Raw genomic sequence first — 230686 nt, 5'->3', positions numbered from 1 at the left:
AAGAGAGTAGATGGAAGCATGTCTCTATTTTATATATTATAGGCTGGGCATGGACAAGTGCGATAAGCTTGCTATTTTCCTCTCCGGCTATGAATATTTTGTCAAACATTACAAGTCTTTTTTTGATTTTTTTTCCATACCGCATAAAGAAAACAGAGAAATGTTTGGCTGTATTTATTATATATGTGATTAATGCTTTGGTTGACAGCATTGTCATTTTATCTTTAACAAAATATACGATGGGACAGCCGGTGAATCAGGTATATGAATGTATCACTAGCTTTGCTTTATTATTTATTTCAATTATTATCCAGAGGACAACAGAACCCGAAAAAGAAATTACATTACCGGCATTAAATATGGCTGCACTTTTAATGGTTCCTGTTGTCAGTATTGTATATATATATTATCTGATTATTGTTGCGCATGAAATAAAAGAAATTGTTATTTTTGCAGCACTGGCACTTCTTTTTATTAATATTCTCATTTTTTATCTGTATCATTCACTCCTTAAATTTTATTCTGCCCGTATGAATGAGCAGGTGTTTAAACAGATGTTAGAAGTTTATTCTTATCAATTAGATATAGCCAGAGAATCGGAAGAACGGGTGAAAGCATTGAGGCATGATATAAAACATCATATCATTGAGTTGTCTGCAATGGCTAAAAAAAATAATAATGACGACATGATAAAATATTTAAGCGGCATGAAGGATTTTATGCTAAATCCAAAAGAATATTCAACTACAGGTAACCAGGAAATAGACGGAGTATTAAATTATATGCTGCAGAAAGCAAACAAGACGCTGAATCAAGTAGATGTTCAAATAAATATTCCGGAAGATCTATATTTTAATAATTTTAATATTTGCGTGATTTTGGGAAATCTGGTAGATAATGCGGTAAGAGAGGCCAGTAAATCGAAGGAAAAGTTACTAACTATAAAAATGCAAATAAAACAAGAGGTGTTATTAATCTTTATAGAAAACAGCTATTCAGGAAAAATCCTTGAAAAGAGAAATGGACTGCAGACAACTCAGCCAGAACTTGCAATACATGGTATTGGATTAGAAAATGTAAAAAAGGTGGTCATTGACAATGGAGGAGAAATAAAAATAGATTATACATCTAATAGATTCTGTGTTCAGGTTCTTTTATATATGTCGCGGATTAAAAACTAAGAGACTCGTTAGGGGTCTCTTTTTTACTTGAAAGAAAAGTCTAATTTTGACAAAATCGTGGGCGAATTTTGACAATCGAATAAATAATCAATAATTGTATGCTACAATTCAATCACTTCAAAGGAAGGTGCAAGCCAATGGATAGGGAATACACATACTGTATCCCTTAGCTGAATTATAGGAGAAAAAATATGATGAAAAAAATAAGAGGTTTTAGTCTGATATTATGTGCATGTTCGGTTTTGGCTGGATGTAACAAGAGTGCTGTAGATGTCAAAGAAAAAGCAGGGGAAGAAATAGTTTCAATGGAAGAAGCAGAATATAGTTTCCCGGAGAAGTATGAAAAAACCTCTGATTCAGGGAAGGTAAAATTTAATTGTGAGTTGGAAGTGCCGGAAAATATAAAAGGACAAGCCATAAGCACAGTTGATGTAAAGGGACTGTATAGATGTGACAGAGAAAAAGCATGGACTATATTCGGTGAAGGAAAAGAAATAATTGAAAAACCAGAAACTCCGGTAGATGAAGGGAGGGCACCAGAAGACTATTATCTATTTGCAAATGATGAAAGTCTTGATATAAATGAAGGAATTACTTACGGAAGCAGTAATTCCAAATATTATTCATATATCGGTGTAACTAATCCAGACAATCGAGCTGTATTTGAAGAAACGGAAGTTTCTTTTAAAAGCGGCGAAGAATGTATTACAGAATTAAAAAAAATAATAGATGAATTGGGATACCATTCAGAAGACCTTATATTTGCCTGTTACCCCTTGAATTTTCAGACAATGAAAAAACTGGAAGAACAATATTTACAGGAAGGTTATTTGGCAGAAGAAAAAAGAAAGGAAAGTTGGAGTCAGGAAGATGACGCATATTTTATTTACGGGTATCAAAAATATGAAGATATTCCCATTTTTCATGAAATGATGAGTATTGCCAGAGTTATGGCATATGATACTCCGGATAATGCCCCGATTCAGGCAATATATTCTACCCGGGGAATAGAAAAGCTGGACATCAGCGGCGTTTATGAATTTGAAAAGGGAAAACAACAAGTTACGCTGAAGCCTTTCGAGGATATTGCTGCTGTGGTTGAGGAAAAATTTGAGAACATTTTGAATGATGCTGATTATGAAGTAACAAGAGCAAAATTCTATGAGAGGGTATATCTGGATGAGAAACAAAAATATAAGGCAGATCCTATCTGGTATTTTGAAGTAGTCGAAAATAATATAAGTAAATCTGTAACCTTAATTAATGCGGAAACAGGAAAGGAAATATTCTTGCAATAAAAGATTAGCGAAAGGGATGTTTTATGAATAAATCCACAATTCCTTATTCGATTGTAGAAGAACGAAGAAGGCTTAATAAATGTATAGAAAATGCTCCGAATGAATGTGAGAGAGAAATATATAGAAAAATCAGAGATATGAAGATACCTTATGACAAATTGGATACAATTCTAGAAACAAGCAAAGAGCTGATTAAAGAAAAGGAGAAACAAAGAAAAATAAAAAAAAGGATGTTATTCCTGATAGATGTAAGTGGTTTTGCTGCAGGTATTTGTATATTTATTTTTTTCTGTAGCAAAAGAGCCGTTTACAAAAGGAGAGAAGCGGATGAATAGAGCACATTATTTAAAAACGGATATCCGTCGTCTGATAAAAAATTATCCAATATATTTAGGCATTGTGGGTGTTGCAATATCCATGTGGTTTTCACTTGAAGATTCTGCATTTACTGAGGGAATGGTAAATGGAAATGCGTTGGATACATACGATTTGGCTGTTGGTATGTCCGGAATCATGATTGCCTATGTTTTTTGTGCATTTTCTTATGCAACTGTGTTTTGTGAGGATTTGGAGTATAAATATGCCAGATATAGCATCAACAGAGGAAATACATGGAAATATGTGGTATCCAAGGCAGTGGTTGTTTATGGATCGTCTGTGATCACTATGGTTTTGGGAAGCCTTCTGTTTGTTGCGTCTATAAGGTTAAAGATACCTTGGACTTCAGAGGGATTACAGGATATTTTTATGGAAGGAATGTACGGTTCACTGATTGCCGGAGAACACTACTGGTCTTATGTTTTTTTATGTGCATTGCAAATGGGAATGCTGGCAGGGACCTTGTCATTGGCGGCTTCATTTCTGTCTATGTTTGTTTCTAATAAAATGCTGATATTGATCACACCTATTTTAATACAGCAGATATTATTGGAATATCGTGGAAAGGGCTGGTTCAGCGTAATGCTGATATATCCGACCTTGAATCGGTTTTCGACGGATATACAGTACTTTCTTACAGTCTTTGGCTGTAGCTTGTGTTTTTCGGCACTGCTTACCTGGGGAATCTACAAAAAAATAAAAAGCAGATTATAGAGGTGGGAGTATGAAGTTATTACAGTATACCTGGAAAAATTCCATGATGAAAATCGCCAATAGCAAAATGGCAGTTTTTGTAATATTGATGATTGTAGTCAGCCGGTCATATGTAGGGGCTATCCGACAGTTTTCAGTTGCAGTGGACTACCCGTCCTCTTGGTGCGTATTTCCATTTGCGATGTGTAGTTTTTCTTATCTGATTATGTTTTGGTTTGGAGTAATTTATGCGAACTCGGATGTGCCTTTTATGCAGCATGTGAATATGTATCATGCAATCCGTGTAGGAAGAAAGTGTTGGGCATTAGGGCAAATAGGAGGGATTTTTATTCGTTCCATTGTTCTTACTGTTGTGGCAGTCATCTGCACAATACTTCCTCTTTTACCGGACATTGAATGGAGCAATGAATGGGGAAAGCTGCTGAGAACGGCAGCAACGACAAGGGCTCTTACGCAGTTTGATAGTTCTGTGTTTATTTATTACGAGATTTTCTCTGAATTTTCGCCATTACAGCTTATAGGGCTGGAGATTCTTCTTTGTGCCTGTATCTGTACATTTATTGGGGTTCTGATGTTCCTGCTAAGTTTGTTTTTGAATAAGATTGCTGCAGTTGCAGGTGGTCTTGCCCTGGCAATCGCTCTATTTCCCGTGCTGAATATACATCCCATGATACGTCATAAACTGGCCTTTTTTATCCCGACGATATGGGCTGAACTGGCAAGAATTGCAACCCCGGATTATGGTTACTATTGGCTGCCATCTATACCTTATATGTTTGGATTTTTAATAGCAGGGATTTTGTGTATGACGGTCATTATTTTAATAAAGGTAAAAAAAATAGAATTTAACTGGGAAAATGAGGATATATAGCGAGGAGTGAAATATATGGACAGGCAGGATTACGTAATTGAAGTATCTCATGTAAGTAAAAGCTTCAAAGATAACAAAGTTTTAAAGGATGTTTCACTTTTATGTGAAAGTGGCAAAATTTATGGTCTTGTAGGGCACAACGGTTCTGGAAAGACTGTTTTGTTTAAGTCTATTTGCGGTTTTCTTTCCTGTGATGAGGGAACGATAACTGTCAATGGTAAAGTGATGGGGAAAGATAAGGATATGCTGACCGATGCGGGGATCATTATTGAGGATCCGGGTTTTTTGCGGACCTGGAGTGGCTATCATAATCTGGAATTTCTTTATACTTTGCGAAACAAAAAGAATAAAGATTATCTCTGCTCTGTTCTGAGAAAGGTTGGTTTGGATCCTGCATTGAAGCGACCGGTTGGAAAGTATTCACTGGGTATGCGTCAGAGACTTGCTCTTGCACAGGCCATCATGGAAGATCCGGGAATTTTGATTCTGGATGAACCTATGAATGGTCTGGACAAAAACGGGGTAAGAGAGATCAGGGAGCTTCTGTTAAAAATGAAAGAAGAAAATAAACTGATTATTCTGGCTAGTCATAATCGGGAGGATATAGAGGTTCTTTGCGATGAGGTATATGAGATGGAGGGAGGGGTAATCAGTAAAGCAAGTGTAGGCAGTTTACATGTAGAAGGACGTTATACACCGTGATTTGTAATTAGGAGCAGAAAATGAGAAAAGACATAATGATTTCGGGTATATGTGCGTTATCGCTTATTATGCTGACTCAAAATGCGTATGCACAGACATATGAAAAGGAATCCGCATCAGGCAAAGTCAGGTTTCAGTGTGAATTAGAAGTTCCAGAGAATTGGAATGGAGAAGAGATTCCCAAATTTATTTTAGAAAGTGTGCATTTTGCGGATAGTGAAAAGGCATATGCAAATTTTGTAGAAGGAAAAGAAATTCTCGAGCATTATAATACTCCTGCTAGTGATCTATATCCGGAAGAAAACTATTATGTTTTAGCGGATGGTACAAATGTAGGGATTGGAATGGAGTTTGGAGTATCAACGGAAAAATCGGCTTATTATGCTCAAATAGGGGTGACTAATACGGAGAATATGGAGAAGTTTACTTCTGCGACAGAATCTATTGTAAACGATCAGGATGCTGTACAAAAAGTAAAAGAAACTCTTGAAAATGCCGGATATGCAGTAGAAAATTTAGTTTTTCAGACTTCTTCTTTGAGCGCGGATATACTTCGGGAAATTGAAAACCAATATGTTGCTGAAGGATTGCTGGAAGAGAGTAAACGAAAGCCTGAGTGGACAAACGAGGATGATGTATGTATCGTATATGCAAGACAGACAGTAAGTGGGATTCCTGTGTATCCTGAATTATCGGTTATGGCACAGGCGCTTGCATATGATACGCCAGAGTCCAGTCCAGTGGTTGCTGTTTGTTCTACACGGGGGATAGAAAGCCTGCGTGTGTATGGTCTTTATGATTTCCAGGAAGATGGGGAAAATGTACCGTTAAAAGGTTTTGACGAAATCGCAGCAACGGTAGAAACAAAGTATGAAAACTTATTAGATGAATCTACTTATACAGTGACTCGGGCAAAATTTTATGAGCGTGCATACATAAATGAAGATCAGCAATATACGGCAGAACCAATCTGGTATTTGGAAGTAAATGACAATAATTCTCAAAAATACGTCATGCTGGTTAATGCTGAAACAGGTAAAGAGATATATTTAATGTAGGATTAATATTAAAGAGAGAAATTCAGTAGGAATTGTGAATATTGCAATTTTTCCTGTGAAGAAATAGAAAATGTTGCTTTGCTAAAATAGAAATATGAAAGACACAAAATACAAGATATTAGCATATTTTGACAATCAATCATATCTAAAACTATTCAATGAGGTAAACTCAGATTATGCAGAAAATCTACAAATTTTACTGCATAATTTGAGTTTATTTTCTTATGATGTACTTATAATAGGAGTAATCCTTTATAAAGAGAACATAAGTAATATTATATCTGCTATTAGAAAGATAACGCAGATACCAATTATTATTTTGACGGATGCCTCCTCTTTATTGTGTATGTCATGGAAAAAAGAGTTAATATACGCCGGTGCAGATTGCGTAATGGACATAAATAGCACTATAGAAGAACTAGATCTGCAGATTTTTTCATTAATACGACGAAATAATGAACGAAAAATAACCAAAAAACAATCTGAAACAATGGTCAATAAGGGGAAACTTGTAATGAATTATAAGAAACATAAAGTAGTCTGGAATAATGTGGTATTACATTTAACACGACAAGAATATGATTTTCTGTATTTATTAGCATCAACTCCGATGAGAGTATATACATACGAGCAGATTTATCAGCTTGTCTGGAAAGATTATTCTGTTGGCGATATAAAAAACATTATCTGGTGTCTGGTAAAAAGATTGAGAAAAAAGCTGAATACAGTTGAGAATGGTGCTGGAAACTGTATTGTCAGTGTCCGGGATATTGGTTATAAATTTGAACTGAATAAAGAACGTGAAAAATTGTAGGGCGAATGATCCGTAAAAAGATTGTTCGTCTTATTTTTTTGAAAGAAGGTGAAAAACTGACTGTCAGGTGACAGTTATCTGACCGTTAACTGACAGGTGCATTCCATACACTGTCCTTTGTAAAAATACCGTTACAAAGGAGTTGCATGTTTGCAGGAAAACAGCAGAAATGCCGGGCATTCCTGTAAGCAGGAAGAACGAGCCAGATCACCGCCACACTCCGATTTGATTTCACAAAAAATACATATCGGAGGAAGAAATAAGTGGCTTATAACAAAGCAAAAGAAGAATATAAATGGAAGCAGTGGAAAGCAGAGGAAGAGAAGCTCCTGCGTGAACAGGGCGTGGATGAAGAGACGATCCAGAAGCTTCGGGAGTATGACTGGGACGATTTCAATGCAGAGCGGAGATTCCGGGAACACCAGACCTCGCTTCTGGACTGTATGGAACTGCTCCTGGAAGAAAAAGAAACCAAAGAGTCCCAGCCGGAGAGCGTAGAAGCCCTGCTGGATACCGTGGAGAACGAAGAACTGCTTCAGATTCTGTTATCAACTGATAAGAAAACTCTTCAGATGATTGTCCTGAAGATGATGGGATATGCACCAAAAGAGATCAGTCATCACATGGAACTGCCGGAGCAGACGGTTTATACAAGACTGCGGAGATTAAGGGAAAAGATCAAAAAGTCCATGAAATTTGAATAAAACAAAAGGTTCTCATCGGCTGACTATTAGAACGAACAGACAGGAGGATTGATACGATGGATGAGAAAGAAGTGTCCGAAATGCAGGAAGAAATGATGACGGTACTGGTAGTCGAGCCGATGAAGGCCCCCTATGTCAAGCACATCCCAAATGAGCTGGAGGATCTGCAGCAGGCGGTAGGCGGTGACATTGAAATGACCTATCCGTTTGATGATGAAGTTGGAATCCTTTTAAACGGCAATGGAAAATTTGAGGGATTGCCACTGAACCGGGCGTTATATGATGATCATGGACAGGTCTATGATGCGATAGCCGGGACTTTCCTTGTAGTAGGGCTGACAGAAGATGATTTTACTTCGCTGACACCGGAACAGATTGAAAAGTTTAAAGAAAAATACCAGTCACCGGAAATTTTTACTCTGTTTAACGGAGAACTCCATGTGATGAAGATGCCGCCGGAAGAAGAAAAAGAACAGAAAGAAAGCCGGAAGAACGATGCAAAACAAAAGAATCCGGCAAAGAAGAAAAACAGATCCGGGGCTGCAAGATAAAATATTTTTTTGTGAAGTGAATAAAAAAATACACTGCCATCGGCTAGTAAGCAGAGGGACATCCCTCGGCTGTTCTTTGGCAAGTGAATATCGGCACTACAGGTACGTTCCCAACCGTAGAAGCGTGACAGTATGAGCGCCATGATTAAGTATAGGGTAAAGATTCTTAGACTTGGAGCGAGAAAGCATAGCTGTGAATAAGGCGGTGGCAGCCTTTCGCCAGGATCACGGATGGGGGATAATGATACACGTTACCAGCCAGAGAGCGGAAGATGGACTCCGGGTTGTAATCAGAAAGACCCTCAGGACATCTGTGAGCGGCGGCAGGCCAGCCGCCCGCCTGTAGTGTCCCCTTTCCCAGAAGAAATACAGGGATAGTTCCGGGGGTGCGAGGTCAAATGCGGAACAGCAAGATAAAAAAGAAATCAATGAAGAAGTGTGTCGTTGATATCAGATACCATGCGGCTGTAGGAGACTACAGCCGTATTCTTGTGGTATTAACGTCACATCAAGGGGAGAGAACAGATGGAAGAAACAAAAAGAAGTGGAATGAGCAAGGATCAATTCTGGAATCTGATTGAAAAAGCAAAGGAAGTGTGCGGCACCGATCTGGATGCTTCGGCAGTGTGGATCAAGCAGCAGCTCTTCTATATGACACCGGAGGATGTCCTCCAATTCCACAATCTTGTTTACAGTTACCGGGATGCGGCTTATAAGTACGGCTTATGGACAGCGGCAGGTATTATGATGGAAGCAGGGTGCAGTGATGACAGTTTTTCCGATTTTCGGATGTGGCTGATCGCCCAGGGAAAAGAAGTTTATCTGAATGCCTTAAAAGATCCGGATTCCCTTTCCGGCGTGACTCTGTATGGGTACTGTAGTTTTGAAGCGTTGGGATACATCTCATCGCAGGTCTACAGTGCCATGAAAGGGAAAAATATCTATCAGGACAGTACGGCAAGAATGCAGATGGAATGTTATGAGCAGGTGATCCGGGATATTGTGTACCATCCCATGATCGAGTATCCGCTAGAATTACCGGAAGCAATGGTGGTATATCCGAAACTCTGTGAATGCCATTTGTCCGAGCAGGTAAGGAAAGCTCCTCAGAAAGTAAGGACATGGAATGTTTCCCGGACGGATATCCGAAGGATGATGGCAAGAGGGAATGCTGCCATAAAGAAAATGCAGGAACAGGGACAGAATACACCGGAAGCAGCCAGATCCGTCCGTAAGGGTACGGTAAGATAAGCTTCCCGGCAAGGAGAAGTAATGTGTTATAAAAATGAATATCAAAAAAGGGCGCATGGCGAAGTGGAAAGAATCTTTCGGGAACTTCTACCGGAAGCCGGGCTTCACGTAAGAGAAGAACAGATCCGTCTCTGCCATGAAATGCTGGATGCCCTTATGAAAAATGAAATCACGCTCTGTGATGCAGGAGTCGGCATCGGAAAGACCTATGCCTATCTGACAGCCTGCATCCTGATGCGGAAATATAGTGTACTGCATTCCGGTTATTCGGGATGTGACAGGCGGTCTGTAGTGGTATCCACTTCCAGTATCGCCTTACAGAAAGCCATCATAGAGGAATATGTTCCTTTCTTATCGGATGTACTGTTAAAAGCAGATCTGCTTCAGGGAGAATTAAAAGCAGTCATCCGCAAGGGAAAGGAACATTTTGTATGCGATTACAGGCTGGCCCAGAGATTAGAGGCAGTCCGGGACAAGAATAAAAATCAGGCACAGATGGAGGCATTGAAGTCCCTCCGGCATAACTTTGATTTAGATTCCGTACATAACCTGAGCGGTTTTGACCGCAGGCTGGTGTGCGTACCAAAATTCTGCCCTAGGGAGTGTCCGGGAAAAGTAGAATGCCGTTATCAGAAGCATCTGGATAGTTCCAGGAAAGAGGACATTTTTTTACAGATTTGCAATCACAATTATCTTCTGGCAGATGCCATGCACCGGGCAAATGGGTACCGTCCGCTTCTGGCAGATTACAGGGCTCTGGTCGTGGATGAGGCCCATAAACTCCCGGAAGCCGCCAGCCAGATGTATGGAAGAAGCATTGGAAGGGAAGATGTGCAGGAGATTGCTTACTTTTTAGGCAGAGAGCATAAAGGCACGGATGGAAAACGGCTGATGGAAGGGTTTTCTGCACTTCAGGCGGAGATCCGAAAGCATCGGAAAGATGGCACAGAGGACATGGCTGGAAAAGAAAGTTTTTACTTTCCGCCGGGAGCTGGCACAGCCTTAGCCCAGATGCAGAAAAGGCTTCAGCTTATGATCAAAAGGCTTGCCGGGAATATTCCTTACTGGATCTTTCGGCGGATGGAAGAGATGGAAGAGCTGTTCGGATGGTTTTTAAAGAACGACAAGCGATATATTTTGTTTTTACAGCAGGACAGCCGGGGACATTTAACCTTTATGGCAGTCAACCGGGAGATCCCGAAGTATCTGGATGCGACTTTATGGAGCCGGGGATTTCCGGCGATCTTAACCAGCGGCACCTTAAAAGCCGGGAACGGGTTTGCAAGAACCAGACAGATGACCGGGCTGGAAAAAGAAACGGGCATCCGGGAGTGTGTGGCAGAATCCCCATTCTGTTACAAAGAGAACTGTCTGCTTTACATCCCGGAGCATTTAAGACCTATGAAAAAGGGAAGCAGGGAAGAGGCCGAGCAGCTTGCCGGGCAGATCCGTGATCTGGTGTGTTCCACTTACGGGCATACGCTGGTACTGTTCACATCTTATACCCTGATGGGAAATGTGCATCAGCTTTTGCGGGATCAGATCCCGTTCCCGATGGTGCAGGTATGGAGAAACTCCCAGGAAGAGATTGCACGGTTTAAGAAGATGGAGAATGCAGTGCTGTTCGCAGCCGGCTCCTGCTGGGAAGGTGTGGACTTTCCGGGGGACATGGTATCGTCACTCATCATCGTAAAACTGCCATTTTCTGTTCCGGACCCCATCCATGAAGCACAAAAGGAGCAGTACCGATCCCTGGAATCCTACATCCAGACCATCGTAGTCCCGGATATGCAGAAGAAGCTACGGCAGGGATTCGGCCGGGCAATCCGCACGGAGCAGGACACCTGCGTTGTGTCCATTTTGGATCACCGGACAGCAAAGAAAGGCAGGTATCGGAGTGATGTTCTGGAAGCACTGCCAAAGTGCCAGATGGCAGAACGGATCGAAGAAGTAGAAAATTTTATCCGAAGCCGGAAAGTGGAGCGGTACTATAGCTGAGAACATCCGTGGCGTTATTGGTTCTGCCCAGATCCGGACAAAAAATAAGCCAAAAAGTTTAGTGGTATTTCAGGGGCGGTTTGGAGCGAATTGGTGGTATTGGTGATAGCTTTATTGGCATGAGTTGGGTATACTGTGTATAGCGTTAGAGGAAAGGAGGCAGACAACATGAAGCGATATAAAGTGGAAATGCAGCGAGAAGGTTCCGTAAAATATTTCTTTATACGGGATATGGAAACACTGGAAATTGTGTTGCTGCCAAGCAAGTATCTAATGCATCAGGTGCGGGCAAACCGTTCCCCGAATACTATACGGAGAAATGCATTTGCCCTTGCCTACTACTGGGAATATCTGCTGGAAGAAGAACATGAAGCAGAAGATGTCTATGGAATGGATTACGAAACGCAATATGATTTTTTCGCAGAATATCTGAAATGGCTGAAAGCTGGGAAACATACCGACAATTTGGATAAAGAACCGCAGAATAAAACCTGTAACGCTTACTTAAAAGAAGTGTTCAGGTTTTATTCTTTTTTAGAAGTAGTCAGAAATAACGGTTCCTGCCTGTCGGTATTATCCTATAATCAGCCGATCACAAAGGCAAATGCCATCGGGGTCAGAAGAACCATCCGCTCCCGGTCATTTAAAGGATACTTAAAAGAAGAGGAACGAAACGTCCGGGCAGCCGAACGGAACGAAATCGTAACGATTTTAGAAGCCTGTACAAACTGCAGGGATCAGGTGTTGATCTTACTGACATCGGAACTGGGATTCCGCATCGGTGAAATTTTGGGAATTGATTATACCAAAGACATCGATTACGAAAACCATGAGATCCGGGTAGACTTCCGGGATGATAATGAAAACGATGCAAGAGCAAAAAATGCCGAAGAACGAAGAGGACGGGTGAGCGATGATACCTTTGAATTCCTGCTTTATTATATCGGGGAATACTGGGACATCCTGCAAAAACAGGAATACCTGTTTATTAACATCAAAGGAGATACCATAGGGAAGCCGTTAAGAGTAGACAGCGTCTACGATATGTTTGAACGCATGGAGAAAAAGACTGGGATCAAGATCACACCGCACATGCTTCGAAGATATTATGCAAATACGAGGTGGGAAGCAGACTGGCCGCTGGAAATGATCAGCCAGGCACTGGGACACAAGCATCTCGATACAACCATACGATATCTGAATGTTTTAGATGACAAGCTGAAAACAGCAAGTCAGGAATTTTACCGCCGATATTCCAAACTTTACGGAGTAGAACAGTTTTTGGAAAGCAGGAGGTGAAGATAGATGCCGGCAAGAAGGGTGTTTGCTTGGGAGCCGGAAGAACAATGGACATCAAGTGAAGAACGGGAAAAGAAGATAGAAGAACTGAGCCGGGAATTAGATGAAAGCATGGACAGCAACTCTGGAAAAGGCTGTCTGAAAGCATACTTGGTAAAAAATGAAGTGTGGCATATAGCAGACATCGATTATGAGCTTAGAGTGGATTATCGGAAATATCTGAAAAGCACTTATTCTGATTCAGCAGTACGCAGCTATTTACGTGGAATGGATAAGGCAAAATTATATGCAATCAGAAAGCATGCCAATACGTTAAAAGGAAAGCAGGAGATAGCAAAGAATACAGATTTAATCCACGAACTGCTCTTTTTACCATATCACCCAAATCCGGCAATCGCAGAAAGATATGACTGCAAAGTTGCCATTGATAAATTAGTTTGGGATTTTCGTGTAAACGGCTCAGAGCTATGCAAGCGTCAGCTTTTAGAAATTATCGAAGATGTCGTACTGCGTGACATAATGCTGAGAGAATGCACAATGCGGTTAAACGGTTTGAAGGTGGTATATCAATTTTGTATGCAGGAACATATTGAGGATTTAAGATATATTACACAGGTACAGGCCGATAAACTTGAAAAATATGCAGATACGGCATATGCAAAAGAGCTTGCAGAAAGAGAACTCCGAGAATGTCAGAAATATCTTTTCTGCCATGCCAAGAATATTTTATGGGATTCAACAGTCTGGTATTTGGAAAGACTGCATCTGGAACAATATAGAGTCAACCCATCCAATCCTGTGAAAAAATTTTCCTTTATGGGCATAGAAAAAAGAGAGAACCGGGAAATTTTGCAGGAATACATGAAATACTGTCTGGGCGTTACACATTTGGCAATGAGTGGCATACAAGCCGAATTCTACAGGATTCTGGCATTTGTCATGTGGATGGAAAAAGAAACCGCGATGGAGCTGAAACTTGCATCAGAAACCGAAATAAAAAAATATTTTCAGATAATTGAGTTAAAAGAAGCTTCTTATTTTAATGATATTGTTATAGCAGTCTATCAGCTATATGAATATCTGCAGACGAAAGAAATCATAGACAGGATACCATTTCGTTATGAGTATTATTTGAAAAAAGAAATACATTGTCATAATAACCGAAGCGTAGAGATGGAAATATATGAGAGGATTCTGAGAGAATTAAAAAATTTCCCTGAAATTCCAAGATTGATCCTTTTACATTCTATGCTGATTGGACTAAGGATCAGTGAAGTATGCACCCTGAAAGGGGATGCTTATTCCTGGCAGGGAAGAGATGCGTGGATACAGGTTTATCAGATGAAAATGCGAACATACAAAAGAGTACCGATTCCAGATGTTCTTTATAAGATTATGAAAAGATATTTGGAAAAATATCATATTGGAAGTGAGGATTATGTTTTTCAAAACAAACGGGGAGGGGCATATCAGTATGGTTCGTTTAAGTGGCAAATGAAAGAACTGTTTAATAAGAGGCAGGATATTTTCAAAGGGTATGATTTTAAATCACATGATTTCCGCCATACGATAGCGACTCTGTTATATGATGACGAAGTCCCTCTTCAGAGTATCCGGGACTATCTGGGGCATGATTATGAAGAGATGACACAGCAGTATGTGGATTTTATGCCAAAGAAAATTTCAGCAGCGAATCAGGAATTTTTCAAGAAAGGAGAAAACAGCCTGGCATCAGGAATCAAGAGGTGCAAACGTGGAAAATAAATTTTACATAAAAAAATTGGACTCCTATGAGAAAGCAAGTGAAATTTCAAAAATACGAATGGGAACAGAACCTTCGTATGACCTTGATTTACTGCCGTCTGTACAGATGCAGAAAGAAATGAGGAAGTTCCTGAAATACAGAGGACAACAGCTTGGGGCGGAAAAATTTTATACTGAGAGAAGATTTTACCATCATTTATGTAAAATGCTGCAAACCAGAAGAGACAGACCGGAAAGTTTTTTGGACTGGGACAAAGAAAAATGGAAGCAGCAGATGAAAATATGGCTTTTACAGCAGGGATTGCCCCTGACAGAAATTTCAAAATCCCATTGTGGGAATGAAACGGTATCACAGGCAAAGACATTACACTATATTGACCGATTAATAGATTATTTCCTTGATTTAAGAGATGCTGATGTAGATGAGATGACAAAGGATGTCTGGCAACTTGAAAAACTTGATATACAAGTGAAACAGGATCTGACGCGCACGACCAGAATTATAAATTTTAAGGAAATCTCCCAACAGGATCTCAGAGAGGAAGTAAAAAAGGCAATTTATTTTCAACTGAAAACAGAAAGCATCGGTACTGTAAAAAAAGAAATGACTGCCATTCGAAGGTTTTCAAGATATCTGAAGGAAAACAATAAAGAAGTAGATTCCTGCTCAAAGCTGGACAGGAAAATCATGGAAGAGTATTTGATATACATGAAAACAGAAGATACCGGGACAAAAAGATATCGGGCGGAGCTGACGAGACTGCGGGCATTGCTGAATATGGTAGCTGACGTCTATCAATATCCGCAGGTAAAGGATTTAATTTTGAATCGGGATATTCCACCAGATATAAGGGGAGAAATCAAAATTTATTCCGATCAGGAATTAAAGCGATTTAATGCTTTCCTTACGAAAGTGGATGTGCAGACGGCGAGACTTATGCTTATTCATCAAATGCTTGGAACAAGAATGTCAGATACACTGACACTCAGGACAGACTGCCTGATTGAAAAAGACGGTGAAACCATAATACAGATCCACCAAATGAAAACACATTTTTATGAAAAACCGATTAGTCAGGAACTGGCTGCCTTAATAAAGGAAGCGATTCGATACAGAGAAAAGGAGCACGGAAAAGGTAAATACATTTTTACAAGTTTAAGTGATCCTTCAAAACCAATGAAATATGCTACAGTCCAGCAAAAAATTACAGATAAAATATATCAGGAAAATCTCCGAGATGATAAGGGAGAATATTTTGGATTCGGTTCTCACATGTATCGGCATATTTATGGCATGAAGCTTGCCGAGATGCATGTGGATGACTGGACAATCGCAAGACTACTGGGGCATAGAAGCCTGAGAAATGTAAAGTATTACAGAAAGATGAGCAACAAAATACTGGCAGATGATACACGAAAAACAAGAAACCGATTATCTAAGATGGTACTGGAATGTCTGGAAGGATGGGAGGAAGAATATGAACAAATACGATTCGATGATAGCCTGCAATAAAAAAGCCAGTGAAGAAAAAGTAAACAGGGCAGTGACAGAAATCCGGCAGATGCTGACAGAACGGGAAAAAGTGACGGTCCCAAAACTGACAAAGAGGACAGGATTGTCCAGAGGATTCTTTTATAAGAATGAAACGGTCAGAAAAGAAATGGATCGTGCTCTGGAGCAGCAGGCAGGAATGATAGACCCCAAAAGATACATAGGTGACATTGTACTGAAGAATCGGATCAATGTATTAGAAGAACAGATCCGGGAGCTGAAACGTGAAAAAGAGCAAATGGAAAAAGAAAATGTAAGATTGAGAAAAGCCTTAAACAAGAAAGACCTGAACGTATTAAAAACTTTATAATCTGAATTAGAAAATAATCTGCAATGACCGGGAAGAATTTCCCGGTTGTTGTGGTTGGAATATAAAAGTGTAGATAACAAAAGGTGTGCATAAATTGTATTTATGATATACTTATCGATAAGTTAAATTCGAAGAAAGAGGATGATAGAAGATGGAAAATCCGTTTGAATTTCATGAAGAAGATACAATTATTGCATGCGTAGGTGACAATGGGGGAACTACCGATGAGGATATAAGAAATGGGTTCAAGCGTACCGTTGAACTTCTGACGGAATCATTGAAAACAGGTTCCGAAGTTGAAGATCTGTTAGTATATCCTATCGTTTATAACGCCAGACACAGCATTGAGCTATCTTTGAAGATTGTCATAAAAATGTTATGGCGAATAGAGGAAAAGAAAGGGATATGTTATTCTGAGGAAGTCTTAAAGGAAAGAAAAAAAGAATTACACACGCATAGTATTGAATGCCTATATAAATTAGCATGTGATAAGAAGAATATTGACAGAAGAATTCCTGCATATTTTGAGAATATAGAAGATATGATTTACTTTTATTATTTCGATGAAGAGGGGGATGCCTTCAAATATGAACTAAATAAAGAAGATGAACCACATATGATAAAAAACAAAATTTCTCATGTAAGTATTGAATTGTTAGAAACAGAATTTAAGGAAGTAATGAAAAAATTTGATGATTTGATATATTTTCTGGATAATTGTATCTTTGAATATTCGCTAGGAACATTTACCAAGAGCTTGTCGAGAGCAGATATATGGGATATTTCGAAGCGGCTTCCTGTATATGAAGAATGGAGAACAGAGAAATTCAAAGAAGTCAAAGATGAGATTAAGCAAGAATATCATCTCGGAAGTAAAGAATTTTCAGATGCTGTAAATCTAATTAAGGAAAATAGAGAGTTTTCGGTAAATATTGGATGCGAGAAAGTATTCGGGTCAATTACAGAAAATGAATTAAAAGAATACGCTTCATTGGTTAGATACTATTCTGAGAAAAGTAAATCTGACAACAAGGGTAAAGAGATAGGGTTCGATTTACGCAAAATACAAAAGAATGGGGAGATTTTGAAAAAATATTTATCCAGCATTTCTATGAATACATTAAATACACTATTATGTTTTAGTGAGATGAGTAATAGTTTCTTAGCGGTTGAACATTTGGAAGAGGTTCATGATGACATAGTCTCTAAGGCGTTTGACGGAACATATCTCATAAGAAAACTAAAACAAAGAAATATATGTTTAAGAATCTTATATGGAATGAAAAAGTGTGGACAGGTGACTTATGCAAAACAGTTGAGTGCTGCACTGGAACAAGAAGGAGTAGAGCTAACGCTTTGAGAACAATAGTGAACACGATACACTCGTGTCTCTGACGTTAAAGCCAGTGTTTTAGAGGGCTGGGAGAGGGATGCCCAATTTTATGGATGAGCCAACCTCAGGACTTGATATTGAAGCTAGAACGGAAATTTTGGATTTGTTAAGAGATTATCTGATAGAAGATGAGAATCGGAGTATTTTAATTACGTCCCATATTTCAGCTGATTTAGAGACACTTTGTGACGATATTTATCTGGTTCATAATGGAAAATTGATGCTCCATGAAAAAATCGATGTTATTTTAGAACAATATGGGATTTTAAAAGTAACGAAAGAACAGTATGAAACACTTGATAAAGAAGCAATTTTAAAGATACAAAAAGAAGCTTATGGCTATGCCTGCCTTACAAACGATAAAAACTATTACCTGGAAAATTATCCACAGATAGCAGTAGAAAATGGCAGGATTGATGCATTGATTCTTATGACGACAGGGGGATATTAATTATGGCAGGATTGTTAGAAAAAGATATTCGGTTAATTATGCAGAGAAAACAGATGTTACTGCTATTTGTTGTAATTGCAGTTGTGTTAGGTTTTTCACAAGATGGTACTTTTATTTTGGGATATCTGTCTTTTTGCGCAGCAATTGTTATGGTAAGTACCATTTCTTACGATGAATTAGACCATGGATATGAATTTCTAATGACACTTCCGATTACAGCAAAAATCTATGTTAAGGAGAAATATCTGTTTTGTATTGGTGGTGCGGTTATTGCATGGCTGTTTGCTGCTATTCTTTACTTTGTATCCAAGATGATACGCGGAGAACGGTTTTCTTTTCTTGATGAATTGCCGGTTATTCTCATTTTCTTACCAATCATTTTATTGATGTTGTCTATTTTGATTCCATTCCACTTAAAGTATGGAATGGAAAAAAGCAGAATTATTTTAGCTCTTTTAGCTGGAATTATAGTTGCAGCAGTTTATTTTATGAAAAATTTAATTGATGGAAACTCAAAAATTTTAACAGCCATAAATTCTGTAAATGATGAAGTAGTAACTATTATTTTATTTGCTTTGGGGATTTTCGCGACATTGATATCTTATTTTATTAGTAGTCGAATTATGGAAAAAAAAGAATTTTAAAAAAGACAGCTGTCGGTTTTTGATACCGATAGCTGTCTGATTTTTCAAGCCTAATTTACATAATATATTATTACGTAAACTAAAGTTAAATAAGTGGATTTCAACCGCCAGTATCGAGTCTTGGGTGCCTGCCAGTAATGGCAGTTGCTAAGCGTAGACAGCGAGAAAATAGAGAGTGTGATTGAGCCTCGAAATTTTGACATCTAGAAAGCTAACGCTTTAATTCCAGCGGAAAGCAACACAAATCAAATCGTCATGGTAAGAAATGGTTTGCTTCTGCGGGGGCAAAGAGCACTTTATATTTTACATTGTGACTATTCAGTCAACTGGGGAGAGCCTGTTGTTTCTTGCCAAGACAAGTATGGCAAGCATTATACGTTTACTTGTTAGAATATCAGTTAGGACATTACAGGAGAACACATAGATACAGATAATGAGTATATGTATTATTATTCGGTTGAGTTTGTAAAATAAGAATAGCAAAAAGAGAGAAGAGGATGCCATGGAATCGTTGATTTGATGATTCCGTGGCATCCTCTTTTGGAGGAGAAACTGGATTTATGATATTGTGGATTTTAGAACTTGTTTCTTATCTTTCGGTACTCTCTTGGGGAATATCCTTTCAGCTTGTGGAAAAGCCGGCTGAAATAAAGCTGATTATCATACCCGACGATTTTAGAAATTTCATTGATGGAATAGGTTGTTGTTTCAAGTAACATCTGGGCATTGTTAATTCGGATTCCCACAATAAACTGCATTGGTGTAGAACCTGTGTATTTTTTGAAGTTTCGGATAAACCAGCTGACACTCATTCCACGTGAGGCAGCATAATCATCTATGCTAATATTCTGGTTATAATTTTCACTGAAAAAGGTAACTGCGTTATCCATCTCGTGATCCAGGTATTCATTTTTCGAGATATGTTCCCTGGTCAGTTCCCGATGAAAGATGATAAGAAGATGACGGAGCAGAAGGACAAGCATTTCCTCATAATTATCTTGGCAACGCTGAAGCTCGATGATAATACGCTTGAAAATCTGTTCGTATTCCATAGAGGTTCCGACCTGAAATACACGCTCTTTATCCGGGAATCCATATTGCCGTAGGATATTTTTTACATTGTTGCCTGTAAAATGAATCCAGTATACTTCGGTCTTATCTTTTCCATAATATTCATATTTCTGAAGTTCCTTCGGTCTGTACAGTACAATATTACCGGCGGGGACAATCGTTTCGTTATCCACATTGTCAAAATGAAAATGCCCACAACCAGCAGTGATATAGATAATCTGATAATCCAGGCGTCCCCTTGGACGGTAGGTTGGTAACTTTGGATGGCTGGAAAGGCGGTAAGTACCGCAACTTCCTACAACCAGTGGGCGACTTTTGTCTTTGAAATCCATATGGGAGTGGTTTAAATAACCGGTATTCATATACATATGGTAGCACCTCTTTTCCTTTTTTGTTATTGTATCATTTAGTGCATATTTTGTCTAATCCAATTCATAGACATGTTTTGCAGATTAGGATAAGATATATATAACAAAACAGAGAAACGTAAACATAAAAGTAAAAGACAAGGTTTGCTGGGAAAAACAAAGTGCAAAAAAATGTATATGTATTAAAGGAGAGTTATTTATGATTGTACCACGTTATTATGAGGATTTAAGCGTACTGCATGAAAATACAATGCCAGCCAGAGCCTATTTTATTCCGGCATCCAAAAGAATGGATAATCTGGTGGAGCACAGGGAAGAGTCAGACCGAATGCAGTTATTGAACGGAACTTGGAAGTTCCAGTATTTTAACAGTATCTATGATGTTCAGGAACCCTTCTTTGAGAAAGATTATGATACAGAAAATTTTGATGAGATTCAGGTTCCGAGTGTATGGCAGATGGCAGGATATGACACACATCAGTATACAAACATCAGGTATCCGTTCCCATTTGATCCACCGTATGTACCACAGGATATTCCATGTGGAACATACGCACATACCTTTGTTTATCACAAAGATGAAAATGCACCAAAAGCTTTCTTGAATTTTGAAGGAGTAGACAGTTGCTTTTATGTATGGATCAATGGCTCTTATGTAGGGTATAGCCAGGTTTCTCATATGACCAGTGAGTTTGATATCACCGACCTCCTTCGGGACGGAGAGAACAGCATAGCAGTTCTGGTCATGAAGTGGTGTGATGGTTCCTATTTGGAAGATCAGGACAAATTCCGTATGAGTGGTATTTTCCGGGATGTGTACATTTTGAAACGCCCAAAACAGGCAATCAGTGATTATCATATTAAAACAAGAATTGAAGATATGCTTGCGAAAGTAGAAATTGAAATGAAATTCTACTCTCCGTTAAATGTAAAAATTTCGATTGAAGATAGAAACGGAGCAGTTGTAGCACTAGGAAGTATTGCTGAAGAAGGAACAGCTGTATTAGAAATCGCAAGTCCGGAACTTTGGAATACAGAAAATCCATATCTATATAAACTGATTCTTGAAACAGAGAATGAAGTAATTGTAGATCACATTGCATTAAGAAAGATAGAGATTAAAGACCAGGTTATTTATTTAAATGGACAGAAGATTAAATTCCGTGGTGTCAATCGACATGATTCTGATCCGGTTACTGGATTTACAATCAATCCGAAACAGATTACAACCGATCTTACGTTAATGAAGCAGCATAATTTTAATGCGATCCGTTCCAGCCACTATCCGAACGCACCATTTTTCTATGAAATGTGTGACAAGTATGGATTCATGGTAATAGATGAAGCAGATATTGAAGCTCATGGTCCATTTATGATCTACAGAAAAGAAGACACTGATTACAATCGGTTCAAACGATGGAATGAGAAGATTGCAGATGATCCGGTATGGGAAGAGGCAATCGTTGATCGCGTAAAACTTATGGTGGAACGTGACAAAAACCGTTTCTGTATTGTTATGTGGTCAATGGGAAATGAGAGTGCTTATGGCTGCAACTTTGAAAAAGCACTGGAATGGACAAAGAATTTTGATCCAGACCGCATCACACAATATGAGAGTGCAAGATACCGTAATTATGATGAAACATATGATTACAGCAATCTGGATGTGTACAGCCGGATGTACCCGGCGCTTTCCGAAATTCAGGAATATCTGGATAAATATGGAAGCAAACCCTTCCTTTTGGTAGAGTACTGTCACAGTATGGGAAACGGACCTGGAGATTTTGAAGATTACTTTCAGATGATTCAGGATAATGATAAAATGTGCGGCGGCTTTGTCTGGGAATGGTGTGACCATGCGATTGCTCATGGAACTGCTGAGAATGGAAAGACTATATATGCTTATGGGGGCGACCATGGCGAAGAAATTCATGATGGCAACTTCTGTATGGATGGATTAGTATATCCGGACAGAACGGTACATACAGGACTTTTGGAATACAAGAATGTTTATCGCCCAGCAAGAGTTATTTCCTATAACAAAGAAAACGGAGAACTGGTGCTTCATAACTACATGGATTTTGATGACTTGAAAGATTATGTGAAGATTAGTTATGAGCTGACACAGGATGGTCTTGTGATCAGCAAAGGCATACTTCCGGAGTTTTCTGTGGCACCACACGTGGAAGGAAAAACAAACCTGAAGATCAATGTTCCAGAGAATGGGAAATGTTATTTAAAACTTATTTACCATCTGAAAAAAGAATTGCCACTGTTGGATGAAGACCATATTCTTGGATTTGATGAAATTGAGGTAAGTAAAGAGGATACAAAATGTAAACTTGTAGAGAAATGGATACCAAAAACAGTAGTGGACTCTGAATTACAGGTAAATGAAAATGATACACAGATTCATATCAAGGGGCGTGAATTTGCTTATACCATAGACAAACGTACTGCACTCTTTACAGAGATGAAATTCGCAGGGCGGGAATACTTGAACCATCCGATGGAATTAAATATTTGGAGAGCTCCAACAGATAACGATATGTACATCAAGTTTGAATGGAAGAAAGCCCACTATGATAAGGCTTACACAAGAGCCTATACGACAGAGGTTGTGCAGGGAAAACATGGTGTGAAAATTACAAGCCATGCATCCGTTGTGGCAGAGACAGTACAGAAGATTCTTGATGTGACGATCACATGGAAAATAGAAGCTGCTGGAAAGATTGATGCAGATATTGCAGTAATAAAAGATGATGAATTTCCGGATCTGCCAAGATTTGGTGTGAGGATGTTCCTGGATAAAAAACTTTCAGCTGCACGATACTTTGGAATGGGACCACAGGAAAGCTATTGTGACAAACATCAGGCTGCGAGCCACGGTTTGTATCATGCAAATGTAGATGATTTGCATGAGGATTATATTCGCCCACAGGAAAATGGGAGCCATTATGATTGTGAATATGTAGAGCTTAACAACAGCCGATATGGAATTGTGGTCTCTGCGGAAAATGCCTTCTCATTCAATGCTTCTTATTATACGCAGGAAGAACTTGAGGAGAAAACGCATAATTATGAACTGACAGAATCAGATAGTGTAGTATTTTGTGTTGACTATGCACTAAATGGCATTGGTTCTAACAGTTGTGGTCCAGTTGTATTGGAGCAGTACCGATTTGATGATGTATTATTCCGGTTCCAGTTTACACTGATACCGTATATAAAGGGATAATAAAGTTTCATGTAACCCGTAAACAAGGAAAGAGAGTCTGATTGTTATGTAAAGTCCGGATATACAGAGCAATCAGACAAAAACAGAGAAAAAACTAGAATTAGACATCATACTCTGTTAGACATCTTGAAATTCTAAGTGCGATGAAGATGAGGAGCAAAGAAATTCGATGGAAGAAAAAAAGTATTTGAAATGGTATAACAAAATTGGATATGGATCAGGCGATATTGCAGGTAATGTAGTCTATGCGTTCCTGACATCTTTTATGATGGTCTATTTGACGGACTCAGTAGGACTTGCAGCAGGTGTCGTAGGTACCCTGATTGCCGTATCAAAACTATTTGATGGTTTTACGGATATATTTTTTGGATCAATGATTGACAAAACACACAGTAAAATGGGAAAAGCGAAACCCTGGATGCTATATGGATATATTGGTTGTGCCATTACGCTGGTCTGCTGTTTTGCAGTACCAGTCAGCTTGGGAACAACGGCTAAATATGCATGGTTCTTTATCTCTTACACACTGTTAAATGGTGTGTTTTATACAGCAAACAATATTGCTTATTCAGCACTTACGTCACTGATTACAAAGAACAGCAAAGAGCGTGTGCAGATGGGATCTTACCGTTTTATTTTTGCGTTTTCAACAAGCCTTCTGATTCAGGCAATTACAGTTGGATTTGTAGATAAATGTGGTGGAGATGCTGCAGCATGGAGAACGGTTGCTATTATCTATGCAATCATTGGTCTTGTCGTAAATACGATTTCAGCACTTTCTGTTAAGGAACTTCCTGAGGAAGAACTTAACGAAGGAGAAGTAAAGGATGATAATGAAAAGTACGGAATGGTACAGGCATTCAAGCTTCTTGTTAAAAACAAATATTACATGATGATTTGTGGAACATATATTTTACAGCAGTTATATAGTGCCATGATTGGAGCTGGCATTTATTACATGACATGGGTACTGAAAAATAAGAATTTGTTTGGACAATTTGCATGGGCAGTAAATATTCCACTGATCATTGCCCTGATTTTCACACCGACATTAGTTGGTAAGTGGAAAGGTATGTATAAACTGAACTTAAGAGGTTATGTCTTAGCAGTCATCGGTAGAGCACTTGTTGTTGTTGCAGGATATATGGGCAGTGTTCCGCTGATGATGGCATTTACAGCTCTTGCAGCATTAGGTCAGGGACCATGGCAGGGAGATATGAATGCAGTTATCGCATCCTGCTCTGAGTACACTTATCTTACACAGAGAAAGAGAATTGACGGAACGATGTACTCTTGTACTTCTCTTGGCGTAAAAATCGGTGGAGGTATTGGAACCGCTGTTGTTGGATGGCTGCTTGAGTTCAGTGGATATATCGGAACAAATGCAACTCAGCCGCAGTCTGCACTTGATATGATGCAGTTTATGTATCTTTGGCTTCCGTTAATCTTTGATGTATTGATTATGTTTGTACTTTCAAGAATGAATGTAGAAGATGCAAATAAAAAACTGAAAGCAGAAAAAGGAATTGCTGCTGATGAAGTAACAGATGCATCAGACATAAATTAGAATTGACAGGAGAAAGCGTTGTCTGGTCATTGCTCGATGAGACAGTGCTTTTTTCTATATATAAAGTGATTGAACTGTATTTTGAAAATAAAAAAGGACCACTTCATTTTTTTCATTTTTGTGAAATGGCCTTAAGAAAATATTCAGTTTTCACAAAATAGTCCTTTTAGTATTTATACATGGTAAGGATGCTCAAAATATTCAGTGTAGAATACTAAAAGGTCATTCAGATATTTTTTTAGGTTGCTCATTTGCAATTCCTCCTTTCCTTATTTACAAGTTGATTATAAGATAGGTGTAAAAGGATTGCTTGCCAAATCGAAAGAAGATATAGACAAATGTTGCAAAGGGGAGTATTTCATGCAGTTAAAATATGTTGACACAAAAGAGGAGATCATAGCAATAAATAGGAAGTCAAAACATATTGAACCACATCTTCATAATGCACTGGAGATCGTTTGTGTAACAAGTGGAGCATTAGAACTTGGTGTCGGACAGGAACTATACCATATGGAAAAAGGAGATATAGGCTTTGTATTTCCAGATGTTATTCATCACTATCAGGTACTGACACCCGGTGTAAATAAAGCGACCTATCTGATTGCATCGCCATTTACGATAGCCAAATTTGCAGATATCATGCAATCCATGGCTCCTGAATACCCAATCATCAAAGCGGAAAAGGTTGAACCGGAGGTATATAGGGTTATAAATGCAATTTTAGAGACAGAACAGTCGGATATTACTGTTGCACAGGCATATCTTCAAATTGTGTTGGCACGCTGCATAGGAAAATTAAATTTGGTAGAAAAGAGTAATGTGGGGAGCAACGATCTTATTTACCAGACAGTTTCCTATATATCAGCAAATTTTAAGAAGAAGTTTTCTCTGGAAGAGATGGCAAAAGATCTGGGGGTGAGCAAATATGTTTTATCCAGACTCTTTTCCAAAACATTCCATAGAAACTTTAATCAATATCTTAACGATGCAAGGCTGAACTATGCATGCCATCGTTTGGAAAATACGAGTGATTCTATTACAAACATTTGTCTGGATAGTGGATTTGAAAGTCAGAGAACATTTAACCGAGTATTTAAAGAAAGATATAAAATATCACCGAGTGACTACCGGAGTACATGTCTGAAAGATATGTTGTCATAACATATAGATTAATAAATTCAATAAAAATCTGATTATCAGTCTGAAATAAGTATCTCTGGGTGTTATTTATAATATGGGGTAGTGGTTAATTATTATGTCATGTATGATTGGGAAGAAAACCATGCAGTGCCAAATCCATCAAACCATCTGAATTTACAGAAAACATACAGATGTAACCATTTGTGTGAATTGCATCAGGTCAGGGCGAACCGTTCTCCGAATACAATACGGAGAAATGCGTTCGCTCTTGCCTATTACTGGGAATATTTGCTGGAAAATGAAAAGCAAGCAGAGGATATCTATGAAATGGATTATGAAACACAATATGATTATTTCGCACAATATCTGAAATGGCTGAAAGCCGGAAAACCTACTGTCAATTTAGAAAAAGGACCACAGAATAAAACCTGTAACGCTTATTTAAAGAAAGTAATTTTAAAGATACAAAAAGAAGCTTATGGCTATGCTTGTCTTACAAACGATAAAAACTATTACTTGGAAAATTATCCACCGATAGCAGTAGAAACTGGCAGGATTGCTATTTAGATGGAGTTGGAAAAATCACAATTGATGGTGTGGAATATGAATTAAAAGAAGGCGAATCCATTTTGATGCCGGCAAAACATCCACATGCAGTGTATGGAAAAGATCAGTTTAAAATGTTGTTGACGGTTGTATTTTAGGGAGTTTTAGGGATGACCAAAAAAATAGAATTTGAACAAATGCTTAACGAAAGAGAATAGAAAGTAAGAAAATATAAAGTCAGATATAATTGAGAGGGTGCGAGAAAAATCTTGCGTCCTTTTTTAATGCTGATAATTATGTTATAATAATAAAATAATATGAAACAAAGTTTATAGTTTAGAAAAAACTATCAATAAAATTCACCCCAAAATGTATGGTAGGGAGGCTTTGGTTGAATGAATAGAAAAAACACTATCACAGGAAGAGAAGAAATTTATAACAAAACTGAACGGGTAACAGAAAAAAATTTGATAATATATCCGCAGGTATTGACAGATTTTTATAATAGTATGTTTGAAAAAACTGCAAAAACAAAGCAAACATATATATATCAAATTCAGTGTATGCTTAAAGCGTATGCTAAGTTTACTGGTAATACAACTGGAAAAATCAAAATATCAGAAATAGATAATGATTTTTTAAATGCATATTTTACACGTAGACGTAAGGATTTAGTTAATGGAAAACCTATATCTAATGACATTATTGCTGTTCAGATTACAGCAATAAGAAACTTCTTCGCATATTGTATTGAGCAGGGGTTAGTATCTAAAAATCCTATGGATGGAATAAAGCGTCCCCCTATACACAAAGGCAATAAACAAATTATATACTTGGAGTATGATGAAATAGAAAAAGTCCTAGAAAATATAGAGAACGGAACTGGTAATATAGAGAATCGAAAATATAAAAATACGATTTACCAGAAAAAATGGAAAAATAGAGATTTGTGCTTAATAGCGATATCTCTTTTTACTGGTATTCGTGTTGGGAGTCTCGTTGAAATTAATATACAGAATATTGATTTTGAAAATCAAATTTTATATATTATTCAAAAGGGTAATAAAGAAATGCAAATATATTTACCTGACAATTTAATGCAATATATACATCGTTGGGTAAAAGACAGAGAAGAACTGTTAAAAAAGACAGATGAAAAAATAGATGCATTATTTATTACTCAACATAAGGGACGATATAATCGTATATCAGAAAATACGGTGGGTCATATGCTTAAGAAAAATACTTCTAATCTAAACAAACATATAACCCCTCATAAATTAAGACATACATTTGGTACTCATATTTATCAGGAAACAGGAGATATATATCTTGTGGCTAATTTATTAGGACACGCTAACATTCAAACGACTGCCATCTATGCTCATAAGGATAAGCAAAACACCAAAGAAGTTATGGAGATTATGGGAAATAAAATAGGTAACTTTACAGATTGATTTGATTGAGTAATTTTCATTGAGGATACCATTTTCGGAGAGGGAGAGTCTCCTTTAAAAGAATGTGACAATATTGAACTCAAAAACAGTATGTTCCAGTGGAAATATCCGTTATGCTACAGTAATCATATTAAGGCTGAGGACTGCACCTTTAGAAGATGTAGCAGACTGGCACTTTACCACGTTACATTGGCAAGTGTGCAGGAAACCCTCTGGAATTGCAACGACATTGTTCTAAAAGAGGTTCGGGCAAAAGGAGGCTATTTTGCCATGAATTGTCAAAATATGCAGATTGAGGACTTTGAGCTGGCAGGCAATTATTCGTTTGATGGTGCGAAAAATGTAGAAATTCATCATGCCAAAATGATTTCAAAAGATGCCTTTTGGAACACGGAAAATGTAACCGTATATGATTCCTCTATTTCCGGAGAGTATCTTGGGTGGAACGCTAAAAAATTAACTCTAATCAATAGTATCAGCGAAAGTTTACAGGGAATGTGTTACATTGAAAATCTTCAATGAAAAACTGCCTGCTTTTAAATACAACACTTGTATTATTTGTCCAGGGGTAATTTGTCGATTAGAACACGCAGAGTAGTACTGGATAAGCGAGAAAAGTTTAGCGGACAAATACAGATTTAACCGCTAAAGTCTGGATTTTTAACTTTTGATATGTTAAACTACTCTCAAACAGTTACTTTTAGGAGGCTTTTTATGGCAAAACAAATCACTTATCGAGAACAGGAAAAAATTCAAAATACAATGAAACTTCGAGAATTTTTATCGGAACTTCCACCCTACGCAAAGGATTATTTTCGTGCAAAAGAACCGACGACATCTGATAAAACCCGTTTATCTTATGCGTATGATTTACGAGTTTTCTTTCGGTTTCTTCAAGAAAGTAATCCGAACTTAAAAGAAAAACAAATTTCTGAAATTTCACTTTCTGATTTATCGGCACTTCAGCCAGTTGATTTTGAAGAATTTGAAGATTATTTAAAGGTTTATCAGACACCAGATGGACGCACAGAAACGAATTCGCGTGTCGGAATTGCACGAAAGCTCTCCTGCCTGCGTAGTTTTTACGAATATCTCTGTAAACGTCAGCTATTATCTGAGAATCCAGTACGCTTGATTGATATGCCACGTTTAAAGGAAAAAGCCATTATTCAGCTTGATCCTGATGAAATTGCAGCATTACTCGATTATATGGAGAATTATGGAAATGGATTAACAGGTGTACAACTTTATCACTATAATAAGCAAAAGTATCGTGATATTGCAATTGTTACCCTGCTGCTCGGTACAGGCATCCGTGTTTCCGAGTGCGTTGGACTTAATATTTCTGATGTAGACTTTAAAAACAATGGAATTCGCGTGTTAAGAAAAGGCGGAAATGAAATGGTTGTCTATTTCGGACTTGAAGTGGAAGCTGCGTTAAAAGACTACCTGGAACTTTCCAGAAACAAGATAACACCACTTTCAGGTCATGAAAATGCCCTGTTTTTATCCGGTCAGAGAAAGAGAATCAGCGTCGATGCGATTGAAAAAATGGTCAAAAAGTACTCTTCTGCTATTTCGGTAAAAACAATCACTCCGCATAAATTAAGAAGCACCTATGGAACTGCGTTATACCGCGAAACAGGCGATATTTACCTGGTGGCGGATGTATTAGGTCACTCAGATGTAAATACTACCAAAAAGCATTATGCGCGCTTGAGCGATGACAGGCGTCGTGCTGCTTCAAAAGCGGTTATCTTACGAGAAAAACCAGATTCACACAATTCTTAAAAAGAAAAGAAAGGCGGAAATATCCATATATCGAACATAAGTTCAAACAGACATTTTTGCCTTTCTTTTTTATTTTTCAATAGCAAAATAACACGAGAGAATGTCAAAGAATGTTTCAGCAATATTACTTACCCAAGCGCTACATCCAGAATCATCATGACACTAAAACCAACAGCAAAAAACAAAGTACCGATATTAGAGTGTTTTCCCTCTGACATTTCTGGAATCAACTCTTCTACTACAACATAAAGCATTGCACCTGCTGCAAAACTTAAAAGATAAGGAAGTGCCGGAACAATTTGATTTGCCATTAAAATCGTAAAAACTGCTCCGATTGGTTCAACAATTCCGGAAAGTACACCACCGACAAATGCTTTTGATCTTTTCATGCCCTCTGCACGAAGCGGTAAAGAAATAATTGCACCTTCTGGAAAATTTTGAATTGCAATTCCAAGAGACAATGCCATTGCTCCGGCAACTGTAATTTCAGAATGCCCCAACAGATATCCTGCGTAAACCACGCCAACTGCCATTCCCTCTGGAATATTATGGAGAGTAACTGCAAGAATCATCATGGTTGTTTTTTGCAGACGGCTTGCAGGACCTTCTGCTGTTTCACTGTTTTGATGCAGATGCGGAATAATATGATCTAACAATAATAGGAATAACGTGCCTATCCAAAAGCCAATAGCAGCAGGTAAAAAAGCCCATCTCCCCATTGAATCAGACTGTTCAATAGCAGGAATTAACAAACTCCAGATAGAAGCAGCCACCATTACTCCTGCTGCAAATCCAGTTAAAGCACGCTGAACCTGTTCTTTTAAAGTTTTCTTCATAAAAAAGACACAGGCTGCGCCTAAAGAAGTTCCCAAAAAAGGAATCAAGATTCCATAAAACACGTGTTCGTTCATAATGAAAAATCCTCTTTTCTTTTTATAGATTATAATATGCGGTTAGTCTTAACTAACTACATATTATAACGGACTTCTTTTAATTTGTCTACTATCCTGTTGGAATAGACAGTTATTTTTCCTTATGTTATAATTCAGAGTAGTAAAATTATTGTTATATCTAACTTAAAGACGATACGAAAGGATTTTTTATGCCTGGTTTTATCTTACATTTAACTGCAGCTCAAATACTGTTAAAAAGACTTCCACATCATCCTGATTTTCCATACGAAATTTCTTCGGTAAATGATTTTTTGATCGGAAATCTTCTTCCAGATACAACAAAACCAAAAGATGCCTCTCACTTCCGTAACTCAGCTTATTATGAAAAAATGATGGTATTTCCGGATTTAACACGTTTTCTGCAAAAATATAGTTCTCTGCTTGCAAATCCCAGTGTGCTTGGATACTATTTTCATCTTTATATTGACCGAAAATTTTTCAAAGATTTCATTCCTCAGGTCGTAGAATTTTATGACAAAAATGGACAGATTACAGATATTCGAGATGAGGTTGCGACAGTTTATATTCAAAAATCGCAAACTTCTATCCCATTTTCCAAGTATCTCACTGAAGAATACTATTACGGAGATTATACAAGGATGAATACTTATCTGGTCAATCAATATAAAATTCCACTTGATTTAAATCCAGAAGTTGTAAATCCAGGAATTTCAGAAATTTGTTATAAAGATGTGCAGGAGGTTCTCTTACAACTTCATGGCTTTCTAGCTGTTTCACCGGAAGCTGTAAGAGAACTTAAGGTATTTCCACTTGAAAAACTGCTTTTGGCTTTGGAAGAGTATGTTGAAGAGTTTTTATCTGTTCCAAATAAATATTTGTGATTAGATGAAATACGTTCGTCTGTATCTTCCATCCCTAGCAAACCATCCGACAACAGGTTATGAAGTGTTTTTTCTCCATTAATAACTGCTGTCGGATAATTCTCTGCAATACGAGCAATTCCAAAGTCTGCTGCTTTTGCATAATAGGTTTTATTGTAGCAGGAATTACGGTTATTTATCAGATTGAAAGTATTCCAAAAGGGTTTACAGGTCTGATTCAATGCAGTGTATTGTATCTTGATTATTTTGGGATTTATATATTTATATTTTGAACGGATGGATTTCTTATTCTTAGATATTCCTGTTTACAATTATTTTTGTAACAATATGGCTGTTTATTTATATTCCAATTAAAATAAAAGTTGATAAACTCAATAAAATTCTCAATCAATAAATAATAGTTTCCATAATAATATATTATGTAACCTAAAAAGCAAAAGCTGTAGAAGATGTAAAACCATTTCATGCTCATGAACAGGAATAGGAAGAAAATAAGAAAAAATAAATAGATAGAAAGTCAAAAAAGAACCTCCTTATTCAAGGAGGTTCTTTTTGCTTCTTATTAATTATTATTCGTTTTTAATTTGCGTCGGTGGACAAAGGGATACACAATAAAACAACCAAATATGGACTGCCAACCTACTGAAAAAACCGCCCTAGTGAGACACAGGGCGGTTTTTTCATAGGCAGAGGAAGGAGGTATCCCTACAAGCGGGGCTTGACTGTAAGAGGTCAGGCCCTTTTTTCATGCCATCAAACAAATAAGAAGGAGGAACTGCGAATGGCCGATGAAAAAGCAAAAATCGTAACTGACGCAACAGGGCCGGGCTTGTGAAAATAGCTTCTGTGACCTTAGTAATATTTTATTTTATCTGCATACTCGATGACAACATTGATAGATTGAAAGAATGGCGGTAAAATAAATGCGGATAAAATTCGAGACTCCATAATAGATACATATTTCTCTGCTATACTTGAAAAATTGGAGGTGGAACAATGCAGAAGATTTTAATTGTCGAAGATGATATTGACATTCAGGATATATTAAAAAACCATCTGATTTATGCGGGATATGAAGTCGTTGTTGCTTCTGACGGCGTGGCGGGGATTGCAATGTTTGATGATACCATCGACCTTGTGCTGTTAGACATCATGCTCCCTAAAATCGACGGCTATGGTGTATGTGAGGTCATTCGCAAGCGGTCACAAGTCCCTATTATTATGCTTACTGCGCTTTCGGATGAAGAAAACCAGTTGCGGGGTTTTGAACAGCAGATTGACGATTACATTCCAAAACCCTTTTCGCCTAAAATCCTGCTGTGCAAGATTGCGGCTATTCTTCGCCGTAGAACGGCGGAAAATCAAAATCAATCCCTGCTTACTTATAAAGAGTTGAGCATGGATATTGACGGATTTCATGTATATCAAAACGGAAACGAGGTCGTTTTGACCAACAAAGAGTTTGCGCTTCTTAGGCTTATGCTTGAAAATCAAGGAAAGGTCTTTACCCGACAAATGCTGCTTGACCGATTGTGGGCGGACGATTTGGAGGTCGAGGATCGGATCGTTGACAGTCACATAAAGAACATTCGCAAAAAGTTAAATGCTGACTATATAAAAACAATCAGAGGGGTGGGATACAGAATTGACCAAGCACATTAAACAACGGTTATCCGTCAAGATTTTTATAATTACACTTCTTCTACTGGGTGCAGCTTGTAGCGGAACATATCTCTTCATCTCAAAGCTGTTACCTACGACATATTCCAATCTGATAAATGCGGCTACGGAGAAAGCCGCTATGCACCTTGTTGAGCAAATGACAGCCTTTGACAATATATATGATTGTGAAAATGATATATCTAATTTTTCAAAGGAAACAAATGCCGCTTTTTGGATTGAGGATAGTAACGGCCGTATAATATATCCAGACGAGGCATCAATGGAAACTTCTAATACTTCGGCAGATTACACAGTTACATTCGATGAAGATGAATCGTTCATAGATATGCAACCGTCTGGGGCAACTACGACAAATTTTTACCCGTTCACATTGAAAAACGGTACTGCTTATACATTGGCAGTTCAAACGGATTTGTTCGTTGTACAGCAGGCAACAAAGGTATTGTTGTCTATACTTCCGTATGTCATCCTAATGGTCTTTCTGCTTTCTCTCCTTTGTGCATGGCTCTATACACGGTACATCACTCGACCTATTGTGCGACTGAGCAAGATTTCAAAGCAAATGGCGGAACTGGATTTTTCCGGTCAATGTAGCATAGGACGAGAAGATGAATTAGGTTGTTTGGCGCAAAATCTAAATTCATTGTCTGCTTCGCTATCCACTGCATTGAATGACCTTCAAATTGCCAATCAACAGCTCAAAACAGATATTGAAAAGGAACAGGCGTTAGAAAGACAGCGGGTAGACTTTTTCTCGGCAGCATCCCATGAACTGAAAACACCACTAACCATTTTGAAAGGACATTTGGCGGGGATGCTGAACGGAGTCAGCGGCTATGAAAATCACATAGAGTACATGGAGCGTTCGCTTGCCGTTGTTGATAGGATGGAGAAGTTGGTAAAAGAACTGCTGTATGTTTCCAAAGCGGAGGAAACTCAAAAAACTGAATATAAAACCGTTGATTTTGCGGAAATACTTCGGGTACAGGTTGCCGCAGTAGCAGATTTATTGGAAGAAAAGAACCAGCACCTTGAAGCAAATATTCCTACCCGCCTTTATTGTGAAGTGGAACAAGCACAGATGGAACGGGCAATTCAAAATATATTGGTAAACGCAATTCGCTATTCTCCAAGTGGTGAATTGATTCGTATATCTTTGTCCGAAACGCATGGTACGATTTGTGGTGAAATTGAAAACACAGGTGTCCGTGTGCCTGACGATGCTATTCCACATTTGTTTGAAGCCTTCTATCGGGCAGATACATCTCGTAACCGCAATACAGGCGGAACCGGATTAGGGCTTTATATTGTTCGTAAAGTCATGGAAATGCACCGAGCAAATTACGGCATTTCAAATATAAACAATGGTGTACTGTTTTGGTTTGAATTGCCTTGTAAGCAGCCGGTAGACAACTCCATCTAAAATCCATAATCCATGCAAACTATATCTAAGTTGCTTTGTTATATTATAGCTGTCCTCAAGAGGGCAGCTATAATTTTTAGAAAGCGAGGTCTTATCTATGAAGAACAAAAAAATTTTGGCAATAGGCTTGTGCGGTGCAATCTGTTTAAGCATTGCAGGGGTTACTTATGTAAGTGCATTGGCTTCGGACACACCAAAGGTTTCAACATCCGAAACGGGAAACACATCCAGCGCAGATATTCTCTATCAGGATACAGACGGTGGACAAATCAGCGTTGACGGTAAAAATTGGGTTGCCGAGGCAGATTATGAGAAGAACAATGCGGCACCGGATGTGCAGTGGTGGACAGCCGATGAATACGAGGCGTGGATGAACGAACAGAAAAAAGAGATGGAATCTTTGATTGGAACCGGAGACGGTTGGTATGACGGACAAGGCGTATTCCATGAATTTACGCAGGAAAGCGTAGATGCTATGATGGACAGCTATAAAGAAACTCTGGAAAATATCAAAAAGGGAGTATTGTATTCCAAAGACAACGGTGACGGCGATACCTACTCCATGATTCCACCTACTGAAGATGTAGTTTCCTCTTATAGTGTTGATGTAACAAAAGATAACGGAAAAACAGTACACATTGGGGATTACTCCACAGCTGAGGAATTAGACAAGGCCATTTCTGACGCAGTTAAAAATGGTCAACTCACACAAGAAGAAGCAGACTCCGTTCAGAAATAATAACTAAGCCATTCTGCCGGACGACGGCAAAAGAAAAAAGCCGTCGTACAGCAGACACATTTCCATGCGCCCATGAAGCGACGGCTCAATTTTCAGAGCCGCCGTTTCTTTGCGTTTACACAAACCAATGACGACTTGCGGGGACATGGCGGCCCATAGGAGGGTATCGCCGTGTCCTTTTTGCTTTTTCGCAACGCCCATGAACTTCACCAGCTAAAAAAAGCGTAGCACCCCTCCGGGATATTCTAACCACGAAGGTACAATATATCAGTACTATTCTGACAATACATTTTCGTGCGCCCGAGCGGCTTCATGCTGTCCGGGCGTTTTTGCGTCTATATGGAGCCTCGGGCCAACTTGGCCCGAAGTCCAGCCCCGGTGCCGCTCACCGCCGCCTCTGTTTCGGCTACTCGTCAACATCCAACACCGAAACGGAGGTACACAATGAAGGAAATCAATTTGCGGGAATTTTACCCGTGGTATATGGAAGATGTTATGGTCGAAGTCACGGAAGAAGTTGCGGAAGAACTGCTGGCGGGTCAGAGGTACATTAAGGCTAACCGCCGTCGTATCTATCGCAATAAGGCACACTACTCGCTGGATGCCGAGGACGGTATTGAATATTCTGCTTGCTTCTCTAACCTGATGTTTGGCTGAGGTGCCGCAAGAAGTTGATGACAAACACCACCTTCCAGAATGGCCGCAAGGCCCGTAATACTTGGCTGGCCGGGAAAATCAAGTGCGGGAAATGCGGGTACGCACTCAAAACGACCCACAATCCCTCTGGCTATGAATACCTCCGTTGTTCCAATGTTCCAAGCGGGCCGACCACAAGGGCTGTCCGGGGTGCGATACTCTCCGCAAGACGGAGTTTGAGCAGTTCATTTTTACCGCTATGGGAGAAAAGTTCCGGGAGTTCAAGCTACTGCGGGGCGGCGAGGAAAAGGCAAACGCGAAGATTACCGCCTATCAGGTGGAGCTTGCACAAGTAGAGGCCGAGATTAAAAAACCGCTTGATACGCTGACCGGGGCCAACGCCACCTTGCTGGCCTACGCCAACAAGAAAATCGAGGATTTGGACAACCGCCGCAAAACGCTGTCCAAGGCGATAGCCGACTCGTCCGTTGAAACGCTATCCTCCCAACAGATTGAATTGCTGTCCGGGTATCTGGACGATTGGGAGAATATCAGCTTTGAGGACAAACGAAAAGCCGCTGACGGCCTGATTTCTTCAATCAGCGCAACCAGCGACTATGTAAAGATAGAGTGGAAAATCTGACGCTCTTTCCACTCTATCAAATCAAACCACTTGTTTCTTTATACCGCTTGTAGCCTCTTGTACACCGTTGCTTACAATGTTTGTTTATCACAATTCATTTAATTAACGAAAACTCTTTAACCAGTTTACTAAAGAATCATGCCAGATATTCTCAGCTACAGTTCTCTTCATATCTTCTGTAACAGGACCATTGTTTGCCATTTTTCCAAGAATCGCCGTCTGTAACTCTTCTACTGTCATTTCTTCTGGTGTTTTATTTGCAATTACAGCCATACTATCAACAGCTTCTGCCTGTTCCGCTTTCGTTTCAGATTCGGAAGTATCTGAATTTTCTAAAGTCAATGAGGCAGCAGGAATTGATTCTTCTACAGATTCTTTTACATCTTCTGTTTCGGAAGCTTTTTCAGCTATATCTGTAACATGGTCAACTGGTTTCTCAATTACCTCTGTTTCCTTATTTACTTCTTCTATTACAACTTCTTTCTCTGTTTCTTGTTTGCTTTCTTTTTTAGCTTCTTTAGGCGGTTCTACTTCCAGAAGTTCTTTAGCCATATCTGTCGGAATCCAGATTTCTCCTCCATTTGCAGGAACTGTAACATGGATTTGACCATTTTCAACAGAAACTTTCTTACCGCTTAATGCGCCAATATACTGAGCTGTATTTCCGGCAGAAAGAGTCATCTGTGCATCATTGTCATCATTATTCACGGTTACAATTACTTTTGTACCATCTAATTCTCTTGCAAAAGCAAATTGGCGGTTTGTCAACTGCAGTTCTGCATATCCACCATAACTTAATGCAGGAGTCTGCTGTCTTACTTTTCCAAGTGCGGTAATTAAGGCAGTGCAAGGATTTTCTTTGACTGCGTTTTTATAGTCTTCTAACTTTAACGCCGGACGCAGGCTGTCATCTGAGAATTTTTCTTTCTTTCCTTCTATAGCAAATTCAGAGCCGTAGTAGATGCTCGGTATGCCTGGTAATGTATAAAGAAGAATATGCACCGGTGCCATATGTGCCTTATTAGAAAGCTTGGTATAAATACGTTCTACATCATGATTATCTACAAAATTATATAGATCAAGTTTTCCCATATTCAGCAGGTATTTTACGGTATGCGCAATTTCAAAATAATTATGGTCGTTATGTCCACTGTAAAGTGCCTTATGCAGTGCATAGTTTGTAACACTGTGCAGGGTATCCCCATTTACCCATCGGCTGTAATCCCCATGAATGACTTCACCCATAAGCCAGAAGTCTTCTTTCACTTCTTCTGCGGTACGGCGCAGAGCGTGCATGAAATCAAAATCAAGCACATCTGCTGCATCCAGACGGATTCCATCCACATCAAATTCAGATACCCAGAATCGAATGACATCGCAGATATAATTCTGAACTTCCGGATTTCGCTGATTTAATTTTACAAGCAGATTGTAACCGCCCCAGTTTTCATAAGAAAATCCATCATTGTATTCATTGTTTCCACCAAAATTCACATTGCAATACCAATTTAAGTATCTGGAATGTTCTCGATTCTGCTGAATATCTTTAAACGCAAAAAAATCACGTCCTGTATGATTAAAGACACCATCAAAAATAACTTTTATTTGATTTTCATGGCATACTTCTACAAAATCTTTTAAATCTTCATTGGTTCCAAGACGAGAATCCAGTTTTTTATAGTCCGTTGTTTCATATCCATGTCCAACACTTTCAAACAACGGACCAATATATAATGCAGTACATCCTATTTCTTTTATATGGGAAATCCAGGGAATTAAAGTGTTCAGACGGGAAACAGGAGTTCCATAATCATTTTCTTTTGGAGCACCCGTTAATCCCAATGGATAAATGTGATAAAAAATTGCCTCGTTATACCAGCTCATAGTACACACCTCTGTCTTTTTATTTGTTGGAGTAAAAAGTTTTACCCCTTAACATCTTTGTATATAATAACAGATTTTTTACTTGTTTTCCAGATTATTTTCTATCATTTCGCCATAAATTTATATTGTTGTCTTTTCTGGAGTGTGGTAAAATAATTTTCGTTTACAAAAGAATAAAAACATAAAACTATTTTTTGAATCAAAGGGGGATTCTGATTATTATGGAAAGGGATATGACAAAAGGCAGTCCTTTACTTGTTATTTTGAAATTTACACTTCCGCTGATTATCGGAAATATTTTCCAACAGCTTTATAATATGGCAGATACAATTATCGTTGGGCGTTACGTCGGAGCCAATGCACTTGCAGCGGTAGGTTCAACCGGAACAATTATGTTCTTGATTGTCGGACTTGCACAGGGAATTACTGCTGGTTTTACTGTTTTGACTTCCCAACGTTTTGGTGCGAAGGATACGAATGGCGTAAAGCGAAGTGTCGCAAATGGAATTTTACTTTCACTTATCAGTACATTTTTATTGACAACTTTCAGCGTATTGTCGATGCACTGGATTTTAACAAAAATGAATACTCCAGCAAATATTTTTCAGGATGCTTATACGTATATCATGATTATCAGTGGTGGACTGATTACTACGATTTTTTATAACCTGCTCTCCTCTTATCTGCGTGCGGTAGGAAACAGTCAGATTCCATTAGTATTTCTGGTTTTTTCTGCTGTTTTAAATGTAATTTTAGACTTGATTTTGATTATTAAATTTAGAATGGGAGTTGCTGGTGCTGGTTACGCTACGATTCTTTCTCAGGGAATTTCGGCTGTTTTGTGTTTTCTTTATATTTACCGTTATATGCCGGATTTAACTCCACAAAAGGAGCACTGGAAGTTTTATTTGGCGGATACCCGCCATCAGTTATCTGTCGGGATTCCAATGGCACTTCAGTTTGCAATTACTGCATCAGGTACGATGATTATGCAGTCCGCAATTAACCTTTTTGGTTCAGATGCTGTTGCTTCCTTTACGGCAGCAGGAAAACTGCAGACCTTGGTTACACAAGGGATGATGGCAATGGGACAGACTATGGCAGCTTATAGTGGTCAGAACTTTGGAAAGGGTGATATTTTACGAATTAAAAAAGGAGTAAAATCTGCCCTTCTTGCTTCAACGGTTTATTCCATCGTCGCTGCTATTTTGATTTGTTCTCTTTTAAAACCTTGCTTGGGACTTTTCTTTACCGGGGATGTCGATATTACAGCAATGTTGCCTTGGGCAAAAACTTATGCTTATATGTGCGCCATTTTCTATATCCCGTTAAGCACAATTTTTATTTTCAGAAATACCATGCAAGGCTGTGGCTACGGTTTCTTGCCTATGATGGGAGGCGTTTCAGAACTGCTGGCACGTCTGCTGGTTGCAATAATTGCAATGTCTGTGGCAAGTTATCCGCTTTCCTGCTTCTGTGACCCTGCTGCATGGGTAACTGCGGCGGTCTTTACCGGAGTTTCTTATCTGTTTGTCATGAAAGATATCGATAAAAAATACCGACAGGCATCGTAAACTAACAAAAAACAAAACAGGAACTGGAACAGCTATATTAAAAGATTGAAAGAGCTAATTTCATATAGAATCATATAAATAAAAAGACTTGTTGTCAGAGCATTTTATGGCAGCAGGTCTTTTGGTTTTATGCTATAATAAGTAAAAAATGAAAAAGAAAGAGAGTGATTTTTATGTCTTACATAACAGATAGCTACGTATTAAGCGGTGAAACCTTAGTAAAACAATTTAAGAAACGAAACATGGAAGCGTTTTATTGCGCAACCAAAGAGGAAGCCAAAGAAAAAATCCTTTCCATGATTCCAAATGGTTCTTCTGTCACTTGGGGTGGTACAGAATCTATGGAAGAAGCCGGTGTATGTGAAGCCATTCGTCAGGGAGATTATGAATTTATTGACCGAAAAAAAGCCAAAACACCAGAAGAATCCCGTGCACTGTATGGTCAGATAGTCTGTGCGGATTATTTTTTAACCAGTTCCAACGCTTTTACAAAAGATGGAATTTTAGTCAATATTGATGGTGCGAGCAACCGTGTTGCCTGCATTGCGCATGGACCGGCACACGTTATTTTCTTAATCAGCATGGACAAATTATGTGCAAATGTTGATGAGGCGATTGATCGTATTCACACACATGCCTGTCCTCCAAATGCACTTCGTGTAAAAGCAAATACACCTTGTTCTAAGACCGGTGTCTGTGCAGATTGTTTAAGCCCGGACTGTATTTGTTGTCAAACTTTAATTACAAGATTTTCTCGCATGCCAGATCGTATTAAAGTGGTACTTTGCGGAGAAAAACTGGGATTTTAAATTTTTTTGACCCAATCAAGTAATGAGGCAGATTATAAATATCTATTAAAAAAGACCTTCTACGTTCTGAAAAAATTGTAGAAGGTCTTTTTGATATTTATTTAATTTTAATAAAATCCACAGCCACTTTTTCCATACTCTTTTATATAGTAAAGCGCCTTATTCTTTTTCACTTTGAAAGGAAATAAATCCAAACAAAGTGGCGACAATAATTGTGATTATAATACTCCAAGTACTTACTCTTTCGATTTTTATTTTCCGTTTCATTTTCACTAAAAATCTCCATATTTATTTTTTATGTAATTATACTCTCTTCAAGCTATCTTTTCAATTTCGTTCTACAGAACAATATCGAAAATTTTATCAAAGCCATTAATTTTTCTTGTGTTTTTAAACAGATAGATTTAAAATTTTTATTTTTTGTGTGTGGTGTTGGTTTTTGATGTTATAGATATATTTCATACTATAACATTGCGATAACAAAAAAGAACCGACCGAATTTATTTTTTCACAGCCGACTCTTTTCCCCTATTTCTTATTTTACACGAATCTGATAGCTCTTTTCAAATATTTCTCCTGCTTTGAGTTCATTTCCCCATTCTCTTTCTTCTAATTTCTTAGAAAAATCTTCTTTATCACTTCTGCCATACCAAGGTTCAATGCATACAAATGGCGCACTCTTCTTTGCCGGTGACCAGATTCCAAATAATGGAGCATCAAATTCTACTTCCAGATAAGTCTCTCCCTGAGGATTCACAAGCCCTACTCTCTTTGCCTGATTTCCTTCGATAATTAACGCATCTTCATCAAATAAATCTTCTACTATTCTCATTTTATGATTGGTTAATTCAAATTCTTTTTTTCTGGCAGTAAGCAGTCCGGTCTCTCCTAAGATACTGCATACAAGAGTTTTATCTGTATCAAAGCTCAACTGATAATCACTTTGTTTCTCTTCTGCTTTTAATGGACAGTTAAATGCAGGATGTCCTCCAATTGAAAAATACATCTTCTTCTCATTTGGATTTTCTACTTTCCAAAGCACCTCTACACTTCGCCCATCCAGACGATACCCTAAATGCAGACGAAATGCAAACGGATATTTTTTTCAAAGTCTCTTCATTTTCTTTTAACTCAAACCAGATTTCTTCTTTTTGGCTTTCTAAAGTAAATTCCATATCCCTTGCAAATCCATGTTGGGACATAGAATAAGTTTTCCCTTCAAATACAGACTCTTTTTCTCTGTAATTTCCTACAATCGGAAATAAAACCGGTGAAGTTCTTCCCCAATATGCAGAATCTCCATGCCATAAATACTCTTGATTCGTTTTATTATCTTTTAAAGATTTCATCTCTGCTCCCTTAGAAGAAATCTTTAATGTTAATTCCTGATTTTTTAACTGGTACTCTGCCATTTTCCTTCCCCCTCTAGTCTTCAAACACCTGTCTGATGCTGTCATAATGCAGGAAAATTCCCTGTTTTGCATAAGCCTTGATTTGTTCTACTGTCGCAATTTCAAATCCCGCCACTTCTTCGTCCTGTACTTTTACATCTTTTTCATCAAACTCCAGCACAAACTTATAAATATCTACAAAATAATTATTTTTTTCTTCCGGATTAATTCGCTGATAGGTAAATACATAACCGCCTCCGGCATTTGAAACATCGATTCCTGTTTCTTCTTTTACTTCACGCATGGCAGCTTCTTTTGATTCTTCTCCGGCACGGACTCCGCCACCTGGCACCTCCCACCAGCCTGCTGCCCATTCCTTATCCATACGACGCTTTGTAATTAAAAATTTCCCATCCGGTCTTTGAAGCACTCCAAGTACGGTAAGATGAAATTCATCCGGTTTCATATTCCAGTCGTTACGCTTCATTGTTCTTCCCATTTTTTCTTTTTTTTCATTATAGATATCCCATAATTCCATTTTACTTTCTCCTATTTTCTCTTATTTTGTAATTTCTTTTGCAAGTTCTGCCAGTTTTTTACTGCTTTCTTTAATATTCGGCTTTGCATAAATTCCCGACACAACCGCCACTCCTGCAACACCACTACCCTTTAACTGCAGAATATTCTCTTCACATACACCACCAATAGCAACAACCGGAATTGAAACACTCTCACAGATTTCTTTTAATACCTCCATCGAAATCTTATTTGCATCTCCTTTGGTTGTTGTTCCAAAGACTGCTCCAACCCCTAAGTAATCTGCTCCCATTTGTTCTGCTTCTTTTGCCTGTTCTACGGTTCGTGCAGATACGCCAATGATTTTATCAGCCCCTAATCTTTTTCTTACCTCCATAGCTCTTGCATCTTTTTGTCCGACATGAACTCCATCTGCATCAGATGCAAGTGCAATCTCTACATTATCATTAATAATCAGCGGTATCTGATATTCTTTAGTTAATTTTCTGATTACCTTTGCTTCTTCTAAAAATTCATCTTCCTTTAAGGACTTTTCTCGAAGCTGAATACAGGTCACTCCACCTTTCAGGGAATCTTCTATCTGCTCTTCAAATGTCTTATCTCCTACCCAGGCACGGTCTGTCACTCCATAAAGCAGCAATGCCTGTTTTACTTTTTCTCTTTTTTCTTCTATCGTCACTTTTGTTACACCTTTCTATCTCTTTATTCTATCTCTTTATTTTTCCTCATTTTGACCCCATTCTATCATAGATTCCAAAAAACTGCAAAACCAAACGTTTTGTATTTTTTTCAAAACCTGAATTTATGTCGTTGACTTTATTTTTATCTTGTGCTACAAATAAACTCGTAAGTTATATTTCTCTTCTTTTATGGAATACTATGGTAAAAATTTCTCTTTTTACGATAGACCATTTTACATTTCAAAAAAGAAATCAATCATTTTTGATTGTTTCTTTCATTACAAGATTCCATTTTTATTCTTTATAAATTCGAATCTTGATATAGAATGGTTTCATTTTGTATACAATATACAATTTTACCATATCTTACCAATTTTAGACTTTTTACTACCAGACTCAAAAAGAACAGGAGGTACTTATTTACTATGATGAGACAAGAATGGAGAACTTTTAATGGCGGAGCATGGGAAAAAGAAATTAATGTCCGCAATTTTATTCAGACAAACTATATCCCTTACGACGGAACTTCCGATTTCTTAGAAGGACCAACCGAAGATACTACCGATTTATGGAATGAAGTACTTGACTTATATAAACAAGAACGAGAAAATGGCGGTGTTCTCGATATGGATACGAAAACCATTTCTACCATTACTTCTCATAAGGCTGGATATATCGACAAAGCCAAAGAGAAAATTGTCGGTTTACAGACTGATGTCCCGTTAAAACGTTCTCTCCAACCTTATGGTGGAATCCGTATGGCAATTAAAGCGTGCGAAGACAATGGTTATCATGTTGACCCTGAAGTCGTTGAATACTTTACCACGCATAGAAAAACTCACAATGCAGGCGTATTTGATGCCTACACCCCGGAAATGCGTGCCTGCCGTTCCAATCATATTATTACAGGACTTCCTGATGCTTATGGACGTGGACGCATTATCGGTGACTATCGAAGAGCTGCTCTTTATGGAGTAGACCGTTTAATCGAAGAAAAAGAAGAACAAAAAGCAAGCACCCGTACTATTATGTATTCTGATGTTATCCGTGAACGAGAAGAACTTTCCGAGCAGATTCGTGCTTTACAGATGTTAAAAGAACTGGCTAAAATCTATGGCTGTGATATTTCTGCTCCGGCAACGAACCTACTTGAAGCAACACAGGCATTATACTTTGCTTATCTTGCTGCCGTAAAAGAACAAAATGGAGCTGCAATGAGTCTTGGACGTACCTCTACCTTCCTTGATATTTATGCAGAACGTGACTTAAAAGAAGGTACATTTACAGAAAAAGAAATTCAGGAAATCATTGACCAGTTTATTATGAAACTGCGTCTGGTATGCTTTGCCCGTACTCCGGAATACAATCAGTTATTTGCCGGTGACCCGACCTGGGTAACTGAATCTATTGGTGGCGTCGGAATTGATGGTCGTCCACTGGTAACCAAAATGTCCTTCCGTTATTTAAACACTTTAAATAATTTAGGTGCTGCACCAGAACCGAATCTGACTGTTTTATGGTCTGTTCAGCTTCCAGAAAACTTTAAAAAATTCTGTGCTGATATTTCCATCAAACATTCTGCCATCCAGTATGAAAATGATGACATTATGCGTGTTGTTCATGGAGATGATTACGGAATTGCCTGCTGTGTTTCTTCCATGAAAATCGGAAAAGAAATGCAGTTCTTCGGTGCTCGTGCAAATCTTGCAAAATGCCTGCTTTACGCAATCAATGGCGGTGTTGACGAAATTTCCAAAAAACAGGTTGGACCAAAATACCGCCCAATCACTTCTGAATATTTAGATTTCGATGAAGTAATGGATAAATACAAGGATATGATGAAATGGCTTGCAGGTGTTTACGTTAATGCATTAAACATCATTCACTACATGCATGACAAATACAGCTATGAGCGTCTTCAGATGGCTCTGCACGATAAAAAAATAAGACGCTGGTTTGCAACTGGTATCGCAGGATTTTCCGTTGTAGCGGATTCTTTATCAGCAATTAAATATGCAAAGGTAAAACCAATCCGCGATGAACAGGGGATTACTGTAGACTTTGAAGTTGAAGGAGATTTCCCGAAATACGGAAATGATGATGACCGTGTTGATGCACTCGCAGAAGAAGTACTTCACACCTTTATGCAGTATATCCGCGGAAATCACACTTACCGTGGCGGAGTTCCGACAACTTCTATTCTTACCATTACTTCCAACGTTTCTTATGGTAAAAATACAGGAGCAACTCCAGATGGAAGAAAAGCCGGAGAAGCCTTTGCTCCCGGTGCAAACCCAATGCATGGACGTGATACTCACGGAGCAATTGCTTCTCTTGCCTCTGTTGCCAAAATTCCATTTATGGATGCGCAAGATGGAATTTCCAACACCTTCTCTATTGTGCCGGACGCACTTGGCAAACATGGAAATGATACTACAAACTTAGTTGGAATGTTAGATGGTTATATGACAAAGGGCGGACATCACTTAAATGTTAATGTATTTAACCGTGATACTCTTTTGGATGCCCAGAAACATCCGGAAAATTATCCACAGCTTACCATCCGTGTATCTGGATATGCTGTAAACTTTATTAAATTAACAAAAGAACAGCAGGATGAAGTAATTTCCAGAACGTTCCACGAACGCATGTAATTTTGATAAAAAAGGAGATTAAACACTATGAAAGGTCGGATTCACTCACTAGAAAGTTTTGGTACAGTAGATGGACCAGGGATTCGTTATGTTGTATTTTTTCAGGGCTGCCCGATGCGCTGCCTCTACTGCCACAATCCAGATACCTGGAGTACAGAAGCTGGAACTTTAATGGAAAGCGATGAAATTTTAAACGCCATTAAAAGAAATCAGACCTTTTATACATCTGGAGGTATCACCGCTACTGGCGGTGAGCCTCTGATGCAGATAGAATTTTTAATTGAACTTTTCACAAAAGCCAAAGAAACGGGAATTCATACCTGCCTTGACACTTCAGGAATTTTATTTAACCGAGAAAATCCTAAAAAACTGGCACAATTTGACCAACTGCTTTCTGTTACGGATTTGATTCTATTGGATATCAAACATATCAATCCTGATGAGCATAAAAAACTAACTTCACATTCTAACACTAACATACTTGATTTTGCCAGATATCTCGATGAGAAGCAGATTCCTGTCTGGATCCGTCATGTGGTTGTTCCTGAAATCACTTATAAAAAAAATTTTTTAATAAAACTGGGAGAATTTCTTTCAACCCTTCATAATGTAAAGGCCATAGAAGTACTTCCTTATCATAGGATGGGATGTGTGAAATATGAGAATCTTGGTTTTGAATATGCATTAAAAGATGCACCCCAGCTTACAAAAGCTGAGGCGCAAAGAACAGAGGAAATTCTTTTAGAAAGTATCAAAGCGCATACAGGATGCAAATTTATTTCTGATTTTGAACGGTAAGTTTAACTCAAATATCTGTGAGATAGGTTTTTAAAAATTCATAAATCTCTGTTTCTGTAGGGGGACATCCTTTTAAGTGACATGCAAATTTTGCGGTACAGTTTCCGATTCCAAGCGTTCCGCTTTTTCCTCGGAATCCCTGTCCGATTGCAATTTTTGTATCTAACTTTTTAAGAAGTCCCTCTTCTTTTAAATGGTCTAATGCCGGCATCAGATATCCATAGCAGGCACTGCAGGATTCTACCTCTTCTACCGCATCTAAAAGTTCTACAATTTTTCTCTTTCTTACTTCTAAAATCGCCGCATCTGTTGGTGTTTGAGTTCCACAACTTTTTATCACTGCATGTTCAATATCCGCACTGCCAACTCCAAGTTTTTCTGCCATTAAAATATATGGCACTTCTTTTATCTCATAATTCAAAAAACGACACACATAAGCGTCACATAAAACAGGATCTGTTACCGCCAAAATTCGATTCATCACAACCGGATTTCCGCCATCTTCAAAATCCAAATCTCCGCAGATATTATCGACTACAATAAAATCCTGCTGAAGATACGCATTCAAGTGTGCAATCGGCTCATGCAGACCCATTGTGTGAAAATGACGTTTTTCCTTATTTGGAATTAACCCCTTTAAATTCTTAAGCGCACAGGTCAGCTTCGTCTGACAGTGTCCTTTTAAGACTGGTACATTAATCAGAAAATCTAATTTTAAAGCTGTATCACAAATCAGAAGTTCCATTCCTTTACAATCGCAAAGAGAACTGCTGTCTTTCTGCATATCTGCAAGCGGTACCTGATATTTTTCAGAAAGTTTCTGATATCCGCATACCTCAAAAGATTCTTCTGTTTTATCACCAACCCAAGAACCCTCTAAAATCACTAAATTTTGATATCCTCTCTCCTGAAGATATTCAATAATTCCCTCTACCACCTCAGGATGTGTTGTTCCACCATAAGAGGCCTCACTCGGTGCGACAAGATTGGGCTTAATTCCGATTTTACAATTTTTATTTTCTCCATTTTTTTTCTTGATTTCTGTTTCTAAATCTGCCGCTTCTAACAAATGCTTGGTATTTTCTTTATAGTCTGTACCCTGTATCATCCAGATTTCATTTTGATTCATTTTGATTCCAACTTTCTCCACGTTATTTATAATTTAAAAAAGAAGCCACAAAAACCTTCTTTCTGGCTTATCTTAACAAGCCGGACTAAAAAGTTCAAGTAACTTCTTCTCATTTACTTTTTATGCTGTCTCTTCTGCAAAATTTCCGGTATAAAGCTGATAGTATTTTCCTTTTTCTTCCATCAGCTGTTCATGTGTACCTCTCTCAATAATTCGTCCCTGCTCTAGTACCATAATGCAATCTGAGTTCCGTACCGTAGAAAGACGGTGTGCAATAACAAAAGTTGTTCTTCCTTTCATCAGACGGTCCATCCCCTGCTGCACCAATGTCTCTGTTCTGGTATCAATTGAAGAGGTTGCTTCATCTAAGATTAATACCGGCGGGTCTGCAACTGCTGCTCTTGCAATCGCTAAAAGCTGACGCTGTCCCTGACTTAAGTTTCCGCCATCTCCACTTAACTCTGTCTGATATCCTTCTGGTAATCTACGCACAAAGCTGTCTGCATTCGCCAGTTTTGCTGCCGCAATACACTCTTCATCTGTTGCATCCAGACGACCATAACGGATATTATCCATAACGGTTCCGGTAAACAAGTGAGTATCCTGAAGCACAATACCAAGAGAACGTCTTAAATCTGCTTTTTTGATTTTATTGATGTTAATGTTATCATAGCGAATTTTACCATCCTGAATATCATAAAAACGGTTAATCAGATTTGTAATTGTCGTTTTTCCGGCTCCGGTACTTCCTACAAACGCAATTTTCTGTCCAGGCGTTGCAAATAATTTCACATTATGAAGTACAATCTTTTCTTCATTATATCCAAAATCGACATCATTAAAGGTAACATCACCTTCGAGTTTGGTATATGTTACCGTTCCGTCTGCCTGATGTGGATGTTTCCATGCCCAGACGCCCGTTCTTTCTTTTGTCTCTTCTAATGTTCCGTCCTCATGTTCTTTTGCATTGACAAGCTCTACATATCCATCATCCACTTCCGGCTCGGCATCTAATAAGTGAAAGATACGGTCTGCACCAGCCATTGCCATAACAATACTGTTCATCTGCTGACTGATTTGAGTGACTGGCTGGGTAAAGCTTTTATTCAATGTTAAAAAAGAAACCAGAGTACCAAGGCTGAGTCCGCAAATTCCACTGATTGCCAGAATTGCACCAAATGCAGAACATAAGACATAACTGATAATACCAAGATTATTATTAATCGGCATCATAATATTGGCAAAGGTATTCGCGTTATCTGCGCTCTTTCTGAGTTCTTCATTTAATTTTTGAAACTCTTCGATTGCTTTTTCTTCATGGCAGAATACTTTTACGACTTTCTGTCCATCCATCATTTCCTCGATGTAGCCATTTACCTTACCAAGGTTCATCTGCTGTTCCCCAAAGTATTTTCCGGATTTTTCCGCCAGTTTTTTCGATACAACTGTCATCACACCTACCATTAAGAGAGTCAGAATCGTAAGCGGGATATCGAGTACAATCATACTGATAAAAGTCATTACAATCGTAACCGCCGAGTTTAATACCTGCGGAATACTTTGTCCCATAAGCTGTCTTAAGGTATCTACGTCATTGGTATAAACAGACATGATATCTCCATGTGCATGGGTATCAAAGTATTTAATCGGTAATGATTCCATGTGTGTAAACAATTCAACACGAAGATTTCTCATCGTTCCCTGACTAATATATACCATGATTTTATTATATGCCAAAGAAGAAATAACTCCAACAGCAAAAATTCCAGCCAGTTTGGTAAGCGCCTGCATCAGAGGAACAAAATCTGGTGTTTCTGCTTTTGTCATCGGTACAATATAATCATCAATCAAAGACTGCATAAATAAACTTCCCTCTAAGGTTGCAAATGCAGTAATCATAATACATATCACGACCAGAAGAAACTGAAACTTATAATTTTTCAGCATATATCCAAGCGTTCTTTTTAATGTTTTTGTCGGATTCGGCGCACCGTTTTTTCCAAATGGTCCACCTGCCACTCCTGGACCGCCTCTCATTACTCTTGCCTGTCCTGCCATTATTTTGCACCTCCTGTCTGGTCAAAATCTCCTCCACCTTTTACCTGCGTATTATAAATTTCCTGATAAATCTCATTGGTTTTTAACAGATTTTCATGTGTATCAAATCCATTAATCTTTCCGTCATCCAATACTAAAATACGGTCTGCATCCTGCACACTTGAAATTCTCTGCGCAATAATAATTTTTGTCGTATCTGGAATTTTCTTTGCAAAGACGGAACGAATTTTCGCATCTGTTGCAGTATCAACGGCACTGGTAGAATCATCTAAAATCAAAATCTTCGGTTTCTTTAATAATGCTCTTGCAATACAAAGTCTCTGTTTCTGACCACCGGATACATTACTTCCACCCTGTTCAATATACGTCTCATATTTATTTGGAAAACGCTCAATAAATTCATCTGCACATGCATTTTTACATGCTTCAATACATTCTTCTTTTGTCGCAGTTTCATTTCCCCAACGCAGATTTTCTAAAATCGTACCGGAAAACAGCACATTTTTTTGTAATACAACTGATACCTGATTTCTTAATACTTCCAAATCATATTCGCGTACATCTTTTCCACCGACACATACAGAACCTGCATTTACATCATAAAGACGGCTGATTAAATTTACCAGACTTGATTTTCCACATCCCGTTCCTCCAATAATACCAACCGTTTCTCCGGAATGAATATGTAAATCAATGTCAATTAACGTATCTTTTTCTGCTTCATCATTATAAGTAAATTCCACATGATTAAAATCAATACTTCCATTTTTCACTTCCATGATTGGATTTTTGGGATTAACCAAATCCGCTTTATCATTTAATACTTCTGCAATTCGTTTTCCACTTGCAATACTAAGTGTTGTCATAACAAAAATCATGGATAACATCATAAGGGACATTAAAATTGACATGATGTAACTAAACATAGAAGTCAGTTCCCCTGTTGTCATATTTCCAACTACAATGAATTTTGCTCCAAACCAGGATAAACAGATGATACAAAAATAAACAACCAGCATCATTACCGGACCATTAAAAGCTAAAATTCCTTCTGCTTTTAGAAACAGTTTATAGACGTTTTCGGCCGCTGTGATAAATTTTTTATTTTCATAGTCTTCTCTTACAAACGCTTTTACTACACGGATGGCAGAAACATTTTCCTGTACACTGGCATTTAACGCATCATATTTTTTAAATACCATATCAAAGATTTTCATCGTTGTCTTTACCACTACAACAATAAATGCCCCAAGTACGATAATTGCAATCACAAAAATCAGACTCAGTTTTGCATTAATCACAAAGCACATAATCATACTGCAAATAAGTGTGAATGGTGCTCTTACGGCAATTCTCAATATCATCTGGTAAGCATTTTGTACATTTGTGACATCTGTGGTCATACGAGTAACCAGACCGGCTGTACTATATTTATCAATATTAGAGAAAGAAAATGTCTGTATATTTTCATACATAGCGTCCCTCAAATTACAAGCCAGCCCCGAAGATGCATTTGCCGCATATTTTCCTGCAAGCACACCAAACAACAAACTAAACATGGCAAATACCAGCATAATGCTTCCATATAGTCCGACTTTTTTCATATTACCAGCTTCGATTCCCTGGTCAATAATCATCGCAGTAATAAAAGGAATTAATACTTCCATTACTACTTCAAGTGCTGCAAACAAAGGTGTCAACAGCGATGATTTTTTATACTGTTTCACCTGTGCCAATAAAGTTTTCAGCATTTTTTTACCTCCTAACACACGAATTTATTTTATAAGCCTTTATATTTTTACATATTTTCTCTAGAAAGTAAATTTAATTTTTGTTATTATTAATTAAAAAATTTTATTAATATTTCAGAAAGGATTTTTATTATTATGAATACTATGCAGCTCGAATGTTTTCTCGCAGTCGCTGATAACTTAAGTTTTGCAAGAGCAGCGGAACAGCTTCACGTAACCCAACCGGCAATTACCCATCAAATCAATTCTCTTGAAAATGAATTGCAAGCAAAACTAGTCCGAAGAACCACCCGTATTGTAGAACTGACTCCAGATGGTAGAACTTTTCTGGGTTATGCCAAAAATATTTTAAAAGCAACACACTTTGCCAAAAAACGTTTATCCGAACATCACCAGGATTACATCCAGACTTTTTCTATCGGATGTCATAACCCATCCGAATTAAACTTAATTTCTCCGGTTTTAAAACAGCTTTATCAAACGTTTCCGACGTTACATCCTGATTTGCGCATGATTCCCTTTCCTGCCCTCAGAAATATGGTCGAAGAAGAAGCGATTGATGTCATGATAGGATTTCGAGATGAAAAAATCAACCTTGCTTCTGTCACTTATGTTGAACTTGCCCAGTGCGGAATTACCTGTGCCCTGTCAAAAGAACATCCCCTCGCAGATAGAAAACAACTCACGTTAAAAGATTTAAATGAAGAACCAATTGTCTTATGTGAACCGGATCGCTGTGCAGAAGCGATTGCTCAGCTTCAAGGTCATCTTCTTGCTTCTCATTCTCACTCTCCTTCCCAGATTTATTTTGGAGAAAATTTAGAATGTACTTTAACTCTTACAAAAGCAGGAATCGGACTCGCCCTGCTGCCAAATCTTCCATTCATGCACCAGGAAGGGCTGACTTATGTTCCTCTTGAAAATGAAAGTATTATCTCTTTTGGACTTTATCATAAAACGTCTTTTAATTCACCGATCCTAAAAACTTTCATTCAGATTTTAAAAAAACTTTGTCAACCTCTTTGAAATAAAAGCCAGGACAAGATAATCTCATTGTTACCCTGTCCTGGTTTTTATCATTCACAAAATTAATAATAAAGAAATGCAGGCACACATCAAATGATATATACCTGCATTTCTGCTTTTATCTTTAATTTTCTGCTTTCTTCTATTTACCGTCTCTCTGTTTTAAATAAGCAGCTCTGCCCTCTTCGTAAAGATTGTTCCCCTCGCTGTCAATGATTACGACAAGCGGCATATCTTCTACATACAATTTTCTAAGTGCCTCTGCTCCTAAATCTTCATATGCAATTAATTCTGCTTTTTTAATACATTTTGCAAGAAGTGCACCTGCACCTCCGATTGCTCCAAAATAAACACCATGATATTTTTTCATCGCATCAATTACTTCTGGAAGACGTGCACCTTTTCCAATCATTCCTCTTGCGCCGACAGACATCATAGTTGGTGCGTAGGCATCCATTCGACCACTGGTGGTTGGTCCGGCTGAACCAATTACCTGTCCCGGTTTAGCCGGTGTCGGTCCTACATAATAAATCGTTGCATCTTTCGGGTCAAATGGAATTTTCTCTCCTTTTGCCAGCGCCTCACACATTCTCTTATGTCCCGCATCTCTTGATGTATAAATTGTTCCTGTCACAAGCACACGATCTCCGCTATGAAGTGTTTTAGCCAGTTCCTCTGTAAGAGGCAGTGTAATTTTTCTTTCCATCTTAAATTACCTCCGTTTTATGACGCGTTACATGACAGTTAATATTAATTGCACACGGCATACCTGCAATATGAGTCGGCATTGTCTCAATGTTCAAGCCAATTGCTGTTGTCTTTCCACCAAACCCCTGCGGTCCAATTCCCAGTTCATTGATTTTTTCAAGCATCTCATCTTCAAGCTCTGCATAAAACGGGTCTGGATTAGAAGAATCCAATGGGCGCATTAATGCTTTTTTTGCTAATAAAGCTGCTTTATCAAAAGTTCCTCCAATTCCAACTCCAACGACCATAGGCGGACATGGATTTGGACCGGCTGTCTCTACTGTCTCAATAATAAAATCCTTAATTCCCTGGAGTCCGTGAGACGGTTTAAACATACGGATAGCACTCATATTTTCACTTCCAAATCCCTTTGGACCTACTGTAATTTTAATCTGTTCTCCCGGAACAATTTCTGTATAAATCATAGCAGGAGTATTGTCTCCTGTATTTCCACGACGAACAGGGTCTTTAACAACCGACTTTCTCAAATAACCTTTGTCATAACCTCGGCGAACTCCCTCATTTACCGCATCACTCAAGTCTCCGCCTACTATATGTACATCCTGACCAATCTCTAAAAAAACACATGCCATACCGGTATCCTGACAAATTGGTACACATTCATTATCTGCAATTTCGAAATTTTCAATAATATTATCTAAAACACCTTTTGCAATCTCTCCATCTTCACAGGCACGACAATTTTTAATTGCACACTTTACGTCTTCCGGAAGATGTTCATTTGCCTCAATACAAAGTTTTTCGATTACGTCGGTAATCTGGCTTACATTGATTTCTCGCATTTTACCACTCCTACTCTGTTTTCTTCTTATCTCTCATGACGTGCATAATGTGGAAGCAATAATGGAGATACATCCTCTGATGTAATGCCTGCTTCTTTCAATTCTTCTGCATATTTTTCCACATGTTCTAAAGTCATGGTTCCAAGCTCTACGGTTTTTGATTTTGCAGCAGCTGCTTTTCCTGCATTTCTTCCAAATACAATGATATCAAGCAAGGAATTTCCCATCAGGCGGTTTCTTCCATGGATTCCCCCAACTGCTTCTCCCGCAACTAAAAGATTGTCAATTACCTTTGTAAATCCATCTCCGCCAATTTCAAGTCCGCCATTTTGATAATGCAGGGTCGGATAAACCAGAATTGGCAGTTTTCTCATATCAATGCCATAATTTAAGTACATACGAAGCATTGCCGGAATTCGTTTTTCAATGGTTCCTTCTCCTCCAAGTTTTTCAATCATTGGAGTATCCAGCCATACACCGCTTCCAAGAGGAGTCGTTACACCTTTTTTACGTTCTGTACATTCACGAATAATAGAAGCAGCAGATACATCACGGGTTTCCAGTGGATGCATAAACGCTTCTCCATCTACATTTACAAGCATTGCTCCCAGAGAACGTACTTTTTCTGTCACCAGTGCTCCATAAATCTGAGCCGGATAGGCAACTCCTGTCGGATGATACTGAATCGTATCCTGATAAAGAAGTGGTGCTCCTGCACGATAGCCTAAAATCAAACCATCTGCAGTTGCTCCATAATGGTTTGAAGTTGGGAAATTCTGATAATGCAGACGACCTGCTCCTCCAGTTGCAATCACAACTGTTTTTGCTTTTGCAACCAGATAATCACCTGTTTCCATATTTAAAAGAACAGCTCCTGCAATCTGTCCTTTTTCATCTTTAATCAACTCAACCGCTGAAGTAAATTCAACAACAGGAATCTGACGATTTAATACTTCGTCACGAAGCGTTCTCATGATTTCTGCACCGGAATAATCCTTGCAGGCATGCATTCTCTTTCTGGATGTTCCACCACCATGGGTTGTCACCATATTTCCTTCGGCATCTTTATCGAACATTACTCCTAAATCATTCAACCAGTGAATTGCATCCGGAGCTTCCATAACAAGACGTCTTAACAGTTCCGGTCTTGCAGCAAAATGTCCGCCTCCAAATGCATCTAAATAGTGCTGTACCGGTGAATCATTTTCTTTATCTGCTGCCTGAATTCCCCCTTCTGCCATCATGGTATTTGCATCCCCGATACGCAGTTTGGTAACGATCATAACCTCAGCGCCAGCTTCATGTGCTTCAATTGCTGCGGAAGCACCGGCACCGCCTCCTCCGATTACAAGGACATCCACATCATAATCTACTTTATTCAAATCTACTTTATCGGTTAAAAGACGACTATTTGAATGTAATAAGTGTACTAACTCTTTATTTGCTTTCTGACCTTTATTTGGTCCAATTTTAATTTCTTCAAATGCTTCTTCTCGATAATCCGGATGAAAAGCTTTTAAAAGGGCATCTTTTTCCTCTGCACTCATACGTCTAGGTTCCATTCCCATACGTTCTTCTCTGGTTGCCTCCACCTTTTTCACGGATTCCATCATTTCTGGTGTAAACATGGCTTTTCCTCCTATTTCTCGATCTCTCTGTTATTATAAAGTTCCTGCATCTCGGTAATTGGTTTCTGCATAATCTGTTCAATCAACTCATCATAAGCACCTTTATGAATTTCTTCTACACGTTTCTCTAAGTGCTTGCTCTCCGGTGCAATATACTTTCCGGTTAAACGTCTTGCTAAAACCCCAACCATCGGATGAGAAATACCGGCCGGACATCTTACCGTACAACATCCACATCCGACACAATCAAAGGATTCTTCTGCACACTTTTCTAATTCGCCTCTCTGAGCATAAGCAATGTACTGCATGACATTTAAATCCTGCGTACAGGCTTTGGTACAGGCATTACATCCAATACAACTGTAAATTTCCGGATATAATTCCATCATAATCTGCTGGTTTGGTTTAATTTCCTGAATATCATAGGTTCTTTTATCTGTTGGAAAGAATGGAATACTTGCTACATACATGCCCTCTTCTACCTGTGTCTGACAGGCAAGACAGGTTTTTAATTCATTTTTTCCCTTAATTCTATAAATCGTTGCACAGGCTCCACAGAATCCATGACGACATCCGCAGCCTCTTTTTAATGTGTATCCGGCATATTCCATTGCGGTCATAATTGTCAAATCTGCAGGCACACTATATTTCTTTCCGAAAAAATATACATTTACCATATTTTCCATTTGTGGGTACCAATCCTTTCTTAATACTCATTCGGTAATTCATCAATTTCATCAAAACGGAATACCGGTCCATCCTTGCAGACATATTTTGAACCGATATTACAGCGTCCACATTTTCCGATTCCGCATTTCATACGAAGTTCCAATGTTGTATAAACCTGTTCTTTTGTAAATCCAAGTTCCTGAAGCCCAGAAAGTACAAATTTAATCATAATTGGCGGTCCACAAACTAATGCAACTTTATTTGTGTCAAATCCGATTTCCTTTAAATAGGTAGGAACAAAACCAACATGTCCGTCCCATCCCTCTTGTTCTCTGTCAATTGTCAGATAAACATTGACATCTTTTGCTTTCATCCAGACTTCCTGAATTTCTTTTAACTGAACCAAATCATCTGCGGAACGGGAACCATATAAAATATCAACGGTTCCATAATTTTCACGATTATCCAATACATAATTAATAACAGAACGAAGCGGTGCAAGTCCAATACCACCTGCAATAAACAATAAATTTTTTCCTTTTAATTCTGTTTCCACCGGAAAATGATTTCCATAAGGTCCACGTACTGTAATTTCATCTCCTACTTGAAGACTATGGAGATACTCTGTCAACATTCCGCAACGTTTAATACTAAATTCTTGATATTCTTTATTCGTCGGTGAAGAAGTAATGGAGAACATACCCTCACTCACCCCCGGAGCACAAACCATCGCACACTGTCCCGGCATATGTTCAAATAATTTTCCACCCTCTGGCGCATTGACGCGAAATGTCTTTACATCCGGAGTTTCTTCACGAATATCTGTAATGACGCCAACTTTTGGAATTAAGGTATCTAATGTATAATTTTTATGACAGGTACATTCGCTCATTCCTTGTCACCTCCCTGTTTTTCAAATGCCTTAATTACTTTTACGATATTTAAAGAAGAAGGACATTTTTCTACACAACGTCCACATCCAACGCAGGAATACATTCCATTATTATTTGCCGGATAGTAAACTAATTTATGCATAAATCTCTGACGGAACCGTTGCAGCTGGCTGGTACGGTTGTTTCCGTGTGCCATCATCGTAAAATCCGAATACATACAGGAATCCCAGCAGCGATAACGCTGGACACCATGACCTGTATCGTAATCCTTAATATCATAACACTGACATGTTGGACATACGAAAGTACAGGTTCCACATGCCAGACATGGTTTATATAATGTTTCCCAAATCGGAGAATCAAATCTTTCTTCTAAAGCTCCCCCATTCCATCCTTCTAATGACAAATTTGAATATGGAAGTTTTTCTACAATTTTATGAATTGCTGTTTTTTCTGCGTCTATCTTCTCATCTTCTGCTTTAGGACTTTCTATTAAGCATTCTTTTACAAGGTCTGTTAAGGCTTCCCCTTTTTCAGTCAACGCTTTCCAGTATAATTCTTCTTCTATCATCCAAACCGCTACATCTGCATCCGGGCTCGCACAGTCAATTCCAAAAGCCTTACAAAAACAAGACTCTTCTGGTTCATGACAAGCCATTGCCACAATAGTTCCATGCTCTCTTCTTGCAGAGTAAAATGTATCTACCGGTTCACTTAAGAATACATTGTCTAATACCTTTACTCCCTGTACATCACAAGCTTTCATGCCAAATATAACAAATTTCTGTTCTTTTAATGCTTCTGGCTCAATGAAAAGTTTCTTTCCTTCTTTTTGTACCGTGTACAAATTTTCACTCTGTGGAAAAAAAGCATCTTTTGGAGACTTCACGGTCTTTAATGTGTCTAAATCCACTTCTGCATCTTTATCCCAGGCTGCAAAATTTACCTGATTGCTGACTTTTACCGGAAGATATAACTCCTGTTCTTCGGCAATACGCTGGAATAATGCCGGAAGATTTTTCTTTGCTATCTGATACATACATTATCCCCTTTCCGTTACAATACTTGGTTCTGCATCTTCAAATGTAAAGTTTGTAAGAGGTCCTCTTGATTCCGCATCCTCTCCTGCCTGATATTCTCCATATAATTCATCAATATCTTTAATAAATTTACGGTTGAATAAATGCAGAGGAATCCCCTGTGGGCATACACGGCTGCATTCTCCACAATCTGTACATCTTCCTGCCACATGGAATGCGCGGATAATATGAAACATCTTTTCTTCAAAAGAATCCACATTCGCTTTTTGAGCACTGTCAAATTTTGTACTGTCAAACACACATTTACGACAACTGCAGGCCGGACATACGTTTCTGCAGGCATTACAACGGATGCATTTACTTAACTCCCCTTGGAAAAAGGCAAATTTCTCTTCCGGACTCATTGCTTCGATTTTTTCTACTTCTGCAAAACGCTCTGCATCTTTCGTTTCTTTCGACTCTCCAATGATTTCATCATAAATTTTATGTTCTTTTCCCTTACAGACATGGCATCTTTCTAACATTGCACTCTGATAAGTACAGGTCTTTTCTCCATAAATGGTCTGAATTTTCAACACTTCCGCTTCATCTGTAAGCTCTGCCCCTGAAATAGCCTCAATTCCTTTGATATTCTGATTTTTAATCTTTTCAATATCCAGTTTGCCTTTACAACCAACGCCAACAATATAAGCTTTTTCTCTGTTTACACGATGTTCTTTGATGAGCTGATTAAAGCTGTATGTATCACACGGTTTTAAACAGACCATAGTTTTTCCTTCTAATTTAGAAGCTTCTATCATATATTTGCTTAAATTTGCGCCACAGAATCCGTTATAAACAAAATCCTTTAAAGATTCTACAGTTTCAAAATAAGCCGGTTCCGGATTATAAGGCAAGTCTCCGGCTTTCCAGCCAAGTACCCGCGCTACGGTCTTATCCGCAAGCAGTTCTTTTGCACGGTCAATTATTTCCTGCATCTTAAATCCTCCAATCGTACATTTTTTCCAAGAGAATGAATCTTCTCAACAAACTCATTCATTGTTGTTGAAAACTTCACGCCCTCCGCTGCTGATACCCATTCTACACGGGTACGTCCATTTTCCACTCCAATATAATCAAGCATGGAAAACAGAAGTGTCATACGTCTTCTTGCATAATAATTTCCTGTACTGTAATGACAATCCCCTGGATGACATCCACATAAAATCACACCATCTGCACCTTTTTCAAATGCCCTTAAAATAAACATCGGATTGACACGACAGGAACAAGGCACGCGAATAATTTTGACATCTGCTGGATAGCTAAGACGACTGCTTCCTGCTAAATCTGCACCTGCATAACTACACCAGTTACAGCAGAACGCTACAATCTTCGGTGTAAACTCTTCTTTTGCTTCTATCGACATATTGCATCTACCTCCGCTATAATCTGTCTGTTTGAAAATCCCTGTAAGTCCATTGCCCCGGATGGACACGCTACTGTACAAGCTCCACATCCCTGACACAGTGCACTGTTCACCTGTGCAAGACGACGCACTTCACGAATACCATGGTCATTGACTTCTTTTTCTTCATAAGTGATTGCTCCATAAGGACATACATTTGCACACGTAGAACAACCATTACATAAAAGTTCATCTGGTTTTGCGGTACATGGGTTTGTCATCAGCTTATCTTTTGCTAAGAGTCCAATTGCTTTTACCGCAGCTGCTCCTGCCTGTGCAACCGTCTCCGGAATATCTTTTGGTCCCTGGCATACCCCGGAGAGGAAGATTCCGGCGGTTGGAGACTCTACCGGACGCAATTTTGCATGTGCCTCTGTAAGGAAGTTATTCGTATCAATACTTGCAGTCAACATCGTTGCAATCTTTCTTACATCTTTGTTTGGTTCAATCGCAGCGGCAAGCACTACCATATCTGCTTCTTTCAAAATTTGTTTATTATCTAATAAATCTGATCCCTGTACCAATAATTTTCCATTTGGCTGTGGAATAACCTTTCCAACCTGACCTTTAATATAATTGACACCGTACTGTTCTACCGCTCTTCGATAAAACTCATCAAAATTTTTCCCCGGTGTACGCACATCAATATAAAAGACCGTTACATTCACATCCGGATACTTATCACGAATCAGCATTGCATGTTTTGCCGTGTACATACAGCAAATCTTAGAACAATAGCTCTTTCCTCTATCATCCGCACAACGACTTCCCACGCACTGGATGAATACCATTTCTTTTGGTGCTTTTCCATCAGAAAGACGCTCTAAATGACCACTTGTCGGTCCTGCTGCATTCATAATACGCTCTAATTCCAAAGATGTAATGACATCTTTACTCTGGCTGTAAGCATATTCATCGTAATTATCCAGCTTAATTACATCAAAACCAGTTGCGACAACAATTGCGCCGTATTTTTGTGTTACAATTTCATCTTTCTGGTCATAATCAATTGCCCCTGCCTGACATACCTTTGAACAAACTCCACATTTTCCGGTTTTAAACTTAATACAGTTTTCACGGTCAATGACCGGAACATTTGGAATTGCCTGAGCAAACGGGGTATAAATTGCACTTCTTGTATTTAAGCCACGGTTAAATTCGCTCGGTGCTTTTTTCGATGGACATTTTTCCTGACACACTCCGCATCCGGTACATTTATCCATATTTACACTTCTGGCTTTCTTTTTAATATCTACTGTAAAATCTCCTACAAACCCGGATACTTTTTCAACCTCACTGTAGGTATAAATATGTATTTTTTCATGTGCCGCTGCTTCCACCATCTTTGGTGTTAAAATACAAGCAGAACAGTCTAAAGTCGGGAATGTCTTATCAAGCTGTGACATTCTTCCACCAATACTTGGCTCCTTTTCTACGATATCAACTTCATATCCAGCATCTGCAATATCCAGTGCTGTCTGAATTCCTGCGATTCCTCCACCGATCACAAGCGCTCGTTTTGTTACACGGCTCTCTCCTGGGTATAACGGAGTGTTTAAATTAACTTTTGCAACTGCCGCACGCATTAAAATAACGGCTTTTTTTGTTGCCTCTTCCATGTCTTTATGAATCCAGGAACAATGTTCACGAATATTTGCAATCTCCACCATGTATGGGTTCAATCCAGCACGCTCTGCTGCTTTTCTAAACGTTGCCTCATGCATACGTGGAGAACAGGAACAGACAACCATTCCTGTCAGTCCTTTTTCTTTGATTGCTTTTGCAATCAAGGCCTGGCCTGCTTCAGAACACATATACTGATAATCTTCTGCATGAACCACACCTGGCTCCATAAGAGCCATCTCTGCAACTTTCTTGACATCTACCGTTGCGGCTATGTTTGTTCCGCAATGACAGACAAATACTCCTATTCTCTGCACCAGGGTTACCTCCTATATCTTCTGAATGCACTCACTAATAACTGCTGTGGAAGTTCCGGATCTAATAATTCCGGAATTTCATCTGCTGACAAATACGCCTGTCCTCTTTGTCTGACTACCAGCTGTCTTGCTGCATCAATGATTCTACCTGGCTGTACATCTCTTGGACAGCGTTCTACACAGGCAAAACAGGAAAGACATTTCCATAACGACTTTGACTGAACCAACGCATCAATATTTTCATTAATCACATAAGATACAAACTGATGCGGTTTAATATCCATTTCATCAAATGCTGGACAGGATGCAGAACATTTTCCGCATTTCATACATTTTAAAGGATTGGCTCCGCTGATTTCTTTTATCTTTTCTGCCTGTTTTTTATTATCATTCATTTCCTGCCACCTCCCTCTTGGCTTCTTCTTTTACGCCAAGTGCTTCTGCTAAAAGCTCTGTAAAATAGTAAACCGGAAGTGTCTGATTTCCATTTTTCTTTAAATTATAAAGGCAAAGCGGACAGGCTGTAATTAACATTTCTGCTCCAAACCCTTTTGCACTGTCTGTCACTTTTTTTGACATATTTTCTGCCATCTCTTTTTCTTTTAAGGAAATATATCCTCCACAACATTCGTTTCGGTATGGATAGATAACCGGCTCAGCTCCGATTGCCCGAATAAAATCTTCTATTACACTTGGATTTTCCGGATTATCGAACGCCATAATCTTTCCGGGGCGAAGTAGTAAACATCCGTAATAAGCACCGATTTTCTTTCCTTTTAACGGATTTACCACTTTTTCTTTTAATGTATCAAATCCTACTCTGTCACGAAGCACCTCTAAAAAATGAAGCACGGTTGTCTCTCCTGCATAAGGTTCTTCTAACTGCATATAGTTATTTGCCCTTGTCCGAATATCCTCTACATTCTTCATATCATCATTGACACGTTTAATCACATGATGACAGGCAGAACAAAGAGTTACCAAATCCTGACCCTTTTCTTTTGCCTCATTGAGTGCACGTACGGAAGAAAGTTTTGTGGCAATTTCATCTGTACCGAGCGGGTAAACCCCGCCACAGCACTGCCAGTTTTCAATTTCTTCCAGTTCAAATCCAAGCACTTTTGCTGAAGCTCTGGCATAAGCATCCAAATCTTTTGCCTTTGTTCTCAGCGTACACCCTGGATAATAACTGTATTTCATATCCTGTTGTCCTTTCTTTTTTTACTCTTAAATATTACATCTGGATTTTAATCCAGATTAATCTGTGCAATAACCTCTTTCAAGGCATCTGCACTCTTCTTTAACTGTTCAATTTCTTTCTGATTCATTCGCATCGGTACTTTTCCCTGAATTCCATTCGGTCCAACTAAAGTCAAAGTACTTAAACATACATCTTCAATTCCATACTCTCCATGCATCATAGAGGATACTGTCGCAACAGAATCAGAAGATGCCAGTACAATTCCGCATAATTTGCAAACTGCTTTTGAAACCGCATAGAAAGTAGCACCTTTATTTGCAATAATCTGTCCACCGGATTTTTGTACATAAGCAAGCATTGCTTCTTTATCCAGCTCTTTTACATCTTTTCCAAGACTCTTTGCCAGCTCATAATACTCATTGATGCTCACACCGGAAATATAAGCCCCTGTCCAAGGAATGAAAGAAGTATCTCCATGCTCTCCAAATACATAAGCATGAATATTTTTCTGTGATACTTTAAAGTGTTCCGATAAGCCACAGCGAAGTCGGGCAGTATCTAAGATTGTTCCGGAACCGATAATCTGATTTTCCGGCAGTCCTGAAATCTTTGTAAAGACATAAGTCATAATATCAACCGGATTACTTACGATGATATAAAGTGCATCCGGTGCTGCTTTTACAATCTGCGGTGCAATGCTTTTCATAATATTGACGTTGGTCTGAGTCAATTCAATTCTTGTCTGACCAGGTTTTCGTGCAATACCTGAAGTGATAATTACAATATCAGAACCTTTTGCATCTTCATATTCTCCGGCTACAATTGAAATCGGGTCACGGAAACAAGTTCCCTGTGCAATATCCATGACTTCACCCTCTACCTTTTGTTTGTTGATATCAATCAAAACAATATTGGAAGCGATGTCCTCATTTGATAACGTATAAGCAATGGTTGCTCCTACACTGCCTGCACCTATAATAGTAATTTTACTGCTCATGTTTACTCCTTTCCCCTTAGATAAGGGCGCTCTTATTGTCTTTTTTTTAACAATCGTTTTTTAAAAAAATGGAAAATCGTTTTTCTTCTCATGTAGATTTCTCCCAAAAAGCACACGATATCCGCACACAAAATGGCATTTTAACGACTTTCGCTCTGCGCTACCTCTGTAGGATATCATATCGACAAGAATTTAACAACAATTTTTTAACGATTTTGATATATTTTTTTCTTATGGTGCTTTCGCGTGTTATCACTGTCAAGTGGATATTCGCAATCCGCTTCGCTACTTGCTCATAACCAAATAGCTGCTACGCAGCTTATCAGAAGGGGCTTGCCCCCTCCTGATACAAGCAAGTCCCCCCCCTGCTTATTGCTTTTCGCAATTGAAGCAGGGGACTTACTTGATTTGGTTAAATTATTATTCTCTCTGAAAATTGCAAAAAATACCGCTATCCAGCTAACTTTGAAAGGTTCTCTCATTTTTCTGGTATAACGGTACTTTTTTTAATCCACTAATTTATTTAATTCTTTCACGTATTCTGTTTCATTTGAATTTTTATGATTTGCCTGCGCTGCATATTTCTTCACTGCATTCTGAGATTTCTTAATCGACTGCATCGTACCCGCACCTGCGATACAACCACCAGGGCATCCCATACCCTCTAACAGATAACCATTGTATTTTCCGGCTTTTGCCATCATAAGCAGTTTTCGACAGTCTCTTAAGCCCTCCGCATTTGCTATTTTAATCTCTCTTTCTGGATATCTCTCCTGAATCACATTTACCACAGACTGAGCAACTCCTCCGGAAACAGCAAAATTTCTTCCATCCTCAGATGCATCATTGATTCCTTCAACTTCTTCTGTTAAAGATGCCACATCAATATCCTTTGCTTCAAAGATACCCATCATTTCCTCAAAAGTCAATACAAAATCAACTTCACTGCGAACTGATTTTCTCATTGCCTCTAGTTTTTTGGCAGCACACGGTCCAATAAATACAACCTTTGCATTTTTATGCTGTTCTTTAATCAGCCTTGCTGTAAGCGTCATTGGAGTCAATGCCATAGAAATACACTCTCTGTATTCCGGATACAATTTTTTTGCCATAGAAGACCATGCCGGACAACAGGAGGTTGCCATAAACGGCAGTTTATTTGGAACTTCCTGTACAAAATCTTCAGCTTCCTGTGTCGCACATAAATCCGCTCCAATCGCCACTTCAAAAATATCCGCAAACCCAAGCATTTTCATTGCCGAACGCAGTTTTCCCGGTGTTACTTTTGCACCAAACTGCCCCACAAAGGCAGGTGCAAGTGCCGCATATACACGTTCTCCTGACTGCATTGCACGAATCACCTGAAAGATTTGGGATTTATCAGAAATTGCTCCAAATGGACAATTTACCAGGCACTGACCACAGGAAACACATTTTTCAGAATCAATCTCCGCTTTTCCATTTTCATCTGAACCAATTGCATCCATTCCACAGGCTTTGGCACAAGGACGTTCCTGAACAATAATTGCATTATAAGAACAGACCTCCGCACATTTTCCGCACTTAATACATTTTTCAGTATCAATAACCGAACGTCCATTTGTCCGATCTAATGTAACCGCTTTCTTCGGACAGACCTCTACACACGGATGAGCCAGACATCCCTGACACCCCTCTGTCACATAAACTCTTTTCTCAGCGCATGCATTACATGCAAATTTAATAATATTAATCAGCGGGGGAGTATAGTACGTTTCTGCCTGATCTGCCAGTGCAATGTTGTCCGATAACGGTGCATGTTCTGCTGCACTCCTGCATGGAAGTCCCATTGCAAGTCTCAAACGTTCCCCTACAATCGCACGCTCCAGGAACACGTCATTTCTGAAATTTCCTACTTCTCCGGGAATAATTTCGTATGGCAATTCTTCTATTTTAGCCGCAACACTATTTTCTGTATCATAAGCCATACGTGCCACTTCTCTGAAAATCATTCTTCTGATTTCTTGAATTCTGGTTTCTACACCTCTCAATAAATCCTTCCTCCTGTTTTTTATTCCCTCTTTGCCTCCATTTTAACTACTCTGCTTTTATTTTTCAAGTCTTTTATCTGTTGTATTTTTTTTTATACGAAATGCTTATCTGCAGTAAAGTAATTTTCCAATCTCTCCAAATTTAAATCCGAATGTTCAATTTCCCTGGCATAACGATAAGCCAGTTCCACTTTATCTTCAAATGTAAGCGTTTTCTTTTCTGATATCCACTGATACATCCATAGTTCCGTAATCCATTCTACTGAAAATAAACTCAGTGCCATTTTACTCCATATTGCATCATCATAGACTGCTCCGCAAAAATAAGTATACACAAAAAACATCATAAGCTGTTCTTTTTGGATTTCCCATTCTTGTTTTTTATCGCTCTTTGCTCCGACACCCTTCTGAAATTCTTCATAAATCCTACAGTAGTTCTCTTCTCCGTCCTGATAGAGCAGTTCTGCCAGATTTTCCAATGTCACGCTCCATGCACTCTCCAAATGTTCCAATTCCTCCTGTAACACTCGAATTTCTCTTTTCATACGCGCATACCGCGCATGGGGCGCTTCTATTTTATACTTTTTACAAAGTAGCTTTATATCCTGATTTCGATACTGCTCAAGCAGAGCATCAATTTCAAAAAACTGATTTTCATCAACTGCTTCCTGCATCGCTTTTGCCAGTTCTGCACACATCCATGCTCTTTTCTCAAAGTTTAAGTCACGATTTTGTATAATCGTATACAAAATATCTCTCGCATCTTCAAGTTGAGTAAACATCAAAAAATCAAACGATTCAAATTCTTCCTCTTCTTCTGTCTCCCACTCCAAAAATGTTACTTTCTTTTGATTTTCAAGTATCATTTCTGCCGCTTTGGGACAAGATAAAGAAAGAGAATATTCCCGCAGTCCTTCATATTCTTCCACATGACGCGGATACATTTTACAGGTATCACAAAGATAACTCTCTCCAAGCTCTTTTTGAATCTCACACAAATCTTCTTCATTTAAAAAGGCGCAACGACTCCCATACTGAAAAAAAATTTCTTCTTCCCAATCAATTGAATTGCGAATCCGATTCCCAAATGGTCCGGAAAGTCCTTCATATTTATCAAGAGATGTTTCGTCAATCACAATCTGCCATCCCGCACAGCAGGTTTTCGGACAAGCTCCGGCAAGACAGGAAAATTCATCATAAAAATCCGGTTTTAAATATCTCATCGTTTCTTCTCCTTATTGTCTGTCCAATGTATAAATCAGTTTCTTCATCTGTGTCATCCGCTCATCAAACTGTTTATAAAAATCGCTTTCTAAATCAAAAGCCGTAGTATAAAAACGATTCAAAAGATACATGCTCAACTCTTGATTCAGCCGGGCATCCGAAAGGCGTAACAACAGCGCTTTTGTATCTTTCAGAAAATAATGCCACTCATTTACAAAGTTCTCATACTGTTTCAAATCAGGAATCCCCAGCCATTTATTTACCTTTACTTTTGTACGATTTGCTTTGGTACATTCCTGTGACTGCAGGTAATAAGAAAAAGAACCGTCCTCATAAATTCTGCCAAGCGGAAACAAACGACAAAAACCAGGGCGAAAAGCATGAATGGTACATCTTCCCTCTTCATTTAAAAAGGCGCATCCATCCTCTTTTCCCTGCATTTTTAAATTTGGCAGAATCAATCCCTCTTCTGCATGAAGAGAAATCTTATGATTCAACAGTTCTTCAAATTTAACACCTAAATGTTTGTTCATCTGATAAATATCATAAGGATCTAATACTATCGAATCTCCCATCCCGCAACAGCAATCGTGGCAGCCTTTACAGCCGCCACAATCTGCTTTTACCATATCGGATGAACTATATAATTTTTTTAAATCTTCCAACAAAACTTCTCGTTCCATTATTTTCTATTCTCCTCATTCTTAACCTGTACGCTTGTAATCACTCTATATCTGATTTTCAAGCCTGCATTTGCCCATTTTCTCTTAAGTTCATTTTCTTAAGTATAGATGGAAAAAGAACACTTGTAAAGAAAGAGAACAAAAAAATGTAAAGCGGACATTCGCAATCCGCTTCGCTACTTGCTCATGAACGCAGTCGCTTTGCGATCTGTCAGTGGAAGCTTTCACCTCACACTGACAGAAGCATCCCCCTCACCCGCTGCTTAGTGCTCCGCGCACTTGAAGCAGGGAAATGCTTATCTGCGTTCAAGAAACCACCTGCAGTTTTTTTCTGCTTTTTTGTAAAAACAAAAAGAGAAATGCTACACCTGCTGCAATCCAGGACGCAATATAAATCCAGATGATACATTCCATTGTTTCAAATGCAGGAAGTACAAACCAGATTCCGCATACACGAAGCAAACAGATACTGACAAGCGTCGTAATCATAGGAGACAGGGTTTCTCCGAGTCCACAGCACGCTCCTGACAGTGCCTCTGCAACCGCATAAAAGAAATAAAACGGAGCCATCATTCTCATATACCGAACGACTAACGGAATTAATTCAACGGCATCTTTTTTGTCAATAAACCACGGTCCAATTAACCCCGATGCAGTAAACAAAATCACACTTAAAAATCCAACTGCGATGATAGAAATTCCAGTTCCGATAAAAGCACCTTTTTTTACTCTTTCATACTTACCTGCCCCAAGATTCTGCGCCACATAAGTCGTCATCGCCGGTCCCATTGAATCTGCCACCAACCAGATTAGCATACTCAATTTGTCACAGATACTCCAGGCCGCAATACTGTCCGTTCCCATCGTATTTACACTCGCCTGTACAATTGAGTTTGCAACGGGAAACAGCATGGACTGAAGTGCAAGTGGAAAACCAATCTTTATCATCATGGACATATGTTCTGCACAAAAATGCAGATGCCATACATGAATCTGTCCTCCGGCATGCTCCAAGCGTGCCAATAATTTAAACGTAATGATTACGCTTACAATCTGTGCAAAAATCGTTGCAATTGCCGCTCCGGCAACTCCCATTCCAAATACACCAACTAAGAGAAAATCTCCGACAACATTAATCAGGCTGCTCAAAATCAATACATATAGTGGTCGTTTGGAATCTCCAAACGCTCTTAAAATTCCTGCTGCCATATTATAAAGAATTAAAGACCATAAGCCTCCAAAATAAATTCGGCAATAAGTTAAAGTTGCTCCATGAATGTCTGCCGGCACACGCATCACTTTCAAAAACCATGGAGATAACAGGACACCTGCAATAGAACTAATGACTCCAAGCACCATTGCAACTGTAAGCGCCGTACGAATGGAACAATGCAGATTTTCTTTATCCTTTGCTCCTACATATTTTGAAATAATAATCGTTGCCCCAGATGCCAGTCCATTCATAAAGTTAATCGGGAACTTAAACAATGTATTTACAGAATCAATTGCTGCCAGACCCACTTTTCCGGCAAACCTTCCTACAATAATTGCATCCACGGTAACATAAAGCTGTTGAATTAAACTGCCCGCAATCAATGGCAGTACAAATAAGAGAATCGCCTTTCCGATATTCCCATAAATAAGGTCATTTTTCTTCATATCATTTTAACCTTTCCCTCATTTTTTTACTATCCTCACACACACTTACCGTTTTTTGCCTGATTACTTCTTGTATAAATGACACGCCACGCTATGATCTTCATCTAATTGTATCATAGCCGGACGTTCTTTTTTACAGATTTCCATACATTTTTCGCATCTGCCCTGAAATGGACAGCCTACCGGAAGATCCAACGGACTTGGAGCTTCCCCTTCAATTCCTTTAATCGGCTTGGAAAAGTCCATATTGATATCAAAAATAGAATCCATCAACGCTTTTGTATATGGATGAACTGCATTTTTAGAAAGCATAGCACCCGGAAGCACCTCAACCACATTTCCAAGGTACATGACTGCAATCTGATGAGCACACTGCTGAATCAGGGCAATATCATGACAGATAAATCCAATTGTAATATTCTTTTCCTGCTGTAGTTTTGTAACTAATTCAATAATGGTTTTCTGTACGGATACATCAAGCGCAGAAGTGGCTTCATCCATAATAATAATTTCCGGCTCTAATGCCAGCGCACGGGCAATTGCTACTCTCTGTCTCTGACCACCACTCATATTATGAGGATAACGATCTGCAAAATCCCCTGGCAATTCCACCATTTTCAAAAGCTGGCGACATACTGCATCTTTTTCTGATTTTTTAATTCTTTTAAAATTAAGCAACGGTTCGCAGACAATATCACGAATTTTCATCTTTGGGTTAAAAGAAGAAGTCGGATCCTGAAAGACCATCTGAATATTCTGACGGTTTTGTCTTAATTCCTCTCCCTTTAATTTCGTAATGTCCTTTCCCTGATATAAAATCTCTCCTTCTGACGGAGTGTCTAAAGAAACCAGAAATTTCATAAAGGTACTTTTTCCACAACCGGATTCTCCTACGACACCTAATGTCTCTCCTTTATAAAACTTCAGACTGACATCATTGTTTGCAACTAACACACGACCACCAGAAGCAGGAAAACGTTTTGTTACATGTTTTGCTTCAAGAATGACCTCTTTTTGATTAGACAAATCGTTCACCTCCTACGGATGGTACTGCATTTAACAGACTCTTTGTATATTCATTTTCTGTTTCATGAAGAATATGTTCTCTTGTTCCCTCATCCTCAATTTTTCCATTTTTCATAACTACAATATAATCCGACATGTAGGCAGCAACACCCAGATTATGGGTTACCACAATAATACTTGTCCCATAATTATCGCGAAGTTCCATCATCTGACGTACAATTTGCGCCTGTGTTGTCACATCAAGAGCTGAAGTCGGTTCATCTGCTAAGAGAAGTTTTGGCTGATAAGTCATCCCCATTGCAATTCCGACTCTCTGTCTCATGCCACCAGATAACTGAAACGGATAAGAATTCATAACATTGTCCGGACTTGCAAGATTCATACGTCCTAACATATCGCATCCTTTTGCCCAGGCTTCTTTTTTAGAGATTTTTTCATGGGTCAGAATGTACTCTGTAAATACCTTTCCAACTTTTCTGGTTGGATTCATCATCGCACCACTATCCTGAAAAATCATCGAAATCTGTGTTCCCCTGAGTTTTCTCCACTGTTCATTTGTATAAGAAAGCAAATCCTGATTTTCAAATAAAACACTTCCCTCTGATACTTTACCGCCACCCGCAAGCAATCCTAAGATGGCACGAATGACAGTTGTTTTTCCACTTCCGGATTCTCCTACCAAAGATACAATCTGCCCCTGCTTCATGTTCAGGTTAAAATGTTCTACGATAGGCTCATTTTTATATGAAATGGTTACATCCTTTAACTGTAACATCTTCTTCCTCCTTACTCATCTTTCGGGTCTAAAATATCTCTAAGAGAGTCTCCAAGCATATTAAAGACAACCACAACGATAAAAATTGCCAGACCTGGGAAAATCATAAGCCAAGGTGCAGACTGAATACAAGCTCTTCCCTCATTGAGCATATAACCCCATTCCGGTGCAGGCGGTTTTGCTCCAAATCCCAAGAATGACATGGAAGCCAGTTCAAGCATCATCCCCCCAATGTCCGTTGCTGCTGTAATAATCAGCGTTGGAAGTGCATTTGGAAGCATATATTTAAAAATCATGTGCGGTGTTTTAGAACCCGTAACAACTGCTGCTGCCACATAGTCACGGTTTCTGATTTTTAAAACCAGACTTCGACCAAGTCTTGCATATTTCGTCCAGTTTACCACAACGACTGCAACAATTGCATTTTTAATACTTGCGCCCATAATACCGGCTACAGCAAGTGCTAAAACCAAACCTGGGAAGGAAAGCATCATATCTGCAATTCGCATGATAATACTATCGATAATTCCGCCAAAATATCCAGAAATGACTCCCAAAATTGTTCCAATAAAAAAGATTAATGCAACCACTCCAAATGTAGCAGTCAAAGAAGAACGGGAACCATAAATCACACGTGCAAATACATCTCGTCCCATTTTATCTGTTCCAAAGATATGTGTCTTACTCGGTGCAAGCAAAGCATCATTTAAGTCTCCTTTTAATGGGTCTACACCACCACTTACAATCGGTGCAAAAATCGCAACCAGAATAATCAGAACCGCCAGAATCAGAAAAAAAGTAAACTGCTTATTCTGCGCAAAAAAATTTTTCTTCTTCATTTTTCTTACTCCTTTAATCTCATTCTCGGGTCAATATAAATATAAGAAGCATCTACAATCAGATTGATCACCATATAAATTAATGCAAGCCAGAGTACATACCCCTGAATCAGATTATAGTCACTTGAGGTAATTGCAGATACTGCAAGGTTTCCAAGTCCCGGATAGGAGAAAATAACTTCTACAACTGCGGTTCCTCCAAGCAAAGAACCAATAGATAAACCAAACATTGTAATTAACGGAAGTAAAGAATTTGGAAATACATTACACCAGATAATACGGGAACGTTTTATGCCTCGTGCCTCTGCCCCAATCACATAATCCTGACTCAGTTCATCTAACACTGCGGTACGAACCTGTCTGGTATACTTTGAAAACATTGCAATTGCCAAAGTTAATGCTGGAAGAAACAGGCTCTTAAAATCCCCTGCGGAACTGATAACCGGAAATATCTTAATATAAACGCAAAATGCCATCATAAGGAGCAGTCCCACCCAGAAGTTTGGCATGGCACAGCCGACAAAAGTAATTCCCCTGACTAAATAATCAATCCACGTGTCTTTTTTTAATGCCGATATCATTCCGAGCGGTACAGATAAAATCAGCATAATCAGCATAGACATTAAGGTTAATTTTAAAGTCGGCCAAAGTCTCACACTTAACAATTCTGTAACCGGCTTATTTAACGAATAAGAGGTTCCAAAATCACCATGCAGGCAGTTTCCAAGCCATCTGCCATACTGCACAACAAACGGGTCATTTAATCCCATCTCTTCTCTTGTCTGTTCTACCATTTCTTCTGTCGGCATCACACCATTTGCGGAATACATATTTCGTACCGGGTCACCAGGTGACATGTAAGTCAGCCCAAATGTAATAAAACTGATACCAAATAATACGATTATGATTTGTAATAATCGCATGATAACCTGTTTCTTACTCAAAAATTTTCACACCTTTCATAAGTCTTTAATCAAACCACTATCTCTATCCATATACAATGCCCAGTCCAAAATAAGACTGGGCATAATCTTAAATAAAACGCTTTCTTATTCTGCGTCTGCCGGAACAATTTCTGTCGTCAGCCAGTAGTAATCTGCTGTATGAATCTTAGCATATCCTACATTTTTAGAATAAATCATACTGGAGTTATAATATCCGTCAATTAAAACTGCTGCATCATCAATCAGAATCTGCTGCATCTGGAAGATTAAATCTTCACGTTTATCCGGATCCATTTCTGTCTTTAACTCATTGAACAACTTATCATATTCTTCATTGGAATATGCGCAGTATGTACTTTCAGTTGCCCAGTTTGCCATATAGGCATAAGGATCTCCAGTACCTACTGTAATCCAGTTATTGTTATTAAAGTCATAATCTAAGGCTGCCAGTTTACTCCACTGGTCATCAGAGCTTCCATATTCAGCAGTCACACCAATTCCGATTTCTTTTAAGTACTGAGTATGTGCATCAGAAAATTCATTTAACAGACGGTTTTCATAAGAAATATAACGCAGGTTAATATTTTTTCCATCAAGCTCACGGATTCCATCACCATCGGTATCTACAATTCCTGCATCATCCAATAATTTCTTTGCACCTTCCGGGTCATAAGTATAAGGATTGTTCAGTTTATCATATCCATAAGACAGAGTCGATGGAAGAACAGAAAATCCTGGTGTATAAAGTCCTCCGATTGTCTTGGAATTACAAATGGTATCGTAGTCAATTGCCATTAAGATTGCCTGACGCAGTGTCTTATTTCCAAGTACACCATCAAAGTTCATCCAGGAGAATCCACAACGTACACCTGGTGCAATATCTACTGTATAGTCATCTGAATCCTGGAATTTCTGAATATCTGCTACGTTTGTGATATTTTCAACCAAGTCTACCTGACCACTCTCCAGAGCCATTGCCTTTGCAGAGTTATCTCCCATATACATCAGATTTACTTCGTCATAAGGGACATCTTCACGATAATTTGGATTTGCAACCAGTGTATATCCAACACCGACACCATTAAATTCTTTAATCATGTATGGACCGGTACCGATTGTTCCATTATCAAAGTTTTTGGTATGTTCTACATCCACAATGCCCATAGTCGGGTGACTGAGCTGTCCCATCAAGTTTGCATAAGGCTGTGTTGTCTGGATGGTCAGTGTTCCTGCCTCATCATCTGCTGTGATTGTTGCTTCAAATTCCAGATATTTTTCCGGTTTTGCAGAACCAGATGGTCCAACTTCTCTTAAGTGTTCGTAACATTCCTTTACTTTACTTGCTGTCAGATCACATCCATCTGAGAATTTTAATCCTTTTTTCAAAGTAATGACCCATTCCGTATGATCATCATTTACCGTATAACTGTCTGCCAGCCACGGAGTAACTTCCATGTTATCATCAAATTTAAATAAGGTTTCTGTAATACCGTAACGCATTGCATTCCAGCCACCGTTCTCATCCCCTGCGGTATTGACACTTCCGTCTGTGTACATGGCACAACCGAAATTTAAAACCTTTTCATCACTGTTACTTGATGATTTTGCAGCCTTTCCTGAGGAAGAAGAACTTCCACATCCTCCAAGTACACTTACTGCCATCACAGTTGCCATCATCAGCGCTACTACATGTTTCTTTCTCATTTGCTTCATCCTTCCTATACTGGTTCTTCTTCATAAATTACATTTGCCTTTTATAGACGTGGACAAAAGTCTGCTTCTTTTTACGCTTTTTTCTGTTTTTAAGCGCAAAAAAGCCGGATACCAAAGCATCCGACTGTTAAAGATTCTTAATTTGATAATAGATAACGTCAAAAATAATCTGCTATTTAACATAAATAGCAGAGTGCTTTTTCATCTGTACAACTTAAGCTTCTCGTCTTCCGCAAGAACTTTTGTTAAAGAGGTAAGCAGGTTTCCTGACTTAAGCATACACATTAAAAGCGCCTTCCCAGAATAAACTATCTTTCCAGTGGCATTTTGCTTTTAACCAGCTATCACAGTGACGGGATCGTCCCGAATTCGCATCGGGTTCTCTTTTAATCAGACGACTGTCTGAACTTATCTCTGTGGCATATTCGCCAACATTCTATAAATAATTTTATTTAACACCATTAATATACAAGATAAACCATCTTTTTGTCAATAAAAATATCAGATAAAATTAAAATCTTATCTGATATTTTTATTTGCTCTTAGTTTTTTAATTATTTTCCAAGCAATTCTTTCTCAATTCTTTCTCTTGCTTCCGGTGCCTGTTTATCCATCTTTTCCGGGAATCCAAACATAGACACACACGCAATATTATCGCCTCCGACCTTTGGTGCGTCTGTTTTTAACTGCTTATTTGCGAAATCCATGTCTCTTAAGGTTTCAAAGATTCCATCGAAATCAACATCTCCTTCTCCCATTGCAAGGTGCTGATGAATCGTTACATCGGATTTTCCTCTTGCATTTAACCATGGTGGATTTGCAATGTAACGGCAATCTAAGGTCTGATTAAAGGTATCCGCAAATAATACATGAGTCAGCTCGTCTCCTGCATAGCGAAGCATGGAACGTACCTCTCCTTTTCCTTCATCGTAGAAGAATCCATGAGGAGAAGAATAGACATAACCTAAATTTCTGGAACGGAACGATTTTACCATATCGCAGGTCTCGTTATTGAGTTCACAAAAATCGTACGGATGAGACTGAATTTCTACACGGAGTCCTTCCCTCTCAATAATCGGAAGCAGTTCTTCCATCGAACGAAACCACATGCCATTACAGATTTCCTGCTGATTCGGGTCACCGGATAATTCGGTATTAATAACCGGAACTCCCATATTCACTGCGATTTCAATCATTCTCTTCCAATTTGCAACTGCCATCTTACGCTGTTCTTCCGTCGGACCGGACCAACGGTAAACTACGATGAAAGAGGAAATTTCAACACCGGTTTCCCGAAGTGCTTTTCGATATTCCTGCTCACACTCTTTTGAAAAAAGCGGATGTTTATAAAATGGATTAATTCTTGGATGTGGAGACTGCTCAATATATTTATAGCCCCAGTCTGCGACCTGATGAACCATACGATTGATATCCATCTGTTTTGCCAATACGTCTACATCAAATGCAATTTTCATAGTCTTATCCTGCCTTTCTTAAACTTTATAATCCACAAACCTTGCGGATGTACTTACGTGCCTTAATTGCATATTCTAATGGATTTGCTTTTGCAGGATCCTGCTCTGCCTCTACAACAACCCAGCCCTCATAGCCTGCTTCTTCTAAGATAGAAAAGATTGGTGCAAAGTCTACATTTCCATCTCCTGGTACAGTAAACACGCCTTCTCTGACTCCTTTTAAGAAGCTCCATCTTTTGGCTCTTGATTTTTCTACCATTTCTTTACGGATATCTTTTAAATGGACGTGTTTGACACGGTTCACATATTTTTTCAATACATTTTCCGGATTAATTCCTGCAAATGATAAATGTCCACTGTCAAAGAGTAAAAATACCAATTCAGGGTCTGTCAGTTCCATAAATTTATCAATTTCTTCTTCCGTCTGTACAACTGTTCCCATGTGATGATGAAAGGTTAAGGTCATTCCTTTGTCTTTTGCAATCTTTCCGAGTTTATTCAAACCGTCTGCCAAAAGTTTCCACTCTTCCTCATTCATGATATACTTGCCTTCCCATACAGGCTGTTCCATTTCTCCCTGAATACTATAGCTCTGCTCGGAAACACCAATCACCTTTGCACCCATCTCTTTTAAGAAATCAGTTGCTTTGATAAATTCTTTTTCGGTCTCTTCATAAGGTTTAGAAATTAGGAAAGAAGAAAACCACTGATTGCAGATAGATATGTTTCTTAAGTCCAAAGCTTTCTTTAACACAGCTGTATCGGTCGGATATTTTCCGCCCACTTCAGAACCGGTAAATCCAGCTAATGCCATCTCACTGACACACTGCTCAAATGTATTCTCTTTTCCAAGATCCGGCATATCATCATTTGTCCACGCAATCGGAGCAATTCCAAGCCTTACTTTATTCTTATCCAGCATTTTTTATTCTCCTTTTTCCTTGTTTTTAATATACTCCAGTATCATAGCAACCGCACCCTCTACGCCGGTCTTTGATACATTTACTACCATGTCATAGTGTTTCGGGTCATCTCGTTTGATTCCCGTAAAGTGTTCATAATAGTCATTTCTTAATTTATCTCTCTGATTTAAATCAGCCAGTGTCATTCCATCATAATATTCTTTTGCCTCCTTTGCACGATAATCATCATCTGCATATAAGAAGAAAGAATAGGTATGAGGAGTTTCTTTTAACACAAAGTTTGCACAACGACCTAAAAATACACCTGGTGCTTTTTTTGCAAGTCCTCGAATCAGACGACTCTGTGTCTCAAACATTTCTACAGGGCTCATATCTCCAACTGTTCCGGATACCGAATACGAATACGGCGAGAACGTAGTTTCTACTGTTCCATAATTATAAGTATCCAGATATTTCTGAACGCTTTCCAAATCCGCATTTTCCATTCCCATCTTTTCTGCTAAAAGGCAGATAATCTGACGGTCATAGAGACGGCAGTTTAATTCTTTTGCCAGTTCTTCTGCAATTTTTCTTCCACTGCTTCCATAGACACGACCGATTGCCACATTTATCTGATTTTCTGAAACTGCCATAGACGGAAGGGCTTCTTGTGTTTCTTTCCCTTCTTTTCCTTCTCTTGCAATTAATTCCTGCATCATCTTGTCATACACTTTATCCAATTTATAACAGGCTGCAATTAAGAGCATCACGACCCAGATTCCAATCGGCACATACAGATAAAAGCCTTTAATTGCTGTAATTGCACCACTTGTCTGTTCTGCTGCGGTTGCTTTTAATCCATTAAATCCTGCTGCTGCCAAAATTCCACTCATGATTGCAGAAGTGATACCAGAACCCGCTTTTTGTCCCATACTCATAGAAGAAAACATCAGACCTTCTACACGCAGTCCGGATTTCCAATGACCATATTCAATGGCGTCACCCGGAAGAGAATACTGTACCCCATAAAACGGTGCAATTCCAAACCCTCTCATAATACAGGTCAAAACACCCAGCGGAACACTTGTAATATTTAAAAGAAAAATTAACTGACCTATAATTCCAAGTGCACATCCTGCACAAATCAGATTTCTTTTTCCGTATTTCGGTAAAATTTTCGGAAGCATCGCAATTCCCACAATCGTTGCAACTTTTTCTGCTGCTGAGAGCGGCATTACAAGGTCTACATTTCCCAATACATACTGACAATAATAAGTTAAGTCTGTTCCGATAATAATCTGATATGCGGTATAGAAAACCATCAATCCCAGTGCAATCAGAAAATAACGGTTTGTAACTGTTGTCTTAAATGCTTTTAAGAACGGAATATTTTCTTTTACCTTCGCTGCTGCCTGTACACGCTCTGTACAAGTCATATAAGTATTAATTAAAACCAGTACTGATACACCTGCATAGACTGCCGTTACAATAATCCATGCCATCTGTTCGTTATGGATTATCTTTGCCACTTTATTAATTAACGGAAGCGTAAATGCAGTAATTACCATACTTGCAGTAATGGAAAGCACCATTCGGATGTTACAGATAACATCACGTTCTCTTCTGTCACGACTCATTAAAGAGCCCAGTGCGTGGAACGGCTGACTGATTGCTGTATAAACAACCGTATTCATAATGTTATAAGTCACAAATGCATAAATAATCTTTCCCATACTTCCAATTGACGGCATGGTAAACAGTAAGATTGCCGCTATCGCATAAGGCAGAGCCAGACGCAAAATCCAGATTCTGGCCTTTCCATACTTAGAATGGGTACGATCAATAATTGTTCCCATCAGCACATCCGAAAATCCATCAAATACACGAGATAATAACATAATCATTCCGACTGCCCCGACGGAAATTCCTACTACATTTGTGTAGAAATAAATCAAAAGTGTCGTAGTCATTGTGTACATCAAGGTTAATGCCGGGTCACCAAAACAATATGCAAGTTTCTCGCTGACCGGAACCTTGATAAATTCATCCATGTTTTTTCCCTTCTGCTTAAAATTCAACAGTTCAGGTATTCCGCCCTTTATCATACATTTTCTCCTTTTTTCAGACAAAGCGGGTAAAATACCCGCCTTTGTCTTCTCCCTGTTGTTTTATTCTTCTCCTGTTTTAAGTTTACTCCTATCCAAAATATTTTTGTACAAAACTTCTTGTTACTTCGGCTGCTTTTTTCACATTTTCTTCGTGAGACATTTCATAATATTCCGGACGGAATTCCTCGATAGTGCAAACTCCATCAAACCCGATTTCTTTTAAAGCAGATGCAATTCCAGCATGGTCTACCACCCCTTCTTCCGGCCAGAGACGTTTATCATCTCCACAAAAGCCAAGCGGAAGGTCTTCACAGTCATTCAAATGATAAGCAAAGATTTTCTTACCATCTGCTGCTCTTAAATCTTCTAACTTAGAGCACATCTCATGGAAATGGAAGGTATCTACGGTCACACCTACATTTTCTCTGTCTACTGCTTTTACTACATCATAAGCCGTACCGAACTGGTTAATGGAACAGTTTGGAGCTCCGCAAAATTCCAGAGAAATCTTCATATCTTTGCCGACTCTATCTGAAAGATAACGAAGTCTTTCCACTGCTTCTTCCTTGATTTCAGAAACAGTTTTATCTTTTACATCAAAACTTGGTACCGTAATTAACATCTTCATTCCAATTGCTTTGGACACTTCCAAAATGAAATCAACTTCCTCATCAATTTCTTTTTCTCCTGCCTCATCTCTCTGATTAAAGAAGATTAATGTATTGTAAGCCCATGGTTTTAAGTGATGATTTTTAAACCAGTCTGCCAGTTCTTCTAAAGTATGTTCTTTTAAGTACTCTCTGACACAGTCAAAACGAATTTCAATATAATCAAATCCATATTTTTCACACATTTCCATATCTGCCAGTAAAGACTGTCCTTTACATTCTAATGCTGTTGCTTCGTTAAATCCTAATTTCATCGGTTCTTTCTCCTTTTTCTAATTTTCTGATTCTGAAACTGTCACATCAACTCATCAGGGACAGCTTCAGAATCTTATTTCAATTTACCCGCTTATCGTCTTATTTATAGAATTCCGGTTTTTCTACTGCTGTTTCAATCTTTTCAATTGCACCTGTCTCCTGTGCTTTTACAAGTGCATCTGCGGTAACCGCTGCAAGATATCCATCCCACGCATTTGGTCCTTTAATCACGCCTTCGCTTGCTGCGTCTACCCAGTCCTGAACCTCTGTATCATAAGCATCTTTAAATCTTACGAAGCAGTCTGTATCAATGGTAGTGGAAACAGCTGCATTTTTACGGATGCTTGGGTAAATTGGAGACGGCATTTTAATTGCTCCATCTTCACAAACCACTTCACAGTTAATGTCGTATCCAAATTTGCAGTTTACAAAGACTTCAACATCAATGCAAACACCTTTTTTGGTACGAAGCAGCATAATCTGTGGGTCCTTTAATTCAGAATGAGAATATTTTGTTACTTTTGGCATAATCACCTGAGCGGATTCATATTCATCATCTACTAACCAGTGAAGTACATCGATTTCGTGAATTGCTGTATCATGAACTGCCATCGGTGTATTGTAATTTGTTCCAACTTCCGGATTTCTGTGTGTGCAGTGAAGCATCAGCGGTTCTCCGTATTCTCCGGTTGCCAGTGCTTCTTTTACCTGCATATAACCTTTATCATAACGTCTCATAAATCCAAGCTGAATTAAATGTTTTCCAGATTCCACTTCTGCATTTACTACTTTTAAACAATCCTCAGCAGTGGTACATAACGGTTTTTCACAGAAGATTCGTTTTCCTGCTTTGATTGCTGCAAGCAGAGAATCTACATGTGCAAATCCAGGAGAAACAATAAATACCGCATCTACTTCCGGGTCATGAATCAATTCATTTGCATCTGTGTAAACTTTTGCACCACAGATTTCAGCTGCCTGTTTTGCGCTTTCTTCAAACACATCGGAAACTGCTACTACTTCTGCTCCCTGAATTTTGTTTGTCAGTCTTCTGATATGGTCCTTTCCCATTCCACCGCATCCAATTACTCCAACTCTTAACATAATTTTTTTCCTCCATCATCTTTTTATTTTTTTGTTTTTTAATTTTTATTTCGTGTTTCATTTGATGATGTTATTTTAGCATAGTGTGCACGTGTACGCAATATGTTTTTTATACAACTTAAACACTTATTTTTTGGACATATTTACTTTTTTCTATTTTTAAGCTCTTTTTATTGGTATTTTTTACTATATAATTGATTCTTATTTTGGTAATTTATTTGAGATGTTCTGTTAATTTTTTCTCACTCTCAATAGTTTCTTTTATTCTTTCTTTTTTGTTTGCGTTCACGTGTACATTTTAATTCAAAAAAGAATTGAAATTTCTTTTTCATTATTGAAACTTCAATTCTTTTTAGTCTTACATATTGTATTTGGTTTTAATTACAATTTCTGTATACTGATACTCTTCTTTCGGTTCTTTATGGTCTAAGAAAAGCCGAAATAATATCATAACCGGCTCATATCCCTGCACATAAGCATCCTGACCGATTAAAAAATTAATCACTCCTTTTTCCATCCATTTTTTATTTTCACTCAAGAAATCATTTCCTATTACTTTAATAGATTTGCCTTTTCCAAGTTTTTCCAGTGCCTCGCAGATTCCCTTTACGGCCGGACCGGTTATATAGATTCCAGATAAATTCGGATATTGTTCGATTAATTCTTCTACAATCTTTCCTGCTACCCAGTCATCATCGTAAGAATATCTTGTATGAATCAATTCTATCTCTGGAAATTCATCCATAATCTCTGACTGAAATCCCCTCGCCCTATTATTTAATGATGGATTGGAAATATGTCCGGAAATAACAACAACCTGCCCTTTTTCACCGATAATTTCCCCCATCAATCCTGCTGCTGTTCTTCCACTCTGAATTCCGTTTTGCCCAACATAACACAAGCGTTTCGTATCCTCAACATCGGAATTTAAGGTCACAATCGGAATTTCATATTCTTCCGCAAACTGTCGGATTTTATTCTTTAATACACTATCCTCGGACGGCACTAAAGCAATTCCAGAATACTGTTCTTCATAAAGCTTATCCATAATTTCCATAACACTCTGGGCATCCACCCCTTTTACCGGAAATACTTCCACACTTCCACCAAGACTTTCTACTTCCTGTTTGGCTGCCAAAACTCCTTCCAACACCAGATTCATAAACGGTGTCTGAACGGACTGCAGAATCACTGCAATCTTTACATTCTTTTTTGCCATAGCAAGTGCACGTCCCGCACGGCTTGGCTGATATCCCATTTCTTTTGCTATTTTTCGGATTCTTTCTGCGACTTCCGCATTAACCCGCCCCCTGTTTTTCAATGCACGGTCAACCGTCCCTCTTGAAACACCGGCGGCTTCTGCTATCTGCTGCAATGTTACAGGCATATTTTTCCCTCTCCTTTAACCTTCAATACTAATAATCTCTTGTTTAGCTAAAATACGCTCGGAATCTCACAGGCTTTCGCCTTCAGAAATCCCGAGCGTATTTTAATCCTGCTCTCTTTATTTTACTACGTTTCTTTTCTAATTTCCACACTCAATGCTGATTTCATTGAATTTTGCCAGCACATCATCTACATTTAATGCTTCTTTTTCTTTCCCTTTTTTATCTAAGATAACCTTTCCCTGATGCATCATAATAATTCGATTTCCATACTCAAGAGCATAACGAAGATTATGTGTCACCATAAGTGAAGTCAGTTTCTTTTCCTTTACAATCTGGTCCGTCAACTGCATATTGATCTCTGCGGTTTTCGGGTCAAGTGCAGCTGTATGTTCATCCAAAATCAAAAATTCAATCGGTGTCATAGTAGACATTAAAAGTGCCATTGCCTGTCTTTGCCCACCGGAAAGTGAACCTACTTTTACATCCATTTTATCCTCTAAACCAAGATTTAATGGACGAAGCAAATCCTGATAGTATTCTTTTCGCTTTTTACGCACGCAGAAACCAAGATTGTAAGGTTTTCCTTTATTCTCTGCCAGTGCCATATTTTCCATAATTGTCATGGATGGACAAGTCCCAAGAGACGGATCCTGAAAAACACGACCGATTTTAGAAAGGCGCTTATGTTCACTCATATTCGTAATATCCTGATTGTTAATCAGAATCTTTCCGGAGTCCACGCCAATACTTCCACAGACAATATTCAGCATAGAAGTTTTTCCGGAACCGTTACTTCCCACTACCGCAACAAATTCTCCATCTTCTACTTTAAAATTAAAATCATCAAACAGACACATTTCATTGACTGTTCCCGGATTGTAATATTTATGAATATGTTTTAACTCAAGCATGGATTTTCACCTTCTTTCTTCGTTCCATTCCTACTACTAAGATAATCAGAAGAATGGCAGCCGTAATAAATTTTGTATCCGTTGATGGGAATCCAAGACGAATTGCAAGTGCTACGCAGGCTTTATAAAAAATAGAGCCAATGACAACACTGCTTGTCACCCTTAAAATTGTCACCTTCTTAAATACACTTGTTCCCATGATAACACTGGCAAGTCCGATTACAACGGTACCGGTTCCCATAGAAACATCAAAATAACGCTGCTGTTGTACAAAAATACATCCACTTAAAGCTACCAGACCATTTGAAACAGCAAGTCCAACAATTTTTACCAGTCCTTTATCCACTCCAAGAGAAGTAATAATTTTTTCGTTATCACCCACAGCACGAAGCAGCATACCAGACTTTGTACTTAAATACCAATCCAGAAAATACTTGCTGATTAAAGTAATAATTAAGATAATAATCACAGTTTTATAAGGAACAAGTGCTTCTGGGAAAATCCTGTCTACCACTGCATTCTCAAAAATATTCGAATTATTATAAATCGGCAGGTTTGCTCTTCCTGCAATTCTTAAGTTCACTGTATAAAGTGCTGTCATCATAATAATACCGGAAAGTAAATCTCTTACTTTTAATTTTACATGAATCAGTCCGGTTAATGCTCCAATGAGTGCTCCTGCCAAAAAGCAGATTGGAAGCGTTAAAAGTGAATTAAATCCTCTACTGATTAAAGCCGCCGTGATGGCAGCTCCCATAGGAAAGCTGCCATCTACGGTTAAATCCGGAAAATCCAGAATTTTATAAGTAATGTAAACGCCAAGAGCCATAATCGCATAAATAAGCCCTTGTTCAATTACGCTTTGAATTAAAGCCATCTTTTTTGTTCCTCCGCTTATTCTACTTCGATGGAATCGAACATTTCTGCTGCGCCAGACACGTAGCTTTCATCCAGTGTAATTCCTAAGTTATCTGCTACTTCTGTATTTCCGTAAAAGCTTGGCTCTGTGATTAATTCATAATTTAATTCGGAAGCTTTTGCTTCTCCCTTTAATACTTTTGCTGCCATCTCTCCAGTCTGTTTTCCAAGAGAAACATAATCAATCCCCATAGAAGCAAGGCAGCCATTTTTTACTTGTTCTACTTCAGAACCAAAAACAGGAATTTTTGCATCATTTGCTGCTGCAAGTACGGTCTGAAGTGCAGATACTACGGTATTATCTGTTAAGTTTGTAATACAATCTACTTTTGTTACTAAGTCTTTCGCTGCCATTTCTACATCAGCAATTGTATTAATACCGGTGTCTACAATTTCAAATCCATAATCTCCGGCTAACTCTTTATAGGTAGCAATCGTACTTTCAGAGTTTGTCTCACTTGTTGTATAAAGAATACCTATTTTCTTAGCATCCGGAAGAGTTGCACGAATCATCTTTAACTGTTCTTCTACCGGAAGTGCATCAGAAGTACCTGTAATATTTCCAACCGGGGTTCCATCTTCTGTTGCAAGCTGTGCTGCTACCGGGTCTGAAACTGCGGTATAGATAACTGGAATTTCTGTTCCTTTTGTGCTGTTATATGCACTCATAGCTGCCGGAGTTGCAATTGCACAAATCAAATCTACGTTTTTAGAAACAAAGTTATCTGCAATTGTTGCTGCTGTGCCGGTATCTGCCTGCGCATTATCTAAGATGACATCTAAATTTACACCTTCTTCAATTCCAGCTTCCTTTAAACCTTCTAAAAATCCTTCACGGCAGTTATCCAGAGAACCATGCTCTGCAAACTGGGAAATTCCAACTGTATAGGTTGCTTCTTTACTGTCTGTACCTTTTGTATCTGCAGTGCTTTTCTCTGCTGAACTGTTTCCGCATCCTGCAAGTACTCCTGCTGTCATTACTGCGCTTAATACCATTGCTAATACTTTTCTTCTCATCTTTTTTTCTCCTTTTCTTGTCTCTGTATTTTCTTAACAAAAACAAAACATGATAGGATTTACTTCCGATAGGAGTTTCTCCTATGAAATAAAAAACCGCCTCAAGCCTAAGCTTGAGACGGTAATAAATTCTTATTATCGCGGTACCACTCAAATTAACATTTTTCATGTCCACTTTACGCATGTACTATCATACACTCCTTACTGATAACGGGTTTCGGTTCCCCGACAGTGCCTACTTATTTTCCATGTTCGGACTGCCCTCAAAAGTCCATTCAGCAAATCAATTCGTACTGCATTTCACCACCGCAGCTCTCTGTTCCTTCATGAATAAGCTTACTACTCTTTCTCATCGGTTTTGCTTTTGTTGTCATTTATTCTAATACGAAATGTTCGGATTGTCAACCCTTTAAAGCAATAAATTCAAAAATATTGGAGGCAAAACTTTTGCCTCCAATTAGCATTTATTATTATTTTGCAGTACGAACTGCTCCTATTTTTAAAGTTGTACTTTCTTTATATGGTCTTACTAACAGGTACACAAATCCAGCGACTAAGAGGAATGCTACAATTGTACCAATTCCGAATGTACCAGCTGTGATTAAAGTACCAATCTGGTAAACACAAAGAGATACAACATAAGCAAGCAGGGTCTGATATCCAATTGCAAACCAGAACCATTTTGCATTGTTCATTTCGCGTTTGATAGCTCCCATTGCTGCAAAGCATGGAGCACAAAGCAGGTTGAATACCAGGAAGGAATATGCAGCAACTGCTGTCATACTTCCGGCAAGGCTTCCCCAGATTTCTGTACCATCTTCTGCAACTTCTGAGAATCCATAAAGGATACCAAAGGTACCTACTACGTTTTCTTTTGCTACAAGACCTGTGATTGCTGCCACTGCTGATTTCCAGTTTCCCCATCCAAGAGGAGCGAAAATCCATGCAACTGCACTACCAACTCTTGCTAAAATACTGTGATCAAGTTCCAAATCTTCTAACATACGGAACTGTCCATCTACCCATCCGAAGTAAGAAGTAAACCATACTACGATTGTAGAAAGAAGGATAACAGTACCCGCTTTCTTAATGAAAGACCAGCCTCTTTCCCACATACTTCTCAGTACATTACTTACAGTAGGCATGTGGTATGCAGGAAGCTCCATTACGAATGGTGCCGGCTCACCTGAAAACATTTTTATTTTCTTAAGAATAATACCAGAGCAGATAATTGCTGCAATACCAACAAAATATGCACTTGGTGCCACCCATGAAGCGCCACCGAATAATGCACCTGCGATTAAGGCGATAATCGGAAGTTTTGCACCACAAGGGATAAATGTTGTTGTCATGATTGTCATTTTACGGTCACGGTCGTTTTCGATTGTACGGGAAGCCATAACTCCAGGTACACCACAACCGGTTCCAATTAACATTGGAATAAATGATTTTCCGGAAAGACCGAATTTACGGAAAATTCTATCCATGATGAAAGCAACTCGTGCCATATAACCACAGGATTCCAAAAATGCAAGGAAGATAAATAATACCAGCATCTGAGGAACGAAACCAAGTACCGCACCAACACCGGCTACAATACCGTCGAGAATCAGCCCCTCTAACCATGGAGCACAATTTACTGCGTCTAACAGATTTCCAATGATAACCGGCACACCAGGTACATCAACCAGACCAAACAGACTCCATCCATCACCGAATACACCGTCATTTGCCCAGTCTGTTGCCCAAGTACCAACTGTTGTTACAGAGACATAATATACAATAAACATAATTACCGCAAAGATTGGCAGAGCCAGGAAGCGGTTTGTTACAATTCGGTCAATTTTATCAGAAGTTGTTACTTTATCTTTCTTTCCTCTTGTAAAGCAATGGTCAATAATAGAAGAAATATAAACATAACGCTCATTTGTGATAATACTTTCTGTATCATCATCCATCTCTTCTTCAATTTTAGCGATTTCAGCAGAAACATCTGGAAGATTGCTTACCTGCTCGCTAATTTTATCATCTCTTTCTAAGAGCTTGATTGCGAAGAATCTCTTCTGTTCTTCCGGAACAATACCGGAAAGTTTCTCTTCGATGGATTCTAAGACTGCTTCTACTTCACTTGCAAATTTATGTACCGGAATGTTGCGGTTTTTCTTTTCTGCAATTACAACTGCTTTTTCTGCTGCTTTCTGTACACCAGTTCCTTTTAATGCGGAGATTTCTACTACTTCGCATCCAAGGCTTTTTGCCAGCTTTTCAATATGAATCTTGTCACCATTTTTTTCTACAATATCCATCATGTTAACAGCCATGATAACCGGAATTCCAAGTTCCATAAGCTGTGTAGATAAGTATAAGTTACGCTCAATGTTTGTACCGTCTACGATATTTAAAATTGCATCCGGTCTTTCATTAATCAGATAGTTTCTTGCTACCACTTCTTCCAGTGTGTACGGAGATAAGGAATAGATACCTGGAAGGTCAGTGATTGTAACATCTTTATGTCCTTTTAACTTACCTTCTTTTTTCTCTACGGTTACACCTGGCCAGTTTCCAACAAACTGATTTGAACCCGTCAGTGCGTTGAACAATGTTGTTTTTCCGCAGTTAGGATTTCCTGCCAACGCTATTGTTGCCATCTTTCTACCTCTTTCCGCCCTCAGGCATTTCTTTGTCTAATCTATCTTATGTTAGTCTACCAAGTATTAGTATTTGCTAACTTAGATGCAAAAAAAATTAATCAATCTGAATCATTTCAGCATCTGCTTTTCTTACAGATAATTCATAACCTCTTACAGTTACTTCAATCGGGTCACCAAGCGGTGCTACTTTACGCACATAGACATCTACACCTTTTGTGATACCCATGTCCATAATACGCCTTTTTACAGGACCTGTACCTACTAACTTTACTACTTTTACTGTTTCTCCACAAGGTACGTCTTTTAATGTTCTCATGTCTGATGCTCCTTTTCTATCCTACCATAATTTTGTTTGCCATATCTTTTCCGATGGCAACTCTGGAATCTTTAATATTTACAATCAGGTTTCCGCTGATCTCGGATACAACTACAACTTCGCTTCCGACTACAAAGCCCAGATTTTCAAGAAATCTTCTGGTTTCTTCTTTTCCACCGACTTTACGGATCACATTTGTTTCTCCGGTTTTTACCATTGTTAAAGGCATCATGTTTCACCCTCTCTTTTGAGAAATGTTATCATTACGTTTCTTTACGTTCACAGTTAGTATATGCTAACGTGCATTAGAAGTCAAGAACTTTTTTTGTTTTTTATAAAAATACAGTTGTAAAGCAGACATTCGCAATCCGTTCCGCTACTTGCTTATCTGCATTCAAGCTTTATTGTCATAAAATAGTTAGTGTAAATCTTTTCCAAATGTGGTATACTTATAGGAAATCGAAGAAAAGGTGGTAACTCTTATGTATCATACGAATGAATCAGCTGAAAACTATCTTGAAACCATACTTTTATTAAGCAAAACCCGTCCCGTTGTACGCTCTGTGGATATCGCTGAGGAACTCGGTTTTAAAAAATCGAGTGTTAGTGTTGCCATGAAAAATCTCCGTCAAAAAGAACAGATTACTGTTACAAAAGAAGGCTTTATTTATCTGACCGATTCTGGAAAAGAAATTGCGGAAATGATATATGAAAGACATGAATTTCTGACATCCTGGCTCACTGCTTTAGGTGTAGACTCAAAAATTGCTGCTGAAGATGCCTGCAAAATGGAACACGTTATCAGCAAACAGAGTTTTGAAGCAATCAAACAACATGTACAAAAAAATCTTACCCTAAAATAAGATATAAATAAATAATAAAAGAAAAGAAATGTTTTGCGAAATAAAAAAGAGGTATGAGAGAAACAAAAAAGAAGTTCCTATTTTGCCGGAGCTTCTTTTTTGTTTCAAACTTTCTTGTGTAAAGCAGACATTCGCAATCCGCTTCGCTACTTGCTCATGAACGCAGTCGCTTTGCGATCTGTCAGTGGGAGCTTTCAACTCCCACTGACAGAAACATCCCCCCTCACCCGCCGCTTAGTGCTCTACGCACTTGAAGTGGGGCAATGCTTATCTGCGTTCAAATTTATTATCATTTCTTTTTTTAATGTCTGATTGCTTTTTTATTGCGCACACACTATAATGGAAGATGTTTGTGAGAAAATTTATTTCTGACACTCACATCATTTTATAAGGAGAAAAAGGAGAATATTTTAAACTCATGAAACGATTATTGACTTACCTAAAAAGACATCCTCTGGCAACACTCTTTGCTCCACTTTTTAAAATGCTTGAAGCAAGCTTTGAGCTGTTTGTTCCTCTGGTTGTCGCCAAAATGATTGATATCGGTATCTACCAGAAAAATGCCGGATATCTGTGGCGTATGGGTGCTCTCCTTGTCCTGCTTGGAATCATCGGATTTGGTTTTGCAATTACCGCACAGTATTTTGCAGCAAAATCTGCTGTTTCCACCGGACGAGATTTACGAAATGATTTATTTGCCCATATCAACACCCTTTCCTTTAAGGAAATTGATACCCTTGGAACTTCTACTTTAATCAACCGAATGACAAATGACATCAACCAGGTACAAAATGGAATTAACATGTTTCTGCGTCTGTTTCTGCGCTCCCCATTCGTTGTATTTGGTGCTATGGTTATGGCATTTACGGTAGATGCAAAAGCTGCGATTCCTTTTGTCATAGTGATTCCTGCACTGGCAGTCGTCGTATTTGCAATCCTGTTAATTACCATGCCGCTTTATAAAAACGTACAGAAACAGCTTGACGATGTTTTACTTTCCACCCGTGAAAATCTTCTGGGAATCCGTGTTGTACGCGCATTTAACCGTCAGGAAAGTGAAATGGAATCATTTGGAAAAAAAAGCAGCCGGCTTTTCTTTCGCCAGATTCACGTCGGAAAAATTTCTGCCCTGTTAAATCCGGTTACTTATGTTATCATCAACCTTGGTATCATCGCCATCTTATGGTCTGGCGGAAATCAGGTTTATCTTGGCAGATTAACTCAGGGACAGGTCATTGCCTTAATTAACTATATGTCCCAGATTCTGGTTGAATTAATCAAACTGGCAAACTTAATCATCCTGCTTTCCAAAGCAATTGCCAGTTTAAACCGTGTCAACAATATCTTCGACATGCAGCCTTCTATTAAAGAAGAAGGAGCTTTCCTGGCATCTAAGACCCCAATCGGAAGCATTGCCGGAACTGCTGCTGTTGAATTTAAAAATGTTTCATTTTCTTATAATGAAACAGCAAAAGAAGTTTTAAGTAACATTACGTTTAAAGCTATGCCAGGACAGACGATCGGAATTATCGGTGGAACCGGTTCCGGGAAATCAAGCCTTGTCAATTTAATTCCCCGCTTCTATGATGTTCAAAACGGAAGTGTAGAGGTAGACGGAGGTAATGTCAAAACTTTAAATCCGGTTTCTATCCGCAAACATATCGGCATGGTTCCACAAAAAGCCCAGCTTTTTAAAGGCACGTTGCGAGAAAACATGCGCTGGGGAAGAAAAAATGCCACTGATGAAGAAATTTATCAGGCACTCGAAATTGCACAGGCAAAAGAATTTGTCGATTCCAAAGACCAGGGACTTGACCTGATGATTGAACAAAACGGTTCTAATCTTTCTGGTGGTCAGAAGCAACGTCTGACCATCGCACGCGCTCTGGTTAAAAATCCGGATATCCTGATCCTTGATGACAGTGCTTCTGCACTTGACTTTGCAACGGATGCCAGACTTAGAAAGGCCATAAAACAACAAATACAAAACAGAACCGTATTTTTGGTTTCTCAGCGTGTTTCAACCATCCGCAATGCTGATCAGATTCTCGTACTCGATGATGGTACGCTTGCCGGAATCGGAACTCATGAAGAACTTTTAAGAGAAAATGAAGTTTATCAGGAAATCTGTGCTTCACAGCTTTCAAAAGAGGAGGTGCCTCACAGTGTCAAAACAGCTAACTAAAAAACAATCTACATTAAAACGTATTTTTGCCTGTATTCGTCCATACACTCCATTGGTTTTATTGTCCCTGCTCTTTTCTGTGATTACGGTTGCCCTGACTTTATATGTACCAATTTTGACAGGACACGGTGTGGATTTCATTCTTTCTAAAGGAAACGTCAATTTCCATGGTTTGATTTCTATTATCACAACAATCCTGACATGCATTATAATCTCTGCATTATGTCAATGGGTTATGAATCACATTAATAATAAAATCACTTATAAAATCGTAAAAGATTTAAGAGTTCAGGCATTTAACCATTTACAGGTACTTCCGCTTTCTTATGTGGACAGCCATGCCTCAGGAGATTTAATCAGCCGTGTCATTACTGATATCGACCAGTTTTCTGATGGTCTTTTACTTGGATTTACCCAGCTTTTTACCGGTGTCATTACAATTCTTGGAACAATTGTATTTATGCTGAGTATTAATCCTCTGATTACTCTGGTTGTTGTTGTATTAAGTCCAATGTCCTTTTTTATTGCAAACTTTATTTCAAAAAAGACTTTTATTATGTTCAAAAAACAGTCTGAGGCAAGGGGAGAACTGACCGGATTAACCAATGAAATGTTAGAGGGAATTAAAGTCGTACAGGCATTTGGGCATGAAGAAGAAACCCAGAAACAATTTAAAGAAATCAATGAACGTCTGGCAAATTATTCGCTTCGAGCAACTTTCTTTTCTTCCATTACAAACCCGGCTACCCGTTTTATGTACGCTTGTATCTACGCAGGTGTTGCAATTTCCGGATGTTTCGGTGTTATCAATGGAATGTTAAGTGTTGGTCAGCTTTCCAGCTTCTTAAGCTATACCAACCAGTACACTAAACCATTTAATGAAATTACAAGTGTTATTACGGAATTCCAGAACTCCCTTGCTTCTGCGGCTCGTGTGTTTGAATTAATTGATGAAAAACCGATTTCTGATGATAAAGCAGATTCTGCTGTACTTGATTCACCAAAAGGAGAGATTTCTTTAGAACAAGTTGATTTCTCTTATACCCCAGAAGTTCCATTGATTCAAGGTCTCAATCTTCATGCAAATCCGGGTCAGAGAATCGCCATTGTCGGTCCAACAGGCTGCGGAAAAACAACTTTAATCAACCTGTTAATGCGGTTCTATGAGATTAATGGTGGTTCAATTAAAATTGATGGACATGATATTGATTCGATTACTCGTCATTCCCTGCGTGCTTCTTATGGTATGGTTTTACAGGAAACCTGGTTAAAATCGGCTTCCATCTGGGAAAATATTTCTTATGGAAATCCGGATGCAACCAAAGAAGAAATCATTCAGGCTGCGAAAGAAGCTCATGCACACAGCTTTATTATGCGTATGCCAGATGGATATGATACTATTCTCTCTGAAGGTGGAAGCAACCTCTCGCAAGGTCAGAGACAGTTACTCTGCATCGCTCGTGTAATGCTCTGCCTGCCTCCAATGCTGATTCTTGATGAGGCAACTTCTTCTATCGATACTATGACAGAAATTCGTATCCAGAAAGCTTTTGAAAAAATGATGCATGGACGAACCAGTTTTATTGTTGCTCATCGTCTTTCCACGATTAAAAATGCAGATATCATTCTCGTCATGAAAGATGGGCACATTATTGAACAGGGCAGTCACAAAGAACTGCTTTCTAAAAATGGATTTTATGCCACCCTTTATAACAGTCAGTTCGCTCCTGTTTAAATTAATTTAACCAAATCAAGGAAGTCCCCTGCTTCAATTGCGAAAAGCAATAAGCAGGGATGGGGACTTGCTTATATCAGTAGGGGACAAGCCCCTTCTGATAAGCTGCGTAGCAGCTATTTGGTTATGAGCAAGTAGCAAAGCGAATTGCGAATATCCACTTGACAATCATCAGATAAAAAACCTGCGGAATCTCTTGATTTCCACAGGTTTTTTATTAACGGTTTGTTCCTTTTTCTTTCTGTTTATTCATATACATAGAATGCTCTGCCTTATCCATAATTCTTTTTCTCAACTTTTATTTTTTTGTGGGCGAACACTCACATTGTCAAAAAAGCTTTTCGTTTTACCCCCCCCCTAAAAAAATTGTCTATTCCTGAGATATCAAATAAAGCCAATTCTTCTGTCTGTTTTTTCAAATAAGAATCTTTATCCACACTCTTTTCTAATTTTTCCTGAATCTTATCCTGAATTTCTACCAGACATTCTAAAAGCATTGGATTAAAGATTCCACATTCCCCACCTAAAATCATTTCCATTGCTTTTTTATGGGAAAACGCTGCCTTATAAACACGTTTACTCGTAAGTGCATCATATACGTCCGCTAAAGATACAACCTGCGCACTGATTGGAATGTCATCTCCTTTTAAACCATCCGGATATCCTCGTCCATCATAACGTTCATGATGCCATCTGCAGATTTCATAAGCAATCTTTACCAATTGTTCATTCTGATATAATTCCAGATTTTCCAGTACGGAAGCACCGATTAAAGTATGCGTTTTCATAATCTCAAACTCTTCTTTAGTCAACTTTCCCGGTTTATTCAAAATCTTTTCATCAATTGCAATTTTTCCAATATCATGAAGAGAAGAAGCGGTTGTAATTAACTGCTGCTCTGACCAGGAGAGATTATATTTATCCGTTTTCTGCTCCAGTTTTTCCAAAATCATACCCGTCAGTGTATTAATATGTAATACATGAGGTCCACTCTCACCATTTCGAAATTCTACAATCTGGCTTAAGATACTAATCATCATGCGGTTATTTTTCTCTTTATCATAAATCTGATCTGTAACAAGGGTTGTCAGCCTGCGCTGTTTTGCATACAACTTCATTGTATTAAAGACGCGCTGATAAACGATCATGGCATCGAATGGACGACTGATATAATCGGAAACACCCAGCTCATAGGCTCTTCTAATATGGGCATTAGAAGATTCACTCGAAATCATAATAACCGGAATATCCTCAATAAAACGGTTTTTGTTCATAAATTCAAGTACTCCAAATCCATCAAGTCCAGGCATTACAATATCTAACAAAATTAAGGCAATTCCTGTACCATTTTCCTCAATTAAGCTTAAACATTCCTCACTATTTTCTGCCTCTAAAATTTCAAAATCATCTTTTAGAATTTCGGAAAGAATTGCACGGTTCATCGCAGAATCATCTACAATCAAAATCTGTTGTTTTGTCTGCTCTTCTTCCACAAATTCTCGTACTACTCCGTCACTTCCAATTTTTCCATTTTCAGAGACAACCATATTTTTCTGATTTTTTGCTCTATACATTAAACGGTCTGCACGACAAACGGCACTTTCAATTGTCTCATCATTTGAAAGTACACCGCCAATGCTGACAGAAAGCTGAAGTTGTGCATACTCTGGAACTTTTGCATCATGAATTTTATCTCGAATCTGCTGCAATTCTTTCAAAAACTCATCTTCTTTTACGTTCGGAACAACCAGAAGAAATTCATCTCCGCCATAACGAATTAAAATATTATCCGGACCAATGCTTTTTTGAACAATCTTTCCAATCGTCTCAAGTGCAGCATCTCCCGCATTATGACCTAAAATGTCATTATACAGCTTAAAATCATCCAAATCAATCATTGCAACACCCATTGAACCTGTCATCTTTTTAATATGTTCCTCAAAATAACGACGATTATAGGCTCCTGTCAAAGCATCTTTATAAACTTTTTCATTGTATCTGGCAAACTTACTTACAATCTTTTCCTGTCCCGCAACATCTATCAAGGATGTACTGTCCAAACACTTAAACATTTCCATCACATAAGGTGTCCCATCAATTTCTACATAGCGCGCTGTCACTTGATAAATATCAGAATCCATAAACTCCAGTTTTGTTTTCTGAGTTTTTCCCTCAAATGCTTTTAAAGAAACACAATTTTCACATGGACAGTTTTTATTCCAGAAATCATTACAATGACCGTCCTGGAATTTCATCCTTTCTTCCTGCTCAATCCGATGTAACACCATCTGGTCAATCAGACGCACATTTGTGAAAATCTTTTTAAACTGTCTGGTTTCCTCTTTTGCTTCCTGCATCGTCATCTTGTAATCCGGTTCCATACTTCCTTCTCCTCTACTGGTTTCTCTTAAAAACCTTATACCACCCTGACAACTGATGGCTCTTTCTCCTTTATCTTCCTGAATTTTCTATTTATTATACTAAAATTAAAATCAATTGTCTACCAACAAAAAAGAAACCTCGTAATAATAGACCTCTGACAAAAAACATCTATCCTCACGAGATTTTCTCTTTTTAATGTCCTTTTCTTATAATCGTCTTAAAAATCACCAAAATCAAAAAGATAACCACTTCAAGCAAGACAATTGTCCCACCTGGCTTTATGCCAACATAATAGGAAAGCACCAGACCGGCAATTGTTGTAAGCACTGCAACACAAATCGCACCAATTAAAGTATTTTTATAACTTTTTCCCATCTGCATCCCACAGGCTATCGGAACAACCAGCATGGAAGAAACAATTAAAGCCCCCACTGTTCTTGAAGCAACAGAAACCGTCAGTGCAGTTAAAATAGTAAACATAAAATTAATCTGCCGAACCGGAACACCTGAAATTCTTGCCGCATTTTCATCAAATCCCATATAAAACAATTCTCGATAAAACAGCATTAATGTCACTAAAACTGCAACACTGATGATACAAACACCTGCCATTTCTCCTGTACTGATAGAAACAATGCTTCCAAATAAAAAGCTGTTAAAATTTGCACTATTTTGTACGAAACCGGATAACACACCTGCAAGCCCGATTCCTGCTGACATAACAACTGAAATCGCCATTTCAGAATATCTTGGAATCTTTTTGCGGATTGCTTCAATTCCAAGTGCCGCTACGATACAAGTTGCACCTGCCCCAAGTACCGGATTGATTCCAAGCAAAAGCCCAAGTGCAACACCTGCCAAAGAGGCATGAGAAAGTGCATCTCCTATCATGGACATTCTTTTCAAAACAATGGTAATTCCAATGCATGGTGTAATCACAGCCAGTAAAATTCCAACTATGAATGCACGCTGCATAAATCCATACTGCAATATGCTCATCATTCTTCTATAATCCTTCCTTCCTGTGCATTCCAAAACCGATTTGCCCCAGTATAAGGCTTCAAGCTTCCATGACTTACCATAAGAATTGTAAGCCCTTTTTCATTTCTCTTTTGCAGAACTTCACATAAAGACTGAATCGAAACACTGTCCATCCCGGTCGTCGGCTCATCTAAAATTAAAAGTTCTGGTTTTCCCACTAACGCCCTTGCAAGCATCACTCTTTGCTGTTGACCACCTGAAAGTTCTCCTATCCGGCTTGTCAAAAAAGAATCCATCTCCATCTCAGACAATGCTTCTAAAATTTTTTTCTGATATTTTTTTCCGAAAATTCCACGCTTCCAGATTGGCTCATAAAGCCCGGTTCTCATAATCTCCTCTACTGTTGCCGGAAAATTTTGGTTTTTACTGATACTGTTTTGCGGTACATAACCGATTTTCATTCCTTTAAATCCACCGGAAATATCTTTTTCAAACATTTTAATACTTCCTTGTTGTGGTATCAGTTCTCTCAATAACAGCTTCAAAAATGTACTCTTTCCACTTCCGTTTTCACCTGTTAAGATTACATAGTCACCCTGTCTGATTTTCAGATTTACGTCTTCTAAAACCGGTACATCTGCATAATGAAATGAAATGTCATTTATCTCAACCATATTCATGCGGTTTTCCTCCTGTTGTCCTGTCTTTCCACATTAATTTTCCAGTGCATTTTTAATCTGCTTTAAATTTGTCCTCATAACAGAAAAATAATCTTCTCCTACATCCACCTGTTCTTCGCTCAATCCCTCCAGTGGATTTAAAACCTCTGTTTTCGCACCAATTTCTTTTGCAATTGTATTGGCTACTTTTGGACTTACCAGTTCTTCAAAGAAAATGGTATTGATTTTCTTTTTTTTCGCCAACTGAATAATTTCTTCCATTCTCGCAGGATCCGGCTCAGAATCCGGCATCAGACCCTCAATTGCTATCTGGTTTAATCCATAAGCTTTGCAAAGATAACCAAATGCTTTATGTGCTACAATGATATCTTTATTGGTCACCTGGGATAATGTCTCTTCAAACTCCTGATTTAGTCCATCCAACTGCCTGCTGTATGTTTCATAATTCTTGTTATAATACTCTGCATTATCCTTGTCTGCCTCAATGAAGGCATCTTTAATATGCTCCATTTCTATCTTCGCATTTTCAGGGTCTAACCAGACATGCGGGTCATTTTCTTTTCCTTCTCTTATCAATTCCACACCCTCTGAAGCCTCTACTGTAATCAACTCAGAGTTATCCAGTGATTTTAAAATATCCTCCGCCCAATGTTCCATTCCTGCCCCATTGTAAATAAACACATCTGCATCTTCCATATTTCGGATATCAATTGCAGAAGGCTCCCAGTCATGTGGTTCTGTTCCAGATGGAACCATATTGGTAATCTCTACTTTCTCCCCACCAATCTTCTGTGCAAAATCATACATCGTATAAAAACTGGTCATTACCTTTACTTTTCCTGAATCATCTGCTGTATTTTTTGTCACATTCTGACCACATGCTGTACATCCTACAACTATAACTGCCATAATCGAAAGTAATCTTACTATCTTTTTCATTGCTTCTCCTATCTATTCTTTTTTACTTTTGAACTTATCTGCACGAAATTGAAAATCATTTTCATATTATAACAGGTATTTTTGATTCGTCAAGTTTTTTATACCAAAAAAGACCTCTTTCGATAGATTTTCCTACCCAAAAAGGTCTCTTCTTTCCTTTTCTTTTCAGTTTTTAATCTTCTTCAATATGATTCCGACCCTGTTCAATAATCGTCCTCACATGATCATCCGAAAGGGAATAAAATACGGATTTTCCCTCTCTACGGCTTTTCACAAGTTTATTTTGTTTTAAAATCCGAAGCTGATGAGAAATGGCTGACTGTGTCATATTCAAAGCCTTTGCCAAATCACAGACGCACACTTCTGCTTCAAACAAGACAAACAGAATTCGGATTCTTGTCGAATCACCAAAGACTTTAAAAAGTTCTGCCAAATCGTAAAGCTCTGTCTCTTCCGGCATCATTTCTTTTACAATTTTCAAAAGATTTTCATGCAGCTCACAGGATTCGCAAACTTCTTCTGATTTTTCTGTCATAAAACAAATGCTATCCTTTCTCTTATTGATTTTTAGCTTTTTTATTCTATAAATTTTTTACAAACAAGGTTCTGATTGCATTTAATACGGCAATTACCATAACCCCTACATCAGCAAAAATTGCCATCCACATATTTGCAATTCCAAGTGCACCTAAAATCAGGCAGAGTACTTTAATACCAATTGCAAAGTAAATATTTTCATATACAATGCGGATACATTTTTTTGCAATCTTAATTGCCTTTGAAATCTTAAGTGGGTCATCGTCCATCAAAACAATATCTGCTGCTTCAATTGCCGCATCAGAACCAAGTGCTCCCATTGCGATTCCAATATCTGCTCTTGAAAGTACCGGAGCATCATTAATTCCATCTCCAACAAAAGCCAGTTTATCTTTTTCCTCTTTATTGGCAAGCAGTTCTTCTACTTTTGTAACTTTATCCGCCGGTAAAAGTTCACTGTAAACTTCTTTAATTCCAAGTTCAGAAGCAACTGCATCTGCAACATTTTTGCGGTCTCCGGTCAACATAACTGTTTTAGTAACACCTGCTTTTTTCAGTTCTTTGATTGCTTCTTTTGCATGTGGTTTAATCACATCAGAAATTAAAATATGTCCAGCATACTTTCCATCCAGTGCCAGATGGACGATTGTTCCAACATGACTACAGGAAACATAAGAAATTCCAAGTTTTTCCATCAACTTTTCATTTCCTGCTGCAACTGTTATTCCATCTACCTTTGCAACCACGCCATGTCCGCTGATTTCTTCGATATCTGTTACACGATTTCTATCAATTGATTTATTATAGGCTTTTTGAAGACTCTTACTGATTGGATGAGAAGAAGAACACTCTGCAAGTGCTGCATACTCTAATAATTTTGCATCTTCCATCTCATTATGATGAATTCCGCTTACTTCAAATACACCACGAGTCATTGTACCTGTTTTATCAAATACTACACATTTTGTCTGAGAAAGAGTTTCTAAATAATTGGAACCTTTTACAAGAACACCCTGATTGCTTGCTCCACCAATTCCCGCAAAAAAACTAAGTGGAATACTGATAACCAGTGCACACGGACAACTGATAACTAAGAAAGTCAAGGCACGATAAATCCAGTCTCCCCATTCCGGACTTGCTCCCATAAATAACAGTCTCACAAGTGGAGGCAAAATAGCAAGCGCAAGTGCTCCATAGCAGACTGCCGGTGTATAATATTTTGCAAATTTAGAAATAAAGTTTTCGGATTTTGATTTTTTAGAACTTGAATTTTCTACTAAATCAAGAATCTTGGAAACAGTGGATTCCCCGAACTCTTTTGTTGTCTGGATTTTTAATACCCCTGACAGGTTGATGCATCCACTGATAACTTCTTCTCCGACAGAGATATCTCTTGGCACGCTCTCTCCTGTCAGAGCACTGGTATTTAAAGTAGATTTACCTTCTGTCACAATTCCGTCAATCGGAACTTTCTCTCCAGGCTGTACTACAATAATTGTACCGATTTCTACTTCATCCGGGTCTACCTGTTCCAGGTTTCCGTCTACTTCTATATTTGCATAATCCGGACGGATATCCATCAGCTCGCTGATGTTTCTACGACTCTTTCCAACTGCATAACTCTGGAACAGTTCTCCAATCTGATAGAACAGCATAACGGCTACGCCTTCTTTATAATCGCCAAGCACAATTGCACCAATAGTTGCTACTGCCATCAAAAAGTTTTCATCAAATACCTGTTTATTTAAGATTCCTTTCCATGCTTTTTTCAGTATATCATATCCGATTACCAGATATGGCACCATATAAAGCGCCATTTTCAGATATCCATCTACAGGAAGAAAGGAAAGGATTACGAGTAATACCGCTGCAATAATAATTCGGGTCAGCATCTTTTTTTGCTTTTTATTCATCCCCTGCTCCTCCATTTTCTTTAAAAGTCAACTTTTTTGTAAATTTTTAAAATCTCTCCCGCACCACTAAAAGCAGTTACAGAAGAGACTCTAAAAACATCAGTGAGTAACACTCTTTACTTTTGACACTCACATCTTTTTGATTGTATCTTAGAAAAAGATTTCGCAATCGTCTTCTACTTTTTTACAGTTTTTCAGAACATCCTGCATCACTGCTTTTGGTTCCTGACCATCTTCAAATTCTACAATCATCTTTAAAGCCATAAAGTTTACAGTTGCATCTTTTACTCCTGCAGTATTTTTAGCAGCTTCTTCCATTTTGTTTGCACAGTTTGCACAGTCTACATCAATTTTGTAAGTTTTTTTCATGATTTTTCTCCTTTTCTACTCACATTTGTTTATATGAGCACTTGTTCATATATTTGTTTGACTTTATTATAGCATATTTCTTTTTCTTGTCAATACTAAATTTTTCATTGCATTTCTTTTTTTTATACACTATACTTTATCCGGAATTGAATTTACTTCTGCAAATAAAAACATCTTGGGAGGCATTTTATTTATGAAATACTTAATTATCGGCGCAGGCGGCACCGGAGGAACACTTGGATTTTATATGACAAAAGCAAAAAAAGATGTAACTCTGATTGCCAGAAATGAACATTTAAACGTAATAAAATCAAAGGGACTTACTTTGGAAAAATTATGGAATCATAAAAAAGAAACCATTCCGGTAAAAGCAGCTTCTATGGAAGAGTATCAGGAAAGACCCGACGTCATTTTAGTCTGTGTCAAAGGATATTCCTTAGATTCTGTCATTCCATTTATTCAAAAAATTGCAAAACCAGAAACTATCGTTATTCCAATTCTTAATATTTACGGAACAGGTGGACGTATGCAGAAACTCCTTCCGAAACTTTCTGTCATGGACGGCTGTATCTATGTCTCTGCCAATATTTCTTCTTATGGTACAATTTTACAGCATGGTGAAATTCTTCGTGTCGTGTACGGTGCAAGAACACCCGAAGAATTGCGTCCAGAATTAAAAGAAATCCAAAAAGATTTCTTTGACAGTTCGATTGAGGGAATTTTAAGTGACCAGATAAAACGGGATACCTTAAAGAAATTTTCTTATGTTTCTCCGATTGGTGCAGCAGGTCTTTATTGGCAGGCAACAGCTGGAGAATTCCAAAAAGAAGGAGAACCTCGTGAAATGTTCAAAGCTATGATTCGTGAAATTTCGGAACTTGCCAAAGCGATGGGGATTCCTTTTGAACAGGACTATGTTGCCATTAATCTTGATATTTTGTCTGCTCTTCCACCAGAAACTACAACTTCCATGCAGAGAGACGTCATGGCACATAAGCCATCTGAACTGCAAGGACTTGTCTTTGAAGTTGTACGTATGGGTCAAAAATACCATGTTCCTGTTCCGATGTATGAAAAGGTCGCTGAAAAATTGAAAGCTTTAATTTAATAAAATTAATAAAAAATACTGCCGGACTGAAAAAATAAGCTTCAGCCGGACAGTATTTTTTTATTTAAGAAATCAATCAATTAAAAGTTTAAGATAATAAATTATTCATACTCTTTAATGTGATAAGTAATGTTGAGGTATTATGAAGCAGTGCAGAAGTTGTCGGCATGATAACTCCGCTGACTCCCAGCAGAATCAGGGAAGTGTTAATTCCTACAATTTGACGATAATTTCGTTTAATTCGTTTCATCAGACCATTACTGATAAATTTCAGTGTCACAATCTGATATAAATCATCTGCGCTGATTGTAATATCTGCAATCTCTCTTGCAATCTCTGCACCATCACTGATTGCAATTCCAACATCTGCAGCAGAAAGTGCCGGCGAATCATTGATTCCATCACCAATCATAATCACTTTTTTTCCATTTGCTTTTTCATTTTCTACAAATTTTGCTTTATCTTCCGGAAGTACTTCTGAGAAGTACTGGTCTACTCCAACCCGCTTTGCAATTGCCGATGCAGTTCTTTCACTGTCTCCGGTCATCATTACGATGTTAGAAATTCCTGCTTTTCTAAGAGAATTGATAACCGCCTCAGCTTCCTCACGAAGTGGGTCTTCAATACAGATAACGGCTGCCAGTTTATTTTCAATTGCAAGATATAAATGAGAGTATTCTTCCGGAAGTGCTGCAAATTCTGCTTCTTTTCCAGCCGGAACAACACATTTTTCATCTTCAAATACAAAATGATGGCTTCCGATAATTACTTTCTTACCTTCAATTGTACTTGAAATACCATGTGCTACCATGTATTCTACTTTAGAATGCATCTCTTCATGTTCAAGATGTAATTTCTTTGCTTCATTTACAACTGCTTTTGCCATAGAATGAGGGAAATGCTCCTCCAAACACGCTGCAATTCTTAACAGTTCGTCTGGATTTTCTCCGTTAAAAGAAATGACATCTACTACTGTCGGTTTTGCTTTTGTAAGAGTGCCTGTCTTATCAAATACAATGGTATCTGCCTCTGCAACTGCCTCTAAATATTTTCCACCTTTTACTGTAATATTATAAAGGCTTGCTTCACGAATCGCAGAAAGCACAGAAACCGGCATCGCAAGTTTGAGTGCACAGGAGAAATCAACCATCAGCACCGATAAGGCTTTTGTAACATTTCGTGTCAGAAGATAGGTCAGAGCTGTTCCACCTAAAGTATACGGAACAAGACGGTCTGCCAGATGCTCCGCCTTGCTTTCTGATGCGGATTTTAATTTTTCAGAATCCTCAATCATTGTAACAATTTTTTCAAAACGGCTGGAACCACCAACTTCTTTCACACGTACTGTCAGTTCGCCCTCTTCGATTACAGTTCCTGCATAGACAGAATTGTGTTCTACTCTTCGTACCGGTACGGATTCTCCTGTCAGAGACGCCTGATTTACCATTGCCTCTCCACCAGTTACCACACCATCAAACGGAATGACTTTACCCATACGAACTACAACTTCATCTCCGACTTTAATATCAGAAGCAGAAACCAGAATTTCCTGGTCATCTTTCTTCATCCAGACCTTCTTCACATTTAAGGATAAGGAACGAGCCAAATCATCTACGGATTTCTTGTGTGTCCACTCTTCTAATAGCTCACCAATTCCAAGCAGGAACATAACAGAACTTGCAGTTGCAATATCATCACGAAGAACAGAAACTCCGATTGCGGTTGCATCTAATACCGCAACTTCAAGTTTTCCGGTGCAAAGGCTGCGAACACCTGCATAGATGTATTTTAAAGACTTAAATGTGGTATAAATGGCACGCACCGGAAATGGAATCACTGCTTTTGCGATATATCTGCATGCAACTTTCGTAATCAGTTTTTCCTGATAGTCTGCATTTAATTTTCTTCCGGAATTCGCAATGACTTCCTGCGGTACATCGGCTTTTTCATAAGAAAATGCACGTAATGCTTTAATGACTTCCTCTCTGTCTCCGACATAAGAAATTGCAGCGTCTGCTGTTCTCTCATATACTTTTACAAAACTAACCTGTTTATTCTGGTGTAAATAATATAACAAAGTATCAGCCTGCTCATAACTCATTCGTTTCTGCATAAGATGCACACGCATTCTGCCCTTTGTCTCATGTTTTATTTGAAATTTCATTTGCATGTCCTCTCTTTATCTGTATAGAAAAGATATCAAAACACCTGCAGAGATCTGCAGGTGTTTACCAACTTAAAATGAATGAATTATTCTTCTGTTTCTGACTCTACTTCTTTGAATTCTTCAACAGCTTCTTCTGTTTCTGCTTCTTCTGTTTCTTCTGCATCTTCAAATTCAGCTGCTTCTTTTTTGGCTGCTCTTTCTTCATTTACATTTTTGGCTGCTTCATAGATATCTTCTGCATTTTCCTGAACCATTGTTACGACTTTCATAACGCAGTCTTTTGCTCTTAAAACAAGAGCAGTGCCCTGTGTATATACGTTCTTTGCGTCATCGCTTGATAATGCTTTGATTCCTGCTGTTCCAAATGCTACACCTGCTGCAAAAATTCCGGTTTTTTTCCAGTCAATATTTTTCAAACAATTTAACATCCTGTATTCCTCCTGCTATTTCGTATTTTTTTGTTTAAATGACATTATACAACACCTTTTTTTACTTTTCCAGCATTTTCCTTGTTATTGAGAATTTTTATCACTTTTCTTTAAAATCACAGGCGTTCTATGTAAACTTTATACTTTTGACACTTACATCATATGATGATTTTTTTTACACGCTGACCTTTTTTTGCATAGCCACAAGCTTCTAAACCAGCCTCCATCACCTTTTTCCACTTTTTTGAAGTCAGCTTGCAGACACTGTTATCTTCCAGTTCAACCATACAGCTTCCTTGTTGGGGATGTCTCTTTGTCTGGTTTTCAATTTTATACATATTTTTTCTGCTTATGACACCCATTTCTTCAAGTTTATTTACCATACGATATACGGTAGCCACTCCTATCTCAGGGTCTTTCTGCATGGCACGGTAATAAATTTCTTTGCAACATGAACAGTCTCCTTCAAGGATAATATCCAGCACCAGCTCTCTTTGTCTGGTCATTCGTCCGCCCTTTGCCTTAAATTTACTCACAATTCTATCTTTCTGCATTTGGGTATACTGATACAAAATAAAATTTTCTGGTTCTTCTATCTGTGTCTTACCAGACATTCCTATCCCTCCTGCCTGTTCAAACTTCTTTCATTGTTAGTGTATACTAACAACTATTAGTAGTCAAGAACTTTTTTATAAAAAAAACGCCGTTTTTCTGTTTTTCTCCAGAAAAAAGACGTTTTCTATTCTTTCTTATCTTTTTTTAACTAATTACTTATTAAAAATTCTATTCTTACTTTTTATAACAATACATATTTCAGTACAAACAAGACTGCAAGTACATACATCAGCGGTTTTACTTTCTTTGCTTTTCCGCAAACTGCATTTAATACCACGTAAGAAATAATGCCAATAGAAATTCCCTCTGAAATACTGTAGAATAGTGGCATCGCAATAATACACAGATAAGCAGGAACTGCCTCCGTCATATTATCATCTGTAAATTTGATATCGGTAATTGCACCAAACATTAAGAATCCTACCATAATCAGTGCCGGAGCAGTTGCAAAAGATGGAATTGCTGTAAAAATTGGTGCAAACAGCATGGAAATCAGGAATAAAAATCCTGTTACCACTGCTGTCAAACCCGTTCTTCCACCTGCTGCAACACCTGCCGAAGATTCTACGAACGTAGTCGTAGTAGAAGTTCCAAGAACTGCACCTGCCGCTGTTGCAATTGCATCAGACATCAGTGCCGGTTTGATTCCAGGCAGTTTCCCATTTTTATCCAACATACCAGCTTTTGTGCTGACACCGATTAAAGTTCCCAATGTATCAAATAAGTCAACAAACAGGAAAGAAAATATTACGATAATAAAGTTTACAATTCCTACCTTATCAAAATTTACGTTAAAGCACTGCCCAAAAGTTTCACCCAGTTTTGAAAAATCTGTCATTGCAAAACTTGGGAATAAGGTATAATATCCAAGTTCTGCATTCGGAACATAGATTCCAACGACCTGACAAATCATTCCAAGAATCCAGGTAGATAAAATTCCAACTAAGATTGCACCTTTTACATTTTTGATATAAAGCACAACTGTAATAAACAGACCAACTACTGCAAGAATTGAGCAGATTCCGGCAGAGTGGAAGTTTTCTTTAAAATTTGTAATTGTTACAAGTGTAGACTGGTTTAATACAACCAGCTTTGCGTTCTGAAGTCCGATAAATGCAATAAAAATACCGATACCAACAGAAACACCTTTCTTTAAATTTAATGGGATTGCATCAAAAATCGCTTCTCGTACATTGGTAAGGGAAAGTACAATAAAAATAAGTCCCTCTACAAATACTGCAAGCAGTGCAACCTGCCATTCGTAACCCATTACACCGACTACGGTATATGCCATATAAGCATTTAAGCCCATTCCGGCAGACAGCGCAAATGGAAGATTTGCATACAATGCCATACAGATTGTTCCAATAAAAGAAGCAAGACATGTTGCAAGAAGGACTGCTGTTGCATCCATTCCAGCAGCACTCAATACACTTGGGTTAACTGCAAGGATATACGCCATTGTCATAAAGGTTGTAATACCTGCAATTACCTCTGTTTTGACTGTGGTATTGTGTTCTTTGAGTTTAAATTTTTTTTCTAACATAATTGTTTGCTTTTTTAAGCACGCTCTCCTTTCTTTTGGTTTAATTTTCTTTTCCCACTTCTTAATAATACAGGGAAATCCGTCTCTGCGTCAATATAAAACAGATAATTCAAGCTTAATTTCTGTTATTGTAACATCTTTAATAATTCCGGCGCATATTTTGAAACTACTAGCCAAAAGGAAGCAATCATCGCCACTGCCGAACCCAACCAGAATAACAACGTATTGACTATTCCATCTGCCGTACATAGTCTCAGGCACCAGCCATTTCCCCACGGATAAAGCAGACGCACTTTTCGTTTATTAAGTAAATCAATCAGAATATGGGAAAGCATTGCAATTGCAAAATAGAGTTCCACTTCCGGATACATAAATGCCACAATTCCGCTAAAAATCAACAGACCTAAAATAGAATGCATAAAAGATCGGTGTGGCTGATTCTTTCCAAATGTACACACGATAAGCATCACCGCAAAGCCTATGATAAATCGAAACAAACTGCTTTCTCTGTTAAAATTCTTAAGAATTCCCAAGTGAAAAATACATTCCAGTATTACCACAACTACAAATGCCAGACAGGAAACTGCAGTAATTTTATTAAGCGCTTCCCTTGAGTCTGACGTACTGACATCCACATCACTGATTACAGAACCAACAACTGCCGCTCCGATGCATAAAACCCAGTCTCTTAAATGGGGCGGTTGTGTCACGCATAATGCCGCAGCAGTTCCCACCGCCAAATGTGTTTTTCCTGTCATCTCTTTTCCTTTCTCCTTTCCTAAAATCTGTAATCTTGAAGTTTTTCTTATTCTTCCGAGACTACCTGAATCACAGCCGTTTTATTATACTCTACCACACAAAAGCTGGCAAGCAATTCCGCCTAAATTTCGCTGTTTTTCTTGCATTTATGCCCTTCTGGACTTATAATAAAACCATATTACAATGGATAATCCAAAGGGGGATTTTACAATGAATCATGAACTTTATGAAGAAGCAATTCATTCCGATGTCTTATCTGAGAAACTTATCAGTCAACTCTTAGAAAGCATGGAATACAGCAGTATTTCTTTTATTAACTGGAGCATTGAGGTGCTCAAATTAATTCGTGTTCGTATTGAACGCGGCGATAAAATCAAAGATGAAGTCAGTGGAGAAATCTATACGAAAAAAAGCTTTCACGCTTTTGTAAAAAAACATTTTTCTTCCTATATTGAAAGCCAGGTATTTGCAGACCCGGCTAAAGCGGAAAAAATTTATTTTTCACTCGAACCATGTAAAGACGGTGAATACAATCTGGTTATGGCAGAATCTTCCAAAAAGAAAGTCTATGAATGGATTTCCTCTTTAAATGAACGCTTTTCACTGGTAGAAATGATTTCAACCGGAATCGTTTATATAAAGGACATTCGTTCTAACACTTATCAGCCTTTTATTTCTAAAAACGGAAAATACTGCCATTATAATAAAGAAACCGGACATATTGTTGAAGTTTAAAACCCAAAAATCCTCAAGCAGACACTATCTGCTCGAGGATTTTTTTCTTACCTTTCATTCTTATTTCTTCTCTTCTATCGCCTCAAGACCTCCGGTTACAGAATCCATAATAAATCCGGTAATTTTAATTCCTGCCGGCATCAAAGGATGATGTTTTAACGCATATACGGTATCTTTTACGGACTGTTCTACGCTTTCAAATCCACCTAACCATTTTTCCAAATCTGTTCCGGTACTCTTAATTACATTAATGTGTTCCTGTGAAACTCCTCTTTCTACGAGTTCCTCTAACATGTGATGTCCATCCATTCCCTGTACACCACAATCTGTATGACCGATTACCATAATTTCTTCCACACCGAGTTCCAAAATTCCAACTAACAGACTTCTCATCACACTTCCGTAAGGATGCGTAATTACCCCGCCGGCATTTTTGATAATCTTAGCATCTCCATTTTTAATGCCAAGTGCCGCTGGCAATAATTCGGTTAATCTGGTATCCATACAGGTTAAAATCGCCAGTTTCTTATCCGGGTATTTACTTGTCAAATAAGGCTCATACGCTTTTTTCTCCACAAACTCCTTGTTGTACTTTAAAATATCTTCTATCATACGCACACACCGTTCCTTTCTTTTCAGGTTTTTCCTGTAAGAGTCTGTCTTTATTATAAACTTTTTTTCACCCTGCCACAAGTAAAATTTAGGAGAATCCGCCAACTCTGCAAATCCCCCTTTTTTCCTCAAACCAGATATTTTCTTAAAATCTTCTTCATTTATTTTAATGTTCTTCCAGCCAGCGTCTTGCACAGTGTGCCAGACAGCCTGCACCAATCGGGCAGACCTCTTCATTAAACTGCACCTTTGGATGATGAGCAGGATAGTCGCCTCTCTCATCAAGATAACCAGCTGACAAATATAAAAATGAACTTGGAACCTTTTCCGCAATGACTGCAAAATCTTCCGATGCACTTGAAGAAACATCCGGATGTGGAATCAGATTCGGAATCTCTAATTCTTTCATATATCCCACTACTTCTTTTGTAAGTTCAGAATCACAAATCAAAGGCGGTACTTCTGAAATCATCTCAATTGTCGCACTTCCTCTGTAAACTTCTGCGGTTTTCTCCACCACTTCTTTCATTCTTCTTACTAAAAGTTCTCTTGCTTCTTTTTCATTTGTCCGGATTGTTCCCTGCAACACAGCAGTATCGGGAATAATATTTGCTGCTGTTCCTGCCTCAAATTGTCCAATCGTCAATACACAGGAATGACTTGGATTACACTCTCTCGCAATCAATTCCTGCAAAGCCAGATGGATATGCACTCCAATATTAATCGGGTCTACTCCAACCTGAGGATATGCTCCATGAGAGCCCTTTCCCTGAATTGTAATTTTAAATCCATCTACGGAATACATCATTGTATTCTTGTCATTATACATATAGAGTCCGACCGGAAATCTGCCTGGCGATACATGATAAGCAAGTGCTGCATCTACCTTCGGTTCTTCTAAAATTCCATGTTCCAGCATATTTTTACTTCCCTGAAACGTTTCTTCCGCAGGCTGAAACATCAGCTTGACTGTTCCTTTTAACTCTGCTTCCTCTTCTTTTAAGATTTTTGCTGCACTTAAAAGCATCGCTGCATGAAAATCATGCCCACAGGCATGGGCTGCCCCTGTTTTACTCGAAAATGGCTCTCCACTTTCTTCTTTCATCGGAAGCGCATCCATATCTGCTCGAAGCAGAATAACTTTTCCTCCGTTTCCGATTGTAGCAGTTACGCCCTCTCCACATTCTACAGGCTCAATTCCATACTCTTTTAATTTTTTCATCACAAATGCTTTTGTCTCTGGCAGATGCAGACCTGTTTCTGCATTTTCATGAAGAAACCGACGGTTTGCAATCGTTTCTTCCTTTAATTCCAGGGCACGTTCATATTCATTCATAGTCATCTCTCCTGGTTTTCCTAAAACTTTTCTTTTTTATTTTTCTACAAATTTTTCTTTTAACTTGGTCATTTTTTCAGAATAAACCTGTTCACGTTTTTTCTGAGCAACTTCATTCATAACCTTTACTTTCACTTCTTCAAATGGTGCTTCACATGCTTCGTTTTTCTTTTCTACTTTAATTAAATGATAACCAAACTGAGTTTTTACCGGTCCTACTACTTCTCCGATATTTGCTGCAAATGCTGCATCTTCAAATTCTTTTACCATTTGACCTTTTCCAAACTGACCAAGGTCTCCGCCTCTCTGAGAAGATGGACAGCTTGAAAATTCTTTTGCTGCATCCTCGAATGTTTTTTCTCCATTCTGAATAAATGTCAGAATTTCTTTACATTTCTCTTCAGAATCTGTCAGAATATGTTTTGCACTTACAGTTGCACCTTTCTGATAATTGTGTTTATTTGCTTCGTAGTATGCTTTTGCTTCTTCTTCGGTCACATTTACTTCTTTCATGATATTGCGAAGTACCATCTGTGCTAAGATATCCTGTTTTGCTTTTTCAATCTGTGTCAAAAATTCTTCAGATTCATCTAATTTTTCTTCTTTTCCTTCTTCTGCCAGTACATACAGCGCAATTATCTGTTCTTTGCAGTAGTCACGAAACTGTGGCTGTGTTGCATAAACCTGCTGTTCTCTTGGCAGAGTCTGAATGTAATGTGTTACTTCCTCTTCTGTGATTTTGTGTCCTGCTACAACTGCAATTACGTTTTCTTCCATTTTAAAGTATCTCCTTTTTGTGATAAAAAATTCCGGACAGTACCTGTAAATACTGTCCGGGACCAAATTACTGTTTTATTATATGAAATTTTCAGCTCTTTGTAAAGATTATTTGTATCGTTTTATTTATTGGAGGATTTTTCATTTAAGATTATTTGTCTAAGCTTCTTCGTATTAATCGTTTTTTACGTTAAAGGCTTTGATACCCGGATAAATAGCTGCATTTCCCAGTTCTTCTTCAATACGAAGTAACTGGTTGTATTTTGCAACTCGCTCTGTTCTGCTTGGTGCTCCGGTCTTAATCTGGCAGGTATTTAATGCAACCGCTAAATCTGAAATTGTAGTATCTTCTGTTTCACCAGAACGATGAGAAGAAATTGCAGTATAACCAGCTTTATGAGCCATCTTAATTGCTTCTAATGTCTCAGAAACAGAACCAATCTGGTTTAACTTAATCAGAATAGAATTTCCGCATCCAAGTTCAATTCCTTTTGAAAGACGTTCTGTATTTGTAACAAATAAGTCATCACCAACCAGCTGTACTTTGTCTCCAAGTTCTGCCGTCAGTTTCTTCCAGCCTTCCCAGTCCTCTTCATCTAAAGCATCTTCAATTGAGATAATCGGATATTTCTCTACAAGGTTTTTCCAGTGTGCAATCAGTTCTTCAGAAGTAAATACCGTACCGGCTTTTGGAAGTTTGTATTCGCCTTTCTTTCCGGTTTTCCATTCAGAAGATGCTGCATCCATTGCAATTTTGAAGTCTTTTCCTGGTTCATAACCTGCTTTTTTAACTGCCTCTAAAATAGTTTCGATTGCTTCTTCATCAGATTTTAATGCAGGAGCAAATCCACCTTCATCACCAACAGATGTCGCAAGTCCTCTTTCTTTTAAAATAGAAGCAAGTGCGTGGAACACTTCTGCACACCATCTTAAACATTCTTTAAAGGACGGAGCACCAACCGGCATAATCATAAATTCCTGTACATCCAGTCCGGAAGATAATGCATGGCATCCACCGTTAATAATATTCATCATTGGTACCGGCAGACGATTTCCGGAAATTCCGCCAAGGAAACGATACAGAGGAATATCCAGTGCATTTGCAGCTGCTCTTGCACTTGCGATTGATACAGCAAGAATTGCATTTGCACCTAACTTGGATTTGTCTTTTGTTCCGTCTGCTGCAATCATAGCTCCATCTACAGCATAGATGTCAGAAGCATCCAGTCCATGTAAGGTCTCATTAATTGTTGTATTAATATTTTCAACTGCCTTTTCGACACCTTTTCCAAGGTATCTTTCTTTTACATTATCTCTAAGCTCCAGTGCTTCAAATTCTCCGGTGGAAGCTCCACTTGGAGCCATTCCTCTTCCAATCGTTCCATCCTTTAAGATAACTTCTGCCTCTACGGTCGGATTTCCTCTGGAGTCCAAAATTTCTCTTCCAATTACCTTCTCAATTGTTAAATGACTCATTGCCATGTCTCCTCTCTGTTTGTTTTCCTCTCATTTTACAACTCCTTTACCGGAAGCTTGGTATCTTCCGGTGAAGAAAGACTCAGGTAATCTTCCTTCAAAGGAGTTCTAAAATGATTCAGTCACGCGAAGTTAGTTTTAACTAACTATTTGTATTATACAAAAAGAAGAATAAAAATGCAATCCCCTGAAAGTGATAGTTTTTATCAGTAAATTTCTGATTCTCTTCTTTTAACAGTCATTGAACTTTTACAAAGCCATCTTATCGAATAATGAAATTCAATGGCTGTTCTTCTAAAGAAACTTCTACTACCTTTTTTACTCCTGCGTTTTCCCCGTCTGTATGAATCGGAACAGCCTCTTCCATTGTCAGTACTGCCTTTTTACATCTTTCAATATGTACCATTTTTTTAAATATCACATGCTTTCCGAAAAATGCCGTTGGCAGTACACATAGAATCATTAACTTTGGAAGTTTTTCTACCAGACAAATATCCAAAAAATCATCACAGGGTTCTGCCTCTGGACAAAACAAGAATCCACCACCCTCATAACGAGTATTCATAAATACAGAAAATAAAATTCCTCTCTGATATTCCTTTCTATTCTGATTATCTAACACCAGTTCTGCCTTTGTATAGGGATATTTCATCAACAATTTTAATGCCGTAAATAAGTAGGTTAATTTCCCAAAATGCAAAAAGTTTAACATGTTTTTGATTTTCGACTGAATCGAATGATGGCAGACTGCTGCATCAAATCCTGCTCCGCTGCTGATTATAAACCTTCTTTTTTCTCCCTCTTCTTCCTCATTATCTTTAGTTACAATTTTTCCAATTCTTACCGCTTTTTTCTCTTTTGGATGAAGAATAAAGGCTAAAGCTTCAAGTGGCTCTTTTGAAAGTCCAAGTCCCCTTGCAAGGTCATTTCCTGAACCGGTTGGAATATAACCAAAACTTAAAAATGGAGATAAGATTAATCCATTTACCACTTCATTTACTGTACCATCCCCTCCGATTGCAACAATGGTACATGGATTAGTTTCCGAAACCTGCAAAGACGCCTCTCTTGCAAGACGCTTTGCATCACCTGTTTTCTTTGTAGCAGCAATTTTATAGTTAATCTCTTCTTTCTCTAACTGTTCCTTTATCTCTCTCCAAAGCGTTTTATGTTTTCCTGAACTTGAAGAAGGATTTATGATAAAATAGTAAAACATGGTATTATTCCTTTTCCTTTGTTTTTTCTTTTAACTTTAATCAGAATTGAGAGATTTTTCAATAGAAAGTTTATGTAAAAGTTTATGGATTTGGAAAATTAAATTTGGGTAAAATAAAAAGAGAGCGGAACAAAAAGAATCTCATCTTTTCATTTCCGCTCTTCTTTATTTTTCTTATTCTACTTCTTCCGGTTCCATGCTTCGCAGATGTTCTTTGATTTCTCCGATATCATATTTCTGACTATATTCGGTTAAATAAGAATAATACTCCGTATTATCTGCCGGATAAATCTTTGAATTGTGAATATGGATATCAGAAGTATCTTCTCCACTCTTCATCAGTGCTACCATAGCACTTGCGCAGTGAGATGCGATACGTCCGAAGCTATTTAAAATATCATTAAATACGGTTCCTTCTTCCAGACCACATTCACCCTTGCTTAAACGTTCTGCATGGTGCATTTTCAATTCGTCACATGACCTTGTGATAATCACACCAAGTGGTGCAACTCTCTGTGCCAGCTCTCTGTCATCATTTACAAACGCATTGCTTGTAATATTAATCACTTCACGAACCGCTTCCATAACCACATTTAATTCATCCCAGGCTGTTTCTGAAAACTCTGTATGATTTTCATGCATTTCATTTGACATATATCCAATATAAGAAGCATGATCACCAATTCGCTCAAGGTCATTAATCATGTGAAGATATAAAGAAACCTGCTTCGTCTGTGCCGTGTTCATCTCTCTTTTTGTCAACTGAACAAGATATTCACCCAGACGACTCTCGTATTTATCAATCAAGTTTTCTTTTCTCTGTACTTTATTGAATTTATCCTGCTCATAGTCATTAAGCAGATTCATTGCACGGTTTACATTTTTGCGCACTTTTTTCGACATTCCGTTCATGACACGATGACACTGTGCAATGGCAAGCGCCGGATAATTAAGCAAACGTTCTTCCAGTAAATCAAAATCTTCTTCATCTTCCAGTTCTTCCGCACTGTCTTTTACCAGCCAGCATACTAATTTTTCAACTTTGGAAATAAACGGAAACAGTACAATTACGGTTGCTACACGGAATACAGTATTTAACAGCGCAATGGCTACCGGTGTCATAATCATATCCATAAATGTAAAATGCACAATCGCATTTACGGTATAAAAAACAATGGACCACAAAATCAGACCAAACAAGTCATTAATCAGATAAACAAGTGCCGTTCTTTTTCCGTTTTTATTTGCTCCGATTGCAGAGATTAAAACCGGACATGCAGCACCAACACCAATTCCAAGTACGATTGGAAATGCACTTGCAAAGGTTAAGATTCCTGTTACGGATAATGCCTGCAATACACCAACGGTTGCCGATGCACTTTGAAGCACTGCGGTAAATAAAATACCAACTAAAATACCTGCAATTGGATTTGAAAACATCGTAAGCATGTCTACAAAAACCGGATTTTCACGAAGTGGTGAAACCGCTCCACTCATCATCTGCATACCTGTCATCAAAATTGCAAAACCAAGCATGATATTTCCGATATTTTTATGTACCGTCCTTTTACAAACCATGCGCAGAATTGTACCAATGACTGCTACAACTGCTGAAATTGTTGCTGTAGATAAGACTTTTGCAATTCCACTTGAACCTTCAATATAGGAAAGACATAAAATCCAGCCCGTAATACTTGTTCCGATATTCGCTCCCATGATGATACCGATTGCCTGTCTCAGTTTCATCATACCGGAGTTTACAAAACCGATTACCATTACTGTCGTTGCTGAAGATGACTGAATAACACTGGTAACACCTGTTCCAAGTGCAACTCCCTTAAGTGGAGTATTGGTCATCTTGTACAGAAAAGCTTCTAACTTGTTTCCTGCAACCATTTTCAGACCGTCTCCCATTAAGGACATACCAAACAAAAACAGGGAAACTCCGCAAAGCAGCGACAAAACCATTGAAAATATTTCCATACTTTTCTCCTCTTTTATCCGTTTTTTCTACCTATATCTTAATATAAGGATATGATTTCTGTCAAAAACAAACGAATTTAACATTTTCTTAACCTATTCTTTTCTTGTTTTTAACATTTTCTTTTTTATTATGCCACATCACCTCAATGATTACAATCTCTGGATTGTCGAAAAAACAAAAAAATTTTTACAGGTTCTCCATTATTTTCTACAAATTTTAATTTTTTAAACATTTCCTATTGACTAACACACAAATGGATGCTCTATTTATAGAAATTATACCGATTTTCACTTAAATAAAAAAATCCTGTACGATACAGCTCTTCAAAGCATATTTCATACAGGATTTTCTTTATTTAGATAAATTCAAGAGATTTACTTTTCCATTTTCTGTTTTACATCGGATGCAATCGAAACCGCAGCATTACCATAAGGAATCCAGGTTGCCTGAAATGCATGATACAAATCTGATTTTCCTGGCCATACCGTCCCAATCACTTCATTTTTCTCATTCAACTGATGAAACCAGGAACCGTTTTCATGGTCTAATACCTTTTCATCCAGATATTTCATAAATTTACTATAATCCTCTGCATATCTCCGGTTGTTTGTAATCTGCCACAGTACTGAGGAAGTATTAATTGCCTCTGCCAAAGTCCAGTGCATCCTGTCATGAATCACCGGATTTCCTTCCCAGTCAGTAGTATAGACAAGTCCCTCTGCGCCATCGACATTCCAGGCATCTTTTATCGCACGATTATATAAAGCCTTGGCAGCTTCTACATATTTTCCTGTCAAAATACTTGAACTTTCTGTCCTATAAGTAGAAAGTGCCCACTGGCTGATTAATCTCGCCCACTCAATTCCATGTCCCGGAGTCGCACCATAAGGTTTAAACTGGTCTGCCGGCTGTTCTTTATTACACTCCAAATCTTCTTTCCAGTCTTTTGTAAAATGTTCCGGTATTCTAAAGGAATTTTCAGAAAACCATTTTATCACATGTTCGATAATCCCTCCTGCCCTCTGACGGTATTTCTCATCCGAGAGTGCATCAGCTACAGCCAAAAATGCTTCTACTGTATGCATATTTGCATTTAATCCACGATAATCATCCAAAACCGTAAATTCCGTATTCCAGGTATCTACGCAAAGTTTCTCTTTTTCATCCCAGAAGCGCAAATCAAATAATTCCAAAGCTTCTTTTAAAAGTTCCTCTGCTCCATCAATCTTTGCAAGCATGGCAGACGATGCAGACAACATTACAAATGCATGGGCATAGCACTGTTTATTTGGCAAAATTTCACCATCGGCGCGAAGTCCGCTGTACCAGCCCCCATGTTCGGTATCCTTTAACGCTCCTTTTAAGCCTTTTAATGCGCTTTCAGCTAATGCCTTGCTCCCTTTATCACCAAGCATCGTTCCAATGCTGTATACGTGCAGCATACGGCTTGTAATCCATGTCTCACGATTTCTGTCTTTCCATGGAGTTCCATCATCTCCGAGATAGTAAGAGCTGCCATCTGGCGCTGGAAACTGTCGCCCAAACTCCAGGAGATTCTTTCTTATCTCTTCTAAAAACTCCTTATTTTCTTTCGTACCTATCTGATATTTTCTATTCTCACCTTCCATTTACAAAACCCTCCCTTTTTTCATGTACTCTCGGAATTTTTATGCCTGTTTTATCATGCAGTATTGTTTTAAATGAAAGCCTTTTTTTTGCACGACTCCATATAATTGAAAGCCAAATTTTTCATACATCGCCACATTTGCCGGATTATGTGTCTCAAGTGAAATCATTAATTTATTTTTATATGCATAATCAATCACTTCATCCATCAGCTTTTCTGCCAGTCCATGATGCTGAGCTTTCGGTGCAACCGCAAGATAAATCACATGAAGCCGCTGATTGCTATGAAGCTGGGAAGTCCAGCTTGAATTCAAATAATCCTTTCCCTGAATAAATTTCCAAAGTGTTGCAAGACTCGGGTCTTCCTTAATTAAATAGCTGTCTGTCTTTAAGACCGCAAAAAAATCCACTAAAAGATTATGTAACGCTGCATCATGTTCCGTTCCATCCGAGACAACAAGAATGCTGTTTAATTCGCTGCTGTCTGCATAGATTTCACAGGTTTCAAAAAATTCTGTCAAATCACAGCTAAACAGTTCCGGCATCAGTCTTTCTCTCGTCTCCTTATCTGGAATCAATGCCTGATACAGCGGATCTTCTGCAAAACACACTGTTAAAAGACAAATCAGTTTTTCTAAATCTTCTTCTTTGTTCACTCGATATAAATTTGAGCTTTCCATATTTTCCTCCAGGTCATTTTAATTTTTCTCAAACAGTACAACTGTTTCTTGAAGCATCTCCGAAAATTTTGTAACCGCACGAATCAAATACTCAATATCATCCTTGTAATATGCGCATTGACGCTCCCATACTTCCTCTAATTGCCTCTGCTCCAGTTCAAGACTGTCTTTATCTATTTCTTTATTTTTCAGCCTTTCGACCAATTCATATAGATTTTCATGGTGCAGAATCCTTCCTTTGCCCCACATCAAACGTTCCGACTCTTGCTTCATAATATATTCTGTAAAATGATAAAACACTTCTTTTTCAAATTCAAATGCATAGCAGTTATTATCAATACTGTAAAATGCATCCAATGTTTCCTCAATATTTCCGGCATTTAATGCAGTCTTCGCTTTTTTTAATGCATGCAGATTATTCTGTACTGCCTGCTGTGGAAAAATTACTCCATCATCCCAGTCTAACCGCACAAAATAATCTTGCGCTTTCTTAAAAATAGCAAGCAGTTTTTTTGTTATTGCATCTGCCCTTTTCCAGTCTCCATCTGCCCCAAAATTCTGATTCCAGCTTTGTATCTTTTCATAGAGACAAATTGCAGTTTCTCTTGCTTTTTTTGTCTGCTCCAAAAACACGCTTCCCTCTGCACCTGTTTGTTTACACACATTCAAATCCAGACTGTCCATACTTGCAGTTAAAACAGTTGCGAAATTAAGCGGCGGTAACGCCAAAGCATCAACCGCCATCAAAAGCTTAAGATAAAACTCATGATGAAACTGATAAATCTCTTCCTCATACACGTCCTGATTATCATACTGTGAATGATAATAATTTTCCATAAATGGTCCGCCGCTGAAATCATTTACAAAAGACGGGATTCCTGAAATTGCCATTGTAAAATCATCCGACCAGGTTTCTATCGGATATAACGTTGTCATTCCATCTGGATAAATCCCTTTTGGCATCGCATCTTTATCCACAAACTTTTGAATAAAATCAACATACTCATAAGTACAGCGTATCGCATCTTTCGTACTGTGAGCATGTGCCGGAAGTTCAAAATTAAAATCCGCAATGACGTTTCCCGGCCAATCCGCTCTTGCCTCAAAAACCTGACGGTAAGCCCCTGTAGACCAGTCATATTTTGTGTCAGAAATCCCCCACTCCTCTGCTGCAAGCGCACAGACCACAATGGTATGATTTGGCTGATAACCACCTTGAATCAATGCCTTTGCAATTCCGATTATCATTGCAACTGCTGCATTATCGTCCTGAAATCCTTCAAAATAAGAATCATAATGTGCACTTAAAAGAATCATGGAATCTGAACGTCTTCCTGGAATCTTTCCAACAATATTATAAGTGTACTGGTCTTTCTCTACTTTTGTCTCAGCATCCAATTCCACCAAAAGATAGGGCACACTGTTTTCTTTTTTATTCTCATTTTTACTCTCTTGCATCAATTCCCAAATTTCTAAAAAATCTGCTCTTGACATAGAAAAAGCGGGAGCTGATGCCGGTCCTGCAATATCCTGTGCATTCAAAGCCGTATCATCAATCTGAGCATATCCGCGGCTTTGCACGGCAATTAAAGCTTTTGCCCCTTTTAAATGTGCCTGATAAACCGGATAATTAATCCACCACTCCTCTCTTTGATTAATTTCAATTAAGACCAATTTTCCTTTTACATCTATATTCTCATAATCTTTGGCTGTTCCTTTTTTCAGATAAACCAGGTCAAATCTTTCAAATCCATCTGTCTTAAAATCAGTCTGATATGCCCCCAATTGAATTTCTTTTTTCTCGCCTGTCTTAGTCTGATAGCGCATCACTGCCTTTTTAAATTCCCAGGCATCGACTGTAATCTTGTCTTTATGTACGTCGACAAGACCTGCTTTTTTCATTTCTTCAACGAGCATATCCCCCGTTTTTCGTTCTGCCAAAGAACCTGCTGTACGATAGCCCAAGATAAGATTCGTTTTTTCTTTTTCCATTCGTCTTGCAAGCTGATAAGACTCTTCTACCTTTAAGCAGGAAAGACAATTTTTTAAAGCCTCTTGAAAACTTGAGTTCTCCATTTTTCTCATCTTCTTTCTACGTTTTTTGTCTCTTCCAATCATTTCTTTTTCTATTATACGCTTACCAGTACTCTTGTCAATTTATTGCGAACCCAAAAACACCTTATCTCTAAATTAAAAAATGACAAAAACTCTGTCTTTTTTTAACCAAATCAAGGAAGTCCCCTGCTTCAATTGCAAAAAGCAATAAGCAGGTGTGGGGACTTGCTTGTATCAGGAGGGGCAAGCCCCTTCTGATAAGCTGCGTAGCAGCTATTTGGTTATGAGCAAGTAGCGAAAGCGGATTGCGAATATCCGCTTGACTACACACAGTCTTTGCCATTTTTAAACCAAAGTATTTTTTTCATATTTTTTTCTATAATTTTTCGGAGAAATTTCCATATGCTTTTTAAAACAATTTGAAAAATAAATTTCCGAACCAAATCCAACCAGCCTTGAAATTTTCCGAATATCATAATCTGTCCGTAATAAATACTGCTTTGCATACTCCAAGCGAATTTCTACTAAAACCTCAAGTGGTGTTTTTCCAAAAGTTTCTTTCATCGCTTTTGCAAGATAATTCCGGTGCAAATGAAACTGCTGCTCCAGAATCTGATTTGTAATCGGATGTTCCAGATTATTTTCCAGATAAATCTGAATCTGTTCTGCCAGCAGTGTCAGTCTGTCTTTATGCATCCCTGCATTTTCAATTGTCTTTAAAAATCTTAAAAATAATTCTTCTGTTTTCCAGATATCATGTTCCCCTGCCGTACTGTCCAGTATATTCTGAAACAATTCAAACAGCAATTCCGGCTCCTTAATAGTCGAATATTTTTGCAGATGCAGAGTATACGAACACTGATGATAATGTTGTCCTGATATCGGAAGCTTTGATACAAAACGGCTCGCCTTTGGTCCTTGTTTCCACTGCGCTGTTGTGTAAAAATGCAACCAGTAAAAACCTGTATCTTCCTGACAGGGTTTCCAGGAATAATGGTGTCTGTCCGGCAATAAAATAAACATTTCATTTTCTTTGACTTCGTACTGTTTCTCTCCTTCCGCAAGAAACAGAGTGCCTTTTTTTACGGCAATTAAATCAAAAAAGCCTAAATTTTTTCGTTCTACATGGCTTTGCCCCTTTCTCATAATTTTATAATTTCCTTCTATAAAATCAGGAAAAGGCGGAATGGAAATGGAAATCATATCACCGGACATCTATTTTTAAACCCTTTCTTTTTTCAGCGTAATCTTTTGCAAACCTTTTTCATTTGCAAGCTCTATTATATCACCATCTGAAATAAAATAAAATCCCCTGCTATATGGTGCAAAACTTGTGATTTTATATTCTGTATCCGTTTCTTCAAAACTTCCATTGATAACCAAAATGGAAGTTCCTTTTTTTATAATGAAAGCTTTATCTCCAAAGTTCTCCAGATAAGCAACCAGCTCCTCTCCCATATCCCAGTCAGGAGTCTGGCTGTCATTATCAAACAACTTTGCAAAAATTCCTCCATCTCTATAAAAAGTAGACTGACCAAAGCGGTCTCTTGAAAGATCCGGTCGATTTATATGTGGTCCTGCAACTGCATAAGTAGATGCTGCCATTCCTTTTGCTAATGGAGAAGTCGCTGTCGAATGAGTATCATAACAATAAAGGATTCCTGCCGTTGCTCGATAACTTGCCTCTAAATATCTCGTATCTTTTAATTTATCAAATACTTTATAAGCAGAAGCAGCCGTAACTCCTCCCCATAAAGAATGAATCATATAGGTCAAAGCCTCCCACCAGCGGTCTGGATTTTGAGCCCTAAAGTCATTGGAATAGCCAATATTGGCAAGTAAAAGCGCTCCATATTGTTTTGCACTTTCGATTCGCCCACTTTCACACAACGCACCGGCTGTTGGTCCAAAACCAGCATTGTCAAAAAAATGTTCTGTGATGGCTGCTTTATAAGTCTTTGCCTCCTCATCTATTTTATCCATCACGCTTTCCCAGATTGCTTTGATTTTATTATATTGCTCCATTCTGCCTTTTTTCTTTAATTTATCCAGCAAACGTTCAAAATATAAAAAATAAACACCTAACATCTGAGATTCTTCTTTTCCTCGTTCCTCTTGGTGAAGTTCTGGATTTACCCTCAATTCAAATACTTCCGTTGCCCATTCCAAGTAGGTATCTGCGGTATTGAGCACCAGTGTTTCATCCTCAAATTCCGATAACAGGTAAAACAAATGTGCAATATATTCAAAGTCCATACAACGATAAAAATCTCCGTATAGCTTTCTCGGTTTTCTAAAATCACCGTCGATAAACCATTTTGGACGTACATAATTAACTGCACATTTTTCTACTTTCTGAACCTGACTGGCATCTAATTTTCCAAGCAGATTTTTTTGTAAAACTAAATTTGCTTTTCCAAGAGATTCTCCCTGATTAGAAATCGGCTCAAATGCAAATGGCGGATTTATTGTCTCATCATGATACAATTTATCACAGATATATTCCACACGTTCTTCAATAACAGTTTCGATTTTGTCCATTACGTTAAGTACAACAAAATCTTCGGTATCGTTATCAAATCGAAGCACTATTTTATGTTCGCCCATTGCAGACGGTTTAAAAATCAGCTGATACTGTTCTTTATTTTCTTTATCCTGACAGATTTCTACAACTGTTTTCTTTCTTTCATCCTGCACTTTATAAAAAGCATCCGCCGAAACCATAGAAATACCTTCCGGAGTTTCTACAGATATCCTTGACACTTCCCCGATAATATTAAGCGGTGTATATTCTACCTTTGGATGTCTCCATTTGAGTCCTTCTTTATAAAAATCTTCTTCCCCTTGATTTGCGCTCATGACATACTGCCAGTTTTTCTTTTCTCCTGCTTCTAAGTTAAAACCATCTTTTTCATAAATCCAGTCATGATTCTTAAAACCTTCTGGATAACCGCCAGCCAGATATAATTTATGAAATAACATTCCATCCAAAGACGGAGAAACATCTTCAAAGAACAAATTTAAATAATCACAGTAAGTTCCTACTGATTTTGTCTGTCCTTTTATTTGATAAAACCCAAGACTTTCTCCGCTTCCATCTCTTCGCACCATGCTTAATTTAGTATAATCCTTAGAAATAAACGGAAACACTGCCGCTGAATTATGAATGTTTTTCAGCACATTTTTATCCCGAAACATCACATAAGCAAACGAAGTCCAAATACCAAATTCCTTAATATTCATTCTTTTTTGACTCTTATTTTCCAGCTCAATGCTCCAAAAGAGTGCTTCCTCAGCTTTTCCTAAATCATAAAACTGTTTTACTTTAAGAGTCTCAAATTCATAGACAACTTCAATCCCTTTCTCTGTTTCTTTTAAAACCGGAACACTCATCTGACTTCCAAACTTCTCTTTATCTGCTATAAGTTCAAAAAAACCAAATAATTTATCTGCGTCTTTATAATTTTTTTCCTGTAAATAACTGTCCTCAATCATCCAGTTCATCTGATATGGGTCATCTTTCATGGTCAGATTTGATACATACCCCTTTTTGTTTACTTCCATACGGAATTTCTTATTTTCTATCATCATATAATATTTCACACCTTTCCTAAGTTTAAATTTATCATCCTATTACGCTTATTGCTATAGAAAATTTCAATCAAAACTTAAGAAATTTCACACTCACGAATCATTAGAGTAAATTTAACATTTTTTCATATACTTCTTCGTTCTTCTCAATTATTAATGTCAATCGTTCTTTCGCCTGATTTAACTGATGAAAAAGACTTCTTACTTCCTGTTTTCCTTCTTCTTTACAGACATTCGTTCTAAGATATCCTTTTTCGTCATAATAATAAGCATCATCCAACACCATGACAAGCTGTTCTGTTTCTTTATTCTCTTTTATCTGTCCTTTATTTTTTTGATATTCATAGCCCTGTCGTATATAATCCTTTAGCAAATTTTCTGTTTCTTTTTTCTCATTTGCATAGACCACATCCACATGAGGATAATTTCTTGTTCCCTTTTTATCCGGCAGATGCAGGATATTTTGAATAAAAGAAGATAATTCTGCATTGGTACGAATCCGGTTGGTCAGATGAAAGCTCTGAATCTGTGGTAGATTTTCAATCCTCTCCATGACACTTCGGTCCATTTCATCCGGAGAAATCATATCTTCTGAATCACTGGAAAAAATTACTGGTTGATGTTCACTTAACTCTAATAAAATTTCTAATTTTTCTAATGTCAGAAGATGTGCTTCATCGACTAAAATTCCACTATAATTTTTTAACTGTAATTCATGATTTAACTGCTTATCTGAAAGAAAATCAATCCGCTGTAACCTCTCATGTAATAATTTCCATTTTTCTTCAGACTCTCCACAATGAACCATACAGACCCTCTGTTTTTTCGCTGAAAGTTTCATTGCAATATCATAAAGTAATAACGTCTTTCCTGTACCTGGAAGTCCTGTAAAAATAAAATATCCCGATTTTTCTGCCCGAACCCGTTTCAATATCTGTCGTTCAATATCTCTTTGCTGTGAAGTTAAAAAATATTCTTTTTCCAAAAAACGGACTGGCTCTGTCAAAGGAGAAATCAAATATAATTCCGCCTGAAATAAATCTTCAATCTCGCCCTCATAATCTGCACTATTCTTTTGCAGGGCACTGCATAACTGTTCCCAGTCTGCATCCACGATATGGTCATGATTCGTCAGCTTTACCAGCCGTTTCTGACTGCTGATGTAGGTATAAGATAAAATAGATTTTCCAAACACAGACAGATAATACTTATTTTGAAGAAGCTGTTTTTTGATTGCATCTTCTGATACACCCCCGCTTTTTAATTCAATATTTACAATCTGTTCTTCTTTTATCTGAAGAAGGTCAAACTCCTTACCCAGCTTTGGTATCTGAAAAGAATAAAAAAAACGCAACGCAGACACATCTGACATTTGCAATTCCAACTGTTTTACCAGTTCTTTCATACTGTCTAATTCCCACTCACGCATTTTTAAAAAATATTTTCTGCCAGATAAATGACGTTCTAATTTTTGCAGACACTCTATCTTTTGATTTCGGGTAAGCGTATAAATTGATATTGATTTCATTTTTACTACTCCTGAAAAATTTTTCAATCTTCCCTATTTTAAACTTAATTTGATTAAAACCAGGACTGAATACCACTATTCTATCCTACTTTCCTTTCCCTGTCGAGTCAGCTTGTTAAGCAGGTACTCGCAATTGAAGCAGGGGACTTCCTTGATTTGGTTAAACTAAAAAACAGCCAGAACAACTTCTTTTTGTCCTGACTGTTTTTCTAACAATTATAATTTTGCCATTTTAAACTTCTCTCAATGTATGAAGCAATCACTCTGCCCACGTTCCATTTACGAAAATATCTGTTTTGCTTCCATCTTCACGAATTCCTACAATATGCAGGTCATCGGAGCCTATCATAAAATCCATGTGAATCATAGAATCGTTGATGCCTTTTTCATGAATTTCTTCCTCTGTCATGTCCATAAATCCTTCGATGACTTCTGAAAATCCACGTCCGGCTGCAACATGACAGCAGGCATTTTCATCAAATAAGGTATTATAAAACATCAAACCAGACTGATTAATCGGAGATTCTTTTGGAACAAGTGCGACTTCTCCAAGCATAGAAGCTCCTTCATCCATCGCAAACATTTTTTTCAGAACTTCCTCTCCCTCTTCTGCATGACATTCCACAACTCTTCCGTCTTTAAAATCAACGGTAAAATGATTAATGACCTGTCCAGAACGGCTGAGTGGTTTTGTGGAAACCAGACGTCCCTCACATTTTCCTTTCATTGGACTGGTAAATACTTCTTCTGTCGGCATATTTGGAACAAAGAATGTCTGATTGATATGATTGACGTCGCCTGCACTTCCCCATTTTGCACCAGGAATCAGCTCTACTGTAAAATCCGTTCCGTTACTACTGGTATAATGAAGAGATTTAAAGTTCTGCTCATTCAACCAGTTCGCTTTCTTTGTCATACGCTCATTATGTGCCTGCCAGATTTTCTCTGCATCTTCCCCATCTTTTAAATAAACGCAGTCAAAAATTGCATTCCATAACTTGTCAACTGCTACGTCTTCTGGTTCATTCGGAAATACTTTTTTCGCCCATTTTTCAGAAGCTGCTGCAACAATCAGCCATTGATGTTTTCCGTCAATCTGGTCACGATATTTTTTTAAGACTTTCTGACGCATCTGATTTACAGTTGAAATTAAATCCGGTGAAATACCGGATAATTCATCTGGGTCTGAAGAATCAATAAAAATACGAACCGGCAGAGTTTCTGTCATCTGTTTTGCACGTTCTTCCTCCCATACTGCAACCTCTCCAAGTACATCCGATGTTGCATACTGATAATGCAGTTTATTCACTTCACCACAGGACCAGAACAACTCCACATAACTTGCACCAGCCTTATAACACTCTTCTGTAACCATTTTTACAAGCGGAATCTGGTCTACTTCAGCCTGCAGACGAACCCGCTGACCTTTCTGTACATTTGCTCCAATTTTTACAATCAGCTTGGCATACTCTCTTAATTTGTTTTCATTCATTGTAAACAATCTCCCGTCATTTAAATTCTTATACTTTGTGATTTATTTCAGACATCTTATTTTTGTCTTTTATCACTGTTAATTAAGAGTATACCTGCTTTTTATTAGCTTCGCAAGGATAGGATTTATCTTTAAAAAATATCCAGCATATTATCAAGATAAATTGCTTCTCTTACATGAATCTGATACTCCGGTTTTGTCATATAATAGAGCAAAAATTCCAAAACCAGTGCGCTTCCAAGCCCACGTCCTTCTATTTTAAAATTAGAAAATCCCATTGGCATGTAGACATTTCTAATATCTTCTAATCCAATGAAACCTGGATTGGATATCGCCTTTGAAAAGCGATATCCCTCCCCTGCATTTGGTGCACTACAAGGATGCTCTGCTCCATTTGCTCCAAGATTTTTCCGACTAACTGCTTCATAGCAGATTTTCCTGTCCCTGCATCCCAACCAGCAACATTCATTACAGAGAAATTCTACTTTATCTTTTTGTTCTTCTGAAAGTGTTTTCCATTTATCCAATGCTTTATTTAAACGAAAGTCCGGCACAACATAGCCAAACTCTTCACGATTAATTTCTTTTCTTAACTCTTCAAATTCAGTTAAAACTTTCGTAGTAGAAGAAACAAAATACAGATTTGGGTAATTTACTTTCAAGTAGTCTAATAACAAATCTGAATGGATAATTATGCCATTTTGTTTTTCTTTTCCCTTATTAAACAATGCACACAGCGCATTACATCTTTTATCCGAAAGATGTTCTTCTTTTAATAAAGAATTACTAAAAGTCAACCGTGCTGAAATTCCATATTCCTGCATAAGTTCTAAAACTTCCTGTGGTCTGCTGTCTCCACATTCCACACGACCGCCACCCCAGAGGCAGTCCCACGGCGCTCCATAAATGGAACCAATTTCACACCAGTCATAAAAATATTCTCTATGTTTCCGAAACAGGGGTAAAAACAAGCGATAAAGTTCATAGAATTCAAACAAACCCGGAAGATGATAATAGGCTTTTCTTTTTTTTAATTGTGTCATATCTCATTTTCACCTTTTTCTATATTTTTTATTTTACTCATTTTAGCTAATAGTACTGTTGAAATCGGCATTACCAAAACGCAGGCAATCGCTCCTAGAAGCATTGATGCACAGCTTTGAAATAAAATTTTAGAGTTAAGCAAAAATTCTAAGGAGTCATTTCTCATTTTTAAATAAGAAAGCAATAACAGAGATTCTCCAAAATATGCAAACAATAATGTATTAATAGTTGTTCCAATTACATCTTTTCCTACTCGTATTCCACTTTCAATTAATTCTTTATTTGTCATATCCGGTTTGTGACTTTTCACTTCATATAAGGAAGCCGTAACTGTAAAAGCCATATCTATCACTGCACCTAATGTACTAAGCAAAATTACAGCCACTTGAACTTTTTGCATACTAATATCTAAGTTCATATCGTAGAAAAGAACCTCTTCGCCTGCCGATTGAATTTCATTTAAGCCTCCAGCCCTACTTCCCCATATTACTCCTTGAACTACAAATACTAAAACAGACATCGTAATTAATACTGCAATAAAAGCACTCCATGTTTTTATATTCGACCCATTTTGATAAAACAGTGTAATGTAAGACACTATAGCCCCTATTAAGATTATTAATAAAAAAACAGGTACCCCCTCTGCCATAAGCCAGATTCCCATACTCAAGAAAAATAAATTTCCACACAGAGCAACTAAAGACATTCCACCTCTGTCTCCGCCAATAATAAGAATAGAAATCAATAAAATCAATCCCAATACACCTAACATATTCTTTTCTTTCCTTTTACAGATATCTTTATTATAATCGAAGTAATAACAATAGAGACAGGTATCGCCCATACAATTCCTATACATTCAATGAGAAAACGGCATATTTCACATGGGATGTTTAATTTTATAATTGTAATAAGGCGGACATCATTGTTCATTTGAATTAAGCACATTGGAATTAATTCACAGACAAACACGCACATTAACACATTTAACATAGTTCCCATAATATCATAACCAATTTCTCTTCCTGATTGAAAAAGCTGTCCAAATGTTACATTTGATTTTTTCTCAATGATCTCACTTAATGCTGCGGATATTGCAACAGCCACATCCATAACTGCTCCCAATCCAGAAAGGATAATTTCTGCGTGAAAGATTTCCTCTGTATTCTCTATATTTCTCAGACCTAAATATTCCATGGTCGAATAATCTAAATCACTCCTGCGAACAACTACATCAAATATTATCATAATCATTGCAATTACACAAAGGGTTGAAAGCAATGCCGCCCATGTTTTTCTATGTATCCCATTTAATCCGATTAATGTAACTACTGCAAATAAAATTACGATTTCATTACAAATTTTTAATATATTTGAAGTATCTCCTAATATCCAAAATCCAACTATGAATACTATGATGTTTATAGTTACTGTTATAAACGTAAATATTCCTTGTCTGCCTGCTGTTAAAATCAACATTATAATTAATATTCCAAGCAAGCTTACGATTATTGTATCCCGTTTTAACCCACGTACACCTGTTCCTATGTCATCTACAGAACCATTTAATAATACTTTATCCCCTTTATGATAAGGTTGCCTCAACATTCCAGTATCTGTATATTCATTAGAAAAATGAACTTCTTTTCCTTTATTCTTTCCATTCAATATAATTCCCTGAATTTTCTGTTTATATCTTGTCTCTTCTGTTCCTCTTGTACTTCTCACCTGACCTGATATGCTTGTTTCCACCTTTGTTAACTTTGCGATTGGAGTATGATATAGCCATGCATCATTCATTACAAATAGAATGCTCAATAAGTAGAAAATTCCAATAATCCAATATTTTTTTTCAACCAACTTAATACCAACAAACATTTTTATTCTTTTACCCTCATGTCTACATTTGCAAGTCTGCAAAATGTCGTATCATAATCCTTTTCTTTATAAGTTTCAAATGTTCCCTGAACTTCAATTTCTGTATCTTCTGCCGGATATTCATCTGGGTATTTATGCGAGCCATCTCCCCAGACAAACTCTAATCCTTGCGCACAACATGCCATCGCATCTTTTATAATGCAATAGTGATAGCATGTTCCTGCCGAATACTATTCTTTATTATTTCTACACTCATTACAAATTCCATAGAAAACAGTACGCAATGAGTCCATTTCAAAACTATGATGTTCCATCATATGTTTTTTTAAGCTTTCAACCTCATCACAATGTAAATGAATCAATTTCCCACATTTTTCGCATTTACAATGATAAGAACATTCTTTTTCTACTGTTTGACAATTTCCTGTATACTCAAAACATGCACTGCTGGTTCCGTCTACAACATACTTTGCGACCACTCCCTCTTTTACCATTTTTTCCAAATGACGATATACCGTTGTCGTTCCAACCGATATTCCTTTTTCCTTAAAATAGTCACAAATCTCATTTACAGTAACATGTTTTCCTTGTACAGATTCTAAAAATGTAAGTAACTCAGCCATTTGTTTTGTTTTATATGGTGCTTTTGACATTTTAACTTTCCCTCCAATTTGGAAATCATTTTATCACAAAAACTTCTTTTGTCAACATAATTTGAAAACAACTTTCATTTTATCTAAATTCTATTTTTCTTCTATTCTAACTGCTTCATTTTTTCATGTCAAACTTGATTTTATTTCACCTATGTACTATCATTAAAAAGCACAAGCACCAGAAAACATCAAAAAAGGAGACTCTTATTTTTATGCAAACAAATAAAGATTTTCTAGGCACCGAGCCAATCGGAAGGCTCCTTCTTAAACTGTCTGTTCCAACGGTAATCGCCCAGCTGATTAACATGCTTTACAACATTGTAGACCGAATTTACATCGGTCATATTCCCAAGAGCGGAAGTCTGGCACTTACAGGAGTCGGTGTCTGTATGCCGGTTATTATGATTGTATCTGCATTTGCGGCACTGGTCAGCTCCGGCGGCGCACCACGCGCTTCTATTTTTATGGGAAAACAGGAACATGACTCTGCCGAAAAGACTTTAAGTAACTGTTTTATACTTCAGATTATCATTTCTATTATTTTAACGATTATTTTACTTCGCTGGGGCAAGAATCTGTTGCTGGCTTTTGGTGCCAGTGAAAATACCATCCAATATGCAGTCGACTATCTGCATATCTATGCTTTCGGTACACTTTTTGTCCAGTTGACGCTCGGAATGAATGCATTTATTACGGCACAGGGATTTACTTCTGTTTCTATGATTTCTGTCCTGATTGGTGCGATCTGCAACATTACTTTAGACCCGGTTTTTATTTTTGCTTTTCATATGGGTGTAAAAGGTGCTGCACTTGCAACCGTTCTTTCACAGGCTGTTTCTACTATCTGGGTCGTACTCTTTCTTTGCGGTAAAAAAACACAGATTCACATTCGAAAGGACTATCTGCCTTTAAAAGCAACTATTATTCTTCCCTGTATTGCACTTGGACTCGCTGCTTTTATCATGCAGGCAAGTGAAAGTATTGTAGCAGTTTGCTTTAATTCTTCACTTCTCCGCTACGGTGGGGATATTGCAGTTGGAGCTATGACCATTTTAACCAGTGTTATGCAGTTTGCCATGCTTCCTTTACAGGGAATTGCACAAGGTGCACAGCCAATTTCCAGCTATAATTACGGTGCTAAAAATGCAGAACGCGTAAAGAAGACATTTCGTATTCTTTTAACGACCTGCCTGACGTATTCCATCGCACTCTGGATGTCCGTACAACTGATTCCAAAAGTATTTGTAGGTATTTTCACCTCCGACGCAGACCTTGTCAACTTTACTGCGCCTATGCTGAAAATTTATCTTGGCGGTCTGTTTTTATTTGGAATTCAGATTGCCTGCCAGATGACTTTTACTTCTCTTGGTAAAGCTGTAAATTCTATTATCGTTGCGGTTGTTCGAAAATTTGTATTACTAATTCCGCTGATTTACCTGATTCCGCACCTTGTATCCAATCCAGTTATCGGTGTTTATATGGCAGAACCGATCGCAGATATCATTGCGGTACTCTTTACTTCTGCGCTGTTTTCTTTTCAGTTTAAAAAAACAATTGCAGAAATTCAAAACTGAATTTTAATGAAAGGAACTTACCATGAATACACTAAAGAAATTCATTCACTACTATGGTCCGTATAAAACAGTCTTTTTTATTGACCTTCTCTGTGCAACTATCATTAGTCTTGTGGATCTCTCTTATCCACAGATTCTTCGGACTGCAACAAAAACACTCTTCACGCAGGATAAAAGCATCATTCTTCATGCCCTTCCATGGCTTGGCATCGGATTACTTTTAATGTACATAATTCAAAGTTTTTGCAAATATTATGTCAGCTATCAGGGACACATGATGGGAGCTAACATGGAACGGGATATGCGTCAACAACTCTTTGACCATTACGAAGAATTATCTTTTTCTTATTACAGTCAAAATAATTCCGGTCAGATGATGAGTAAACTGGTCAGTGACCTGTTCGACATCTCTGAATTTGCACACCATGGACCTGAAAATCTTTTTATTTCACTAGTCAAAATTATCGGAGCTTTTATTTTTCTCTTTTTTATTAATAAAAAACTTGCTCTGCCTTTGATTCTGCTTGTAATTGTGATGTTTCTCTTCTCTTTTCATCAGAATCATAAAATGCAGCAAACCTTTATGGAAAACAGAAGAAAAATCGGTGATGTGAATGCAAGCCTGCAGGATACTTTATCCGGAATCCGAGTGGTACAGTCTTTCACAAATGAAGAGATTGAAAAAGAAAAATTCAGAAAAAGCAATCACGCCTTTCTTGTTTCCAAAGACAATAACTACAAGTGCATGGGGGAATTTATGAGTTCCAATCTGTTCTTCCAGGGCATGATGTACCTTATCACCTTAATCTATGGAGGTTATCTGATTGCCAATCATGAAATGTCTCCTGCTGACCTTGCCATGTATGCCCTGTATATCGGAATTTTCATCAGTCCAATCCAGATCTTGGTAGAATTGATGGAAATGATGCAAAAAGGATTCTCTGGTTTCCGCCGTTTTCTTGACGTCATGGAAACTGTTCCGGAAATTCAGGATAAACCAGACGCAGTAGAACTTACAAATGTAAAGGGACATGTCTGCTATAAAGATGTGACGTTCCACTATAACGATGATGAAGCAACCGTACTTTCTCATGTGTCTATTGATATCCCTGCCGGAAAATCTGTCGCACTAGTCGGTCCCTCTGGCGCAGGAAAAACAACTATCTGTTCTCTGCTTCCCCGTTTTTATGATGTAACAGGTGGTCAAATCACAGTTGATGGACAAGATGTCCGCTCTCTTACCTTAAAGAGTCTGCGAAGTCAGATTGGTGTTGTTCAGCAGGATGTTTATCTGTTCTCCGGAACCATTCGTGAAAATATTGCTTATGGAAAACCAGATGCATCAGAAGAAGAAATCATTACGGCTGCAAAATGCGCCAATATTCATGAATTTATCATGGAACTGCCAGAACAGTATGATACCTTTGTCGGCGAACGTGGTGCAAGGCTTTCCGGTGGTCAGAAACAGCGCATCTCTATTGCACGTGTATTCTTAAAGAATCCTCCAATTCTGATTCTTGATGAGGCTACGAGTGCTTTGGATAATGAAAGTGAACGCTGGATTCAGCGCAGTCTCGAAGAACTCTCGAAAGATCGCACGACCATTACTATTGCCCACCGCTTGTCTACTATCAAAAATGCAGACGAAATTATTGTTCTCACAGAAAATGGAATTGCAGAACGTGGAACACATGAAAGTCTGCTTAAGAATAACGGAATTTATGCTGGTTATTACAATCTTTCTAACTAATCAAAATTATATCAGATTTCCGGCTATATTCAAAAAATCCGAGAGCCATTCTATCACTTTAGCTCTCGGATTTTATTTTTTCTCTCTATAATAGTCAAGCGGATATTCGCAATTGAAGCAGGGGACTTACTTGATTTGGTTAAACTACCGCATTTCTTTTTTCTGAAAAAGCTACGGTCAACTTGTCAATCACTTTATTACAAAGCACTGTATAAAGTGCGCCAAATACATTTGCTCCAATACGAAGTGCTACTGCCATTGGCATACCAAATAAACCTGATGCAATTGACAATGCTCCAAATGTATTAAATACGGTCTGCCATGCATATCCTGCCGAATATCCTACTCCGATTCCGCCAATCATGCCAATATAGGGATACATAGATTCTGGAAGAATCAGATACAGCACAATAAAAAATACGCACCCAACGATATTAAACTGCCATCTTTTTCCTGATCTGGCAACACAGTCTTCTGTAAAAGGAAGGCATACAGACATGCAGGCAATCCCTGCCCACATTGCTCTTGGCAATCCTAAAAGATTCATACCCAGCATTGCAGTAGAAACAATCAAAGTCAGCTTCAGATACCATCTGCCTCTTGCTGACTGTAAGTCAAATTCTCGAAAAAGATCCAGAAACGTTCTTCGATACGGACGATTCTTCTGGTTTTTATAAAAGATAACCATACAAAGAATCATTCCCACTGCAAGTCCCTCTACTCTTTTTATGTATTCTGCTCCTGTCACATCATATCCAAGCAACAGCAGATATCCTAATACAAAAGTAGAATGATTGTACATAATTACATTGTGGCAACCTAAAATCATCAGAAGAAGAATTGCAATTACATTTACTAAAAAAGCCGGCAATGGAGACAACATATTGGCAATCCTTGGTGCTACCATCAAAAGCCCAAAAATTCCTGCGATTGAAAACAGCCCATGCGTCGTTTTAATCCCAAAATCTGCTTGTCGAAGAACAAGAACCGCCAACAATACCGTAACACCTACGACACTGTTTTCACTCCCAATTAGTTTACTGTACAAAGATACCACTGCAACACAAAATGCCATAACCAAATAAACTTTAAAATTATAAATCAGAATATGCCTGCGTCTCTCTTTTGGATCTTTCGTGTTTTTGATTAATTGTTTTGAGCCTGTTGAACTTAACTGAAGCTCTTGATAAAATGTCATAATTTTCGCTCCTTTTTTCTCAAAGTGTAGAGAACTATACCGCAAATACGACCTGTTGTCAAGAACAAATTAAACCCAAATCATGCTCTTTTCACCACTGTGAACTACTCGGCAACTAAGTTACCAGAGTATCTGAAATCTGACGGGATACCGCATTTCTCTCGGAATCATAACAGGTCATCAGACTATGAAGTCCCGGATCAATCGATAAAATATTTACTGATTTCTTGTATCTTACCTCTCTATTTTCCTTTCATGTATAAACCTGCTTTCAACGCCAAAAACAGAAATCGAACACCATCATTTTCTTTTCCGTAAATTTCAGGAATATCATCCACTTTTGGATTGATTTTATAAAAAGTATTACTTTTATCTGCACCTGTTCTCTCCTCAATCAACCTTCTCATTTTACTGATAGGCGTAATACTCTCCAGCTCTTCCTCTGAAAAACCCAGTGCAAGTCCAAGATTTGCATCTGGATCCACATCTACAGCAAATACTTTTTTCCCTTCTTATGCATACAGACGTGCTAATACTGCAGATATCGTAGTTTTCCCTACTCCGCCTTTTCCAGTTACAGCAATTTTCATCTGTTACCTCCTTAAATGCTTCTTACTCCACTTCCTCCAGTTCTGTTCCTTCTGAAAGAATATATCCGCAGTTATCACATACTCCGTCCTCTGCAAGTATCCCGTCTTTCACAAAGGTTTCAATGCCTCCCGGTTCATGACAGCGTGGACAATCTAATTCCTGTATCTTTTTCTGATTTCTTACATCCTGACAATTGGCAAATTCAATTTTACCCATAGTGATTCCTCCATTTTCATTCCATATCAATTTGTCTTCGCAAAAAAGTTCCTACCATACGGGAAAAATTGCTGATATTACGAATATAGGCAAAGTCTTTTCCATAGATTCTCTTTTCCACGGAGAGTTCTTCTTCATTTCCTACAAAAATACCAATTACGAAAATTCCCTGATTTCTGGCCCGACGCACCTCATATGCAGTATCTTTCACAGCTCCTTCTCCGTCATAGATCTTGGGCTGGCGGGTTCCTGGTCGTTGTATGCTCATATCGCAAGGTTTTCCATCACTTAATACGATTAAAATCTTATTTTTTTCCGGTCGCTCCATAAGAGAGGAACAGACTGTTTTCAGTGCAAGCCCATCTCTGTTATTAGCATAGGCCCGAAATTGAAAGATTCTTTCATTTGTTTCCCTTGGATCTTCATAATCCCGAAATCTCTGAAGTACTGTATATCCCCAGAAAGCACAGTATCCTGTCACCCGATGAGGAATTCCTGCCTGGCTTAATGCTTCACTGATAATATATCCCTGCGCCGCTACCTGAGCCTGTCTGCCAGCTTGAGAACCACTGGAATCAATCAGGACGTCTATTGCAAACTCAGAATCTTCTGATCTCTTTTTTCTATTAAATAACTTGTCATCGTCTGTTCTTCCAATTTTCCATAACCTCTCAGGAACAAGCTGCCCTGCATCAGATCTGCTGACAAAATCATCCTTTCGGATTATAAACGCCCGTTTCAGTGACTCTGCTAACACAGAAATATTTCTTTTGATAATCCAGTGATTATTTCCATAATAGGCTTTATTTTTTTCAAACTGCAACTGAGAAAAACGGTATTGATTATTTTTTATCACAGGGTTCTGTAAAATTCCATCTGTAAGATACAGGATACAGTTTTTGTGGATTCCTGTACAAAATTTCCAGTTGACTCTGGCCTGCTCCGATTCACTTAGATACGATTTTCCGTAATTCAGTTCCACATATTCCCGTATCCGTCGCACTGCCTGTGGATTTATATTCTCCGAGCTTTCCGGAACTTCTTCATTTTCCGGAGAGAAATAAAATCTTTTTTCCTTTTTGTTTCTGATATCCAGACTCATCATCTTTTTTTTGAGATTAGAAAGATATTTTTGAATGATGTCTTCCATCTGTTCATCCGTCATGCATTCCTGCCACGCATCATTGGCCAATGCCATATCCGGTAAATTCAGAATCTTCTCCAGATTTCCATTCCTTTTTTCAAAAGAGGGATCCAGAACATGATTATAAATCTCATCTATCACATTTATGACATCTTCCGTATTTTCCGCATCCTTCAGAGAAAGAATCTTGTACAATGCAATCTCTGCCTGTGGATCCATTCCCTCATCGTCTGTGTTCTCCAGAACATGCCTTATATACAGAAGCCTAATCCTGTGAATCAGGTCTGTTCCAGTTTTGTCTGATACCTGCTCTTCCTCAGTCTTTTCCAATTCTCTGAACGCCTGTTCTCTGATTTTCTTTGTTCCCAGACGTTCTCGAATGATAAAACGATTCACTGCAGCATCCATGCATAATCCAGCAAGAGGCAAAAGCATATCTTCTCCAGCAGAAAAATGTAATTTTTTCATCAAATACATTCCAAGTTTCTTCTGATCAAAATATCGTGCAAAGGCACCCTGCTTCACTGCCTCATATAGAACTGTTTGTTTTGAATAAACATATTTTTCTGTGTCCGGTTCAAATTCCATATCATAATCACCACTGACTGTCCAAAAAAGATTTCTGATACGATTGCTGATCTCCAGACGATGTTCTTCCAGTTGTTCCGCCGGCCATCTGACATCCTCCATACAAGTTTACCCCCATATGTCTTTTCCGGTCCAGGAAGATGGGATTCTGGTAGAAACCACATCTTCTACGATCTCTTTTTCAAATACATCAAAATTTTTATTTATGATCCCCATCTGGATTGCATCAATTGGAGAAAGTCCGCTTCTTGTTGCTTTTACAGCAGAAACCAATCCTCTCAGGTCAAGAGATTTTGTTGAGATTTCTCCATGATAAGCTTTGATCTGCAAATCCAGAAACAGTCCTGCAAAAGCTTTCAGTGCACTTTTTTCCCCATCTGGAAAATGTTGTCTTAATACAAAAAGGACACTATCCTCATCCATTTCAGGCATATCAATTACCATAAACCTTGAAACCAATGCTTCATTTAGATCTCTGGTACCTGCGTAACCATAATTCATCGTTCCGATAAATCGTGTTGCCGGATGAAGTAAAATCCTGTTATATCCTGGAATATCGATTCTGCGCCGATGATCCAGTGTGGCATGCAGTACAGAAACCGCATCATTTTTTGCCATATTGATTTCGTCCAGGATTCCAAATCCTCCAAATTCTGCGCATTGGTAGATGGGGCCTTTCCGAAGGCAAACCTCATTATTTATAAAGGTATCCGTTCCAATCAGATCGGCACTGTCTGTATTTACATGAAAAGAAATGTCGTATTCCGGTCTTCCGAATATCCATGCCAGTGTCTCACATAGTACATTTTTCCCTGTAGCTTTCGCACCGGAAAGTAACAGGTTATCTCCCTGAAGAAGCGCTGCTATTGACATTTCCAGAATCTTTTTCCCATAAAATAGGATATCCGGTTTTTCTACCCGTTCCTTTACCTGCTCCTCTACCTCATAACGCATGTGAAAATCTCTCAGCTCTCCAATCAATTCCTGCGCTATCTTCTGGTCTCCTAAATATTTTTCTATTTCTGTCCAATGATTTCTCATGAAGATTTTCCTTTCTTTGCAATTGGTTATACCAAATCAGATAATATTTCTGTTTACTCAAAATTGTATCCAGTAAGCAGCGCTAATTCTGTACTTTTTCCACAGCCACCTTTGCCACATACTGTAATCTTCATACCTTCAATCCTCCAACTCACAGTCCTAGCTTCTTTACAATTTCTCCCAGTGCACTTCTTACAGGAGAATCTTTCGGAAGCCGTATGATCGGCTTTCCATCACAGTCATACTGATATACCTGGTCATCATGTGGTACAACCCCTAACAGTTCCAGTCCCTGATTTCGGATTTCTTCCAGAGTTCCGGCATCCAGTTTTCCATCTGGAACACGATTCACGATCAATCCTGTTTTCTGTGGTTTAAAATTCAATTCCTTCATCAGCTTTGCAATACGTCCGGCTGCCTGAACACCTCTTCTGGAACAGTCACTCACAAGAATCGCAACTTCCATCATTGGCAGGATGCCTCTGCTGATGTGTTCCATACCTGCTTCGTTATCAACCACAATATATGGATAATGGCTTTGCAGTTTCTGAACCTGGGTCTGTACAAGACCATTTACAAAACAATAACAGCCCTGTCCCTGGGTTCTCCCCATTACCATCAAATCATAATCATCTTCTTCTGCAATTGCATCGGAAAGACGCATTTCCAGATATGCCTGTTTTGTCATACCGGACGGGATCTGATATCGTGGGTCGACACCTGCCCGCTCAATTTCTTCTCTCAATTCTCCAAGTGTGATTTCCGGCTCCACACCAAGTACTTCATTTAGATTGGCATTCGCATCTGCATCTACGGCCAGAACCGGACGTTTCCCACTTTCGCACAAATACTGGATCAATAATCCACAAAGGGTAGTTTTTCCTACGCCGCCTTTTCCTGATACTGCAATTACATGTCCCATATTTTTCCTCCTAAAATTCTAAACAATCTGTTGACTTTTTCTTTAAACCCCATTATAGTTGTTACTATATAAATTACAATAACCAATCTATGAAATCTGTTCTGTTCCTCAACATATCCCAAAAACTGTTGAGAAATGATACATTGTAAAGCATACATTCAATGGAGGTCATTATGTCGGAAAAAACAAAAAAGCAGGATCGCCGTACCAGATATACCAAACAAGCTATAAAAGAAACTTTTTTAGAATTATTAAAGCAGAAAAATTTCACAAAAATCACGGTCACTGAAATCTGTAAAATTTCTGAAATAAACAGAGGTACTTTTTATCTGCATTATTACGATATCCATGACGTGTTGGAAGATATTTTAAATGATATCGCACAGGATATGAAAACAACTGTAGAACATTTATTTTGCCCAAACCAAAAAAGCTGTTCCTATCCCTTCTGCCAAAAGATTCAAACAGAAACAAAATACAGATCTCTGTTTCTGGATGATACGATTGCTCCCATTCTTCTGGAAAAAATAGCAGAAAATACAAAAGAAGGCTATGTGACCTGGCTTATGTCACACAGCCTCCTGACCTTTGAGCAGGCAGAATCGGTTTTTTATTTTCAAATGAATGGCTGCCTTTCTATCAACAGACTGATGCTCCGCAATCACTGTAATGACTGGCAACAGATTCAGACAACAATTGACAAATTTATCAAAGCCGGACTGGAAAGTTTTCTGATTCATGATCAGAGGCAAGAAAATGCTTCCGATAATTTTTGCAGCAAAACTTCCCCAACTGTTACTGCATCTTCTACACTCAGATAATGATCCGCATGATCCTGAAGAAATATTTTGCCAGATGCAGGAAATTCTTCATCTGCAAACCATACCTTTAAAGTTACTGAATATCTTGGAAAAACCGGAAAAACAGCACATAGATCCGCCTTTGTCTCTATAAATTCTGCACCCAGACTTGTACATGCTTTCTGAATTTTCTCAGGATCTTTATCCTGCAAAAGCTTTTCCAGTTTCTGCTCTGCAGTCCGGTCAAACCTGGTTCCCCGAATCAATCCATCTTTCAGGTTACCAAAAGTAATGAGCTTCTGTGAGCCTTCTGTGCCATCGGCCATATCCAGATAATGCAGCAATATCAGATAATGCCATTCATCCATGTCTGAGTTAATATGGAATCCAGGAAGTTGAATTTCAATCGTTTCATAAAAACTCAGTATCTCAATTGTATTTCGGCTGCTATGAAAAACAGCCCCGCTTTTTGCAGCAATCTCCTCTCCGGAACGATTTTGTAACCGTTTTACTGCTGCCTGAAACATTTCCTGAAATGCACGATTTTCTGTTTGATTTTTGTATTCCATAAATTCTCCTTTGTAAATATTTTATCGCATCATATAATAATCAATGTTTATCTACTATAGAGCAGATAAATTTCCTTTTAACTTGTCTACAATCAATATATTATACAATCCTCCATAAGTTTCATTCCTGTGTTGACTTTTCCTTTAAATTTCATTATAGTTGTAATTATATTATTTACAATAATCCAAATAAAAAAAGGAGTTTCTTATCATGAAATATTCAACGAAATTAAGCGATACTGTTCATGTGATGGTTCTGATTGCTATCAACCAGAAAAAATCTCTCTCCAGTGCCTCAATTGCAGAAAGTGTCCATACAAATCCCGGCTTTGTACGCCAGCTTATGTTAAAACTAAAAAAAGCCGGACTTATGACCAGTGTAGCCGGACATGCTCGTCCTTCTCTTTCAAAACCAGCAGACCAGATTACATTGCTGGATATTTATAAAGCAGTTGAAGGTGAGAAGCCGCTGCTTCATTTAGATACTCATACCAACCCTGATTGCGGCGTTGGCATTAATATTCAGTTGTCTTTGCAGGGATTCTATAATGAAATCCAAAAAACTGCTGAAGAAAAAATGAATACGATTACTTTACAGGATATCATAAATACCTATTATCAGCGAACATCCATGCACAATGATTTACAAAACATTATATGACAAGAGAATATTCTTATGTACCTTTAGCAGATACGAAATACCACCATTTTATTTTTCATGATCGGATTCAGGAAACAGGTCCAGCCACGAGATACTGCTGATATAACTTCTGCATCTCTTCACTGCGAAATTGCTCTATTGTCAGCATCTTCCGAAACGATGACGCAATATCATCCTCTGTCCAGTATTCAAATACATTGTTTAATATTCCTTTTCTATCTCGCTATCTATTCCATACATTTTCTTGAACGCATCAAGGTCTGCCTGGTTCTTAATCAGTATAACCTCTTCTATCTTACCTGTATGAATGTCTTTAAACCCAACTACCTGCTCGCCATTACATATGCTCGCTTTGATTACTGGTTTCTTATTTTCTTTATCATATGTCTTTGTAACTGCCTTTTTCTTAAATAGACCCACTCTAAGCACCTTCTTTTGACTTTGCCATCAGTATAAGTTTTTCAAAGGACTGTGCAAAGCATACACCATCTTCTTCTGTACGCTTTCCCGGTTCTTTCATCTATATTCTTATGAGCGTTGTTTCACATATTTGATTTGCCTGTGTTCCATTCTTCTCATCTGAATCGACATTTCCATTTCTGCCAAGAACATGATCAAACTCATCAAGAATATCCAGCATTAAGCCTTCATCAATCCGACTTCTACACTCTGCAGCAATACTGCCTGAATTCCATAAGATCATACAAGCCTTTGGGAGCAATCTCCACTTTTTACTTTCCATTTATCACTGTTCAATGACCTGCATTTCGGTACCCCCCCCGCCGGATTTTATGCTTCTGATCGTCTTTTCCAATACCTTCATCTCAACCGGTTTTGAAACATGGGCATTCATACCGGCTGCCAGAGAATGCTGAATATCCTCAGAAAACGCATTGGCGGTCATAGCAATGATCGGAATTGTCATTGCCAGTTCATGAGAACTTCTGCGGATTGCTTTTGTTGCCTCATAACCGTTCATGACAGGCATCTGCACATCCATCAGGATCATGTCATAATCCCCCGGGGCAGACTGTTCAAATGTCTCCAGAACTCTTTCACCATTTTCACAGATGATGCACTCTGCACCCTCAATTTTTAACAGTTCCATCAAAATCTCTGCATTCAGCTCATTATCCTCCGCACACAGGAATCTCATTCCCTGAAGGATATTATCATCCTGTTCATCTATTTCTTCTTGTGCTGCCAAAGCAATTGTTCTCTCCTCTGCAATTCTCATATCTATGAGAACCTCAAAACAGCTTCCTTGTCCCAGTTCACTCTCCAAATCAATGGTGCCTCCCATTGCTTTAACCAGATTTCTGGTAATAGCCATTCCGAGACCGGTTCCCTGTATCTTATTAGTCATAGAACTTTCAGCGCGGGTAAACGGATCAAAAATCGTCTCTTTGAAATCTGCAGACATTCCCATACCATTATCGCTGACTAAGAAACGGTACTTTGCATAGACAGATGACTTTGTCTCACATTCTTCTACCAGAAACTGAATTTTTCCACCTTCCTGCGTGTACTTCACTGCATTAGAAAGCAAGTTGCTGAAAATCTGCATCAGATGAACCTGATCTCCGTTCACCCATTCGTGCCGGATGTTTTCTTTTATGATCGTAAGAGTCTGTTTTTTTTCATCTATCTGTGACTGAAATAAAGTATTGATTTCCTGTATAAAATTCAGAATGGAAAAATCATTGTATTTAAAAACTGTTTTTCCTGCTTCAATCTTACTCATATCCAGAACATCATTAATAATCCCTAACAGATGCTGTGATGAAATATCTATTTTATCTGCATACTCTATTACTTTATCTTTATTCCCTGCATCATATCTGATTAATGATGTCATACCAATAATTGCATTCATTGGTGTACGAATATCATGTGACATATTGGACAGGAAATCTGTTTTCGCCTTATTTGCATTTTCAGCGGTCTGCAAGGCTTCCGTTGTAATGTCCTTTGCTTTTTTCAGTTTTTTATTGGACTCCTCCATTTCCTTCATTGCCTGCGTCTGAATCTCATTATTTCTTTTTTCATATTCAGCTTTTTGCTCAGCAAGACTGCGTCTAGAAATACTGTAGAATAATCCGGCAAAAAGCAAAAGTATAAAACCTGCCATGAGTATTGTTTCAAACACTATTGTTTTCTGATAATCTTTCAGTACATTATCTACAACACTCTTTTCTACAATACAGATCAGCATGGTGTTATTATTTTCTATCGGACAGTATCCCAGATAGTAAGGTTTGTCACTTCCCAGAAGTTCTACCCCCTGTTCTCTGCCATCCAGCTTTTTTTGAAGAGAATCAGCCTCTTCCTCAGTGATAGCCTGATCTCCTTTTAAATGCTTTAACAAAAAATAGTTCCTAAAAAATTTATCTTCTATCTGATTTGTATAAGTAATATTTCCGTCGTTATCCAGCATAAACAGATACGCATTCCCGTTATAGCTTTTCACACTTAACATGGAATCTAATTTTGAATGATCATACAAGGTTCCAATTGCCGTATAAGTTTCCCCATTAATCGTATATTCCTGACATGGAATTGCAACCAGATAACCATCTTTTTTCTTCTGGTTATAATCAAGAGAAACCAATTTTCCAATATTATATCCGTTCCTCAAATCCAACAAACATTTACTTGGCATGTCAACCCGAAGTTTTGTTCCATCAGTGGTTATTGCCTTTCCATTTTCCTGGAGAAATAGAAGTGTACTTTCAGATTCTTTCTGCCATGCCTCAAAGAACTTCTTGTTTCTATCCAGTTCAATAGATCTCACTTCCTCTTGAATAAGAGAATCCTCAAGCAAATGCAGCTGGCTGTAGTATCCATTCACCTGCAGATCATAGGTCTGCTGTATCTGTTCAACAACAGCTCCCATACTGCTTTTCCCGTTTTCCGTGATATAGCTGTTCATCCTGTTCAAAAGGAACTTTACAAAAATTAAGCTTAAAAAGATAAGAATTAAAAAGAACAATGGCATTATAATCTTTTTTCTTTTTGTTATTACTTGTTCTATTCCCACTTTTATTTTTCAACCTCTATATAATCTTCCGGTACTGACGGCTGCTGTCCGTTTGCCATTGCTACGGTCCATGCACTTGATAATGTTGTGTTCCCAAGCTGCCTGATCTCACATTCCGGATTTATTTTTTTCAAAACAGACATTGTGGTTTCTGTAAGAAGAATAGAGTACTCCTTGTCTTTGTCTATTTTTTTCTTATTTACTTCTATGTCCTTTAATGAGAATCCGTTTTCCTCCTGCCTGACGATTATTTTCATACCGGATGCAATTGGCAATTCGTATTTATTGGTTATGTGAAATTTCTCATCGGACTCAGCAAGATATTTCTCCGCAAGTTCATAAATTTCTTTGCCATTGATTTTTGCCAGGTATAAAAATGTATCTGAACTCTTTGCCGTCATCAAAGCAACTCGGCTGCCGGTGCACTCTCCTTTGTAAATGGAAGAAGTAAAATAATAATATGGCACCAGAGCCAGCTGCGCATCATTTTCTTCTCTGATCGTAGTTAAAATAGAAGATGCCGCATCGCGACCGTTTTTATCATTTAGCGAAATGGCATATTCGTTTTCAAAATTAACTGTGGTTTCTTCTTTTGAATCCTTGCTGTTCATTGTGCTGCGAAAAGTATCATAAGCCTGTGTTTCATCCATTTCCCCTGACAATAATCCGTGAACAGCCTTAAGGCTGGCATCAAATGATTTTTGAGCAGAATATCGGATATAAACAGAATTATTATTAATTTCATCTTCAAGGCCAGGTACATCTTCCATCATGTTTGGAACATCTACATTTAATGAAATTACACCCTTTCCATCTGCGATCAGCGTTTGTCCTTCTTTTGAAATCATACACTCCAGGACATCGAATGCCAGATCCAGTTTTTCCTGATCTTTTTCCAGGTCTTTGTTGAATGCAATATTCAGAGAAGGGGTCATATTTATAAAAGCTTCATCCGAAATCTGTGAAAAAAACGGTATACGAGTTAATTCTGCATCCATCTGTTCCTGATATTCCTGCATAAGTGCCGGATAACCATGAAACATTGCTGCTTTTCCCTCAAGGAACATCTGCGCTGCAGTATTAATATCGACGCTGATATCATCACTTGTAAAATGTGAGTCTTTCAAAAATGTATTGGTTTCTGAAAAAATACGTTTCCATAACGCATCATCAAACGCGATATCCCCTGATGCACTTTCAGCTGAACTTCTCCATTCGATTCCATCCAGACTCATGAATTCACCGATTGCACCTGTCTGAATCACCTCATGAGTGGACCAGTCTTCTGCAAGATCCAGGGAATACGGTTTTATACCATTATCATAAAATTGCTGGCATGCCTGTGCATATTCCTTATAGTTTTTCGGTATCTTGATTCCATACTGTTCAAACAATGTCTTGTTGGCAATAATCGTCTGCGGTATACCGCAGATAGGAAGCCACTGAATCTCATTTTTTGAATTTTTATAATATTGCAATGCATAGGAGTAATACCTGGAAACCACATCATAAGAAGCAAAATCCATTAGATATGGCTCCAGATCCTGTGCATCTTTTCCAGAAAATCGACGTACGGTTATGATATCCGGCAGTTCACCATGTTCCTCAAAATAGCTATATAAATCGGTATCATTGTTACCGGTAATAAACTCAATATCCTGATCTGGAAACTTCTCATGGATATAGGGTACAATATTTTTCATTAAACGATTTTCCCACAGATACACGGTAAGGTGATCGTCATTTTTAGATACTGCTTTTTTAGATTGTCCACAGCCAGACAAAACAGTAGCTACTACAAGCACCCCTGACAATAAAGCTATCAGATAATGTTTTGCCTTTTTCATACTCTTATTTTCCTCATTCTTTCCTGATAAAAACCATAATTCAATAATCCCATCTCAGACTTTCATCTTATTTGCCGATTATTCTATTATAACTTGTAAAGCGGATGTTTGCAATCCGCTTCGCTACTTGCTCATGCAAAAATATTAATGCTATTATACCTCTCTCTACTTTTTCAGAAGCTTTTCCCATGCATCTGGAAGGCAATTACAGCCAGTTTTCCAGAACATCATTCAACTTATTCATATCCAGCGGTTTCGCGATATGTCCATTCATGCCTGTATTTTTGGCAAGCTGTACGTCTTCTGCAAAAGCATTGGCAGTCATGGCAACAATAGGCAGTTTTCCCTTTTCACCCGGAAGGCTCCTGATTGCCGCTGTTGCCTCATAACCATTCATAACAGGCATTTGGATATCCATAAAAATAAGATCATACGAACCTTTCGGAGAAGCTTCCACTTTCTCAACTGCAATTTTCCTATTTTCTGCCGTTTCCACTTTTGCACCTGTCATCTGCAAAATTTCACTAGCAATTTCTCTGTTCAACTCATTATCCTCAACCAGCAGAATCCTTTTTCCCGTGTAGTCTGATTCTGACAGCTTCTCCAAATAATTTCTTGCGCCACAGAAATACGTTCATCACAAGAAAAAATGAGCAGAAAACCCCATCCGACTCGTCGAGGGCACTGAAAAACTGTTTTTACATACAATATATAGTAGTGTAAAACATATAAGTATGCTTTACCTTGTACCGTTTTGTGTAAAATAAGGACTTTTTCAGTGGTGTCGACTCGTCGGATGGGGTTTTCTGCTCTATAATAGATAAAAGTATACAGAGATGTATTATTTAATAGGAACAAAATGGAATGTAAAAAAATATTTTTTGCTTCACTAATGCTCTGTATACCAAAAAGAAACTGTCTCACTAAGCAATTAGCAGACAGTTTCTTTTTTTATTGGTAATGTATATGTGTAGCTGATACTGCGATTTTCACATTTTTTGCGTAAACTTCGCTGAAGCAGCTTACGCTTTCTTTTACGCAAGTTTATACGCAAATTTGACACAAAATCACATAATACTTTACGGTAAAATATGATAAGTTATGATACTTACGCTTTTTTCAAAAACTACAGTACAGAGTTCACAACACCTGATTTTATAGGGTTTTCAGTCTTTTTTCAAAAAAGTTCGCTGATGTACTTAGTTTCCCATCTGCTTTGCGAAGTGTTGGTTTAGTTGTCGTTCTTGTCTAGCGAGTTTTCCCGCTAAAACACAGCATTTCAACGCCTTTTTGTAAACCGCCACTTCTTTATTTTCTTAATAAATTACTCAATTTTTCTGAGTACATTTATTCAGCTACATAATTCCAAGTAACCCACTGTACTCAATTTTAGCATCATTGTTCTTATTCTGCAAAAACTCTCCCACTTTCTCTGCTTCCTTGGATTTTATATCGTCCAAAACATGCGTATAAGATACGGTAGTATTATAATTTGCATGTCCCATGATTTCCTGAACAGTTCTAGGTGTCATTCCTTTTTCAAAACACCTTGTAGCAAAAGTATGACGTAATGCATGGGGATGTACCCTTTCAAATTTTTTAGGTATACCTCCGGAATATAAGGCTTCTATACGAAACATATCATTAATCTGACGTGTCACATAACGCATATCACTTTCAATATTGTATCGTCCGATTGGAGATCCCATAGATGTTAAAAATACTAAATTTCCAAATTCTTCTGGTTGTCTCCATCTTTCTCCCATATCCTGACGTTTTCTTTTTACTTTTTCAAACTGCTGTTCAAGAATTTCTCTTGTCTCTCCAAAAAAGGGAATCTTTCTTACAGAATTTTCTGTTTTAGGCGACGTCAATTTCATAGTCTTTTTTCCATTTTCATACTGATATGACAATGATCTTTTCACATAAATAAATCTATTTGCAAAATCAATGTCTTCCCACTGTAACCCGCCCACTTCACCGATTCTCATACCGGTAAGTAACATGAACTTGTACATTTCTTCATACCAGCTTTTTGTTCTGGCCAGATAATCCAGAAATATTTCCTGTTCTTCAACAGTCAAGACTCTTCGTTCCACTTTCTCACATTTAGGTATTACCACACCCACAACAGGGTTAATAGCCATCAAACCATTTGCCATAGCAGCTTCAATACAATTCTGCAAAATTCCCGTTGCTTCTCTAACTGACTTTGATGATCTCCCTGCTTCCAACATATCTGCAATGGCAGTTTGAACATGTAATTGTCTAATATCTGCTAATGGCTTTGAACCCAGACGTGTTCCGTAATAATTTAAAAATTTACGTTTGTAAGATGGAGAACCACCATCCTTTAACATCGGGGCTTTATATTTGGTGTACCACTCTTCAAACCATTCACTGAGTGTGATAGATTTACCATCCATTCCCGGAAGCAGATTACTCCGCTTCATTTCATCAATGGCTATCGCTAACTTTGCTTTTACCTCTTTCAGCTTCCAGTCATATATAACAATAGGATGACCTTCGACTTGTGCCCTTCCCATGTATCGACCATCTGCTCTTTGTGATAGACCTCGACCTAATTCTTTCCCTTTTAAGTCCTTACCCATAATTTTATTCCTTTCCCAATCTGTATTTTCACGATTTCGAAAAGTTTAAAACCATCAGTAATCCTTAAAATCATCTCAAAGATGCCTTATTTTTTCTTTAAATCAGAGTATTTTCCTTTTGTAAAAGTAACATCTCCGTAAAAATCACTCATGCCAGAATTTTTTTCAAATGTCTCCAGACTCATAATTACCATATCGCCATAACCGTTTTTTGTTATAAAGACCGGTTCTTCTGTATTATGGCACATTTCTGAAATAGCATTTGTATCTCTTAATTCTCTGATAGGAATTATCTTAGGCATCTTCTCATCTCCTTTCGTTTATTATTGTAGCATAATTATGTCACAACCACAAGTATGATTTTAAATTACTGATGATATTTTTCTATATAGTTTTTACATTGTCAACTGAAATTTTGCACTTTTCTTTAGCTCCGCATCAAATAGTTCTTTATGTATAAACACTCTTCGCCCAATATGTACTACATATTTGCAGCCGGGCTTAGAGATCATTTCTCTTGCTTTTGTTTTCCCGATTCCTACATATTTGCAAAATTCTTCTATTGTCATTAAATTTCTTTCATACTCCATTAAATTTTCTCCTATGACTATTTTACCTTATTATAGAAGCAACTCCTGCAGGCAGCTATCGGGCAATAGCTTCATTGGTATTTCACCATCTTTCCAGACCGGGCAGCTTTCCCGGAAGTATCATTATCAGAAACAGTATCTTCGCCTCAAAAATCCCACTTCCTGATCACAGACAAATATTTATCGCTCGTGCCTTTACTTCAATATCATTTTGATATTTCTTCGTTTACAACATATTCACTTTGCGTCACGATGTCGCAAAGTTATAATGCAGACAGTCTTGGCGTATTTGCTGCACAGCTCCTCTGTTTCATACGTCCTGCAGAATAAATATGAAATTTTCAAGGTACACTGGTTACTCTGACCTGCTTTATGAAAGGGAGTTATATTTGCAGGAACTATGCAACCTTAAATTCCAGTACTTTTGTGATCAGTTTTGTTTCCAGTCTACGTCGCAATGTTTCATCCACACAATAATGAGAATTGCCATATTCATCATATAGTTTTCTGGTCGATAAAACTGCAATATATCCTTCATAGTGCTTCAAAACCCGGTTAATTGCTTCTACATCTCCTGATGCCGCTGCCACAATAATGTGATACGGCAGTAATTTTGAATTATTTCTTTTCTTCAGTCTTGATCTCCTCCATAATCTTTTTTAAAGATTTAAGCGAGCTTACACGATGGTGGTGAATGGTACTTCTTACAAGGTTCATATATTTTGCAATTTCTGTATCGGTCATATCCAGAAAAAAAGATAATAAAATAACATTCCGTTTCTTTTCTGGCAAATACTTTAAGGCTTCGCTAATCAGCTCATCCTTTACTTCTATATCATAATCAAAGACACGAAACATTTCTGATTCCTCTATGTAATCATCCATTATCTCCAACTGTTTTAGCTCTTTCTGCGTTAATTCTGAAAAAGAAATTTCATGCTTGAAACGATAATTTCTCTCTCGTTCGTAATCTATCATTTCATTCTTCAGTAAAGTTTTACAAAAGCTATCAAATTGTTTTCTTATTCTTAGCTTCTGCTCGGAAGAAGATTTCTCCATAAGAGTTCACCTCCTTCCGTACCCACTTGAAACAGAGTGAAATATCTCCCTTTCACTCCATAGCACGAATGGAAATATATCCAGCGTCGAAAAAATGACACTGTTTTTGAAAAAAATTTTTTTATATAAAAAACGCCCTTACAGGCCAATACCCATAGGACGTTGTTTATATCTGATATTAAATTTTCCCCACATGTTCCGAGTGGGTATAATGCACTCTCAACTGCATAACTATTTACATTGCTTAAAATGCAACTTATTTATCTGCCTTTCCACGCATTACGCAGGATTGGCTTTTATTAGCACAAAAAAATCCCTTCAACAGTTCAGAATACATAGCTCTCCCAAACATGTTCAAAGGATAAAAACACGAAAAAAACCTTTGAACATTGCGTTTTTTTATATGCAATATCCAAAGTTTCTTACTTTTTCCAAAAGTGCATGATACCCCTCTAAAATAGTGATTTATTAGTGCATTTTCTTTCTCTAAAGTGAAATATACACTATACATGGAGGTGTATGATATGGCTAAATCTAAGAAAATTGATAAAGACATGGGTTTTCGCCTGAAGAAAGCCAGATTAGACCAAAAGCTGACTTATGATGAGTTATCCGAAAAATCCGGTGTTTCAGCAAGATATATTAAAGAGATTGAAAATCATGGCAATGTTCCAAGTCTTGAAAAACTCGGACAGCTCATTCGTGCTTTACACATCTCTGCCGATCCATTTTTTTATCCAGCGTCTCTGAACGATAATCTGGATTACCAAAGGCTGTTGATTTATCTTTCAGAATGTACGCCCGATCAGATAACCACCATCCTTGCACTTGTGGAAGCCTATCTTCGTACATATAAAACCCATGAAACAGAATAGCAGAAAGATTTCAATTTTTTCTGGATTATTTCTGAATAATTCTGGATTAAAATAGGGTGGTCAGCTTACCTGTAAGCCTTCCACCTTATTTGAACTATTTTTCAGTATACATAAGCAGTTCTTTTACTTTATTTCTTTTTTTCAAAATTCCCAATCCATCAAATATCTGTATCGCATCTATCATTCCCTGATAATACGCTCTTTGTTCTTCTTGAAAATGAGCATGATCCACAATATCCATATATTTTTCCAAAAGCACCCTCTGTTCTCTTGAAATCTCTGCCAGCAACTTCTCATATTCCTGATTTGCCTTTTTTAATTCTTTAGCTGCATTTTTCGCCTCTTTTGTACAAACAGAATACTCACGCTCTCCTGCTTCGCTACGAAGCTCCTCCAATACCTCTGCCACCGTTTCAAATACTTCGTTCATTTTTTTGTATCCACCTTTCCATATAAGTATTGCATTTTGCAGGCAGTATTATCAGTCCTTGCATTATTTTCAACAACTTTATTCTCTTACACTTCATCTTTAGAAGTATATTATCAATAATATTCCGTAAAATCAATCATGTAACACTTCATCTTTAGAAAGTTGGTGTTTGAATGAAGATTTACTGGAATAAGGAAAATAATTCCAAAAACCTTATCGGACAACGTGTAAAAGCACTACGAATCGAAAAACATATGTCGCAAAAAGCATTAGCCGAACAACTGCAACTTGCCGGATATGAATTCAGTGATCTTACTGTACTTCGTATCGAACAAGGAACACGTTTTGTACCGGATTATGAAGTAGTTGCCCTTGCAGAATTTTTTCATGTATCTTGTGAATACCTCTTGGGTGTCAAAAACGAAAAATAAGCAGTGATCTGGATTATTTTCACAGACCACTGCTTAAATTTTTATTAAAGCGATACCCAACTCCCCACACTGTCTGTATGTACATTGGTTTACTTGGATTATCTTCTATTTTCTCACGTAGGTTACGGATATGACTCATAACAATATTATAATCGCCAAAATATGGTTCTTTCCAAACACGATTGTATATCTGCTCCTTACTGAATACTATTCCAGCATTTTGTGCTAACAACAATAAGATTTCAAACTCTGTGTAAGTCAACTCAATCTCATTATCTTCCCGAACCACAATTCGCTTATATTCATCAATGCGAAGTCCATCAAATATCAGTTTTCGTTTATTGACAATCTGCTGTCGTAAGACTTCTGTTTCCTCATTCAAACATGATAAAATATTGTTGATAATATGTTCTTCGTTATCTTCAAAGGACAAAATCAGCAACTTCCCAAAAGCACCACCTTCCTTTATGCTTTCCTTTCTATAATTGTAAACACACTACACCACTTAATTCAAAGAAATCGGATAAAGTTGAAAATCAGCGAAGCAGCATTTATTAATTACTCCGCTGATTTACTGCTATTCTTCCCGTATGGCAGGCAAAATTTCCGCTTTCTTTAATTCAACTTTGGCATATGCTACAAAAATCAGATAAATACCTACCATAACAGCAACAAGCGCTATGAGGAACAGCCACGGCAATTTCAACGAAATACAATGGTTTACTGCATCCAAGCGTTGACATGCTACGATGCTGATAAGTCCTCCAAATGCAAGAGAAACCAACAGGGAGCCACCAAGGTAACTACCAATCTCTCGGTCTAACATTGATTTTAGCTGCTTCTGCGTTGCTCCAACAGCCTTCAGTAAGCCAAACTCTCGTTTCCTGTTCTGAAAATCAACCATAAGCATATTCATAAGACTGATACTTCCAAAGACAAACAGAATAGCAGAGGCCATATACAGAGCATTTATAGAAGCTATATATTGATGCTGAATATTTTTTATCGTTTGCTCAATCGTATTTACTTCTATTTTTCCATTTTCATCCGCAATCTCCTGAACTGCGGTCAAAACTTCGTCAAAATGTCCGTCTGAATTTTTGACTGCCAGAATACCCGTCTGCTCTGTTATTCCTGTCAGTTTCTTCGCTGTATCATAAGTCATAATGAAGTAGGGACTTCCGGGAACGACCGGGCTATTCTCCATCAAATCAGACCTGTTGTATGTGCCTACAACAACGGCTTCCACATCAAAGGTACTGCCATCAAAGGCTCTGCCCTCAATCTTCAAAGTATCGCCAACTTGTGCTATATCTTCTTCAACCAATATTCCATTTTTTTCAACCATATCATCGTAGTCTGCCGTTCCAGAGGATAGCACCGCCTGCTTTTCTTCTGTCTGCTCCCGGTTTAAGGTCGGAAAGAAGTCTGAAATGCTCGTGATAGAACCACTTCCGCCCGAAAAAGTAACCGTCATATAAACGCTGTCGAATGCGGTGATTTTTTCTACCCCGTCTATCTTTTCTAATTCCTGCATCAGTGTCTGATCCTCAAGCGGATTCTCTTCCAGTTGCAATTTTGCACTTCCATATGGCTCCGCTTCGTTATCAAAGGAACTACCCACTGTATTTTTTATTTGTATAAGAATGTTACCGGCTGGATAATATTTAAAGCTCGCCTGTTTTTCCGGATCAATAGAACCAGCAACCGTAGAAGTAACCAGTAAAAGAGCACCGCTCACTCCAAGCATTAGCAGTGTCAAGGCTGCCTTTTGCCTATTTCTTTGTATATTTAATTTTGCCAGATGAAACGGCGTAAGTTTCTGATGCAATTTCGGACTGTTTTTTGCCTTTCCGGCATACGTGAGATATTTCGCACCCTCTACTGGGGAAGTGTTCATTGCTACCCGGACAGGCTTAAAAATGGCAATATTCACTGTCATAAAGGCTACTGCAGCGATCAGTACAGCATAAATAACTGTTGTTTTCAGCCGAAATCCGTCAGGACAACCAATAAATCCAATCAGTGCGCCAATGACAAGACCTAGAGGAATACCTGTCAAGGCATATAACCGTCCCTCTTTTCTTGCCATCCGCTTAATCTGCCTTTTTGTCATGCCAAGTGTCCGCAGTTGCCCAAACATCTGAACATTTTTTACAATCTTTGTGTAAAAGACACCATAGACAATCGTTGCCGCCAAAATAGCCGTCAATGCCGCCAGTAATGGTACTGGAATCGGAATACCCGATGTTATCACCCCCGACATAACAGCAATATATTCTGTAAGCATTACCTGCTCCTTGACAATTCCTGTATTTTGTATCGCTTCGCTGGCAAAATCAAGAATCGCTGTGGAGCTTATGGCGTCTGTATTCAGCCTTGTATATGCTGTAACCTGAAAAGAATCTTTTGCCAAATCCCGGGCAAGATCTTTACTGACATAAATAAAATATCCGTTGCTTTCTTTTGTGTCGTCCAGAATACCAGAAAGCGTATATTCCGCTTTCTGCCCTGTGCCGGTCACGTCAAGGGAAATAACATCGCCAGGTTTATACGCTTTTCCTAAAAAGTCAATATAATTCTGCGGAAGCATAATCTCATTTTCCTTCTGCGGCACACTTCCCTGTAAAGTCTTTTCTTCCTGATGCAACAAGTAATCTTCATCTCCGTAAGCAACCGTAATTGTTTTATCATCCACATAAAAAAAGCCAATAGCGGAATATTCTCCGATCCATGAAATATCTTTGTTTTGACGCAGCAAAGCTGTCTGTTCATCCGTAACTCCCAAAATGCCAATCTGTGCTTTATTCCTCTGTGTGTTCTTAAATTCCTCTTGTGTGCCTGTTGATATTAGGATAATCGAAAAAACCATACAGACAGAGAGCGCGATTGTCAAAAGCAAAAAAATCTTGCTTCTCTTATCCGCTTTCATACTCCTATCTGCCAATTTCTTTACAATGGCGCTTGTATCATTTTCAAAAGGCCACGTCATAGCCGTCACCTCCTTACTCCATGATTTTTCCGTCCTCAATGCGGACAATTCGATCCGCAAGACGGGCAATGTCATTATTGTGGGTAATCATCACGACGGTTTGCCGGAACTTGGCACTGGTACGTTTGATAAGTCCAAGCACCTCAGCACTGGTCTTGCTGTCAAGGTTGCCGGTCGGCTCGTCAGCCAGCACAATGGCCGGTTTGGTAATCAGGGCGCGGGCAATCGCCACACGCTGTTGCTGACCGCCGGAAAGATTGTTTGGCATATTTTTTAGTTTATTTTCCAACCCCAGCAGGTGAATAATTTCATCCAAAAACTTCTGATCCACCGTGTCCCCATCCAGCTCCACCGGCAGGACAATGTTCTCATATACATTCAGAATGGGAACAAGGTTATAATTCTGGAAGATAAAACCGATGTTGCGGCGTCTAAAAATGGTAAGCTGCTCGTCGTTCTTTTTGGCCAGTTCCTCGCCACGGACAACCACGGTTCCACTAGTGGGAGTGTCCAACCCTCCCATCATGTGAAGCAGAGTGGATTTTCCCTATCCTGTCAAGTAATATCCAAAAAAAATATTGAATTTACACAAAAAGAAAGACTGCCTATTTCAGCAATCTTTCATAATAGTTTGAGTTAATCAGAATTACTCGTCTTTTAAAACAATTTTCTTCTCCACTCGATATTTAACCCCATCTTGAAAAACATAATTGTATTCCAGCTTCTGAATATCAAACCAGTCCGTAAAATATGTCAATTTAGGATAAGTATCCCATAAATATTCATCTATATAATCATATCCATCAGAACTGTACTCCATGTTTGGCCCACAAAAAAATACATAACTTTTTCCTCTCCCTACACTGCTATTAAAACATATTCCGTCATATCCTAGGCTTCTTATATATTCTGCTATAACCTGAGTTGCTACATATTCATAGGAATGATCTTCTTTTTTATCATCCACTGGAGAGGTTATCTCTTTAATAAATGCATCAAGAAAATTATTTATCCAACGTAAATCATGATCATATTCTTCGCTGAATATACTTTTGGTAGTAACAAAAGCAACTTGAGAAAAATCAATAATTGTCAATTCTTCTTTTAATACATATTCAGCAACCATTACTGTTGCATCTTTATATCGACATTCTTTATATGCCGTTTCTCTATCTGATGCAACATATAGATATGAAATACCTGCTGGACTCATTCTATTTGTTGTTGCATATTTAGGGGGTGCAGGAGCCATTTCTTTGTAAACCCCTGCATAATCCAGATCATGTAATTTCTCATCGTTCAATTTCCTTGCTCGATAATAAATCGTTCCTGCTTTTATAACAGTATCATATTCTAAAATATATGGTACTAATTCTTTTAAATAATCTCTTCTCTGGCAATCCTTATCTATATCAAAGAATCTATTATAGTATTTTGTAATATACTTGAAAAATTCCCATGTATAATACATTTTTGTTGCCTCAAGGCCATATAAATCATCTTTAAGTACCAAATTACAATTATCTATATCTTCAAATACATCTGATTCCCCTTGCTTTTTTTCTTCAAAACTTAACCCTGAATCTGAAAATATATCTTCCAATATAGTCGTATCTATAACAGCCTCGTTTAAAACATTTTCTTCTTCTACTAAAATATCTCTGATTGAATAAGGAGCTACACTCCTTCCTGTCCGATTGCAATATTGTTTCTCTTCTGAGTCCCAATACGCCCCTGTACCATTTTCTATATCTTCATACGCTTTTTTTAAACACTCTCGGATATAGGCTCCTATTTCTCCTGTAGAAATAATGTTTACTCCATTGGAATTACAATAATCACATTTTCCTACATTCCTCTCCGATAAGATATATTCTTTTAAATACTTATTAGAAAAACATTTTTCACAGCAATACCTCATATCGTTCCCCCGATATTCTTATAAATTTTATTTATATCTTATCAAATATTACTAATCATCACAATCTTATTTATTTCTACTATCCTTGTTCTCAATCCACCGCTGTTTCTGTTGCATTTGAAAGACAAATTTTCCTTTAATATCCTGTCCCTGCATTTCCATCTTTTTTATAAAGATGTGCTGCTGGCTGTCAGTTTCATATTGAATTGCCACACCAAGACCCTTCTTCATAAATGCGGCAACTCCCATATCTACAAAAACCTCCTGCCCTTCTTTCTTCTGAAAACTGATTTTAGGAAAAACCCCTGATAATTTTTCCATAACATACCGTTCCATTTTTTCCAAGCTCTCAAATGGCATAGCCTGTATCCTTTGTAATATCTCCTGCAAACGTTCCTCTCTCATAACACATTTGCAATGATCTACACCAAACACCATAGCAAGGCTGTATCCACAATCCTAGGATACATGTATCTGTCCGCCATCATCTACAAACTGTACAGTTCCTAAATCACCGGGGCTCAGTTTTACATACGGATCAGCTTCCATATCTTCCAACTCTACCCGACACCCCGGTGGGTACATATTTCTTAACACAATTCTTTCCGCATTACTTATCACTGTTTTCTTCCTTTCTCCAATCCGGCTACCGTCCCAAAGACTTCTCTGGAACATTTCCCTCCAACAAATACTCTCTTTCTTTATTCCATTCCAGCACCTTTTCCATAGCAGCTTCCAATTGGTCTTCTGTCGGTTCTCTTGTATAGGTTCTATATTCCTGAAAATATTCTTCCAAGGTGTTCTGCTGTATCTCCAGTTCCTCTTTATCATAACAATCCGGCTCTTCCAGATCCTTCAACTCCTGCAAGATTTCCCAGCATTCCAAAACACTGTCTATCTCCCGCATTTCAAGCAGATAAGATAAAAATGTTTCCTCTGGCATAATACTGAAATAGCACCGGTCAAACCATTGCTCAATATACATGCGTTCATCAGAACCATTGGTATGTGTACCACAAATCAAATCTGCAACAAAGTTTTCAAACAGTTCACCGATTGACAGCCCAACTTTTCCAGACTTCCTACAGAGTTCTTCTACTTCGTCTTGATATAACCTGATAGAAATGGTCCGCTGCAGGCTTTTTTCATAGAGCTCTATATCCTCCCCTGCCTCACAAAAATGCAGATGGGTATCCATATAAATGTCTTCCATATCGCAAAATCTCCGGCTCATTGCTACATAGTCTTTATTTTTCAAATCCCACTCCAGCCGGTAATGATGTTCTCTTGCGTGTTCTTCTAAGTCTTTTCTTATGATGTTTCTGGTCGCTTCCGGCAGTTCTGCAATAAAAATGCTTGTATCCGGAACCGCCAATACTCTTTCTTTTACCACATTTGTCCTCCCTGTTTGTAAGCATTCCTTGCCACTGGCTGATTCCCCAGTACATCCATATAGAGGATAATTCCCTGCGGGTCCAGATGTACGGTAATAAATTTCTGTATTTCCTGTAACAGATCATGATCAGAAAACCCAGCCTGACAGCCTATAAAATTCCTGATTTTTTCTACAATATCCTGTTTCCGGAACTCTTGCAATACCAGAATCGGAATCGTGTGCTGACCTCCCATAGCATCATAGGGCAACGCTTTCCGCAATTCTTCCAAGAGATACCTGTAATAATCAACTACCACCTGGTCTGTTTTCCACGCTTTTTCCTTACAATCCCGGAGTAAAAAATCATACTCTTTTTTTGCCTGTTCCATTTCTTTCAGAATTTCTACTGCTTCCACAGAACAATATCCTTTCTCTTCTATCAGTTCCATCAATTCTTCCATAGAATATGTTTCAAGATACATGGCTCTTCCCCCATCTTCTTTGCCAAATTTTCTCCTAATACAAAGAAGAGGAAGACACCGTAGCGTTTTCCTCCTCTTTTATGAAATCTTCTTCTCTACTGGAATCCAAGACAATAAGCTCTCCCGGTTCTTTCTTATCCTATTGCTTCCAGAAATTCGTCCCTGTATTTCCATACAATTTCAATATGTTCCGGATCATAAAAATTTATGACTTCAATCAGCTCATGCAGAACTTCATAAGATAACTCTTCCAATCCCTTATATTTTACAAAAAGTTGCAGTCCCTCTGATTTCTCCTTTTGTTTTTCCTCCTCCCCCTTTAAAATTTTTGCTTCTATCTCCTGTATCTTTTGCTGATAAGCTGCTGTCTTCTCCATACAAGTTTGTTTTCGTGTCAAGTAATCCTTCAGGGAAATCTGTTCTTCTGCATATTGTTCATACAATTCCATTTTCTCCTGTTTACAAAGCGCCAACTTCTTTTCATATTGCTTTTTCCGATATCGGAGTTTCGGAATATTCAAAGTCTGATTGGCTTTCTTTAACTGCTTTATGGTATCCTCTGCAAGGGCTGCCTGCTGTCTTATCATAATTAGCACCAGTTCTTCCAACTCTTTCTGCTTATATTTCTTTGGATAACAGGAAGCATTGGGGGCTGTCGTAACACTTTTACAATAAATCGGCTTTTCTTTGTATTCTGTCCGTATCCGCATTTTCCGACCACAATGCCCGCAGCGGATCAAGCCTGCAAAAATATTCTCAGAAGACGGTGTAGACCTATGATATTTTCTGTCCTTCTGTACCATGTCCTGGACCTTCTGAAGCTCCTGCTCCGTTACAATCGCTTCGTGTCCTCCTTTTACGCAAATCCAATCCTCTCTTGAAATATATCGGTACTCTCTTTTTGACGGAACCCTGGTTTCTGTTTTCCCTCTTACCGTCAGTCCTGCATAAACCGGATTAAACAAAATCAGCTTTACTAAATTTCCGTCCCAGAATTTCACAGATTTCTTTGCTTCCGGCGCCCAGCCTTTCCTTTGAAGATATACGGTAGGTGTTTCAACTTCTTTTTTATTCAGGTCCCTGGCAATGTCTGCATAGGTCTTTCCTTCCAACCTTTGGTCGAAAATCCCCCTTACAACGGAAGCTGCCTCCGTATCCAGATGAAGTTTTGTATGAACACCGTCATGGAAGCAATATCCGTATGTTGGGATTGAACCATGATATTGTCCCATTTCAGCCTGTTTCCTCATAACTTTTTTGATATTGTCGGAACAAATCTGGGGATAAATCCCATTGATCAGGTTCTTAAATTTAATCTCCGTATCCTTTCTTTCGGAAGGTTTCTGGCTGCTGTCATAAAAATCATTGATTGAAATGAAACGCACCCCAAGGAACGGAAATATTTTTTCGATATAGTTTTGTGTTTCTATGGTATCCCTTCCCAGGCGGCTCAAATCTTTGACAATGATACAGATCCGTTTTCTCCTGGTAATCAGCCCCATCATGCGCTTAAATTCCGGGCGGTCAAACGTTGTACCGCTGTAACCGTCATCTACAAAGAAGAAAAGCTTTGCCCCTGCAAACTCCGGCTGGTTTTCTACAAAGTGCTGAATTAAAAGCCTTTGATTTTTAATGCTGTTGCTTTCCTCCATTTTTTCTTTATCATCTCTGGAAAGACGCAGATAAGCAAAAACAAAATCACACTGCATACGGAAGACCTCCTTCCATATTGTCCAGTTCTTTTTCCAGCTCCTTTTCAAATAAATCCCCAAACCAGAACACGATTTCCACATAGTCTTTGGAATATACCGTAATCTTTTCAATAAAGCGGTCCGCAATTCCTTTCTCTATCTTCTGAAATCTTTGGTACTTTAGAAGTTCCTCTGTCCAATCCATTCTTGCCTTCACCTGATCTAACAGGTGCTGTCCACGAAGCTGTATCTGCTTCATATTCTGCCTGGCTGCTTGCTGTTCTTCCTGATAGATTGATTTAATCTCCTGATATTCCTTGCAGTCCAACAGCCCGGTAGCATAATGCTCAAACAAGGTTTCCAGTTTTCTTCCATATTTCTCATACTTCTGTCTGGCATTTTTTATTTTTTCTGCTACCTCCTGCTCCAGCTTTTGATAAAACTCTGCACCATAGGTTTTCTTACTTTCTACAGCAAGCTGGATCTGGTAGCGGAGTGCTGCCTTGACTGCCTGATTGATGTAGATTTCATTCACCGTCCGGAAACATTCCGTATGATCTGTAAGGGAAAAAGAAGGACATTTATAAACCATATATTTATGTTTCTCATTGCCTCCGCTCCTGCTCCTTCCAAGGCGTTTTCCGCAATGTCCACAGAAAATCCTTCCCTTAAAAGGACCATCTGCCCCCTGTTTTTCTTTTGGGTTTGCAGCCCAGTTATCCAACGTATCTTTCCAGCGTTCCTTTGCAATTTCCTGTGCTTTCTCATAAATTGCCCGTTCCACAACTGCTTCCCAGGCATTTTCACACACTTCCCACTGCTCTTTTGGTATCATCTGAAGGGGAATATTCTGTGCAAGCATCTGTTTTGTTTTCCCATAAACAGCAGCACCTATATAAACGGGGTTCTGTAAAATCTTCCGGATACCGTCTGATCTCCATAACCGCCTTTTTTCCGGCTCCTTTCCCTGTTTCCTTTTCTGGTAGCTGTCTTCCGGTCCTAATACCTTTCTGCCATTCAGTTCCCTTGCTATATCATAGCTTGACATTTCTTCAAACACATACCAGTAAAAAATCTGCCGGATTATTTCTGCTTCCTCTGGTTCCGGCACCAGCTTCTTACTGTTTTCCTCTGCTCGTTGGTATCCATAAGGAGGTCTGGACCCCCAGAACTCTCCCCGTTCCCTGGACAGCCGGTGCGCCTGTACCAGTTTCTCTGAAACTTCCCTGGCATAATAATCATTCATAAAGTGTTTCAAAATATTGGTGGTCCGGTCTTCTACACAAGCCGGGTTTGCACTGTCATATTCGTCCATAACGGAAACAAACCGGATATTTAAGGTTGGGAAAATCACATCAATCAAATCTACAGCATCTAAGGCGTCCCGTCCAAACCGGGCAAAATCCTTTACAATGATGCAGTCAACCTTTTTATTTGCCACATCTTCCATCAACTCTTCAAATGCGTCCCTTTGGAACGTTGTACCTGTCACACCATTATCTGCATAGACTTTTACCACCAGCATTTCCGGGTGTTTCTTTGCGTAGTCTTCACAGATCTGTTTTTGGATATAAATGGAATCCCTTCTGCCATGCCCTCCGTCCTTTTCGGAAAGCCTTACATAAATATAGGTTCTCAGATACTTAACTTCCGGCTTGCTGCTTTGTCTTCTCTGTCCTCTTTTGCTTACCTTAGGCACTTGCTTCCGCCCCCTTTCCTTTCAGGAAGGCTTCCACACGCTGATCCGGCTTTGCCCTGTTTACCGTTTCCAGCAGTCCCAATACCTTTTCAAATTCATCTTCAAACCAAAAATGAATGATAATACGCTTCTGCTCATATACCTCAATCCGTTTAACCAGATTTACCAGCATTAAGCGGTCCACTTCCGTCCGGTCCCGGTATTCCAGAAAATACTCCAGCCACTCCTGCTGTTTTTCAAGGGTTTCCTGCAAGTTTCGGATTTCCCTTTGCTGGCACTCCATTGCCTGCCGGATTTCCTCTAAAGACTGGTCATACTTTGCTTTGAAGGTTTCAAATTCTGTCCGGTCCAGGATTTCTTCTGCAAAACTGTCATACAGTTTTACTTTAATGTTTAAAATCCTCTGGCTCTCCTTTTCCAGCATCTCCAGTTTTTTGTCTTCTTCCAAAAGCCGCTGTCTTGGGATTGAGGCAGTTTTTACATACGCCAGTATCTCCTTCAGCTCTACCAGAACAGAAATATAATGCAGGATTGCTTCTGTCACAGCCCCTACCAGTTTTTTCTCACTGATACTATGGGAACTGCACTGCTTTTCATAAAGGGAAGTCGAACATACATAATAGTGGTGGACTTTATCCGGGCTTTTCAGCACCATGCTTTCTTTACAGTCCCCGCATTTTACCAGACCGGAAAGAAGCGCCAGCCCCTTTGCCCCTCTCATGGTATCCATGTTCATCAGGTTGCCCACCACTTCATATTGGTGTCTGTTGATAACCGGCTCAAAGGCATTTTCATACCGTATCCACTCAGCTTCCTCTTTGTGGATCACAACCTTTACTTTATGGTTTGGCGTTGTGGTTTTTCCCTGTATCAACACTCCGGTGTAGCGTTCATCAAGAAGGATACGGCGCACCATAGTTGGCATCCAGACCGGTTTTTCCGTCAGACGGAACCCTGTCTTTAATTTCTGTTTTAAATATACCTGCTTATACCGAAGGGGCGTCAAGATCCCACGCCGGTTTAATTCTTCGGATATATCCGTTAGGCTGCAGCCCTGCATTTTCATGTGGTAAATATCCCGTACAACCGAAGCTGCCACTTCGTCCATAACTAGCTTATGTTTATCCTCTTCGGATTTCAGATAACCATAAAAAGCAAAAGGCGCTACACACTGTCCGGCTGTCATTTTGACATACAAATGAGAACGCACACTTTTGGAAGTATCCGCAGGATAAAGGTCATTGATTAAACTTTTAAATCTCAGGGTAAGGAAATCACGATTTGGCGTGAGGCTGTCATAATTGTCATTGACAAGGATCAGGCGCACACCCATTTTCGGCAGGATACGTTCCACATACTGTAAAACACCGGAAAAGTCCCTTCCATAACGGGAAAGGTCTTTGACAATAATACAGTCTGCTTCCCCCTCTTCCAGCATACGCAGCATTTCCTGAAAACCGGGGCGGTTAAAGTTTGTGCCGGTATATCCATCATCTACACATTCTTTTACCACCTGAATTTCAGGGTGGCTCTTTAAGAAGCTATGGATTAGTATCCTCTGGTTTGATATGCTGTCGCTTTCCCTGTTATCACCATCTTCGTCAGAAAGGCGTAGGTAAACAACCGCACGATAGATTTTTTTAAGTATTTGATTCTTCATTGTATTCGCTCCTATCATTTAGATTCGTCAGCCGATTCCCTAAATGATAGAGGCTACTGGGTCCTTGCCATCATCCTACCATAGTCCAGAAGGTTTGTCCACCCTGTAATCTGCCAACAATCCGCTTTCTTCCCTATCCCTGTCGTAGCTTTACCATTTCATCTGCACAAGGCTTTGCATGGCTTCCTCTATGGTACGGTTGGTAGAAGCAAACCCAATCTTTATGGTGATCCCTTTATATTTCAGAAAATAAGGGTTCTTTCCGGACTCCAGGATTTCCCGGACCTTCTCCGGTTTGCTTTTTTTTACATCAATCTTCAGTTTCTCTACATCTTGTATCTCTTTCGGGTCAATGTCCTCAAACGTCATTTCCCGCATCTTCAGCAGTTCTTCCCGCGAGAACATTATATCCCTTCCCTGGTACAGCAACTGCACAGATGCGCATCTAAGTCCTGCTCAAATTGTTCCTGTTTCTCCCAGGTGTGCATTAAATATTGTTTCAGTCTGGCATAATCTAAAATCCCATAACCGATACAGTCTATCTGCACCTGGAAAGCCTGGAGCAGTTCCATAGTCTGTAAAATTTCCTCCGGACAATAGGATAACCTGCTAAGCCCGGATACCACAATCACGTCAATCATGCCTTTTCCTGCAAGCACTGCCAGCCTCTGCCAGTTTTCTTTTTCTATGGAATTACCACACCCTACACCTTCCAGGATCGTAACTACATGGTATGTCTGCTGTTCACAGTAATGCAGGCTTTTTTCTTTTTCATAATACAAAAGCCCTGCACATGGAATGGGAATATCCAGATACACTGCCGCCCGCTGGGGACTGTTCCTATTTTCTATCTCTTTTTTTCCTTTGCAGATCCATGCAGGGAATAACATTCCTCCCTGAAAGACCTCTTTATCTTCTGAAAACAGTTTTTGTAACATCTCTCTATTCATTGCTCTGCCTCCTCTTTCTTTGGCTCCTGTTTTCATTCCAGGGCTATAAAGAAACCGGCGTTTCCCCATAGCCCTAAAATGAACCCATTTTACACACCATACCGGCAGGGCCTTCCCTGCCAGCATGTTTTTTATTTTCTCACCCCGGTGTGAACGGGAGCATGTAGGACCGGCCCGGCTGGCCGCCTGACACCCTGCAGCACCCTTTCCCGCTGCAGCATGTCCCAGACGCTACCCTGGTTGCAGTGTTTTATGCAAAGGTATCATTATCATTCGGCTTTCAGACTGCCTGCCACCCACAGCCTATGTCCGGGCGCTGCTCACACTTTTCCTTCATCTTCTACGATTCCTTGTTTGATCCGCTTCTTTTCTGCCTTACCTGCTGTCAATGCGGACAAATGTATCTTCGCACAGCTCATGACCCTGCATCACACAAAATAGAATGTGCCGAAATGTTTTGTGTCCTTTAAGATATTTCTATATTTTAGCGTCAGAAATGACACGTTTGTTTCAAAAAAATATCACCATACCGATATTCAGTTTTCAAGGTTCTCTCCGGCTGAAAACATCAGCCTGCCAAAAGACACCATAACCCTGATGTGTTTTGGCAGACTGTTTTCTGTCTGCATTTCTCTTTATTTCTTTAACCGGATAATCATATCTGCCCAGAATTCTGTGTATGCCTGCCGCATTAACTCCAGAAGCCGGGCTTCGGTAATTCCTGTAATTACATTTTCTTCTTTCTTTTCCGGTTTTGGTTCCTGTACTTCCAGTGCTTCTTCCCGTATTTTCATCGTAAGCATGGATAAGGAAGGGGAATTGGCACAGTTAATAAAACCGATATAATGGTTCACCACATCATAATCACCTCTGCAGCTTCGGACAATATCAAACGCATGACGGATTGCCCGTTCTACCCTCTGTCCTGTCGTGCCATGTTGCTGGGCCACCTTAAAATACAGATATGTCGTTTTAATCTTGCTGTCTTCTTCCAGAAGCAAAACACCGTCTACGATATAACCAAATCCTTTTACATTGGCAGGCATTCCCATTTTAAATAATACTGCTTCCACCTTTTCTCTTGATAACATTTCCCTTTTCCTCCTCTATCTGTATTCTCACTTCCTGCTGTCTTGCTGATATTTCTTTAGCCCTTTCTTAATTCCCTCTATGGAATAAATCAAAAGGCTAGTTTCCCTTTCATCACAATCCTGTACCAGATACCAGATTTTTTCTTTCAGCATCATATCTTTTTTCGCTGTCCCCATGTGTATAAAGTGTTCTTTTATGGGAATATCCATAGCTTCCAACAGCCGGATATAGGTTTTCATACCCATAGCTCTGGCATGTGTTTCGATTTTGGCCAGATGGGATACAGAAATATCCGCTTTCTCTGCAAGCTGCTCCTGAGTCAGTCCCCTGGATTCCCGCAAGGCTTTTATAGCATCTGCTACAATATAAAGTTCATTCTGCATTCTTTTATCTCCTCGTTGATTACACGCTCTATTATAATTACAAATCCTTTCCCTGGTAATGGACTATGGAGGCAAGATTTCCCATTTTCATTACCATTTCTTTCCTTTTTTGGTTTTAGAGATTTATTATATCTGAACGAGTTGAAAACGATTTTTGCACCATTTACGAAAAAGCACTGCATTATCTCTTCATTTAGACATAAAAAAGGAGAGAACGTCACATATCGACTCCTCTCCAATAGCTTCTATTCATCTAAGATATTTGCCAATACATAGGCTTACTTGTTTTTTTCTTTCCAGGAACCTCCGTATCTCTTTCACACTATCTAATATGGGAATGGACGGGGCAGACGGGCTGCATACTGGATCTTGACTGGACATTTCCAGTGCGTTAATAAATGCTTCTGCCTTTTTGGGGTCTTCAATCACAAGCTCTGTAAGGATACTTGATGTAGCCATATAGAAAGAACCTCTTTTCTATCTTAAAAAATTCTTTCGTAAGAAGATCCTGCAGTATTTTCTATACGCCAAGACCTGTACTCTCCATTTTTATTTATGTAATAAAGTTTGATCCAGCATGTTTTTAATTTCATCTGGAAGACCGTCTATCGTTGCATTTTCATCTAAAAACAGTAAATTTGTATATTTTTTCGCATCATTCGGCGCTGAAAAAATATGAGTTACTGTATATGCTGTTCTACTTTTAGAAAAGCAATCTTCATCTCGCAGCGATTCTACTACAAAGCAATCGCCCTTTTGCTGCCCCTTATCATCATACTCTTTATTTAAGCATAGAGTAAAATTAAGATCTGTTGTGCCAAACTTATAAGTTCTCGTGTCTGTAACAATCTCTTCCAGCATAAATCCTTCTGAGCCAGCCAGCATTGCAATCTGTCCGATATGCTTAATCTTACGCTTACACAATGAAAAAGGGTGCTGCGGTGTAAAAAATATCTGCGAAGCCTGAAGCATCTTTTTTGCTGCATAACTATAAAACTTTTTTGCTGAAAGGTTCGTGGCCACACCTGTCAAGTGCCTAAAATTGGCAGCTTTATAAAGCACCTCAATATATCTGCCTTCAAATACATATAGAAATCTTTTACCTACTAAATGCTTCCTATACAGATCAGCAGCCACTTTAATCTCCTGTACAATTTTCTCTCTATCCTGTTGTTTTCCCATCTATCTTTTCCCAATCATCACTATAGTATAAAAAAACAGCACTGGACAACTTTTTTGTTATCCAGCGCCCATAATCTTAAAAAGCGGTTTTATGCTGGCTGTCAGCCGCGACATCCTTCCGAATGTCTAAAATGTCGCCGGTATCATTGAGTCCCCGGCGCGGACTCACCGTATCTCCCTGGTGTGGGCGTAATACCCTTCCGAGTATCAAATAGTCCCAGTAATTACCCTGCCCGGGCACAGTACAGCTTTTACGTGCCGCTACACGAAACCTTTTGGCTTAATTATATTATATGCGATACCCTAAGAAATATCAATAGTTTCCACAAAAAATTGATTGGTTGTATCTTATTATAGTTACTGTTCAGAGGTATGCATAAGTCATTGTAAAAAATGACGAAATTTATTTTTTTATTTTGTGGATAACCATTCGCGGCAGGAAAAACTGTGTTTATAGTTTTTCCTGCTGTTCTTTTTGTTAAAAGTTATACACCAGATTCTAGTTTTGGGAACCCATTCTTGAAGTTTCAAGGTCTGCATGAATACTTTTTTTATTATAAAACAGCTATTTATCCACAGTCAGATTGACGAAAAGGCACTTTCTGGTGATTCGCTTTTTTTCTATGTTTCTGTTATACTTTTTCTTAAGAAAGAGAGGTTCACTTATGAATATTGATTTTAAAGAAGAACTTAGAAAACGTGATGAACTTCTTGCCGGTTATCTCAAACAGATTGAAATCCAGGAGGAATTTATCCAGAAACAAAAAGAATTGATTGAATATCTGGAAGAGCATATCTCAAAGATTACAGACATTGTCAGTGGCGTTTGATTATAACTGTACTGGAGGAAAACATATGCCTGATGCGTATGATTACATCTCACTCATGTGTCGGCTGAAAGCCGCACAGACAAGAAATAAAGAACTGGAATCCGGTGAACACTATATTAAGCTGAAAGAACTCCATCAAAAGGAGTGCAGAGCCTATGAACGTAAGATTCAGACGCTGCTAACGGAGATAGCGGATGCACATAAAGAAACCATCCGTGTCCGCAATTACTGGTTTCAGGTACTGGAGGATATGCTGCTGGAGTTTGAGGCAATGCAGAAAAAAGCTGACCAGAAGCTTCGGGAGATGGAGAAACGTGCTCTTCTTGCTGAGAGACAAAGAGATGATGCATTGGAGAAAGCAAAAGAATTCCGCCTTAAGTTTTATGAAACCGCCACCCAGCTGGAAGAAGAACAGGGAAAGAACCTGAAACTTCATGCACAGATCAACCGTGATTATGAAAATTCATCTATTCCTTCTTCAAAAGCCATCCGGCGGAAAAAGATTGCAAACAGCAGGGAAAAAACAGGACGGAAACCCGGTGGACAGCCAGGACATAAAGGGCATGGCCGAAAAAAGCAGGAGCCTACACATCCGGTAATCCTCCTTCCGCCACCAGAAGAAGTGCTTGAAGACTGTGCTTTTAAAAAGACAGCAAGAACAATCATAAAACAACTGGTAAGTATCCGTATGGTCCTGGATGTAACAGAATACCATGCAGATGTTTATTATAACAGCCAGACCGGCGAACGTGCACACGCTGCATTTCCGGATGGTGTTATTGATGATGTGAATTATGATGGCAACATCCGGGCATTTTTGTTCCTTCTGAACAATGACTGCTGTACCTCTATTGATAAAAGCAGGAAGTTCCTGTCTGATCTGACGGATGGAAAACTGAATATTTCCAAAGGCATGATAAGTAAACTCAGCAGGGAGTTTGCTTTAAAAACAGAGCCCGAGCGCAAGGCAGCCTATGCAGACATGCTGCTTTCCCCTGTTATGCATACAGATTGTACAAGCGGCAGGGAAAACGGAAAAAGCTGTCAGATCTATGTCTGTGCCACACCAGACGGAAAAGCATTGTACTTCGCTCGTGAGAAAAAAGGACACGAGGGAGTAAAAGGGACTGTTACAGAGGATTATCAGGGGATCCTTGTCCATGACCATGATATTACCTTTTATAATTATGGAGCAGATCACCAGGAATGCCTTGCCCATGTGCTGCGTTACCTGAAAGACAGCATGGATAATGAACCAGACCGCACCTGGAACAAAGAGATGCGTTCACTGGTACAGGAGATGATCCATTTCCGAAACGAATGCCAGCCATTTCAGGAACCGGATCCGGTAAAGGTATCTGAATTCGAAAAAAGATACCGTGAGATACTGGAAATAGCCAGGGCGGAATACGGAAATGTTCCGGCAAACAATTATTACAGAGACGGGTATAATTTATTCCTGAGAATGGAGAAATATATGCAGAACCATTTGCTGTTCCTGCATGATTCCCGAATACCTGCCACTAATAATGAAGCCGAAAGGCTTCTAAGAAACTATAAGCGGAAACAGGCGCAGGCTGTGACATTTAGGAGTTTCGAAAGTATCGATTATCTCTGCCAATGCATGAGCATGCTTGTTTTGGTGCGGCTAGAAGAACCAGCGAATATATTTGACAGAGTATCCAGAATATTTGGATAAGAAAACCGATGGCTTTGACTGTTATTAGTCTACACCATCGGTTTTCTCATGTCCAGCTAACCTCTGAACAGTAACTTATTATAACCCGTTACTTACCGTTTCAATAAACGCTCCCTAGAAGCTGTATCCAATACTATTTTATGAAAATCCAGCATTGCGTGCTCTTGCATCAGTTTCTCACCAAGTTTCACAAGAGGATTGGTTTCCCATTCCGAATCAATTCCTGTTTGATGATAGTATCTTGCATAAGCAAATCCCTCAGCTACCGCATCTGAATTTTCAAATATTCCCACTATTGCATCTGTAAACTGTACAATGATTGAGCTCCCAAAAATCCCCTGCAATTCTTCCGCATTCGCATCATCATATTTCTCTACATCAAAAGACAAAGAGAAATCATACGTATTCTCTTTTCCGTCTTCTGTTTCATAAGAAATTGTTCCAAAAATATCTCCCTTGCCAGACGGAAGTTCGATTGACTCTGAAAGCTCTAATTCATATTCAATGTTATTGAACACTGTCGTTGCTTCAAACATTTGTGATATACAGGCACCTTCTTTTTCATAAATATCTTTCTGTAAAAAGGAAATAGGATTATACTCCATATTTTCCCATATCCGTTTTCCCTCCACTGTCCGTTTACACAAGGAATCTAAAAGCAACATCATTGTTTCCTGATCTATTTCTTCATATACGTTCATAGTCAGCCTCCTTTTTCTTTGGATAGTCCACAAAAGCTCTGTAAGAGTTTATCTCAATTTCTAGTTACAACGTGATATTTAGTCAAATGACGTATGTACGCGCCTTCTTATAGTTGCCAATATTATATGGCGTATCTCCCAAAAATTCAATCAGAATATACAAACTTTTACTCACACCGCTTACTCACACTATCTCGCCTTTACATCTTTTTTAGTCTATATCCTACATTGATCAATGTTTCTATAATATCATACCCCATCTTTTTTCGTATCTTCCATATTACATGTTCCACTGTTTTGTACGGAATCTGATCATCATAATAATTACTCCCCCAGACCGAACAATAGATATTCTTCTTTGGAATAACCCAATTTGGCCTTTGGGCTAAAAGATACAGAACTTCAAATTCCCTGGGAGCTAAGCTGATTTCTTTTCCTTCATAAATAACAGTATATGACATGGGATCAAGTTGAAATTTACCATTTCCTAATACAATTTCAGATTTATATTCTGGAAAAACAGTTTGCATTCATTTCCACCTCCATGATTTTCTGTTCCAGCAATCGTTTCAAAACTCTACACACAATAAAAATGCGGAAATAATAGCCCCCTATCATTCCCGCTAATTTTTCTCTTTTTCAACTTTATACTTTATGATACCGATACATTGTGATATAAAAACGGTCAACGCTGTCAACGCAATCAAGGATATATACTTTTTCATACCTAAAGTTGTACAACAACCAGCAGCAATTAAAATAACTCCTAGTATTTTACCTGTTACTTTTCGGCAATGCTCCTTTTCTTCTCTTTCCAACTCATGGTTAATGTTTTCTACAGGAGAAAGTTTCCATATACAAATGGAACTTACCAAAATAATCCCCCAAGCCACAAATAGCTCTAATGGATATTTGTTATTAATTTGTAAAATCATGACTTGAACAGCAACAGAGCATGTAAAACAAGCCTTAAAGCTATTCAGATGTACACCACCGGCATAGGTTCTTAAAAACATAAAAACACCTGTAGACACAAGGAATTCTGGGATTGTATGCAAGTATATCGCTATACTCATACAGACGAATAGGCAAATTAACATCTCTAATCCAATCTGAAATCCATATTGATATACTGCATACAACTCCTCTGAAACTGCACCGGCATCAATAACGTATCTTGTTATTTTTTCCGATAATTTTCCCATAAAATTAAAGTTTCTTCATTTTTTTCAATGCTTCTGGCATCTTTGGCTGATGATAAATATAACAGCAAGCACTGTCCGCTGACATTTTACCAAGTTTCAGAGATAAATTTGCTAATACTTTTGCTGGCTGATTTTTTAAATTTTTAGATTTCATAATTAAAATCTCCTTTCATTTGTTTACCAATACATTACTACAAAAAATCTCTCATTCGGTTCTCTTGTAAAAAAAACGAGTATTGATGTAATTTTTCCCAAAAAGGCAGAAAAAAAGAAGCAATGTTTCTCCGGTTCTTTCTCAACATTGCCTCTTTTTTGCTGATGTATGTTTTTTTATATACCAATTCCATAAAATCAGGTTCTCTATCTTTTTCTTATATTTTCGTGTGTTATCTATTGTTTCTATATAATCGTAAGCTCCTGCTTTCAGTATAGAAAAAATATCCTGTATTGATCCCCCTTCGCTAATAGCAAGAATAGGCGTTAAATGCCCCAAACTCCCTTTTATTTTTATAATAGCCGCAAATGCCCTTTCCCTCTCTATTATCTCTTTAGTAAAATGGAAAATCACAACATCTGCCGTTGGATATCTATTGTTTTCCAACTGTTGATAAGTACACCATTTTAATTGGTGTTTTTTCCCAATAATCCTTTCAGTACTGTTATACAGTTTCTCATCATCACTAAACAGCAATATTTTCACGCTATCCATATATCAGTCCCCATACCGCATACCAAATTTATCTTTCCATTTTACCATTCTTTCCTTTCTCATTATCTTTTATGTAATTATTTCGAGTGTTCATGTAATTATTCCTGCACATTACTATATAAGACTATCCGAATTTTAAATTTTCCTGGTTCTGAATCCTCTATTACCACTGATCCATGATATTTTGCTACTGCCCGATACACAGAGGCTAAACCTACTCCATGATTTTCTGCATCTGACTTTGTAGATTTCAAGCGGTTATCTCTTGTTTTTAACAGCTTCCCTTTATAACTATTGTCTACGAACAATAATAGATTATTTTTATCAAATTTCATTTTGACATTTATATATCTATTTTCTTCAACCTTCTCTGCTGCTTCCACTGCATTTTCCAGTAAATTTCCCAATATCAGACTCAGATCAGCTCCTTTAAAAGGCATTATCATCGGAATACAAATATCCGTTTTAAAAATTATTTTTTTGTTTTGGGCAGTTACATACCAATATCCAATAAGTGAATCAATCACAATATTCCCACTATTCGATATTGAGGCAATCACCATACCGCCCTCTCCCATAATTTCTTCAATAAAACCTGTCATTTTTTCATATTCTTTATTTTCTGCATAAGCAAGAATGGAAATAAGATTATTCTTCATATTGTGTTTTATATCCCGCAACTGCAACATTGAAAGTTCTCTTTCTTGCTGATGACGTTCGCATAATTCCAGTTGCTGTTCATATACTGCTGCCATTCTCCTTAACCGCAAATCATCAGCCAACTTCATATAGACATAAAATATCAATATGTTCATACCAAGTAAAATAAGTACAGTAAATGTAGAGTTTATACGAGTACGTCCAGTATTATTTGCAAATCCAAGCATAAATATATTGTTCATGATATAAATGCTTCCTGTTGGGATCAACACAAGTAAAATACTGTATCTGACCGGCAATTCCTTAATATCATCATCTGTGAACACTTTCTTTAATGCAAGAATTACTGCATTAAAAAATATTTTTGAAACAAAAGAGCCTACTTGGCGAACTGCAGCATATTGAGGGCAGTATGTTATCAAAATATAGTTGCACAGGGTTTCCATCAACATCCAAATCGCATTAAAGGTAATTACAAATACACCTTTGTTCCACCATCTACCTTCATAAGTCATCATAACTGCCAAAAACGTAAACATAATCGTCACAGCAATATTGATGTAGGCAGGAAAACTAATAATCGTTGTTATTCCAAATTGCCAAATCACGAACAGCGTTATACCGATCACCGACAAATACCTTTTTCTCTTACGAGCAAAAAATATATCGAAATAAAAAAAGAATAAATATACTGCCCAAAGGCAAAGCAATATATCTATCCCACACATTAATACCCTATTCGTCCACATAAAACGTATCCTCCATAGAACAATATTGTTCACTAATTATCTTTCTCCGGTCTTCACTGATTGAAATTTTTTGTCCATTATCCATTACTACAGAATCATAAGATTGTCCGGATATATGTTTATAATTCACCAGAAAAGACTGATGAACTCGCAAAAAAGAAATTTTACATGTTTTAAGGGTTTCTTCAATCTCATTAAGTTTTCCGTACAGTTCAAGGATTTCTTGTTCCGTTACAATAAATATTTTTCGTTTGTTGCTTTCAAAATATAAAATATCCTTGATTGGTACTTTATGATTCATACGTTGATAACTATAGCGAAAATAAAAATCTTCACTATTAATGTCTTCATATACCGACTTAAAGCACTTTTCCATTATTTTATCTGTTACAGGTTTTACAAGAAACTGAAACGGTCTTACCTCAAAGGATTCCCTCATATAACTTTCATGGCTCGTAACATAAATAATTCGCACATTTTTATCGTATGTTCTAATTCTTCTAGCTGCCGAAATACCATCTTCTTTATCCATTTCTATATCCAGATAAATAACATCATACCTCTCACCTGCTGCGATAGCATCTGCTAAACTCTTTCCATTCCAGAATACTTCTATTTCAGTATCAACAAAATTTCTTTTAGCTATATCCTGGAGAAGTCTTTCGATTTTTCCAGTTATTTGAATATCATCATCACAAATTGCTATATTTAACATTCACTCCACTCTCTTCTGCATGTTTGCTGATTTTTTCTTCTCACTCGTTTTTTTTACTATTTGTATAATTGACCAAATCATCTCCTGATCACATGGATCTAACTCTTTATACACTTCCACTAAATCGTAATATTCGTCTAGTACTTCATTCATTTTCATCTGCCCATTCAAATCTCTTTTTACATCTGAAACTCCCAGCAAATAATCTGTTGTTACATTGAAGTAAGCAGCAATCTTTTTCAGAATATCTACTTTTATTAACGTAACATCTCTTTCGTACTTACTCAACATTTGCTGTGTTATCCCTAATTCTACTGCAAGGATTTCCTGTATTAACCCTCTTTTCTCACGTAATTGTTTAATACGACTTTCCATAATTGCCTACCTCTTAATCATGTTGTACTATCATGCTACCCTATTTCATTCATAGCGATACAAATAATAGAAGTAATCAATTACGCAAAATATGCAAAATACGAAGACGAGCAGTGCAATCGCACTGCTCAAATCTTATTCATGTAGCCATATAAATGATGTTGTTGCGGAATATATTTCCTGATAAATAATATCCGCCATTTCACTTTCAGAAGCTTCTTTATTTTTTTCTCCTATTTCTCTTCCCACTTCATTGTTATGTAAGTCCATATCTCTATGTGCTGTTTTTGGATATCCATCTGATTCTGTTCCTGTAACATCTTTGTCTTCATGAGCAGTTGCAAATAACTCTGCCCTTTCTTTTCCTATTAAAACAGTCATTTCAGCATTCCAAATTCCATGACGAAAAGCATCACTTCTGTTTCCTAAACCATTTGTCCCAAATTTTGCCTCTGTCTGCGAAGTAGCAATATTTTTTGCTTTATTTACCTTTAGGGCATCAAAAGGATAACGAATACATAGTTTCTTTTCTGAATCTGTAAGCGCATTCCAAATATCTATAATCCCTCTTTCCACATCTTGATGATTGGCTTCCAAAAAAGACATGAGCATTTCTTCTGAGTAATCTGGGTGAGTAGCCTTAATGTTCTGGATTTCTGCAATCAATTTTTCAAAATCCTCTTCTTCTGCACCAATCAAATCACTTCTTTGCTGGTCATTTTCGCTTGCCATAACAGAGAATGGAAAAGCCATTATCACCACCAGCATTAGGCTGAATACTTTAAATAGTTTCTTCATAGAATATACCTCCAATCTCATATTATGATTATATTTTACCATATTTAATGTACTATCCCATCTACATGTAATTTTTTCGATTCCCTGTGTAATAATTCCCATAGAGGCATTTTCAAAAAAAAGAATGGCAGTATTAAACAACCGCCATTCCACTCTTCATATACTTTTTACCACAGTAAAATGCAACCCAACCGGTATCTTCCAAATTTACCCATTTTTAGCATTTTCTATCTTTATTTCACTTCTATTTTTACTGTTCCTGAAAAATCATTACCTACAATCCCGATATAATTACTGCCATCTGGTAATGTTATTGTATTTTCATAAGTACCTGTTGTTTTTATTAAAGTTTTAGGTTCATTGCTACCAGAAATAATGAATATTTCAGCTTCTCCTTTTGTTATTTCTAGGTTACAAAACAATTCAACCTGCTTCCCTGCCGCTCTTTCTATTGTTGTTCCTCCAAAAAGATATTCTGTATCAGAAAATTTTTTGTACTCTGCTTGATATGTCCCCGTATAATAATCTTCCCCATAATCTCTTTTCCCTTGCAGGTTTATATCATTGGTTAATTGTACTTCTCCCACCTTTTCGACTACTGCATTATATTTTTCCAACACCTCCTCTTTTGAACACCCAGACAATAACAAGCAAAACATTAGAATAAAGAAACAACTTTTTTTCACTTATAACCACCCTTTCTTTGGTTTGACTTTTTTTGTTTTTGTACGAGTTTTTTTGTTCTCCTTTTCTTTCATTGTTGCGACTAAAATTACAGAAATAGCAACAATAATTATCAAGCTACATAAACACAATGGAAAACTCCATTGTACGGATGTATCATAACTTCTATACCCAATTAATCCCAGACTTGCAGTAATAGGATATATATTAGCCAATGTCATATTTCCTGCTGCAAACATACCTCCATATCCATACACAAAAGCAACAATGACACCTATCATAAAGCCGCCTGATAGTCTGCTTGTTATAACAATAATTGGTAATACCGCTAGATACAAAAATAAATTTTCCAATGTTATTTGTACTAATCCTTGAATTACCAAATTTACTGTAAATCCAGGAAAACCAACTATACATTCTGCAATTAACGTAAATATTGTACAAATAAGCCCAAATAATATTGATAACATTGCACATACAATAAGTTTTCCTACCAACAACTTTTTAAATGAAATTGGAATGGTAATAATATTCTTCAAAACATCGTCTTTTTCTTCCCGCGATATAATATATCCAGCAATCAAAGCTATGCACATTGGGAAAATCATTGACATATTATTTTTGATTACCTGCTCTATTAAGTATCGAAAATCCCATACAGATCCATCATTAGCCATAGAAGTAAAAAGTGTCAATAGAACAGAGAGTAGCATAAGAGCTATCCCCGCCCATATAATATGATAACGTTTTAATTTCAATAATTCGGTTTTTACAATAGTCCTCAATTTTATTCCCCCCTTTTCTTGTACAAACAGTCAATTAATAGTATTGAAATTCCTGCCATAATCCCAAGAATTAATATTACTTGAAAAGTTGAAGGAATTAATCCATTCATTTGTTCAAGGTTCATATTAATTCCATGTCTTTTCATATCTCCAGCACTCCAAAATGTTGTAAGCGGCGTAGGAAGTAACCATAATATTGTCTTAGGTAATGCATCGAAAAGTGCTGTTGCACTCATATTTAAAACGCTATAAAAAATACATAATAAAACAGAGAAAACATAAGTACGACTAAAAAATACCACTATAACAATCAATGGTAATGTTCCTGCGGTAATAAATATTCCTGTTTCAACCGCCAGAAATATTTTGTATCCTAAACCGTATACATCTAACGTAAACATACCAACCAGAACTGTTGCTACCGTTGATGCTATGCAAAATACAACGCCTATAATAAATAGCACTATAATTTTTGCTGTAACTACTTGCGTACTGGATAATGGGATTGTTTTAATATTTTTAAATGTATCATTATCACGTTCAATAAAAAACAACATAGCAGCTACTACTCCGATAATACAGGGTAATAAAAATTGGATTCCATACCCCAATACCATATTGAATAGTCCGTCAAATGCGTCCGCTTTATCAATATATTGCTCCATCATAGCTGGTGTTGTCATTAAATAAGCCAATGGAAGCGGAAACATAAATGCAGCTAAAGTTACTAAAAGAATAAACTTTTTTCTTTTCAATTTTTGAAATTCAACCTTAACTAATTTAAGCAATTCCTTCACCTCCGGTCACCCTTTTAAAATAATCTTCCAATGTTTCTTCGCATAAATGAACTTCTGTAATTTCCAATCCTTGCTTTACAAAAACATAAGTAATTTCTGATCTAGGGATTGTTGTATTATATAATTGAAGTCTATTTTTATCACATATTTGAAAATCATCACATTCAAATTCTTTTCTTAAAATTTCCGCTGCGCGCTGGCTATCCGATACCATAAAATTGACATAGCGACTATTTTTTTTCGCCAATTCTTTCATACTTTCTTCTTCAAGTAAAATTCCCTTATCAATAATCCCTATATCATCTGCCAGTAATTCTATCTCTGATAATATGTGACTAGAAATCAAAATAGTTTTTCCCTGAACATCACATAACTCTCTAATAAACGAACGTACCTCTGCAATACCTATAGGATCCAAACCATTAATAGGCTCATCTAATATCAGCAAATTGGGATTGTGCATAACTGCCAATGCAATGGCCAGTCGTTGTTTCATCCCAAGTGAATATTCCGCAAATAACTTTTTATCACGATAGGGCAAACCGACAACTTCCAAAGCATCTCTTACACACTTACTTTTATTTAATCCTCTAAGCTCCGCAAAAATACGAAGATTTTCAGTCCCAGTCAAATTAGGATAAAATCCTGGTGATTCTATTAAACTACCTATATGCGGTAAAATATCTTTACTATTGGTTTCCATACTTTTCCCAAATATTTTTATGTTTCCCGATGTCGGTTTTGTTAATCCTAACAGCATTTTCATTGTAGTCGTTTTTCCTGCTCCATTACGTCCCAACAGTCCATAAATTCTTCCTTTTTTCACATGCAAGTTCATTGCAGAAACACTCTTTTGCTCTCCATACTGTTTTGTTAAATTATTGGTTTGAATAATATATTCACTCATTTTTTTATACCTCCTTTTTTTATACTGTAATTATATACCAACTACATTGAGATTTCCTTGAAGTAACCTTGAGGTAACCTTGAGATTTTCCTCTTTCTCTATACTTCTTTTTCCACAAGATGTATAATAATTTAAACTATAAAATTTTAGGAGATAAAAATATATGTATGATAAATTTATACTTATCGTTGATGATGAACAAGAACTACTCACCCTTATTAAAACAATCTTTGAAAGAGCAGGCTATACAAAAATAATGACCGCAACATCTGGAGAAATGGCTTTACAAATAATAAGAGAAACTCTACCTGACATGGTTATTCTTGATGTTATGTTACCTGGTATGGACGGATTTGAGGTATTGCAAGAAATCAGAGCCCTCAGTAAACTTCCGGTTCTTATGCTGACCGCCAAAGATGCAGCCGAAGATCGTTTTTCTGGTTTTGAATTGGGAGCAGATGATTATTTAATCAAACCATTTTTGCCTAAAGAACTATTGTTACGTGTTCAAGCTATTTTAAAAAGAAGTTATCCTACAGAGAAACGAATTATAGAATTAGAAAATTCTTTTATAGATATTGATAAGGCAGAAATACATCGTGAAAATAAAATTATTCCTTTGACTGCTAAAGAATACAATATATTATTAAAACTTGTAGATAATGCCAATCACATTGTAACAATAGGAACTCTTTGCCAAACTGCTTGTGGTGAAATGTGGCAAGGGTATGAAACTACCCTCATGACACACATTCGGCATCTTCGAGAAAAAATCGAAAAAAATCCTTCTTCTCCTGTTTCACTGCTAACAGTTAAGGGGCTAGGGTATAAATTGCTAGTGAAAGGAGTAAAATAATGAAGCTTGCCAAGCGTTTTTTTAAAAAATATCTTCTTTCCACCCTTATTATATTGATTTTATTTTTTGTACTAAATATTATTTTAATATGTGGGACTTTACTCATGGCATGGAATAATTCTACTGATCCAGATATACCCGTCCAAACCATTAGCAAAAATATCACGCTCAATGTAGATGGAACAATTTCTTCTACTGATTATATAGAAAATATTCTAAAAAATAAAAGTGCCTGGGCGATGATTTTAAACGAACAAGGAAATGTCATTTGGGAAAAATTTTTACCCGAAGAATTGCCAAGAACCTATTCAAATTTACAAATAGCCAAGTTTAGTCGGTGGTACTTACAAGAATATCCTGTTTTTATCCAAGAACATTCTGCCGGCTTATTGGTTATCGGGTGCGAACCTAATAGTATAACAAAATACAATTTTTCAATAGATATTAATTATATTCACAGCCTAATAGTCGGTATCTTTTTAATGATTTGTTTTAATATATTACTGATATTTATATTATTCTGGCGTAATACACATAAAATAGAAAAATCTATAGTGCCAATCATTGACGGTATTGACTCTATTGCTCAGGGAAAACCCATTACCCTTTCAGAAACAGGTGAACTTTCAAGTATAAATGCTGAACTAAATAAGGCTGGAAAACATCTTCTACAAAAAGAACAGGCGCGTGCCGAATGGATTAATGGTGTTTCGCATGATGTCCGGACACCTCTTTCTATTATTTTGGGATATGCTTCTGAAATCGAAAAAAATGAAGATGCTTCGCAACCTGTACAACTACAAGCAAGTATAATTCGTAAACAAAGCGAAAAACTCCGTAGCCTAATCGCAGATTTAAATTTAACTTCAAGACTAGAATACTCTATGCAGCCTTTAATAAAAACCAGTTTTTCTCCTGTGGAGATTGCCCGCCAAGTAATCATTGGCTTTATGAATGGACCAATAGACAACAAATATTCTTTTGATTTTCATTCATCATCTGATATGATTCCAGTATTGATCAAAGGAGATACGGAACTTTTTTCAAGAATGCTAAGCAATCTAATTCAAAATTGTATTAATCATAATCCTCATGGTTGTGAAATAACAGTTGAAATTTTAAAAGAAAATGATACCTGTATTATTTCCGTCATTGATAATGGTGGCGGTATGACTTCTACACAAATAGAAAAAATGAATAGTGGTATTTTTCCTAATAATATGTACAATTCAAATGGGGAGTCTGTTCATGGATTTGGTCTAAAATTGGTTTACCAAATATTAACCGCCCATAACGGAAATATCAAATATGAAAATATACTTCCTCATGGCTTAAAGGTCATATTAGAGATACCTATTGAACATATTGATCCGTATGAAGAAAAGATCTCTTAAAAGAACAGGTGAAAGCCATTATCTGACTTTCACCTGTTCTTAATTATTTACACTATCATAATATGCTCCCTTTAACTGAAGTAGTTCCACATGTGTTCCGGATTCAATTATTTTTCCTTTTTCAACTACGTATATTGTATCAGCATCTTGTATGGCATTCAGTCTATGTGTAACTACAATCTGGGTAATATGTAGTTGTTTCAAATTATTACATATTCTTCGTTCTGTAAGAGGATCTAAGTTGCTTGTGGCTTCATCAAAAATAATAACTTCCGGTTTCAGTGCCAATGCTCTTGCTATAGCAATACGCTGTTTTTGTCCTCCTGAAATGTTCTGTCCATTTTCTCCCACAAATGTATTAAGTCCCAATGGGAATTTTTCTATATCATCTTTCAGTTCTACTAAATCTAAATAATGATATATTTCCTCATCTGTCAACGTATTTGTAATATCCACGTTTTCTCTAATTGTTCCATTCATTGCCATTGGAACCTGAGTAACTATGGCAAATATCCGATCTATATCCTCTTTGCATATTTGTTTTATATCTTCCCCGTTTACTAAAATTTGTCCTTGATAATGAGAAAAGACGTTCAATAATAATTTTGTAATTGTAGTCTTTCCACTTCCTGAACTTCCTACAAATGCTATCTTCTCCCCCTTTTTTAGCATCATACTAACATTCTCTACATCTGGCTTCGTGCTTCCATAGTAAGAAAATGTTACTTGCTGCATTTCCATAGACTCAAATGAATTAATATGCTGAGTACCATTTTTACGGTTAGATTTATAATTCATTAACTCTTTTAAACGAATCATTGTTTCCTTTAAAACATTAATTTGAGGTACCACCAAAGATAGAGTTTGAAATGGACCTGTAAAATATCCGGCAAGTGTGACAAAGGCTATTAACGTTCCTAATTCCAACCTATTATCACAAACCAAGTATCCTCCTATAACGTAAAGTATCAATGAAGAAGCTATTGAAAAAGCCCCCACCACCGACTCCATAATATCACTTATTTGTACACGCTCACGTAATCTCTTAATTAAATGCTTATAATCCTGTTTCAGACTATCACTCAGCATATTCTCTATTCTCATGCACCTTATTTGCTGGATATTAGTCAAAGTTTCTACCATTCGTGCCTGTAATGCACTCTGATCTGCAATATAATTTTTAACCTTTATTCTAGCTTTTTGATTTAAAATCATTACTATTGTTATCTGTATAACAGTCATTACTATTATAACTGCAAACAATGGTATTGACTGTGTTATCATCATTATTCCGCAAAAAACAGCAGTAACCACATCTATCACTGTTGAAATTAGAGCTGTTGATATAAATTCGTATATATCACTGACACTATTAAAGCGATTTTCAATATCTCCTGATGAATGGCTTTCAAAATAACTTAAATCAATATCAAATATTTTATTCAGCATTAAAAATATAGTATCTTTGTATATATTATTCTGTAAAATAAGTATTACCCTTTTTTTAGCTAAATTTGCAAGTAAATAACTTAATGCCACTGATAATATCAGTAACGCATATTTTACAAAATTGAAGCCTAATGTATCATACGTTATTTCATTGACTATTTTTTTTATAATGAGCGGTGGAATCAATATAATTCCCTGTGTAACCAACGTTAGAATACTTGCCAGAAATAATTTGCTTTTATTTATAGGTATAAGAAAAGACTCACGTTTCTCACGTTTATAATTCTTTTCTGTTGGTCGAACACATACAAGTACATCTAAAAAATTCTTTTTAATATATGAATAATCAACCTTTTCTTTTCCTTTTAAAGGATCTAAAAGTATATATTTCCCATATTTTTTCTCCGCAACTACAACATAATGATTTTCTTTTGAACACATGATAATCGGTAAACATTTTATCAAATTTTCTTCGGTTTCGTAGTTTCCATACGCCTTGAATGAAAAATTATGTTCTTCCGTAATTTCTTTCATTTTTGCTAAAGACATACCATTTCTTCCAATACTTGTTGTAGCTTTTAATTCACTAATATCTATCTTATATTTATAATATTGGAAGATCATTGTCAATGCTGCTATACCACAGTCTGTTGTCCCCATCTGGCGAATCAATGGCACACTTTTTTTGTGCATAAATACACCTCCCTAGTATAATAAATTAGTATTGGAAATAATAAATTCTATTATTTCCAATACTATCATTTTAGACTTCCAGAGCAATTACACAAGGTAAATCCTTTTTTATATCTCGCAGCAAAGAATATCCCATGCCACATAGTCCTGTCATAAATCCTTGCAATTTATATCCATATAGATACGCATTATCGCAATCAAATACACCATTACATACATTCTCAGCAATAATATCACGAATATCTACATAATATTTTTCTATCTTTTTATCTGAATGGTCTTTTAAATATTCAAATAAAATTTCTGTATTACCTAAATTACCATGACATAGACAATTGTTTCCTAAAATTCCCTCTTTTAATATTGTATTCACTGCTACTTTTATATCATTTTCTATCAAATCCGAATACCGCCCATTCAATATGACATTTACTTTAGATCGGCTAAGCAATATGCCTGCAGCGCCATGACACCAAGCAACGGTAAAACTTCCTCCATCAGATGCTTTTTCTCCTGCATATACCCTTTCGTCTTTCCAATTTCCTTTTTCTTTCACAAATAAAGAATTTTCAAATTTAATGCCATCGAGCAGTGATAATAAATACTCCTCTTTCTGAGTTACCTGCCATAGTTTTGCCAGTGCTAAAACTATTCCAGATGCTCCATGTGAAAATCCCGCTAACGGCGAAGTTCTTCCATCTCCATTCCATCCGCCTTTAATAGAGCCTTCCTTTTCCTGAGCATTTACTATTATATCTCCTGCTATTTCTGCCGAAGCGATATACTCTTTATTTCCAGTTAGCTGATACATATTGATCAATGTAATAACTGCGCCTGCATTACCATAGACAAGATCAAAACTGTTATCTCTGGTAATCGCTTTCTTTAATATTTTATAGTGCTTTTTTGCATAATCCAAATATTTTTCTTTATTTGTAATTTTATACAGTACCTCATAAGTGTACATTATAGACGCTTCTCCACCAAAGGCGCCACTGCTTTCATTTTCTATTCCCTCATTTCGTTCACACATCTCATCTGTGTATGTAAATAATTCCTTTTCAATCGCATTGCATATAATAAGGTACTCCTTTTGGGGATCAACAGCATACAATGCGTTAAAGAAAATTGCTAGCCCAGACATTCCTTCATATAAATAGGTACCAAGTGGTCTTATATCCCATGAGCAGTCATCTTCATTTCCTATTAGAGTAACACCAATCCAATTAACTTCTGTTCTATCTTTATTAAAAACAGCAGTTTTTATAAGAGAATCAGCCAATTTCTGAACAGCTTTTAACAGATGAGCCTTATTTTTTTCTCTGTGCGGAATCATTTTCATTTGTTGAAGCTCTATCTTTTTATCCTCAACCTGAAATTCGTTTATCTCTGTCAGAATAATATTCATGAACATTAATTGCCTTTTTAAATCATCTTCATCTAACAATACTATCTTTTTCTTTAAGTGTTCCAAACTGGTATATTCAAAATAGTCTTCGATTTTCTCACCTTCTGATCCGAAAAGAGATTTATCTGATGTATTGAGATAAAAATATGGAATGTCCATGTTTAACATGTCTTTTATCTCACATTTCACAACACCTTTATCTCCTTGTGTAGCTTCATACTGTTTAAATAAACTACACAAAAACATTTGTCTATCTCTTCCATCTTGCATAAAATCCGGATGAAAAGATGTGTGTAATAACATAGAATATCTTTGGGTATCCTGAACTAAATGGCGAATATTTAAATTACCAAACATGTCGGCATATTCAAGAAACTTTTCTTTGTTCTCCAAAACATATTTATACGCATCTTCAAATCCTGCATTTATTTCTTTTAGATAATGAAATGCTGATACATTTTCTCCATCTAATTTAACAAGATTTTGATTTACTCCAGTTGTAGGATGTTCATATACAAATCTCATATTTGAAGTACATAAATCCGCTATTTTAGGAATAACTATAGGATATTCCTTTCCCTCACTACCTTTAATTGCACTCATATCTACGCCTTGGCCCAAATTTGAAAACCTATAGTGTGGCAATAAACCTGAGTATAATACTGACTCATGAAGGATATAATTTATTTCCTCCTTTGCAGAATTTGTTCTCCCTCTTCTACGGTTGTCTAGTATAGTTTCTGCATCTATAATAATTGGATATTCTCCTGCGGCAATCACATTTTCTTCATGTAAATCATTTGTATTAAGAATATAACTACCGAAAATCAATATTCCAAATCTATAAAAATACCGTCTGATTTCATCCTCTGTTTTACAACTTTTATAATATACAAATTCCTCCCAACCATACTCCTGACAATCTAATATTTTTGGTTCATACATCTCATATTTACAACCAGCATTTATCTTTCCCAGAAAATCGAAATACACTTTTTCAATTTTTAATGAACGTGGTTTATACACAATTTTAGTGCCATTATCCAACTTAAGAATACTTACCCTATTCCCTTTTTTATGAGAATCCGAGATATTAGAACTTATTTCAACTACATTTTTAAATTCTAAACCTCCACAAAATTTATTCGCAATTTCATTTTTATCTTTATTAAGTCTTTCTAATAAAAGTACATAATAAGAAGATAAGTTTTCTACGGTTTCTGTAACTGAACGTAGTAAACATGGATATATATTGAAAAGCTCCTGTTTATACGATTTCTTACTTAAAAAATTATTATTATAATAATCGTATTCTTCCTCTGAATTTCTTCCATTCAGTTTTCCCGTCTTCTTACAAAGATACATTTCAAACATTAATATTCCAAGACTGATCTTCCCTAATCTCTCTAATAAGGTATTTGCGTATGTATCTATAATAGAATCCGTCAAAAAAAGACTTGTTCCATTTTTTAATATGTCTATTCCGTAATTGATTAAAGGTATAAAAAAATTATCAAATGCCAATTTTTCTCCTTTGAATCCGGAATAGTTATAATTGATTGGTTTTTCAAATAATTCTATTTTTACCTTTTCCATTTCTGACATCACGTGATTGTTTTCACATACATAATTTTCAGAATTTAAAACTTTTACTAAATCAATACCATAACATTTCTCAGCAACTCTTAATGTATCTTCTCCTAAAATCTTTTTCCAATATTCAAATATATCTTTTTTATTTTCTGCTTCTGATGTTGTATAACTTCTTTCTGTAAAATATGATGCTCTCTCAGTATTCATGTTCTTAAACACCCCATTCTGCTTTCCATTTCAACTCACAATTCGTATCTGTACTGCACAAACTTCAATTAACGCTTACCCTCTTTATCAACACCTGTGTTTATTTCTTAGGGCAGCAAGGTTTCAGCAAAGTACCAAAATAGCATTCTGCTGTACTTGTACATAAAACTCCGCCGGAATTTCTGGTTTCACCAGCTCCTGCTACAAATTTGTTTAAATCTGCTTCCTGCAGCTCCATCATAACGTTACCAGCTGGATTGCTAAAGTTTTCTTCTCTTGTAATAGGATTTCTCATTTCACTCATAATTATTTCTCCTTTCATAAATCAATTTTGTACAGTACAGATACTAATTCTAAATTGAAATGGTTGAATTATTTTCTTCTGTTCCTTACATTTTAGATAATACACCTTTTATTTCTTGAAATTTTATTCATGTAATAAAATCGACTGTCTATGTAATTTTTGTTAGAATATTAATAGTTTTATTTTTTCACATCTTCCATATAAAAATATTACTGTCTACCAACGTAACCGTTCAAAACAAAAATCTTTTCTACAATGTCAAAAGCGGATATGCGCTAAATCGCATATCCGCTCCAAATTCTTTCAAACCGCAAATAATATTTCCCTATATATTCTCTGCAACTCTCATAATATTCAATTATCCCACCATATTTTTCGATATTTGCTAGGTGTCCTCCCATACTTCTGCTGAAACGCCTGGTTAAACGTCCTTTGGCTTTCAAATCCGAATTCAAGATAAATATCCATAATCCTTTTATCTGTATTTTCCAGCAGATTGGAATAATAATGATGTAATATTCATCACCAAAAATGATTATCAAATTTCAACAAAAAGATGTAAATAATATCAAATACACCGTCTACCTTTTACCTCAATTTTTTTAATCAATCTTATTTCCGCTTACCAACATTTTCTTTTTTTAAAATTTTAGAAGTTTTTACAAGTGCTTCTATTAAAGTTAAACCTGTCAGAATTACAGCAACCCCCATCATAAATAATGTCCATGCTTTGCCCTTATCAAAGGTTACCAAAATAGCTATCACAGCTACAGGCATGTTTATATATCCTAAACTTGTTGCCCATTGAATAAAAAAGTTCGGCCAAAACTTTTTCTCTTCTTCCACTTCATTCACTGTTTTCACTTTTTTGGCGAAATAAAGCATACAGACTATAGATACAGCTATCAGTATTATTTTCCATACACAATTAACTTTCGTTTCCTCTGGTGGAAAAAAGGTATCTATCATGATAACTGCTATTCCAATGATAAATGCTATTTCACTATACAATCCTGAATAAGCGGAATCTTTCATGTCATTTACTTTTTTCTCTAAAGCAGTAATTACAGATTGGTGATACTGTTTTGCACTTTTCTTATTTCCGTTCATGTAATAAATCCTCCCATAATAATCTTTGTTTTTCTCTTGTTAACTCGCTTTTTCTCACATTTTCATTTTTTCATAGAGATTACTTCTAAGTCTATGTCATTCCCCTTGGCCATAAATCATGGATATACGGATGTTTAGGGTACACAAAACAAGACGTCGTCTTATTCTGCTATGATCGGCCTCTCTTCCCCAACTCCTTACGGCAGACTAACCTCCCATATCATACGGGATCTCCTATAACTTCAGGGTCCTTAATTCCTTCGTTCTGCTTATCCATAAAGGGGTGTCATGATGCTCCATTGCTGAGTCTCTGCTCTGATGGTAAAAAATCTGACTTGGCTCTTTATGTCTATGAAATTCTTCTGTTTCTTTCAGCACCTTGCGGCGGACGTCTCCTGAATCTCACAGTTGATCTTCTTATGCTGCCTGTGGCTGCCTGTGAATGTCAGAAAGCATCTTCTGCGCATCATAGGTCACTCCATTTGCAAGGATGGCATAAAAGACTCGTATCAGCTTACAGCTGATTGCAATCACGGATTGTTTCTTCTTGAGCGGATTGTTCGCTCTTGTCGTGTAATACTCATGCAATGACTTAAACTCTGGATTCGTAGCTATCAGCGGAATCGCTGCATTGAACAGTACTGCCCGCAGCTTACTCCGCCCTCTTTTACTTATGGTCGTCTGTCCTTTGTGCTTTCCAGAGCTGTTCTCCCGTAATGAGAGTCCTACCAGCTTTTGTATTTGTCTGGGTGATTCGAAACGCCTCACATCACCCACTTCTGCCAGAAATCCGGCTACCGTGATCACTCCTATACCTTTGATGGCAAGCATCTGCTCGCTTTCGGGTATCTTTCTGCACAACTTTTCTATCTCCTCTATAACGGCGTCAAGCTGTGCCTTTTTGTATTCGTAATCCTCGAGCAATAGCTTCATTTCATACTGGGCAGCCGAAGAGCCTTTCTTTAAGCCAATGCTGCGTTTTGCTGTCTCACACAGGGTCGTTGCCCTTTTCATTCCTACAGCCCTAAGCTTTGCATCTCGCCAGATTTGATTGATTTTCTCGGCTCCCAGTTCCACGATTGCTTCCGGAGTACAAACTTTCTTTAGAAGCAGCATACTGCTCTGTGCTTCATAGTCCCCAAACACATCTGTGTACTCGGGGAAATATATGGCGAACCATCTGGCAAATCTGTTTTTGATCTGGGTCATCTCCCTGATGAGTCTCTTACGATTGGTCACCATAATTCTTAAATCAGCATACACACCATCCGGTGTATACGGTGCAGAATACCGGCCCTCGGTAACCAGCTTTGCGATCACCTTCGGATCCTTCCTGTCATTCTTGCTTTGGCTGTTGTCATCCAGTTCCTTGGTCTGCTTTACCGCATAAGGGTTAACCATAACCAGGAGGATGCCCTCATCCTCAAGATAAGCGCCAAGATCAAACCAGTAATGACCTGTCGGCTCGATACCTACGATAACATCTGACTTTCTGTACTTGTCCTGTAAACGCTGCATCCATGCTTTAAAGGCTTCAAAACCTTCTCTGCTGTTGCTGAATGTAAAGACTTTCCCAAGTTCAATGCCTCTCCAGTCAAATGCTCTGGCATACTGTGTCGTACTTCCGATATCAATTCCAACTACCAAAGTTGATTCTTTTACTTGATTGATTTTTTCATTCTGCTTATAATTCATTTGTGGGTGTCTCCTTTGAACGATGATTTGTCAACCGGCCAGTTAACAATCATTATTCTATAGGTGGCACTCATTTTTTGCAAACCGGTTATTTGTTACTTAACAGGAATGCTCCATTAATAATAACATACTATTTCATCTCAATTATATCTCCCAAAAACTATAACTTTTTCAACCGATACCCCACATTGACCAACGTTTCGATAATATCATGTCCCATCTTTTTTCTTATCTTCCATATCACATATTCTACTGTTCTGTATGGTATCTGATCATCATGATAATGAATACCCCATACAGAATGATAAATAGTTGTCTTTGGCATTACCCAGTTTGGCTTTAAAGCCAGTAGATATAAAACTTCAAATTCCCTGGGTGTCAGGTCTATCTCCTTTCCTTCGTAGATAACCTGATAGGACATTGGATTTAACTGTAATTTCCCGTTGCCCAACACTACATTCTCTTTATATTCTGGAAAAACATACTTCATGTGTATGTCTCCTCTTGATTTGTAAATTCAACTTTTCTCATTCCAGAAAGAAATACTGGACGAAAACTCCTCGCCCAGCACTTCTTCAATTATCAGTTATTTTAATGCACTCTCTATATCCTCCGCTGCTTTTTCTATAATTTGAAGATACTCTTGGAGCTTTTCAGACTGGATATTTTTTTCTGCAAGTGAATTGATTAGAAAGCAACTTGTTTTTATGCAGCTTAGCGGATTTCGGATATTGCTCTGCAGTTCCGCCCGCATAGTACGATAATCATTTTCTATATCCAGTGTCATTGTTACTGCCCTCTCACAAATATCCAGCAGTTGATTGATACACTCTGCCAACTCTTGCACCGGATCATTCAAATACCTGCACCTAACTCTTTGTTCCAAACATTGTTCAGAAAGAATATCGTTCAAATCATTTAACAGCAGTCTACATTCTCTATCACGTTCCATTTCTACAGCTCCATTCATGCACGAAAATCAATAATAGAAAATTCCTTTTTCTCCGGTCGGTATTTGTATATAAAATCATAAGCGCCATAATTTTCGTCTAAATCTTCACTTATGTAAAGAGCAGATATTCCCAAACTTTTTGCTGCATGATAAGTAAGTATTGCAAGTTCTGCCTTGCTCTGCTCTTGCATTCTTTTGAATAAATCGAATATCACAACAACCTTCCTGCCTCCGGAAAAGGCACGCGCACAGATACATCTCATTTCTTCTCTATGATTAAGATCCGAAGGATATTTTTGTAATAAGTACCCTATGTCAAAAGCCTTAACCAATTCCTCTATATTGGTTTTATCTCCGTCTAACAGACTTGGCATAGAAATATTTTCTTCAATCGTCATAAATTCAATCAGCGGAAACTCTTCTGCCGCTATCCCAAACAAGCGCCTGTTTAAAAGAGAACGACTATTTTCGTCCAAATCAAGCCAGTCTTTATTACATACAAATATCTCATCTGTTTTCGGTTTTCTATATCCGCAAAAGATTTCAAAAAGTATCCGTCCAAAATTTTCCCCACACATAAAAAAGCAAACTTCTTTGGAATTTACCTCAATGTTTAAATTTTGTATATAGGCTTCCTCGTCTGTCATATTTTCAACTAGAAGTGGATACATAGTTTCTCTCCCTCACATTAAAAGGCACTAGATAACAGAAAATTTTATTCTTACCTAGTGCCTTTTTCTAAACTGCCTTTGCCTGCATTTGCAAGTTTTACCACCAACCAGTTACTACTGCTGTACAGTTATTGTATCCACTCTCCATACAATCTTGTAAACAATCATCAGGATCACAGTACTGTACTTCGATTTCAAACATTTCTTCCTGTACTACTTTTTCTAATTCCTTCATAATAACCTCCTTTTCTACAAAGCGATGGGCAGATACCTGCCCACCGCCCTGTCCAAAACTACATAGGAACAATCGCAATTACAATAATACTTAAAATTGCGCCTCCCGCACTTACCGCAGGGACAAAGTCTGTCAACATAGCCTCGTCTAATGATGTTCCGTTTAACATTGATAATGGTTCAAACATGTCACATCCTCCTTTCTACAAGCGTTTTATAGGAACTTCCTATGGATTAAAAGATAACATTTTCTTTTGAAATTGATGTGCTATTGAAGTGAAAACCATGTGAAACTCTGGTTCTGTCAGAAATAATTTGATATGAGTTTTCATCTTTTAGAGAATATTAGTGCTTGATACAAAAACAGGTGATCCCAAGATTTTGAAATCACCTGCACCTTATGTATCCTTATTCTTTTTTATAAAATTCGTAGCATCTGAATATAATTCACATTTTCTTTTTCTGATAAACGTTCTCCGAATTTCCGGAATCTGTTTTTCTCGTTCTGATAGAAATTCAATAGCTCCGGCTTTTCCTCACACTCTAAGTACACAACGCCACCGCCAATTTCACGCTGTACATGTTTAAGAATGGTCAATACCGCTTCCATCATCTTTCCGCCATCTGGAACAGGTGCGTCTTTATGCTGATAATTTTTTCCAAACTGACCGATCAGAAAAGCAGAAAGAGCATATTCATCTGTCTTCTCATTTTTTTGTGCATACCGCTGTATCTTTTTTTGCAACGTAGAAGAAAGATTTTTTCCCCAGATTTGCACTGCTTTATGTGTGATTGCAAAAATTGCCAAAACCCTGCTATACTCATCTAACAAAAGATAAGTAATGGACATCTTCCGTTTTGCGAACTCTACCGCATTATTCCGGACAAAATTTTCTATTTCTTTATTCTTCGGACACGAAAAACCGGAGAGGACATCAACCACTGACTCCTCTCCTATAAGTTCTATATAATCTAAAATATTTACAACTGCATAATACATCTCTCTTAGTTCCTTTTCCTACCCAGGAATCTGCGTAATTCTTCTACACTATCTAATATTGGAATAGACGGTGCAGAAGGTTTCCATACTGGATCTTGACTGGACTTTTCAAGTGCATCTACAAATGCTTCTGCTTTTTTCGGATCTTCAATTACAACATTGGTAAGAATACTTGATGTAGCCATATAAAAGCACCTCCTCTTCTCTTATCATTCTCTTTGTTCTAAAAAGCGGTTTTATGCTGGCTGTCAGCCGCGACACCCTTCCGAATGTCTGAAATGTCGCCGGTATCATTCAGTCCCCGGTGCGGACTCACCGTATCTCCCTAGTGTGGGCGTAATACTCTTTCGAGTATAAAATAGTCCCAATATTTACCCTGCCTAGACGCAGTACAGCTTTTACGTGCCGCTACACGAAACCTTTTGGCTTAACTATATTATATGTGATATCCTAAGAAATATCAATGGTTTCCCCAAAATTTGTATCCTGTTATAGAAGGTTCATGGTCGTTTCCATAAACTTTTTCTATAATCTGTATCCAATACTATTTTATGAAAATCCAACATTGCGTGCTCTTGCATCAGTTTCTCACCCAATTTCACAAGAGGATTGGTTTCCCATTCCGGATCAATTCCTGTTTGATGAAAGTATCTTGCATAAGCAAATCCCTCCGCTACCGCATCTGAATTTTCAAATACTCCCACCATTGCATCTGTAAACTGTACAATGATTGAGTTTCCAAAAATACCCTGCAATTCTTCCGCATTCGCATCATCATATTTCTCTACATCAAAAAATAAAGAGAAATCATACGTATTCTTTTCCGTCTTCTGTTTCATAAGAAATGGTTCCAAAAATATCTCCCTTGCCAGACGGAAGTTCGATTGACTCTGAAAGCTCTAATTCATATTCAATACCATTGAATACTGTCGTTGCTTCAAACATTTGTGATATACAGGTACCTTCTTTTTCATAAATATCTTTTTGTAAAAAGGAAATAGGATTATACTCCATATTTTCCCATATCTGTTTTCCTTCCACTGTCCGTTTACACAAAGAATTTAAAAGCAGCATCATTGTTTCCTGATCTATTTCTTCATATACGTTCATAGGCAGCCTCCTTTTCTTTGGATTATCCACAAAAGTTCTGTAAGGGTTTATATTAATTTCTGGTTACAACATGATATTTAGTCAAATGACGTATGTGCGCGCCTTCTTAGTAGTTGCCAATATTATATGGCGTATCTTCCAAAAATTCAATCAGAATATAAAAACTTTTACTCACACTATCCTGCCTTTACATCTTTTTTAGTCTATACCCTACATTAATCAATGTTTCTATAATATCATGCCCCATCTTTTTTCGTATCTTCCATACTACGTGTTCCACTGTTTTGTACGGAATCTGATCATCATAATAATTACTCCCCCAGACCGAACAATAGATATTCTTCTTTGGAATAACCCAATTTGGTCTTTGTGCTAAAAGATACAGAACTTCAAATTCCCTGGGAGCTAAGCTGATTTCTTTTTCTTCATAAATAACAGTATATGACATGGGATCAAGTTGAAATTTACCATTTCCTAATACAATTTCAGATTTATGTTCTGGAAAAATATTTTGCATCTATAAATTCTCCTATTTATGTCTTCATATTACTAAGTTGATATATTCATTTAAAACGGTTATAATTCAACTTCACTTAAAATACCATAAAGAACAGCACTTACTTCAAAGGAGTCACCTAGATCCAAAAATTCTATTGTACCATTATATTTTTCCACTACCCTTGTAACACTATGTATGCCAATTCCACTTTGCTTATAATGACGTTTGCTGCTCAATGCAATGTTTGCCTTTTTTATTTCTTTACTATTGCAGATTTTTAAAATCAAAGTATGTTCTTTATAAATGATATTCACAGCAATCCATCTTTTTGAAGCTTCTATTTTTTCACATGCCTCTATTGCATTATCCAGGAGGTTTCCTAATAATATCCCGGCAGCGCTATAGTCCAGATTCATTTGCTTGGGTACTAATACCGAGGCTTCTGTTGCGATATGCCTTTTCTGGGCATTACGAAGTTTATTATTCAAAATAGTGTTGACAATTATATTTGCAGTGTATATGGTTTTTTCTCCTTCGTCTAATTCACCAATGATCTTTTGAAATTCTTTTTTAAAATCTACATTTGCTTTCTCTATTGCATAAAGGGCAATCAGACGATTTTTTAAATCATGTTTTATTTCTTGTACCTTTTTATTTCCTGCTTCGATTTCACGATAATACTGTTCCTTCATCTTCACTTCTTGCAGAAGGAGTTCATTTTTATAATTATCAGCTATTACAATACTTAACTTGTGAAAAATAGCAAATGTCAGTATGTTTGTTAATAATACTAATAAAATAATTGCCAAGCATAGTACATTTCCGGTTAAATTATCATAGGTTCCAGTTAAATATATTGCCATACAACTAATAAATACGCTGGAAAGAGGTATTAAAAAAAGTAATAGGCTCATCTGTTTTGATAAATTTGGTAACTGAATTGCCCAACTATGGCATATAGCCCGAACCAGAAGATATCGAATAAATTCACAAATCAGCACGGAAATATAAAAAGATATTTCCATGCTGATTTGTGTTTCAAGTCGGAGTGTCAATAAAAATCCTATAGGCTCTGACACAAATCCCAAACCAATGTATAAAATCGGTAGAATTATATAATATAAACGAGAATACGAAAAAGATAAACTGTACAGGTATATCATACAGATACTACATAATAAATTGATAGTTGGATTTTTATACATGTTTACTATACTTGTAGTAATTGTACAAAAAAGAAATAGAAAAATCAGTTTATAGCGATCAACTTTTCGTTCTTGACTGAAACATTGCAAATATTTTTCTAATATCCCAAAATCTAAGCAATTCGTTAAGCATATAAAAAAGAAAGATTTCATAACTGCTCCTTTAGGAATTGTAAATGACGTAGTTTAATTTCCTGTCGATAGGCCCGTCCAACATGGAGAGTATTTCCATTTTTTAACAGAAGTTCATCACGTACCACCTGTACTATTTCGGAAAGATTCACAATACATGCCACTCGAATAGATGCAAACATACGCTTATCTAATTGTGACCATATCTCATCTAAATTTTTGTTACATTGATATATATCCCCTGTATTGGTGTGTATAAGGGCTTTTCTTCCAAGTTTTTCTATATATACAATGGATTGGCAAGGGATACTGTAGCTATTTTTACGATAGCTAAAGACAAAATTTACTTTAGCCATACATAAGAAATCACATGCTTTATGAAGCACTTTGCTGAAATTCTCAAAAGAAACCGGTTTTAAAATGAAATCAAAAGTCACAACTTCAAAAACATCATAAACATATTTAGAAAAACTTGTAAGAAAAACGATAAGGGAATGGGGAGAGTCTTGCCGTAATTTTTTAGCAAGTTCCAATCCTGACATCTCTCCCATTTCAATATCCAGGATATAAACATCAAAATCCAACTCCTGTTTTTTCTTATAAGAGTATAATTCCTCTGCGCTAAAAAATACTTCATAGTCAAATGAAATGTCTGATATCTTATCCAAATATTCTTCTAATTCTTCAATGATGGCAGGCTCATTGTCGCAAATAGCTAAATTTAGCATATAATATATCTTCTCTCATAACAAGTTTACACTTCTAAAATGCCTAAAAATTTTTTTGTATCTAATTGCTCCCATGGAAGATTTAATTCAGTTCTCCCAAAATGTCCATAAGATGCTACCTGTTCATAAATTGGCCGGCGGAGTTTAAATATATCAATTATTCCTGATGGTGTAAGATCAAAATTATTATAAATAAATTCTGCAAGCAGTTCATCATCTTTTTTACCTGTTCCAAATGTATTAACATTAACAGAAACTGGATTTGCGATTCCTATGGCGTAGGATAATTGTACCTCACATTTTTCTGCTAATCCCACTGCAACAATATTTTTAGCAAGATATCGTGCCATATATGCTGCTGATCTGTCCACTTTTGTACAGTCTTTTCCTGAAAAGGCACCACCACCATGATGTGCACATCCACCATACGTATCTACAATAATTTTTCTTCCTGTAACTCCACTGTCTCCATGTGGACCACCAATCACAAAACGTCCTGTTGGATTAACATACACATTTGTATTATCATCCATCAATCCCTCTGGTATTATATCTTCAATCACATATTTAAGAATATCTTTATAAATTTTATCTTGGCTAATATTTTCATCATGTTGCACTGAACATACAATAGTGTCTATTCTTTTTGGTATATTCCCATCATATTCAATAGTCACTTGCGTTTTTCCATCTGGCCTCAAATACTTCAATCTTCCACTTTTTCTAACATTTGATAACTGTTTTGATAATTTATGTGCTAACACAATCGGAAGGGGCATATACTCTTTGGTTTCATTTGTCGCATATCCAAACATCATTCCCTGATCCCCAGCTCCAATTTCAGCTTTATCTTTTTTTACTTTAGCTTCCAATGCTTCATTTACTCCCAAAGCAATATCTTCTGACTGTTTATCTAAACATACAATAATTCCACAGGTATCTGCATCAAAGCCATATTTTGAATCATTATACCCAATTTTGCGAACCGTATTTCTTACAATACTAGGAACATCAATGTTAGCATTTGTTGTAATTTCACCCATGACAAGCACTAAGCCCGTAGTTATACATGTTTCACACGCAACACGACCATAAGGGTCTTTTTCCATAATAGCATCCAAAATAGCGTCTGAAATTTGATCACATATTTTATCTGGATGTCCTTCGGTGACAGATTCTGAAGTAATTAATTTCTTTAACATATCTCTTCTCCTTTTTAATTTTGTATTTCAGCCATTATGTACCAAAATCTACATTGCTTTTTTCTTATAATACATAAAAAACTCCTTAATTTTTTATATCTGCTATAACTTGTAAATTAATTGTCACATTTTGTTCGATGCAGGCTATATATAGACCTATATTTTCAAATTAGCGGTTACACTATATCTATAATTAGGACTATATATAGGAGGTGTTCGATGACTTCTAATCAAGCTGTCTGTAATAGAATTGCCGATTTGTGTAAAGAACAAGGCATTACTTATTATACATTAGCATGTCGTGCTGCTATTCCACAGTCCACCTTAAAAAATATTTTTCATGGAACTAATCCTACACTTTCTACTATTAGTAAAATATGCAGTGGCTTTGGCATAACAGTAAGTGAATTTTTCCAAGCAGATTATTTTTTGATATGTGAAGATGATTAATTTTGAAGAAAGGTATGAACTATATGCTAAATTTAGCTATTTGCGACAATGAGCCTGCCATCATTGAAGAATTAGAAGAATATTTGGATAAGATATCAGACATTTCATTTGACTATGAAGTATTTTTTAGCGCAGAGGAATTATACTCTTATAAGAAAAAACAGGAGTTGGATTTTGATGTTTATATCCTGGATATTGAAATGGGAGAGATGTCAGGATTGGAACTTGCTAAAAAATTACGGCAAGACTCTCCCCATTCCCTTATCGTTTTTCTTACAAGTTTTTCTAAATATGTTTATGATGTTTTTGAAGTTGTGACTTTTGATTTCATTTTAAAACCGGTTTCTTTTGAGAATTTCAGCAAAGTGCTTCATAAAGCATGTGATTTCTTATGTATGGCTAAAGTAAATTTTGTCTTTAGCTATCGTAAAAATAGCTACAGTATCCCTTGCCAATCCATTGTATATATAGAAAAACTTGGAAGAAAAGCCCTTATACACACCAATACAGGGGATATATATCAATGTAACAAAAATTTAGATGAGATATGGTCACAATTAGATAAGCGTATGTTTGCATCTATTCGAGTGGCATGTATTGTGAATCTTTCCGAAATAGTACAGGTGGTACGTGATGAACTTCTGTTAAAAAATGGAAATACTCTCCATGTTGGACGGGCCTATCGACAGGAAATTAAACTACGTCATTTACAATTCCTAAAGGAGCAGTTATGAAATCTTTCTTTTTTATATGCTTAACGAATTGCTTAGATTTTGGGATATTAGAAAAATATTTGCAATGTTTCAGTCAAGAACGAAAAGTTGATCGCTATAAACTGATTTTTCTATTTCTTTTTTGTACAATTACTACAAGTATAGTAAACATGTATAAAAATCCAACTATCAATTTATTATGTAGTATCTGTATGATATACCTGTACAGTTTATCTTTTTCGTATTCTCGTTTATATTATATAATTCTACCGATTTTATACATTGGTTTGGGATTTGTGTCAGAGCCTATAGGATTTTTATTGACACTCCGACTTGAAACACAAATCAGCATGGAAATATCTTTTTATATTTCCGTGCTGATTTGTGAATTTATTCGATATCTTCTGGTTCGGGCTATATGCCATAGTTGGGCAATTCAGTTACCAAATTTATCAAAACAGATGAGCCTATTACTTTTTTTAATACCTCTTTCCAGCGTATTTATTAGTTGTATGGCAATATATTTAACTGGAACCTATGATAATTTAACCGGAAATGTACTATGCTTGGCAATTATTTTATTAGTATTATTAACAAACATACTGACATTTGCTATTTTTCACAAGTTAAGTATTGTAATAGCTGATAATTATAAAAATGAACTCCTTCTGCAAGAAGTGAAGATGAAGGAACAGTATTATCGTGAAATCGAAGCAGGAAATAAAAAGGTACAAGAAATAAAACATGATTTAAAAAATCGTCTGATTGCCCTTTATGCAATAGAGAAAGCAAATGTAGATTTTAAAAAAGAATTTCAAAAGATCATTGGTGAATTAGACGAAGGAGAAAAAACCATATACACTGCAAATATAATTGTCAACACTATTTTGAATAATAAACTTCGTAATGCCCAGAAAAGGCATATCGCAACAGAAGCCTCGGTATTAGTACCCAAGCAAATGAATCTGGACTATAGCGCTGCCGGGATATTATTAGGAAACCTCCTGGATAATGCAATAGAGGCATGTGAAAAAATAGAAGCTTCAAAAAGATGGATTGCTGTGAATATCATTTATAAAGAACATACTTTGATTTTAAAAATCTGCAATAGTAAAGAAATAAAAAAGGCAAACATTGCATTGAGCAGCAAACGTCATTATAAGCAAAGTGGAATTGGCATACATAGTGTTACAAGGGTAGTGGAAAAATATAATGGTACAATAGAATTTTTGGATCTAGGTGACTCCTTTGAAGTAAGTGCTGTTCTTTATGGTATTTTATCTACTGAGAACACTCGTTCATAGAATATTATTGTTCCCTTTCCCTCTAATTTAATTCATTCTTAATTTCTTCTTGATATATCCATATCCTGTTAGATTAGATAGTCTCTCTTATTTTACTCCTAAGTGCCATTTATTACATATAACATACCTTTTATTACAGTTTCATAGGTAATTGCCATTCCTATGCTATAATCATCCAAAATAAAAAAGGAAGGTTACAAAATATGTTAAAAAAAATCAAACTTATCAAAAAAAATACAAATGTCAAATTACTATCTTCAGTAGCCAGTTTTGCACTGCTAATCACAACAATCGCTTCTAATCAGCGTTGTTGGTATGTAATGTATGAAGATACGCTACCTGAAGGGCACGAAAAATTAAAAAAATCCCATTTTTAACCATGTGCTCTATTAATAAGTATTTGACTGAAAAAATGATTGATTATCATATTATTGAACCTGAGGATATCGAAATATATACTTATGGACTAACAAATGGGTTTATAATAATTGCAAATATATTGACCACCTTATTATTTGCTTGCCTCATTGAAAAAATAGATATTGCCATAATAATGTTATTATCTTTTATTCCACTGAGATCATTTAGCGGTGGTATGCATTGCAAAAGTAAAACAGCTTGTTATATGATTTCTAACATAATAATTCTTATTTTACTTATAGCCCAAAACTATTTTTTGAAATTTCCTCTATTTCTTTTATGTATCACATTAATAAGTGGCATATACATTTTTTTCAATAAAATATCCAATAGTGATAATCGCACTCTTGATAATCAAGAGATCCTATATTACAGCAAAGTCAAAAAAAATATTCTTATTATTCTATTTTTCATAATTGCTGTATTGTTGTTATTACATAAAATTAATTATGCAATAGTAATAATGTGTTCAATAATTCTAGTAGCGTTTCTTCTTATTTTAAACGAGATGAAAAAATTTTTTTCATTTTCATAAGAAATCACATAGGATATAGATATTTCAGTTTTGGAATAGACTATATCCTTTTTTTTATTTCTAGACTATACACATCTTAAACCGTATACATTACCCCATAAACTTTTCTAAAAAACATAACATTCAAAAGGTAATAATCACTCTACCTTTACTAAACACAAAATCGTCCGTTATCATACAGTTTCTCAATACAACTCTTGAAAACAAACAATACATTATGCCTTTTACGTATATATAATCTATATATATGTATGTAAATCTATTAGCGCTCTTTCATGATGCCATGCAACACCGGCAAGAGCTTCCCTTGTCTGCAAGGTATCATCATTTCTAGCCATTCAACTAGGAATGGACCTGGAGCACATTTACCATTTATAATGAAATCTCCAATTGTAGTAAAAATCTACTTTCTCTCAAAATGATGGAGTAAAAAACTATTTGCTATCATTATGAATGAAAAAGATAAATTTGTAATTACCATAAAACTAAACTGAATATTCTTGTGCGATGAAATCGCACTTCCGGAAATTTGGAAATCAGATGTCCGAAAGTGGAAATCATCTATGCGAGTTTACTCGCGCAGTGTTTTATCTAGGCCATACACCTCCCGCATGGACTTGTCATGCTCAGCATCAATACTTGTGATGTTGATCTGATAGCTGTCATGGGCAATACGGTCAATGATTGCATCAGCCAGAGGACTTGCTTCTCCTCCAAGCTGATCGTGCCATTCTTCGAATACATACTGAGAGCAGAAGATGGTTGATGATTTCTTGCGTCTCCGATGAAGAAGTTCGAAGATATCTTTCTGCTCTGTATCAGTTGGTTTGAGAAGCATCCATTCATCCAGAATGAGAAGCACTGGATTGGAATATTTTGCCATAACTTTGCGGTAGTTCCCTTCAGTTCGTGCAATGTCCAAATCCATGAGTAAGTCTGGCATACGGACATACCTGGTATTGTAATACTGCTTGCAGGCTTCCATACCAAAGGCACATGCCATGTATGTTTTACCACAGCCTGTTGCACCGGTAATAAATAGATTCCGGTGTTCAGATATATATTCGCAGGTGGCGAGTCTGTTTATCAGCTCCTTGTTCAGCTTGCGTCCGGAAGTATAGTTGATATCCATGATACTTGCTTCCGGCTGGTCGAATCCGGCATTGTGGATAAGACGCTTCTGGCGGTTATTCTTGCGATTGCTGTATTCGATGTCTACCAGCATTCCAAAGCGGTCTTCAAAAGGAACTTCCTTGAATTTAGAATCGTTAAGCTGGTTACGGAATGCATCTGCCATTGTGGTTAGGCGCATTTCAATAAGTTTATCTATTATACTCTGATTTGTCATATGTGATTACCTCCGATAGTAGTCGGCACCCCTTGTGATGCCGTGTGCTTTATGTGTGGTCTTGGATCCAGATGATTCTAGTTCCGTTTTTACAGAACCCGTTACGAGGATGTTTTTGATACTCTTGTAACTGGGCGAAGCTGTATAGGATAATGCCTTTTTACAGGCGACTTCAAGCAAAACTTCTGAATATTTATCAGTAAGCTTTAGAAGTCCCATGCAGCTTCTATAAGTCTGTTGTTCCACACGCTTGGAGGTCAGTATTGCATTGACCACAGTGTACGTATTTATGCCAATCCGCTCAGCCCATTTGCGAAAACGGTCACCATTCCATTCCAGATATTTCTGGTGGTCTTAGCAAACATAAGTCTTTGAAGTTCAGTATCCGTCATAGATTCATCAAGAGGCCAAGAAAGATTTAATTCTCTGGCACGTTTTTGAACCTTGACTACAGTTTTCTGAGCAACACCACAACTTGCCATGATGTTACGTTGAGAGACGCCCAATCCAGTAAGACGGATGATTTCTCGATATTTGGTCATAATCGTGACCTCTTTGTAATGAATTTACACCATAGGGTGCATATCTTCATTATAAGGATTTAGTAATAAAATGATTTCCTTTTTGACGGAATCGTGATTTCCTGCAAAACGTAATGATGATTTCCAAGCATCGGACAGGTGATGGATTTCACCCCGGATTATTCAACTAAACATTTACAGATTAACGCTTTACTCTGGGAAGATAATAAATTTATCCTATGCCATAAGGTTCTAGACAATGGCAGCTTCCATTGTCCTCAGCGTGTAAATATTCCGGTCTTAGATTTCATGCTGTTCGGTACTCTAGAAGTGGGTGACAATTACATAGGATATAAGAAATACTACCAAATATAAATCCAGCTTCCCTTTTCATGGCAACCTGTTATGCCCGGCTCATAGAAAGTTAGGGATCAAACAAATACCTATAATAACGGAATATAGCAATAAAATAAAAATGGCTCCATTCCTTTATAGTTTGGAACCATTTTTTTATTCGTATTTTAACTTTTAAAATTTTCACTTGACTATTTTATTCTGTTATCTTCTGCTGTTAATGCTGAATGTTTCCAAGTCTAATAATAATATCGCTTGCTTGTATTATTTCTGAATCATGTGACACTATTAATAGTATTTTCTTTTCCATTTTCAATCGTTCAATTAATCTTAATAAAGCATTTATTCTTTTTATATCTAAATTAGAGGTCGGTTCATCAAAAATAATCATATCAGCTTCTTTTACTAAACACTTTAGAATAGAGACTATCTGTTTTTCTCCTCCTGATAAAGTATTTATATTCTTATTCCAGTTTTCTTGATATAAAGGTATTAATTGTTCCTCATTCAGATCATGTTCCTTAATCTTTCTAATAACATCTTCCAACCGAATATTAGAATTGTACTCCTGATATATTTCTTTTATAGTCCTATTTGGATAGTTTAATGCTTGAGAAATATAAAGAATACTATTTTTTCTCAGTTCCTCCATATTTAAACAATCAATATTAATTCCATTGACTAATATTGATTTTGCATGTAGAATCCCAATTAATATTTTGGTAAGTGTTGATTTTCCCTCTCCATTCTTTCCCACTACGCAATAGATTTTTCCTCTACACAACTCTAATGGTAACTCCTTTAGAATAAAGTTATTTGAATCATATCCAAATGTAATTGATGCTGAAATATTCTCTATTTTTTCCAACAGAATATTTCCTTCTTTTTCTACTTCAATATGAAAAATAGCTTCTAGTCTGTGTAGTGATGTTTTTACATTTTGAAATGAATTTCCAAGTTCAAAATAATATTTTATCAATTGAAGCATCATAGAAAAATATGTACACATAACAGTCAATTGTCCTACGGACATGTTATGATTTAAAACTTGCCAACCACCATATAAAAATGTAGCCACTTGAAATAAGGCTGATATAATTCCTTCTATTGAAATTGACTTTCCACTTATTTTTACAAACTCTAAATAATTTCTATAGTATTTTCTATAGTATTTATCAATATATAAATTATTGTATTCATAGTTTGCATTAGTTTTTATTTCCTCCATGAAAGCTAATTGATCATTCAATGTATTAAAATATAAATTATGTGCCTCTTTTGATGCATAACTTTTCGTGTATAATGGTTTTCTAAGAAATACGTACATAACATAATACACCGGAAGAAAAATCAGCATCAGTATAACAACCCCTTTACTAACTCTACTAATTATAATAAATAATCCTATAATCTGAATAGCATTCAATATAATTGCCGGATAATTTGATATAATAAAGGAAACAATATCTCCTATATCTTGTTCGGTTCTCTGATTCAAATAAGACGGGGTGAATTTCTTATATGACAATATTGGAATATCTCTAAGATGTTTAAGAATTTCTAGTTTTAATAAATAGGAGGATTCCAATTTAATTTTTGCATTCAAAATTTGCTTCACATAATATAGAGTAACATTTATCAATCCCAATAACAAAATGAAAATACACATTCTTAATATAAAACTATATCCCACTCCTGTAGCCAAATAATCTATAAATTCACCATTTAAATATGGTAATACAATCCCAATAGCTGCAAGCAATAGACTAATTACAGTAAGAATTATAAATTTATTCTTACTTTTACCAAATATACTCATAAATATTTTTTTCATGCTTTACCCATCAAAACTTTCTATTTAAAAAGAGCTACATAATGACATACAGTTTACCTCTATGTACCATGCAGCTCTTTTCATTACTTTAGTCCCTTACATTTACACATTTGCATTTACATTCGCATTTGCATTTGCATTCGCATTTGCATTCGCATTTGCGTTTGCGTTTGCATTTACCAAGACATTAACGTTTACTAAAACTAATGCTCTTGGCTGAATGCTTCCATCATCAGATACGATTTCAGGGCTATCATAACCATTAGTTAATAACTCCATAATATATTCCTCCTTTCCCATTATTTTATATATCGTAATAAATATACAATATATCAAATTTTACTTAGGAATGATAATCCCTTTGGCCTCTAAACCGTTCACTGTATTCAACAAACTCTTAATCTTCGAAATATTAATTCTGGGATTATCCTCCGTATCCAGATATTCTCGTAATTTTTTCCCTGGCATATCTTCTATTAAGTGTTTAACTTCCTCATCAAACGCAGCTCTACCTACTCCATTAACTGTAACTTCATAAAAATCCTTTTCTTTTTTTACTATTGCCACATCTGGTGCTAATTCAAATTTAGAATCTAAAGCCCATTTATTATAATTTCTGATAATATTTATTTCTAAAGGTTTTCCATTATTGATATATTCCACAACAACAGGATAAATATAAGTAGCTCCTGTTCTATTGAACATATCCATCCATGCATTATAGTAATTGTTATAATTTTCTGGATCTTTATATATCTCAATTGCAATTTTGGCAGATGCGTCTGCCTGAAATTCTATCTGCTGTCTATTGATTAATGATACATTGATACTTCCACTTTTCAAAATTTCCTTCATGCATTTTACTACATAAGGACCTTCTTCATCTCCTATACATTCCAAAACCATATATGCTTTTCCAAAAGGTTTTAAATGTTGTGTATAGCCGCTAATAATCTTTCTTACCAAATCGAGTCCGTCCTCGCCTCCATCTCCACACAATGGAAAAACAATATTTTCTGGAACTGGAACAAATGGTGGATTGCTAATAATACAGTCAAATTGTTCAGGTACCATTTGATACAGATTACTTTTCCTCACTTCGTATTTCTTTGGAGATATTCCATTGATTTTTCCATTTAATATGGCAGCATTATATGCCACATCATTCAACTCTACTTCAACCACTTTTTCAGCGTTTTCTATAATGTTTAATCCTTGAACTCCAGAACCTGCACATAAATCCAAAACACTATCATAAGAATCTCTCTTGATATATTTCATTAATTTTGTAGAATCCGATCCTATATAAATATCCGACATTCGTTTTTTGGCATTACTATAGCAGCTAGGTAAACTTACGATCAAAAACAAATCATCAACGGGTAAAATTACAAATCCTTGAGGTTCAATTAGCCCCTCCACGTCTGATGCAAATCCTGTTTCACATAAAAATTCCAGGTTCCTATCTCCTAATATTTTTTTCAACAGTTTTTTATCTTTTGCATATCCCAATAAGAAAAACTCTGTTATATGCCTATCAATTTCTGTTACATCTTTCAGCATTTCATTTATAATTTTTTCATCAATCCATGGCTCTACCGTATTGAATATTCCAGCCATAGTTTTGTAAATGAAAGCATAATTACTTTCTCTTAACCATTCTCCAAATCCTTGAGCGCTTTCATTACTGATATTCGAATTTAACATTTTTTCTCCTCACTTTACAGTTTTTTTGAATATATCCAAAAATCGCTTTTCTTGATTCCTTCTGCGCGAATAACGCATTCTCTTTCAAATCCATTCTCCTGCCATGTATGTGCAATATTTTCACTTTGATCTGTAAATTTAACTTTTACGTACTCAACAGATTGTGCTTTTAATTGTGCATTTAACTGAGCAAGTGCCTCTTCCAAATATCCTTTATTCTGTAATACCATTGTAGTTATATATACTACGTAATTGTTGGGGCAAATATAAATTCCCACTACACCAATTCTTTCTTTTGTCACTTTATCAATTACATTCAGGTATACTTCTGCTTCATGGAAATGATTTGTTCTCATATTTATTGCCCGATAATACTCCGGAAAATTTTTTCCTTCGTATTGTTCTGGAAAAAATAAGTATCCATCATGACAGTGTTCTTTTTCTTCGATAATAAATTTTGATGCTTCTAAAAAATCTTTTTCTTCAAACAAAGATACAAAGCAATTCTTTTTTCCCATTTTACTTTACCTCCCTAATCATTTCTAAATTTAATAAATAAGCTATTGTATGATTTACATCATTTAATAATCTCTGTTCTGATACACCAGGATATTTATGTTTCAATATGTTTACAATCTCTTGTGCAGAACGATTATCAATAAGATCCCAAATTTCATACACAGTCTTATTCATAAAATGAGGTTTTGAATGTGCTCTGGGATAAAATAAACGTGTACCATCTGTTTCCTCACGTAACAGACCGATATAACTATTTTCAACCTTGTTAAAAATCATTTTTTTCACTTCCTTTCACTATATAATTGTATATCCTGGTTATTCCAAGGTCTATTTTTCTGTTGCTCAATATCATCTAATGAAACAATTCTTTTTGCTGCATTATTAACCTCAGGTATCTTCCATACATCTTTTAGCCCATCTTCCCACAGTTGATTTAATGTATTACTTACAGCATTGCCATATAAGAACGGTAAATATGGACTTACTACAATATCTCCATTACATCTAATTTCGTATGTAATAGTTTTTGCATCTGGATTCTGCGAAAACAAATAAATATGCTCTAAAGGATCACCATTATTAAAGGAAAAATCTGGGTATTCATAAAGTTTTTTCCGAACAAGCCATTCAAATTCCCATTTTTCTGCTACTGACATCTTTAACTGCTCTTTATTATCATATCCTCTTCCTATTGGTATAAAAGGCATGGAATTAAGAGATTTAATTCCCATTTCAATCAAAATATCAATAACCTTCCCTATCCCTTGATAAGTCTGCTTTGTTGGAATAAATGTAACCTCAGGAACGATCCCCGAATTGAGAATTATTTTTATTGCTTCCAAGGCTTTGTCATAAGCTCCATCTTTCCCTCTAAATTTGTCATGTATAGCCGGTGAATATGAGTCAAGGCTAATCTGAATACCATTTACACCACTTTCTCGTAGCATTTTTACTTTCTCTGTCGTCAGTAATAATCCATTTGTCACCATATTTACCACTATTCCTCTGCTCGACAAAACTTTTGCTGCCTTCAGAAGTAATGGATATCTCAATAATGGCTCTCCACCGCAAAAACACACTATCGGTATGCCTGCTTCTGCAATATGATGAGCAATTTTCATCATATCTTCATCATCTAAATCCTTGTAATGTGCATCTTTTCCGCTTTTGTTATAACAATGCATACAACACAAATTACATTTATTTGTCATATCCCACATAATGTTAAGAGGTCCGCTTAATTTTCCATATTCTGTTTGAATTGTTTTTTTATCAATTTTTCCTATCGTTTTTGTTTTGTTCATATACTTCCGCCTATTGGCATCCTCCCTTCTTGTAATTCATAATCTCCAGCAAATCCCAAGATTTTTGTAAATTGAATCACACCTATCAATATCCATAACATCATTAACTCCAATTTTCGGGTGTGCTTGATAAAAAATTTCTTTATTTGTTGCAAAATTATCCTGTGTAAATATACTTGTATCTTTAAAATATTTTGAAAACAAGTTTGAAGGTAGCGGCATCCACCACGCTACATTCACAGTGATTGAATAGCAATCATTTAAAAAAGCTGCAAATTCTATTGTTTTCATACATTCTTCTTTAGACTCCCATGGAAATCCAATAATAAACGATGTAAATACTCTTTTGCATAAGTCGTACTTTTCTAGTAATGAAACCGTTTTTAATACATCTTCTACTCTTATTTCCTTGTTAATCTTTTTCAATCCCTCGTCATAGCCACTTTCTATACCGATTTGTATATGCAAATTATCATAAGATTTAATCATATCAAGCAATGCCTCATCCCATAAATGTTTTGCCCGAGCTTCAATTAAAATATTATAATCTTTGTATCCTAAGTTTAACATTCCACCTAAAACATTTCTGGCCCATTGCTGATCCGTAGTAAAACAATCATCTGTAAATATAAAATCTTTGTTTTTGCATAGAGAATCCAAATATTTTTTAAATATAGACAAACGATTTAATACCGTATCTTCCGAATATTTTCTCCAACATCTTTTATAAAATATAGAGCAGAACCTACAGTTTCCTTGACATCCTCTCGATGCTTCAAATGTAAATCTGTCAAAAAAATTTTTTTCTGCCAAATCATAACGAGGCATAGGAACTATTTCATGTTCGAAATCTATTAACGGTGCTTTTGCATTCTCTATTAGTTTTTCATGTTGAACATACTTTAAATTTGGCACTTCCTCAATGCGCAATTCACCTTTAAGATATTGAATAAACTTTGGAAAGGCAATTTCTGCTTCTCCTACTAAAGCATAGTCAATTTGGGGAGTTTTCAACATAATTTCCTTATAAAAATATGATATATGAATTCCGCCAATAACAATTTTTATTTGTTTATTATTATCTTTCACTTTTTTAATCAACCGTAAAATTTCTGCCCAAGAAAACGTATTTACTGTAAATGCCAAAAGATCAGCATCTCTTATTTTTTTGAGTATTACAGTTAATATATCTTCCTGTAGATTTGCAATTCTATATTTCATAGGTTCAATAACTTCTACTTGATCAACAAATGGTGAAATAATTCCTGCAATAGTGTACATTGTTAATGGCTGCACTGTAGTATCTACATCATGCATAAAATCTGTATTAATCAAAATAACCTTCAATTTTTCACCCCCAATATACGGTTATACAACAATATATCTAGTGTATCTGCCCGTATCCTTATAGCATTAATATCCATTTCTCCGTTCAGGATTATTTGATTAAGCATAAAATATAACGTTTCTTCAATTGGAATAATTGTATCCAATTTTTTATTTATAAGAAAAAATTTTTTATTTTTCTTATATAATGCAAAAATTTCTGTAAAAAACACTTTCATACTATTCTCCATTTCCATTCCTCTTTTTGAACCAGTATCTCTGTTCTTCAAGGATTTTACATAAGTCACTATCACCATGCTCTATTAAGATATCCCTCCATATTTCCTTAATAGTTTTATCAGTTGTAATTAGTCCGTATTCGTAATCAGGAAGAAAATCATACAATGCAACTGTTCCTGTCTCCGTAATACAAAAATTACCATGTCTATAATAATTTAAAGGAAGTATATCTTTTATTATTTTTTCTTTATCGTATATAGATAATTTAATATTTTTATATACTTTACATAACGATATAATTTCTAATATTGCATTATGTAATTTAGGTACATGAACCAAAAAATTTTCTTTCTTTTTATCCGGATATATATAAAAGGAAATATTGGAATTTTCATTATATATCCATTTTATTAATTCAACACTTTGATAAAAATTTTTATCCGTAATATATACTATTACGTTCAAATCTTCGATTTTTTGTAATAGGAATTTTAGTTTTGAATACATTGAGATTTCAAGATTAAAACTATCAAATTTTAAAAAATATTGAAATGTCTGATCAATATTCAATTTTTCTATTTGTTCTTCAGTTATTTCAAAAAAGTCCATTTCAATCTGAGAACACTGAACAAGTATTTGCTTCTTAATCCTATCAATAGTAGAAAAATCATCTACATCTTTAGGATTTATGTACCTTATTTTAATGGGATCTAATTCACATACTTTTTTTTCGATAATATGCTGTACAATTTTGCCATAAGATCCTGTTTTCATATCCCATTGTAATACAACTGGTTCTTTTAAATACCCTGCCATTACATCTCCCCCTAACTTCTACTTATTCATATACAAATCACTAAAATTCTCTCTCACTTGTTGACTTATTATATCATGACACTTTTTATATTCTGACAACCTGTCATAATCTGGCCTTTATCTGTAATAAATCAGACAAAATTTTTATTTATAAAAAAATCGCATTACCAACAATACAAAATATTATTAGTAATACGATTTCTTTTATCTTTTAAAAACACTTTCTTTTTTCAACTGTTTCGTTAATAAGTTTTGAACCTCTATCTTAGAATATCCCAGCAAACTCATTTTATCAAAGAAATTTTGTATTTCTTGTCTTACACATTTTTGACGAATGCAGGAAATATTATGGCATACATAAAATCTGCTTGTTCTATTTTTGCATATAATTTGCTGTTCTCTTAAAACATGTAAAGCTCGAAGAACTGTTGCAACATTAATCTCATAATTCTGTGCTAATTTTCTTGCACTTGGTAGCTTTTCATCTTCTTTGAATTTTCCATTAAATATATCCTCTTTAAGTTTCTTTGAAATTTCTATATATTTTCCCATAAGAATTCACCTCTAATACTTACTATCCACATTTAAACCAGTTCTTTATATATTCCCATTCTGGTTGATTAAGTGAATAATACACAGTAAGCCCTTGCTTCTTTCGCACCAGTATTTTACTTTTAGTCAATACCTTTAAATGATACGATATAGTAGCTCCCGTTAAATCAAAATGTTTTATTATATCTCCAGCGCACAAGCTCTCCTCTTCCAGTAAAAGAAGTATATTTTTCCTTATTCTATTAGATAATACTTTAAAATAGTAATCTAATTTTTCTTCACTGTTTCCCATCATAACACCTCATAAAATTTGAATAAAATCTAAAAGTTATTACTTATCTTCTTCATAAACTGTATTATTAAAAAGGCAAAAGCAAATAAAATACAAGCCACTATGTACGATGCGCTCCAAATACTATGTCCAAATATTTTTATAATACACCATATCATACCAACTCCAATCAGACAGCTCAAACATATTGTAGAAATAGCCGGTATGCTTTGTTTAACAATATAGATTATATTTTCCCATTCATAGTTAGGAAATAATAGGTTTATAAATAATCCCAATGCTCCGGCAAAGGCGGAGAATGAAAGTGGCAAAATAAAGCACAAAAAATATTCATAGCTATTCATATGGTAAGTAATCCCTAAAATAATCGTTGCTAAACATATCATCGGTACTGTTAAAGAAAGATGAAATAAGTATTTTGCAGTAAGTAACTCTTTTATCGATACAGGAAAGGATTTTAATACTTCTCTATTCTTTCCCTCAATAGATATATTTGCATAACTTACATTAGTTAAAATGATCATAAGGCTCATAGCGTAACTGTATAAAACCATAGGATCTTGAATTTCCAGAAGCTCACTAATTAAATTAAAATATGCAGTTACCTTTTCTGACGCTATAGATGAATATATTACAAACAGTAGAAGCAAAACATTTCCCAACATTGTATTTATCAAATAAATAGGAATTGAAAGATACCTCTTTATTTCACGTTTCCAGAGGGAATATATTTTTCTATTTTTTTTGAATGATAAATTCAGTGAACTTCCTTTCTGTTGATTTATTTGCAAATTTATATATCTTTTCTTATAGTTTTTAGAGATGTAAATAATTAGCACAGTGCCACTTATTAATGCAACCACAGATGCCAATGCAGCACCTACTTTATATGTAAAAAATACTCCTCCAACCAAATAAGTAATATCTACTTTTGTAAGGATATGCCTATAAATGCTATTCAAATCTACCTTTCCAAAGAAAAAAAACATAAAAAACATAAAAGCAAAAAGTATTACCATGTACAAAATACTACGGACAAAAACTTGTGATTTATAAATATTTACAATCTGTTTATATAAAATATATCCTGATATTACCCCTAGTAGCATTGGAATAATTGGAAAAATAAATATTTGAAGGCAATCCAAAATTCCAAATAATATACTATGTAGCAATATCGTATATCGAAGAATCGGAATAATCAAAAAAGCTAAAGATATAATGACTCCCCATAAGTATAGAAAAAAAATTTTTGCTAAAACTATACAAATAGTCTTTACGGGATAAGAAAATAATATATCACTACTTCTATCCGAATATAACATTCCACTGCCCTTCAAAAGTGAAGAAAAAAATATAATAAGAAAAGCAAGTAAACCTAATGGATTAATTAAATATTCTAGAATTTCTTGTGGCTTCTCAAATTCCATACAAACCTGATACATATTTCCAAATAAATATGTACCACATACTCCTATGCACAAAACAACTGCACAAAAAATTAATAAATATCTTTTTTTTTCTTTTTTATCTCCATAAAATAAAGTGTTGAATTTAAATATTTCTTGTGCCTGTTTAAAAATAAGAATTTTAAATATTTTCATATCCTATTCAACTCCATAAATATATCTTCCAAATCACTTGTTCCTAAAATCTCTCTTATTTCGCCACATCTAAGCAGTTGTCCATTTTGAATAATAGCAATTTTATTGCACGTCTTCTCTACAACATCAAGAATATGACTTGAAAATAAAACAGAGCCACCAGAATTGCAGAGTTCTTTCATAAGCAGCTTTAATTCAACAAATGCTTCAGGATCTAGACCTACAAATGGTTCATCTAAAATTAATAAAAGCGGTTCATGAGCCAAAGCGCCTATTAAACTAATTTTCTGTTTCATACCATGTGAATAAGAGCCTATTAAGTCATTTAACTTATCTTTCATACCTAATCGCTCCGATAATTCAATAATTTTATTCTTCCTAGTATGTGTTGATACATCATAAATATCACATACAAAATTTAAATATTGCAGACCTGTTAAGTATGTTTCCAACACAGGCGAGTCAGGAACATAGGCCATTCTTTTTTTACATTCTATCGGATTTGATTTAATTGATATTCCATTTAGAAGAATATCTCCGGAATCAAAGTCGTGAATAGTAAGACAAGCCTTTAATGTAGTTGTTTTTCCTGCACCATTTTTCCCTATAAATCCATACAAATCTCCATCTTCTATAGTTATACTTAAATTTTTCACTGCTTGTTTTCCATTTGGATATGTTTTTGTTAAATTTCTAATTTCAAGCATAAAAACTCTCCTTTAAACTTGCCCATCATTTTGAAAATTTTCAAAATGATGGGCAAAAAAATTATCATTCCATTTTCTACCATTAACATTGCTTTTTGGTACTTTTCTAAATTGCCAGTACGATTACTGCAACTGCCAAAACAACTGCAATTACAGGTATTAAATAAAACATAAATTTGCGTTTTTCCTGCTTATGAAGCAAAGAAAAACTAGCTACTCCATTAATCAATGCACAAATAACGGGAATTCCAAACACAACAATAGGTTTTGGCAATGTAGAATCCACATTACCAGCGGAATCAAAATGAATTGGTACATCCATAGGGAGTTTCCCCCAAAAAAGGCCTAAAATCAACACTGTTGCAAGACAAATTGCACTTCCAATAATCACATGTTTTTTCATTTCATTTACCTCCTTTTCATATATACTAACATTAGAGAATACACTAATGGCAGAATCCCAACCAGTATAATAACTAATGGAATGATCACTATTTTTAACGGACTAATAAAAAGTTGAAAAATACATAAAAAACCTGCTAATATCCATGTATAACCTGCTAACCGATGTGTTTTATCCCAACTTTTCTCATCATGCAATAACCAGGGGAACTTTAAACCTATATACGGATTCATTTGATTTTTAGGAAAATAGTTTCCACTTACTATAAAAACCAAGCCTACAAAAACATAAACAGCACTGTCTGTAAATAAAGAATCAGGAAAAATTCTAGAATGAATGGATATTATCACAAAAAAAAGTGATGTAAACGGCATAATCCATTTTCCTAATCTAACTAAAAATTTTGCTCCCCTTTTTTTACAAACTGTAAAATTTAATCCTATATTCAAAATAATATTAAAAATAATTATAGCTAATAAAAATAATCCAACATAAAAATCCTGAGTTAATATTCTCTCTGCTAAATAAAAATGACAAAATATCCCATAAATAATTACCGTACAGGCACATATTAAAGTAGTTATTAATAGTGTATTTTTATCTTTTTTTCTCATTATCAACATCCCCTTCATTAAATTGCATACACCAGAGCACAATATCTTCGAATACAGACACATTCAGCTTGTAATATATATACTTTTGTTGTCTATTTTCGAATATCAAATCAGCCTTTTTTAACAAAGACAGATGATATGAAATTGTCGCATTGGAAATATCAAATTCTGCTGCAATTTCTCCTGCAGACAGTTCTCCTCTTTTTTTTAACATTATCAATATGTCTCGACGTATTGGATCACTTAATGCTTTAAATACATTGGGTAAGCCCATCTTTATCACCACATTTACATTTCGATTTTTTTCTAAATGTCTTTTTCTTCATTATATGCACCTATTTTATAATTGTCAATACATTTTTAATATAAAATATATCTACCTCCATTCCCGGATTGATAGAATTTTTTTATACTACCTTGCAAATTTACATGTAAGGTCTACTATCATCTCTTTCTGCTCAAAATGCAGATAATGTCCCCCTGTTAACGTTATTAATTCACTCTCTTGATTATCGCCCATCACACTTTTATGTAGCTTTTCCCATTCTGGAAAAATTTCACAATTGTCTTTTGAAACAAAGTTTAGCACTGGCACTTCTTTCGGAAATTTCATGTTCCGCACTATCTTCAGATTATTTTCTACCTGTTTTAATTCATTCATTACAGTCTTGTTATAAGAAGTATCAAGGGAAAGTATCCGAAAAACTTCTAAGTCTTCCTGTGAATAAGAATAATTCTGGTCTGCATAGATAGCCTTTTCCGGATTTCCAATTGAAAATATCCGGCTAATTCCCAACACATTTTTTGTTTTACTTAAATAGGCCATCAGAAGATTTAATTTTGTTGTATCAAAGGGTTCATTCTCATTTTGCTTTGGTACAGAAGAATCTATCCCTATAAAACCACGAACTTCCTCTGGATAAGTATTAGCATAATACAGGGAATACAATCCGCTAATAGAATGAGCCATCAGATAATATCGGCGAACTCCAATCTTCTCTAAACAGGCATGTAATTCCTCTACGATATTCTCTATGCTTCTTTCTGTATCTGCGGGATCAGACAGTCCATAACCAAAAGGCTCCATTGTAATCACTTTACATGTCTTTCCTAATTCCTCAGCTAAAGGTCTAAACTCTAATACCGGAGAAGGAGATCCCAGTCCTGGGAGTAATACAATAACTGGAGTTTCTTCTGCTTGCAAACCAGCAATTTCCACAGTCATCTTTTTCCCATTGACTTTAACTGCCTTGCCATAAGCAGCTTGTATCTTTGGTATTTCTCTCCTTTTACAAAAATAGTTCCATGTGATCCCCATGCAGCATAGAATCAGAATTACAATAACCAACCACTTTATTATTTTAAATATTTTCCTTCTCATAATTTTAGAAACTAATTTCACCTCCCGTTACTTTCACTGTTTTAGATCCACTATTGGTTACATAGAATCTATAATATCCACTAGACGGTATTGTAAATGATGTTTTATGGGAAGTTCCTGAACCGCTATACTTTTGGGTTCTACTTCCATTCTGATTGATATACCCCATCTTTACAGAGGAAGATACATTCAAGTTTACCCGAAAAGTAACAGTAGTACCTCCACTCACATAAAACATAGAGCCATTGGAGTCATAAAAGGATACCGTTTTCCCACTTTCAATACTAATTTGCTGTAGTCCCATTCTATCCTCTATCTGATCTTTATATAAATCTTCTCTACAAATACTATAAGTTGTTATATTTCTTACATTATCGGCTGCTGAAACTGGCATAGCAACCAGGCAAATAAGCCCTAATATTCCCAAAAATATTCTTGTTTTTTTCATCTTTCACTTTCCCCTTTCTACAGTCAATATTCCTTGCGAAATCGTTACTCTGTCACTAGATACATTTTTTAAATATACACCATATTGTCCTGATTTAGGAATATCCAGGATTATCTTATTTTCTGTTTCTGATATAACCTTCTCATCTATCACCTCTCCATTAAAAATATATCCAATCTCTAATGTTCTTGCTTCACCTCTCTCATCACTATCAGACTGTATGAAATCTAATATAAAAACATCCCCTGTTTTCATATCCCAAGTATCTCCATCAAAATCTGTAAGGACAATCATGGTTCCGTTATCCAAATAACACTCTGGCACTGATCCGTTACGCTCTGTTTTTAATTCCATAATATATTTTGCAATAGGAATTCCATCTTTATATAAATTTTCTGGTAAAATGATGTCCGTTTCCACTTCCATTTGTATAGCTCCGCTGTTTTCCTTTTCATATAAAGCAAGTCCGTTCTGATTTTCTAAAACCACTTCCTCATTATTTTTGATTTCACCTGCAGATTTTAAAACTTCATGTGCCCCAACAGTGATTCCTCCAATTCCCATTGCCGCTGCCAAAACAGCTATATATCTCCTGCGATTTCTTTTGGCTTTGGTGTGACCTATCTCAAGAAAAACAATTTCTTTTATTCGCTTCTCACTTTCAATATTTTTATGTTGCATTTCATTTTCAAATAGCTCACAGGAATTATCAAACATTTCACTTATTTTAAACTTCACTGGCATCATATCCCTCCTCCAGAAGAATCCTTTTCAGAGTTTCTCTTCCTCTCCGCAGACGGGTCTTTACTGTTTGAGGATTCATTTTTAATGTTTCTGCAATCTCTTCTATTTTTTTATACCGATAATAATACATAATAAAAATTTTTCTATCCGTCTCTCTTAATTTCTCCAATGTTCTTCCAATGATCAACTGTTGCTCTTTCTGTAAAATCAAGTGCTCTACATCACCATCAATCAAAAGAATATCATCATTAAGTTCCAGAATTTCTCCACGATAAGCTCTTAACCAATCTTTCGCCTTATTTCTTGCAATCATTCCCAGATACGATTTGACACTGCTGTACTTTTTATAATTAATCCTTTCTGCTGTCAGCCATAGGGAAATAAAAGTATCTGCAACCACCTCCTCTATATCCTCCTTGGTACCTTTTTTATGCAGTAATTCCCAGACGATACATGTGATATAGGAACTATATAAATCAATGATTTTTCCCAATGCCCATTCATCTTTCCTCTTCAGTTTTCTCATTAAAATAATTTCATCCATTGTCCAAATCCCATCTGTCTGTTTTTTATCAATACGGAAAGGATTGGAGTTTGGTTTCGTTCTATTTCAAAATATTGAATAAAAAAAAGAATATCGCTTTTGCAACATTCTTTTCTTATTCTCTATATCACCGATTATAAGTGTCCTACTATTCTTTTTTAATATAATTAAATGTCTTTAATTTCATTTACTACGTTTTTCCATCAAAACATAAAAATAAGATTGTAATTTCCCACTTTGGCTATTTTAATTTGTATTTTTTTCAAAAAACAACATAATTTTTACTATGAATTGTTTTTCCTCATTTATGCACTTTAGTGTACCATTATATTTTTCAACTGCATCTTTTACACTCGGAAGTCCCCAACCATGAAATTCTCTATTTTTCTTTGTTGTTGAAGGAAAATGTGCAAATGACTCTTTATTTTCTTCACACGCATTAGAAACCTTTATAAGTAAAAAGTGATTAATCCGGCGTATAGTCAACGAAATATTTCCAGGTATTTTCAATTTTTCAGAAGCTTCAATCGCATTATCCAATAAGTTTGCCAATATTGTGCACATATCATGTGGTTTAATATTGGTATTCTGCGGGAATTCCACATTCACATTACAGGTAATTCCTTTTTCCTTCATTTTTCCCAATTTACTACTAATCACTACGTCAACAACGTCTATTCCTGTCCAAGTAGTTTTCGATAATTGCATTATTGGGCGACTTATTTCTGTAATATAATTCTTTGCCTCCAACGTTTTTTCTTCATCTAAAAGCTGATATAATACATTCAAATGGTTATTTAAATCATGGTATAGCTTTGCATTACCTGTATAAATTTCATTAATAGTTTTATAATTTTCTTCGAGCAGTTCATTTCGCATTTCTGCAAAATCTAATTTCATTTTTTCTTCTTTGCTTTCTATTACAAAATAAACTGTAAAAAAAAGTAATGACCAAAGAGCTATAAATACAAACCACACACCTGCCATTGTATAATTAAATGCCTTAAGTGTTTGATTAACTAAGTATACAAATCCCAAAAATCCCGCACAGGATATAATTAAAATTGTATATACATAGTTCTTCTTCAATGAAAAAGAATATAAATATTTCTTTATCATAAAATACAGCAGTATCCATAAAAACTTTATAACACAAATCATTACTACACGTAAAATTCCTCTTGTAGAAACTAGCGCGGTAAATGTATCATAGCCACCATAAAAATTCGATACAAGAGTAAAAATCAAAAAGTCGAAACAGCTTAAACATAATACATAAAAACTTGCGATTGAAAATAGTTCTATATACTTTCTCCTGTAGATAATTTTAGCGGTAATACTCATATATAATACAAATAATATAATCGTAAAATAAGAAAATATTGATACATGATTGCAAATTTGTATTAATACAGTTCCTATTATTGCTAATTCTCTATCTAATATAAAGTTTTGCTTTCCTCGTTGCTTATATAACAAAATACTATATATTTTATATAATACAAATACTTCAACAGAACTTGCTAAAATTTCAATTCCATTATATACAATATTCATATCTGTTCACTCCAGAAGTCACTTAACTTCGTTTTTATTTGTTCCAGTTTTGCCTGGCTTGCTGGCAAACGAATTCCATTCTTCAGTTCTACAATTCCATCTTTTATTCCCATAATATGGGCTAGATTAACAATATCCCCACGATCAACATATACAAAATCATCAGATCGAAATTCTTTAAACACCTGTGTAAGACTCTTTCTTACCTTGGTCACTGAATTATCTAATAATGTTATTACAGAATTTTTTCCTTCTCTTTGAATATACAAAATCTTATGATAAGGTATTTTTTCTACTCTAGTTGGTGTTTTTATTGCATAAAATTCATCTGTCTGTATCTTTATCATATTGATAGCATCCTTCAACGCCTGTGGTAACCTAGAGCCTATTGAGTTTTTGGGTATATATCTAAAGATTGACAATTCAAATGCATCTACGGCATATTTTAAATGTGATGTAATAAATATGATTAGCACTTCCGGTAAATACCTTTTAACATATGCAGCTAAATTCATACCGTCTATATTAGGCATTTCAATGTCACTAAGGATTAGATCATAATATTTCCCTTCCTGAATATCATATTGTAAATTCTCACTCTGAGTATAAACCGTTATGTCTGCAAATTCGTTACTCTTTTTTAAAAATTCCATTACTTTTTTCTTTAATATTTCTACTGTTTTTTCGTTATCATCACATATAGCAATGTAAATCATGATACGCCTCCTTATGAGCAATCACTTTATTATAGCAGATTCTAGTGATTTGTTAAATCATAAATGTATAAAAAATTCCTCTCCTTAAATCATGGAAAAACATTTCTTTTTCATTTATTACCAATTCATACATGTCTTTTGTTACTGCGCATTTATAATAATAAATCCCTGTTTCATGTTGCTTTACTTTTGTTATAATATCTGCTACTACCTCATCTATTTTCATTTCTTGATGCGGAGATGCTGGCCACTTTTTTATCATAGATCGTACCTGAGTTTTATTCAATTTTACCTTTTTTGCAAAGTAAAATTTTTGGGGGAATTTTAACTCTCTTGTAGTTCCTAACTCTTTTAAAACAAGGTCAAAAACATCTTTCCCTTCTTCATACGGAAATCCCATTTCTAAATAAGCCTGTATATGCAAAATTGAAGTTTCTAAATACTTAATATTTTCTGTGTTTTGATAGTATTGATACAACTGAAAAACAGCATCAATAAATGTATCTTTTACGGATATATCTTTATATTGTACACTTCCTGCTGCTAATTTAATTGCTTCAATATATACTCCATTCTCTCTTATCTGCATTTCTATTCCTCCCTATATACTTCATTTAGCATAAAAGATGCCGGAATATCAACACTCTGGCATCTTTTATTTATATACATGTATTAACTTTACCTTATTTCAGACATTCCGGTAATTTAGGCTGATATGAAAGACAAACAGATGCACAATTTGCTCCCCATATTGCACAAGCTTCTATACACATAGCAAGAAATTTCATAGTCCTATAACTCCTTTCTTTGTATACAATAAAAATTTAGGTTTATCAGTAATCAGCATAAATACTGCTACCAAACAAATACTTAATACCATCATACCCATGATCTCTTTATCTACTACTGATAAAAATAATGCAGCAAAGACATTTATGTTCAAAATATTCCTAGCCATAATCTTACACCGACTTTTTTTATTTTCACCAATAGGCTGATTTTCATTAACCACCGGTGCATGGATAGCAATATAGTAACTACTTAATACTAGCAAAATCAACCATATTTCTAATGGAAGCTTTGTATAAATTATATTGTTAAAAAGTAATAAAAATAAATACGAAATGTTACTAATCAAAAAGCATCTAAAATATGTAACTGCATGATATCCACCCGTAAATACTCTCAATGGTGCAAACACCAATAGGAATATTACACCTAATTTAAATTCGTGTAATAAACCTGACACAATCAATATTGAACTTATTCCAATCATTGTTGACAAAATAATTTCTATGCCATAAGTATAAACAGCTTCTTTTCTCCTTTCCGAGCCATCTGCTATTCTTTTTGCAAGTTTACTGGACACTTTATTTAACACTTTTAATCCCTCCCTATGTCATGAATTATAGCAAAACCTTTTGCTTTTTTCTTATTATGTCCATAAATTCAGGGATTTTTGTCCACGAATTCTTTTTCGTCTTCTCCAGCGCATAACAAAAGGCACTAATCAGTGCCTTTTTCTGTATCATTCTTATATTTTTTTAAATCCTCTACCTTATCTAATCTTTCCCATGGTAAATCTAAATCTAATCTTCCAAAATGTCCATATGCTGACACCTGCTTATATATAGGCTGTCTTAAATCAAGCATTTTTATAATACCAGTAGGACTCAAGTCAAAATTATCTCTTATAATATGAATTAACATATCCTCTGGCAATTCACCTGTTCCAAATGTATTAATTCCTATTGAGATTGGCTTTGCTACACCAATTGCATATGAAAGTTGAATTTCACATTTATGTGCCAAATCTGCCGCTACAATATTTTTAGCAATATAACGAGCTGCATATGCTGCTGACCTATCTACTTTTGTACAATCCTTTCCAGAAAAAGCTCCTCCGCCATGATGAGCATATCCTCCATATGTGTCCACAATAATTTTCCGCCCTGTTAAACCACTATCACCATGCGGTCCACCAATTACAAAACGTCCCGTAGGATTTACGTAAAATTTGGTTTCAGAATCTACCATTCTCTGAGGTAAAACACAATCGAAGACATAATGTTTAATGTCTTTTTGTATCTGTTCCTGAGATATTTCAGGATCGTGCTGTGTAGACAAAACCACCGCTTCTAATCGTACAGGTTTCCCTTGCTCATTATACTCTACTGTAACCTGCGTTTTCCCATCTGGTCTAAGATAAGCAAGAGTTCCATTTTTGCGGACTTTCGCAAGCTGTCTAGCTAATTTATGAGCCAACGAAATAGCATACGGCATAAATTCATCTGTTTCATTCGTTGCATAACCGAACATCATCCCCTGATCACCGGCACCTAACATACTTTTTGCATTTTCGCACTCATTCTGCTCTTTTACTTCTAATGCTTCATTTACCCCCTGTGCAATATCCTTAGACTGCTCATCAATACATGTAATAACTCCACAGGTATCAGCATCAAATCCATATTTTCCCCTTGTGTATCCAATGTTACGAAGGGTTTCTCTAACAATCTGAGGAATATCAATATATGCTTGCGTTGTTATCTCCCCCATAACTAATACTAATCCTGTAGTTATACTGGTTTCGCAGGCAACACGACTCATTGGATCTTTTTCAATCAGTGCATCTAATATCGCATCGGAAATTGCATCACAAATTTTATCTGGATGTCCCTCGGTAACTGATTCTGATGTAAATAATATCTTTTCCATATTTTTCCTCCCTATTGTGATAACCATGAAAAAATCCCTAAAACGCCAAACATAATTATACCTCTAATAGCATCTTCTAATGTGGTAGCTACTTTGTCTTTTTTTATATTTGTTTTATTGAATAATGTAACAACTGCATAATATCCATCACTTTTTACTATTGGAATGAAATTCACCAGCACATTAGAAATCACCAAATAACAATACGGTAGCTGTTTTGGAAAAAATAATAGTACAAGCAATACATAAATACAATTCATAAAATTTCCAGCCAGATAAATTGCAATCCTTTTGTATTTAGAAACCATATAGCTATATGAAGTATCTACATAAAATGCAGGCCAAATAAACATAAATTTAAACCCTATTTTGACTCGACTTTTAGGATAAAATTTTTTCAAAAATAATACATGTCCAAGTTCATGAATAAATATATTTATTATTAAAACTAAAGTTGCTGGAAGAAAATTTACATCTATAATAGAATACGTTGTAGTTCTAAAATATAAATATAATGTCAGAAGAATCATAAAAATCATTCCCATCATATATAGTATATTATCTTTATCATTTTTTACGAACTCCAGTTTTTCCTTTCCGAACAGTGAATCAAATGTTGCATTATCCAATTTAAAGAAATTATTATTTTTTTCTACAATCGTAAAATCTCTTTTACTGTCCTGAGCTATGGTATATTCTTCATATTTAAATATTTTCAAAATATCCTTCTTCCTTCAGCAATCTTAAAAACCAATCATCTTTAAATAAAAATCCACATAACTCACACGGAGAAGTCAAACTCTGCGGATATTCTATATTCTTTTTCTTTAATAATTCCAAAAATGGTGTAAAACCTTCTGTATAGATTTTATGTAAAACCTTATTATAATCTATAGACTGAATGATTGCACTCAAGCTCTCTTCATGTAAATTTCCCATTAATAAAAGCGTATTTTCTACGACTTGTGAGCAACATGGATATACTTCTAACTTTGCATTAATCAATAATGTTCGATCTAAAAGTCCAATACAGCGCGCTTCATGTTTCTTCAAATCAATAACTTTTATAAACTGGGAATCAGAAAATATCTCTGCTGATCCGGTATTAATAACTGGTTGATATGCATAATTTGTCTTAAAGGCATGTTCCCCCATCTCATTGATAATATCACCTGGCTGAATACCATCTTTTAAGAAGCAACCAACAATTTCCGTACTTACCTCTAAATCATTTGCAATATCTACAATATTTAAGATATTCTGCAAATCAATAAATTCCTTATGAAATTGATCATAACTAAAGGAAATCATTTTTATCTTAGATTTATTTCTTTCAATAAAATTTCTTGCCTTATTGATGTCCTTTCCCCAGAATCCATTAGTTTTAATTGTAATTCCAACTTTTCTACCATAATCAAAATTAATTATATGCTCTACCAAATCAGGATATAGCATAGGTTCACCGCCAGTCACACCAATGAGATCTATAGACGGACATTCCTTAATATTTTTTAGAATCAAATCTAATTCCTCTATTGTAAGAGTTTTACCTCTTACAAGCCCTCTTGAGTCACAACACATTTTACATCTTGCATTACAATTTTCAGTTAATAAAATTCCACATCCTTTAAATTCCATTTTTTTCCCATCTCCTTCTAAAAATAAAAATTATACATAATACAGTAGCAAATAATGCTATTGAATATAAAATATTTTCTTGAATCATCAAATAATCGCTATTTCGTGTATTAAAGTACTGGTTAAACTTTATGAAAACAGGATTTGAAGCGTCATACCTAACCAAAAAGCTCAATTTGGGGTTAGCAATCGAAGCCACCATTGAAAATAACCAAAAAGCAAAATTTACTACATAGGCTCCAATAACACTTTTAAACAAAAATCCCCACATACTTGCCAATAATATTTCATAAATAATTGCACTTTCGAAGTAGAACAAAGTTGCCAAAGTATAAGAGAAATCCTGATACACAATACTTATACCTATAACTCCACCAAAAACAATAATACTCATCCAAGCTAATATCACCGCAATTTTTGTCAAAAAATAGCGAAGCCAATTGTATCCCATAAGTTTATAAAATAGGATATTTTTATTTTTGTAATCTGATACAAAAGACTGAATAATCAATACTGGAAAAATAAGCATTCCAAACTGTGTGATTACCGTATAAATGCTAACGTATAGCTCACTAATTGTCGGATTGGAAATCTTATCCAGACTTACAAGTAGTACATATCCTAGAACAAAACAGATTGCTACAGTAAGTAAATAAAATAAAAAAAAGTGATTTTTTATATTTTTTCTTATTTCCATATTATTCCCCCCTTATATACATAGCTACAATCTCGTCTTTAGAAGCAATTTCTGTAATTTCCAGATTGTTAATATAATAGTATTTCCCTTCCATATATTCTAAATCAGATAAATTATGTGTAATATTGATAATAACCGCTTCATGAGTTTTCTTATATTCCATAAGGAATTCATACAAATCTATAGAACTATTTTTATCCAAAGCATTTGTAAATTCATCTAATATAATCACTTTAGGGTCTGCTGATAAAAACGCCAATAATTTTATTTTTTGCTTCTGACCATCACTCATCTTCTTGATTTGCAAGTTTTTAGATACTTTATTTAATTTTAACAGGTCATATAAACCCATAATTTTCTGTGCTTCAAATTTCTTTTTTAATAATTTTATCACATCATCAAGAGTAAACTCTGCCGGAATATTACTACTGCTTCCAATAAGAATTGCCTCCTGATTTTCTTCAATTTTTCCCTCAAATTCTAACATTCCTACACATGTTTTAGCAAAACTTGATTTTCCAGCGCCATTGCTTCCTAAAATATGGTTTATATATTTCTTATCAAATGAAATGTTTACATTTTCAAGTAGCTTTTTTTTCCCTACTTTCAAACTATAATTAATCAGTTTCATTGCAGTATCCTTTCCAAATAGGTGTTTATAAAATATATGAAGCATTCTATAAACACCTATTTCTCATAAAATATGATAAGTCTACAAATCTCTCGTCTTTTTATATTTAGTGTCCTTTACTACCAACGACAGCTTTAAGGGTAGCGACAATGAAGTACCACATGCTGTTAATATTTTCCAGTTTTAAGGCCTCCATTTTCTGATCCATAACCTCTTTTTTTGTTTCGTTATTTTCTTTAAATTCATTAATTTTCATCTCTAATTCCTCCATTTTAAATCAATTTTTTTATTAGTGTCCCTTACTACCAACAACTGCCTTAAGAGTTGCAACAATGAAATACCACATACTATTGATATTTTCCAGCTTTAAGGCTTCCATCTTTTTCTCCATAACTTCCTTTTTATTTTCATTGTTTTCTTTAAAATCGTTAATTTTCATTTTTATACCCAACCTTTCTTCTTTTCACTAACTATTTTTTACACTTTACAGTGTTTTCAAAATTTCTATTCCCTTTTGCTTAATATATTTTTGTGGGACTTCTTGTTTTCTCTGAAACCATTGATGTATTTCTTACCTCCCTGTGTTTATTCCTAATCCATATGTATTAGATGTTTTGTAGTATAGCACTCAATACAAATAATAGTTATTTTTGTCCACCAAATATTATTTTTATGACCACAAAAAATGCCGCTACAGGTTTATCACCCGTAACGGCATTTTCCTTTATTTTATTCCGCTTTTTCTTCATTACCGGATTTTAAATATGTCATGACCTCTTCCACTGTTTTTCCGGAAGCAAGTAAGGCGCTAAAGATTTCATCTTTCTGTTTATCTTCAATCTTCTTCCTAAGTTCTTTTGCTTTCAAACGCAGTTCTTTTAATTCTGCCTCTGTTGTTTTAATCTCCTGCTCTGTCTTCATAAGCATTTCTTCAAGAGAAAGATTTTCTACTTTTTTACGTCTTGGCATACTGTTTCCTCCCATGCTGATATTTCCTTCATTCTACCATTATTGTTCCAAAAATACCAGTCTTTTTATGAATCGCTCCTATCTCCCTCTTCGCTGCTGTTTCTGGCTTTTGGCATATTCCATCTTTTTATTGTATTCGTCCATGATTGCACTTTCCAGATCTGCCTTAAATTCTGCATTGACTGCATGGGCAATATCCTCCCTCTCTCCTTTTGCAGAATTTTTCTGAGGCATACCTACAAAAGTTTTTCCGTTCCATGCCTGGATCACATGAAGCTGCTGGATTGCCAATACGTCCTGCAGACGAATGGCTACATCTGCCTTAAATGTATCGCTTCCCTGTACCGGATTTACACTCAGATTGTAATACAGCTCTTCCTCTCCCCAACAGCCCTTACAGTCTGTTTTCGTTTCTGTCATATTCTCATAGGCTTCCCTTACGGTATCCAACACTTCCTTTTGAAATTCCTTATCCGTAAACCGGAAAAAAGGAACATACTCCCCTGTTTCATAATCTCTGTAACGGGGCATATCGAGATACAGATTTCCTTTCGAGGACTCTTTAATTGCAAGGCTTTTCACACAGAAGGCCTCATCAAAGGTAATGGTAGCAAATCCTTTCAGGTTATTGATTTTTCCTTCTTCCTGTTTCAATTCCGGTTTATATACTCTGATATTATATTCCATATTGTGATCTCCTTTTCTACTCTATTTTTCGTTACCGAACTGCTGTCTGGCATGGAAGATTTTTAGTTTCCTCCTGCACTTCCACACACTCCTCCTGGTCCTTGATTTCCAGTTCTGCATCAATCTCCATCTGCCGGGTAATATTCTCTTTTAAAAGCTCCTCATACGGGAAGGGCTTTTCATATTCCTGCTTTGCATTTTTTATCTCATTTTCGCAGGTCTTAATTTCTTTTTGAACGTCCTCCACTGCTTTATCAAGGGCATTCAAGCGGTTTTCTATACGGACCATGTTACCGGAGTCACTGCTTTTTAACTCCACACTATACTCCTTCTCTCCCTGAAGGAACAAGATCGGTCCCAGCATATCATTTTGGACAGATACCTGAAACCCCTTATATATACCGACTTCGTGCCTGGTAAAAGCTGTTACCCCTTCTATAATCCCACGCAGAACTTCACCTGCTTCTTTGTGTTTTTCATAAACTTTTCCCTGCAGCGTGATTGCAAACCCCGGCTGTACTTCCATAGCCTGGTTCCTGCGCTCCAAATCCTTTTGAAGTAATTGCAGTTCTCCCTTCAGGCTTTGTATCCTTTTCGGATACTGGAAAGTGACCGCATCTTGCAGGGTAAACCGTTTCCCTTCATGTGCAGCTTTTAGAATTCTCAGACGTGCCACTTCATTATCTACTTGTATTTTTTCCATAATCAGGGGATTTTCAGAAGCTACCGCTTTAATCTCTGCAAAATTTAATACGGTTTCATCTATATCCTCACAGATCCTTGCCAGTTCCCGGCTGGTAAATACCTGGCTGATAAACCGCTGTTTTGTTTCTACAATGCCCCATAAATAAGCATCAAAAGAACCCTTTGTTACATAGCGGTAAATATTGACTTCCTCATTTTCATTCCCCTGGCGGATAATGCGCCCTTCCCGCTGTTCAATATCAGAAGGTTTCCAGGGGCAGTCGATATGATGAGCCGCCACCATTCTGGTCTGGATATTGGTTCCTACCCCCAGTTTTTCGGTACTTCCTATAATAATCCGTTTCCTTCCGGCTCTGACATCGGAAAACATACGGTCCCTCTGTTCATCTGTTTTTGCATCATGGATAAAACAGATTTCTTCCTCTGGAACACCTCTGGTAATCAGTTCCTGTTTTAAATAATTATAGACGGTAAACGCTTTCCCAGGTCCGGGTGTCCCAATATCCGAAAAAACAATCTGGGTTCCTTTCTGTTCCTGGGACTGTACATATTCCTGGTAAATGTTTTCTACTGCTTTATTCAGTTTGGAATCCGAATCTACCGGAGCATAACTGTCCAAAAGCCGGGGATCTGTACCCAAAAGCCTTGCTTCCCCGGTAATCCGGAGCATATTGTCGTCCTTTGGATCTACCACACCTCTATGGATTGCTTCTGCCCTTTCCACCATTTCCTGCATACGTTCTTTGACATAATCAGAGGCTTCCGATACTACAACCTTATATTTTCCGTCCTTTAATTCTGGCCGCTTAATATCTAGCATATCAGGCAGAATAATGTCTGCTACTTCTTTAAACAGGTGTATCAGTTCCGGCAGATTGATAAACTTATTAAACCTGGTCCGCATCCGGTAACCAGTACCTTCCGGTGCCAGTTCCAAAGAGCTGGTAACTTCCCCAAACACAGAAGCCCATGCATCAAAATGGTAAATCCCCTTTTCGTGAAGCCGCCTTTCCTGCAGATATAACTGCATCACATAAAGTTCCACCATTGAGTTTGACAGAGGGGTTCCCGTTGCCATAATGACA

At 36.9% G+C, this 230686-nt stretch carries 233 protein-coding genes, 4 pseudogenes, 1 riboswitch and 1 other annotated feature (1 of these 239 cut by a window edge); of the genes and pseudogenes, 59 read left to right on the top strand and 178 right to left on the bottom strand.

Features of this window, described 5'->3' with window-relative positions:
- The 19 genes from ACYQ2D_RS01185 to ACYQ2D_RS01095 all read left to right on the top strand — a co-directional run.
- A protein-coding gene (locus ACYQ2D_RS01185) for a GHKL domain-containing protein (RefSeq protein WP_459784419.1) crosses the window boundary here: on the top strand, positions 1 to 1181 show its 3' portion. Its footprint begins 97 nt before the window's first position; 1181 of the gene's 1278 nt are visible here — the last part of the coding sequence; its start codon lies beyond the left edge, outside the window; it ends in the stop codon at positions 1179 to 1181.
- A 191-nt stretch (positions 1182 to 1372) separates the two neighbouring features.
- Positions 1373 to 2479 (top strand): hypothetical protein, encoded by a 1107-nt coding sequence (locus ACYQ2D_RS01180; protein WP_459784417.1) that lies wholly within the window; start codon positions 1373 to 1375, stop codon positions 2477 to 2479.
- Between the two features lie 23 nt (positions 2480 to 2502).
- A complete protein-coding gene (locus ACYQ2D_RS01175; protein ID WP_062807182.1) occupies positions 2503 to 2814 on the top strand; it encodes a hypothetical protein in 312 nt (103 codons plus the stop codon).
- Positions 2807 to 3571 carry a hypothetical protein gene (locus ACYQ2D_RS01170; protein ID WP_062807183.1) on the top strand — a complete coding sequence of 255 codons (765 nt, stop codon included), beginning with the start codon at positions 2807 to 2809 and terminating at the stop codon, positions 3569 to 3571. The genes ACYQ2D_RS01175 and ACYQ2D_RS01170 overlap by 8 nt, the downstream gene beginning before the upstream one ends.
- Before the next feature lie 10 nt (positions 3572 to 3581).
- Complete coding sequence (locus tag ACYQ2D_RS01165) at positions 3582 to 4442, top strand: hypothetical protein (protein WP_062807184.1); 861 nt, start codon at positions 3582 to 3584, stop codon at positions 4440 to 4442.
- A 15-nt stretch (positions 4443 to 4457) separates the two neighbouring features.
- The gene (locus tag ACYQ2D_RS01160; RefSeq protein WP_459784414.1) at positions 4458 to 5144 is read left to right on the top strand and encodes an ABC transporter ATP-binding protein; all 687 of its coding nucleotides are present in this window, start codon (positions 4458 to 4460) and stop codon (positions 5142 to 5144) included.
- 20 nt (positions 5145 to 5164) lie between these two features.
- Entirely contained in the window at positions 5165 to 6202 is a 1038-nt protein-coding gene (locus ACYQ2D_RS01155) for a hypothetical protein (protein WP_459784413.1), read from the top strand.
- 514 nt (positions 6203 to 6716) lie between these two features.
- Positions 6717 to 7016 carry a winged helix-turn-helix domain-containing protein gene (locus ACYQ2D_RS01150; protein ID WP_459784412.1) on the top strand — a complete coding sequence of 100 codons (300 nt, stop codon included), beginning with the start codon at positions 6717 to 6719 and terminating at the stop codon, positions 7014 to 7016.
- 263 nt (positions 7017 to 7279) lie between these two features.
- On the top strand, positions 7280 to 7720 hold the full coding sequence (locus ACYQ2D_RS01145; RefSeq protein ID WP_459784411.1) for an ECF-type sigma factor: 441 nt from the start codon (positions 7280 to 7282) through the stop codon (positions 7718 to 7720).
- Positions 7721 to 7776: 56 nt separating this feature from the next.
- Positions 7777 to 8271 carry a DUF3846 domain-containing protein gene (locus tag ACYQ2D_RS01140; RefSeq protein ID WP_138276767.1) on the top strand — a complete coding sequence of 165 codons (495 nt, stop codon included), beginning with the start codon at positions 7777 to 7779 and terminating at the stop codon, positions 8269 to 8271.
- A gap of 525 nt (positions 8272 to 8796) precedes the next feature.
- Positions 8797 to 9522, top strand: a complete 726-nt coding sequence (locus tag ACYQ2D_RS01135) for a DUF4240 domain-containing protein (RefSeq protein ID WP_459784410.1) — start codon at positions 8797 to 8799, stop codon at positions 9520 to 9522.
- A 21-nt stretch (positions 9523 to 9543) separates the two neighbouring features.
- The gene (locus tag ACYQ2D_RS01130) at positions 9544 to 11520 is read left to right on the top strand and encodes an ATP-dependent DNA helicase (protein WP_459784409.1); all 1977 of its coding nucleotides are present in this window, start codon (positions 9544 to 9546) and stop codon (positions 11518 to 11520) included.
- Positions 11521 to 11688: 168 nt separating this feature from the next.
- The gene (locus ACYQ2D_RS01125) at positions 11689 to 12819 is read left to right on the top strand and encodes a tyrosine-type recombinase/integrase (protein ID WP_055155791.1); all 1131 of its coding nucleotides are present in this window, start codon (positions 11689 to 11691) and stop codon (positions 12817 to 12819) included.
- Between the two features lie 6 nt (positions 12820 to 12825).
- Complete coding sequence (locus ACYQ2D_RS01120) at positions 12826 to 14583, top strand: tyrosine-type recombinase/integrase (RefSeq protein ID WP_296051086.1); 1758 nt, start codon at positions 12826 to 12828, stop codon at positions 14581 to 14583.
- A complete protein-coding gene (locus ACYQ2D_RS01115; protein WP_117802415.1) occupies positions 14573 to 16096 on the top strand; it encodes a tyrosine-type recombinase/integrase in 1524 nt (507 codons plus the stop codon). The genes ACYQ2D_RS01120 and ACYQ2D_RS01115 overlap by 11 nt, the downstream gene beginning before the upstream one ends.
- A complete protein-coding gene (locus tag ACYQ2D_RS01110; protein ID WP_055155794.1) occupies positions 16062 to 16445 on the top strand; it encodes a DUF6262 family protein in 384 nt (127 codons plus the stop codon). Before ACYQ2D_RS01115 ends, ACYQ2D_RS01110 begins: the two co-directional genes overlap by 35 nt.
- A gap of 151 nt (positions 16446 to 16596) precedes the next feature.
- Positions 16597 to 17805, top strand: coding sequence for a hypothetical protein (locus tag ACYQ2D_RS01105; protein ID WP_055155795.1), 1209 nt, complete (start codon positions 16597 to 16599; stop codon positions 17803 to 17805).
- Positions 17806 to 17887: 82 nt separating this feature from the next.
- The gene (locus tag ACYQ2D_RS01100) at positions 17888 to 18289 is read left to right on the top strand and encodes an AAA family ATPase (protein ID WP_459784406.1); all 402 of its coding nucleotides are present in this window, start codon (positions 17888 to 17890) and stop codon (positions 18287 to 18289) included.
- A gap of 2 nt (positions 18290 to 18291) precedes the next feature.
- On the top strand, positions 18292 to 18933 hold the full coding sequence (locus ACYQ2D_RS01095) for an ABC-2 transporter permease (RefSeq protein ID WP_187558475.1): 642 nt from the start codon (positions 18292 to 18294) through the stop codon (positions 18931 to 18933).
- A 575-nt stretch (positions 18934 to 19508) separates the two neighbouring features.
- Here the strand turns inward: ACYQ2D_RS01095 and ACYQ2D_RS01090 are convergent.
- Positions 19509 to 20372, bottom strand: a complete 864-nt coding sequence (locus tag ACYQ2D_RS01090) for an AraC family transcriptional regulator (RefSeq protein ID WP_022220923.1) — start codon at positions 20370 to 20372, stop codon at positions 19509 to 19511.
- A gap of 199 nt (positions 20373 to 20571) precedes the next feature.
- On the opposite strand from ACYQ2D_RS01090, the gene ACYQ2D_RS01085 reads away from it, so the two are divergent.
- The 8 genes and pseudogenes from ACYQ2D_RS01085 (at position 20572) to ACYQ2D_RS01050 (ending at position 30111) form a co-directional block, all read left to right on the top strand.
- Positions 20572 to 23610, top strand: a complete 3039-nt coding sequence (locus ACYQ2D_RS01085) for a glycoside hydrolase family 2 TIM barrel-domain containing protein (RefSeq protein WP_459784404.1) — start codon at positions 20572 to 20574, stop codon at positions 23608 to 23610.
- Between the two features lie 169 nt (positions 23611 to 23779).
- Positions 23780 to 25177: an MFS transporter gene (locus tag ACYQ2D_RS01080; protein ID WP_117455732.1), complete on the top strand. Its 1398-nt coding sequence runs from the start codon at positions 23780 to 23782 to the stop codon at positions 25175 to 25177.
- Positions 25178 to 25537: 360 nt separating this feature from the next.
- A complete protein-coding gene (locus ACYQ2D_RS01075; protein WP_118508485.1) occupies positions 25538 to 26338 on the top strand; it encodes a helix-turn-helix transcriptional regulator in 801 nt (266 codons plus the stop codon).
- A gap of 99 nt (positions 26339 to 26437) precedes the next feature.
- Complete coding sequence (locus tag ACYQ2D_RS01070) at positions 26438 to 26884, top strand: hypothetical protein (RefSeq protein WP_459784402.1); 447 nt, start codon at positions 26438 to 26440, stop codon at positions 26882 to 26884.
- Positions 26881 to 27021: pseudogene (locus ACYQ2D_RS01065) on the top strand (cupin domain-containing protein); the annotation flags it as partial. The gene ACYQ2D_RS01070 and the pseudogene ACYQ2D_RS01065, both read left to right, overlap by 4 nt.
- A gap of 237 nt (positions 27022 to 27258) precedes the next feature.
- Entirely contained in the window at positions 27259 to 28320 is a 1062-nt protein-coding gene (locus tag ACYQ2D_RS01060; RefSeq protein WP_459784401.1) for a tyrosine-type recombinase/integrase, read from the top strand.
- A gap of 18 nt (positions 28321 to 28338) precedes the next feature.
- Positions 28339 to 28871, top strand: a pseudogene (locus ACYQ2D_RS01055) (DUF3737 family protein); the annotation flags it as partial.
- Between the two features lie 163 nt (positions 28872 to 29034).
- Positions 29035 to 30111, top strand: coding sequence for a tyrosine-type recombinase/integrase (locus tag ACYQ2D_RS01050; RefSeq protein WP_443991743.1), 1077 nt, complete (start codon positions 29035 to 29037; stop codon positions 30109 to 30111).
- A gap of 128 nt (positions 30112 to 30239) precedes the next feature.
- Here ACYQ2D_RS01050 and ACYQ2D_RS01045 read toward each other — a convergent pair whose 3' ends face one another.
- The gene (locus ACYQ2D_RS01045) at positions 30240 to 31022 is read right to left on the bottom strand and encodes a ZIP family metal transporter (RefSeq protein WP_022304083.1); all 783 of its coding nucleotides are present in this window, start codon (positions 31020 to 31022) and stop codon (positions 30240 to 30242) included.
- 191 nt (positions 31023 to 31213) lie between these two features.
- Between ACYQ2D_RS01045 and ACYQ2D_RS01040 the strand changes: the two genes are divergently transcribed.
- The 4 genes from ACYQ2D_RS01040 (at position 31214) to ACYQ2D_RS01025 (ending at position 35751) form a co-directional block, all read left to right on the top strand.
- Complete coding sequence (locus ACYQ2D_RS01040) at positions 31214 to 31906, top strand: hypothetical protein (RefSeq protein ID WP_117455738.1); 693 nt, start codon at positions 31214 to 31216, stop codon at positions 31904 to 31906.
- A 996-nt stretch (positions 31907 to 32902) separates the two neighbouring features.
- Positions 32903 to 33568, top strand: coding sequence for a response regulator transcription factor (locus tag ACYQ2D_RS01035; RefSeq protein ID WP_459784399.1), 666 nt, complete (start codon positions 32903 to 32905; stop codon positions 33566 to 33568).
- A 139-nt stretch (positions 33569 to 33707) separates the two neighbouring features.
- On the top strand, positions 33708 to 35012 hold the full coding sequence (locus ACYQ2D_RS01030; protein WP_459784398.1) for a sensor histidine kinase: 1305 nt from the start codon (positions 33708 to 33710) through the stop codon (positions 35010 to 35012).
- A 97-nt stretch (positions 35013 to 35109) separates the two neighbouring features.
- Positions 35110 to 35751, top strand: coding sequence for a hypothetical protein (locus tag ACYQ2D_RS01025; RefSeq protein ID WP_459784397.1), 642 nt, complete (start codon positions 35110 to 35112; stop codon positions 35749 to 35751).
- A gap of 3 nt (positions 35752 to 35754) precedes the next feature.
- Here the strand turns inward: ACYQ2D_RS01025 and ACYQ2D_RS01020 are convergent, their stop codons facing one another.
- A complete protein-coding gene (locus ACYQ2D_RS01020; RefSeq protein WP_372554532.1) occupies positions 35755 to 35952 on the bottom strand; it encodes a hypothetical protein in 198 nt (65 codons plus the stop codon).
- A 243-nt stretch (positions 35953 to 36195) separates the two neighbouring features.
- Between ACYQ2D_RS01020 and ACYQ2D_RS01015 the strand changes: the two genes are divergently transcribed.
- The 3 genes from ACYQ2D_RS01015 to ACYQ2D_RS01005 are packed head-to-tail and all read left to right on the top strand — an operon-like array spanning position 36196 to position 37030.
- Positions 36196 to 36408: a hypothetical protein gene (locus ACYQ2D_RS01015; protein WP_459784396.1), complete on the top strand. Its 213-nt coding sequence runs from the start codon at positions 36196 to 36198 to the stop codon at positions 36406 to 36408.
- 17 nt (positions 36409 to 36425) lie between these two features.
- Positions 36426 to 36743: a recombinase zinc ribbon domain-containing protein gene (locus ACYQ2D_RS01010; protein WP_459785287.1), complete on the top strand. Its 318-nt coding sequence runs from the start codon at positions 36426 to 36428 to the stop codon at positions 36741 to 36743.
- The gene (locus ACYQ2D_RS01005; RefSeq protein ID WP_459784395.1) at positions 36647 to 37030 is read left to right on the top strand and encodes a hypothetical protein; all 384 of its coding nucleotides are present in this window, start codon (positions 36647 to 36649) and stop codon (positions 37028 to 37030) included. Before ACYQ2D_RS01010 ends, ACYQ2D_RS01005 begins: the two co-directional genes overlap by 97 nt.
- Before the next feature lie 102 nt (positions 37031 to 37132).
- Here ACYQ2D_RS01005 and ACYQ2D_RS01000 read toward each other — a convergent pair whose 3' ends face one another.
- Positions 37133 to 38914, bottom strand: a complete 1782-nt coding sequence (locus ACYQ2D_RS01000; protein WP_459784394.1) for an alpha-amylase family glycosyl hydrolase — start codon at positions 38912 to 38914, stop codon at positions 37133 to 37135.
- Between the two features lie 221 nt (positions 38915 to 39135).
- Here ACYQ2D_RS01000 and ACYQ2D_RS00995 point away from each other — a divergent pair, with 221 nt between their 5' ends.
- Together ACYQ2D_RS00995 and ACYQ2D_RS00990 are read left to right on the top strand one after the other, a co-directional pair.
- On the top strand, positions 39136 to 40488 hold the full coding sequence (locus tag ACYQ2D_RS00995; RefSeq protein ID WP_459784393.1) for an MATE family efflux transporter: 1353 nt from the start codon (positions 39136 to 39138) through the stop codon (positions 40486 to 40488).
- Positions 40489 to 40661: 173 nt separating this feature from the next.
- Entirely contained in the window at positions 40662 to 41297 is a 636-nt protein-coding gene (locus ACYQ2D_RS00990; RefSeq protein ID WP_459784392.1) for a lactate utilization protein, read from the top strand.
- A gap of 535 nt (positions 41298 to 41832) precedes the next feature.
- On the opposite strand, the gene ACYQ2D_RS00985 is transcribed toward ACYQ2D_RS00990, so the two are convergent.
- From ACYQ2D_RS00985 to thiE, 4 genes are read right to left on the bottom strand one after another with little or no spacing between them, the layout of a single operon-like run.
- Positions 41833 to 42339 carry an aldose epimerase family protein gene (locus ACYQ2D_RS00985; protein ID WP_459784391.1) on the bottom strand — a complete coding sequence of 169 codons (507 nt, stop codon included), beginning with the start codon at positions 42337 to 42339 and terminating at the stop codon, positions 41833 to 41835.
- Positions 42311 to 42709 carry an aldose epimerase family protein gene (locus tag ACYQ2D_RS00980; RefSeq protein ID WP_459784389.1) on the bottom strand — a complete coding sequence of 133 codons (399 nt, stop codon included), beginning with the start codon at positions 42707 to 42709 and terminating at the stop codon, positions 42311 to 42313. The genes ACYQ2D_RS00985 and ACYQ2D_RS00980 overlap by 29 nt, the downstream gene beginning before the upstream one ends.
- Positions 42710 to 42722: 13 nt before the next feature.
- Positions 42723 to 43226 carry an NUDIX hydrolase gene (locus tag ACYQ2D_RS00975; protein WP_117455747.1) on the bottom strand — a complete coding sequence of 168 codons (504 nt, stop codon included), beginning with the start codon at positions 43224 to 43226 and terminating at the stop codon, positions 42723 to 42725.
- A gap of 21 nt (positions 43227 to 43247) precedes the next feature.
- Positions 43248 to 43904, bottom strand: a complete 657-nt coding sequence (gene thiE / locus ACYQ2D_RS00970) for a thiamine phosphate synthase (RefSeq protein ID WP_117455749.1) — start codon at positions 43902 to 43904, stop codon at positions 43248 to 43250.
- A 429-nt stretch (positions 43905 to 44333) separates the two neighbouring features.
- On the opposite strand from thiE, the gene pflB reads away from it, so the two are divergent.
- Positions 44334 to 46559, top strand: coding sequence for a formate C-acetyltransferase (pflB, locus tag ACYQ2D_RS00965; RefSeq protein ID WP_187558558.1), 2226 nt, complete (start codon positions 44334 to 44336; stop codon positions 46557 to 46559).
- A 27-nt stretch (positions 46560 to 46586) separates the two neighbouring features.
- Positions 46587 to 47357: a pyruvate formate-lyase-activating protein gene (gene pflA, locus ACYQ2D_RS00960; RefSeq protein WP_459784388.1), complete on the top strand. Its 771-nt coding sequence runs from the start codon at positions 46587 to 46589 to the stop codon at positions 47355 to 47357.
- A 7-nt stretch (positions 47358 to 47364) separates the two neighbouring features.
- On the opposite strand, the gene ACYQ2D_RS00955 is transcribed toward pflA, so the two are convergent.
- The 3 genes from ACYQ2D_RS00955 to ACYQ2D_RS00945 form a co-directional block, all read right to left on the bottom strand.
- Positions 47365 to 48486 (bottom strand): DUF362 domain-containing protein, encoded by a 1122-nt coding sequence (locus tag ACYQ2D_RS00955; protein WP_459784387.1) that lies wholly within the window; start codon positions 48484 to 48486, stop codon positions 47365 to 47367.
- A 120-nt stretch (positions 48487 to 48606) separates the two neighbouring features.
- Positions 48607 to 50544 (bottom strand): ABC transporter ATP-binding protein, encoded by a 1938-nt coding sequence (locus ACYQ2D_RS00950; RefSeq protein ID WP_459784386.1) that lies wholly within the window; start codon positions 50542 to 50544, stop codon positions 48607 to 48609.
- Positions 50544 to 52295, bottom strand: coding sequence for an ABC transporter ATP-binding protein (locus ACYQ2D_RS00945; protein ID WP_459784385.1), 1752 nt, complete (start codon positions 52293 to 52295; stop codon positions 50544 to 50546). The genes ACYQ2D_RS00950 and ACYQ2D_RS00945 overlap by 1 nt, the downstream gene beginning before the upstream one ends.
- A 135-nt stretch (positions 52296 to 52430) precedes the next feature.
- Between ACYQ2D_RS00945 and ACYQ2D_RS00940 the strand changes: the two genes are divergently transcribed.
- Positions 52431 to 53321, top strand: a complete 891-nt coding sequence (locus tag ACYQ2D_RS00940; RefSeq protein WP_459784384.1) for a LysR family transcriptional regulator — start codon at positions 52431 to 52433, stop codon at positions 53319 to 53321.
- A 142-nt stretch (positions 53322 to 53463) separates the two neighbouring features.
- Here the strand turns inward: ACYQ2D_RS00940 and ACYQ2D_RS00935 are convergent, their stop codons facing one another.
- The 33 genes from ACYQ2D_RS00935 to ACYQ2D_RS00775 all read right to left on the bottom strand — a co-directional run bounded on the left by ACYQ2D_RS00935 (position 53464) and on the right by ACYQ2D_RS00775 (position 89524).
- On the bottom strand, positions 53464 to 54027 hold the full coding sequence (locus ACYQ2D_RS00935) for a Fe-S-containing hydro-lyase (RefSeq protein ID WP_459784382.1): 564 nt from the start codon (positions 54025 to 54027) through the stop codon (positions 53464 to 53466).
- A 1-nt stretch (position 54028) separates the two neighbouring features.
- Positions 54029 to 54871, bottom strand: coding sequence for a fumarate hydratase (locus tag ACYQ2D_RS00930; RefSeq protein WP_117455864.1), 843 nt, complete (start codon positions 54869 to 54871; stop codon positions 54029 to 54031).
- A gap of 26 nt (positions 54872 to 54897) precedes the next feature.
- Entirely contained in the window at positions 54898 to 56499 is a 1602-nt protein-coding gene (locus ACYQ2D_RS00925) for an FAD-dependent oxidoreductase (protein WP_187558466.1), read from the bottom strand.
- Positions 56500 to 56510: 11 nt separating this feature from the next.
- A complete protein-coding gene (locus ACYQ2D_RS00920) occupies positions 56511 to 57185 on the bottom strand; it encodes a 2Fe-2S iron-sulfur cluster binding domain-containing protein (protein ID WP_022303830.1) in 675 nt (224 codons plus the stop codon).
- 20 nt (positions 57186 to 57205) lie between these two features.
- Positions 57206 to 58060 (bottom strand): FAD/NAD(P)-binding protein, encoded by an 855-nt coding sequence (locus ACYQ2D_RS00915; RefSeq protein ID WP_022303829.1) that lies wholly within the window; start codon positions 58058 to 58060, stop codon positions 57206 to 57208.
- The gene (locus ACYQ2D_RS00910; protein WP_459784379.1) at positions 58057 to 59100 is read right to left on the bottom strand and encodes a 4Fe-4S dicluster domain-containing protein; all 1044 of its coding nucleotides are present in this window, start codon (positions 59098 to 59100) and stop codon (positions 58057 to 58059) included. The genes ACYQ2D_RS00915 and ACYQ2D_RS00910 overlap by 4 nt, the downstream gene beginning before the upstream one ends.
- 3 nt (positions 59101 to 59103) lie before the next feature.
- Positions 59104 to 60078 (bottom strand): 4Fe-4S dicluster domain-containing protein, encoded by a 975-nt coding sequence (locus tag ACYQ2D_RS00905; protein ID WP_117455872.1) that lies wholly within the window; start codon positions 60076 to 60078, stop codon positions 59104 to 59106.
- A complete protein-coding gene (locus tag ACYQ2D_RS00900) occupies positions 60066 to 60509 on the bottom strand; it encodes a hydrogenase iron-sulfur subunit (RefSeq protein WP_022303826.1) in 444 nt (147 codons plus the stop codon). Before ACYQ2D_RS00900 ends, ACYQ2D_RS00905 begins: the two co-directional genes overlap by 13 nt.
- A complete protein-coding gene (locus ACYQ2D_RS00895; protein WP_459784377.1) occupies positions 60500 to 62488 on the bottom strand; it encodes a 4Fe-4S binding protein in 1989 nt (662 codons plus the stop codon). The genes ACYQ2D_RS00900 and ACYQ2D_RS00895 overlap by 10 nt, the downstream gene beginning before the upstream one ends.
- A gap of 5 nt (positions 62489 to 62493) precedes the next feature.
- Positions 62494 to 62883 carry a 4Fe-4S dicluster domain-containing protein gene (locus ACYQ2D_RS00890; RefSeq protein ID WP_117455877.1) on the bottom strand — a complete coding sequence of 130 codons (390 nt, stop codon included), beginning with the start codon at positions 62881 to 62883 and terminating at the stop codon, positions 62494 to 62496.
- On the bottom strand, positions 62876 to 63688 hold the full coding sequence (locus tag ACYQ2D_RS00885) for a CoB--CoM heterodisulfide reductase iron-sulfur subunit B family protein (protein WP_022303823.1): 813 nt from the start codon (positions 63686 to 63688) through the stop codon (positions 62876 to 62878). The genes ACYQ2D_RS00890 and ACYQ2D_RS00885 overlap by 8 nt, the downstream gene beginning before the upstream one ends.
- A 47-nt stretch (positions 63689 to 63735) precedes the next feature.
- Positions 63736 to 64686 carry an L-lactate dehydrogenase gene (locus tag ACYQ2D_RS00880; protein ID WP_022303822.1) on the bottom strand — a complete coding sequence of 317 codons (951 nt, stop codon included), beginning with the start codon at positions 64684 to 64686 and terminating at the stop codon, positions 63736 to 63738.
- A gap of 506 nt (positions 64687 to 65192) precedes the next feature.
- Entirely contained in the window at positions 65193 to 66716 is a 1524-nt protein-coding gene (locus ACYQ2D_RS00875) for a 4Fe-4S dicluster domain-containing protein (protein ID WP_117455879.1), read from the bottom strand.
- A 92-nt stretch (positions 66717 to 66808) separates the two neighbouring features.
- Positions 66809 to 67939, bottom strand: a complete 1131-nt coding sequence (gene fliB, locus ACYQ2D_RS00870) for a flagellin lysine-N-methylase (protein ID WP_459784375.1) — start codon at positions 67937 to 67939, stop codon at positions 66809 to 66811.
- 12 nt (positions 67940 to 67951) lie between these two features.
- Entirely contained in the window at positions 67952 to 68623 is a 672-nt protein-coding gene (locus tag ACYQ2D_RS00865; protein ID WP_117455883.1) for a YkgJ family cysteine cluster protein, read from the bottom strand.
- Positions 68624 to 68929: 306 nt separating this feature from the next.
- A complete protein-coding gene (locus ACYQ2D_RS00860) occupies positions 68930 to 70282 on the bottom strand; it encodes an MATE family efflux transporter (RefSeq protein WP_117455885.1) in 1353 nt (450 codons plus the stop codon).
- A 63-nt stretch (positions 70283 to 70345) separates the two neighbouring features.
- Positions 70346 to 71308 (bottom strand): ABC transporter ATP-binding protein, encoded by a 963-nt coding sequence (locus ACYQ2D_RS00855; RefSeq protein ID WP_459784374.1) that lies wholly within the window; start codon positions 71306 to 71308, stop codon positions 70346 to 70348.
- A complete protein-coding gene (locus ACYQ2D_RS00850) occupies positions 71301 to 72083 on the bottom strand; it encodes an ABC transporter ATP-binding protein (RefSeq protein WP_459784373.1) in 783 nt (260 codons plus the stop codon). The genes ACYQ2D_RS00855 and ACYQ2D_RS00850 overlap by 8 nt, the downstream gene beginning before the upstream one ends.
- Positions 72084 to 72094: 11 nt before the next feature.
- Positions 72095 to 72922 carry a nickel transporter permease gene (nikC, locus tag ACYQ2D_RS00845; RefSeq protein WP_459784371.1) on the bottom strand — a complete coding sequence of 276 codons (828 nt, stop codon included), beginning with the start codon at positions 72920 to 72922 and terminating at the stop codon, positions 72095 to 72097.
- A 5-nt stretch (positions 72923 to 72927) separates the two neighbouring features.
- On the bottom strand, positions 72928 to 73866 hold the full coding sequence (gene nikB / locus ACYQ2D_RS00840; protein WP_459784370.1) for a nickel ABC transporter permease: 939 nt from the start codon (positions 73864 to 73866) through the stop codon (positions 72928 to 72930).
- Between the two features lie 105 nt (positions 73867 to 73971).
- A complete protein-coding gene (locus ACYQ2D_RS00835; RefSeq protein ID WP_459784369.1) occupies positions 73972 to 75570 on the bottom strand; it encodes an ABC transporter substrate-binding protein in 1599 nt (532 codons plus the stop codon).
- Between the two features lie 248 nt (positions 75571 to 75818).
- A riboswitch (cobalamin riboswitch) is annotated at positions 75819 to 76006 on the bottom strand.
- 127 nt (positions 76007 to 76133) lie between these two features.
- On the bottom strand, positions 76134 to 77054 hold the full coding sequence (locus ACYQ2D_RS00830; RefSeq protein ID WP_459784367.1) for a sugar phosphate isomerase/epimerase family protein: 921 nt from the start codon (positions 77052 to 77054) through the stop codon (positions 76134 to 76136).
- 25 nt (positions 77055 to 77079) lie between these two features.
- Positions 77080 to 77976: a myo-inosose-2 dehydratase gene (gene iolE / locus ACYQ2D_RS00825; RefSeq protein WP_459784366.1), complete on the bottom strand. Its 897-nt coding sequence runs from the start codon at positions 77974 to 77976 to the stop codon at positions 77080 to 77082.
- 3 nt (positions 77977 to 77979) lie between these two features.
- Entirely contained in the window at positions 77980 to 80061 is a 2082-nt protein-coding gene (locus tag ACYQ2D_RS00820; protein WP_459784365.1) for a cytidylate kinase family protein, read from the bottom strand.
- 91 nt (positions 80062 to 80152) lie between these two features.
- The gene (locus ACYQ2D_RS00815; protein WP_459784363.1) at positions 80153 to 80986 is read right to left on the bottom strand and encodes a sugar phosphate isomerase/epimerase family protein; all 834 of its coding nucleotides are present in this window, start codon (positions 80984 to 80986) and stop codon (positions 80153 to 80155) included.
- A gap of 100 nt (positions 80987 to 81086) precedes the next feature.
- Complete coding sequence (locus tag ACYQ2D_RS00810) at positions 81087 to 82091, bottom strand: Gfo/Idh/MocA family protein (RefSeq protein ID WP_022304561.1); 1005 nt, start codon at positions 82089 to 82091, stop codon at positions 81087 to 81089.
- A gap of 358 nt (positions 82092 to 82449) precedes the next feature.
- A complete protein-coding gene (locus ACYQ2D_RS00805; protein ID WP_187558459.1) occupies positions 82450 to 83478 on the bottom strand; it encodes a LacI family DNA-binding transcriptional regulator in 1029 nt (342 codons plus the stop codon).
- 138 nt (positions 83479 to 83616) lie between these two features.
- Entirely contained in the window at positions 83617 to 84390 is a 774-nt protein-coding gene (locus tag ACYQ2D_RS00800; protein WP_022304559.1) for an ABC transporter ATP-binding protein, read from the bottom strand.
- On the bottom strand, positions 84383 to 85267 hold the full coding sequence (locus tag ACYQ2D_RS00795) for an ABC transporter permease (RefSeq protein ID WP_459784362.1): 885 nt from the start codon (positions 85265 to 85267) through the stop codon (positions 84383 to 84385). The genes ACYQ2D_RS00800 and ACYQ2D_RS00795 overlap by 8 nt, the downstream gene beginning before the upstream one ends.
- A gap of 17 nt (positions 85268 to 85284) precedes the next feature.
- Positions 85285 to 86325, bottom strand: a complete 1041-nt coding sequence (locus ACYQ2D_RS00790) for an ABC transporter substrate-binding protein (RefSeq protein WP_022304557.1) — start codon at positions 86323 to 86325, stop codon at positions 85285 to 85287.
- Between the two features lie 111 nt (positions 86326 to 86436).
- Positions 86437 to 86687 (bottom strand) — a binding site (T-box leader).
- Positions 86688 to 86795: 108 nt separating this feature from the next.
- Positions 86796 to 88973 (bottom strand): ferrous iron transport protein B, encoded by a 2178-nt coding sequence (feoB, locus tag ACYQ2D_RS00785; RefSeq protein ID WP_459784360.1) that lies wholly within the window; start codon positions 88971 to 88973, stop codon positions 86796 to 86798.
- Between the two features lie 97 nt (positions 88974 to 89070).
- Entirely contained in the window at positions 89071 to 89292 is a 222-nt protein-coding gene (locus ACYQ2D_RS00780; protein WP_022304555.1) for a FeoA family protein, read from the bottom strand.
- A 16-nt stretch (positions 89293 to 89308) separates the two neighbouring features.
- Positions 89309 to 89524, bottom strand: a complete 216-nt coding sequence (locus tag ACYQ2D_RS00775; RefSeq protein WP_022304554.1) for a FeoA family protein — start codon at positions 89522 to 89524, stop codon at positions 89309 to 89311.
- Positions 89525 to 89774: 250 nt separating this feature from the next.
- Between ACYQ2D_RS00775 and ACYQ2D_RS00770 the strand changes: the two genes are divergently transcribed.
- From ACYQ2D_RS00770 to ACYQ2D_RS00760, 3 genes are all read left to right on the top strand, one after another.
- Positions 89775 to 90155: a metal-dependent transcriptional regulator gene (locus tag ACYQ2D_RS00770; protein ID WP_117455907.1), complete on the top strand. Its 381-nt coding sequence runs from the start codon at positions 89775 to 89777 to the stop codon at positions 90153 to 90155.
- Between the two features lie 418 nt (positions 90156 to 90573).
- Positions 90574 to 92340, top strand: coding sequence for an ABC transporter ATP-binding protein (locus tag ACYQ2D_RS00765; RefSeq protein WP_459784358.1), 1767 nt, complete (start codon positions 90574 to 90576; stop codon positions 92338 to 92340).
- Positions 92264 to 94075, top strand: coding sequence for an ABC transporter ATP-binding protein (locus ACYQ2D_RS00760; RefSeq protein ID WP_117455911.1), 1812 nt, complete (start codon positions 92264 to 92266; stop codon positions 94073 to 94075). Before ACYQ2D_RS00765 ends, ACYQ2D_RS00760 begins: the two co-directional genes overlap by 77 nt.
- A 320-nt stretch (positions 94076 to 94395) precedes the next feature.
- Here ACYQ2D_RS00760 and ACYQ2D_RS00755 read toward each other — a convergent pair whose 3' ends face one another.
- The 7 genes from ACYQ2D_RS00755 to ACYQ2D_RS00725 all read right to left on the bottom strand — a co-directional run bounded on the left by ACYQ2D_RS00755 (position 94396) and on the right by ACYQ2D_RS00725 (position 101876).
- Complete coding sequence (locus ACYQ2D_RS00755; protein ID WP_117455913.1) at positions 94396 to 96456, bottom strand: diguanylate cyclase; 2061 nt, start codon at positions 96454 to 96456, stop codon at positions 94396 to 94398.
- A 193-nt stretch (positions 96457 to 96649) separates the two neighbouring features.
- A complete protein-coding gene (locus ACYQ2D_RS00750) occupies positions 96650 to 97456 on the bottom strand; it encodes a metal ABC transporter permease (RefSeq protein WP_459785286.1) in 807 nt (268 codons plus the stop codon).
- The gene (locus ACYQ2D_RS00745) at positions 97456 to 98118 is read right to left on the bottom strand and encodes a metal ABC transporter ATP-binding protein (RefSeq protein ID WP_117455917.1); all 663 of its coding nucleotides are present in this window, start codon (positions 98116 to 98118) and stop codon (positions 97456 to 97458) included. The genes ACYQ2D_RS00750 and ACYQ2D_RS00745 overlap by 1 nt, the downstream gene beginning before the upstream one ends.
- Before the next feature lie 33 nt (positions 98119 to 98151).
- Positions 98152 to 99057, bottom strand: a complete 906-nt coding sequence (locus tag ACYQ2D_RS00740) for a metal ABC transporter substrate-binding protein (protein ID WP_459784357.1) — start codon at positions 99055 to 99057, stop codon at positions 98152 to 98154.
- A gap of 172 nt (positions 99058 to 99229) precedes the next feature.
- Positions 99230 to 99592 (bottom strand): ArsR/SmtB family transcription factor, encoded by a 363-nt coding sequence (locus ACYQ2D_RS00735; protein WP_459784355.1) that lies wholly within the window; start codon positions 99590 to 99592, stop codon positions 99230 to 99232.
- 46 nt (positions 99593 to 99638) lie between these two features.
- On the bottom strand, positions 99639 to 101507 hold the full coding sequence (locus ACYQ2D_RS00730; protein WP_117455923.1) for a heavy metal translocating P-type ATPase: 1869 nt from the start codon (positions 101505 to 101507) through the stop codon (positions 99639 to 99641).
- Between the two features lie 150 nt (positions 101508 to 101657).
- Positions 101658 to 101876: a cation transporter gene (locus ACYQ2D_RS00725; RefSeq protein ID WP_022304815.1), complete on the bottom strand. Its 219-nt coding sequence runs from the start codon at positions 101874 to 101876 to the stop codon at positions 101658 to 101660.
- Positions 101877 to 102069: 193 nt separating this feature from the next.
- Here ACYQ2D_RS00725 and ACYQ2D_RS00720 point away from each other — a divergent pair, with 193 nt between their 5' ends.
- On the top strand, positions 102070 to 102984 hold the full coding sequence (locus tag ACYQ2D_RS00720) for a ketopantoate reductase family protein (RefSeq protein ID WP_187558455.1): 915 nt from the start codon (positions 102070 to 102072) through the stop codon (positions 102982 to 102984).
- A gap of 88 nt (positions 102985 to 103072) precedes the next feature.
- On the opposite strand, the gene ACYQ2D_RS00715 is transcribed toward ACYQ2D_RS00720, so the two are convergent.
- The 5 genes from ACYQ2D_RS00715 to ACYQ2D_RS00695 all read right to left on the bottom strand — a co-directional run bounded on the left by ACYQ2D_RS00715 (position 103073) and on the right by ACYQ2D_RS00695 (position 108498).
- On the bottom strand, positions 103073 to 105148 hold the full coding sequence (locus ACYQ2D_RS00715) for a heavy metal translocating P-type ATPase (protein ID WP_459784354.1): 2076 nt from the start codon (positions 105146 to 105148) through the stop codon (positions 103073 to 103075).
- 86 nt (positions 105149 to 105234) lie between these two features.
- On the bottom strand, positions 105235 to 105579 hold the full coding sequence (locus ACYQ2D_RS00710) for a DUF6110 family protein (RefSeq protein ID WP_022304812.1): 345 nt from the start codon (positions 105577 to 105579) through the stop codon (positions 105235 to 105237).
- Between the two features lie 158 nt (positions 105580 to 105737).
- Complete coding sequence (locus ACYQ2D_RS00705; protein ID WP_243182684.1) at positions 105738 to 106193, bottom strand: Fur family transcriptional regulator; 456 nt, start codon at positions 106191 to 106193, stop codon at positions 105738 to 105740.
- A 182-nt stretch (positions 106194 to 106375) separates the two neighbouring features.
- The gene (locus tag ACYQ2D_RS00700; protein WP_117455929.1) at positions 106376 to 107740 is read right to left on the bottom strand and encodes an NCS2 family permease; all 1365 of its coding nucleotides are present in this window, start codon (positions 107738 to 107740) and stop codon (positions 106376 to 106378) included.
- A gap of 125 nt (positions 107741 to 107865) precedes the next feature.
- Entirely contained in the window at positions 107866 to 108498 is a 633-nt protein-coding gene (locus ACYQ2D_RS00695) for a metal-dependent hydrolase (RefSeq protein WP_022304809.1), read from the bottom strand.
- A gap of 211 nt (positions 108499 to 108709) precedes the next feature.
- On the opposite strand from ACYQ2D_RS00695, the gene ACYQ2D_RS00690 reads away from it, so the two are divergent.
- Positions 108710 to 109234: a hypothetical protein gene (locus ACYQ2D_RS00690; RefSeq protein WP_117455931.1), complete on the top strand. Its 525-nt coding sequence runs from the start codon at positions 108710 to 108712 to the stop codon at positions 109232 to 109234.
- A 60-nt stretch (positions 109235 to 109294) separates the two neighbouring features.
- Here ACYQ2D_RS00690 and ACYQ2D_RS00685 read toward each other — a convergent pair whose 3' ends face one another.
- The 18 genes from ACYQ2D_RS00685 to ACYQ2D_RS00600 all read right to left on the bottom strand — a co-directional run bounded on the left by ACYQ2D_RS00685 (position 109295) and on the right by ACYQ2D_RS00600 (position 131182).
- On the bottom strand, positions 109295 to 109846 hold the full coding sequence (locus ACYQ2D_RS00685) for a beta-class carbonic anhydrase (RefSeq protein WP_459784353.1): 552 nt from the start codon (positions 109844 to 109846) through the stop codon (positions 109295 to 109297).
- A gap of 166 nt (positions 109847 to 110012) precedes the next feature.
- Positions 110013 to 111182, bottom strand: coding sequence for a M20 family metallopeptidase (locus ACYQ2D_RS00680; protein ID WP_459784352.1), 1170 nt, complete (start codon positions 111180 to 111182; stop codon positions 110013 to 110015).
- A 36-nt stretch (positions 111183 to 111218) separates the two neighbouring features.
- Complete coding sequence (locus tag ACYQ2D_RS00675; RefSeq protein ID WP_187558452.1) at positions 111219 to 111959, bottom strand: peptidylprolyl isomerase; 741 nt, start codon at positions 111957 to 111959, stop codon at positions 111219 to 111221.
- A gap of 174 nt (positions 111960 to 112133) precedes the next feature.
- Positions 112134 to 113435, bottom strand: a complete 1302-nt coding sequence (gene eno, locus ACYQ2D_RS00670) for a phosphopyruvate hydratase (RefSeq protein WP_117455939.1) — start codon at positions 113433 to 113435, stop codon at positions 112134 to 112136.
- A 262-nt stretch (positions 113436 to 113697) separates the two neighbouring features.
- On the bottom strand, positions 113698 to 114651 hold the full coding sequence (locus tag ACYQ2D_RS00665; RefSeq protein ID WP_022304803.1) for a diacylglycerol/lipid kinase family protein: 954 nt from the start codon (positions 114649 to 114651) through the stop codon (positions 113698 to 113700).
- A 174-nt stretch (positions 114652 to 114825) separates the two neighbouring features.
- Positions 114826 to 116634 (bottom strand): Na/Pi cotransporter family protein, encoded by a 1809-nt coding sequence (locus ACYQ2D_RS00660; protein ID WP_022303662.1) that lies wholly within the window; start codon positions 116632 to 116634, stop codon positions 114826 to 114828.
- Between the two features lie 375 nt (positions 116635 to 117009).
- Positions 117010 to 118263: an AGE family epimerase/isomerase gene (locus tag ACYQ2D_RS00655; protein WP_459784350.1), complete on the bottom strand. Its 1254-nt coding sequence runs from the start codon at positions 118261 to 118263 to the stop codon at positions 117010 to 117012.
- Between the two features lie 39 nt (positions 118264 to 118302).
- Entirely contained in the window at positions 118303 to 118941 is a 639-nt protein-coding gene (locus ACYQ2D_RS00650) for a GNAT family N-acetyltransferase (protein ID WP_459784349.1), read from the bottom strand.
- Between the two features lie 18 nt (positions 118942 to 118959).
- A complete protein-coding gene (locus ACYQ2D_RS00645) occupies positions 118960 to 121017 on the bottom strand; it encodes a M28 family peptidase (protein WP_459784348.1) in 2058 nt (685 codons plus the stop codon).
- 324 nt (positions 121018 to 121341) lie between these two features.
- Positions 121342 to 122142 carry a helix-turn-helix domain-containing protein gene (locus ACYQ2D_RS00640; RefSeq protein ID WP_459784346.1) on the bottom strand — a complete coding sequence of 267 codons (801 nt, stop codon included), beginning with the start codon at positions 122140 to 122142 and terminating at the stop codon, positions 121342 to 121344.
- A gap of 75 nt (positions 122143 to 122217) precedes the next feature.
- Entirely contained in the window at positions 122218 to 124587 is a 2370-nt protein-coding gene (locus tag ACYQ2D_RS00635; protein WP_459784345.1) for a hypothetical protein, read from the bottom strand.
- Positions 124588 to 124690: 103 nt separating this feature from the next.
- The gene (locus tag ACYQ2D_RS00630; RefSeq protein ID WP_459784344.1) at positions 124691 to 126115 is read right to left on the bottom strand and encodes an ATP-binding protein; all 1425 of its coding nucleotides are present in this window, start codon (positions 126113 to 126115) and stop codon (positions 124691 to 124693) included.
- A gap of 259 nt (positions 126116 to 126374) precedes the next feature.
- Positions 126375 to 127607, bottom strand: coding sequence for an aminopeptidase (locus ACYQ2D_RS00625; RefSeq protein WP_459784342.1), 1233 nt, complete (start codon positions 127605 to 127607; stop codon positions 126375 to 126377).
- 131 nt (positions 127608 to 127738) lie between these two features.
- Positions 127739 to 128650: a hypothetical protein gene (locus ACYQ2D_RS00620; protein ID WP_459784341.1), complete on the bottom strand. Its 912-nt coding sequence runs from the start codon at positions 128648 to 128650 to the stop codon at positions 127739 to 127741.
- Entirely contained in the window at positions 128647 to 129423 is a 777-nt protein-coding gene (locus tag ACYQ2D_RS00615) for a YibE/F family protein (RefSeq protein WP_117455954.1), read from the bottom strand. Before ACYQ2D_RS00615 ends, ACYQ2D_RS00620 begins: the two co-directional genes overlap by 4 nt.
- Positions 129417 to 130529 (bottom strand): YibE/F family protein, encoded by a 1113-nt coding sequence (locus ACYQ2D_RS00610; protein ID WP_459784339.1) that lies wholly within the window; start codon positions 130527 to 130529, stop codon positions 129417 to 129419. The genes ACYQ2D_RS00615 and ACYQ2D_RS00610 overlap by 7 nt, the downstream gene beginning before the upstream one ends.
- 2 nt (positions 130530 to 130531) lie before the next feature.
- A complete protein-coding gene (locus ACYQ2D_RS00605; RefSeq protein WP_117455956.1) occupies positions 130532 to 130714 on the bottom strand; it encodes a hypothetical protein in 183 nt (60 codons plus the stop codon).
- Positions 130715 to 130759: 45 nt separating this feature from the next.
- Positions 130760 to 131182 (bottom strand): Fur family transcriptional regulator, encoded by a 423-nt coding sequence (locus ACYQ2D_RS00600; protein WP_022304005.1) that lies wholly within the window; start codon positions 131180 to 131182, stop codon positions 130760 to 130762.
- Positions 131183 to 131394: 212 nt separating this feature from the next.
- Between ACYQ2D_RS00600 and ACYQ2D_RS00595 the strand changes: the two genes are divergently transcribed.
- Positions 131395 to 132756 carry an MATE family efflux transporter gene (locus tag ACYQ2D_RS00595; protein WP_117455958.1) on the top strand — a complete coding sequence of 454 codons (1362 nt, stop codon included), beginning with the start codon at positions 131395 to 131397 and terminating at the stop codon, positions 132754 to 132756.
- 22 nt (positions 132757 to 132778) lie between these two features.
- Entirely contained in the window at positions 132779 to 134506 is a 1728-nt protein-coding gene (locus ACYQ2D_RS00590; protein WP_117455960.1) for an ABC transporter ATP-binding protein, read from the top strand.
- A 139-nt stretch (positions 134507 to 134645) separates the two neighbouring features.
- On the opposite strand, the gene ACYQ2D_RS00585 is transcribed toward ACYQ2D_RS00590, so the two are convergent.
- From ACYQ2D_RS00585 to ACYQ2D_RS00555, 7 genes are all read right to left on the bottom strand, one after another.
- Positions 134646 to 135704, bottom strand: coding sequence for an FUSC family protein (locus tag ACYQ2D_RS00585; RefSeq protein ID WP_117455962.1), 1059 nt, complete (start codon positions 135702 to 135704; stop codon positions 134646 to 134648).
- A 242-nt stretch (positions 135705 to 135946) separates the two neighbouring features.
- On the bottom strand, positions 135947 to 136189 hold the full coding sequence (locus ACYQ2D_RS00580; RefSeq protein WP_459784338.1) for an ATP-binding protein: 243 nt from the start codon (positions 136187 to 136189) through the stop codon (positions 135947 to 135949).
- 27 nt (positions 136190 to 136216) lie between these two features.
- Complete coding sequence (locus ACYQ2D_RS00575) at positions 136217 to 136294, bottom strand: nucleotide-binding protein (RefSeq protein ID WP_459785285.1); 78 nt, start codon at positions 136292 to 136294, stop codon at positions 136217 to 136219.
- 22 nt (positions 136295 to 136316) lie between these two features.
- Entirely contained in the window at positions 136317 to 136511 is a 195-nt protein-coding gene (locus tag ACYQ2D_RS00570) for a hypothetical protein (protein ID WP_459784337.1), read from the bottom strand.
- Between the two features lie 16 nt (positions 136512 to 136527).
- Positions 136528 to 138345, bottom strand: coding sequence for a cobaltochelatase CobT-related protein (locus tag ACYQ2D_RS00565; protein WP_459784336.1), 1818 nt, complete (start codon positions 138343 to 138345; stop codon positions 136528 to 136530).
- Positions 138346 to 138351: 6 nt separating this feature from the next.
- Complete coding sequence (locus tag ACYQ2D_RS00560) at positions 138352 to 139284, bottom strand: AAA family ATPase (protein ID WP_459784334.1); 933 nt, start codon at positions 139282 to 139284, stop codon at positions 138352 to 138354.
- A gap of 151 nt (positions 139285 to 139435) precedes the next feature.
- On the bottom strand, positions 139436 to 140206 hold the full coding sequence (locus tag ACYQ2D_RS00555; protein ID WP_117455971.1) for an ATP-binding protein: 771 nt from the start codon (positions 140204 to 140206) through the stop codon (positions 139436 to 139438).
- Between the two features lie 173 nt (positions 140207 to 140379).
- Here ACYQ2D_RS00555 and ACYQ2D_RS00550 point away from each other — a divergent pair, with 173 nt between their 5' ends.
- Positions 140380 to 141027, top strand: coding sequence for a TetR/AcrR family transcriptional regulator (locus ACYQ2D_RS00550; protein WP_187558443.1), 648 nt, complete (start codon positions 140380 to 140382; stop codon positions 141025 to 141027).
- Here ACYQ2D_RS00550 and ACYQ2D_RS00545 read toward each other — a convergent pair.
- Complete coding sequence (locus ACYQ2D_RS00545) at positions 140949 to 141575, bottom strand: DUF3786 domain-containing protein (protein WP_187558442.1); 627 nt, start codon at positions 141573 to 141575, stop codon at positions 140949 to 140951. The genes ACYQ2D_RS00550 and ACYQ2D_RS00545 overlap by 79 nt on opposite strands.
- A 211-nt stretch (positions 141576 to 141786) precedes the next feature.
- Here ACYQ2D_RS00545 and ACYQ2D_RS00540 point away from each other — a divergent pair, with 211 nt between their 5' ends.
- Positions 141787 to 142236 (top strand): Rrf2 family transcriptional regulator, encoded by a 450-nt coding sequence (locus ACYQ2D_RS00540; RefSeq protein ID WP_459784332.1) that lies wholly within the window; start codon positions 141787 to 141789, stop codon positions 142234 to 142236.
- Between the two features lie 201 nt (positions 142237 to 142437).
- Here ACYQ2D_RS00540 and ACYQ2D_RS00535 read toward each other — a convergent pair whose 3' ends face one another.
- From ACYQ2D_RS00535 to ACYQ2D_RS00490, 10 genes are all read right to left on the bottom strand, one after another.
- Positions 142438 to 142656, bottom strand: coding sequence for an aspartate dehydrogenase (locus tag ACYQ2D_RS00535; protein WP_117455979.1), 219 nt, complete (start codon positions 142654 to 142656; stop codon positions 142438 to 142440).
- 100 nt (positions 142657 to 142756) lie between these two features.
- On the bottom strand, positions 142757 to 142978 hold the full coding sequence (locus ACYQ2D_RS00530; RefSeq protein ID WP_147325935.1) for a hypothetical protein: 222 nt from the start codon (positions 142976 to 142978) through the stop codon (positions 142757 to 142759).
- A gap of 3 nt (positions 142979 to 142981) precedes the next feature.
- Positions 142982 to 145132, bottom strand: a complete 2151-nt coding sequence (locus tag ACYQ2D_RS00525) for an ATP-binding protein (protein WP_459784331.1) — start codon at positions 145130 to 145132, stop codon at positions 142982 to 142984.
- A gap of 146 nt (positions 145133 to 145278) precedes the next feature.
- Positions 145279 to 147123 carry an ABC transporter substrate-binding protein gene (locus ACYQ2D_RS00520; RefSeq protein WP_117455983.1) on the bottom strand — a complete coding sequence of 615 codons (1845 nt, stop codon included), beginning with the start codon at positions 147121 to 147123 and terminating at the stop codon, positions 145279 to 145281.
- Between the two features lie 205 nt (positions 147124 to 147328).
- Positions 147329 to 147730, bottom strand: a complete 402-nt coding sequence (locus ACYQ2D_RS00515; RefSeq protein WP_459784329.1) for a response regulator — start codon at positions 147728 to 147730, stop codon at positions 147329 to 147331.
- A gap of 748 nt (positions 147731 to 148478) precedes the next feature.
- Positions 148479 to 149735 carry a site-specific integrase gene (locus ACYQ2D_RS00510; RefSeq protein WP_459784328.1) on the bottom strand — a complete coding sequence of 419 codons (1257 nt, stop codon included), beginning with the start codon at positions 149733 to 149735 and terminating at the stop codon, positions 148479 to 148481.
- 86 nt (positions 149736 to 149821) lie between these two features.
- Entirely contained in the window at positions 149822 to 150037 is a 216-nt protein-coding gene (locus ACYQ2D_RS00505) for a type II toxin-antitoxin system Phd/YefM family antitoxin (RefSeq protein WP_118511664.1), read from the bottom strand.
- A gap of 93 nt (positions 150038 to 150130) precedes the next feature.
- Positions 150131 to 150325, bottom strand: coding sequence for an excisionase family DNA-binding protein (locus tag ACYQ2D_RS00500; RefSeq protein WP_118511666.1), 195 nt, complete (start codon positions 150323 to 150325; stop codon positions 150131 to 150133).
- Between the two features lie 398 nt (positions 150326 to 150723).
- Positions 150724 to 150960 carry a helix-turn-helix domain-containing protein gene (locus ACYQ2D_RS00495; RefSeq protein WP_302578784.1) on the bottom strand — a complete coding sequence of 79 codons (237 nt, stop codon included), beginning with the start codon at positions 150958 to 150960 and terminating at the stop codon, positions 150724 to 150726.
- A complete protein-coding gene (locus ACYQ2D_RS00490) occupies positions 150944 to 151384 on the bottom strand; it encodes a sigma factor-like helix-turn-helix DNA-binding protein (protein WP_187558435.1) in 441 nt (146 codons plus the stop codon). The genes ACYQ2D_RS00495 and ACYQ2D_RS00490 overlap by 17 nt, the downstream gene beginning before the upstream one ends.
- A gap of 524 nt (positions 151385 to 151908) precedes the next feature.
- On the opposite strand from ACYQ2D_RS00490, the gene ACYQ2D_RS00485 reads away from it, so the two are divergent.
- Positions 151909 to 152259, top strand: coding sequence for a helix-turn-helix domain-containing protein (locus ACYQ2D_RS00485; protein WP_187558434.1), 351 nt, complete (start codon positions 151909 to 151911; stop codon positions 152257 to 152259).
- A gap of 94 nt (positions 152260 to 152353) precedes the next feature.
- Here the strand turns inward: ACYQ2D_RS00485 and ACYQ2D_RS00480 are convergent, their stop codons facing one another.
- Positions 152354 to 152689 carry a hypothetical protein gene (locus tag ACYQ2D_RS00480; protein WP_187558433.1) on the bottom strand — a complete coding sequence of 112 codons (336 nt, stop codon included), beginning with the start codon at positions 152687 to 152689 and terminating at the stop codon, positions 152354 to 152356.
- Positions 152690 to 152862: 173 nt separating this feature from the next.
- Here ACYQ2D_RS00480 and ACYQ2D_RS00475 point away from each other — a divergent pair, with 173 nt between their 5' ends.
- The gene (locus ACYQ2D_RS00475) at positions 152863 to 153120 is read left to right on the top strand and encodes a helix-turn-helix domain-containing protein (protein ID WP_186855517.1); all 258 of its coding nucleotides are present in this window, start codon (positions 152863 to 152865) and stop codon (positions 153118 to 153120) included.
- 19 nt (positions 153121 to 153139) lie between these two features.
- On the opposite strand, the gene ACYQ2D_RS00470 is transcribed toward ACYQ2D_RS00475, so the two are convergent.
- The 16 genes and pseudogenes from ACYQ2D_RS00470 to ACYQ2D_RS00395 all read right to left on the bottom strand — a co-directional run bounded on the left by ACYQ2D_RS00470 (position 153140) and on the right by ACYQ2D_RS00395 (position 168547).
- A complete protein-coding gene (locus ACYQ2D_RS00470; RefSeq protein ID WP_330600313.1) occupies positions 153140 to 153553 on the bottom strand; it encodes a winged helix-turn-helix domain-containing protein in 414 nt (137 codons plus the stop codon).
- A 144-nt stretch (positions 153554 to 153697) separates the two neighbouring features.
- Complete coding sequence (locus tag ACYQ2D_RS00465) at positions 153698 to 156112, bottom strand: ABC transporter permease (protein ID WP_187558431.1); 2415 nt, start codon at positions 156110 to 156112, stop codon at positions 153698 to 153700.
- A gap of 13 nt (positions 156113 to 156125) precedes the next feature.
- Positions 156126 to 156659, bottom strand: a pseudogene (locus ACYQ2D_RS00460) (ABC transporter ATP-binding protein); the annotation flags it as partial.
- Between the two features lie 99 nt (positions 156660 to 156758).
- Positions 156759 to 158033 carry an RES family NAD+ phosphorylase gene (locus tag ACYQ2D_RS00455; protein WP_055172460.1) on the bottom strand — a complete coding sequence of 425 codons (1275 nt, stop codon included), beginning with the start codon at positions 158031 to 158033 and terminating at the stop codon, positions 156759 to 156761.
- A 66-nt stretch (positions 158034 to 158099) separates the two neighbouring features.
- Positions 158100 to 158393 carry a hypothetical protein gene (locus ACYQ2D_RS00450; RefSeq protein ID WP_117467672.1) on the bottom strand — a complete coding sequence of 98 codons (294 nt, stop codon included), beginning with the start codon at positions 158391 to 158393 and terminating at the stop codon, positions 158100 to 158102.
- 99 nt (positions 158394 to 158492) lie between these two features.
- The gene (locus ACYQ2D_RS00445; RefSeq protein ID WP_270844443.1) at positions 158493 to 158654 is read right to left on the bottom strand and encodes a DUF4314 domain-containing protein; all 162 of its coding nucleotides are present in this window, start codon (positions 158652 to 158654) and stop codon (positions 158493 to 158495) included.
- 25 nt (positions 158655 to 158679) lie between these two features.
- Positions 158680 to 159426, bottom strand: a complete 747-nt coding sequence (locus ACYQ2D_RS00440; protein WP_117843857.1) for a hypothetical protein — start codon at positions 159424 to 159426, stop codon at positions 158680 to 158682.
- Entirely contained in the window at positions 159420 to 159890 is a 471-nt protein-coding gene (locus tag ACYQ2D_RS00435) for a hypothetical protein (RefSeq protein WP_117467675.1), read from the bottom strand. Before ACYQ2D_RS00435 ends, ACYQ2D_RS00440 begins: the two co-directional genes overlap by 7 nt.
- Positions 159891 to 160024: 134 nt before the next feature.
- Positions 160025 to 161599, bottom strand: a complete 1575-nt coding sequence (locus ACYQ2D_RS00430) for a recombinase family protein (RefSeq protein WP_165853167.1) — start codon at positions 161597 to 161599, stop codon at positions 160025 to 160027.
- Positions 161589 to 163280 carry a recombinase family protein gene (locus tag ACYQ2D_RS00425; RefSeq protein ID WP_117843859.1) on the bottom strand — a complete coding sequence of 564 codons (1692 nt, stop codon included), beginning with the start codon at positions 163278 to 163280 and terminating at the stop codon, positions 161589 to 161591. The genes ACYQ2D_RS00430 and ACYQ2D_RS00425 overlap by 11 nt, the downstream gene beginning before the upstream one ends.
- Positions 163273 to 164940, bottom strand: a complete 1668-nt coding sequence (locus tag ACYQ2D_RS00420; protein ID WP_165853166.1) for a recombinase family protein — start codon at positions 164938 to 164940, stop codon at positions 163273 to 163275. The genes ACYQ2D_RS00425 and ACYQ2D_RS00420 overlap by 8 nt, the downstream gene beginning before the upstream one ends.
- A gap of 150 nt (positions 164941 to 165090) precedes the next feature.
- Complete coding sequence (locus tag ACYQ2D_RS00415; RefSeq protein WP_055172445.1) at positions 165091 to 165345, bottom strand: DUF6870 family protein; 255 nt, start codon at positions 165343 to 165345, stop codon at positions 165091 to 165093.
- Complete coding sequence (locus ACYQ2D_RS00410; protein ID WP_165853165.1) at positions 165345 to 165890, bottom strand: recombinase family protein; 546 nt, start codon at positions 165888 to 165890, stop codon at positions 165345 to 165347. Before ACYQ2D_RS00410 ends, ACYQ2D_RS00415 begins: the two co-directional genes overlap by 1 nt.
- Positions 165891 to 166525: 635 nt before the next feature.
- Positions 166526 to 166981 (bottom strand): sporulation initiation factor Spo0A C-terminal domain-containing protein, encoded by a 456-nt coding sequence (locus tag ACYQ2D_RS00405; RefSeq protein WP_117843860.1) that lies wholly within the window; start codon positions 166979 to 166981, stop codon positions 166526 to 166528.
- A 27-nt stretch (positions 166982 to 167008) separates the two neighbouring features.
- The gene (locus ACYQ2D_RS00400) at positions 167009 to 167365 is read right to left on the bottom strand and encodes a helix-turn-helix domain-containing protein (protein WP_117467681.1); all 357 of its coding nucleotides are present in this window, start codon (positions 167363 to 167365) and stop codon (positions 167009 to 167011) included.
- Between the two features lie 549 nt (positions 167366 to 167914).
- Complete coding sequence (locus ACYQ2D_RS00395) at positions 167915 to 168547, bottom strand: PBECR4 domain-containing protein (RefSeq protein WP_055056046.1); 633 nt, start codon at positions 168545 to 168547, stop codon at positions 167915 to 167917.
- A gap of 665 nt (positions 168548 to 169212) precedes the next feature.
- Between ACYQ2D_RS00395 and ACYQ2D_RS00390 the strand changes: the two genes are divergently transcribed.
- Positions 169213 to 169377 carry a hypothetical protein gene (locus ACYQ2D_RS00390; protein ID WP_173684295.1) on the top strand — a complete coding sequence of 55 codons (165 nt, stop codon included), beginning with the start codon at positions 169213 to 169215 and terminating at the stop codon, positions 169375 to 169377.
- 25 nt (positions 169378 to 169402) lie between these two features.
- Positions 169403 to 171076 (top strand): IS66 family transposase, encoded by a 1674-nt coding sequence (locus tag ACYQ2D_RS00385; RefSeq protein WP_459784324.1) that lies wholly within the window; start codon positions 169403 to 169405, stop codon positions 171074 to 171076.
- Between the two features lie 92 nt (positions 171077 to 171168).
- Here ACYQ2D_RS00385 and ACYQ2D_RS00380 read toward each other — a convergent pair whose 3' ends face one another.
- The 13 genes from ACYQ2D_RS00380 to ACYQ2D_RS00320 all read right to left on the bottom strand — a co-directional run bounded on the left by ACYQ2D_RS00380 (position 171169) and on the right by ACYQ2D_RS00320 (position 180161).
- On the bottom strand, positions 171169 to 171777 hold the full coding sequence (locus tag ACYQ2D_RS00380) for a hypothetical protein (protein ID WP_459784322.1): 609 nt from the start codon (positions 171775 to 171777) through the stop codon (positions 171169 to 171171).
- A 200-nt stretch (positions 171778 to 171977) separates the two neighbouring features.
- Positions 171978 to 172307, bottom strand: coding sequence for a winged helix-turn-helix domain-containing protein (locus tag ACYQ2D_RS00375; RefSeq protein WP_117467685.1), 330 nt, complete (start codon positions 172305 to 172307; stop codon positions 171978 to 171980).
- 93 nt (positions 172308 to 172400) lie between these two features.
- Positions 172401 to 172982: an accessory gene regulator B family protein gene (locus tag ACYQ2D_RS00370; RefSeq protein ID WP_117467686.1), complete on the bottom strand. Its 582-nt coding sequence runs from the start codon at positions 172980 to 172982 to the stop codon at positions 172401 to 172403.
- A gap of 4 nt (positions 172983 to 172986) precedes the next feature.
- Entirely contained in the window at positions 172987 to 173136 is a 150-nt protein-coding gene (locus tag ACYQ2D_RS00365) for a cyclic lactone autoinducer peptide (protein WP_081019423.1), read from the bottom strand.
- A gap of 141 nt (positions 173137 to 173277) precedes the next feature.
- The gene (locus tag ACYQ2D_RS00360) at positions 173278 to 173691 is read right to left on the bottom strand and encodes a hypothetical protein (RefSeq protein WP_026648511.1); all 414 of its coding nucleotides are present in this window, start codon (positions 173689 to 173691) and stop codon (positions 173278 to 173280) included.
- Positions 173692 to 173789: 98 nt separating this feature from the next.
- Positions 173790 to 175100: a sensor histidine kinase gene (locus ACYQ2D_RS00355; RefSeq protein WP_117467687.1), complete on the bottom strand. Its 1311-nt coding sequence runs from the start codon at positions 175098 to 175100 to the stop codon at positions 173790 to 173792.
- Positions 175087 to 175815 carry a LytR/AlgR family response regulator transcription factor gene (locus ACYQ2D_RS00350; protein ID WP_026648513.1) on the bottom strand — a complete coding sequence of 243 codons (729 nt, stop codon included), beginning with the start codon at positions 175813 to 175815 and terminating at the stop codon, positions 175087 to 175089. Before ACYQ2D_RS00350 ends, ACYQ2D_RS00355 begins: the two co-directional genes overlap by 14 nt.
- A complete protein-coding gene (locus ACYQ2D_RS00345; RefSeq protein ID WP_055056059.1) occupies positions 175816 to 176190 on the bottom strand; it encodes a helix-turn-helix domain-containing protein in 375 nt (124 codons plus the stop codon).
- A 135-nt stretch (positions 176191 to 176325) separates the two neighbouring features.
- Positions 176326 to 176988, bottom strand: coding sequence for a DUF6973 domain-containing protein (locus ACYQ2D_RS00340; protein WP_055056060.1), 663 nt, complete (start codon positions 176986 to 176988; stop codon positions 176326 to 176328).
- 233 nt (positions 176989 to 177221) lie between these two features.
- Positions 177222 to 177647 carry a hypothetical protein gene (locus ACYQ2D_RS00335; protein ID WP_117467776.1) on the bottom strand — a complete coding sequence of 142 codons (426 nt, stop codon included), beginning with the start codon at positions 177645 to 177647 and terminating at the stop codon, positions 177222 to 177224.
- Between the two features lie 27 nt (positions 177648 to 177674).
- Positions 177675 to 178457 (bottom strand): ABC transporter permease, encoded by a 783-nt coding sequence (locus ACYQ2D_RS00330; protein ID WP_055056062.1) that lies wholly within the window; start codon positions 178455 to 178457, stop codon positions 177675 to 177677.
- A 2-nt stretch (positions 178458 to 178459) separates the two neighbouring features.
- Positions 178460 to 179245, bottom strand: coding sequence for an ABC transporter permease (locus tag ACYQ2D_RS00325; RefSeq protein WP_055056063.1), 786 nt, complete (start codon positions 179243 to 179245; stop codon positions 178460 to 178462).
- Complete coding sequence (locus tag ACYQ2D_RS00320) at positions 179238 to 180161, bottom strand: ABC transporter ATP-binding protein (RefSeq protein ID WP_055056064.1); 924 nt, start codon at positions 180159 to 180161, stop codon at positions 179238 to 179240. Before ACYQ2D_RS00320 ends, ACYQ2D_RS00325 begins: the two co-directional genes overlap by 8 nt.
- Positions 180162 to 180324: 163 nt before the next feature.
- Here ACYQ2D_RS00320 and ACYQ2D_RS00315 point away from each other — a divergent pair, with 163 nt between their 5' ends.
- Positions 180325 to 181017, top strand: coding sequence for a response regulator transcription factor (locus ACYQ2D_RS00315; protein WP_055056065.1), 693 nt, complete (start codon positions 180325 to 180327; stop codon positions 181015 to 181017).
- Positions 181017 to 182411 (top strand): sensor histidine kinase, encoded by a 1395-nt coding sequence (locus ACYQ2D_RS00310; protein WP_055056066.1) that lies wholly within the window; start codon positions 181017 to 181019, stop codon positions 182409 to 182411. The genes ACYQ2D_RS00315 and ACYQ2D_RS00310 overlap by 1 nt, the downstream gene beginning before the upstream one ends.
- A gap of 39 nt (positions 182412 to 182450) precedes the next feature.
- Here ACYQ2D_RS00310 and ACYQ2D_RS00305 read toward each other — a convergent pair whose 3' ends face one another.
- The 19 genes from ACYQ2D_RS00305 to metK (ACYQ2D_RS00215) all read right to left on the bottom strand — a co-directional run bounded on the left by ACYQ2D_RS00305 (position 182451) and on the right by metK (ACYQ2D_RS00215) (position 198603).
- Complete coding sequence (locus ACYQ2D_RS00305) at positions 182451 to 184553, bottom strand: peptidase domain-containing ABC transporter (RefSeq protein ID WP_055056067.1); 2103 nt, start codon at positions 184551 to 184553, stop codon at positions 182451 to 182453.
- A gap of 70 nt (positions 184554 to 184623) precedes the next feature.
- Positions 184624 to 187761, bottom strand: coding sequence for a type 2 lanthipeptide synthetase LanM family protein (locus tag ACYQ2D_RS00300; RefSeq protein ID WP_128865982.1), 3138 nt, complete (start codon positions 187759 to 187761; stop codon positions 184624 to 184626).
- Positions 187762 to 187861: 100 nt separating this feature from the next.
- The gene (locus ACYQ2D_RS00295) at positions 187862 to 188065 is read right to left on the bottom strand and encodes a plantaricin C family lantibiotic (RefSeq protein WP_055056069.1); all 204 of its coding nucleotides are present in this window, start codon (positions 188063 to 188065) and stop codon (positions 187862 to 187864) included.
- 354 nt (positions 188066 to 188419) lie between these two features.
- Positions 188420 to 188584, bottom strand: a complete 165-nt coding sequence (locus tag ACYQ2D_RS00290) for a helix-turn-helix domain-containing protein (protein ID WP_081019425.1) — start codon at positions 188582 to 188584, stop codon at positions 188420 to 188422.
- Positions 188585 to 188677: 93 nt separating this feature from the next.
- Positions 188678 to 189175: a hypothetical protein gene (locus ACYQ2D_RS00285; protein WP_055056070.1), complete on the bottom strand. Its 498-nt coding sequence runs from the start codon at positions 189173 to 189175 to the stop codon at positions 188678 to 188680.
- Between the two features lie 417 nt (positions 189176 to 189592).
- Complete coding sequence (locus ACYQ2D_RS00280) at positions 189593 to 190870, bottom strand: IS110 family RNA-guided transposase (protein ID WP_459784320.1); 1278 nt, start codon at positions 190868 to 190870, stop codon at positions 189593 to 189595.
- Positions 190871 to 191030: 160 nt separating this feature from the next.
- Positions 191031 to 191360, bottom strand: a complete 330-nt coding sequence (locus ACYQ2D_RS00275; RefSeq protein ID WP_055056071.1) for a winged helix-turn-helix domain-containing protein — start codon at positions 191358 to 191360, stop codon at positions 191031 to 191033.
- 96 nt (positions 191361 to 191456) lie between these two features.
- A complete protein-coding gene (locus ACYQ2D_RS00270) occupies positions 191457 to 191822 on the bottom strand; it encodes a hypothetical protein (protein WP_128865981.1) in 366 nt (121 codons plus the stop codon).
- 14 nt (positions 191823 to 191836) lie between these two features.
- Positions 191837 to 192493: a P-loop NTPase family protein gene (locus ACYQ2D_RS00265; RefSeq protein ID WP_055056073.1), complete on the bottom strand. Its 657-nt coding sequence runs from the start codon at positions 192491 to 192493 to the stop codon at positions 191837 to 191839.
- Between the two features lie 97 nt (positions 192494 to 192590).
- Positions 192591 to 192728, bottom strand: coding sequence for a hypothetical protein (locus ACYQ2D_RS00260; protein WP_155512665.1), 138 nt, complete (start codon positions 192726 to 192728; stop codon positions 192591 to 192593).
- A 58-nt stretch (positions 192729 to 192786) separates the two neighbouring features.
- Positions 192787 to 192915, bottom strand: coding sequence for a hypothetical protein (locus ACYQ2D_RS00255; RefSeq protein WP_270844440.1), 129 nt, complete (start codon positions 192913 to 192915; stop codon positions 192787 to 192789).
- 230 nt (positions 192916 to 193145) lie between these two features.
- The gene (locus ACYQ2D_RS00250) at positions 193146 to 193727 is read right to left on the bottom strand and encodes a hypothetical protein (protein WP_055056076.1); all 582 of its coding nucleotides are present in this window, start codon (positions 193725 to 193727) and stop codon (positions 193146 to 193148) included.
- Positions 193728 to 193732: 5 nt separating this feature from the next.
- Positions 193733 to 193912, bottom strand: coding sequence for a hypothetical protein (locus ACYQ2D_RS00245; RefSeq protein WP_055056077.1), 180 nt, complete (start codon positions 193910 to 193912; stop codon positions 193733 to 193735).
- A 315-nt stretch (positions 193913 to 194227) separates the two neighbouring features.
- Entirely contained in the window at positions 194228 to 194566 is a 339-nt protein-coding gene (locus ACYQ2D_RS00240) for a hypothetical protein (protein WP_117843864.1), read from the bottom strand.
- The gene (locus ACYQ2D_RS00235) at positions 194535 to 194837 is read right to left on the bottom strand and encodes a hypothetical protein (RefSeq protein WP_117843865.1); all 303 of its coding nucleotides are present in this window, start codon (positions 194835 to 194837) and stop codon (positions 194535 to 194537) included. Before ACYQ2D_RS00235 ends, ACYQ2D_RS00240 begins: the two co-directional genes overlap by 32 nt.
- Before the next feature lie 187 nt (positions 194838 to 195024).
- Positions 195025 to 195354 carry a winged helix-turn-helix domain-containing protein gene (locus ACYQ2D_RS00230; RefSeq protein ID WP_117843866.1) on the bottom strand — a complete coding sequence of 110 codons (330 nt, stop codon included), beginning with the start codon at positions 195352 to 195354 and terminating at the stop codon, positions 195025 to 195027.
- A 59-nt stretch (positions 195355 to 195413) separates the two neighbouring features.
- The gene (locus ACYQ2D_RS00225; RefSeq protein ID WP_178832391.1) at positions 195414 to 196415 is read right to left on the bottom strand and encodes an ATP-binding protein; all 1002 of its coding nucleotides are present in this window, start codon (positions 196413 to 196415) and stop codon (positions 195414 to 195416) included.
- A gap of 275 nt (positions 196416 to 196690) precedes the next feature.
- Complete coding sequence (locus tag ACYQ2D_RS00220) at positions 196691 to 197401, bottom strand: LytR/AlgR family response regulator transcription factor (RefSeq protein WP_092073624.1); 711 nt, start codon at positions 197399 to 197401, stop codon at positions 196691 to 196693.
- Positions 197402 to 197427: 26 nt separating this feature from the next.
- Positions 197428 to 198603, bottom strand: coding sequence for a methionine adenosyltransferase (gene metK, locus ACYQ2D_RS00215; RefSeq protein WP_117846393.1), 1176 nt, complete (start codon positions 198601 to 198603; stop codon positions 197428 to 197430).
- A 219-nt stretch (positions 198604 to 198822) separates the two neighbouring features.
- Between metK (ACYQ2D_RS00215) and ACYQ2D_RS00210 the strand changes: the two genes are divergently transcribed.
- From ACYQ2D_RS00210 to ACYQ2D_RS00190, 5 genes are all read left to right on the top strand, one after another.
- On the top strand, positions 198823 to 199053 hold the full coding sequence (locus ACYQ2D_RS00210) for a helix-turn-helix domain-containing protein (protein WP_117846394.1): 231 nt from the start codon (positions 198823 to 198825) through the stop codon (positions 199051 to 199053).
- A 2-nt stretch (positions 199054 to 199055) separates the two neighbouring features.
- Positions 199056 to 199787: a LytR/AlgR family response regulator transcription factor gene (locus tag ACYQ2D_RS00205; protein ID WP_459784319.1), complete on the top strand. Its 732-nt coding sequence runs from the start codon at positions 199056 to 199058 to the stop codon at positions 199785 to 199787.
- 275 nt (positions 199788 to 200062) lie between these two features.
- Positions 200063 to 201070, top strand: coding sequence for a sensor histidine kinase (locus tag ACYQ2D_RS00200; RefSeq protein WP_459784317.1), 1008 nt, complete (start codon positions 200063 to 200065; stop codon positions 201068 to 201070).
- Positions 201071 to 201273: 203 nt separating this feature from the next.
- Complete coding sequence (locus ACYQ2D_RS00195; RefSeq protein WP_081021323.1) at positions 201274 to 201447, top strand: cyclic lactone autoinducer peptide; 174 nt, start codon at positions 201274 to 201276, stop codon at positions 201445 to 201447.
- Between the two features lie 2 nt (positions 201448 to 201449).
- Positions 201450 to 202025 (top strand): accessory gene regulator B family protein, encoded by a 576-nt coding sequence (locus ACYQ2D_RS00190; protein WP_055172418.1) that lies wholly within the window; start codon positions 201450 to 201452, stop codon positions 202023 to 202025.
- Between the two features lie 571 nt (positions 202026 to 202596).
- Here the strand turns inward: ACYQ2D_RS00190 and istB are convergent.
- The 37 genes and pseudogenes from istB to ACYQ2D_RS00005 form a co-directional block, all read right to left on the bottom strand.
- The gene (gene istB / locus ACYQ2D_RS00185; protein WP_117844174.1) at positions 202597 to 203373 is read right to left on the bottom strand and encodes an IS21-like element helper ATPase IstB; all 777 of its coding nucleotides are present in this window, start codon (positions 203371 to 203373) and stop codon (positions 202597 to 202599) included.
- 6 nt (positions 203374 to 203379) lie between these two features.
- Positions 203380 to 203727: pseudogene (locus ACYQ2D_RS00180) on the bottom strand (IS21 family transposase); the annotation flags it as partial.
- Positions 203661 to 203915 (bottom strand): transposase, encoded by a 255-nt coding sequence (locus ACYQ2D_RS00175; RefSeq protein ID WP_243009848.1) that lies wholly within the window; start codon positions 203913 to 203915, stop codon positions 203661 to 203663. The gene ACYQ2D_RS00175 and the pseudogene ACYQ2D_RS00180, both read right to left, overlap by 67 nt.
- 550 nt (positions 203916 to 204465) lie before the next feature.
- A complete protein-coding gene (locus ACYQ2D_RS00170; protein ID WP_117844175.1) occupies positions 204466 to 206082 on the bottom strand; it encodes an ATP-binding cassette domain-containing protein in 1617 nt (538 codons plus the stop codon).
- 102 nt (positions 206083 to 206184) lie between these two features.
- Positions 206185 to 206361, bottom strand: a complete 177-nt coding sequence (locus ACYQ2D_RS00165) for a hypothetical protein (protein WP_178105380.1) — start codon at positions 206359 to 206361, stop codon at positions 206185 to 206187.
- A gap of 60 nt (positions 206362 to 206421) precedes the next feature.
- On the bottom strand, positions 206422 to 207789 hold the full coding sequence (locus ACYQ2D_RS00160; protein ID WP_117844176.1) for a methyltransferase: 1368 nt from the start codon (positions 207787 to 207789) through the stop codon (positions 206422 to 206424).
- A gap of 14 nt (positions 207790 to 207803) precedes the next feature.
- On the bottom strand, positions 207804 to 208307 hold the full coding sequence (locus ACYQ2D_RS00155) for a hypothetical protein (protein ID WP_117844177.1): 504 nt from the start codon (positions 208305 to 208307) through the stop codon (positions 207804 to 207806).
- A gap of 1 nt (position 208308) precedes the next feature.
- Positions 208309 to 208584 (bottom strand): PqqD family protein, encoded by a 276-nt coding sequence (locus ACYQ2D_RS00150; RefSeq protein ID WP_055172404.1) that lies wholly within the window; start codon positions 208582 to 208584, stop codon positions 208309 to 208311.
- A 5-nt stretch (positions 208585 to 208589) separates the two neighbouring features.
- Entirely contained in the window at positions 208590 to 209612 is a 1023-nt protein-coding gene (locus ACYQ2D_RS00145; protein WP_055172407.1) for a radical SAM protein, read from the bottom strand.
- Positions 209613 to 209648: 36 nt separating this feature from the next.
- The gene (locus tag ACYQ2D_RS00140; RefSeq protein WP_117844178.1) at positions 209649 to 210959 is read right to left on the bottom strand and encodes a B12-binding domain-containing radical SAM protein; all 1311 of its coding nucleotides are present in this window, start codon (positions 210957 to 210959) and stop codon (positions 209649 to 209651) included.
- Positions 210956 to 211189, bottom strand: coding sequence for a hypothetical protein (locus tag ACYQ2D_RS00135; protein WP_117844179.1), 234 nt, complete (start codon positions 211187 to 211189; stop codon positions 210956 to 210958). The genes ACYQ2D_RS00140 and ACYQ2D_RS00135 overlap by 4 nt, the downstream gene beginning before the upstream one ends.
- Positions 211179 to 211994, bottom strand: coding sequence for a hypothetical protein (locus tag ACYQ2D_RS00130; RefSeq protein WP_117844180.1), 816 nt, complete (start codon positions 211992 to 211994; stop codon positions 211179 to 211181). Before ACYQ2D_RS00130 ends, ACYQ2D_RS00135 begins: the two co-directional genes overlap by 11 nt.
- A 204-nt stretch (positions 211995 to 212198) precedes the next feature.
- Positions 212199 to 212546 carry a GntR family transcriptional regulator gene (locus ACYQ2D_RS00125; protein WP_117844181.1) on the bottom strand — a complete coding sequence of 116 codons (348 nt, stop codon included), beginning with the start codon at positions 212544 to 212546 and terminating at the stop codon, positions 212199 to 212201.
- 22 nt (positions 212547 to 212568) lie between these two features.
- On the bottom strand, positions 212569 to 212841 hold the full coding sequence (locus ACYQ2D_RS00120) for a metalloregulator ArsR/SmtB family transcription factor (protein WP_243009849.1): 273 nt from the start codon (positions 212839 to 212841) through the stop codon (positions 212569 to 212571).
- Between the two features lie 26 nt (positions 212842 to 212867).
- Entirely contained in the window at positions 212868 to 214442 is a 1575-nt protein-coding gene (locus tag ACYQ2D_RS00115; protein WP_117844183.1) for an ABC transporter permease, read from the bottom strand.
- A complete protein-coding gene (locus ACYQ2D_RS00110; protein ID WP_055172394.1) occupies positions 214439 to 215149 on the bottom strand; it encodes an ABC transporter ATP-binding protein in 711 nt (236 codons plus the stop codon). The genes ACYQ2D_RS00115 and ACYQ2D_RS00110 overlap by 4 nt, the downstream gene beginning before the upstream one ends.
- 106 nt (positions 215150 to 215255) lie before the next feature.
- Positions 215256 to 215552, bottom strand: a complete 297-nt coding sequence (locus tag ACYQ2D_RS00105) for a DUF1648 domain-containing protein (RefSeq protein ID WP_055172391.1) — start codon at positions 215550 to 215552, stop codon at positions 215256 to 215258.
- A 5-nt stretch (positions 215553 to 215557) separates the two neighbouring features.
- Entirely contained in the window at positions 215558 to 216166 is a 609-nt protein-coding gene (locus tag ACYQ2D_RS00100) for an SdpI family protein (protein WP_064773969.1), read from the bottom strand.
- Positions 216150 to 216440, bottom strand: a complete 291-nt coding sequence (locus tag ACYQ2D_RS00095) for an autorepressor SdpR family transcription factor (RefSeq protein ID WP_055172388.1) — start codon at positions 216438 to 216440, stop codon at positions 216150 to 216152. Before ACYQ2D_RS00095 ends, ACYQ2D_RS00100 begins: the two co-directional genes overlap by 17 nt.
- 138 nt (positions 216441 to 216578) lie before the next feature.
- A complete protein-coding gene (locus ACYQ2D_RS00090; protein ID WP_459784314.1) occupies positions 216579 to 217514 on the bottom strand; it encodes an alpha/beta hydrolase in 936 nt (311 codons plus the stop codon).
- 37 nt (positions 217515 to 217551) lie between these two features.
- Entirely contained in the window at positions 217552 to 217995 is a 444-nt protein-coding gene (locus ACYQ2D_RS00085) for a hypothetical protein (RefSeq protein WP_055173349.1), read from the bottom strand.
- Between the two features lie 3 nt (positions 217996 to 217998).
- Positions 217999 to 218742 carry a hypothetical protein gene (locus ACYQ2D_RS00080; protein WP_147330229.1) on the bottom strand — a complete coding sequence of 248 codons (744 nt, stop codon included), beginning with the start codon at positions 218740 to 218742 and terminating at the stop codon, positions 217999 to 218001.
- Positions 218723 to 219283: an RNA polymerase sigma factor gene (locus ACYQ2D_RS00075; protein ID WP_116441993.1), complete on the bottom strand. Its 561-nt coding sequence runs from the start codon at positions 219281 to 219283 to the stop codon at positions 218723 to 218725. The genes ACYQ2D_RS00080 and ACYQ2D_RS00075 overlap by 20 nt, the downstream gene beginning before the upstream one ends.
- 246 nt (positions 219284 to 219529) lie before the next feature.
- The gene (locus ACYQ2D_RS00070; RefSeq protein ID WP_117844185.1) at positions 219530 to 220840 is read right to left on the bottom strand and encodes a sensor histidine kinase; all 1311 of its coding nucleotides are present in this window, start codon (positions 220838 to 220840) and stop codon (positions 219530 to 219532) included.
- On the bottom strand, positions 220837 to 221556 hold the full coding sequence (locus ACYQ2D_RS00065) for a LytR/AlgR family response regulator transcription factor (RefSeq protein WP_055056097.1): 720 nt from the start codon (positions 221554 to 221556) through the stop codon (positions 220837 to 220839). Before ACYQ2D_RS00065 ends, ACYQ2D_RS00070 begins: the two co-directional genes overlap by 4 nt.
- A 52-nt stretch (positions 221557 to 221608) precedes the next feature.
- Entirely contained in the window at positions 221609 to 222145 is a 537-nt protein-coding gene (locus ACYQ2D_RS00060) for a hypothetical protein (RefSeq protein WP_055056098.1), read from the bottom strand.
- Between the two features lie 195 nt (positions 222146 to 222340).
- Positions 222341 to 222937 (bottom strand): accessory gene regulator ArgB-like protein, encoded by a 597-nt coding sequence (locus ACYQ2D_RS00055; RefSeq protein ID WP_055056099.1) that lies wholly within the window; start codon positions 222935 to 222937, stop codon positions 222341 to 222343.
- A 125-nt stretch (positions 222938 to 223062) separates the two neighbouring features.
- Positions 223063 to 224274, bottom strand: a complete 1212-nt coding sequence (gene metK, locus ACYQ2D_RS00050) for a methionine adenosyltransferase (RefSeq protein WP_055056100.1) — start codon at positions 224272 to 224274, stop codon at positions 223063 to 223065.
- An 11-nt stretch (positions 224275 to 224285) separates the two neighbouring features.
- Positions 224286 to 224993, bottom strand: coding sequence for a zinc metalloprotease (locus ACYQ2D_RS00045; protein WP_055056101.1), 708 nt, complete (start codon positions 224991 to 224993; stop codon positions 224286 to 224288).
- Positions 224980 to 225912, bottom strand: a complete 933-nt coding sequence (locus ACYQ2D_RS00040; protein ID WP_055056102.1) for a radical SAM protein — start codon at positions 225910 to 225912, stop codon at positions 224980 to 224982. Before ACYQ2D_RS00040 ends, ACYQ2D_RS00045 begins: the two co-directional genes overlap by 14 nt.
- A complete protein-coding gene (locus tag ACYQ2D_RS00035; protein ID WP_116441989.1) occupies positions 225902 to 226609 on the bottom strand; it encodes a hypothetical protein in 708 nt (235 codons plus the stop codon). The genes ACYQ2D_RS00040 and ACYQ2D_RS00035 overlap by 11 nt, the downstream gene beginning before the upstream one ends.
- A gap of 1 nt (position 226610) precedes the next feature.
- Positions 226611 to 227240: an ATP-binding cassette domain-containing protein gene (locus ACYQ2D_RS00030; protein ID WP_055221587.1), complete on the bottom strand. Its 630-nt coding sequence runs from the start codon at positions 227238 to 227240 to the stop codon at positions 226611 to 226613.
- A 106-nt stretch (positions 227241 to 227346) separates the two neighbouring features.
- Positions 227347 to 227496, bottom strand: a complete 150-nt coding sequence (locus tag ACYQ2D_RS00025; protein ID WP_155512670.1) for a hypothetical protein — start codon at positions 227494 to 227496, stop codon at positions 227347 to 227349.
- Positions 227497 to 227529: 33 nt separating this feature from the next.
- Positions 227530 to 227679, bottom strand: a complete 150-nt coding sequence (locus ACYQ2D_RS00020) for a hypothetical protein (RefSeq protein WP_155512671.1) — start codon at positions 227677 to 227679, stop codon at positions 227530 to 227532.
- A 290-nt stretch (positions 227680 to 227969) separates the two neighbouring features.
- Positions 227970 to 228209 carry a hypothetical protein gene (locus ACYQ2D_RS00015; RefSeq protein ID WP_055056124.1) on the bottom strand — a complete coding sequence of 80 codons (240 nt, stop codon included), beginning with the start codon at positions 228207 to 228209 and terminating at the stop codon, positions 227970 to 227972.
- A gap of 78 nt (positions 228210 to 228287) precedes the next feature.
- On the bottom strand, positions 228288 to 228896 hold the full coding sequence (locus ACYQ2D_RS00010) for a septation protein SpoVG family protein (RefSeq protein ID WP_055056105.1): 609 nt from the start codon (positions 228894 to 228896) through the stop codon (positions 228288 to 228290).
- A gap of 31 nt (positions 228897 to 228927) precedes the next feature.
- Positions 228928 to 230686 (bottom strand): helicase-related protein (locus ACYQ2D_RS00005; protein WP_459784308.1); only part of this gene is annotated, 1759 nt, incomplete at its 5' end.

The sequence above is a fragment of the Blautia stercoris genome (assembly GCF_054657695.1).
This window is presented reverse-complemented; position numbering and strand designations above follow the sequence as displayed.

Coding starts and splice junctions, on each gene's coding strand:
- ACYQ2D_RS01180 (WP_459784417.1), top strand. CDS start 1,373: ATGATGAAAAAAATAAGAGGTTTTAGTCTGATATTATGTGCATGTTCG.
- ACYQ2D_RS01175 (WP_062807182.1), top strand. CDS start 2,503: ATGAATAAATCCACAATTCCTTATTCGATTGTAGAAGAACGAAGAAGG.
- ACYQ2D_RS01170 (WP_062807183.1), top strand. CDS start 2,807: ATGAATAGAGCACATTATTTAAAAACGGATATCCGTCGTCTGATAAAA.
- ACYQ2D_RS01165 (WP_062807184.1), top strand. CDS start 3,582: ATGAAGTTATTACAGTATACCTGGAAAAATTCCATGATGAAAATCGCC.
- ACYQ2D_RS01160 (WP_459784414.1), top strand. CDS start 4,458: ATGGACAGGCAGGATTACGTAATTGAAGTATCTCATGTAAGTAAAAGC.
- ACYQ2D_RS01155 (WP_459784413.1), top strand. CDS start 5,165: ATGAGAAAAGACATAATGATTTCGGGTATATGTGCGTTATCGCTTATT.
- ACYQ2D_RS01150 (WP_459784412.1), top strand. CDS start 6,717: ATGAATTATAAGAAACATAAAGTAGTCTGGAATAATGTGGTATTACAT.
- ACYQ2D_RS01140 (WP_138276767.1), top strand. CDS start 7,777: ATGGATGAGAAAGAAGTGTCCGAAATGCAGGAAGAAATGATGACGGTA.
- ACYQ2D_RS01135 (WP_459784410.1), top strand. CDS start 8,797: ATGGAAGAAACAAAAAGAAGTGGAATGAGCAAGGATCAATTCTGGAAT.
- ACYQ2D_RS01130 (WP_459784409.1), top strand. CDS start 9,544: ATGTGTTATAAAAATGAATATCAAAAAAGGGCGCATGGCGAAGTGGAA.
- ACYQ2D_RS01125 (WP_055155791.1), top strand. CDS start 11,689: ATGAAGCGATATAAAGTGGAAATGCAGCGAGAAGGTTCCGTAAAATAT.
- ACYQ2D_RS01120 (WP_296051086.1), top strand. CDS start 12,826: ATGCCGGCAAGAAGGGTGTTTGCTTGGGAGCCGGAAGAACAATGGACA.
- ACYQ2D_RS01110 (WP_055155794.1), top strand. CDS start 16,062: ATGAACAAATACGATTCGATGATAGCCTGCAATAAAAAAGCCAGTGAA.
- ACYQ2D_RS01105 (WP_055155795.1), top strand. CDS start 16,597: ATGGAAAATCCGTTTGAATTTCATGAAGAAGATACAATTATTGCATGC.
- ACYQ2D_RS01100 (WP_459784406.1), top strand. CDS start 17,888: ATGGATGAGCCAACCTCAGGACTTGATATTGAAGCTAGAACGGAAATT.
- ACYQ2D_RS01095 (WP_187558475.1), top strand. CDS start 18,292: ATGGCAGGATTGTTAGAAAAAGATATTCGGTTAATTATGCAGAGAAAA.
- ACYQ2D_RS01090 (WP_022220923.1), bottom strand. CDS start 20,372: ATGTATATGAATACCGGTTATTTAAACCACTCCCATATGGATTTCAAA.
- ACYQ2D_RS01085 (WP_459784404.1), top strand. CDS start 20,572: ATGATTGTACCACGTTATTATGAGGATTTAAGCGTACTGCATGAAAAT.
- ACYQ2D_RS01080 (WP_117455732.1), top strand. CDS start 23,780: ATGGAAGAAAAAAAGTATTTGAAATGGTATAACAAAATTGGATATGGA.
- ACYQ2D_RS01075 (WP_118508485.1), top strand. CDS start 25,538: ATGCAGTTAAAATATGTTGACACAAAAGAGGAGATCATAGCAATAAAT.
- ACYQ2D_RS01070 (WP_459784402.1), top strand. CDS start 26,438: ATGTATGATTGGGAAGAAAACCATGCAGTGCCAAATCCATCAAACCAT.
- ACYQ2D_RS01060 (WP_459784401.1), top strand. CDS start 27,259: ATGAATAGAAAAAACACTATCACAGGAAGAGAAGAAATTTATAACAAA.
- ACYQ2D_RS01050 (WP_443991743.1), top strand. CDS start 29,035: ATGGCAAAACAAATCACTTATCGAGAACAGGAAAAAATTCAAAATACA.
- ACYQ2D_RS01045 (WP_022304083.1), bottom strand. CDS start 31,022: ATGAACGAACACGTGTTTTATGGAATCTTGATTCCTTTTTTGGGAACT.
- ACYQ2D_RS01040 (WP_117455738.1), top strand. CDS start 31,214: ATGCCTGGTTTTATCTTACATTTAACTGCAGCTCAAATACTGTTAAAA.
- ACYQ2D_RS01035 (WP_459784399.1), top strand. CDS start 32,903: ATGCAGAAGATTTTAATTGTCGAAGATGATATTGACATTCAGGATATA.
- ACYQ2D_RS01030 (WP_459784398.1), top strand. CDS start 33,708: ATGCACCTTGTTGAGCAAATGACAGCCTTTGACAATATATATGATTGT.
- ACYQ2D_RS01025 (WP_459784397.1), top strand. CDS start 35,110: ATGAAGAACAAAAAAATTTTGGCAATAGGCTTGTGCGGTGCAATCTGT.
- ACYQ2D_RS01020 (WP_372554532.1), bottom strand. CDS start 35,952: ATGGGCGTTGCGAAAAAGCAAAAAGGACACGGCGATACCCTCCTATGG.
- ACYQ2D_RS01015 (WP_459784396.1), top strand. CDS start 36,196: ATGAAGGAAATCAATTTGCGGGAATTTTACCCGTGGTATATGGAAGAT.
- ACYQ2D_RS01010 (WP_459785287.1), top strand. CDS start 36,426: ATGACAAACACCACCTTCCAGAATGGCCGCAAGGCCCGTAATACTTGG.
- ACYQ2D_RS01005 (WP_459784395.1), top strand. CDS start 36,647: ATGGGAGAAAAGTTCCGGGAGTTCAAGCTACTGCGGGGCGGCGAGGAA.
- ACYQ2D_RS01000 (WP_459784394.1), bottom strand. CDS start 38,914: ATGAGCTGGTATAACGAGGCAATTTTTTATCACATTTATCCATTGGGA.
- ACYQ2D_RS00995 (WP_459784393.1), top strand. CDS start 39,136: ATGGAAAGGGATATGACAAAAGGCAGTCCTTTACTTGTTATTTTGAAA.
- ACYQ2D_RS00990 (WP_459784392.1), top strand. CDS start 40,662: ATGTCTTACATAACAGATAGCTACGTATTAAGCGGTGAAACCTTAGTA.
- ACYQ2D_RS00980 (WP_459784389.1), bottom strand. CDS start 42,709: ATGGCAGAGTACCAGTTAAAAAATCAGGAATTAACATTAAAGATTTCT.
- ACYQ2D_RS00975 (WP_117455747.1), bottom strand. CDS start 43,226: ATGGAATTATGGGATATCTATAATGAAAAAAAAGAAAAAATGGGAAGA.
- pflB (WP_187558558.1), top strand. CDS start 44,334: ATGAGACAAGAATGGAGAACTTTTAATGGCGGAGCATGGGAAAAAGAA.
- pflA (WP_459784388.1), top strand. CDS start 46,587: ATGAAAGGTCGGATTCACTCACTAGAAAGTTTTGGTACAGTAGATGGA.
- ACYQ2D_RS00955 (WP_459784387.1), bottom strand. CDS start 48,486: ATGAATCAAAATGAAATCTGGATGATACAGGGTACAGACTATAAAGAA.
- ACYQ2D_RS00950 (WP_459784386.1), bottom strand. CDS start 50,544: ATGGCAGGACAGGCAAGAGTAATGAGAGGCGGTCCAGGAGTGGCAGGT.
- ACYQ2D_RS00945 (WP_459784385.1), bottom strand. CDS start 52,295: ATGCTGAAAACTTTATTGGCACAGGTGAAACAGTATAAAAAATCATCG.
- ACYQ2D_RS00940 (WP_459784384.1), top strand. CDS start 52,431: ATGAATACTATGCAGCTCGAATGTTTTCTCGCAGTCGCTGATAACTTA.
- ACYQ2D_RS00935 (WP_459784382.1), bottom strand. CDS start 54,027: ATGGAAAGAAAAATTACACTGCCTCTTACAGAGGAACTGGCTAAAACA.
- ACYQ2D_RS00930 (WP_117455864.1), bottom strand. CDS start 54,871: ATGCGAGAAATCAATGTAAGCCAGATTACCGACGTAATCGAAAAACTT.
- ACYQ2D_RS00925 (WP_187558466.1), bottom strand. CDS start 56,499: ATGTTTACACCAGAAATGATGGAATCCGTGAAAAAGGTGGAGGCAACC.
- ACYQ2D_RS00920 (WP_022303830.1), bottom strand. CDS start 57,185: ATGGAAAATATGGTAAATGTATATTTTTTCGGAAAGAAATATAGTGTG.
- ACYQ2D_RS00915 (WP_022303829.1), bottom strand. CDS start 58,060: ATGAGCGAATGTACCTGTCATAAAAATTATACATTAGATACCTTAATT.
- ACYQ2D_RS00910 (WP_459784379.1), bottom strand. CDS start 59,100: ATGTATCAGATAGCAAAGAAAAATCTTCCGGCATTATTCCAGCGTATT.
- ACYQ2D_RS00905 (WP_117455872.1), bottom strand. CDS start 60,078: ATGCAGGAAATAATTGACCGTGCAAAAGAACTGCTTGCGGATAAGACC.
- ACYQ2D_RS00900 (WP_022303826.1), bottom strand. CDS start 60,509: ATGTCGATAGAAGCAAAAGAAGAGTTTACACCGAAGATTGTAGCGTTC.
- ACYQ2D_RS00890 (WP_117455877.1), bottom strand. CDS start 62,883: ATGAATGATAATAAAAAACAGGCAGAAAAGATAAAAGAAATCAGCGGA.
- ACYQ2D_RS00885 (WP_022303823.1), bottom strand. CDS start 63,688: ATGAAATACAGTTATTATCCAGGGTGTACGCTGAGAACAAAGGCAAAA.
- ACYQ2D_RS00880 (WP_022303822.1), bottom strand. CDS start 64,686: ATGAGCAGTAAAATTACTATTATAGGTGCAGGCAGTGTAGGAGCAACC.
- fliB (WP_459784375.1), bottom strand. CDS start 67,939: ATGAGATATTTAAAACCGGATTTTTATGATGAATTTTCCTGTCTTGCC.
- ACYQ2D_RS00865 (WP_117455883.1), bottom strand. CDS start 68,623: ATGGAACGAGAAGTTTTGTTGGAAGATTTAAAAAAATTATATAGTTCA.
- ACYQ2D_RS00860 (WP_117455885.1), bottom strand. CDS start 70,282: ATGAAGAAAAATGACCTTATTTATGGGAATATCGGAAAGGCGATTCTC.
- ACYQ2D_RS00850 (WP_459784373.1), bottom strand. CDS start 72,083: ATGTTACAGTTAAAGGATGTAACCATTTCATATAAAAATGAGCCTATC.
- nikC (WP_459784371.1), bottom strand. CDS start 72,922: ATGAAGAAGAAAAATTTTTTTGCGCAGAATAAGCAGTTTACTTTTTTT.
- ACYQ2D_RS00835 (WP_459784369.1), bottom strand. CDS start 75,570: ATGAGAAAGAAACATGTAGTAGCGCTGATGATGGCAACTGTGATGGCA.
- ACYQ2D_RS00830 (WP_459784367.1), bottom strand. CDS start 77,054: ATGAAAATTGCATTTGATGTAGACGTATTGGCAAAACAGATGGATATC.
- iolE (WP_459784366.1), bottom strand. CDS start 77,976: ATGCTGGATAAGAATAAAGTAAGGCTTGGAATTGCTCCGATTGCGTGG.
- ACYQ2D_RS00820 (WP_459784365.1), bottom strand. CDS start 80,061: ATGATAAAGGGCGGAATACCTGAACTGTTGAATTTTAAGCAGAAGGGA.
- ACYQ2D_RS00815 (WP_459784363.1), bottom strand. CDS start 80,986: ATGAAATTAGGATTTAACGAAGCAACAGCATTAGAATGTAAAGGACAG.
- ACYQ2D_RS00810 (WP_022304561.1), bottom strand. CDS start 82,091: ATGTTAAGAGTTGGAGTAATTGGATGCGGTGGAATGGGAAAGGACCAT.
- ACYQ2D_RS00805 (WP_187558459.1), bottom strand. CDS start 83,478: ATGCCTGTAACATTGCAGCAGATAGCAGAAGCCGCCGGTGTTTCAAGA.
- ACYQ2D_RS00800 (WP_022304559.1), bottom strand. CDS start 84,390: ATGCTTGAGTTAAAACATATTCATAAATATTACAATCCGGGAACAGTC.
- ACYQ2D_RS00795 (WP_459784362.1), bottom strand. CDS start 85,267: ATGGCTTTAATTCAAAGCGTAATTGAACAAGGGCTTATTTATGCGATT.
- ACYQ2D_RS00790 (WP_022304557.1), bottom strand. CDS start 86,325: ATGAGAAGAAAAGTATTAGCAATGGTATTAAGCGCAGTAATGACAGCA.
- feoB (WP_459784360.1), bottom strand. CDS start 88,973: ATGGCAACAATAGCGTTGGCAGGAAATCCTAACTGCGGAAAAACAACA.
- ACYQ2D_RS00780 (WP_022304555.1), bottom strand. CDS start 89,292: ATGAGAACATTAAAAGACGTACCTTGTGGAGAAACAGTAAAAGTAGTA.
- ACYQ2D_RS00775 (WP_022304554.1), bottom strand. CDS start 89,524: ATGATGCCTTTAACAATGGTAAAAACCGGAGAAACAAATGTGATCCGT.
- ACYQ2D_RS00770 (WP_117455907.1), top strand. CDS start 89,775: ATGTATCATACGAATGAATCAGCTGAAAACTATCTTGAAACCATACTT.
- ACYQ2D_RS00765 (WP_459784358.1), top strand. CDS start 90,574: ATGAAACGATTATTGACTTACCTAAAAAGACATCCTCTGGCAACACTC.
- ACYQ2D_RS00760 (WP_117455911.1), top strand. CDS start 92,264: ATGAAGTTTATCAGGAAATCTGTGCTTCACAGCTTTCAAAAGAGGAGG.
- ACYQ2D_RS00755 (WP_117455913.1), bottom strand. CDS start 96,456: ATGGAACCGGATTACAAGATGACGATGCAGGAAGCAAAAGAGGAAACC.
- ACYQ2D_RS00750 (WP_459785286.1), bottom strand. CDS start 97,456: ATGAGCATATTGCAGTATGGATTTATGCAGCGTGCATTCATAGTTGGA.
- ACYQ2D_RS00745 (WP_117455917.1), bottom strand. CDS start 98,118: ATGAATATGGTTGAGATAAATGACATTTCATTTCATTATGCAGATGTA.
- ACYQ2D_RS00740 (WP_459784357.1), bottom strand. CDS start 99,057: ATGAAAAAGATAGTAAGATTACTTTCGATTATGGCAGTTATAGTTGTA.
- ACYQ2D_RS00735 (WP_459784355.1), bottom strand. CDS start 99,592: ATGACAGAAAAATCAGAAGAAGTTTGCGAATCCTGTGAGCTGCATGAA.
- ACYQ2D_RS00730 (WP_117455923.1), bottom strand. CDS start 101,507: ATGAATAAAAAGCAAAAAAAGATGCTGACCCGAATTATTATTGCAGCG.
- ACYQ2D_RS00725 (WP_022304815.1), bottom strand. CDS start 101,876: ATGAAAAAAACTTACAAAATTGATGTAGACTGTGCAAACTGTGCAAAC.
- ACYQ2D_RS00720 (WP_187558455.1), top strand. CDS start 102,070: ATGAAATACTTAATTATCGGCGCAGGCGGCACCGGAGGAACACTTGGA.
- ACYQ2D_RS00715 (WP_459784354.1), bottom strand. CDS start 105,148: ATGAAATTTCAAATAAAACATGAGACAAAGGGCAGAATGCGTGTGCAT.
- ACYQ2D_RS00710 (WP_022304812.1), bottom strand. CDS start 105,579: ATGTTAAATTGTTTGAAAAATATTGACTGGAAAAAAACCGGAATTTTT.
- ACYQ2D_RS00705 (WP_243182684.1), bottom strand. CDS start 106,193: ATGTCTGGTAAGACACAGATAGAAGAACCAGAAAATTTTATTTTGTAT.
- ACYQ2D_RS00700 (WP_117455929.1), bottom strand. CDS start 107,740: ATGTTAGAAAAAAAATTTAAACTCAAAGAACACAATACCACAGTCAAA.
- ACYQ2D_RS00695 (WP_022304809.1), bottom strand. CDS start 108,498: ATGACAGGAAAAACACATTTGGCGGTGGGAACTGCTGCGGCATTATGC.
- ACYQ2D_RS00690 (WP_117455931.1), top strand. CDS start 108,710: ATGAATCATGAACTTTATGAAGAAGCAATTCATTCCGATGTCTTATCT.
- ACYQ2D_RS00685 (WP_459784353.1), bottom strand. CDS start 109,846: ATGATAGAAGATATTTTAAAGTACAACAAGGAGTTTGTGGAGAAAAAA.
- ACYQ2D_RS00680 (WP_459784352.1), bottom strand. CDS start 111,182: ATGAATGAATATGAACGTGCCCTGGAATTAAAGGAAGAAACGATTGCA.
- ACYQ2D_RS00675 (WP_187558452.1), bottom strand. CDS start 111,959: ATGGAAGAAAACGTAATTGCAGTTGTAGCAGGACACAAAATCACAGAA.
- eno (WP_117455939.1), bottom strand. CDS start 113,435: ATGAGTCATTTAACAATTGAGAAGGTAATTGGAAGAGAAATTTTGGAC.
- ACYQ2D_RS00665 (WP_022304803.1), bottom strand. CDS start 114,651: ATGTTTTACTATTTTATCATAAATCCTTCTTCAAGTTCAGGAAAACAT.
- ACYQ2D_RS00660 (WP_022303662.1), bottom strand. CDS start 116,634: ATGGAAATATTTTCAATGGTTTTGTCGCTGCTTTGCGGAGTTTCCCTG.
- ACYQ2D_RS00655 (WP_459784350.1), bottom strand. CDS start 118,263: ATGGAAGGTGAGAATAGAAAATATCAGATAGGTACGAAAGAAAATAAG.
- ACYQ2D_RS00650 (WP_459784349.1), bottom strand. CDS start 118,941: ATGGAAAGCTCAAATTTATATCGAGTGAACAAAGAAGAAGATTTAGAA.
- ACYQ2D_RS00645 (WP_459784348.1), bottom strand. CDS start 121,017: ATGGAGAACTCAAGTTTTCAAGAGGCTTTAAAAAATTGTCTTTCCTGC.
- ACYQ2D_RS00640 (WP_459784346.1), bottom strand. CDS start 122,142: ATGAGAAAGGGGCAAAGCCATGTAGAACGAAAAAATTTAGGCTTTTTT.
- ACYQ2D_RS00635 (WP_459784345.1), bottom strand. CDS start 124,587: ATGATGATAGAAAATAAGAAATTCCGTATGGAAGTAAACAAAAAGGGG.
- ACYQ2D_RS00630 (WP_459784344.1), bottom strand. CDS start 126,115: ATGAAATCAATATCAATTTATACGCTTACCCGAAATCAAAAGATAGAG.
- ACYQ2D_RS00625 (WP_459784342.1), bottom strand. CDS start 127,607: ATGAATGAAAACAAATTAAGAGAGTATGCCAAGCTGATTGTAAAAATT.
- ACYQ2D_RS00620 (WP_459784341.1), bottom strand. CDS start 128,650: ATGACACAATTAAAAAAAAGAAAAGCCTATTATCATCTTCCGGGTTTG.
- ACYQ2D_RS00615 (WP_117455954.1), bottom strand. CDS start 129,423: ATGTTAGGTGTATTGGGATTGATTTTATTGATTTCTATTCTTATTATT.
- ACYQ2D_RS00610 (WP_459784339.1), bottom strand. CDS start 130,529: ATGTTTGTTGGTATTAAGTTGGTTGAAAAAAAATATTGGATTATTGGA.
- ACYQ2D_RS00605 (WP_117455956.1), bottom strand. CDS start 130,714: ATGGCATGTTGTGCGCAAGGATTAGAGTTTGTCTGGGGAGATGGCTCG.
- ACYQ2D_RS00600 (WP_022304005.1), bottom strand. CDS start 131,182: ATGTCAAAAGCACCATATAAAACAAAACAAATGGCTGAGTTACTTACA.
- ACYQ2D_RS00595 (WP_117455958.1), top strand. CDS start 131,395: ATGCAAACAAATAAAGATTTTCTAGGCACCGAGCCAATCGGAAGGCTC.
- ACYQ2D_RS00590 (WP_117455960.1), top strand. CDS start 132,779: ATGAATACACTAAAGAAATTCATTCACTACTATGGTCCGTATAAAACA.
- ACYQ2D_RS00585 (WP_117455962.1), bottom strand. CDS start 135,704: ATGACATTTTATCAAGAGCTTCAGTTAAGTTCAACAGGCTCAAAACAA.
- ACYQ2D_RS00575 (WP_459785285.1), bottom strand. CDS start 136,294: ATGAAAATTGCTGTAACTGGAAAAGGCGGAGTAGGGAAAACTACGATA.
- ACYQ2D_RS00570 (WP_459784337.1), bottom strand. CDS start 136,511: ATGGGTAAAATTGAATTTGCCAATTGTCAGGATGTAAGAAATCAGAAA.
- ACYQ2D_RS00565 (WP_459784336.1), bottom strand. CDS start 138,345: ATGGAGGATGTCAGATGGCCGGCGGAACAACTGGAAGAACATCGTCTG.
- ACYQ2D_RS00560 (WP_459784334.1), bottom strand. CDS start 139,284: ATGAGAAATCATTGGACAGAAATAGAAAAATATTTAGGAGACCAGAAG.
- ACYQ2D_RS00555 (WP_117455971.1), bottom strand. CDS start 140,206: ATGGGACATGTAATTGCAGTATCAGGAAAAGGCGGCGTAGGAAAAACT.
- ACYQ2D_RS00550 (WP_187558443.1), top strand. CDS start 140,380: ATGTCGGAAAAAACAAAAAAGCAGGATCGCCGTACCAGATATACCAAA.
- ACYQ2D_RS00545 (WP_187558442.1), bottom strand. CDS start 141,575: ATGGAATACAAAAATCAAACAGAAAATCGTGCATTTCAGGAAATGTTT.
- ACYQ2D_RS00540 (WP_459784332.1), top strand. CDS start 141,787: ATGAAATATTCAACGAAATTAAGCGATACTGTTCATGTGATGGTTCTG.
- ACYQ2D_RS00530 (WP_147325935.1), bottom strand. CDS start 142,978: ATGGAAAGTAAAAAGTGGAGATTGCTCCCAAAGGCTTGTATGATCTTA.
- ACYQ2D_RS00525 (WP_459784331.1), bottom strand. CDS start 145,132: ATGGGAGCTGTTGTTGAACAGATACAGCAGACCTATGATCTGCAGGTG.
- ACYQ2D_RS00520 (WP_117455983.1), bottom strand. CDS start 147,123: ATGAAAAAGGCAAAACATTATCTGATAGCTTTATTGTCAGGGGTGCTT.
- ACYQ2D_RS00510 (WP_459784328.1), bottom strand. CDS start 149,735: ATGGGTAAGGACTTAAAAGGGAAAGAATTAGGTCGAGGTCTATCACAA.
- ACYQ2D_RS00505 (WP_118511664.1), bottom strand. CDS start 150,037: ATGCCTAAGATAATTCCTATCAGAGAATTAAGAGATACAAATGCTATT.
- ACYQ2D_RS00500 (WP_118511666.1), bottom strand. CDS start 150,325: ATGGAGTATGAAAGAAATTTAATGACAATAGAAGAATTTTGCAAATAT.
- ACYQ2D_RS00490 (WP_187558435.1), bottom strand. CDS start 151,384: ATGGAGAAATCTTCTTCCGAGCAGAAGCTAAGAATAAGAAAACAATTT.
- ACYQ2D_RS00485 (WP_187558434.1), top strand. CDS start 151,909: ATGGCTAAATCTAAGAAAATTGATAAAGACATGGGTTTTCGCCTGAAG.
- ACYQ2D_RS00480 (WP_187558433.1), bottom strand. CDS start 152,689: ATGAACGAAGTATTTGAAACGGTGGCAGAGGTATTGGAGGAGCTTCGT.
- ACYQ2D_RS00475 (WP_186855517.1), top strand. CDS start 152,863: ATGAAGATTTACTGGAATAAGGAAAATAATTCCAAAAACCTTATCGGA.
- ACYQ2D_RS00465 (WP_187558431.1), bottom strand. CDS start 156,112: ATGACGTGGCCTTTTGAAAATGATACAAGCGCCATTGTAAAGAAATTG.
- ACYQ2D_RS00455 (WP_055172460.1), bottom strand. CDS start 158,033: ATGAGGTATTGCTGTGAAAAATGTTTTTCTAATAAGTATTTAAAAGAA.
- ACYQ2D_RS00450 (WP_117467672.1), bottom strand. CDS start 158,393: ATGCCATTTGAGAGCTTGGAAAAAATGGAACGGTATGTTATGGAAAAA.
- ACYQ2D_RS00435 (WP_117467675.1), bottom strand. CDS start 159,890: ATGTATCTTGAAACATATTCTATGGAAGAATTGATGGAACTGATAGAA.
- ACYQ2D_RS00430 (WP_165853167.1), bottom strand. CDS start 161,599: ATGCAGTGTGATTTTGTTTTTGCTTATCTGCGTCTTTCCAGAGATGAT.
- ACYQ2D_RS00420 (WP_165853166.1), bottom strand. CDS start 164,940: ATGAAGAATCAAATACTTAAAAAAATCTATCGTGCGGTTGTTTACCTA.
- ACYQ2D_RS00415 (WP_055172445.1), bottom strand. CDS start 165,345: ATGTTCTCGCGGGAAGAACTGCTGAAGATGCGGGAAATGACGTTTGAG.
- ACYQ2D_RS00410 (WP_165853165.1), bottom strand. CDS start 165,890: ATGAATAGAGAGATGTTACAAAAACTGTTTTCAGAAGATAAAGAGGTC.
- ACYQ2D_RS00405 (WP_117843860.1), bottom strand. CDS start 166,981: ATGTTATCAAGAGAAAAGGTGGAAGCAGTATTATTTAAAATGGGAATG.
- ACYQ2D_RS00400 (WP_117467681.1), bottom strand. CDS start 167,365: ATGCAGAATGAACTTTATATTGTAGCAGATGCTATAAAAGCCTTGCGG.
- ACYQ2D_RS00395 (WP_055056046.1), bottom strand. CDS start 168,547: ATGGGAAAACAACAGGATAGAGAGAAAATTGTACAGGAGATTAAAGTG.
- ACYQ2D_RS00390 (WP_173684295.1), top strand. CDS start 169,213: ATGAATATTGATTTTAAAGAAGAACTTAGAAAACGTGATGAACTTCTT.
- ACYQ2D_RS00385 (WP_459784324.1), top strand. CDS start 169,403: ATGCCTGATGCGTATGATTACATCTCACTCATGTGTCGGCTGAAAGCC.
- ACYQ2D_RS00380 (WP_459784322.1), bottom strand. CDS start 171,777: ATGAACGTATATGAAGAAATAGATCAGGAAACAATGATGTTGCTTTTA.
- ACYQ2D_RS00375 (WP_117467685.1), bottom strand. CDS start 172,307: ATGCAAACTGTTTTTCCAGAATATAAATCTGAAATTGTATTAGGAAAT.
- ACYQ2D_RS00370 (WP_117467686.1), bottom strand. CDS start 172,982: ATGGGAAAATTATCGGAAAAAATAACAAGATACGTTATTGATGCCGGT.
- ACYQ2D_RS00365 (WP_081019423.1), bottom strand. CDS start 173,136: ATGAAATCTAAAAATTTAAAAAATCAGCCAGCAAAAGTATTAGCAAAT.
- ACYQ2D_RS00360 (WP_026648511.1), bottom strand. CDS start 173,691: ATGGATAGCGTGAAAATATTGCTGTTTAGTGATGATGAGAAACTGTAT.
- ACYQ2D_RS00355 (WP_117467687.1), bottom strand. CDS start 175,100: ATGTGGACGAATAGGGTATTAATGTGTGGGATAGATATATTGCTTTGC.
- ACYQ2D_RS00350 (WP_026648513.1), bottom strand. CDS start 175,815: ATGTTAAATATAGCAATTTGTGATGATGATATTCAAATAACTGGAAAA.
- ACYQ2D_RS00345 (WP_055056059.1), bottom strand. CDS start 176,190: ATGGAAAGTCGTATTAAACAATTACGTGAGAAAAGAGGGTTAATACAG.
- ACYQ2D_RS00340 (WP_055056060.1), bottom strand. CDS start 176,988: ATGAAGAAACTATTTAAAGTATTCAGCCTAATGCTGGTGGTGATAATG.
- ACYQ2D_RS00335 (WP_117467776.1), bottom strand. CDS start 177,647: ATGTTTTGCTTGTTATTGTCTGGGTGTTCAAAAGAGGAGGTGTTGGAA.
- ACYQ2D_RS00320 (WP_055056064.1), bottom strand. CDS start 180,161: ATGAGTGAATATATTATTCAAACCAATAATTTAACAAAACAGTATGGA.
- ACYQ2D_RS00315 (WP_055056065.1), top strand. CDS start 180,325: ATGTATGATAAATTTATACTTATCGTTGATGATGAACAAGAACTACTC.
- ACYQ2D_RS00310 (WP_055056066.1), top strand. CDS start 181,017: ATGAAGCTTGCCAAGCGTTTTTTTAAAAAATATCTTCTTTCCACCCTT.
- ACYQ2D_RS00305 (WP_055056067.1), bottom strand. CDS start 184,553: ATGCACAAAAAAAGTGTGCCATTGATTCGCCAGATGGGGACAACAGAC.
- ACYQ2D_RS00300 (WP_128865982.1), bottom strand. CDS start 187,761: ATGAATACTGAGAGAGCATCATATTTTACAGAAAGAAGTTATACAACA.
- ACYQ2D_RS00295 (WP_055056069.1), bottom strand. CDS start 188,065: ATGAGTGAAATGAGAAATCCTATTACAAGAGAAGAAAACTTTAGCAAT.
- ACYQ2D_RS00285 (WP_055056070.1), bottom strand. CDS start 189,175: ATGAACGGAAATAAGAAAAGTGCAAAACAGTATCACCAATCTGTAATT.
- ACYQ2D_RS00280 (WP_459784320.1), bottom strand. CDS start 190,870: ATGAATTATAAGCAGAATGAAAAAATCAATCAAGTAAAAGAATCAACT.
- ACYQ2D_RS00275 (WP_055056071.1), bottom strand. CDS start 191,360: ATGAAGTATGTTTTTCCAGAATATAAAGAGAATGTAGTGTTGGGCAAC.
- ACYQ2D_RS00270 (WP_128865981.1), bottom strand. CDS start 191,822: ATGGAACGTGATAGAGAATGTAGACTGCTGTTAAATGATTTGAACGAT.
- ACYQ2D_RS00265 (WP_055056073.1), bottom strand. CDS start 192,493: ATGTATCCACTTCTAGTTGAAAATATGACAGACGAGGAAGCCTATATA.
- ACYQ2D_RS00260 (WP_155512665.1), bottom strand. CDS start 192,728: ATGAAGGAATTAGAAAAAGTAGTACAGGAAGAAATGTTTGAAATCGAA.
- ACYQ2D_RS00255 (WP_270844440.1), bottom strand. CDS start 192,915: ATGTTTGAACCATTATCAATGTTAAACGGAACATCATTAGACGAGGCT.
- ACYQ2D_RS00250 (WP_055056076.1), bottom strand. CDS start 193,727: ATGTATTATGCAGTTGTAAATATTTTAGATTATATAGAACTTATAGGA.
- ACYQ2D_RS00245 (WP_055056077.1), bottom strand. CDS start 193,912: ATGGCTACATCAAGTATTCTTACCAATGTTGTAATTGAAGATCCGAAA.
- ACYQ2D_RS00240 (WP_117843864.1), bottom strand. CDS start 194,566: ATGAAACAGAAGACGGAAAAGAATACGTATGATTTCTCTTTATTTTTT.
- ACYQ2D_RS00235 (WP_117843865.1), bottom strand. CDS start 194,837: ATGAACGTATATGAAGAAATAGATCAGGAAACAATGATGCTGCTTTTA.
- ACYQ2D_RS00230 (WP_117843866.1), bottom strand. CDS start 195,354: ATGCAAAATATTTTTCCAGAACATAAATCTGAAATTGTATTAGGAAAT.
- ACYQ2D_RS00220 (WP_092073624.1), bottom strand. CDS start 197,401: ATGCTAAATTTAGCTATTTGCGACAATGAGCCTGCCATCATTGAAGAA.
- metK (WP_117846393.1), bottom strand. CDS start 198,603: ATGTTAAAGAAATTAATTACTTCAGAATCTGTCACCGAAGGACATCCA.
- ACYQ2D_RS00210 (WP_117846394.1), top strand. CDS start 198,823: ATGACTTCTAATCAAGCTGTCTGTAATAGAATTGCCGATTTGTGTAAA.
- ACYQ2D_RS00195 (WP_081021323.1), top strand. CDS start 201,274: ATGTTAAAAAAAATCAAACTTATCAAAAAAAATACAAATGTCAAATTA.
- ACYQ2D_RS00190 (WP_055172418.1), top strand. CDS start 201,450: ATGTGCTCTATTAATAAGTATTTGACTGAAAAAATGATTGATTATCAT.
- istB (WP_117844174.1), bottom strand. CDS start 203,373: ATGACAAATCAGAGTATAATAGATAAACTTATTGAAATGCGCCTAACC.
- ACYQ2D_RS00175 (WP_243009848.1), bottom strand. CDS start 203,915: ATGACCAAATATCGAGAAATCATCCGTCTTACTGGATTGGGCGTCTCT.
- ACYQ2D_RS00170 (WP_117844175.1), bottom strand. CDS start 206,082: ATGAAAAAAATATTTATGAGTATATTTGGTAAAAGTAAGAATAAATTT.
- ACYQ2D_RS00165 (WP_178105380.1), bottom strand. CDS start 206,361: ATGGAGTTATTAACTAATGGTTATGATAGCCCTGAAATCGTATCTGAT.
- ACYQ2D_RS00160 (WP_117844176.1), bottom strand. CDS start 207,789: ATGTTAAATTCGAATATCAGTAATGAAAGCGCTCAAGGATTTGGAGAA.
- ACYQ2D_RS00155 (WP_117844177.1), bottom strand. CDS start 208,307: ATGGGAAAAAAGAATTGCTTTGTATCTTTGTTTGAAGAAAAAGATTTT.
- ACYQ2D_RS00150 (WP_055172404.1), bottom strand. CDS start 208,584: ATGATTTTTAACAAGGTTGAAAATAGTTATATCGGTCTGTTACGTGAG.
- ACYQ2D_RS00145 (WP_055172407.1), bottom strand. CDS start 209,612: ATGAACAAAACAAAAACGATAGGAAAAATTGATAAAAAAACAATTCAA.
- ACYQ2D_RS00135 (WP_117844179.1), bottom strand. CDS start 211,189: ATGGAGAATAGTATGAAAGTGTTTTTTACAGAAATTTTTGCATTATAT.
- ACYQ2D_RS00130 (WP_117844180.1), bottom strand. CDS start 211,994: ATGGCAGGGTATTTAAAAGAACCAGTTGTATTACAATGGGATATGAAA.
- ACYQ2D_RS00125 (WP_117844181.1), bottom strand. CDS start 212,546: ATGGGAAAATATATAGAAATTTCAAAGAAACTTAAAGAGGATATATTT.
- ACYQ2D_RS00120 (WP_243009849.1), bottom strand. CDS start 212,841: ATGATGGGAAACAGTGAAGAAAAATTAGATTACTATTTTAAAGTATTA.
- ACYQ2D_RS00115 (WP_117844183.1), bottom strand. CDS start 214,442: ATGAAAATATTTAAAATTCTTATTTTTAAACAGGCACAAGAAATATTT.
- ACYQ2D_RS00110 (WP_055172394.1), bottom strand. CDS start 215,149: ATGCTTGAAATTAGAAATTTAACAAAAACATATCCAAATGGAAAACAA.
- ACYQ2D_RS00105 (WP_055172391.1), bottom strand. CDS start 215,552: ATGAAAAAACATGTGATTATTGGAAGTGCAATTTGTCTTGCAACAGTG.
- ACYQ2D_RS00100 (WP_064773969.1), bottom strand. CDS start 216,166: ATGAGAAAAAAAGATAAAAATACACTATTAATAACTACTTTAATATGT.
- ACYQ2D_RS00095 (WP_055172388.1), bottom strand. CDS start 216,440: ATGGGCTTACCCAATGTATTTAAAGCATTAAGTGATCCAATACGTCGA.
- ACYQ2D_RS00085 (WP_055173349.1), bottom strand. CDS start 217,995: ATGAAAAAAACAAGAATATTTTTGGGAATATTAGGGCTTATTTGCCTG.
- ACYQ2D_RS00080 (WP_147330229.1), bottom strand. CDS start 218,742: ATGATGCCAGTGAAGTTTAAAATAAGTGAAATGTTTGATAATTCCTGT.
- ACYQ2D_RS00075 (WP_116441993.1), bottom strand. CDS start 219,283: ATGGATGAAATTATTTTAATGAGAAAACTGAAGAGGAAAGATGAATGG.
- ACYQ2D_RS00070 (WP_117844185.1), bottom strand. CDS start 220,840: ATGAATATTGTATATAATGGAATTGAAATTTTAGCAAGTTCTGTTGAA.
- ACYQ2D_RS00065 (WP_055056097.1), bottom strand. CDS start 221,556: ATGATTTACATTGCTATATGTGATGATAACGAAAAAACAGTAGAAATA.
- ACYQ2D_RS00060 (WP_055056098.1), bottom strand. CDS start 222,145: ATGCAGATAAGAGAGAATGGAGTATATATTGAAGCAATTAAATTAGCA.
- metK (WP_055056100.1), bottom strand. CDS start 224,274: ATGGAAAAGATATTATTTACATCAGAATCAGTTACCGAGGGACATCCA.
- ACYQ2D_RS00040 (WP_055056102.1), bottom strand. CDS start 225,912: ATGGAATTTAAAGGATGTGGAATTTTATTAACTGAAAATTGTAATGCA.
- ACYQ2D_RS00035 (WP_116441989.1), bottom strand. CDS start 226,609: ATGGAAATAAGAAAAAATATAAAAAATCACTTTTTTTTATTTTATTTA.
- ACYQ2D_RS00030 (WP_055221587.1), bottom strand. CDS start 227,240: ATGAAACTGATTAATTATAGTTTGAAAGTAGGGAAAAAAAAGCTACTT.
- ACYQ2D_RS00025 (WP_155512670.1), bottom strand. CDS start 227,496: ATGAAAATTAATGAATTTAAAGAAAATAACGAAACAAAAAAAGAGGTT.
- ACYQ2D_RS00020 (WP_155512671.1), bottom strand. CDS start 227,679: ATGAAAATTAACGATTTTAAAGAAAACAATGAAAATAAAAAGGAAGTT.
- ACYQ2D_RS00015 (WP_055056124.1), bottom strand. CDS start 228,209: ATGCCAAGACGTAAAAAAGTAGAAAATCTTTCTCTTGAAGAAATGCTT.
- ACYQ2D_RS00010 (WP_055056105.1), bottom strand. CDS start 228,896: ATGGAATATAATATCAGAGTATATAAACCGGAATTGAAACAGGAAGAA.